The organism is Stenotrophomonas sp. YAU14A_MKIMI4_1, assembly GCF_003086855.1.
Classification (GTDB): Bacteria; Pseudomonadota; Gammaproteobacteria; order Xanthomonadales; family Xanthomonadaceae; genus Stenotrophomonas.
In genome coordinates this window covers 4,323,319-4,487,007 of sequence record NZ_CP025998.1, presented here as the reverse complement: position 1 = coordinate 4,487,007, position 163,689 = coordinate 4,323,319, and the positions used below count along the sequence as shown (strand labels likewise).

Sequence of the window (163,689 nt, the reverse complement as noted above, 5' to 3'; positions counted from 1 at the left end):
CGGCAATAATCGTCCGGTGGCCGGTGGATAGGCGCGACAACGCGCCCAGACACAGGCCGGAAAGGGGGAAATGGATGGCTCAGACTACCACCGCGCGCGCGCCTTCGGAATGGTTGTCCCCCACTTATTCACAAAAACATCCACAGCTATTGCACAGGCCGGTGAATTCGCGTAGTCAACAGGGGTTGACGGGAGGGGGGCGACCTCTCTAGAATTTCCGGTTCTTTCCCGTCCCATTCATACGAGAGGCCCACATGGCCACCAAGCGCACCTACCAGCCCAGCAACCTCAAGCGTAAGCGCGACCACGGCTTCCGTGCCCGTATGAAGACCGCTGACGGCCGCAAGATCCTGTCGCGTCGCCGCGCCAAGGGCCGCAAAGTCCTGAGCGCCTGATTGCCATGCCGCTCACCGCGGCAGACGCAATCCCTTCGACAGTGAATACTGCAGACCCGCGCAAGCGATTCCCTCGCTCTGCGCGGGTTCGCACGCGTGCCGAATATTCAACGGTCTTCAACGGCGCCCGCCGTGTGTCCGATCCGCTGATGACCCTGCACTGGCTGCCGGCTGACCGGCCGGCCAGGCTGGGTCTGGCGGTTTCCCGCAAGGTTGATCCGAACGCCGTGGGGCGTAACCGGATCAAGCGCGTCCTGCGCGACATCCTGCGTCAGACACGTACCGACATCCAGCCAGGCGACTTCGTCGTCGTGGCCCGTAGTGCTGCGCGTTCCGCCAGCAACGACGACATCCGCCAGGCCTTCCTGCGCCTGCTGCGGCGCCTGCGCGCATTGCCCGCGCCGGGCGTGGACGGCACAATGCCGCCGCCTGATGGCATCGCAACTCCCTCTTTGACCGAGCCGGCATCGCGTTCCGGCCCCGCTGAGCCTGCCCGCTGATGAACCAGACCCGCGTATTCCTCATTTTTGCCTGGCTGATGGTGGCCGTGCTGCTGTGGATGGAGTGGAGCCGTGAAACGGCCGCCCCGACCCCGGCCCCGACCAGCAGCTCGGCCCCGGCCGCTGCACAGAGCGTTCCGGGCGCGACCCCGGGCAGCATCCCCAGTGCACAGGTTCCCGGCGCGCCGGGTCAGGCCGCCGCGACCCAGGCCCAGGCCAGCGCGACCCCGGCTGCCCAGCGCGTGACCGTCACCACCGACGTGCTGCGCCTGGTGCTGGACGGCGGCCGCGTGCTGGACGCCGAGCTGCTGCAGTTCCCGCAGAGCAAGGATGAAGGCAGCCCGCCGGTTCGCCTGCTGACCGAAGACCCCGCGCACCCCTACAGCGCGATCAGCGGCTGGGCCAGCGAAGACAAGAGCGCCCCGGTGCCCGGCGCCGACGGCTTCAAGCTGGTCGGTGATACCCGCGACTTCGTGCTGGCCGACGGCCAGAACGAGCTGCAGATCCCGTTCGAATGGACCGCCAACGGCGTGACCATCAAGCGCACCCTGACCGTCTCGCGCAACGAGTACGCCGTGCGCTTCAAGGACGAAGTGATCAATGCCGGCGCCGCGCCGTGGAACGGCTACGTCTACCGCACCCTGGACCGCACCCCGACCATCCTGTCGCGGAGCATGACCAACCCGGATTCGTTCAGCTTCAATGGCGCGACCTGGTACGACAACGACAAGAAGTACCAGCGCCGTGCGTTCAAGGACTACCTGGAAGATGGCGCGCTGAACCAGAACATCACCGGCGGCTGGCTGGCGATGCTGCAGCACCACTTCTTCACCGCGTGGATTCCGCAGAAGGACCAGACCGCTCACTACGTGCTGTCGCAGGTAGCCGGTCGTGACCTTATCGAAGCGCGTGGCCCGGCCTTCACCGTGGCCCCGGGCCAGTCCACCAGCACCGAGGCACGCCTGTGGGTGGGCCCGAAGCTGGTGAACCAGATCGCCAAGGAAGACGTGCCGGGCCTGGACCGCGTGGTCGACTACAGCCGCTTCTCGATGATGGCGGTGATCGGCCAGGGCCTGTTCTGGGTGCTGAACCAGGTGCACAAGCTGGTTGGCAACTGGGGCTGGGCGATCGTCGGCCTGGTGGTGCTGCTGAAGCTGGTGCTGTACCCGCTGTCGGCCACCCAGTACAAGAGCGGTGCCAAGATGCGTCGCTTCCAGCCGCGCATCGCGCAGCTGAAGGAACGCTATGGCGATGACCGCCAGAAGTTCCAGACCGCGATGATGGAGCTGTACAAGAAGGAAAAGATCAATCCGATGGGCGGCTGCCTGCCGATCCTCATCCAGATGCCGATCTTCTTCGCCCTGTACTGGGTGCTGGTGGAATCGGTCGAACTGCGCCAGGCGCCCTGGTTCGGCTGGATCCAGGACCTGACCGCACGCGACCCGTACTTCATCCTGCCGGTCATCAACGTGGCGGTGATGTGGTTCACCCAGAAGCTGACCCCGGCACCGGGCATGGACCCGATGCAGCAGAAGATGATGCAGTTCATGCCGCTGGTGTTCGGCGTCATGATGGCCTTCATGCCGTCCGGCCTGGTGCTGTACTGGGTGGTGAACGGCGGCCTAGGCCTGCTGCAGCAGTGGTGGATGACCAAGCGCCACGGCAGCGAGCCGGTGGCAGCCAGCACCGCCCCGGCCCCGGTCAAGAAGAAGTAACCCGACCGGCGCAAACGACGCAAAAGCCCGCCGCAAGGCGGGCTTTTCGCATGCGGGGGTAGAATCGCCCGCACACCGCTTCTCCCACCTTCGAGTCCGCCATGCCGCGAGTGCCGTCGTTCCGCCTGTTCCTGCCCTCGCTGCTGTTGACCCTGGTCGTTGCCGGCTGTGGCGACAAGGACGCGAAGGCGCCGGCGAGCGCGGTGACCCAGCCCAGCGCGCAGGCCGCCGCCGCCGCCGATCCGGCCGCCGCGCCGCTGCTGGCCGCGCTGCAGAAGCAGCTCGATGGCTACCGCCGCATCGTGGTGCTGCTGGCCGACGAAGAGCAGCAGAGCGCCGCCGACCGTGGCACCTCCACGCGTATCGGCCAGCAGTTGTTCCACGATGGCCTGGAGCAGCGCACCGCCATCGCCGCGCAGTTCGACAGCCTGCTGCGCAGTGGCAGTCCGCAGCGCTTCGCCACCCTGGGCGCGGTGCTGGACTACATCGAATCGGCGCCGGAACTGTTCGACGCCGACCGCCTGGCGTTCCGCGAAGTGCTGCGTGACCTGCATGACCGTGTCGGTGCCGATTCCTCGCTGCCGGCGGTGAAGCTGCACCAGCGCATCGGCGAAGACCTGGACGCGCTGGACGAGATCGAGCGCAACTACAACCAGGAACTGACCCGCATCTTCAGCCGCTTCGAGCGCACCCGCGCCATCGACCTGAAGCGCGAGAAGTGGGACGACTACATCGCCCACCTGCACAAGGACTACAGCCGCGAGGCGATCCTGCGCGACTACGGGGTGATCGAGCCGTACCCGATGTCGATGAAGGACAGCGACCGCGAGATCTTCGGCCGCGACCTGCCGCCGAAGACCGTGGTGCTGACCTTCGACGATGGCCCGCACAAGGCCTACACCGATGAAGTGGTGGCCATCCTGAAGCGCTACGACGTGCCGGGTGTGTTCTTCGAAGTGGGCCGCAACCTGGGCAAGGTGGAAGCCGACGGCAAGGTCAGCCTGGGGCCCATGGCCAAGATCAGCCGCAGCCTGATGGAAGAAGGCTACGCCGTGGGCAACCACAGCCTGACCCACGCTCAGCTCTCGCGCACCACCGGCGATGCGCTGCGCCAGCAGGTGCTGGACACCGACACCCTGTTGAAAGACGTGGACAGCAAGCGCGCGCCGCTGTTCCGCTTCCCCTACGGTGCACGCAATGCCGAAGGCCTGCAGCTGCTGAACGAAGCAGGGCTGAAATCGATCATGTGGAACATCGACTCGATGGACTGGGCCGACCCGGTGCCGGAATCGATCGTGCAGCGCGTGCTGGGCCAGGTGAACAAGGAACAGCGCGGCATCATCCTGTTCCACGACATCCACGACCGCGCGGTGAAGGCGCTGCCGCAGATCCTCGATCGCCTGATTGCCGACGGCTACCAGTTCGCCGGCTGGAACGGCCGCGAATTCACCGTCGCACGCCCGCGCAAGGGCGCCAGCAACGATGCCACTGTCACTACCGGCTACGAGAAATCGTGGGCGATCGTGGTCGGCATCGACAACTACGCCAAATGGCCGAAGCTGGAATACGCCAGCCACGATGCGCAGGCGGTGGCCGATACGCTCACCGGGCAGTTCGGCTTCCCGTCTTCGCAGGTGATCGTGCTGAAGAACGAACAGGCCACCCGCAACAACATCCTGGCCGCCTTCCACGACCGCCTGGCCGACGACCGCACCGGGAAGAACGATCGCGTGTTCGTGTTCTTCGCCGGCCACGGCGCCACCCGCCAGCTCGCCTCGGGACGCGACCTCGGCTACATCATTCCGGTGGATTCGGACCCGAAGGAATTCGCCACCGACGCCATCGCGATGACCGACATCCAGAACATCGCCGAGAGCATGCAGGCCAAGCACGTGATGTTCGTGATGGATGCCTGCTACAGCGGCCTGGGCCTGACCCGCGGTGGTCCGTCGTCGTCGTCGTTCCTGCGCGAGAACGCGCGCCGCAGCGCGCGGCAGATGCTGACCGCCGGCGGCGCCGACCAGCAGGTGGCCGATGCAGGCCCGAATGGCCACTCGGTGTTCACCTGGGTGCTGCTGCAGGCGCTGGCCGGCAAGGGCGACCTCAATGGCGATGGCCTGATCACCGGTACCGAGCTGGCCGCCTACGTGGCGCCGGCGGTGTCGGCGGTTTCGCAGCAGACCCCGGCCTTCGGCAGCCTGCCCGGTTCGCAGGGCGGCGAGTTCGTGTTCCAGGTGCCGGACAGCCAGGAATACCTCAACGCCGATACCCGCCAGCTGACCGCCGATGCGATCGCGCTGAACAACAAGGTGGACGCCGCGCAGGACGCCAAGAATACCCAGGCGCCGGTGACCGTGGCCGACCTGCAGGGCGGCAAAGCCAAGCTGGTGGTGCCCACGGCAGGCCCGGCCTCGGACCGCCAGCGCGCGCAGCAGGCCAACGACCGCGGCCTGCAGTTGTATCGCGAGAAGCAGTACGACGAAGCCGCCGCACAGTTCGCCGAAGCACTGAAGCTGCGTCCGGACTTCGCCCAGGCCGCCAACAACCTCGGCTTCGTCTACTACCGCCAGCAGCGCTACGCCGAAGCGGCGCGCTGGCTGGAAAACACCTTGAAGATCGACCCGTCGCGCGCGGTCGCCCACCTCAACCTGGGCGATGCCTACTTCAATGCCGGCGACAAGGCCAAGGCAAAGCAGGCCTACACCACCTACCTGGCGCTGCAGCCGCAGGGCAGTGGCGCCGCGCAGGCGCGCGCACAGCTGGAGAAGCTCTGAGCCATGAACGATGTGACCCGCACCGACACCATCGTCGCCATCGCAAGCGCACCCGGCGCCGGCGGTGTCGGCCTGCTGCGCCTGTCCGGCCCGCGAGCCGCCGCGATTGCTACCGCGCTCGGCGCGCCCAGGCTGCGCCCGCGCCACGCGCACTATGCTCGCCTGCGTGATGCCGACGGTGAGGTGATCGACGATGGCATCGTGCTGTGGTTCCCGGCGCCGAACAGCTTCACCGGCGAAGAAGTGGTGGAACTGCAGGGCCACGGCAGCCCGGTGCTGCTGCAGCAACTGGTGGCGCGCTGCATCGCCCTGGGCGCGCGCCAGGCGCGGCCGGGTGAGTTCAGCGAACGCGCCTTCCTCAACGGCAAGCTGGATCTGGCCCAGGCCGAAGCCATCGCCGACCTGATCGCTGCCGGTGACAACCGTGCCGCGCGTGCTGCACGGCGTTCGCTGGATGGCGTGTTCTCGCGCCGCATCGACGCGGTGGTGGAACAACTGGTGCTGCTGCGCATCCACGTGGAAGCGGCCATCGACTTCGCCGACGAACCGCTCGATACGCTGGGTGGCGCGCAGGTGCGGCGTGGGCTGGAACAGGCGCGCGGCGACCTGGCCCTGCTGCGCCGCGATGCAGAGCGCGGCCGCCGCCTGCGCGATGGCCTGCATGCGGTACTGATCGGGCCGCCGAATGCCGGCAAGAGCTCGCTGCTGAACGCACTGGCCGGCAGCGAACGGGCGATCGTCACCGACATCGCCGGCACCACCCGCGACACATTGCGCGAGACCATCCGCCTGGACGGGCTGGAGTTGACCCTGGTCGACACCGCCGGCCTGCGCGACGGCGGCGATGCCATCGAACGCGAGGGCATGCGCCGCGCCCATGTGGAGATCGAGCGCACCGACCTGGCCCTGATCGTGCTGGACGCGCGCGACCCGGCCGCCGGTGAGGCCGCGCTGGGGCAGGCCGTGGCCGACGTGCCGCACAAGGTCTACATCCACAACAAGTCCGACCTGCTGGACGCGCTGCCGGCGCTGGATGACCCGGACCGGGTGTTCGTCTCGGCGGCAACGGGCGCAGGGTTGGACGACCTGCACGCGCGCCTGCGCAGCATCGCCTCGGCCGGGGCAGGCGAGCAGGTGGACGGTGAGTTCTCCGCGCGCACCCGCCACGTGGACGCGATCGAACGTGCGCAGGAACACGCGCAGCGCGCCGATGGCGAGCTGGCCCACGAACACCTGGAACTGGCCGCCGAAGAACTGCGGCTGGCGCACGACGCGCTGGGCGAGATCACCGGGCAGATGAGCGCCGATGATCTGCTGGGCCGGATCTTCTCCAGCTTCTGCATCGGCAAATAGGCTCTGCCTCTGGTAGATGCCAACCTTGGTTGGCATAAGGCCCAGGCCAGAAGCCAGGGTCGGAGCCCCTGCGGGGATCCGACCTCGTGCTTCCCCCACCTGTCACATTCCCGCCGCATACTGACGGCCATCACAGACCGTTTGGGGACGTCGCAGTGAAGTCGTGGGGTTGTGCGTTGCTGTTGTCGCTGGCCGTGGCACCATCGGTGGCCATGAGTGCTGAATCGTCCACCCCGGCCGCGCCCAAGGCGCTGGTCTACGGCCATCGCGGCGCCAGTGCGCTGCTGCCCGAACACACCCTGGCCGCGTATGCCCAGGCGATTGCCGATGGCGCCGATTACATCGAACCGGACCTGGTGATGACCAAGGACGGGGTGATGGTGGCCCGCCACGAGAACGAGATCGGCGGCACCACCGACGTGGCCGAGCACGAGGAATTCGCCAAGCGGAAGACCACCAAGGTGATCGACGGCCAGCGCGTGACCGGCTGGTTCACCGAAGACTTCACCCTGGCAGAGCTGAAGACCCTGTACACCCGCGAGCGCCTGCCGGAACTGCGCAGCACCGCCTTCGATGGCCAGTTCCGCATCGCCAGCCTGGACGAGATCCTGGCCTTCCTGGTGCAGCAGGCCGGGCGTGCCAACCGCGGCATCGGCCTGGTGCCGGAGATCAAGCACCCGACCTACTTCCAGTCCATCGGCCTGCCGATGGAAGACGCACTGCTGGCCGCGCTGCGTGGCAACGCCTATACCAACGTCGGCCCGGTCACCATCCAGTCGTTCGAGACCGCCAACCTGCGCTACCTGCGCGGCAAGCTGGGGCGGGGCAGCAACATCCGCCTGCTGCAGCTGCTGTGGAAGGGCGAAGTGAAGCCGGCGGACATCGCCAAGGCCGGTGGCAGCCTGACCTACGCACAGATGATGACCCCGGACGGTCTTGAGCAGATCGCCACCTATGCCGATGGCATCGGGCCGGAGCTGCGCTCGATCATTCCGCTGCAGGCCGATGGCGCGCTGGGCACGCCCACGCCCCTGGTACGCGATGCGCATGCGGCCGGGCTGCTGGTGATTCCCTACACCTTCCGCCCGGAAAACCACTTCCAGGCCAGCAACCTGCGCAAGGGCGCGGACAACGCGCGCAACCCGGAAGGTTCGATTGCGGAAATGCGCGCCTACCTGGCGACAGGCATCGATGCGTTCTTCACCGACGACCCGGCACTGGGCCGGCAGGCGGTGGATGGCACGGGCGCGGCGGGGAATGCGGCGGATTGATGCACCCGTGGTAGGTGCCAACCTTGGTTGGCACACAACAACCGCGCCGACCAAGGTCGGCCACTACCGGGCCGTGAAGACCCCGAATGGGGTCAGAGCCCCTTCGGGGATCTGACCCCGCCACCGGTCAACCGCGCGGGTCTTCCGGGCGGCGGAACGGAATCACCACGTAATCCTGCCCTTCGCGCGGCTGCCACAGCACCGGCACGCGCTGCGGTGAGGGCGGCTCCAGCTCGTCGTCGGCCAGCGGCTGCACCTCGTCTTCTTCGTCTTCCCAGCTGTAGTGTGGGCGCGGCGGCAGCGGGTCGGCGTTGCGGAACAGCAGGGCGGCGATGATGCCGGCAAAGGCACCGCCCATGTGCGACTGCCAGGACACGCCGTCAGCATGCGGCAGGATGGTCATCAGCATGCCGCCGTAGAACAGCATGCCGATCAGGCCGGTGGCGATGGCTGCGCGGTCGCGGCGCAGCAGGCCCAGGCTGGCCAGCAGGAACATCAGCCCGTGGGTAACGCCACTGGCGCCCAGGTGCACGCTGCCCGGGTTGCCCAGCATCCACGCGCCAACGCCCGAACCCAGCCACAGCAGGGGCAGGGCACGCAGGGTCGCCTTCGGATAGACACTGCCAGCCAGGGTGCCCAGGATCAGGATCGCGATGCTGTTGGCAGCGATGTGCTCCACCGAAGCATGCAGCATCGGTCCACCGATCAGGCCCAGCAGACCCTTGGCTTCCAGCGGGGCCACCGCCCACGGTCGCCAGTCGAAACTGCCCTGCAGGGCGAACACGACCACCAGCACCAGCACGGCGGCCAGGCTGGTGTTGAACGCCCGCACGATGCGTTGGCGGTCATTGCGGGGGGCCGGCACGTCGCCGGCGGGCAGGGGCGCGTTGTTGTCCATGCTTCAGCAATGGCGGTGGCTGGCGCGAAACCAAGGCCACCGCTGCGGGAGAGTGGGCGCGGCCGGCGGGACAATCCCGCCGGCCGTGTTGCAGGCCCGGCCAGGATCAGGCCGCGCCGGTGCCTTCCTTCGGCGGGTACTTCAGGCTGAGCACCACGGTCGCGGCGATGATCACCGCCACCACGCCCAGCGACACCGGGGTGGGGATCTTGAACAGGTCGATGATCATCATCTTGATGCCGATGAAGCCCAGCACCAGCGCCAGACCGTAGGGCAGCAGGTGGAAGCGGTCAGCCATGCCGGCCAGCAGGAAGAACATGGCGCGCAGGCCCAGCACCGCGAACACGTTGGAGGTGAGCACGATGAACGGGTCGGTGGTGATGGCGAAGATGGCCGGGATGCTGTCCACGGCGAAGATCACGTCGGTCACCGCGATCAGGATCAGCACCGCGAACAGCGGGGTGAACCAGCGCACGCCATCGCGCTTCACACTCAGCGCATTGCCTTCATAGCCCGGCAGCAGGCGCAGGTGCTTGCGCATCCAGCGCAGCGCCGGGTTGGTTTCCAGATCCGGTTCCTGGCCGGCGGCGAACCACATCTTCCAGCCGGTGAACAGCAGGAAGGCGCCGAACACGTAGAGCAGCCAATGGAACTGGCTGATCAGCACGCTGCCAGCGAAGATCATGATCGTACGCAGCACGATCGCACCCAGGATGCCGATGATCAGCACCTTCTGGCGCTGTTCCTCCGGCACCGCGAAGTAGCTCATGATCATCAGGAAGACAAAGATGTTGTCCACCGCCAGGGCTTTTTCGACCAGGTAGCCGGTCAGGAACTCCAGGCCCACCTTGTTGGCCACCACCTGGCCGGCGGTTTCACTGAGGTAGAACCACAGGCCCGCGTTGAACAGCAGGGCCAGGGCGACCCAGCCGATGGACCACCACAGGGCTTCCTTGAAGGTGACCTTGTGCGGGCCGCCGTGACGCATCAACACCAGGTCGACCAGCAGGGCGATGATCACCACCGCCACGAAGCCGCCCCACATCCACACATTACCGATCGTCTGCATTGGGAATATCCGTTGGAAAGATGAATGCCAGGCCGTACGGCGAGGATCTGCAACGGAGGATCGGGAGGGGGATCCAGGGACAGAGCTTCGCCAGTACGGCGAAGGTCTCGCTCGCAACCCCACGCGGGTGGGATTGCCGTTGCACCGGAGCCTGCGGGCTCGAATTGACGGCGACAACGTCTGGGAGCTACTCCCCTTCTGGCGCCGATTCTGCGGCCTGGCCGGCCCGCCGTCAAATGGCCGACCCGCCGGGGTCGGATCCCCGCAGGGGCTCTGACCCCGACCAGCGTGCCAACCAAGGTTGGCACCTACCAAGGCGGAATGGGGTCGGAGCCCCGTTGGGGATCCGACCCCCGGCTGCCGGTTTACAATAGGCGGATGAATACCCCCCTGCCCGTTGTCCGCCTGAAGAATGCGTGGCGTTCCAGCCACCCGTGGATCTTCCAGAAGCTGGTCGAAAAGCCGACCGTCCGCCCCAAGCCCGGTTCCATCGTCGACGTGGTCGGCATTGATGGCGAATTCATCGGCCGCGGGTTCTACAACGGGCACTCGCGCATTGCCGTGCGCATCCTCGAAATCGATCAGAACGTGCCGGTGGATGCCGGCTGGTTCTCGCGCAAGATCGCCCAAGCGGTGTCGCTGCGCCGTGAGGTGCTGAAGCTCGACACGGTGTCCGACGCCTGGCGCGTGGTGCACAGCGAAGGCGACGGCCTGTCCGGCCTGGTGGTCGACCGCTACGGCGACCTGGTGGTGGTCGAATTCTTCGCCGCCGGCATGTTCCGCCACCGCGAGTGGATCTACGACGCGCTGCGCGAGCAGTTCCCGGGCTGCCGTTTCCACAGCTTCGCCGACGAACACGTGCAGAAGCAGGAAAGCTTCGACTTCCACGGCAACACCACCACCGAAGCGTCGGTGATCACCGAGTACGGCATCAAGTTCCGTGCCGACCCGGCCGGTGCGCACAAGACCGGCTTCTTCGCCGACCAGCGCGAGAACCGCGAGTGGCTGAGCCAGCAGGTGGAAGGCAAGCGCGTGCTGGACCTGTGCTGCAACACCGGTGGCTTCGCCGTGTACGCGGCCGCGCGTGGTGCGTCGGAAGTGGTCGGCATCGATATCGATGAAGACGTGATCCAGATCGCCAAGGGCAATTCGCGCCTGAACAACGTGCGCCCGAAGTTCGTCCAGTCCGACATCTTCCCGTGGCTGCGCGATGCCGCCAACCGCGGCGAGCAGTACGACGTGGTGATCCTGGACCCGGCAAAGATGACCCGCGACCGCGACCAGGTGATCACTGCGCTGAAGAAGTACCTGGACATGAACAAGCTGGCGCTGGGCGTGGTGAAGCCGGGCGGCCTGTTCGCCACGTTCTCCTGCACCGGGCTGGTGGCCGAGGACCAGTTCCTGGACATGCTGCGCCGCGCGGCGTACTTCTCCGGCCGCACGATCCAGATCCTGAAGGTGGCCGGCGCCGGTCCGGACCATCCGTTCATGGCGCACGTGCAGGAATCGCGCTACCTGAAGGCCGTGTTCTGCCGCGTGGTCGACTGACTCCGACCTGTCGCGTCGAGCCGCGCTCGACGCGACAGGTGTTGATCAGTTCAGTCGAGCATGGCTCGACGCGACATGTGCCACACCCGCTGCCGACGGCCCCTGCAACTGCTGCAGCAGGCCATTGATCACCAGCGCCCGGCCGCGCACGTGGTACCCCAGCGTGGTCAGGCCGATGCCGGCGACGATCAGCAGCAGCAGTGACCAGGCGATCGCCAGGCCAACCACATGCTGCACACCGTTGCGCAGCCAGTGGTCGCGTTGCCACGCCTGGCTGCCTGCCGAATAGGGAAGCTTGGCCTTGGCTTCGAAGCGCGCACGGATCACCGCGGGCACGGCGATGCCGATATCCTCGCCGCGGGCGATGGCCAGGCCGGTGTCGTTCAGGGGCGCGGAGGCGCGTGCCAGCGAACGCTGCGCCTGCAGGTAGCCCTGCCATTGCGGGCTGAGCGCGGCGAATCCCGGGCTGTCGATGAGCGCGGGCAGCTGAGTGCTGTCGAGCTTGCTGCCATCGCCGGCCTCAGACCGGCTGAAGTCAGGGCTGACGAAGCCGTTGCCCACCAGCAGGGCCACCAGCACCGAGCCACCGATCACGAACGAGAAGGTGAAGTGGCGCACGCCGCGGTTGAGCAGCACCCTGCGCAGGCCGAACCCCATCCAGACCAGCAGGCCGCCCACGATGCTCAGGTTGGCCAATGCCAGCAGGGCGAGCGTGGAAGGCACATTGCCGTAGCCGGCGGGAACGTGCGCCGACGGCGGACTGCCGGTCAGGCCCTGCAGCAGCATGATGGACAGCAGCGCCGTGGCCGGCAGCACCGCGAAACACGCCAGACCCAGGGTGCGCGCGAACGAACCCCGGCGGTACAGCGCGCGCAGGCCGGGAATGGCTTCGACCCGCGGCTGCAACGCTGCTGGCACCTGCAGTGGATCGGTCCTGGAAGACGTCATGCCGGTGCTCCGGAGGTGCGCAGCAGCTGCTGCAAGGCCTGTTTCAGCTGGTCCTGTGCTTGTGCCGCACGCGCCACCATCTGCGGGCTGGCGTTGTCGCTGTTCTGCAGGGCCTGGATGGTCTGCCGCCAGATCGGCAGCAGGATCTGCACGGTTTCGCAGTAGCGGTCGAGCAGTTCAATGGCGTGGTTGCGCGCCAGCTGCACCTGGATGCGGCTCATCGAATGGCTGGCCAGCAGCGCGGTCAGGTTCGCCACCCGCCGCTGCAGGCGTTCCACGGGGCGGTCCAGCACCAGCGGATCGTCGCTGGTGCCGCTGTCGGCCGGCAGTTCCTGCAGGAACTGCACGCCTGCATCGATGTAGATCTGCAGGCGCGCCCCCTGTTCGTCGTGTGCATCCAACTGTGCATTCAAACGGTCCACGCTGCTGCGCACCGCAGCGGCCTGGTGCTCGACCTCGGACAGCACGTCACCGTTGCCGCCCATCGCGATGCGCCGGCGCAGCTGCCGTTCGATATCGGCACCGGTGAACCGGTCCCACCAGCTGGCGCGTTCCAACAGTGCATTGGGGTCGTGTTCGGAAAGGCGGCTGACCAGATCGGCCAGTGCCCTGGCCAGCGCATGCGCACTGCCTTCCTGCCACGCCGGCTCCGCACTGGCACTGGCCAGGTCGGCCGGCCCGTAGCGGCCGATGTCGATGCGCCCGAGGAACAAGGCCGGCAGCACATCGCGCTTGAGCTGCTCGACGCTGAGCGGCGCGCTGTCAGGCGCAGGCTGTACGGTGGGAAGCGGTGGCGGCACGGGATGGGACATCGGAATTCCGTTTCAGCGGTGGCGCAGCGTGGTGGGCTGCCGCTGTCGATAGCGGCTGCTGCCGAGTGTAATGGAGTGCGCGCGGTCGCTTGGCACTACCGGTGGTGGCCGCCGCGGCGCTATGGTCGTGCTCTTCCCATTGCCGGAGGATGCCCATGCCGTCGTTGCGTCGCCTGTCCCTGCTGCTTGCCCTGTCGCTGAGTGCGCCGCTGTCCGCCCACGCCATCGAATTCAGCGCGCAGGAGCTGGCCCGTGCCAAGGCCCTGCAGCAGCGTCTGCTGACCCTGGACAGCCACCTGGATACGCCGGCCAACTTCGGCCGCAGCGGCTTCGACATCGAGCAGCGCCACGACCACAACGCGCTCTCGCAGGTGGATTACCCACGCATGGTGGACGGCGCACTGGATGGCGGCTTCTGGGCCATCTACACCGACCAGGGCGACCGTAGCGCTGCCGCCCACCTGGCCGAGCGCGACCATGGCCTGCAGCGCCTGCTGGAGATCCGGCAGATGCTGGCCGCCAACCCCGAGCGCTTCGCGCTGGCGCTGAGGGCCGATGATGCCGCGCGGATCAAGGCCGAAGGCAAGCGCGTGGTCTACATCAGCATGGAAAACGCCAGCCCGCTGGTGGCCGACCCCACGCTGCTGAGCTTCTACCACCGCGCCGGCCTGCGCCTGCTCAGCACCGTGCATTTCGCCAACAATGAATTCGCCGACTCGGCCACCGATCCCAAGGGGCCGGAGTGGAAGGGCCTGAGCCCGGCCGGCAAGGATCTGGTGCGCGCGGCGGTGAAGCTGGGCATCGTCATCGACCAGTCGCACGCCTCAGATGCCGTGTTCGACGATCTGCTGGCAATGATGCCGGTGCCGTTCGTGCTGTCGCACAGTTCGGCCAAGGCGGTCTACAACCACCCGCGCAATCTCGACGACGCGCGCCTGCGCAAGCTGGCCAAGGCCGGCGGAGTAATCCAGGTGAACGCCTACGGCGGCTATCTGATCGATACCGGCAAGACGCCCGAACGCAAGCAGGCCGAGGAAGCGCTGAGCAGGCAGATGGGTGGCTGGGAAGGCATGACCATCGCCCAGGGCGTCGCCCTGCAGCAGGCCGAGCAGGCGCTGGACCACGAACATCCGGTACGCCACGCCAGCCTGGACGACTTTTTCGCCCACTTCGAGCACATCCTGAAGGTGGTCGGACCGGAGCACGTGGGCATCGGCCTGGACTGGGATGGCGGTGGCGGCCTGAGCGACCTGCCCGATGTCAGCCAGCTGCCGAAGATCACCGCCTGGCTGCTGCGCAAGGGCTACACCGAGCAGCAGATTGCCGACATCTGGGGCGGCAACCTGCTGCGGGTGATGCGCCAGGCGCAGGCCTACGCCGAGACCTGATCGGGACCGCGTGATCGCCGGGCATGGCCCGGCGCTACCTCATTGTTCCGGTAGCGCCGGGCCATGCCCGGCGACGCGGATCAGCGCGCGATCAGCGCATTGCGGCGGCTGTACACGAAGTACAGCACCAGGCCGACCACGTTCCACAGCAGGAAATACAGCTGGGTGGTGTGCGGCAGGCTGATGAACAGGTAGATGCAGCCCAGTGCGGCCAGCGGACCCACCACGAACGCCAGCGGCGTGCGGAAGCTGCGCTCGCGGTTGGGTTCGCGCACGCGCAGCACCACCAGGCAGATGCCCACGGCGGTGAACGCGGCCAGGGTGCCGGCGTTGGCCAGCGCCGCAATCTCGTCCAGGCGCGCCACACCGGCCAGCGCCGACACCACCACGGCGGTGAACAAGGTGGTCGCCACCGGCGTACCGGTGCGCGCGCTGACCTTGGACAGGCGGCGCGGCAGCAGGCCATCGCGGCTCATCACGAAGAAGATGCGGCTCTGGCCATACAGGAAGGCCAGCAGCACGGTGGGCAGGGCGATGATGGCGACCACGCCGATGAACATGGCGGCCTTGGGGCTGCCCAGTTCACGCATGATCAATGCCAGCGGCTCGGCACTCTGGCCGAACACCGCATAGCTCATCGCGCCCACGGCGGCCAGCGCCACCAGCACGTACACGATGGTGCAGCCGACCATCGAACCGATGATGCCGATCGACAGGTCGCGCGCTGGGTTCTTGGTTTCTTCGGCCGCGGTGGAAATGGCATCGAAGCCATAGAACGCGAAGAAGATGATGGCCGCTGCCGCCATCACGCCGCGCTCCACCCCGTCCGGGCCCATGGATTTGGCGAAGCCGTGCGGCATGAACGGCTGCAGGTTGCTGCTGTCGAAGGCGGGCAGGGCCACGGCCACGAACACCGCCAGCGCGATCAGCTTGAACACCACCAGGATCGCGTTGAGGGTGGCGCTTTCCTTGGTGCCGGCCATCAGCATCAGCGCCACCAGCCAGGTGATGACGATGGCCGGCAGGTTGATGACGCCGCCGGCGACATGCGGTCCGGCGGCCAGCGCCGCGGGCAGGGTGATGTCGATGCCGAACTGGGTGTGCACCCACTGCAGGAAGCCGACGAAATACCCCGACCAGCCCACCGCCACGGTACTCACCACCAGCGAGTACTCCAGGATCAGGCTCCAGCCCACCACCCAGGCGAACACTTCGCCCAGCGCGCTGTAGCTGTAGGTATAGGCGCTGCCGGCGGCCGGCATCATCGTGGACAGCTCGGCATAGGACAGCGCCGCACAAGCGCAGACCGCACCGGCGATGGCGAAGGAAATCAGCACCGCCGGACCTGCCAGGTTGGCGCCCACGCCGATGAGCGTGTAGATGCCGGTGCCGACAATGGCGCCGATGCCCAGGGCGATCAGGTGCGGCCAGCTGAGGGTCGGGACCAGCCGCCGGCCGGCTTCATGGTCGGTGACGGAATCTAGGGACTTGCGCCGGAGCAGGGACATGCAGGCCTCGGAAGGGGATGACTTGGAACGACAAGTTCCCGAGTGTGACCCAACGCAGCGCAGCATTACCACTGACGGGGGTCATACCCGCCATCTCGCCCGCTGTGGCCCGATCAGGGTGACGGAATCGGCATAAACGGTCACCCGGTCACGCCGGGCATGCCCGACGCTACCGGTCATCCATTCCCGCGCGCAGGTGGTCGATGAACACCCGCAGCTTCGGCGCCATCTGTTCGCGCGCCGGGTAGTACAGGTGGAAGCCGGGGAATGGCGGCTGCCAGTCCTGCAGCACGCTGCGCAGGCGGCCGGCGGCAATGTCGTCGGCCACCAGCGAGGCGAAGCCCTGGGCCATGCCCAGACCATCCAGCACGGCGCGATGGGCGACACCGGCATCGTTGAACACCAGCCTGCCGGCCACCTCCACCTCCAGGTCGTGGCCCTGGCGGCTGAATTCCCAGGGCATCAACCGGCCGTTGGCCAGCCGGTGCACGATGCAGGCATGATCCTGCAGGTCGTGCGGGGTCTGTGGCACGCCATGGCGTTCGAAGTAGGTCGGCGTGGCCACCACCACCTGTCGCTCGGGCGGTCCAACTGGCACGGCAATCATCCCCTGCGCCAGCGATTCGCCCAGGCGGATGCCGGCGTCGAAGCCCTCGGCCACCAGATCGGTCAGCGCCGGGTCCACGCACAGTTCCACCTGCACCTGCGGGTAGCGGGCGAGGAAATCGGGCAGCCGCGGCAGCACCATGCGATCGGCGACGATGCGCGGCAAGGTCACCCGCAGCCGCCCGGCCGGCACCGAGCGCGCGCTGTCCAGCTCGGCGAAGGCCTGGTCGATCTGCTCCAGGCCGCCGCGCACGCGCTGCAGGAAGCGTGCGCCGTGTTCGGTCAGGCCCACCCGCCGCGTGGTCCGCTGCAGCAGGCGCACGCCCATCCGTGCTTCCAGCGCGCGCACGCTCTGCGACAGTGCCGAGGTCGACACCCCCAGGGCGTCGGCAGCGCGGGTGAAACTGGCATGGTCGGCTACGTGGACGAAGGCGACCACGGCGGTAAGCGGCGCAGAGGCGTCCATTGTGAAGCCTTCCTTCAAGGTGAGTCCGGTTGTACGCAGTTTATCCACATGATCGACAGGAGGAAGCTGGCTTCCCCGGCGGATGTACCGCCTGCGTGATGGAGACCTGCAATGTCGCTCGACCACTACCGCCTGCTGGGCCGCTCCGGCCTGCGGGTCAGCCCGATGGCCCTGGGCACGATGACCTTCGGCGCCGACTGGGGCTGGGGCGCGGATGAAGCCGAGGCCCGTCGCATCTTCGACGCCTACGTCGAACGTGGCGGCAATTTCGTCGATACGGCGAACAACTACACCAATGGCAGCGCCGAAACCCTGCTCGGCCGTTTCGCCCAGGGCCGGCGTGACCGGCTGGTCATTGCCAGCAAGTACACCCTGGCCACCGTGCCGGGCGACCCCAACAACGCCGGCAACCACCGCAAGAGCATGCTGCGCTCGGTGGAGGACAGCCTGCGCCGGCTCGGTACCGACTATCTGGACGTGCTGTACCTGCACGCCTGGGACGACACCACTGGCGTGGACGAGGTGATGCGCGGCTTCGACGATCTGGTCCGCAGTGGCAAGGTGCTCTACGCCGGCATTTCCGATACCCCGGCCTGGCAGATCGCGCGCATGCAGACCCTGGCCGACCTGCGTGGTTGGGCCCCGTTGGTGGCGTTGCAGATCGAGTACAGCCTGATCCAGCGCAGCGTGGAACACGAACTGCTGCCGATGGCGCAGGCGCTGGGCCTGGGCGTGGTGGCCTGGTCGCCGCTGGGCAGCGGGGTGCTGACCGGCAAGTACAGCGCCGCCGATCTGGCCCCGCCCGAGGCGCTGGATGCCACGCCGGGGGGCTCACGCCGCAACGTCGCCCTGATCAACGGCGCGTTGACCCCACGTTCGCTGCAGATCGCCGATGAAGTGCGGCAGATCGCCCAGGACCTGTCGCACTCCCCGGCCCAGGTCGCGCTGGCCTGGCTGCTGCAGCGCCCCGCTGCCGGTGCCCTGCCCATCGTTGGCGCCCGTACCCTGGCCCAGCTCGAGCACAACCTGGACGCGCTGGACCTGCAGCTGCCTACCGACGTCATCGCCCGACTGGACGCGATCAGCGCCGTCGCCCCGTCCTTCCCGCACGACTTCCTGCAGATGCCGCTGCCACGCATGTTGATGAGCGGCGGCACCCGCCTGCAGCCGCGCGCCTGACCACTTCCACCCGGAGACTTCCCGATGAACCCCACACCGATGACCACGCGCACCCTCGGCCCCGCCGGCCCCGCCGGCCCCACCGTGTCTGCCTTGGGCCTGGGCTGCATGGGCATGAGCGCCTTCTACGGCGGCCGCAGCAGCGAAGACGAGGCCATCGCCCTGATCCAGCAGGCGCTGGACCGTGGCGTCACCCTGCTCGACACCGCCGATGTGTACGGCCCGCACAGCAATGAACGCCTGCTCGGCCGCGCCATCGCCGGGCGCCGCAACGAGGTGTTTCTGGCCAGCAAGTTCGGCCTGAAGCTGGACCCGGGCAACCCGCAGGCACGCGGCGTCGACGGCCGCCCGGAATACGTGCAGGCCGCCTGCGAGGACAGCCTGCGCCGGCTGGGCGTGGACCACATCGACCTGTACTACCAGCACCGCGTCGACCCGGCGGTGCCGATCGAAGACACCGTCGGCGCGATGGCGCGGCTGGTGGAACAGGGCAAGGTGCGCTGGCTGGGCCTGTCCGAGGCCTCGGCAGCCACGATCCGCCGCGCCCACGCGGTGCACCCGATCACCGCAGTGCAGAGCGAGTACTCGCTGTGGTCGCGCGAACCGGAACAGAACGGGGTGCTGGCCACCACCGCCGAACTGGGCATCGGCTTCGTGCCGTATTCGCCGCTGGGCCGGGGTTTCCTGACCGGTGCCATCCGCAGCGCGGATGATTTCGAGGCCGACGACTACCGCCGCAGTTCGCCGCGCTTCCAGGGCGACAACTTCGCCCGCAACTTGGCGCTGGTGTCGCAGGTGCAGGCGCTGGCCGCCGAGCTGGAGATCACTCCGGCACAGCTGGCCCTGGCCTGGGTACTGGCGCAAGGTCCGCACCTGGTGCCGATTCCGGGCACCACGCGCCTGCCACGGCTGCAGGAAAACCTGGGCGCGCTGCAGGTGCAGCTGGGCGCGGACGTGCTGGCACGACTGGATGCGGTGTTCCCGCTGCATGCGGCGGCCGGGGAACGCTACCCGCAGGCCGTGCTGGCCACGGTGGACCGCTGAAACGAAGGGCGGGGCCGCGCTATGCTGCCGCCCCGCCCGCAACCGCCAAGGACGCACGATGCCCCCCATGGACGACGACACCCTGCTCGAACGCAGCTGGGAAATCCGCGAAGAGACCCTGTACAAGCAGCACTTCGGCAACACCGGCCCGGGCATCTACCCGCTCGACATGGACCTGCTGCACGGGGTGTTCCAGCAGGAGGACATCGATCCGCGCTGGCTGCACGTGGGCGTATTCGCCTGCCCCCCACATCGCGAGCGCCGGCACTGGGTGTATGTCAGCTCGGGCCTGTCCAACGCCTGGGAAGGTGCGCACGAGGACGGCGATTCGGGCTTTGGTGTCGAACTGCTGCTGGAAACGCGCGACGAAGCGCCGTGGGCACTGACCACCCTGCGCTGGTTCACCGCCTACCAGCTGCTGCTGTGCCATTCGCGCATGCCGGGCGGGCCGCTGGCGCCGTGGCATCGGTTGAAGCTGGGCATGCCGGTGGATCGTGCCCAGAGCGAACTGCAGGCGATGGTGTTCATTCCCTCGCCGCATTTCCCCGGTCCACAGCAGCTGCCCTCTGGCCGTTTCGACTTCCTGCAGCTGCTGCCGCTGACCCTGGATGAACATGCCTTCGGTCGCGAACACGGCTTTGAAACGGTGCTGGCGCAGCTGACTGCGGCGGGCGCCGCGCCGGTGGTCGACCCGCAGCGCGGCGGCATCGACCTGGCACCGTAGCGTCGAGCTTGCTCGACTGAAGGAGTCGTAGAGTCGAGCTTGCTCGACTGGCACGGAAAATCAGTCGAGCAAGCTCGACTCTACGAAGAGCGCGAATCAGTCGAGCAAGCTCGACTCTACCGGGCTGTCTTACCCGTTCAACCCCAGGCGGATACCGAAGCCGACCAGGAACAGGCCGGCCACCCGGCGCAGCGCCGTACTCACCCGCGGGTGCTGGATCAACCGCCGCCGCGCCAGGTTGCCCGCACCGATCAGCAGCGAGCAGTAGGCCACGCTGACCACGAAGATGATGCCGGCCAGCGCCGCGAACGTGGCGATGCCGTGGTGCGCGGTGGGATCGATGAACAGCGGCAGGAACGCCATGTAGAACAGGATCGCCTTCGGGTTGAGCAGACTGACCAGAATCGCCTGCTGGAAGTAGCGACCGGGCTGCATGCGGATCGGGCCGCCATCGCTGCCGTCAGGCTTCGGCGTGCGCAGCAGGCTGATGCCCACCCACACCAGGTAGGCCGCGCCCAGGTACTGAACGGCGTGGAACACCAGCGGGTTGGCTTTCAGCAGCGCGGCCACACCGGCCAGGGCCAGCCACATCAGGATCTGGTCGCCCACCAGCAGGCCGGCCAGGGCGGTGTAGCCGCCGCGCACACCGCCACGGCCGGTGGCCGTGAGCAGGGTGAAGGTGCCGGGCCCGGGCAGGGCAAGGAACACCAGTACGGCGAGCAGGAACGTCCACAGGTCCTGGATGCCCATCCACGGCATGGCATGGCTCATTGTTGTTGCGGGGGGACGCCATTGTCGGCCACCACGGTGGTCGCGGACAGGGGCACGCCGTCGCCAGCGGGCAGGCCGGACAGCAGCGGTTGCAGGTGCTGGCGCAGTTGCGCGTGCAGTTGCCGCACCGCCGGCGAGAACTGCTTGCGGTGCGGGCAGACCAGCTGCAGCGGAATGTGGCTGCCCACGCCGCCCAGCAGCACCTGCAGACGGCCCTCCAGCACGTCCTGGCGCAGGTCCAGCCAGGATTTGTAGGTGATGCCTTCACCCGCCACCGCCCAGCGCCGCACCACGTCGGCGTCGTCACAGACCAGTGGACCGCGCACCGGCACCACCACCCGCCGCCCGTCCACCTCGAAGGCCCAGCGGTCGTAGGTGCGTCCGCCGAGCTGGTAGGCCAGGCAGTCGTGCTCGCGCAGATCCTCCAGCCGCGCCGGCACACCGCGCCGCTGCAGATAGGCCGGTGATGCGGCCAGCACGCGGCGGTTGTCCTCCAGCAGGGGCAGGGCCACGTAGTTGGCATCGTCGAACTGGCCCAGGCGTATCGCCACGTCCACTGGGTCGCGGAACACGTCGGCAACCTCGTCGGACAGTCGCAGGTGCAGGCGCAGCTTCGGATGTGCGGCGCGGAAGGTCGCCAGCCACGGCAGCAGCAGGTTGCGGCCGAAATCCGACGGCGCCGACAGCTGCAGGGTGCCGTGCAGTTCGGCCGCGTCGCCCTGCACCCGTGCCTGGCCCTCGCGCAGGGTGGCCAGCACCTCCTGCGCATAGGGCAGGTACAGCGCACCTTCGGCGGTCAGGCGCAGGCTGCGGGTGGTGCGCACGAACAGGCGCAGATCCAGCTCGCGTTCCAGCCGCGCCACCGCGGCGGCCACTTGGCCAGGCAGCAGATCGGCTTCGCGCGCGGCCTGCGAGAAGCTGCCCAGCGCGGCGGTGCGGACGAACAGCTGCAGGTCGTCGAAGCGGATCATTTTCATTACCAGAGTGAAAGTCCTGACTGATTCTGCGCCTTTCCCAGGGACTGTGCGCGGCGCACGCTGTGCCTTCCTTCCCCGTTGGACCGCCCCATGCGCGCCATTGCCTATACCCACGCCGGCCTGCCCATCGATGACCCCCAGGCCTTGGTCGATATCGACCTGGACCTGCCCCAGCCCGGCCCGCGCGATCTGCGCGTGGCCGTGCGCGCGGTGGCGGTGAACCCCGTCGACACCAAGGTTCGCCGCAGCGCCGCCACCGAAAGCCCGCGCGTGCTGGGTTGGGATGCGGTGGGCGTGGTCGACGCCGTGGGCAGCGAGGTGACCCTGTTCCAGCCGGGCGACGCGGTGTACTACGCCGGCGTGATCGACCGCCCCGGCAGCAATGCCGAATACCAGTTGGTGGACGAGCGCAGTGTTGGCCGCAAGCCCGCCACGCTGGACGATGCCGCGGCGGCAGCCCTGCCGCTGACCGCGATCACCGCCTGGGAGCTGCTGTTCGACCGCCTGCGCATTGCCGAAGGCGGTGGTGAAGGGCAGACCCTGCTGGTGATCGGCGCGGCCGGCGGCGTCGGCTCGATCCTGGTGCAGCTGGCGCGCCAGCTGACCCAGCTGACGGTGATCGGCACCGCCTCGCGCCCCGATACCCAGGACTGGGTGTACGCCATGGGCGCCCACCACGTGATCGACCACAGCCTGCCGCTGGCCGAAGGCCTGGCCCGGCTGGGCATCCCCCAGGTGGAACACGTGGCCAGCCTGACCCACACCGACCAGCACTACGCGCAGATCGTGGAGGTGCTGGCGCCGCAGGGCCAGCTGGGGCTGATTGATGACCCGGGCCAACTGGACGTGATGGCGCTCAAGCGCAAGGCGCTGTCGCTGCACTGGGAACTGATGTTCACCCGCCCGCTGTTCAAGACGGCGGACATGCAGAAGCAGCACGATCTGTTGAACCGGGTGGCCGAACTGATCGATGCCGGCGTGCTGCAGACCACGCTGGGCGAGCACTTCGGGCGCATCAACGCGGCCAACCTGCGCCGCGCGCACGCACTGCTGGAAAGCCACCGCGCCAAGGGCAAGATCGTGCTGGAAGGCTGGTGAGGGTTCCGGCCAACGGCTGAGCCCCTCGTGGCGGTGGGTTGGTCGCGGAAAGCCTGCGCTTGGTCGGGCGGGTTGGGTTCGCGGGACACGCCGCAAGTACGTCCTTGTAGGCTCGTAGGCGCCATCCATGGCGCCTGCGGTCCCGCGAACCCAACCCGCCCGACCTCTGACAGTTTCCGTGTGCGGTCAGCCACGGAGAAGAAAAAAGAAGATCAAGAGCAAGAGCAAGATCAAGAGCAGAACCGGGGTCAGAGCCCGTTGCGATGCAACGGGATCCGACCCCGTGCCGTTCCGACAGATCGCGGAAGTCTGTCGAAGGCGGGGTGGGTCCGGTTGCGGGGGTATCCGCGCCATGGATGGCGCGGCTAAGCCCCCAGGGATGGGTTTACGGCGTCCCCCGCAACCGGACCCACCCCGCCATCCCACGGAATGCCCGCTGTTGACCTTGCTTCAGTCGAGCATGGCTCGACTCTACGGCAGGTGCAGGGCTGCAAGCCCTGCAAAAACACCCACCCCTCAGGCCACGCCGTTGTCGACGTGCTGGGCAAACCCTGGCTTTTGCCGCAGGCGCTCGAACCAGGCGGCCACGTTGGCCAGCGCTGGCTTGTCGCCCGGCGTGCAACGCCAGCGCTGGGTCGACAACCCCAGCACGATGTCGGCCAGGGTGAAGGCATCTCCGGCCACGTGGGCATGCTGCGCCAGTTGCGCATCCAGCATCGCCATCAGCCCGTTCAACTGCACCAGGCTGGCCTCCGCCCGCGCATCGTCCGGGTAGTCGGCATGGCCACGCACGCGGGCCATGAACACCGCGCGCCACGCCGTGTTCAGATCGGTGGCCTGCCAATCCATCCACTGTTCCACCCGCGCCCGCGCCTGCGGTTGCATCGGCAGCAGATCATCGCGCCCGGCACGTACGGCCAGGTAGCGGCAGATGCTGTTGGATTCCCACAGCACGAAGTCACCCTCGCGCAGCACCGGCACCTGCACGTTGGGGTTCAGCCCGCGCAGCAGCTCGGCCGCCGGGGCCACGTGGTGCCGCAGCGGCTGGCCCAGCACGGCCGCCAGCCACAGCACCTTGCGCACGTTGATCGAGGTCGGCTTTCCGTACAGTTCCAGCATGGTCAGGCGCAGCGTTTGAGACGGGGCCAGCCTACACTGGTGGCATGCAAACTGAATTCCTCATCGTTGGCAGCCTCCTGCTGGCCATCCTTGTCCTGCAGCTGGTCGCCCTGCTGCGCCGGCCCCCCCATGACCGCCTGGAACAGGCCGTGCGCGAAGAGGCCCGCAGTGGCCGCAGCGAACTGCGTGAGCAGCTCGATGGCTTCGCCCGCGCGCTGACCGATCTCTCGACCCGCACCGACCAGCGCCTGGACCTGCTGCGCGAAGCGCTGGGCGAAGACGCCCGCAAGGCGCGCGCTGAGGCGGCCGACAGCCAGCAGCGCAGCGGCGCGCTGCTGGGCCAGCGCCTGCAGGAGCTGCGCGCGCAGCTGGAGGTGTTCGGCCAGCAACAGGAAGCGCGCATCCATGCCTTCGGCCAGCAGCTGCAGGAACTGACCACGCGCACCGATACCCAGTTGGGCGCGCTGCGCCAGACCCTGGTGGACGATGCGCGCAAGGGCCGCGAAGAAGGTGCGCAGTCGCAGCAGCGGCTGACCGAAAGCCTGGGCCTGCGCCTGCAGGAACTGACCCAGCGCAACGAGCAGCGCATTGCCGAAATGCGCGCCACTCTGGAAGAGCAGCTGCGCGCGCTGCAGACCGACAACGCGCAGAAGCTGGAACAGATGCGGGTAACGGTGGACGAGAAGCTGCAGTCCACCCTGGAAACCCGCCTGGGGCAGTCGTTCAAGCTGGTGTCCGAGCGCCTGGAACAGGTGCAGCGCGGCCTGGGCGAGATGCAGCAGCTGGCCACCGGCGTGGGCGATCTGAAGCGTGTGCTGACCAACGTGAAGACGCGCGGCAGCTGGGGCGAAGTGCAGCTGGAGAACATCCTGGAACAGACGCTGATCCAGGAGCAGTACGCACGCGCAGTGAAGGTGCGTCCGGACAGTGGCGAGATGGTCGATATCGCGGTGCGCCTGCCCGGCCGCGCCGCCGACGATGCACCCGTGTGGCTGCCGATCGATTCCAAGTTCCCGCGCGAGGATTACGAACGCCTGCTGGATGCACAGGAGCAGGGCGACGCCGAACTGGTGCGCGTGCAGGGCGCACAGTTGGAACGGGCGGTGAAGATCCAGGCCAAGTCCATCTGCGAGAAATACATCGTGCCGCCGCACACCACCGATTTCGCGGTGATGTTCCTGCCCACCGAAGGCCTGTACGCCGAAGTGATCCGCCGCCCCGGGCTGGTGGACCTGCTGCAGCGCGACCATCGCGTGGTGGTGGCGGGGCCGACCACGGTCACCGCGCTGCTCAACAGTCTGCAGATGGGCTTCCGCACCCTGGCCATCGAAAAGCGCTCCAGCGAGGTGTGGAGCCTGCTGGGCGCGGTGAAGACCGAGTTCGGCAAGTTCGGTGATGTGCTGGACAACGTGAAGGCCAAGCTGGACCAAGCCAGCAAGCAGATCGACCAGACCGGCGTGCGCACGCGGGCGATCGCGCGCAAGCTGCGCGAGGTGGAATCGCTGCCGGCCGAACAGAGCCGACAGCTGTTGCCCGATGGCCTGGCCGCAGACGAAGCACCCGAAGCCGACGACGCCGGGCAGGGCTGACACACCGTTTGCACCGCGTGGTGCGTATGCTGGCGGCCTCGATTACCGCCAGCAGGTCCGACCATGCGCCTTCGTTTCCTTGCCAGCCTTGTCCTGGGCGTGCTGCTGGCCGCCTGCAGCAGTACGCCGCCGGCGACCGATGCGGCGGCACAGCCGGCCGCGGCCGACACCGCTGAAGCCAGCCAGGCCTACCAGGAAGCGCGCGATGTTGACTGCCGCGCTGCCGGCGGCACCCTGCAGCCGCTGGGCCGCCTGCAGCGCGTGCAGTGCGTGATTCCCTATGCCGATGCGGGCAAGACCTGCAGCGGCAAGCAGGACTGCAGCGGCCAGTGCCTGGCCACCGGCGAAACCGAGGCAGGCGTGGTCGCCACCGGTACCTGCCAGCGCGATGTCAGCCAGAACTTCGGTTGCCGCCAGCGCATCGAAGCGGGCAAGGCACAGGGCACGATCTGCGTGGATTGAGCGCCCGCAGCACGCGCGCGGCGCTATGCTGGCACACCTTTCCCGCCATTGCCGGAGCACCCGCGTGAGCACCCCGATCCAGGACATTTCCCTCACCACCATCGACGGCCAGCCGTCCTCGCTGGCCGACTACAACGGCAAGGTACTGCTGCTGGTGAACGTGGCCTCCAAGTGCGGCCTGACCAAGCAGTACGAAGGCCTGCAGGCGCTGTACGCCGACAAGCAGGCGCAGGGACTGGAAGTGCTGGGCTTCCCGGCCAACAACTTCCTCGGCCAGGAGCCGGGCAGTGAAGCCGAGATCCAGCAGTTCTGCCAGCTGACCTACAACGTCAGCTTCCCGATGTTCGCCAAGATCAGCGTGGCCGGCGAGGACATCCACCCGCTGTACCAGCAGCTGACCGCCGCCCAGCCGCAGGCCATCGGCGAAGGTCCGCTGCGCGAGCTGCTGACCGGCAAGGACATTCCCACCCTGCCGGCGCCGGCGGTGCTGTGGAACTTCGAGAAGTTCCTGATCGGCCGCGACGGCAAGGTCATCGCCCGCTTCGCACCGGACGTGGCTGCCGATGATGCGCGCCTGCGCGAAGCGGTCGAGGCCGCCCTGGCCGCCTGACCCCGCCGGGGTCGGATCCCTTTCCACCGGAAAGGGCTCTGACCCCAGTGCAGCAGCCAGAAAAAAACCCCGCCAAGGCGGGGTTTTTTCATGCGCCGGTCGCAGCGATCAGTTGCTCCACTGCGGCATCGGCATGGCATCGACCGGAATGGGCGAATTGGCATCGTCGCTGCCACGCTCGCGCTTGCCACGCAGATCGTTCTCGATCTGGTAGTTGCGGCGCTGCAGCCAGGCATCGCGGGTCAGCGCGTACTCGTCCACCGCGCTGTCGCGGATATCGTCCAGCGCCATCAGCTGTGCGCGGGTGTCCACCAGCTGCAGGCCCTGCAGGCCGATACGCACCTTGTCTTCCTCGATGGTGCGGATGGGCGACAGCGGAATGTCACCGGCCAGGCCGAACACATCGCGCACGGTGCGCGGGCCGAAGAACGGCAGTTCCACGTAACGCGAACGGCGCCAGCCCCAGGCGCCCAGAGTCTGCCCGAAGTCTTCATTGCGACGCGGGACCATGGCCTTGCTGGCCGGATCGAACAGGCCACCGATACCCAGCGTGCTGTTCATCAGGAAGCGGCCCAGGGTGTCCCAGGCATCACCCGGTCGGCCCTGCAGCAGCTGGTTGGTGATGGTCAGCGGCGAACGCAGATTGCTGAAGAAGTTGCTGACGCCGGTACGGGCGAAGCGCGGCACCACGTGGGTGTAGGCGGTGGCCAGCGGGCGCGCGACGCCACGATCAACCGCATTGTTGAACGCGTGCACCTTGCGGTTCAGCGGCTCCCACGGGTCGTAGGCCGAGGCATCGGCGGTGGCGGCATTGCTGCCATACAGCGCATCGAAGTCGTCATCGTCGCCGGCCGCGGCGGTCGCGGGTGCGGCGGTCGTACCGTCAGTGGTCGGTGCCACGTCGGTCGCCGGCACGGCATCGCTGGCCACCGGTTCGCTGGCGGCGGCCGGCACCACGGTGTCGGCCACGGGCGCGTCGCTGCGCGCGGGCTTGCCGGCGCACGCGCTCAGCGCGGCGGCAACAAGAAGAAGGGAGATGGCGCGTACGACGTTCATGTCAGCTCGCAGCAGAAGGTGCGGTGAAATCCAGGGTGGGCGACAGCCGGTAGGCCGCGCTCAGTTCGTTGTAGCCGGCCGGGGCGCCGGCGATGGCCAGGGTATGGCCCTGTGCGCGTGCACGTGCGGCCAGTTCGGCCAGCAGCGCCAGACCGGCGCTGTCCACGCGTTCCACGTCGCCCAGTTCCAGCCGTGCCAGCTTGGCCGGCAGCGCCTGCAGCTGCGGCCAGAGGGCAATGACCGCGGCGCGGTCCAACACCCCGCGCAGGCGCAGGGTGTCGCCTTCCAGCAGCGCCAGCGGCTTACTTGCCATTGCCCGCCGGCCCGGCCTGCATGCTGCCGCTGCGCAGTTCGCTGGCCACCTGCTTGATGCCCTTCTGGCGCAGCGGCGCGTCGAACTGGTTACGGAAGGTCTGCACGTAGGAGATGCCTTCGATGTTCACGTCGAAGATCTTCCACTGGCCGCCCACATTGCGCATCCAGTACTCCACCGGGGTGCCCTCGGCACCGGCGCGCACCAGTTCGGTGGCCACGCGCACGCCGCGGTTGCCCGGCAGCGGGCTTTCGCCCTTCAGGCGGAAGCTGGGCTTGCCCTGGATGTTCAGCAGGGTCGAGCCGTAGCGCTGCATCAGGCTGTCGGCCATGGCATCGGCGAACAGCTTGATGTCGGCGTCCGAGGCGCCGCGGGCGTGCGTGCCCAGCACCAGGCGCGCGGCGTAGTCGCGGTCGAAGGTGCGGTTGAGCTCGCTGTCGATGTAGCTGCGCAGGCTGGCCGGGTTGCTGCTGAACTCGCTGCGGCGCTGCTGCAGGGTGTTCAGGATGCGGGTGCTGGCATCAATGACCACCTTGCCGGCCTGGCCCTGCGGCGCGGCCACGGCCGGTGCGGTGGACTGCTGTGCCTGGGCGAGCAGCGGGCTGGCCAGCAGCAGCGAGGAAGCGAGCAGGGCCGGGATCAGTTTCGTCTTCATGGTTGCGGTTCCGTTGCAGGCGCGGGGGCGCTCTCGTTGGATTTCGGGTCGGCGCCGCCACCGGCGCCGCCACTGAACATGTACTTGCCCACCAGCTGGATCAGATCGACCGCCGGCTGGGTGAAGACAATCTCGTCACCGGCCTTGAGCACGTCCGGATCGCCGCCCGGCTGCAGGCCGATGTAGCTTTCGCCCAGCAGGCCGCTGGTGAAGATGCCGGCCGAGGTGTCCGCCGGCAGGTCCTTGATCTTGCTGTCCATGCGCAGGGTCACGATCGACTCGAACTTCACCGGGTCTAGATCGATGGCGGCCACCTGGCCGACGGTTACGCCGCCGATCTTCACCGGTGCCTGCTTGCGCAGCTGGCCGACCTGCGAGAAGCGTGCCTTCAGCTCGTAGCCCTGGCTGCCCCAGCTCCAACGCTGGTTGGTGGAGGCAACGGCCAGCACCATGAGCGAAGCCAGGGCCAGCAGCAGGAATGCGCCGACGGAGAATTCAAGTCTGGGACCGCGGATGGCCATGTGGAATACCTGATCGTCTCTGGGTGGCAGCGCGCCCTGCGCACCGCCGGTGGAAAGGGTTACGTGAACAGCATTGCCGACAGCACGAAGTTGAACATCAGCACCAGCAGCGAGGCGTTCACCACCGCACGGGTGGTCGCCACCGAGGTGCCTTCGATGGTCGGTTCGGCGTGGAAGCCCACATACGAGGCCACCAGCGCGGCGGTACCACCGAAGATGGCCGACTTCAGCATTGCCACGCCGAAGTCGTCCCAGAAGTCCACGCTGTTGCGCAGCGCCGACCAGAACACGCCGTTGTCCAGGCCCAGCACATGCACGGCCTCGAAGTAGCTGGCGCTGATGGCCAGCGAACAGAACACGCCGGTCAGCAACGGCACGGTCAGCACCGCCGCCCAGAAGCGCGGGGCCACGGCCTTGGCCACCGGGTCGATGGCCATCAGTTCCAGCGCCTTGATCTGGTCGGTGGCGCGCATCAGGCCCAGCTCGGCGGCGATGGAACTGCCGGCGCGGCCGATGAACAGCAGCGCGGTCAGCACCGGCGCCAGCTCGCGGTACAGCGACAGGCCCAGCAGGGTGGACAGCGCGTCGGCTGCACCGAAGGTGGTCAGCGTGCGGTAGCCCTGCAGGGTCAGCACCAGGCCGACGAAGGCACCGCCGACGGCGATGATCGGCAGCGAGCGCGCGCCGATCTTGTAGATCTCGCGGGTCAGCTCGGCCAGGAAATCACGGGTGGGCAGCGAACCGCGCAGCACGGTAAGCGAGAACAGACCGGCGCGGCCCAGCGAACGGGTGGCTTGCACGAACGGCATCAGGCGACCCTCGCCCGCGGCGCAGCGTCAAAGGGAATGGGGCCGTCGGGCTGGCCGTGCAGGAACTGCCGCAGCAGCGGGTCCTGGCTGGTCTGCAGCGCTTCGGGGCTGCCCTGGAACACCACCCCGCCATTGGCGATGGCGATGACCTGGTCGCAGATCGGCAGGGTCTCGTGCACGTGGTGGCTGACGATGATGCTGGTCAGCCCCAGGCTATGGTTCAGGCGCTGGATCAGGCTCATGATCACCCCCGAGGCGATCGGGTCCAGCCCGGTCAGCGGCTCGTCGTAGATCATCAGCGGCGGGTCCAGAGCCAGTGCGCGGGCCAGCGCCACGCGCCGCGCCATGCCGCCGGACAGCTCGCGCGGCCAGGCATCGGCGGCGGCCAGCAGGCCCACCGCGTGCAGCTTCATCTGCACCAGCCGGCGCAGCACCGGCGCCGGCAGGCGGGTGTGGGCGCGCAGGGGCAGGGCGACGTTCTCGGCAACGGTCAGGTCGGTCAGCAGGCCATTGCCCTGCAGCAGCACGCCCACGCTGCGGCGCATCTCCAGCAGTTCGGCGCTGCCCTGCGGAATGGGCTTGCCGAACAAGGTGACCTGCCCGGACACCGGGCGCAGTTCACCGGTAAGCGCGGCCAGCAGGGTGGACTTGCCGCTGCCGGACGGGCCGAGCACGGCGGTGATGCTGCCCTGCGGAACCTGCAGCGATACATCGCGCAGGATCGTGCGCCCGCTCCGGTCGATGCGGACGTTGGACAACTGCACCAAGCTGGAGGCGGAAGCCGACATGGGCACCATTAACGTTTTTTCGACAGGGCAGAATCGGGCCAGCCGGCTGAACATAAGCGGACTGGACGGTGCAGTATTGTGGCACGCCATGCCGCCTGCGCGGCCGGGACAATGCCGCGGTACCCCGGAACAATCCGTGCCGGTCCTGCCGGTACACCATTGAATAGCGGCGGTCGTGCGGCACACTGTGCACGATGAGTGACCCCGGCAACGATTTCCGTCTCTACCATTCCAACTCCCTGGATGTGCTGGCCGCGCTGCTGGCGCGCAACGTCCGTGCGCCGGTTCCCGGCCAGCCGCTGCTGGCCCCGGAGGTGGTGCTGATTCCCCAGGTGGCCATGCGCCGCTGGCTGCAGGCCACTCTGGCGGCCGAGTATGGCGTAGCGGCGAACCTGGAGTTCCTCACCCCGGGCGAGTTCGTTGCCCGCGCCCTCAACGCGAACGTGCCCGGTGAAGCCGACGACCTGGACGCGGCCGGGCTGCACTGGAAACTGTACCGCGCCCTGCGCGATCCGTCGCTGTTGGCCCAGCCGGCGATGCGCGCGCTGCAGTCCTACCTGGCCGGTGGCGACACCCTGAAGCCCTGGGCGCTGGCCGGCGAACTGGCCGCGGTCTTCGAGAAGTACCAGGCCTGGCGCCGCGACTGGCTGCTGCGCTGGGATGCTGGCGCCGACCCGGACGATCCGCAGGCGATCCTGTGGCGGGCCATCGCCCATGGCCAGGGCTACCGCGCGCGGCGCATCCAGGACTACCTGGATCGCTACGAAGGCGCGGGCAAGCCGCTGCCGCAGGGCCTGCCGCCGCGCCTGTCGGCCTTCGCCACGTTGAACATCTCGCCAGATGTGCTGCGGGTCATGGCCACCCAGTCGCGCGTGGGCGAGATGCACTTCTATATGCCGACCCCGGTGCAGTCGTACTGGGGCGATCTGCAGACGCTGGCCGAGCGCCTGCGCAGCGGTGCACCGGACCCGTTCGGCGAAGCCGCCGGCGAAAACCGCCTGCTGGAAGCCTGGGGCGCCGCCGGCCGCGACTTCATGGCGGTGCTGGGCAGTTACGAAGTGGTGCACCCGGCCGGCGAGATCGCCGCCTATTCCGACCCGGAAGAAGACACCCGGCCCACGTTGGCCGACGGCGGCCTGGCCGACAGCCTGCTGCACCGCCTGCAGCGCGATCTGTTCCACCGCCGCGCGTTGCCGTCGGGGGAACTGCGCGACGGCCTGCACAGCGATGACCCGAGCCTGCAGGTGCACGCCTGCCACACCCGGCTGCGCGAACTGCAGGTGCTGCACGACCAGCTGCGCGCGCTGCTGCAGGACCCGCGCTTCGATCCCCCGCTGCAGCCGCGCGACATCGCGGTGCTGGCGCCGGACATCGACCCTTACGTGCCGTACCTGGAAGCGGTGTTCGGCGGCCGCAGCGGCGAAGAAGACCACATTCCCTATGCATTGGCCGACAGCAGCCCGCTGGCCGGTGAGCCGCTGGCCGATGTGTTCGTGCACCTGCTGGGCCTGCCGGTATCGCGTTTCGGCCTGAACGAGATCCTGGATCTGCTGGCCAGCGCGCCGTTGGCAGAGGCTGCGGGCCTGGAGGCGGTGGATTTCGACCGCCTGCACGGCTGGCTGCAGCAGGCCGGCGCGCGCTGGGGTATCGACGCCAACCACCGCGGGCAGATGCAGGCGCCGCGCGATGACGCCTATACCTGGCAGTTCGCGCTGGACCGGCTGCTGCTGGGCCACGCCACCGGCAGCGACGTCGATCTGGCCGGTGTGGCGCCCTGGACCGAACTGGAAGGCGGTGCGCTGGACGCGCTGGACCGGCTGCTGCGCCTGTTGCGTGTGCTGGCGGTGTACCAGCGCCGACTGGGTGACACGCTCACCCCGGCACAGTGGCGCCAGCGCCTGCTGGCCCTGCTCGATGCGCTGCTGCCCGAAGCGCCCACCTCACCCAACAGCCAGCGCGCACTGGAGCGACTGCGCAAGCTGCTGAACCAGTTTGCCGACGATGCCACCCGCGCTGGCTTCGAAGAGGGTGTGCCACCGGAGGTGGTGCGTGCGCACTTCGCCGGTGCGCTGTCCGAAGCCGATACCCGCGCGCCGCTGCTGACCGGTGGCATCAGCTTTGGCCGCATGGTGCCAATGCGCCTGCTGCCGTTCCGGGTGATCTGCGTGCTGGGCCTGAACGATGGCGACTTCCCGCGCCGCGACCCGGCTGCCGGCCTGAACCAGCTCACCGCCGAACTGGATACGCCGCGCCGTCGCCCGGGTGACCGTTCCACCCGCGAGGATGACCGCTTCCTGTTCCTGCAGTTGTTCGCCGCCGCCCAGGACGTGTTCTATCTGAGCTACCTGGGGGCGGACCCGCGCGATGGCAGCGTGCGTGAACCTTCGGTGCTGGTCAGTGAACTGATCGACGCCGCGGCCGCCTACCACCAGGACCCCGCCACGGCCACGCGTGACTTCACCGTGCGCCACGCGCTGCAGCCGTTCTCGCCGGCCGCGTTCGGCGAAGGCGATGGGCGCCGCTTCAGTTACCGCCGGCAGTGGTACCCGGCGGCCGGGCGCCTGTCCGGCCAGCGCAGTGGACTGCCCGCGTGGTTCGACGCGCCGCTGCCACCGCCGCTGGACGATGCGGTGGAAGCGGAGGTGGCACTGGATGCGCTGCGCCGCTTCCTGTGCGACCCGGCCGGACAGTTCCTGGCCCAGGCACTGGGCCTGCGCCTGGCCGACGAGGTCGAGGAGGTGGATGACCTGGAACCGCTGGTGCTGTCCTCGCGCGGGCCGGACAAGCGCAGCGTGCAGGCTGCCGTCGTGCGCGCCACCCTCAGCGGCGATGCCGAGCCGCTGTACCCGCGCCTGCGCGCGCGTGGCCTGCTGCCGTCCGGTGCGCTGGGTGAACGCCAGTTCGACGCCGAACAGCTCAAGACCCGCCCCTATGCCAGCGCGATGCTGGGCTGGATGCGTGGGCAGCCGCTGGAAAGCCGCCGCTACGACGTGGATATCGACGGCGTGCGCCTGCATGGCCGGGTGGCCGACCGCCATCCCGAGGGACTGGTGCGCCTGCGTGCCGGCACGCTCAACGGCAATGCGGTCATCCGCCAGGGGCTGGATTGGCTGCTGGCCAATGCCGCCGGCGATGCGCTGCCGCTGGTGCAGTTCCACGATGGCGGCGACGCCGGCCCCGGCCCGCACCTGCTGCCTGCGCTGAGCGTGTCCTCGGCGCGCGCCGCCCTGCGTGCGCTGCTGCAGCTGCGCCAGCGCGGCCTGCGCGAGCCGCTGCGCTTCGCCCCGTACACCGGCTGGGTGCTGTTCACCGCGCCCGTGGAAAAACAGCGCAGCGAAGGCTGGAAGCAATGGCACGGCAGCGACCGCAGTTGGGGCGAAGCGAACAGTGATGCCTGGCAACTGCTGTTGCGGGGTGCCGATCCCTTTGCCGATGACGACAGCTATGCCGATCTGCTGCGCAACAGCCAGATCGTGTTCGGTGCGGTACGTGACGGGCGCGGTCCCGCTGGCACCGGCAAGGAGGCCGACGCATGAATACACCCGTTGATCCCTACCTGCTGCTGCCGCTGCACGGTATCGGCCTGATCGAGGCCAGCGCCGGCACCGGCAAGACCTTCACCCTGGCCACCCTGTTCACCCGCCTGGTGGTGGAACAGCGCCTGCGCATCGGCCAGATCCTGGCGGTGACCTTCACCGATGCGGCCACCCAGGAACTGCGCAAGCGCATCCGCGAGCGCCTGGCGTTGGCCGCGCGGCTGGTGGACCTGCCGCCGGCCGCCGACGAGGCCCCCGACGCGCTGCTGACCCGGCAGGTGCTGCAGCGGCATCTTGATGGCGGCAGCGAAAGTGCGGCCGCCCTGCAACGCCGCCTGCAGGTCGCCGCCGACGAGATCGACCTGGCCTCGATCTTCACCATCCATGGCTTCTGCACGCGCGTACTGCGCGAATACGCACTGGAAAGCGGGCATACCTTCGATCCGCCGGAACTGCTGGCCAGCGACCGCGAACTGCTGGAGGAACTGGCCGCGGACCTGTGGCGCGTGCACGCCAACGACCCGGCCACGCTGGAACCGCTGACCTGGCTGTGGTCGCACCCCGATGCGCTGGCCTCGGACCTGCGTGCGCTGCTGGCCTCGCCACCGCTGTACCCGCGCCCGCAGGTGGTGGCGGTGGACGACCCGCGCCCGGCCCTGCAGAGCGCGGCGGCAGAACTGTCGCTTGCCGTGCGCGAGCATGGCGAACAGTTCTTCCTGGATCTGTGCGAAGCAGTCGACAACAAATGGATCAACGGCGTGTCCTACAAGCTGGGCTGGCTGCACCCGCTGGGCCGGCAGCTGCTGGCCTGGGGCGAGCGCGGCGATGCGACCGAACTGCTGTCCAGCGAGCGTCTGCCGGCCCTGCTGCCCGATGCGCTGGCGGCCAAGACCAACAAGAAGTTCGTCGATCGCACGCCGTCCTCGCCGCTGCAGGCACCGCTGCAGCGCTACGTGGCGCTGCTGGACCAGCGCGAGCAATGGCTGCGCGGCACCGCACTGAACTTCCTGCATGCCCTGCGCGAGGAGGCCGCCCAGCGCCTGGCCGCACTCAAGCGCACGCGCCGGGTACAGACCTATGACGACCTGATCGACGGCGTGGCCCAGGCGCTGGAGGGGCCGCAGCGGCTGGACCTGGTGCGCAAACTGCGCCAGCAGTACCGCATTGCCCTGGTCGATGAATTCCAGGACACCGACGATCGCCAGTGGGGCATCTTCCACACGGTGTTCGGTGATTCGGCCGAGGTGCACACCCTGGGCCTGGCACCGGCGCTGTTCCTGATCGGCGACCCGAAGCAGGCCATCTACGGTTTCCGCGGCGGTGACATCCACACCTACCTGAAGGCCAAGCAGGCCGCGCAGCCGGCGCCGCCGTTGGACCAGAACTTCCGTTCGCGGCCCTCGGTGCTGCGCGCGCTGCAGGCGCTGTATGACAACGGTGGCGACGAGGCCTTCCTGGAGGCGGGTATCGGCTTTGAGCCGGTGCGCCCCGGTGGCGTGCGCAGCGATGACGATTACCTGCGTGATGGTGCAGCGGCACCGGCACTGACCCTGCGCGTGCTGCGCAGTGACGGCGACAAGGCGCTGGGCGCCGACGCCTCGCGCGCGGCAGCGACCCAGGCCTGCGTGGCCGCCATCCACCAGACCCTGGTCGACGCCCGCGCCGGCGCGGCGGTGCTGCGTGGCCGGCCGGTGCAGCCCGGTGATATCGCCGTGCTGGTGCGTTCGCACCGCGAGGCAACGCTGGTGCAGCGCGCGCTGGCCGCGGTGGGCATTCCCGCCGTGGCCGCCGGCAAGCAGAGCCTGTTCGCCACCCGCGAGGCCCGCGATCTGCGCGCGTTGCTGCTGGCCTTGCTGCAGCCGGCCGACGAAGGGCGGCTGCGCGCCGCGCTGGCGACCGTGCTGCTGGGCCAGCCCGCCAGCGCGATCGCCAGCATGGAGCGCGAAGGGGACCTGCAGCGTGGCTTCCAGACCCAGCTGCTGCATTGGCGCGAGCGTTGGCAACGCGGCGGCCCCTTCGCCGTGGTGGCCGATGTCTGTGCCGCGCAGGGCGAACGCCTGCTGGCCCTGATCGATGGCGAGCGCCGGCTGACCAACTACCTGCAGCTGGGCGAACTGCTGCAGGAAGCCTCGGCGCAGGCACTGGGCATGCATGGCCTGCTGGACTGGCTGCAGGGGCAGATGGTCCATGCCGACCAGAACGACGAACAGCAGCTGCTGCGCCTGGAATCGGATGCGCGGCGGGTGCAGATCATCACCCTGCACAAGAGCAAGGGCCTGGAATACCCGCTGGTGTACCTGCCGTTCGTTGGCATCGACGGCGGCGCGTCCAACAACGCAGCGCACTGCACCGTGCACGTGGACGGCCAGCGCCAGCTGCACTGGAAGCTGGACAAGGACGAGGCCTGGGAGGCCGCCAGCGGCCAGCGCGAACGCGAACAGCGTGCCGAGGACGCCCGCCTGCTGTACGTGGGCCTGACCCGCGCCGAGCACGCGCTGTGGATCGCCATCGGCGACCTTGCCGGGTTGGGCAAGACCCGCCTGGCGCCGCTGCTGGGCGATCTGCAGACCCTGCGCACGCATGCCGACGTCTGCATCGACGACAGCGCGCCGGTGCTGCGCCTGCCGCAGTTGCCGACCGAACAGGAAGGCGACCTGCCGGCCGTGCGCAGCCTGACCCGGCGCGTACCGCACGACTGGTGGGTGTACAGCTTCACCCAGCTCGCGCACGCCGACGCCGGCAACGATGTCGAAGCGGCCGCCACCGAACTGCCGGCACCGGCCGCCGATGAACCCGCCGGCGCCGAGCTGCCACTGGAACCGGCCTTGCCCGAAGCGGCCGCCGCCGATGCAGAGCCGCCGGACCCGCGCTTCATGGGCAGTCGTTTCGGCAACGTGCTGCATGAGGCGCTGGAAAACGTCGACTTCGCTGCGTGGGGTAGCTGGACGCCCGAGCAGCCCGCGCCCGAAGGGCAGGCCGCGCTGCTGCGCAAGGCCCTGCACGATGAAGGCTATGCCGACCAGGATCTGGACGATGGCGTGGCCGTGCTGGTGCCGCTGGTGGGCCACACGCTCACCGTTGGCCTTCCCGAGGGCGGTGCCCTGCACAGCCTGGGCGAGGGCGAGCGCCGCGCAGAAATCGAGTTCCACTTCGCCATCGAACCGACCAGTGTGCCGGCGCTGCTGCAGCTGCTGCACGCCCATGGCATTGCCAGCGCCCGCCGTGGCTTCGGCCTGCGCCGCCGGCTGGAAGGGCTGATGACCGGCAAGATCGACCTGACCTATGTGCGCGATGGGCGCTGGTACGTGCTCGACTACAAATCCAACCGCTTGCCGGGCTACAGCCCGGACCTGCTGCAGATCGCCATGCGCCACAGCGAATATGACCTGCAGGCGCTGATCTACACCGTGGCCCTGCACCGCTGGCTGCGCTTCCGCCTGGGCCGCGCCTACGACTACGCGCGTGACATGGGCGGCATCCGCTATCTGTTCTGCCGCGGCCTGGACGGCAATGGCAACGGGGTCCATGTCGACCGCTTCGCACCCGAGCTGGTGGATGGGTTGGACGCGCTGTTTGCCGGTGGCGACGCTGCCCATGCCGCACTGGCCGCGCGTGCGATCGGAGCCAGCGCATGAGCACCAGCCTGCTGAAACAGCTGTACGTGGGCCGCCACCTGCGCACGCTCGACCATGCCCTGGCCACCAGCCTGCTGCGGTTGCGCGACGATACGCCCGATGCAGTGGCGGTGGCTGCCGCGCTGGCCTCGCTGGCGGTATCGCAGGGCCATGCCGGTTTCGATCCGGCGCAGCCCGGTCGCCTGATCGAGGGTGTGACCGCGTGGCCGCCGCCGCCGCAGTGGCTGGCCCAGCTGCGGGCCTCGCCCTGGGTGGCACAGCCCGATGACCCGGACGCCGCTGCCGATGAGGCACCGCTGGTGCTGGAAAACGGCCTGGTGTACCTGCGCCGCTACCGCGAATACGAGCGGCAGCTGGCCGCCGGGCTGCAGCGCATCGGCCGGCACCCGCTGCCGGCGCCGGACATGGCCGCGCTGGCGCCCTTGTTCGCGCGTCTGTTCCCCGCCGCCGCCACGCAGGAAGACCACCAGGCACGTGCGGCCGGGGTGACCCTGCGCCACCCGCTGGCGCTGGTCACCGGCGGCCCCGGTACCGGCAAGACCACCACCATCGCCCGCCTGTTGCTGCTGCTGGCCGCGCAGGCCCTGCAGGCGGGGCAACCGGCACCGCAGGTGGCCCTGGCCGCACCCACCGGGCGTGCCGCCGAGCGCATGGCCGAGAGCCTGCGTCTGGCCGTGCAGCGGCTGCAGGAAGCAGGGCTGGACCCGGCGCTGTGTGCGGCATTGCCGAGCACCGGCACGACCCTGCATCGCCTGCTCGGCGTCATTCCCGATTCGCCGCGCTTCCGCCACCACGCCGACAATCCACTGCCGGTGGATGTGGTGGTGGTGGACGAAGCATCGATGATCGATCTGCCACTGATGGCCAAGCTGGTCGATGCCATTGCCAGCGGTACGAGGTTGATCCTGCTGGGCGATCCGGACCAGTTGCCCTCGGTGGAAGCTGGCGATGTGCTCAGCGCGATCCTGCGCGCCAGTGGCGATGGCAGCGGCACTCGTGCCGACGACGCGCAGGCCCTGCACGGTTTGCTGGCCGCGCCCACCCTGCAGCCGCAGGCACCGCCACGCGCCTTCGCTGGCCGCCGCGTGCAGTTGCAGCGTGGCTATCGGCAGAGTGATGCGCTGCAGCTGGCACCGCTGGCCCAGGCCGTGCGCGAAGGTGACAGCGGCGCCGCCCTGGCCCTGCTGCGCGACGGCGGCCTGTCCGGGGTCAGCTTCCACGAACACGATGCCGATCCGCTGCGCGGCCAGCGCGACCACCTGCTCGCGCACTGGCGCGCGCTGGCCGAGGCCGACGACCCCGGCCGCGCGCTGCAGCAGGCCGGCCGCCTGCGCGTGCTCACCGCACTGCGCGAAGGCCCGCAGGGCGCGCGCGGTCTCAACAGCCGCATTGAGCAGCTGCTGGCCGGCAACACGCCCGGTTACTTCCAGGGCCGTCTGCTGCTGATCACCGAAAACAGCTATCGGCACCGGCTGTTCAACGGTGATATCGGCATCTGCCTGCGCGACCCGCAGGGTGCGATGGCCGCCTGGTTCCCCGGCGACACGCTCGACCAGCCCCGCGCCTTCCATCCGGCCGCACTGCCCGCGCACGAAAGCGCCTTCGCGATGACGGTGCACAAGGCACAGGGTTCGGAATTCGATGAGGTCTGGCTGCAGTTGCCGCGGCAGGACAGCCGCGTCCTGTCGCGCGAACTGGTCTACACCGGCCTGACCCGCGCCCGCCAGCGCCTGCACCTGGCCGGCAGCGAAGACGTGCTGGTGGCGGCGCTGAAGCGCCACGCCAGCCGCCTGGGCGGCCTGGCCTGGCGGCTGGGCGCAGAAGCGGGGTCGGATCCCGTTCCCGACGGGAACGGGCTCTGACCCCATCGCGCCGAAGACGTTGACGTTGCTGTTGATTTGGCAGGTGCAGGGCGCCGCCCTGCCGCCACGTTCATTCCGCGATCAGCACCAGGCCATCGGGGAAGACGATCGCAGCTTCATCGGCGCTGAGATCGAAGAAGCCCACGCCGTGCTGTTCGGCCAGGTCCTGCACGCGGCCATGCGCGCGCTCGGCCACCGAGTACGCAAAGGCGCCGTAAATCACCTGGCGGCCGATGCTGTAATCAGTCACTTCGGGGCGGTCGTCATCATCGTTGCTCAGCGGACCATTCATCGGCGGGAACTCCCGCGCCATGTCCGCAAACCAGGCCTGCAGCGCCGGGCTGCTGACCGCCGGGTCGTCGTACTCGTGGTTCTCGCCCCATTGCACCTGCTTTTCGAACCAGGCGATGAAGGCCGCCGCCTCGCGAGGGGCGGCGCTGGCCTCGAAGACCATCATGTCGTAACTCATTGAACCGTCCTGTTGTCGGGGCGAAAGGCCGCCGGGCATGGCCCGGCGCTACCGGGTAGCGATGGTAGCGCCGGGCCATGCCCGGCGGATCGCCTTACATGGACGGCGCGCCGGCGTCCGCCACGCCCGGTGCCAGCGCCTTGGCTTCGGGGAACAATGCGAAGCGCACCCCGACCAGGCCCATCAGCGCTTCATCGCGCGCCTTGCAGGCGGCCACGTTGCCCACGCGGCCCAGCGAGGCATCCAACCGTTCGCGCAGCGCTTCGCTGGCGGCGATCGGTCGACGTGCCGCCACCTGGCGCCGGTAGTGCGCGGCCAGTTCTTCCAGGATGTGTTCCACCGCTTCGCGGCTGCGTTCCGGCAGTTCCAGCCGGGCACGGCGCAGCTGCAGGATGTTCAGACCAATGCGCGCCTCGTTGAGCATGTCCACCGAGGCGATGTCGCTGCCTTCCGGCGTTGCCGCCAGGCGCGGCGCCAGCAGACCCAACAGATCCAGCATGCGCGCGGCGAAGCGCTGGCGATCCTGCTGGCCGCGCCCTTCGGCGGCCTCGGCCAGCGTGGTCCAGCCTTGCCGCACCAGCCGGCGCGCGGTCCATTCGGCACCCACCGAACGGAACAGGCGGGTCATCACCACGGCAAAGCCAATACCGATGAACATCGCGATGGACGAGTTGAGGAAGCTCTGGATGTTGGCGCTGTAGGTGTTCTGCAGGCTCAGCAGCGCGGCCAGGTTCACCGTCAGCGGCAGCGCGAACAGCGCGCTCTTGGGGTGGTGCAGCAGCAGGCCCAGCGGCAGGAACGCCACAGCCAGCACCAGCGCCAGCAGGCCGAAGTCATGCACGGCCGGGAATACGCCGAACAGATACACGCCGGCCACCAGCGATGCGACGATGGCCCAGACCAGGAACGAGACCATGCTCGGCGCCGGATCATCCTGTGCGGCGAAGAAGGCCGCCGTCACCGCCGCCATCATCGCGCCGTTGCCACCGCCCTCCCAGCCCAGGCCAATCCACAGCACGCAGTAGCTCATCAGGGCCACGCCGGCGCTGAGCGCGGAGAACAGCGCCATGCCGTAGTCCACGTGCTTGTCGGTGGCCACGCGCTCGGTGCGGATGCGGTAGTGCGCGCGGTCCAGCGGTGCGGTGCCGTGGTCGATGGCGTGCTGCAGGGTGCGGCAGTCCTGCCACAGGTCCACCAGCTCCTCCAGGCGCAGCAGCAGGCTGGCCAGCTGCAGGTGCTGCAGGTCGCGGTCCACCTGCGGCTTCAGGGCGCTGATGCGGGCGTGCAGGCGCGCGTAGTCGCTGGCGCTGGCAGGGGTGTCGATCCACGCGCGGATATCGTCCACCAGTTCCGGCAGGCCCTGCGGCAGTACCTGGCCGTGGCTGCGCAACGCGCTCAAGCGGTCGGCAATGGACGACAGCACCGGCAGCAACAGCAGCATGCGCTCACGCAGCCGTTCCATCGAAACGGCGGAGCCGGCATGGCGTGGATCGTCGCGGCGCAGGAACTCGATCAGGGCCTCGAACTGCACCAGATCGGCGGCCAGCCGGTTGCGCGGCGCATGCGCGCGGCCGCGCTCCAGGATCTGCCGGCACCACTGCGCGGCGTCCTCCATCCAGTTGTTGATGCGCCCGCGCAGCATCGGCCGCACCGAGGCGGGGAACAGCAGCGAAGCGAACAACACCGCCACCACCGTGCCGAGGATGATCTCCTCACTGCGCGCCACCACCGTGTCGAAGATCGTTTCCGGTGAGGTGACGGCCGGGAAGCCGATGAAGGCGGTGGTGTAGCCGGCCAGCAGGAACGCATAGCCGCGTGGGCCGCGGTTGAGCAGGGCCAGGAACAGGCAGGCGGCCAGCCAGATCGACATGGCCGCGCTCAGCACCATCGGCGTTTCCACCAGCGCCGGCAGTACCAGCAGGGTGGCCAGGCCGGCCACCAGGGTGCCAACAATGCGGTACACGCCCTTGGCCCGGGTCGGGCCCAGCAGCGGCTGGCTGACGATGTACACCGTGCCCATCGCCCAGTACGGGCGGGACAGGTTGCCGGCCATGGCGATGTACAGCGCCGCGATCGCGGCCAGGTAGGTCTTGATCGAAAACAGCCACGCCTGGCGGTCGGTCAGTCCGTCCATCGCTTACTTCGCCGGGGCCTGTGCGGTGGCGGGGGCAACCGTGGTCTGCCAGCCGCCGCCCAGCACCAGGAACAGATGGATCTGGTCGCGCGACACCTGCGCTTCGGCGGCGGCCAGGGTGGCATCGCTGGTGGCCAGGCTGCGGTCGGCATCCAGGCTGGACAGGTACGGCGTGCGCCCACCCTGGTACAGCCGGCGGTTCTGCTCGGCGGCCAGCGCGGCCTGCTGTTGCGCTTCGCGCAGTGACTGCAGGCGGCGCAGGTCCTGTGCATAGCGGTCCAGTGCGGTCTGGGTCTCGCGCAGGGCCTGCAGCACCGCATGGTCGAACTCGGCCAGGGCGGCATCGGCACCGGCTTCGGCGGCGTGGATGCGCGCATGCGTACCCGAAGACGGCAGCGTCCAGGAGATCAGCGGGCCGATCGACCACTGCTGGGTCATCGGCGTGCCGAAGTCCTCCAGCAGGCCGGCCGCGCCCAGCGAGGCGCCCAGGCGGATGTCCGGGTACAGCTCGGCCGTGGCCACGCCGATACGCGCGGTGGCCGAGGCCAGCTTGCGTTCGGCCTGGCGGATATCGGGGCGGCGCTGCAGCAGGGCGCGGCCATCACCCACCGGCAGCGGCTGCGCCAGGCGTGGCGCATCGGCGCAGTCGATCACCCCGGCAGGCAGCTGGCCAGGGGTCTGGCCCAGCAGGGCGGCCAGCGAATAGGCCGCGGCCGATCGCTGTGCGCGCAACGGCGGCAGCGCGGCCTCCAGCAGGGCGACCTGAGCATTGGCGCGGGCCAGCTCCGGCGGCGTGCCACGGCCGGCATTGATCAGCCGCTGGGTGACCGAACGGCTGCGCTGCTGCAGCTGCAGCGAATGCTCGGCCACGTGCAGTTCGTGGTTGGCGTGGCAGATTTCCAGGTAGCTGTCGGCCACTTCGGCGACCACGCTCACCTGGGCCAGGTCGCGCGCGGCGGCCACAGATTGCTCGTCGGCGTGTGCCGCCTCGGCACCGCGCTTGAGCTTGCCGAACAGATCGAACTGGTAGCTGACGGCGAACTTGCCGTCGGCCAGGTTGATCACCGGCAGTTCGTGTTCCTGCAGGAACGACTCGGCTGACAACTGTGCGCGGCTGATGCCGGCCTCGGCTTCGTACTCGAAGCCACCGGCATCCATCGCCTGCTCGTACACGGCGGCGGCACGGCGCAGGTGCGCATCGGCCGCCTTCAGCTCGACGTTGTCACGCAACGCCTGGGTGATCAGCCCGTCCAGCACCGGGTCGTTGTACAGCGACCACCAGCGGTCGGGCAGCGCCTGGTTGGCGGCCACGTCCGGGTTCTGGGTGTCGATGAAGGCTGCATTGGCCTGCGGGCGCTTGAACGCCGAGCCTTCCGGCAGGGCGTAATCCGGGCCCACGGTCTTGCAGGCCGCCAGGCTGGCCAGGGCGACGATCAGGCCGAGACGGGGCAGGGTGGTGTTCACAGGCCCGCCTGTGTCGGCGTGGCGCCGGCCTTGTCTGCGTGCTTGCTGTGGGTGTCGACGGTCACCGTTGCGGTACGGCCGGAGATCAGCTGCACGCCTTCGGGGACCTCGTCGATGGCGATGCGCACCGGGATGCGCTGCGCCAGCCGCACCCAGTCGAAGGCCGGGGTTACGTTCGGCAGCAGGCTGCTGCCGTTGCTGCGGTAGCGGTCTTCGATGCCGGCGGCGATGCTTTCCACGTGGCCGGTCAGCGCGATGTCCTCGCCCATCAGGCGGATGTCCACGCGCTGGCCCGGGGCCACGCCACGCAGGCGGGTTTCCTCGAAGTAGCCATCGATGCGGAACGAGCCGGTATCCAGCAGCGCCAGCACCGGCTTGCCGGCCACCACATAGTCGCCCACGCGCATGGTGCGGTCGTTCACCCGGCCATCGGCCGGGGCGCGCACTTCGGTGCGGGCCAGGTTCAACTCGGCCAGATCCACGGCGGCCTGTGCGGTGGCCAATGCGGCCTGCGCGGCCTGCAGCTTGGCCCGGCGCACTTCGGCGTCCTCGGCGGCCACCAGGTCCTGCAGGCTGCGGTCGCGGCCGATCTCGCGGCGCAGCTGGGCCACCGAGGCCTGGCGTTCGGCCAGGCTGGCGCGGGCCTGTTCCAGGGCGATGCGGTAGCGCGCGCGGTCGACCACGAACAGCAGATCGCCCTTCTTCACGGCTTGGTTGTCGGCCACGTCCACGGCCTCCACCAGCCCAGAGACATCCGGCGCCACCTGCACCACGTCGGCACCGACGTGGGCATCGCGGGTCCACGGCTCATCCATGTAATAGACCCAGAGCTGGCGCAGCACCAGCAGGGCAACGATCACGGCGGCACCGGTGAGCAGCACCGGCAGGGTCTTTTTCACGATCTTGTTCACGATTGCATCCAACGCAGAAGGTGGAACAGCGCACCCAGCACGATGCCGTACAGGGCCAGGTTGAACAGTGGCGGGTGCCAGACATGGCGATAGGCGCCGGCACGCTGCAGCAGCGCGTGCAGGCCGCTGTTGACCAGGTAGGCCAGCAGCATCAGCCCGAGCAGGGTCGGGACGAACACTCCGTGGAGACTGAATTCACCGGGCATCGGTAGGGGGGGCGGTAGTAGGGAAGGGGAAGGAGCAACAACAACAACGCGACAACGCCGCTGGCGCGTCCACGGCAGCGGCGCACGCAGGGGCAGTGCGGGCTTACGTGATGCGGTCGGCGGCCTCGCCCAGCAGGCGCCATGCCTTCAGCACGGCGTGCAGTTCATCCATGGTCAGTTCGCCGAACACGTCCTGGCGCAGGCCGATCAACTGTTCTTCCAGCTCGCGCACCAGGGTCTGGCCTTCATCGGTCAGCCACAGCAGGTTGGCGCGGCGGTCGCTGGCATCGCTTTCGCGGCGGACCAGATCGCTGGCGCACAGCTTGTCCAGCAGGCGCACCAGCGAGGGACCTTCCATGCCCAGTTGCTGGGCCAGCGCCACCTGGCGGATGCCACCGCCGGAGCGGCCGATCATCAGCAGGGGCATGGTGCAGGCGGTGGAGATGCCGTAGCTGCCCAACCGGCTGTCAGCCAGGCGCTGCCACTGCCGCCCTGCGTACAGCAGGCCGGAGCTGAGCTGCATCTGCAGCCGGGTGCGCTCGTCGAGGGGTCGGTCCATAAGAGATAGATAGGATACTACTAATTTCATTCCTATCAATAGGTTTTGCTGAATGGGTGGGTTGGGGGGGGTACTGAGGAAAGCGTTGCGCCTCGTGTGCTGTCGGTTGGGGTGGTGCAGGGCCGGATGGTCCAGGACACGCCGTAAACCCCCCTTCGGGGGCCGGCCCAGCCGCTGGCGGCTGGGCGTTCGGGCGCTTGCGAGGCATGCCTCGCAAGCAAAGCGCCCTCACCCATGGGGGCTCGTAGGCGCCTTGCTCGTGTGCGCAATCCTGCGCACACGGCAAGACCGGGGTTGGGCGTCCTGCCCAACCCGCCCGAGGCATGCCTCGGGCCCATGGCGCCTGCGGTCCTGGCCCATCCGGCCCTGCGCCACCCATCCATCACCCCGCGGGCGCGGTGGGTTGGCTCTTTAAAGGCAAAAGCAGAAGCAGTGCGGACCAACGGTCCGCACCCACCACAGCAGCGGCGCGAGGTGCTTCCGAAGCCATGAACCCCAGCTTTTGACCCCGCTTTCGGGCGGTCCAGCCGCGCCCGCAGGAAACCGTCAGGGAGTTGCGGGGGAGGGCCGGCAGGACCGCAGGCGCCATGGATGGCGCCTACGAGCCTACAGGGACGTACTTGCGGCGTGTCCTGCCTGCCCTCCCCCGCAACTCCAGACCGATAACAGGAAGGCGTCGCAAGAACACCCGATGAACCGTCCCCACAGGACGACCCACCCCCCGGTCGGGTACGATGCTCGCCCCCCGTTCGGGACGCTGTACGCAATGAGCAAGAACAACGAAAAGGCCGCCCCGCAGGGCGATGTGACCCAGGACCAGGCCGAGGATGCGGTGCGCACCCTGCTGCGCTGGGCCGGCGAGGACCCGTCCCGTGAAGGCCTGCTGGATACCCCGCGCCGCGTGGCCGAGGCCTATGGCGACTGGTTCAGCGGCTACCGCGACGACCCGCGTGCCTACATGGAACGCACCTTCGAGGAAGTGGCCGGCTACGACGAACTGATCGTGCTGCGCGACATCGAATACGAAAGCCACTGCGAACACCACATGGCGCCGATCATCGGCCGCGTGCACGTCGGCTACCTGCCGGCCGGCAAGGTGGTGGGCATCAGCAAGCTGGCCCGCGTGGTCGAAGCCTACGCCCGTCGCTTCCAGGTGCAGGAAAAGATGACCGCGCAGATCGCCCAGTGCATCCAGGACGTGCTGCAGCCGATCGGCGTGGGCGTGGTCGTCGAAGGCGCCCATGAATGCATGACCACCCGCGGCATCCACAAGCGTGGCGTCAGCATGGTCACCTCCAAGATGCTGGGCAGCTTCCGCGACGACGCGCGTACCCGCGCCGAGTTCCTGCGCTTCATCGAAGTGGGCACCAAGCGCTGAGCCGCTTGCCTGCGCCCCGCCGGCCCGCCGTGGCCGGCCGCGCCCGCGCGGCCGCATTGCATGCGGCCGCCTGCGGCTGCCTTCCGCACCCCGCCAACCTGATCACTGTCGCTGCATGAAGCACCGCGAACGCATCTCCCGTTACCGCACCCTGCGCGAACAGCCGCAGTGGAAGCTGCTGGCTGCCGACCATGCTCCGGAAATCATCGGCCTGTTGCAGGGCCTGCTGATGGACGGCGAGCGCACGCTGCCCTCGGCGGTGCTGCACGAACGCCTGCAGCGCGCCCTGGACCAGCTCAACAGCGATGAACTGTCGCGCGACCTGCCGCGTACCGCGCAGGCCTACATCGCGCACTGGCTCGCCCAGGGCTGGCTGGAGCGCCGCCTGCCCGACGGCGCCGACCAGGAACAGTACGAACTGTCCACCCCCGCGCTGCAGGCCATCCGTTTCGCCGACAGCCTGGAACAGGCCCGCGTGGCCGCCACCGAAAGCCGTCTGGCGCTGGTGATCGAACAGCTCTCGCAGCTGGCCGCACAGACCGAATCGGACCCGGACGCGCGCCTGTCCGCGCTGCGCGACGAGCGCGACCGCATCGATGCGGAGATCGCCCGCGTCAGCGCTGGCCGGGTGATTGCCCTGGACGGCAAGCGCGCGCTGGAACGCACCCGCCAGATCATCGGCCTGGCCGACGAACTGACCGAAGACTTCCGCCGCGTGCGTGATGACTTCGAGCAGCTCAACCGCGATTTCCGCGAGCGAATCATCGACGACGAAGGCGAGCGCGGCGACGTGCTGTCGCAGCTGTTTGAAGGCGTGGACGTGATCGGCGAGAGCGATGCCGGCCGCAGCTTCCAGGCGTTCTGGCGGCTGCTCAACGATGCCGAACAGAGCGCCCAGCTCGATGCCGCGCTGGAAGCGGTGCTGGCGCGTGGCTTTGCCCGCCGCCTGGACCGCAACGAACGCAACTTCCTGCGCAGCTTCACCAGCACCATGCTCGAGCGTGGCGGCCAGGTGCACGACGTACTGCAGAACTTCGCGCGCAGCCTGCGCGGTTTCGTGCAGAGCCGTGGCTACCTGGAACAGCGCCGCTTGAACCAGCTGCTGAAGCAGGCCCAGTCCGAAGCGCTGGCGCTGCGCGACGAATTCCCGGCCCAGCGCGGCATCGGTCGCGACCTGCAGCTGACCACCAGCCGCCTGCGTTCGTGGTCGCAGTGGAAGCTGCACGATCCGCGCAGCGCGCAGGTCGATGGCAACGTTGAATACAACGATGCGGCCAGCATCAGCCTGGAAAGCGTGGGCGACCTGGTGGCCTCGTCGGAAATCGACTTCCGCACCCTGCGCCGTGACCTGCACGATCTGCTGGACGCGCAGCCGCGCCTGAGCATTGCCCAGGCACTTTCGCAGCGCGAAGCCCCGCAGGGCCTGGGCAGTGTCATCGGCTACCTGTCGCTGGGCACGCGTTTTGGCAACGTGGTGGCTGGCGAGCAGGAGCTTGCGCAATGGCGCGGCGGCGACGGCCAGGTACGCCGCGCACGTATTCCGCTGGTTTGGTTCACCCAGGAGAGACGCCATGAGCTGGCATGAAGACCCCATCGAAGCAGCGGCGGACGACCTGGTCGAAGACGCCTACGAAGCCGAACCGGCACCGGCGGCCTCGCAGCCGCGCCGCGGCAACGATGTCTATTACATGGGCGACACCGGTCGCCTGCCGCTGGATGCGCGCCGCGCGCTGTGCCAGCTGCTGATCGGCCCCAGCATCGACCAGCTGCGCCACGCCAAGCTGTGGCCGGCGCTGATCCGCAGCGAAGCCGGCATCCGCTCGGCGCTGGCCGATCTGTTCCTGGAACTGGTGCTGGACCGCGACAGCGGCGTGGCGTTCACCCGCCAGGCCGACACCGAAGACGTGGATGCGCCGGTGCTGCTGCGTACCTCGCCGCTGACCTTCATCGACTCGGTGCTGCTGCTGTTCCTGCGCCAGCAGTTGGCCGAGGCAGACGCGCGTGGCAACCGTGCCGTGGTCGCCGATGCCGAGATGGCCGAAGCACTGGCCATCTATGAAAAGAACCTGTCCACCGACCGCGCCGGCTTCAACCGCCGCGTGGCGTCGGCCGTGCAGAAGATGAAGGACAACCACATCCTGACCCGCCTGAGCGGCCAGGAAGACCGCCACGAAGTCTCGCCGGCGCTGAAGCTGCTGTTCTCCGCCGAAGACGTGTCCCAGCTTTCGGCGGTCTACCGCCAGCTGCGCGAAACCCCGGCCGCCGAGGCCTGAGAGACCCGACCACCGCATGGCCATTTCCAAGCACACTCCCGCCCTGTTCAACGACGGCCTGCCCGACCCGCGCCTGCAGCAGTTCCGCATGCGCCGCCTGCAGGTGCACAACTGGGGCACCTTCAACGGCCTGACCGAAGTGCCGATCGCCGAGCGTGGCTTCCTGTTCGTCGGCCGCTCCGGCTCGGGCAAGTCCACCCTGCTCGATGCGATGTCTGCGCTGCTTACGCCGCCGGCCATCGTCGACTTCAACGCCGCCGCCCGCGAAGCCGAGCGCAGTGGCCGCGACCGCAACCTGGTGTCGTATGTGCGCGGCGCCTGGGCCGACCAGCAGGACAGTGGCACCGGCGAAATCGCCACCCAGTACCTGCGCAAGGGCGCCACCTGGACCGCCCTGGTGCTGGAGTACCGCGCCGGTGACGGCCGCGTGGTCAGCCTGGTGCGCCTGCTGTGGATCTCCGGCAACGGCACCTCGGCCGGCGATGTGCGCAAGCACTACATGATCGCCGAGCGTCCGTTCGACATCGCCAAGGACCTGGGCGGCTTCGACCTGGACCTGCGCAAGCTGAAGCAGAAGCTGGCCGACGTCCACCATTTCGACACGTTCTCTGGCTATGCAGAGCGCTTCCGCGACCTGCTGGGCATCGACAACGAGATGGCGCTGCGCCTGCTGCACAAGACCCAGTCTGCCAAGAACCTGGGCGACCTGAACGTCTTCCTGCGCGACTTCATGCTCGATACGCCGCGCACCTTCGATGCGGCCGAGCGCCTGGTCAGCGATTTCGCCGAACTGGATGGCGCGCACCAGGCCGTGGTGACCGCGCGTCGCCAGGTGGAAACTCTGCTGCCGGCGCGCGCCCACTACAACGACCTGAAGGAAATGTCGCGCCAGCGCGGCGACGACGAAGCCCTCAAGCTGGGCATCGACAGTTTCCGCGAAAGCCGCCGCCAGCTGCTGATCGAAGCGCGCCTGCGCGAGATGGACGTGCGCGACCGCGGCCTGCTGGGCGAGGAATCGCAGCGGCGTGCCGCGCTGGACAACCACACCGAGCGCCTGGCCGAACTGGAACTGCAGCGCCGCCAGCAGGGCGGCGAACGCATCGAGGAACTGGAACGCGAGCAGGGCCGCGCAGAAGCCGAGCGCGACCGTCGCCTGGCCAAGTACAACCAGGCCCGCGAGGCCGCGCAGAAGCTGCAGGCCGAACTGCCCGACGATGCACACGGCTTTGCCGAGCTGGTCGCGCAGGCGCAGACCGAACTGCAGGACCGCCAGCGTGCCTCCAGCGCCCTGGACGATGCGATCAGCGACCGCCTGGGCGGCAAGCGCGATGACGAACGCCGCTTCAGCGAAGTGCGTGGTGAACTGGAGGCGATGCAGCGCACGCCTTCGAACATTCCCGCGCCCATGCAGAAGCTGCGCGCGCGCCTGGCCGAAGAGACCGGCATTTCCGAAGCGGCACTGCCGTTCGTCGGCGAGCTGATCCAGGTACGTTCGGACGAACAGGCCTGGCAGGGTGCCATCGAGCGTGTGCTGGGCGGCTTCGCGCTGTCGCTGCTGGTCGATGACAAGCACTACAACGACGTGGCCGAGTGGGTGAACCGCACCCACCTGGGCATGCGTTTCACCTACTACCGCGTGCGCCGCAACGATGAGGCCTTTGCCCGTGAGCCGTCGGGCCGTTCGCTGCTGCACAAGCTGGAACTGCGCGACCACGTGTTCGAAAGCTGGCTGCGCCGCGAGCTGGGCAAGCGCTTCGACTACGAATGCGTGGATGCCAAGCAGCTGCGCAACGTCGATCGCGGCATCACCCGCGAAGGCCAGGTCAAGCACCCGGGCGACCGTTTCGAGAAGGATGACCGCAGCGCAGTCGGTGACCGCCGCCGCTGGATCCTGGGCTTCAACAACCACGACAAGGTCGGTGCGTTCGAGAAGGAAGCGCAGGAACTGGCCAAGCGCATCGCTGGCTGCGAGACCGACATCGCGCGCCTGCGTGGCCAGCGTGACCGTGACAACGAACGCCGCCTGGCCTGCCATGAACTGGTGGGCATCAGCTGGAACGAGATCGACATCGCCGCCCCGCAGCAGCGCGTGGCCGATATCGAAGCCAGCCTGCGCGACCTGCGCGAAGGCAATGCCGACTTGGCCCGCCTTGCGCAGCAGATCGATGCGGTACGCGCCGATATCGAACAGGCCCGCCGCACCTACGAAGACACCCGCGTGGAGCGTGGCCAGCTGGTGCGCGAACGCGACCGCCTGGACCGTGCACGGCAGCAGAGCCGTGCGCTGGTGCTGCCGGCGCTGGCCCAGGAGCAGGAAGCCGGGCTGGCCGAGCGCCTGCAGGAGCAGGGCCCGCTCAGCCTGGAAACTCTGGAAGCGCACATGCGCCAAGTCAGCAACGCGCTGAACGAGCAGTTGTCGTCCTCGCAACAGGACGTCAACCGCGTCGAAAACCTGCTGCTGGGCTGCTTCCGCCGCTTCATCCAACAGTGGCCGGAAGAATCGGGCGACTTCACCGTCTCGGTGGCGTCGGCCGATGATTTCCTGGCCCGTCTGGAACGCCTGGAGCGCGACGGCCTGCCGCAGCACGAAGAGCGCTTCTTCGACCTGCTGCAGAACCAGAGCAAGAACAACCTGCTGGCCCTGCAGCGCCACAGCGCCGAGGCCCGCAAGTCGATCGGCCAGCGCCTGGACGAAGTGAACGCCAGCCTGGAACAGGTGCCGTTCAACCGCGGCACCCTGTTGACCATCGAGCTGAGCGATCGCCGTCTGCCGGAAGTGGGCGAGTTCCACCAGCAGCTGCGTGAAGTCCTGTCGCAGCAGCAGACCGAACAGCGCGAAGTGGCCGAATCGCAGTTCACCGTGCTGCGCCAGCTGGTGAACCGGCTGGGTTCGCAGGAAGGCGAGGACAAGCGCTGGCGCGAACTGGTGCTGGACGTGCGCATGCACGTGGAGTTCATCGGCGTGGAACTGGATGCCGAAACGCGCCAGCAGGTGGAAATCTACCGCAGCGGCGCCGGCAAATCCGGCGGCCAGCGGCAGAAGCTGGCCACCACCTGCCTGGCCGCAGCGCTGCGCTACCAGTTGGGCGGCGCCGACAGCCAGCTGCCCAGCTATGCCGCCGTGGTGCTCGACGAAGCCTTCGACAAGGCCGACAACGAGTTCACCGCGTTGGCCATGAACATCTTCGACAACTTCGGTTTCCAGATGGTGGTGGCCACCCCGCTGAAATCGGTGATGACGCTGGAGCCGTTCATTGGCGGCGCCTGCTTCGTCGAAATCAGCGGCCGCCACGATTCAGGCGTGCTGCTGATCGAGTACGACGAAGAAGGCAAGCGCCTGAAGCTGCCCGAGCGCAGCCGCCAGCAGGCCAGCGAGCCGGAAGAAGCCGACGCCTGATGGGTACGCCGGGCCACGCCCGGCGGCTCTCTACCGCAGAAACAGCGTGCCAACCAAGGTTGGCACCTACCGGGTCATGGCGTCGCGCTCACGCGCCGCGGAACGTGTCCCACGCCATCCGCGCGATCAACACCACCACCAGGCCCACGAACAGCTTGCGGATGAAGGGCGTGCCGCCCTTCAATGCCAGCCGCGTGCCCACCACCGAACCGATGATGTTCGCCGCCGCCATCGGCAGCGCGAACAGCCACAGGATGTTGCCGGTGGGAATGAAGAACGAGATCGCGGCCACGTTGGTGGCCAGGTTCACCACCTTCGATGCGGCCGAGGCGCGCAGGAAGTCCAGGCCGAAGAAGCGAACGAACAGGAAGATCAGGAAGCTGCCCGTGCCCGGCCCGAAGAAGCCGTCGTAGAAGCCGATGGCCGCGCCGATCGCCAGCGCGATCGCCAGCTCGCGGCGGCCGATCTCCTGCGGCCGGTGCAGGGCGCCGAAGTCCTTCTTCCACAGCGTATAGCCCAGCATCGCCACCAGCAGCACCAGCACCAGCGGGCGCACCGCGTCCTTGGGCAACAGGCTGACCGCCGTGGCACCGGCAAAGGAAAACACGAAGGCCGTGGCGGCCGCGAACAGCACCGGCTTCCACGGGAAACGCACGTTGCGCGCATAGCGCCACGCGGCCGCACCGGTGCCGAACATCGAGCTGAACTTGTTGGTGCCAAACAGCATGGCCGGTGTCTGCTGCGGCAGCACCGTGAACAGGCCGGGCAGCTGCACCAGGCCGCCGCCGCCCACGGCCGCATCGACCAGGCCGGCAATGAAGGCGATCAGCACCAGCCACCACAGTTCGGGGGGAATCAGCTCCAGCACGGCCATCAACCACAGCAGCAGGGCGCGACAGCATACGCCCATTGCCGATGGAAGCCCGCGGCGGCCCGCGCGACAATACCGGCATGAAACCCAGCCCTGCCGAAACCTGCCCCTGCGGCCTGGCCGCGCCCTACGCCGCGTGCTGCGGCCGCTACCATGCCGGTGAAGCGGCGCCCGATGCCGAGCGCCTGATGCGGTCGCGCTACAGCGCCTACGTACGCCAGCAGGCCGAGTACCTGCGCCAGACCTGGCACCCCGATACCCGTCCGGCCGAACTGTCGCTGGACGATGCGCCCGGCCAGCGTACCCATTGGCTGGGCCTGACCGTGCACGAACACACCGTCACCGGCGCCGACACCGCCGAGGTCCGCTTCACCGCCCGCTACCGCATCGGCGGCGGCAGCGCGGTGAAAATGACCGAGCACAGCCGTTTCCAGCGCATCGACGGCCGCTGGTACTACCTCGACGCGGTCTGAGGCTCAGCCGGCGCGGACGGCCAGCACACGCTGGCCGCCATGCGCGCAGACCCGGTTGCGGCCTTCTTCCTTGGCGGCATACAGGGCCTGGTCGGCTGCCTTCACCACGCCGGCCGGGCGCGGGTCCACCCGGCTGTCGGCCAGGCCGATGCTCACCGTCACCTGCACCACGGCACCGGCGCCACCGCGCCCGCGCTGCTGCTGCCCGGCGGTGTCGTCACGGCTGCGGGTGCGGCGGTCGCGCAACTGCATGCGGCTGTCCTGGATGTTCTGTCGCAGTGCTTCCACCGCTTCGACACAGGCTTGGGCGGGCCGGTCCAGGAACACCACCGCGAATTCCTCGCCGCCGTAGCGGAAGGCCCGGCCGCCATCGCCCACCCGGGCCAGCCGCGAAGCCACCAGCTTCAGCACGTCATCGCCGGTGTCGTGGCCATGGGTGTCGTTGAACTTCTTGAAGTGGTCCACATCGACCATGGCGATGCTGTAGGTGCCGGCCGCGCGCCGCAGCGTTTCGTTGAAGGCACGGCGCCCGGGCAACCCGGTCAGCTCATCGCGGAACGCCATGTGGAAGGATTCCTGCAGCGTTGCGCCCAGCAACAGCAGCAATGCCGCCACGCTCAGCGCCGGCAGCAGTGCCGGTTGCAGGTAGATGCGCGGCAGCATCCACCACAGGCACAGCAGCGCCAGCAGCATGGCCGTGTGCAGTGGCCGCGGCCGCCGCCACGCCTGCCAGCCCAGCGCCAGCGTGGCCAGCAGGAACAGCAGCGCCGGCAGCTGCGCCAGCGCGTTCCAATCGCGCGGCACCCATTCGAAATGGCGGTTGGACAGCAGGTCGTGCATGCCCTGCGGCTGTTGCGCGGCCAGCAGGATGAAGATGGCCAGCACGGTGCCGCTGGCGATCGCGCGCAGCAGCAGGTCCTGGCGGCGTCGCCCGCGCTCGGGCCACAGCGCGTGGGTGGCGAACAGCAGCGGCAGCCAGGCAGAAATGGCGTGGAAGCGCAGCGGTGTCAGCGCACTCACACGACCCTGCCGCAGGTAGTGCGCCACATCGGGGTGCAGCACGCTGAATACCACCGCCGCCACCAGCAACAGGCACAGGGTGCGCACCTGGTTGTACATCAGCGCCAGTCCGGCGCCCAGGCAGGCCAGCAACCACGGCAGCACGCGCTGCCCGGCACGGGCCACGTCCTCGTTGCCCAAAGTGGCCCACAGCACCAGCGCAACCAGCAGGGCGGGCAGCACGAACAGGTAATGCGCAGGCTGGCGGAGCGGATGATCGGACAAGCGTGGTTCCCGCGCGGTCACGAAGCGGCCGCGGCAAAGCCGTTAGCGGCGTTGCCGCGCGCTTCTTGAATACGCAGCCTGTGAAAGCGGTGCTGGCACGCCATGACGTGGCGCTCACCCACGACGGTCGAAGCTGGCCCCATGCACAGCGCACCTGCCGCCGTCGCTGCCGCGCAGCGTGACCTTGCCCGCCAGTTCGCCCGTATCCGCGGGAGAAGCCTGCAGCTGGCCGCGCCGCTCAGCGCCGAAGACGCAATGCTGCAGAGCATGGACGATGCAAGCCCCAGCAAATGGCACCTGGCCCACACCACCTGGTTCTTCGAACGTTTCGTGCTGGCCAGCCTGCCGGGCCATGCGTGCTGGGATCCCGCCTGGGACTTCCTGTTCAACAGTTACTACAAGTCCCTGGGGCCGGCCCATGCGCGCCCCCGTCGCGGCCTGTTGTCACGGCCCTCGCTGCAGCAGGTCCGGGACTATCGCCAGCACGTGGACGAACAGGTGCTGGCACGCCTGCTCGATGGCGATCTCGGCGAGCACGCCCTGCAGCACCTGCAGCTGGGCCTGCAGCACGAACAGCAGCACCAGGAACTGCTGCTGACCGACATCAAGCACGCGTTCTGGTGCAATCCACTGCAGCCGCCCTACGATGCGTCGCTGGCGGCCGTGGCCAGCGTGCAGACGGCACAGGCCTGGATCGCACGCGAGGAAAGCATCGTGGGCATCGGCGCAGCGCCCTGGCCACGGCAGGCCGCGTTTGCCTACGACAACGAATCGCCGCCGCATCGGGTGCTGCTGCCCGCCCATGCGCTGGCCGACCGTCCCGTCAGCAACGCCGAATACCGCGCCTTCATCGAGGCCGGCGGCTATCGCGAGCCGCAGTTGTGGCTGAGCGAAGGCTGGGCGCTGTGCGAAAGCGAGGGCTGGCAGCACCCGCTGTACTGGCACGACGATCTGCAGCAGGAGTACACGCTTGGCGGCTGGCGCGCGCTCGACCCGCATGCACCGGTCTGCCATCTCAGCTATTACGAAGCCGATGCCTGTGCCCGCTGGCATGGCGCACGCCTGCCCACCGAATTCGAATGGGAAGCTGCGGCGGCGTCGCAGCCAGCGGTCGGTCACTTCGCCGACGATGACCGCCTGCATCCGTACGCGGGGCAGGGCAGCGGCCTGCGCCAGCTGTTCGGCGATGTGTGGGAATGGACCAGCAGCGCCTACGGCGCCTATCCCGGCTTCCGTCCCTTCGCCGGAAACCTGGGCGAATACAACGGCAAGTTCATGTGCGGGCAGTGGGTACTGCGCGGCGGCAGCTGCGCCACCCCGCGCGGCCATGTGCGTGCCAGCTACCGCAACTTCTTCATGCCACCGGCGCGTTGGCAGTTTTCCGGCCTGCGCCTGGCCAAGGATCTTCCATGAGTACCGTACAGGACGCGCTGCAGGCGCTGACCGATCTCACCCCCGGCCGCCAGCAGCTGCTTGCCGATGCCGTGGCCGGCCTCTCGCGGGCGCAGCGACAGCTGCCGTCCAAGTACTTCTACGATGCGCACGGCTCGCGTCTGTTCGAACGCATCACCCACACCCCCGAGTACTACCCCACGCGCACCGAACTGGCGCTGCTGGACCAGGTGCTGCCCGACATCGCGCGGCGGGTGGGCCCGCACGCGCACGTGGTCGAACTGGGCAGTGGCAGTGGCCGCAAGACCGCACGCCTGCTGGATGCACTGCACCAGCCGGTGGCCTATACCCCCATCGAGATCTCGCGCGCAGCCCTGCTGTCCAGCATCGAGCTGCTCGCCCCGGCATTGCCGCACGTGGAAATGTTGCCGGTCTGCGCCGATTTCACCCGCCCGGTGCAGGTGCCGCTGCCGACCTGCCCGGCGGCGCGGCGGCTGGTGTTCTTCCCCGGCTCGACCCTGGGCAACTTTGCCGGCGATGATGCGATCGCCCTGCTGCGTGCCATGCGCCAGACCATGGGCGCGGACGGCCTGGCACTGATCGGCATCGATCTGCACAAGGACCCGGCATTGATCGAAGCCGCCTACAACGACGCCGACGGCATCACCGCCGCCTTCACCCTGAACCTGCTGACCCGCCTGAACCGCGAAGTCGGCAGTGACTTCGATCTGCAGGGTTTCCGCCACCAGGCGCGCTACAGCACCGCCCGCCTGCGCATCGAGACAGATCTGGTCAGCCAGTGCGAGCAGGACGTGCATCTGGATGGCCGCACGTTCCACTTCCAGGCAGGTGAACCCATCCGGGTCGAGTACAGCCACAAGTACACCGATGCCAGTTTCGACCACCTGCTGCAGCAGGCCGGCCTGGAGGCCGTTGCCCACTGGAATGCATCCGACCCGGCGTACGGCCTGCGCCTGCTGCGCGCCAGCGCCCAGTGACGGCAGCGCCGGGCGCTGTCCGCCGGCGGCGCGTTACCATGGCCAAGTAACGGCAACACGGAGGACGCCATGCCCTTGATGACCACGCTCGGCCTGGCCGCCGCCCTGGCCACACCTGCGCCGCTGCCCGCTGCGCCCGCCACCGATCCGGCGTTTGCCGCCTGCATGCAGCAGCTGCAGGTCAGCGCGGGTCGCCAGGGTATCGCCGCCGATCGCTTCAGCGCGCTCACCGCTGGCCTGCAGCCAGACCCCAGCGTGCTGCCACTGCTGGACGCGCAACCGGAATTCACCACGCCCATCTGGGATTACCTGGCGGCCCTGGTCGATCGCCAGCGGGTGGACGACGGCCGCGCGCGCCTGCAGCAGCACCGTGACCTGCTGCAGAAGATTTCGGCGCAGTACGGCGTGGATGCCGCCACGATCGTCGCGGTGTGGGGCGTGGAAAGTGACTACGGCCGCGTGTTCGGCAAGCGGCCGCTGCTGCAGTCGCTGGCGACCTTGTCCTGCGCCGGCCGCCGCCAACCGTTCTTCCGTGGTGAACTGCTGGCGCTGCTCAAGCTGATCGACCAGGGCGATCTGCAGGCCCAGGGCCTGACCGGTTCATGGGCAGGCGCCTTCGGCCACACCCAGTTCATGCCCAGTACCTATGCGCGCATTGCCGTGGATGGCGATGGCGACGGTCGCCGCGATCTGGTCGGCAGCATTCCCGATGCGCTGGCGTCCACCGCAAACTATCTGCAGCGCGCCGGCTGGCGCACCGGCGAACCGTGGGGCATCGAGGTCCGCGTCCCCGAGGGCTTCAAGGCCACGCAGGCCGGTCGCACCCAGCGCCGGCCGCTGGCGGACTGGCGCGCGGCAGGCGTCACCGCACTGGATGGCAGCGCACTGGCCCCGGCAGGCCTGCCCGCCGATGCGCGTGCGGCCCTGCTGCTGCCAGCCGGGGTGAAAGGGCCGGCGCTGCTGGTGTTCCGCAACTACGATGCGATCTACAGCTACAACGCGGCCGAGAGCTACGCGCTGGCCATCGCCACCCTGGCCGATCGCCTGCGTGGCGGGGCCGGTCTGGTCACGGCTTGGCCCACCGATGATCCCGGCCTGGGCCGCGATGAACGTCGCCAGCTGCAGACCCTGTTGTTGGCACGCGGGCACGACATCGGCAGCGCCGATGGCATGATCGGTACCGCCAGCCGCCGCGCCATCCAGAGCGAACAGCGCCGGCTGGGCTGGGCCACCGCCGATGGCCGCGCCGGGCAACGTATCCTGCGTGCCCTGCAGGCCGAGCCGCGCACCCCCACGGTGCCCAGCCGCTTCAGTCTTCCCGCCAACTACAGCGCCGCGCAGTCGCCGGCCCTACGGAGTCGTTCCAGCGTGCAACAGATACAGGGTGTCAGCAGTGGCCAGTTCCAGGGACTCGATGCCTGGCTGGTGGAAACCCCCTTCGCGACGGCGGCCATCAGCGTGTTCGGTGGTCAGCTGCTGTCGTTCATCCCGAAGGGCCAGACCGACGTGATGTGGCTGTCGCCGCAGCGTGCGGCGCTGCCCACGCCCATCCGTGGCGGCAGCCCGGTCTGCTGGCCGTACTTCGGGCGGCAAGGGCAGGGCAACGACGTGCCCGCGCATGGTTTCGTGCGCACCCTGCCATGGGAACTGCAGCAGGCGCGGCGGCTGGACGATGGCAGCATCGAACTGACCCTGGTGCCGCCGGCGCTGCAGGACCTGGGCCTGCGGCTGTCCATGACCGTGCGCGTGGGGCGCGAGCTGCGCCAGCAACTGGTCACCGAAAATACCGGCAGCACGCCGGTCAGCTTTACCCAGGCACTGCACAACTACTTCCGCGTGGGCGATGCCACCCGCGTGGAGGTCGATGGCGTGGACGGCGCGGATTACCAGGACAAGTTCGAGAACTATGCCCAGACCCGCCGCCAGCAAGGGCCCTGGTCGCTGCGTGACCCGCGCGATCCCGGCCGTAGCGATCGCATCTACAGCCCGGCCGGCGGGCGTTACGTGCTGCGTGACCCGGTGCTGAAGCGCCGCATCCAGCTGCAGACCGAGGGCAGCCGCTCGCTGGTGGCGTGGAATCCCGGTGCCGAAGCGGCCGCGAAGATGGCCGACGTGGGAGAGGGCTGGCGCGAGTATGTGTGCCTGGAAGCGGCCAACGCCGGCCCCGACGTGGTGACCGTGGCGCCCAAGGGCCGCCACGTACTGGTGCAGACGGTGTCGGTGTCGCCGCTGTAAGCGCCGTCCCCGAGGTCCGTTGCCGGGCGGTCCGGCAACGGCCGATCCCGTTCAAGGGGTGCGGCGCGGCCGCAGCACCAGCAGACACAGCGCACCGGCCACCAGCCCCCAGAACGCCGAACCAATGCCGGCCAGGGTGACGCCCGAGGCGGTGACCAGGAAGGTGACCAGCGCGGCTTCGCGGTCGCGCTCCACCGCCAGCGCACTGGCCAGGCTGTTGCCGATGGTGCCGAACAGGGCGATGCCGGCCACGCAGGCCACCAGCTCGCGCGGGAAGGCGGCAAACAGGGCGGCCACCGTCGCGCCGAACAGCCCGATGACGATGTAGAACGCACCGGCGGCCATGGCCGCGGTATAGCGCCGGGCCGGGTTCTCGTGCGCATCGCGGCCCATGCAGATGGCCGCGGTGATGGCAGCCAGGTTCAGTGCATAGGCACCGAAGGGGGCCAGCAGCGTGTTGACCACCCCGATCCAGCCGATCAGCGGGGACACCGGTGCCTGGTAGCCCGAGGCGCGCATCACCGCCACCCCGGGAATGTTCTGCGATGCCATGGTGACCATGAACAGGGGCAGGGCGATGCCGGCCACCGCCGACCAGGACAGGGAAGGCGTGACCCACTGCGGGGTGGCCAACTGCAGGTGTACCGCCTGCGCATGCAGCAGGCCACGACTGGCAGCCAGCGCGATGCCCACCAGCAGCGTGGCGATCACTGCATAGCGCGGGAACAGCCGGCGCCCGGCCAGCCATGTGGCGAACATGGCCAGGGCCAGCACCACCTGGGTGTTCATCGCCACGAACACATCCAACCCGAAGCGCAGCAGCACGCCGGCCAGCATGCCGGCGGCCAGCGCCATCGGCACCCGCTGCATCAACCGGGCGAACACACCGGAGAAGCCCGCCACCATGCCCAGCACGGCGGCCAGCAGGAAGGCGCCGGTGGCTTCAGAGAGCGAAGCCCCACCTGCACCCACCACCAGCATCGCTGCACCGGGGGTCGACCATGCGGTCACCACGGGCACCCGGTAGCGCAGCGACAGGCCGATGCAGGTCACGCCCATGCCCAGACCCAGTGCCCACATCCACGAGGCGATCTGCGCCTGGTCGGCACCGACCGCCTGCGCGGCCTGGAACACGATCACCGCAGAGCTGGCAAATCCCACCAGCACCGTAATGAAGCCTGCCACCACGGCAGGGAAGGAGAGATCGCGCCACCAGGGCGAGTGCGGCGATGCAGCCGGTGCGGTGTGTTCGGTATCCATCCCTGCATACATAGCGCCAGTAGCGCGGTGTGCGCAACGCGAGCGCACGGCTGTCATCAGGATGAAAGAAAAGGGTTGACGAATCCTGCAGGATCTCTAGAATTCGCTCCCTTGCTGCAGCGCGCCACTTCTTCGGAAACGGCACGCGACCAGCAACGCCACCACCGCCGGACGAGATGATCGAACGAAGGTGTTGACGGACTGAAAAAGTCCGGCATAATAGGCGGCTCGCAACGACGAAAGGCCCTCGGGCCCAACGACGAAGCGGCATCGGCAACAACGTCCACTCCGGTGAGGCGGCCTTGAAAAAAGGTGTTGACGAAGCGGAAAAGCCGGCTATAATGGGCGGCTCGCTACGAAGGAAACTTCGCGGCACACGGGAATGGCGCTGAGGCCACTTCCCCTGATCTTTGAAAGTATGCGCAGGTATCTTGTGAAGGCGCCTGCAGGAAGGATGATTGTCCATCTTGCAGACGTTTGATCAAGCAACTATTAATTGTTTTAAAGCAAGAAAGCCTCCCTGGTGAAATTAGCGCTGTGGAACCACCCGATCCCATCCCGAACTCGGAAGTGAAACGCAGCTGCGCCGATGGTAGTGTGGCTCAAGCCATGCGAGAGTAGGTCATCGCCAGGGTTTACTCCCGAAAACCCCGCTGCTCACGCAGCGGGGTTTTTTCTTTGCGCGAAACCAAGCGCCCGGTAGATCCACGCCACGCGTGGATGGAAAGACCTGCCAACCAAGGTTGGCGCCTACCGTAGAGTCGAGCTTGCTCGACTGATCGTGGATGGGTAGCGCCGGGCCATGCCCGGCGGATAGACGTGCCAACCAAGGTTGGCACCCACCAGAGCTGACCCCGGTAGATCCACGCCATGCGTGGATGGAAAGCAGTGCCAACCAAGGTTGGCACCCACCAGAACAGAGCGAGTGCCAACCAAGGTTGGCACCTACCAGGGGCGCGCGGGGCGCGCCCCCGGCCTTGCCTCAGTCAATCAACGCCGGTTCGCGATCGCGGTGGAACACCGCCACGGCGGCGCTCAACGCGCCGGCCTGGGCCTGCAGTTCGCGGGCCGCCGCCGTGGCTTCTTCCACCAGCGCGGCGTTCTGCTGCGTGGCCTGGTCCATCTGCACCACCGTCTGGTTGATCTGCTCGATGCCGCTGGACTGCTCCTGCGATGCACCGGAGATCTCCTGCATCAACTGGCTGACATCCTGCACGCCACTGACAATGCCCTGCATGCGCCGCCCGGCGTCGGCAACCAGTTGCGCGCCTTCGCCCACCTCGCGGCCGGCTTCATCGATCAATGCCTTGATCTCGTGGGCGGCCGAGGCCGAGCGCTGGGCCAGCACGCGGACCTCGCTGGCGACAACGGCGAAGCCACGCCCCTGCTCGCCGGCGCGTGCGGCCTCCACGGCCGCGTTCAAGGCCAGGATGTTGGTCTGGAAGGCAATGCCGTCGATCACCCCGGTAATGTCGCCGATCCGCCGCGAAGCCGCTTCGATCGCCTGCATGGTGTCGACCACGCGTTGCATGGCGCGGTCCCCTTCGCTGGCAACGCCCTGGGTGGACGAGGCCAGTTCGCTGGCCTGCCGCGCGTGGCTCGCGTTCTGTCGCACCGTGGCGGTGAGTTCTTCCATGGACGCCGCCGTTTCCTGCAGATGCGCCGCCTGCCGCTCGCTGCGCTCGGACAGTGCGCCGTTGCCGGCGGCAATCTCGCTGGCCGCGGTGCTGATGGCCGCGGCGCACTGCTGGATGTGGCCGACCATGGAGGAAAGCTGCTGCGCGGTGGCGTTGGCGTCACGGGCGATGGCGGCAAACGCGCCCTGGTAGTCGCCGTGCATGCGCCGGTCCAGATCGCCCTGGGCCAGCGCCGCCAGCATCTGCCGCACCTCTTCCACCGTGCTGCCGACCGTTTCCAGCAACTGGTTGATGCCACCGGTCAGCCCGTCCAGGAAGCTGGCGCCTTCGGCAGGGCGCAGACGCTGGTCGAGATCGCCGGCGGCCGCGGCGCTGACGATGTCGGCCACCGCGTTCTCAAGCAGCAGCTCGTGGGTGCGGTCGTGCCATTCCACCGCGAAGCCCAGGCGCGTGCCCTGCGCATCGAAGACGGGGGTGACGACCTGGGCGAAGTGCACGGGTCCGATGCGGACCTTGCCGTTGTGCGCCACCTGCAGGCCATCGAGGATGGCGCGGATGCGATCGGGGTTGGCATGGAAGCGGTGGATGCTGGTGCCTACCAGTCGTTCGGCGTCGAAATCCGGGAAGGCTTCGCGCAGCGTGGCCTGCTGGTTGCGCAGCAGGGCCACCACCGAGCGGTTCACGTAGCGGATCACGTGATCGTTGTCGGCGATCATCATCGACGTGCGCGAGGCGTCCAGCGCCTGGCGGATCTGCGCGTTCTCGGCGTGCAGGGCCGTGTCGCGGCTGCGCTGCGCCTGCACGTGGCGCGCGGTATCGGCCAGCGCATGGGCCAGGGTGCCGGGCAGGTAGTCCTGCGTGTTGGCATGCGCGGCAAGGTCGGCGCCGGTGGCGATATCACGCGCCAGCGCGGCCAGGCGGCGTGGACCGTGCCCCAGTGCCTCGGTCTGCTGGCGCAGGCGCTGTGCGGCCTGGCCCATCATTACGGCCGCTGCGGCGACCAGCACGGCCTGCGGCAGTGCCGGCAACCATGCACCTGCCTGCAGGGCAGGCACCATCGCGCAAAGCGCGCCCGCCACGCCGGCCGACCACAGCGGGCCACGGTCGCGGTAGGCCAACAGGCACGCCAGCAGCACGCACTGCGGCAACGCCGGGGCCACACCGATGGACGCACATACGGCAGCGACCTGCAGCGACAACAGCACCGCCAGCCCGTTGCGCGCGACCGGTTGGCCCGCAAAGCGCGTGGCCAGCAGCAGCGACGGCAGCCACGCCGCCGCGATGATCGCCGCCAGCAGCGGTGAACCGCGCCACGCCAGGGCCACACCGGTCACCGCCAGGGCGGCACTGAGCAGCAGCAGGCGATGATCGGCGCGGCGCGCCAGCGCGTGCAGATACGGGGGGCGGGCAGGTTTCTGCGCGCGCGGGGGTGGGGGTACGGCAGACATCGGCAACTCCTGGTTCAACGAACAGCAACGGCCCGGCCGAGCGGCACGCGTACATGCGTGGTCACGGCAGGGCAGGAAAGGGGGAGGTGGCGCCTCGGATGGCGCGGAACAGGAACACCGTGGCCACATCCTGTGGATGACGGTGCAGCAGTGCAGACATGCGTGCTTCCTTGCAGAACCGGACAGGCCGCCGGCCCGGGTGGGCAGGCGGAGTGCGGGCGAGAAGGCCCGCAACTGTTCTATCGGCTGCCGCTACGCGCAGTGAAGCGCAACGGCATGCACCGGGTCAGCCGGCGTTGGGCTCGCCGAGGAAGGCGTTGATGACCGCGGCGATCTGCGCGGGGTGTTCCATGTGCAGGTGATGGTTGCCGGCGAACACGGCCAGGCGCCCGTCGCGCAGGTGCTGCAGGCGCTCGCTGCGCATCGGCTCGGGGTAGTACGACTGCGCCGGCGTGGCGTAGATCACCTGGGTGGGGCAGGCAATGGCCTGCAGCAGGTTGTCGATCTGCCCTTCGCTGAGACGGATGGCGGTGGGCAGCATCAGGCGCGGATCGCTGCACCAGCGATAACCGCCTTCCACGGCTTCCACGCCACGCTCCACCAGCAGGCGCGCGCAGCCCTCGCTGAGCTGGTTGGCCATCATGCGTGCGCGCACCGGTGCGGCCAGGTCGGCGAACACCCGCAACTGCTTGCGCGCCAGCGCACGGCTGGCCCGCACATGGTCGCGCAGGCGTTCGGCCGTTTCTTCTTCCGGTCCGCGCAGTCCGCCCAAGGCCTCGATGGCCACCAGGCGCTGCACGCGTTCGCTGACGGCTGCGGTCAGGCTGGCGATGCCGGCACCCATGGAGTGGCCGATCAGGGTGAAGTGATCCCAGCCCAGCGCATCGGCCACGTCCAGCACGTGGGTGATGGCGGCCGGGGTGGTATAGGGCGCGCCGGGCGGCAGGTGCGCACTGTGGCCGTGACCTGGCAGATCGATGGCCACCAGATCCAGCTGCGGCAGGTGTGCGGCCAGCGGGACGAAGCTGGCCGCATTGTCCAGCCAGCCATGCAGGGCCAGCACGCGGGGGCCGGGGCCTGCCTGGCGCAGGCCGGCCACGCGCGCGCCGGCCACGTGCAGTTCGAACGGTTGCAGGCTCATGCCAGCGCAGCCGTGGCCAGCCGGGCCAGGGCGCGGGCGTGGTCGACGCTGGCGTTCAGGCAGGGGATGTAGCGCATCTGCGCGCCACGCTCGGCCAGGGTTTCGGTAAAGCCCATGGCCACCTCTTCCAGGGTTTCCAGGCAATCGGTAGCGAAGCCCGGGCAGACCACATCGATCGTCTTCACCCCGGCCTCGGCCAGCTCCCATAGGCGCGGTTCGGCATAGGGCTGCAGCCAGCGTTCGCGACCGAAGCGCGACTGGTAGCCCAACTGCCAGTCGTCCGCGCCCAGCCCCAAGGCGGCGGCAATGGCGGCGGCGCTGGCTTCGCAGCGCTGCGGATACGGGTCGCCGGCGTCGGCCAGGCGCTGCGGAATGCCGTGGAAGGAAAACATCAGCGTCTGTCCGCGGCCATGCGTGTCCCAGTAGGCGCGGATGGACGCGGCGACCGCGGCCACCCACTGCGGGTCGATGGCGTAGTCCTGCACCAGGCTGATATGCACGCCGGGGTTGCGGCGCTGCCAGTCGGCCACCCGGTCTTCCACCGAGGCAGTGGTGGTGGTCGAGTACTGCGGGTACAGCGGCAGCACCGCGATGCGGCGCACACCCTCGCTGACCAAGCGGTCCAGTTCGCGGGCCAGCGCCGGCTCGCCGTAGCGCATGGCGTGGCGCACGCGCAGCTGCGGCAGCTCGGCCTGCATGGCCTGCGCCAGCTGGCGGGTGTAGACCATCAGCGGGGAGCCCTCGGGCAGCCACACCTGGGCGTACTTGGCGGCCGAGCGGCTGCTGCGCAGCGGCAGGATGAGCCCGCGCAGCAGCGGCTGCCACAGCAGCGCCGGAATCGAGACCACGCGGGGGTCGGACAGGAATTCAGCCAGGTAACGGCGTACGGCGGGAGCCGTCGGCGTCTCGGGCGTGCCTAGGTTGACCGCCAGCACGGCGGTATCGGGTGCGTCGAGCATGGGCACCATTGTCGCCGATCCGATGTGCTGCCGGCATTGCTTCTGCGCATCGTGCCGATCGCGACTGCCGATCACGGCGCGCGCTCATTGGCGATTCATCGCAACACTACTAATTTCAGTCACTTGCTATATCTTCCTATGGACTGACTTCTGGAGCCTGCCATGCGTCGCCCGATCCAAGCCCTGCTGATCGCCGCCAGCCTGCTTTCCAGCCAGGCCATGGCCGGACCGCAGGAAGACCAGCGCGCCCGCAATGCGGTGCGTGTGCTGGCTGAAATCCAGGAAATCCCCGAGCAGGGAATTCCGGACAAACTGCTGGACGAAGGCCGCGCGGTCATCGTCATTCCCGACACGATCAAGGCCGGTCTGGTCATCGGTGGCCGCCGCGGCCACGGCCTGATGTCGGTGCGCATGCCCAACGGCGCCTGGTCGAACCCGGTATTCATCAAGCTGACCGGCGGCAGCATCGGCTTCCAGGCCGGTGTGCAGTCGTCCGACGTGGTGCTGGTGTTCCGCAATGACCGCAGCCTGGACAATCTGGTCAACGGCAAGTTCACCCTGGGCGCCGACGCCGGCGTGGCTGCGGGTCCGGTGGGGCGCAACGCTGCCGCCGCCACCGACGGCCAGCTGAAGGCGGAAATCTGGTCGTGGTCGCGCGCGCGCGGCCTGTTCGCCGGCGTAGCCCTGGATGGTGCGGTGCTGCAGATCGACGATGCCGCCAACCTGGATGCCTACGGCAGCAACACCACCCCGCGCATGATCTTCGAAGGCCGTGCCGTGGGCGCGCCGTCGATGGACGTGGTGGCCTTCCGCGACCGTCTGGAAGAGGCGACCTACGCCGCGCGCAACAACCGCAACGGCAATGGCGCCACTGCCAGCGCACCGCCGCCGCCGCCGCAGGGCAGCCAGCCTGCGCCTGTTCAGGCGCCGCCGGCCGAGGCGACCACCGCGCCGCTGCAGAACGTGCCGCAGAACCCGCCGCCGCAGCAGCAGGGCTTCCAGCCGGTGGGCGACGGTGAAATCCGCACCGAGACGCTGGGCGGCAACTGACTTTCGTCACGCGCGCCGGCTTACGGCCGGTGCGCTATGCTCGACAGCCTGATCACTAACGTAACGAGCGACTTATGGGCAGTTTCAGCATCTGGCATTGGTTGGTCGTGCTGGCCATCGTACTGCTGGTGTTCGGCACCAAGCGCCTGACCAGCGGCGCCAAGGATCTCGGCTCGGCGGTGAAGGAATTCAAGAAGGGCATGCGTGACGAGGACAAGCCCGCCGCGCAGCTGGGCGACGAATCGCGCAGCCAGGACGCCTCGCGCACCGCGCAGGACGAGCACGACCGCACCCCGCGTTGATCCGGAGCGGTCACGGTGTTTGATATTGGCTTCAGCGAACTGCTGGTGATTGCCGTGGTCGCCCTGGTGGTGCTCGGTCCCGAGCGCCTGCCCAAGGCGGCCCGCTTCGCCGGCCTGTGGGTGCGCCGTGCGCGCAATCAGTGGGATTCGGTGAAGCAGGAGCTGGAACGCGAACTGCACGCCGAGGAGATCAAGCGGCAGATGCAGGACGTGCGGCAGAGCATGCAGGACACCGAAAGCCAGTTGCGCGCCAGTGGTGAAGCGGTGCGCCGCGAAGCCACGCAGGCGCAGCAGCACGGCGATGCGCTGGCCGACGAAGTGCGGGCGCCGACACCGGCCGCGGCGCAGACCCCGCCGCATCTGTTGGATACGCCGGCACCCCCGGCAACCCGGGCCGATGCCACGCCCGCGACAGATGCCGCCTCGACGCCGGCCACACCGCCGGAGCGCCAGCCATGAGCGACCAGGACTTCGGCGAAAGCTCGCTGGTCGAGCATCTGGTTGAACTGCGCGCGCGCCTGGTGCGTGCGCTGCTGGGCCTGGGCGTGGTGCTGCTGGGCTTGTTGCCGTTCACCCAGAAGCTGTACACCGCGCTGGCGCATCCGCTGGTATCGCAGCTGCCGAACGGGCAGACGATGATCGCCACCAATCCGGCCGGTGCGTTCTTCGCGCCGTTGAAGCTGACCTTCTTCGTGGCCCTGTTCGTGGCCGTGCCCTGGCTGCTGTACCAGCTGTGGGCGTTCGTGGCGCCGGGCCTGTATGCCCGCGAAAAGCGCCTGGCGGTGCCGCTGCTGGTGTCGTCGGTGCTGCTGTTCTATACCGGCTGCGCGTTCGCCTACTTCCTGGTGCTGCCGGCGGTGTTCCACTTCCTGACCACCTTCAGCCCGGAAGTGATCGCGCTCACCCCCGATGCGAATGCCTACCTGGATTTCGTGCTGGCGATCTTCTTCGCCTTCGGCGGCAGCTTCGAACTGCCGGTGGCGATGGTGATCCTGGTGCTGCTGGGCTGGGTAACGCCGCAGCAGTTCAAGGAAGGCCGCGGCTACGCGATCGTCGGCATCTTCGTGGTGGCCGCCGTGCTGACCCCGCCGGACGTGGTGTCACAGCTGATGCTGGCCATTCCCATGTGCCTGCTGTACGAGCTGGGCATCCACGCCGCACGCTGGCTGGTGCCGTCGTCGGTGGCGAAGAAACCGGCCGCCTGATTCCCGGTAGCGCCGGGCCAAGCCCGGCGTTCGCGTGTGTGTCGGCTCAGGCGTGGAAGACGTCGTTGGCCGGCGGCGTGGCCGGGATCGGCGGCACCGCGCGGCTGCCACGGTGCACGAACATCTGCTTCCAGGCCGCGTACACGGCGCCTACGTACAGCGGCATCAGCACGGTGGTCAGCACCAGCTGGGCGATGAACGCGGCAGCCAGCGGGCCGCCGATCAGCATGGCCAGCTGGATGACGATGACGAAGGCGATGTAGCCGCAGAACAGCGCGATCACGCCCAGCAGCGCGAACACCACCATCGCCCCCAGGTTCTCCACGCAGCCCTGCAGGCTCAGGCGCAGCGCGTGCATGCCGCTCTGCTTGTCGAACACCACCAGCGCCGGCTGGGTGAACATGGCCAGGGTCAGGCCGATGGCGGTGATGAACACCAGCAGCAGCCACAGCGCGATGCGTTTGGCCGGCAGGTTGGCCACCAGGGCGGCGGCATCATCGGGGCTGATCTGCTGCCCGCTCTGGCCGATCTCTTCCATCCGCTTCATGACCTCGCTGAAGGCGGCAAAGCCCTCGCGGCCGATCATCAGGTACAGCAGCACGCCCAGCAGCAGCACCGCCAGCACCTGGATCGCCAGCGGCACCAGCAGGTGGCTGACACGGTGGTCGCGGATCGGCTGCAGCAGGTGCGTGGCCAGGCCGGGGCGGCCTTCGTCGATCTCGCCCACGGCGTACAGCATGCCGCCGAACATGATGGGCGAGATGGCCAGGGTCATCAGCTGCACCGCCAGCCCCGCCGCGCCCGGAATGAGCGTGGACAGCAGGGTGACCACCCAGCTGACCAGCATCCAGGTCAGGCCGATCCGGGCCAGCTGCAGCGGCGCACGCCGGTACAGGGAGAACGTATCCAGCAACCACTGGGCGCCCGCCGAAGCCGGCAGCTTGCGAATCTCTTTCATGGACATCCGGGAAGGACAGTAAGGGGGCCGGGCCGGGGCCCGTGCCGCCGATTATCCCTGTTTTGCCACCGGCTGGGCTGAAGACAGCCGGGCCTGGCGCACGAAACGGCGCAGCAGCTGGCGCGCCAGCGGTGCCGCGCTGACCGCCCGTTCCACGCTGCGTGCGCAGCCGCCGTGGCGGCCGATGCAGTCGGCCCGGGCGCGCACGTAGCCGCGCATGTGGTGGGTGGCGAATTCGGGATGGAACTGCACGCCCCAGGCGTGGCGACCCCAGCGGAAGGCATGGCAGCCATCCAGCGGCGAGCGGGCCAGCACGGCGGCACCTTCCGGCGCACGCAGCACGGTCTGCAGGTGGGTGGCGTGGGCGGCGAAATGGCGCGGCAGCCCGCTGAACAACGGGTCCTCGGCGGCGGCCGGATCCAGCTCCAGTTCGATCGTGCCCGATTCGCGCCCGGCCGGGTTGTAGGCCACTTCCCCGCCCAGCGCATGGGCCAGCAGCTGGTGGCCGTAGCAGATGCCGAACACCGGCACGCCATCATGGGCGGCCGCACGCAGCCAGGCCGCGCTGCGCTCGCTCCATTCGGCACGGTCGGTCACGTAGGCGGCCGAACCGCTGACCAGCACGCCAGCGAACCTGCGCGCGTCGGGCAGGGCGGCACCGTGTTCGACATCGACCACCACGGTCTGCTGTTCTTCCAGACCGGCAGCCACGCGGATCCAGTGCGGAAAGCGCCCGTAACGGCGCAGGGTCGGCACCGGGCGGCCGGTTTCAAGGATCAGGAAGGGCGCTGGATTCATCCGGGGGCGGCAGGACTGACAGGACTTCCTCGATTGTAGTCAGCCCCTGCGCCACCTTTTCAAGCCCAGCCTGGCGCAGGGTTCGCAATCCTTCAGCACGCGCGGCCCGGCTGAAACCGGCCAGATCCATGTCCGCGCGGATCAGCCCACGCAGGCGCGAGCCCAATGGCAGCAACTCATACAGCCCGATGCGACCGAGGAAACCGGTGCGCCGGCACTCCAGGCAACCGACCGGCCGACAGGGCGTGGCGGCATCTGGATATGCTGCATGGCTATCAGCCAGCACCGCCCAATCGGCCGGTCCCAGCGTGTGCGGCTGCTTGCAGTGCGGGCACAGCGTGCGCACCAGGCGCTGGGCCAGGATGCCGTTCACGGTGGAGGCCAGCAGGTAGTGCGGCACGCCGATGTCGAGCAGCCGGGTGATGGCCGAGGGCGCATCGTTGGTGTGCAGGGTGGACAGCACCAGATGGCCGGTAAGCGAAGCCTGCACCGCCATCTGCGCGGTTTCCAGGTCGCGGATCTCGCCGATCATGATGATGTCCGGGTCCTGCCGCAGCAGGGTGCGCACGCCCGCGGCGAAATCCAGGTCGATGTTGGTCTGCACCTGCATCTGGTTGAACTCGGCGGCGATCATTTCGATCGGGTCTTCCACCGTGCACACGTTCACATCGGGCGTGGCGAGCCGCTTCAGGGTGGAATACAAGGTGGTGGTCTTGCCCGAACCGGTCGGCCCGGTGACCAGCACGATGCCGTGCGGGCGCTCCACCAGCGCGTTCCAGCCGGCCGCTTCCTGCGGGCTGAAGCCGAGCTGGTCGATGCTCTTGAAGGCCGCATCGGGGTCGAAGATGCGCATCACGCACTTCTCGCCGAAGGCGGTGGGCATGGTCGACAGGCGCATTTCGACTTCGCGCCCGCCCGGCGATCGGGTCTTGATGCGGCCATCCTGCGGGCGCCGGCGCTCGGCCAGGTCCATGCGCCCCAGCACCTTGATGCGGCTGACCACGGCGGTCATCACCGCCGGTGGCACCTCGAACACCTTGTGCAGCACGCCGTCGATGCGGAAGCGCATGCGCCCCATCTCGCGGCGCGGTTCCAGGTGGATGTCCGAGGCACGTTGTTCGTAGGCGTACTGCAGCAGCCAATCGACAATGTGCACGATGTGCTGGTCGTCGGCATTGACGTCGCCGGTGCGGCCCAGCTCCACCAGCTGTTCGAAGCTGGGCAGGGTGGCGTTGGCTTCACCGCGCACGTCGCCGCGGGCCCCGCGCACCGAGCGGGTCACGCCGAAGAACTCCATGGTGTAGCGGTGCAGGTCCAGCGGGTTGACCACCGCCAGTTCGATCTGGCGCCGGGTCAGGTGCTGCAGGTCGCGGCGCCATTCCTGCGCCAGCGGTTCGCTGGTGGCCACCAGCACCCGCTCGCTGTCCACCGCCAGTGGCAGGAAGCGATGGCGGCGCGCATAGGCGTGCGAGGCCACGGCGGTCACGCTGGCCACGTCCACCCGGGTCGGGTCGATGCGCAGGTAGCGGCAGCCGGTACGCTGGGCCAGCCATTCGGTCAGCCGTTCCAGGCTCAGTTCACCGCCGCTGCTGGCTGCCAGTTTCAGGTTCGACAGCAGCACCAGCGGATGCACTTCGCTGGCATTGCGCGCGCCCTGTGCGGAAAAGCGCACGCGCTCGCGGTCCTGTGGCGCGACCAGGCCATCGGCCAGCACGGCGGCGGCCACCTGCTCGAACTGCAGCCGCCCTGGCGGCAGCGGTACCGCGGCGGAATCACCCGAACTCCCCACCGGCAGCCGGTGATCCATCTGCCTGCTCCTCCCGGGTACGGAATGCCCCGCAGGTCGGCCGTTATACTAGCGCACCCCTCAGCCGGCCAAGAATCGTCCGCATGTCCGCGACCCCGACCGTACCGATCACCTTCCAGGGCCTGATCCAGACCCTGAACCAGTTCTGGGCCCAGCAGGGCTGCGTGCTCATCCAGCCGCTCGACCTGGAGGTGGGCGCCGGTACGTTCCACCCGGCCACCTTCCTGCGTGCGATCGGCCCGGAAGGCTGGAACGCGGCCTACGTGCAGCCCTCGCGCCGCCCCACCGACGGCCGCTACGGCGAGAACCCCAACCGCCTGCAGCGCTACTACCAGTACCAGGTGGCAATGAAGCCGGCACCGGACAACATCCAGCAGCTGTACCTGGATTCGCTGAAGGCGCTGGGCATCGACCCGCTGGTGCACGACCTGCGCTTCGTGGAAGACAACTGGGAATCGCCGACCCTGGGGGCCTGGGGCCTGGGCTGGGAAGTCTGGCTCAACGGCATGGAGGTGACCCAGTTCACTTACTTCCAGCAGGCCGGTGGCCTGGAATGCCGCCCGGTGCTGGGCGAGATCACCTACGGTCTCGAGCGCCTGTGCATGTACCTGCAGAACTGCGACAACGTCTACGACCTGGTCTGGACCTACGGCCCGGACGGCCAGCCGGTGACCTACGGCGACGTCTACCACCAGAACGAGGTGGAGCAGAGCACCTACAACTTCGAATACGCCGACGTGGAAGAACTGTTCCACCGCTTCGATGCGTGCGAGCGCGAGGCGCAGAAGCTGGTGGAAGTGAACCTGCCGCTGCCGGCCTACGAGCAGGTGATGAAGGCCAGCCACACCTTCAACCTGCTGGATGCGCGCCGCGCGATCAGCGTGACCGAACGCCAGCGCTACATCCTGCGCGTGCGCGCGCTGGCCCAGGCGGTGGCCAAGGCCTACTACGAGCAGCGCGAGAAGCTGGGCTTCCCGGGCGCGAAGAAGGCCTGAGGGCCGCGCTTTCCACTACTTCCGGGCGCCGGACGCGTTGCGCGCTGCGCCCCCACCACAGGATTGAAACGATGAGCCAACTGTCCCCCCTGCTGATCGAACTGGGCACCGAAGAGCTGCCCGTGAAGGCGCTGCCGGGCCTGGCCCAGGCCTTCTTCGATGGCGTTGTCGATGGCCTGCGCAAGCGCGGTGTCGAACTGGAGCTGGGCGATGCACGCCCGTTGTCCACCCCGCGCCGCCTGGCCGTGCTGCTGCCCGGCGTGGGCCTGGAACAGCCGGAACAGCGCAGTGAAGTGCTGGGCCCGTACCTGAACATCGCGCTGGATGCCGAAGGTCAGCCGACCAAGGCCCTGCAGGGCTTCGCGGCCAAGGCCGGTATCGACTGGACCGCGCTGGAAAAGACCACCGACAACAAGGGCGAACGCTTCGTGCACCGCGCCGTGAGCCCGGGCGCACGCACCGCCGCGCTGCTGCCGGAGGTGCTGCGCGAGGCGATTGCGGCCATGCCCATTCCCAAGCCGATGCGCTGGGGTGACCACGACTGGGGCTTCGCCCGCCCGGCACACTGGCTGGTGCTGCTGCACGGTACCGATGTGGTCGAGGCCGAACTGTTCGGCCTGAAGGCCGACCGCATGAGCCGCGGCCACCGCTTCCACCACGACAAGACCGTGTGGCTGAGCCAGCCGCAGGATTACGTGGAATCGCTGCGCGCGGCCAAGGTGCTGGTCGACCCGAGCGAGCGCCGCGAGCGCATCGTGGCCGAGGTCGAGACCGCTGCGGGTACTGCCGGCGGCAGTGCGCGCATCACCGAGGACAACCTGGAGCAGGTGGTGAACCTGGTCGAGTGGCCGTCGGCCGTGCTGTGCAGCTTCGAGCGCGCGTTCCTGGCGGTGCCGCAGGAAGCGCTGATCGAGACCATGGAGATCAACCAGAAGTTCTTCCCGGTGCTGGATGACAGCGGCAAGCTGACCGAGAAATTCATCGGCATCGCCAACATCGAATCGAAGGACGTGGCCGAAGTGGCCAAGGGCTACGAGCGCGTGATCCGCCCGCGTTTCGCCGATGCCAAGTTCTTCTTCGACGAAGACCTGAAGCAGGGCCTGGAAGCGATGGGAGAGGGCCTGAAGACGGTGACCTACCAGGCCAAGCTGGGCAGCGTGGCCGACAAGGTGGCACGCGTGGTGGCCCTGGCCGAGGTGATTGCGCCGCAGGTGGGCGCCGAGGCGCTGCTGGCCAAGCGCGCCGCGCAGCTGGCCAAGAACGATCTGCAGTCGCGCATGGTCAATGAATTCCCGGAACTGCAGGGCATCGCCGGCCGCCACTACGCCGTGGCCGGTGGCGAATCACCGGAGGTGGCGCTGGCCATCGACGAGGCCTACCAGCCGCGCTTCGGTGGCGATGACATCGCGCTGTCGCCGCTGGGCAAGGTGCTGGCCATTGCCGAGCGCGTGGATACCCTGGCCGGTGGTTTCGCCGCGGGCCTGAAGCCGACCGGCAACAAGGACCCGTTCGCCCTGCGCCGCAACGCGCTGGGCCTGGCCCGCACCATCATCGAAAGCGGTTTCGAGCTGGACCTGCGCGCGCTGCTGGCCAGCGCCAACGCAGGCCTGGCCGCGCGCAACGTGCAGGCCGACGTGGGTGAGCTGTACGACTTCATCCTGGACCGCCTGAAGGGCTATTACAGCGATAAGGGCGTGCCGGCCACCCACTTCAACGCCGTGGCCGAACTGAAGCCGGCCTCGCTGTATGACTTCGACCGTCGCCTTGACGCAATCGGCACGTTTGCCGCGCTGCCGGAAGCCGAGGCGCTGGCCGCAGCCAACAAGCGCATCCGCAACATCCTCCGCAAGGCCGAAGGCGACATCCCGGGCCAGATCGATGCCTCGCTGCTGCAGGAAGACGCCGAGCGCGCGTTGGCCGAGGCCGTGACCGCGGCCATCGACGACACCGGCGCCAGCCTGCACCACAAGGATTACGTGGCCGTGCTGGCGCGCCTGGCCCGCCTGCGCCCGCAGGTCGATGCCTTCTTCGATGGCGTGATGGTCAATGCCGAAGACCCGGCCCTGCGTGGCAACCGCCTGGCGCTGCTGACCCTGCTGGGCGAGCGCTTGGGCAAGGTGGCGGCGATCGAGCATCTGTCGAGCTGACGGGGGCCGCCCCCCCCATCCACGCATGGCGTGGATCTGCCGGGACCATCCACGCATGGCGTGGATCTACTGGAACAGGTAGCGCCGGGCCATGCCCGGCGTTGTCGTTTTCGTGCCGATGATGCGCACAAAGGCGCGCATTTTGACTGCCACTTAACAACCGATCCCGATTCGCGCGCTGCATTTCGCATCGTCACGCGCGGTCGGTATGCTGTGCCGCATGCAGCCAAAGAACTACGCCCTGCCCCTGGTGCTCCTGTCCTTCGCCGTGGCCTCGTCCGCCCACGCGCGCGGCACCATCGACAAGGTGGAAATCAAGGGATTGGACAAGGGCGACGACGCCGAGATGATCGAGAACATCGAGGTCTCGCTGTCGCTCTACGAAACCATCGGCAAGGAACAGGGCGAATCGCGCCTGGAATACCTGCTGTCGCAGGCCGAGCGGCAGACCCGCCAGGCACTGGAACCCTTTGGTTACTACAACCCGGTGATCACCGTGGAGGCGCCACGCCAGGACGAACACCTGCGGGTGGTGATCCACGTGGAAAAGGGCCCACCGGTGACCGTGCGCCGCGAGCACATCGACATCACCGGCCCGGCCACCTACGACCAGTACCTGCAGGATGACCTGGCCGCGTTCAAGCCGCGCAAGGGCCAGCGCTTCGAACATACCCAGTACGAAGCCAGCAAGATCACCGTGACCCGGCGCCTGGCCGAGCGCGGCTATTTCGATGCCGACTACACCCAGCGCCAGGTGCAGATCACCCGCGCCGAGAACGCCGCCGACATCGACCTGACCTGGGACAGCGGCCGCCGCTACAACATGGGCCCGGTGCGCTTCGAGCAGGATTACTTCGTCGACAAGCTGTTCGACCCGCTGGTGTACTGGGAACAGGGCAGCTACTTCCACGAAGGGAAGCTGGACCGCCTGCGCGAATCGCTGACCAAGCTGGACTACTTCAGCGTGATCGACATCCAGCCGCGGCCGGACCAGGCCGACGACAACGGCGAAGTGCCGATCGACGTGAAGCTGACCCGTGCCAAGCGCACCATCTACACCGCTGGTCTGAGCTACGGCAGTGAAAGTGGCGCCGGTGTGCGCGGCGGCGTGGAGCGGCGGTTCCTGAACAGCCGCGGCCACAAGATGAACACCCAGCTGGACTATGCGCAGAAGCGCAAGAGCCTGGTCAGCACCTACCGCGTACCGGCGTTCAAGTGGCTGGATGGCTGGTATGGGCTGACCGCCAGCGCGTATGACGAGCAGACCGACTACATTGATCTGCGCAACTTCAAGCTGATCGCCAGCCGCAGTGGTGAGATCAACGAACACTGGACGGCCATCGCCTCGATCAACGCGCTGCGCGAGCGCTGGCGCTACGCCTCGGGCACCGAGTTCACCGACGCGGTGTACAACACCTCCACGCTGGTCTATCCGCAGCTGGTGGCCGACTACGTGAACGTGGACGATGAACTGTTCCCGCGCAGCGGCGTGAGTGGCAGCGCCACCCTGCGCGGCGGCGTGGAGGGTGCGGGCTCGGACACCAGTTTCGTGCAGGCCAACCTGCTGCTGCGCTGGTACATCCCCATCGGTGAAAGCAACCGCCTGATCCTGCGTGGCGAAGGTGGCACCACTTGGACCAGCGACCTGGTGGCCATGCCGCCCAGCCTGCGCTTCTTCGCCGGTGGCGACCGCAGCATCCGTGGCTATGCGTTCCGCGAAGTCGGCCCCCGCACGCCGGCGCCGGACAAATACGCGCTGGGTGCGAAGAACCTGGTGATCGGCTCGGCCGAGTACGAGCACTATTTCAACGGCGGCCCGTGGGGTGCGGCGGTATTTGTCGACACCGGCAGTGCGTTCGACAACACCATTGACCTGCACACCGGCGTCGGCTTCGGCGTGCGCTGGAAATCGCCGGTGGGCCCGGTGCGCGTGGATATCGCGCACGGCCTGAACAATCCGGATTCGCAGTTCCAGCTGTACCTGAACATCGGAGCGGACCTGTGAGCGCGCCCACGCCGAATCCGCCTGCGGGCAGCCCGCCGCCGCGCGTGCGTTTCTACCGTCGCCGCCGTTTCTGGGCGTGGTCGGGGGTGGGCGTGCTGGGCCTGGTGCTGCTGGCCCTGCTGGCGGTCTACTGGCTGCTGCAGACCGTGGCCGGCCGCGACGTGCTGCTGGCACAGGTGGTGGCGCGGCTGCCGGTCGGCGCCAGCTTCACCTGGGACAAGGTGGAGGGCCCGGTCGCCGGCCCACTGACCCTGTACAACGTCGATTTCCGCTACGACGACATCCATTTCCACGCCGAGCGTGCGCACCTGGAACCGGACCTGCGCCCGCTGCTGGGCCGCAAGCTGCTGCTGGACCGGCTGGAGCTGACCAACGCGACCTTGAACCTGGCCAAGAGCGATGAGCCGTTCGAGATGCCGTCGTGGCCCGATTCGCTGCCGCAGATCGAGATGCCGCTGGCCATCCAGGCCGATGTGATCGCCATCGACGGCTTCCGCATCACCCAGGCCAACGAGCCGCTGATCGACATCGCCCGCGTGCGCGGCGGCATCGAGATCGCCAATGGCGAATTCCAGGCCCGGCAGCTGGTGGTGGACAGCGACATGGGCGATTTCACTGCCCAGGGGCGCTACATTCCGGCCAAGGATTACGACACCGACGTGACCGTGACCGCCGTGCTGCCGGCCCCGCGCGGTCGCACCGCCGCCACCCTGGGCCTGGTCGCGCGCGGCAACCTGGCGCACATGGAAGTGGGCGTGGCCGGCCGCGCGCCCAAGCCGTTGCGGGCCATGCTGGTGTTCGATGGCCGCACCGATCCGACCTGGAGCGCCAGCGTGCGCAGCGATGAGCTTGATCTGGCGCTGCTGTCGCCGGCGCTGGCCGCATCGGCCATCGCACCGCTGTCGCTGGATTTCACCGCCGCCGGCAAGGGCGGCCAGGCCAACCTGCACGGGAAACTAAAGCAGGGGGCGCAGGAAGTGGAGCTGGCGCCGTCGGTGGTGTCGCTGCAAAACCAGGTGCTGAAGGTGTCGCCGCTGGTGGTGAAGGGCCTGGGCGGTGAAGCCCGCCTGCAGGGCACCGCCGATTTCAGCAACCCGGATCAGCAGACCCTGAATTTCTCGGTGATCGCGCGGAACCTGACCTGGGTGCCCGAGCCCGACCCGAACACCGCCGGCAGTGCGCCGGTGCCGGTCACCCTGCAGGAAGCGCGCTTCGGCCTGGCCGGCACGCTGAAGGCATGGGCGGCCATTGGCCGTGCGCAGATCGAGCGCGAGCAGAAGCGTGCCGACCTGCGCTTCGATGTGCGCGGCAACGACCAGTCCGCTTCGATCCGCGAACTGGTGGCGCAGACCCCCGGTGGCCAGTTGCAGGTGGAAGGCCAGGTGGCCTGGGCACCGCAGTTGGACTGGGATGCCAAGGCCAGCCTGAAGGACTTCGATCCGGGCTACTTCCTGCCGGGCTGGGACGGTCGGCTGTCGGGCAACCTTGCCTCGAAGGGCCGCCAGGTGCCGCCGCCGGCCAGCGCTGCCGCGGGTACGGCGCCCACCCTGGAAGCCACCGTCGATCTGCCTGCACTGAAGGGCACCCTGCGCCAGCGCAATGTGGATGCCAAGGGCAAGTTCGCGCTGCAGGGCGCACAGGGCCAGGGCGAACTGGCCCTGGCGATCGGCAGCAGCCGGGTCACCGCCAAGGGCAAGGTGGGCGACCGCCTGGATATCGATGCGCGCTTCGAGCCGCTGCAGTTGAGCGATCTGCTGCCCGGCGCCGATGGCGGCCTGCGCGGCCAGGTGCAGGTGACCGGCCCGCGCGATGCGCCGGACATCCGTGCCGATCTGGTGGGCAACAACATCAACTGGGACGGCTACGGCGCGCAGAGCCTGAGCATCCAGGGCAACCTGCCGTGGCGCGGCGACGCCGGCCGCCTGTCGATCCAGGGCCAACAGGTCAACGCCGGCATGCTGCTGGAACGCCTGGCCGTCGACGCGCAGGGCAGCGTGTCCAACCTGCGCCTGAGCGCGCAGACCCACAACGAACTGGGCGCGATCGACCTGCAGGGCAGCGTGCGCCAGCAGGGCGAGCAATGGCGCGGTGAACTGTCCACCCTGCGCATCGCGCCGGTGAAGGGCGATGCCTGGACGTTGCGTGCACCGGCCGCCTTCGCGGTGAACGGCGGCACCTACACGCTGGCCGACACCTGCCTGGCCGCGGCCACCGGCGGCGCCCTGTGCGCGCAGGCCAACTGGCCGCGCGAAGGGCTGGTGGTGCGCGGTGATGCCTTGCCGCTGTCGCTGGTGCAGCCGTGGCTGCCGCCGCAGTCGGGGCGCCGCATCTACCTGCGTGGCGAACTGACCCTGGATGCGCAGATCCGCCCGCGCGGCAATGCCTGGGAGGGCCACGTGGAAGTGCGCTCGCCGGAAGGTGGCGTGCGCCTGGGCGAGAACCGCAACACCGGCACCGGCGCCAATGCCAACCGCGGTGAGCTGGCGCGCTACGACCAGTTCTCGGTGAAGCTGGACATGACCCCGGCCAGCATCAAGGGCTACCTGGGCCTGGGCTTCCAGGGCAACGGCTTCGTCGATGCGAAGTTCCAGACCGGCTGGGAGGCCAGCGCGCCGTTGAACGGCGAGCTGTACCTGAACATGTCGCGGCTGTACTGGCTGGAGCTGTTCTCGCCGGACATCGTGCGCCCCACCGGCCTGATCGAAGGCCACGTGAGCCTGCGCGGCACGCGTGGCCAGCCGTCGCTGGGCGGCGACGCGCAGCTGAGCAACTTCAAGGGTGAATTCCCGGCGCTGGGCCTGACCCTCGACCAGGGCAAGGGCAGCTTCATCGCCCAGCCCGATGGCTCGGCCAAGATCACCGCGCAGGCCAATTCGGGGCAGGGCACGCTGTACGTGGACGGCGGTCTGTCCTGGTTCGGCGATGCGCAGCCGCTGCAGCTGAAGATCCATGGCGAGAACGTGCTGGTGTCCAACACCAGCGAACTGCGCATCATTGCCAACCCGAACCTCGATTTCACCCTGGCCAAGGCCGCGATGGAACTGCGCGGTACGGTGCACGTGCCCGAGGCCGACATCGACCTGGAACGCCTGGACCGCGGCACGTCGGTGTCCGAAGACGTGGTGGTGCTGGACCCGGCCGATCCGGAGGAATCGCGCACCTCGCCGCTGGACATGGACCTGACGGTCAGCCTGGGCGACAAGGTGAAGATGACCGGGTTCGGCCTGAAGGGCGCGCTGACCGGCAAGATGCAGGTGTGGGCGCGGCCGGGCCGCGAGATGACCGCCAATGGCGGCCTGGAAGTCAGTGGCCGCTACAAGGCCTATGGCCAGGACCTGACCATCACCCGCGGCAACCTCAACTGGAACTACAACGCGGTGTCCGACCCGCGCATCAACATCCGCGCCGAGCGCCGCATTGGCGATGTCACCGCGGGCATCGATGTGACCGGGCGCGCCCAGCAACCCCGTGCCGATGTCTGGTCCGATCCGGCCATGTCGCAGTCCGAAGCCCTGGCCTACCTGGTGCTGGGCCGCAGCCTGACCAATGCCAGCAGCGACCAGACCCAGCAGGTCACCGCCGCCTCGGCCGCGCTGTCGGCCGGCAGCGGCCTGCTGGCCTCGCAGCTGGGCGCCAAGCTGGGCCTGGATGATGCCGGGGTCAGCCAGTCGCGCGCGCTGGGCGGTTCGGTGATTGGTTTTGGCAAGTACATTTCGCCCAAGCTGTACGTGGGCTACGGCGTATCGATGGTCGGCAGCGGTTCGGTGCTGACGCTGAAATACCTGCTCAGCCGCGGCTTCGACGTGGAAGTGGAATCGAGCACGGTGGAAAACCGCGGCTCGCTGAACTGGCGCCGGGAGAAGTAGAGCCACGCCATGCGTGGCTGCACCGGCGCCACGCCATGCCGGGGGGCAGATCCCTTTCAACGAAAGGGCTCTGACCCCAAGTGCAACGCCGCCACCCAACCATCGGCCGTTGCCCCGGCCTGCCCCAGCGGCTATGGTCCCCGGCTGTTCTGTATTGCCGGAGTGCCGATGTCTGCCCGCAAAACCCTTCCCGCTGCCCTGGCCCTGGGCCTGACCCTGGCCGCCGGTGCCCACGCCGACGAAGGCATGTGGATGCCGACCCAGCTGCCCGACCTGGCCAAGCCGTTGCAGGCGGCCGGTTTCAAGGGCGACCCGGCCGACCTGGCCAACGTGACCGCGCCGCCGCTGAGCGCCGTGGTGCGTGCCGGCGGTGGCACCGGTTCGTTCGTGTCGGCCGATGGCCTGCTGCTGACCAACCACCACGTGGCGATGGGCGTGATCCAGTACAACAGCTCGCCCGAGCACAACCTGATCGACAACGGCTTCATCGCCCAGGGCCGCGCCGATGAGCGCCCGGCCAACCCGGATTTCCGCGTGCTGGTGACCGTCGGCTTCGACAAGGTGACCGACCAGGTGCTGGCCCAGGCCCGTGGCAAGACCGGCCGCGCGTACTTCGACGCGGTGGACGCGGCCAGCAAGCAGATCGTGGCCGAGTGCGAGAAGACCGGCAACGTGCGCTGCTCGGTGGCCAACATGTACTACGGCACCGATTTCTACCGCATCGCGCAGCTGGAGCTGAGCGACGTGCGCCTGGTGTACGCACCGCCGCGCGCGATCGGCAACTACGGCGATGAGATCGACAACTTCATGTGGCCGCGCCACACCGGCGATTTCACCCTGCTGCGTGCCTACGTGGGCAAGGACGGCAAGCCGGCCCCGTACAGCAAGGACAACGTGCCCTACCAGGCGCCGGCACACCTGCAGATGTCGCTGGAAGGCCCGAAGGAAGGCGACTACGCGATGCTGGCCGGCTACCCGGGCATCACCTACCGCCACCGCACGGCTGCCGAATTCGCCGGCCAGATCGACACCGTGCTGCCGCGCCGGGTGTCGGTGTTCCAGCAGATGATCGACACGATCGAAGCGGCCACGGCCAAGGATGCGCAGGCGCGTACCCGCTACGCCTCGCAGCTGCAGTCGCTGAAGAACAACCGCAAGCGTGCCGCCGGCGAGCTGGAAGGCCTGCTGCGCAGCGATGCCAAGGCCCAGCGCGCCGCCGACGAGTCGGCCATGCTGACCGCCACCGACCGCCGCTACCAGGGCGATATCAAGGCCCTGCTGACCAACCTGTCGCAGGGTGCAGCGGTGGGCGAGCGTGACCTGCTGCTGGACCAGATGGCCCTGCAGACCCAGCTGCTGCGTTCGGCACTGCTGCTGGAACGCCTGCGCATCGAATCGGCCAAGCCCGACGCGCAGCGCGAGACCGGCTTCCAGCAGCGCGACCAGGCGATGATCGAAGGCGTGCTCAAGCAGGTGCAGCGCCGCTACGCACCGGAGGTGGAGAAGGCCCTGCTGGGCAGTCTGCTGACCCGCTACCAGCAGCTGCCGGACGCGCAGCGCGTGGCCGAGTTCGATGCCGCCTTCGGGCGCACCCCCGAACAGCTGGCCAAGGCCCTGGATACCCTGTACGCCAGCACCCAGCTGGGTGACGAGGCACAGCGCCTGAGCCGTTTCGCCGCCGCCCGCGAAGGCAAGGCCCTTGCCGCCGATCCGCTGATTGCCGTGGCCGGCCCGCTGGTGGCCGCGCAGCTGCGCATCGAGAACGAAAGCAAGACCCGCGAGGGCGAACAGCTGCGCCTGCGCCCGGCCTACATGCAGGCGCTGTTCGCCTGGCGGGCCAAGCAGGGCCGCGCCGTCTACCCCGACGCCAACCGCACCCTGCGCATCAGCTACGGCAAGGTCGAGGCGCTGCACCCGCGTGATGGCGTGACCTATTCGCCGGTGACCACCGTGGCCGGCATCGTCGAAAAGAACACCAACGCCTATCCGTTCGACGCGCCCAAGCCGCTGCTGGCGGCCATCGCCAAGGGCGATTTCGGCAGCACCGCCGACCCGGCGCTGAAGACCCAGACGGTCAACTTCCTGACCAACCTGGACACCACCGGCGGCAACTCCGGTTCGCCGGTGCTCAACGCCAAGGGCGAACTGATCGGCCTGAACTTCGACAGCAACTGGGAATCGGTCAGCGCCAGCTGGTGGTTCGACCCGCGCTACAAGCGTGCGGTGCACGTGGACATGCGCTACCTGCGCTGGCTGCTGGCCAAGGTCTACCCGGCACCGGCGCTGCTGAAGGAAATGGGTGTGCCGGCCCAGTAAGGAGCCGGCCACGACCAACGGTCGTGGCCCGCACCGCGTAGGCCCCCACCTTGGTGGGGGTGGCTGCCCCAACGAGCCCGTACACCTGGCCACGCCTGGCCTACACTGCGGGTTCCTCCGACGGAAACGCACGCGTGGTCTCCAGCTGGATCCTGCTGCTGGTCTCGGTTGCCTATGCCGCGCTGCTCTTCGGCGTGGCGTGGTGGGGTGACCGACGGCCCATGTACCCCGACCGCCCGTGGCTGCGGCCGGTGGTCTACAGCCTGGCGCTGGCCGTCTACTGTTCGTCATGGACTTTCTACGGTGCCGTGGGCACCGCCGTGCGCAACGGCGTGGGCTACCTGCCGATCTACATCGGCCCGTTGCTGCTGCTGCTGTTCGGCTGGCGCATCATCGAGCGGCTGGCGCTGATCGCACGCAGCCAGAACGTGGTGTCCATCGCCGATTTCATATCCTCGCGCTTCGGCCGCTCGCGGCGGCTGGCCGCGCTGGTGGCGATCATCGCCCTGATCGGCATCGTTCCGTACCTGGCCCTGCAGTACAAGGCCGTGGCCATGAGCCTGCAGGTGCTGACCGGCAACAGCGGCCCCACCGGCTTCTTCACCGATCCGGCGCTGTACGTGGCGCTGTTGATGGCCCTGTTCGCCACCCTGTTCGGCACCCGCCAGGTCGATGCCACCGAGCACCACCACGGCATGATGCTGGCCATTGCCTTCGAATCGGTCATCAAGCTGTGCGCGATGCTGGCGGTGGGCGTGTTCGCCTACCTGTGGCTGAGCGACCGCAGCGAAGCGGTGGTTGCCTCGGTGCATACATTGTTCACCGGCCTGCCGCCGGTGGGCTTCATTTCGCAGACCCTGCTCAGTTTCCTGGCCATCATCTGCCTGCCGCGCCAGTTCCATGTGGCGGTGGTGGAGTGCGGCGACGTGCGCGACGTGCGCCGCGCGCGCTGGATGTTCGGTGGCTACCTGGTGCTGATCTCGGCCATGGTGCTGCCGATCGCCACCGCCGGCGTCAGCCTGTTCGGCACCGGCGGCAGCGTGGCCGACGATGCCATGGTGCTGGCCCTGCCGCTGGCCGAGGGGCGCAACGCGCTGGCCCTGATCGCCTACGTCGGCGGTTTCTCGGCGGCCACCGGCATGGTCATCGTCTCGTCCATCGCCCTGGCCACCATGGTCAGCAACGACCTGGTGATGCCGGTGCTGCTGCGCCGCAGTGGCGACCACCAGGAAGCGGCCGACGTGGCCTCGCGCGTGCTGTGGATCCGCCGTTTGGCGATCCTGCTGCTGGCGTTGATGGCGTACAGCTACTACCGCAGCAGCAGCAACGACAGCACCCTCGCGTCCTACGGCCTGATGGCATTCGCGGCGGTGGCCCAGTTCGCGCCGGGCCTGATCGGCGGTCTGTACTGGCGTGGCGCCAGCCGCCGCGGCGTGGAAGCCGGCATGCTGCTGGGCTTTGCCACCTGGCTGTACACCCTGCTGCTGCCGGCGATGACCCTGGCCGGCTGGGTGGATGCGGCGTGGGTGCAGCACGGGCCGTTCGGCATCGACTGGCTGCGCCCGCAGCAGTTGTTCGGCATGACCGGCTGGGACCCGCTCACCCACGGCACGTTCTGGTCGCTGCTGGTGAACGCGGCGACGATGATGCTGGTGTCCGCGCGCTGGCGCCCCGGCGTGGACGAGCGCCTGCGTGCGGCCCCCTTCCTGGACCCCTACGCAGAACGGCCGTCGGTGGCCGGTGGCTGGCCCGGCCATGTGCACGTGGGCGACCTGCTGGCGCTGGCCTCGCGCGTGGTGGGCGAGCGCCATGCGCAGCGCTCGTTCTTCGAACAGGCGCAGTCGCTGGGTCGCGAACTGCAGTCCTCGGCACCGGCCGACCGGCCGTGGGTGCAGTTCACCGAGCGTCTGCTGGCCGCCTCCATCGGTGCGGCCTCCGCACGCCTGCTGCTGACCAGCCTGCTGCGCGGTTCGGGCATGGACCTGGGCGAAGTGGTGGCGGTGCTGGATGAAGCCGGGCAGGAGCTGCGCTTCAACCGCGAGATTCTTTCTACCACGCTGGAAAACATCAGCGCCGGCGTCAGCGTGGTCGACCCGGACATGCGCCTGACCGCCTGGAACCGCCGTTACCAGGACATGTTCGGCTATCCCGACGGCATGCTCTACGTCGGCCGCCCGGTGGCCGACCTGATCCGCTACAACGCCGAACGCGGCGAGCTGGGCGAAGGCGATATCGAAGTGCAGATCAACCGCCGCATCGGCTACATGCGCGCCGGTTCGCCGCACGTGTTCGAGCGCACCCGCAGCGATGGCAAGGTGATCGAGATGCGTGGCCAGGCGCTGCCCGGCGGCGGTTACGTGACCAGCTACAACGACATTACCGATTACAAGCACGCGGAAAAGGCGCTGCTGGAAGCCAACGAAACGCTGGAACAGCGCGTGGCCGAGCGCTCGCATGAAGCCGAGGTGGCGCAGCAGTCGAAGACGCGCTTCCTGGCGGCGATCAGCCATGACGTGCTGCAGCCGCTGAACGCGGCGCGCCTGTTCGCTTCGGCACTGCGTGACAGCGACCACGTGAGCGATGAGCAGAAGCACCTGGCCGAACGCGTGGATGCGTCGTTGCGCGCGGCCGAAGAACTGCTGGATGGCCTGCTGGACGTGTCGCGGCTGGATGCCGGTGGCCTGCACCCGGTCATCGGCGAGTTCGACGTGAGCGCGCTGATGCGCGAGCTGGCGGCGCAGTACACCCCGGTGGCTGCGGGCCGCGGCCTGCGCCTGGACCTGTTCGCGCGCACCACCTGGGTGCGCAGCGATCGTCGACTGCTGCGGCGCGTGCTGCAGAACTTCCTGGCCAATGCGCTGCGCTACACCCGCCAGGGCCGCATCGTGCTGGCCGTGCGCCAGCGCGGCGATGAAGTGGAACTGCAGGTGTGGGATACCGGGCCAGGCATTCCCGAACACCACATGCGGCAGATCTTCGACGAATTCCACCGTTACCAGCAGCCGTTCGACTGGGGTGAGCAGGGTCTGGGCCTGGGCCTGTCGATCTGCCAGCGCATCTCGCGTCTGCTCGACCATCGCTTGAATGCCCGCAGCCGGGTCGGCAGTGGCTCGATGTTCTCGATCATCCTGCCGCGGGTGGCACCGTTGCCGGGCTACACCGAGCCGGCGGCTGTGGTCACCGCAGCCGCACCGGCGGTGCGCAGCGATTCGCTGGCCGGCCTGCGCGTGCTGTGCGTGGACAACGACGAGGAGATCCTGGACGGCATGCGCGCGCTGCTGGGCCGTTGGCAGGTGCAGGTGATCACCGCCTCCACCGTGGACCAGGCACTGGAACGGATTGCCGAGCGACCGCAGGTGATGCTGGTGGATTACCACCTGCATGACCGCATGGATGGCCTGGACGCCCTGGTGGCGCTGCGCGAAGCGGCCGGCTATGCATTGCCGGGCGCGTTGCTGACCGCCGATGGTCGTGACGAGTTGAAGCGGATGGCCCGCGAACGCGGCTACCGCGTGCTGACCAAGCCGATCAAGCCTGCCTCGCTGCGCGCCTTCCTGGGCGCGCTGCGCGATGCAGGAACGTCACCGTAGATCCACGCCATGCGTGGATGCGCATCGATATCGCCGGGCCACGCCCGGCGGCAACGATAGCCAACGCGTTATGCCACGCCGTGCAGGTGCTCGTACAGGATCGTCGAACCGATGATGATCAGGATCACGCCGCCGATGATCTCGGCGCGCTTGCCGACCATGCTGCCCAGCGCACGGCCGAGCATGATGCCGGCGGTGACCATGGTCAGCGTGCACAGGCCGATCACGGCCGCCATCACGCCGATATGCACGTCCATGAAGGCCAGGCCGATGCCCACCGCCATGGCGTCGATGCTGGTGGCGAAACCGGTCAGCGCCAGCTTCCAGAAGCCGTGGTGCTGCGAGGAGTCTTCCTCCTCGTCATCGCCGTCCGGGCGCACACCGTTGATGATCATGTGCACGCCCAGTGCCAGCAGCAGGCCGAACGCGATCCAGTGGTCGAAGGCTTCCACGTACCGCAGGGCGGCGCGACCGAGCAGCCAGCCGATGATGGGCGTGATCGCCTCGATGACACCGAAGATGATGCCGGCGCGCAGTGCATCGCGGAACACCGGCCTGCGCATGGCCGCACCCTTGCCGATCGCCGCAGCGAAGGCATCGGTGGACATGGCAAAGCCGATCAGGAGGATCGAAACAGGAGACATGGGCGGCAACTGAAGGTCGGGCAAGGACGGACGCACGGCTCGCGTTCGCGCCCAACCTGAGATTGCGCACGCGGGCCGCTGGTCTCGCCAACCATCATGGTTGTCCACGCCACGGCGCACTGGCCGAGTATGTTGACGTGGACGATTCCTGCGAAGGAATCCGGCTACTCCCCAAGGGGACGCGAAGCTTAGCACCGCGATCCGCGCGTGGCGCATTTCCAGGCAAACGCGCAGGCAGGGCTGGTTTGTATAGCGCAGGCTATATCGAGGCGAAGCAGAAGCGTGCCAAGCAAGCTTGGCACCCACCAGGGTGGTCAAGGTAGCGCCGGGCCATGCCCGGCGAGGGTCAGTCTTCTTCCGGCGGCAGCACGATGGCGTCGTCGTCGATGGCCAGCTTGCCGGCCATCAGCACGGCCTGGGTGCGGTTGGTCACGCCCAGCTTGCGCAGGATCGCGGTCACGTGCGCCTTGATGGTCGCTTCAGAGACATTGAGGTCGTAGGCGATCTGCTTGTTCAAGCGACCGGCACCCAGCATCTGCAGTACGCGGAACTGCTGCGGTGTCAGTTCGCGCAGGCGCTGGCCGACTTCGCGTTCCTCGCTGCCGGTGGGCGGCACGTTGTGCGCTTCCGGCGGCGCCCAGGTTTCGCCATCCAGGATGGTGCCCAGCGCATGGCCGATGGTGTCCGAGTCGGCCGACTTGGGAATGAAGCCCAGCGCGCCGTGGTCCAGCGCTCGGCGCATTACCGTGGCTTCTTCGCGCGCAGAGACCACCACCACTGGCAGGTGCGGGTGCAGCGACCGCATGTGTACGAGCGCATTGAAGCCCTGCGCACCGGGCATGTTCAGGTCCATCAGGACCAGGTCGGCATCGTTGTGCTGGTCGGCCAGTGCGTACAGCGCTTCCACGCTGTCGGCCTCGAACAACTGCACGCCGGGGATGACCCGCTGCACCGCCCCACGCAGGGCTTCGCGGAACAGGGGATGGTCATCGGCAATCAGAAGGGTGGTCATGGTCGGGGGGAACCGTGGGGGAAACTGTTCGGGGTCAGATCCCGTTCCGTCAGGGACGGGCTCTGACCCCGTGGAGGTCGGAATCTGCTGGGGTCAGAGCCCTTTCCTTGCGGAAAGGGATCCGACCCCGGGATCTGACCCCGGGTGATGCATCAGCGCACCTTGCGCTCGTCCACCAGCGAGGCCACGACCGAGGGATCGGCCAGGGTCGAGGTGTCGCCAAGCTGGTCAGGTGCATTCTCGGCGATCTTGCGCAGGATGCGGCGCATGATCTTGCCCGAGCGCGTCTTCGGCAGGCCCGGCGCCCACTGCAGGTGGTCCGGCGTGGCGATGGGGCCGATTTCCTTGCGCACCCAGGCGACCAGCTCTTTCTGCAGCTCGTCGCTGGGGGCCTCTTCGGCCACCAGGGTCACATAGGCATAGATGCCCTGGCCCTTCACGTCGTGCGGGAAGCCGACCACGGCAGCCTCGGCCACCTTCGGGTGCGAGACCAGCGCGCTTTCCACTTCGGCGGTGCCGATGCGATGGCCGGACACGTTGATCACATCGTCCACGCGGCCGGTGATCCAGTAGTAGCCATCCTCGTCGCGGCGGCAGCCGTCACCGGTGAAATAGCTGCCCGGATAGGTGCGGAAATACGTGTCGATGAAGCGCTGGTGGTCGCCATACACCGTGCGCATCTGGCCCGGCCAGGAATCACGGATGATCAGGTTGCCCTCGGTCGGGCCGTCCTGGATCTCGCCATCGGCATTGACCAGCGCCGGCTGTACGCCGAAGAAGGGCAGGGTGGCCGAACCCGGCTTCAGATCCATCGCGCCGGCCAGCGGCGAAATCAGGATGCCGCCGGTTTCGGTCTGCCACCAGGTATCGACGATCGGGCAACGGCTGTCACCCACCACTTCGTAGTACCAGCGCCAGGCCTCCGGATTGATAGGTTCGCCAACACTGCCAAGCAGGCGCAGCGAGGCACGCGAGGTCTTCTTCACCGGCTCCTCGCCCTCGCGCATCAGCGCACGGATGGCGGTGGGGGCGGTGTAGAAGATCGACACCTTGTGCTTGTCGATCACGTTCCAGAAGCGCGAGGTGTCCGGGTAGTTCGGCACGCCTTCGAACATCAGCGAAGTTGCGCCGTTGGCCAGCGGGCCGTACACGATGTAGCTGTGGCCGGTGACCCAGCCGACGTCGGCGGTGCACCAGTAGATGTCGTCCTCGCGCAGGTCGAACACCGCTTCGTGGGTGTAGGCCGCGTACAGCAGGTAGCCGCCGGTGGTGTGCAGCACACCCTTGGGCTTGCCGGTGGAGCCGGAGGTGTAGAGGATGAACAGCGGATCTTCCGCGTTCATGCGCTCCGGTTCGCAGGTGGACGGCTGGCTGTCCACCACGTCATGGAACCAGCGGTCGCGCGGGGCCTGCATGTCCACCGCACCGCCGGTGTGGCGCACCACCAGCACGGTTTCCACCGTGTTGGTGCCCGGCAGTTTCAGCGCGGCATCCACGTTGGCCTTCAGCGGCACCTTGCGGCCGCCGCGCAGGCCTTCGTCGGCGGTGATGATCAGCTTGCTCTGGCAATCGCTCACCCGGTCGGCAATCGAGTTCGGAGCGAAGCCACCGAACACCACCGAGTGGATCGCACCGATACGTGCGCAGGCCAGCATGGCCACCGCGGCATCGACGATCATCGGCAGGTAGATGGTGACCCGGTCGCCCTTCTTGACGCCCAGGTTGCGCAGCGCGTTGCCCAGGCGACAGGTGCGCTCGTACAGCTCGCGATAGGTCACGTGCTGGGCCGGTGCATCCGGGCTGTCCGGTTCGAACAGCAACGCGGTCTTGTCGCCGCGCTTCTCGAGCTGGCGATCCAGGCAGTTCACGCTGGCGTTGAGCTCGCCATCTTCGAACCACTTGATGTGGAAATCGGCCAGGTCGTAGCTGACGTTGCGGATCTTCGTCGGCGCACGCATCCAGTCCAGCCGCTGCGCGGCCTTGCCCCAGAAGGCATCCGGATCGGACACCGACGCCTGGTACTGCTGTTCGTAGGACTTCTTGTCGATGCGTGCCTTGGCGGCGAACTGCGGATCGACGGGGTAGATATCAGCCATGGCACCCTCACTTGCACGTTGACTTTTCATGTGCGTCCGCAGCATCGCAGCGGCCGTTCCCCCTCAGTTTGCCCCATCCACCCCCGCCCGCGTTATCGCCGCGCTTAGACCTTGGTCGAAAGACCGGCCCGTAGCAGCCCGGCTTCGACCAATGGCGAATACCGCTATACATAAACCCCCCGCAGTCTCGGCTCGACCGTGCCCCACGCGCGGCATCACCTTGCCACTTGGGAGAGAGGGCAACATGAGCCACCGTACGTTGAAAGCCGTGCGCAAACCTTTGGCGGCCTGCTTGCTGGTCGCCCTGGTCGCACCGGGCATGGCGTTTGCAGAAACCGCCAAAGAGAAAGCACTGGAAGCGCGCGTTGCCGAGCTGGAACGCCAGGTCCAGGCGCTGCTGTCATCGCAGCAGCAGCAACAGACCCAGATCGTGCAGACCCAGCAGGCGGTCACCGAAGTCCGCACCGTGCAGGCCGAGCAGAAGCCGGCCGTGCCCGCGGGCAAGCAGCCGATCCAGGTCACCACCATCACCCCCGGGGCGGCGCCGGGCACCACGGTCAAGATCGGCGGCTTCATCAAGGCCGACTTCCTGGCCACCCAGACCGGCGATGGCCAGTTGGCCGACGATGCCACCGGCCGCGCGCTGTACCTGCCGGGCCAGACCCCGGTGGCCGGCGCCGGCGGCAGCGGCAAGCGCTCGGACGTGGACTACAACGCCCACGCCAAGTTCTCGCGCTTCAACATCGGCATCGACAACGTCAGCGAATCGGGCAACAAGTCCGGCGCGCTGTTCGAGATGGATTTCTTCGGCAACTCGCTGGGCAACCAGACCGCCACCAACACCTACGGCGTGACCCTGCGCCATGCCTACATGTACTGGAACAACTGGTTGGCCGGCCAGACCTGGTCCAACTTCATGGACGCCGCAGCGCTGCCTGAAGCGGTCGATTTCGTCGGTCCCACCGACGGTGTGATCTTCGTGCGCCAGGCGCAGGTGCGTTACACCAACGGCGGCTTCAGCGTGGCGCTGGAAAACCCAGAAACCACCACCTTGACCGGCACCCGCAATCCGGTGACCGGGGCCTGGACCAACGCCAGCGCCAACTCCGACCGCGGCAGCCTGCCCGATCTGACCCTGCGCTATGGCTGGAAGGGCGACTGGGGCACCTTCGGCGTGGGTGGCATCGTGCGCCAGCTGAAGGTCGACAACCAGGCCACCGGGGCCAAGGCGGACAAGGTGGGCGGCGGCCTGACCGTGGGCGGCAAGTGGGTGATGGGCGGCAACGATTCGCTGCACTACCAGCTGACCGGTGGTGAAGGCATTGCCCGTTACATCGGTCTGGGTGTGACCGCCGATACCGCTTACGACGTGGCACGTGACGAACTGAACCCGACTGGCGTGCTTGCCGGCTACGTGGGCTGGCGGCATGCGTTCACCCCGAAGCTGCGCACCAACCTGATCTACGCGCGCAGTGACTACGACAACGATGGCAGCCTGGGCCCGCTGGTGACCAAGAGCGTACAGAGCATCCGCGGCAACATCTTCTACACGCCGATGCCCAAGGTCGATATCGGTGCCGAGTACATGTACGGCGTGCGTGAGATCGAAGACGGGCGCAAGGGCGATATCAACCGCGTGCAGTTCACCACCAAATATAGTTTTTGAATGAGTGCCGACCCTCGGTCGGCACCTACAAAGGGGAAAACGTCTCATGTCCAGTACACCCAGCACCGCGCATAACGCCGCGGGCAGCCTGACCAAAGGCCACAAGAAGGTCATCTTCGCATCGAGCCTCGGCACGGTCTTCGAGTGGTATGACTTCTTCCTGTACGGCTCACTGGCCGCGATCATCGCCAAGCAGTTCTTCAGTGGCGTGAATGAAACCACCGGCATGATCTTCGCTCTGTTGGCCTTTGCCGCCGGCTTCTTCGTGCGACCGTTCGGCGCGGCCTTCTTCGGCAGCCTCGGCGACCGCATCGGCCGCAAGTACACCTTCCTGGTCACCATCCTGATCATGGGCATCTCGACCTTCCTGGTCGGCGTGCTGCCCAACTACGCCTCGATCGGCTTCGCCGCACCGGTGATCCTGATCATCCTGCGCCTGGCCCAGGGCCTGGCCATGGGCGGTGAATACGGCGGTGCCGCCACCTACGTGGCCGAGCACGCGCCGGACGACAAGCGCGGCCTGTACACCAGCTTCATCCAGTGCACCGCCACGCTGGGCCTGTTCATGTCGCTGCTGATCATCCTGGCCTGCCGCTACTTCCTGGGCAACGAAGCCTTCGAAGCCTGGGGCTGGCGCATTCCGTTCCTGGTGTCGATCCTGCTGCTGGGCGTTTCGGTGTGGATCCGCCTGCAGCTGAGCGAATCGCCGCTGTTCCAGCAGATGAAGTCCGAAGGCAAGGGTTCCAAGACCCCGTTCCGTGACAGCCTGAAGGGCGGCAACCTGAAGCTGATGCTGCTGGTGCTGCTGGGTGCGGCGGCCGGCCAGGCCGTGGTCTGGTACGGCGGCCAGTTCTACGCGCTGTTCTTCCTGAGCAGCATGCTGAAGGTCGATGCCACCACCTCTTACCTGCTGATTGCCGCCGCGCTGGCGCTGGGCGTGCCGTTCTTCATCTTCTTCGGCTGGCTGTCCGACCGTATCGGCCGCAAGAAGATCATCCTGGCCGGCTGCCTGCTGGCCGCCGTCACCTACATCCCGATCTTCAAGGGCCTGACCCACTTCGCCAACCCGGCCATCGAAGAAGCCCGCAGCAGCTCGCCGGCACTCGTGGTTGCCGATCCGAACACCTGCTCGTTCCAGTTCGATCCGGTGGGCCTGCGCAAGTTCACCAGCTCCTGCGACGTGGCGACCGCCGCGCTGACCAAGGCCGGTGTGCCGTACGACGTGCAGCCCGCCGCTGCCGGTTCGCTGGCGATGGTGAACGTGGGTAGTGCCAGCGTCACCTCGTATGAGGCGGCCGGCCTGACCAAGGAAGAAGGCAAGGCCAAGGCCGATGCGTTCGGTGCCGAACTGAAGGGCGCGCTGACCACCGCCGGCTACCCGGCCAAGGCCGATGGCTCGCGCATCAACTACGCCGGCACGATCTTCATGCTGTGGCTGCTGGTGCTGTACGTGACCATGGTCTACGGCCCGATCGCCGCCTACCTGGTGGAACTGTTCCCGACCCGCATCCGCTACACCTCGATGTCGCTGCCGTACCACATCGGCAACGGCTGGTTCGGTGGCTTCCTGCCGGCCATTTCGTTCGCACTGGTGGCTGGTACGGGCAACCTGTACTACGGCCTGTGGTACCCCATCATCATCGCGCTGATGTCGGTGGTGATCGGCGGCTTGTTCCTGCGTGAGACCAAGGACGTGGACATCACCAAGTAAGCGGTGGGTCCAAGGCAATGAAGGAAAGGCCGCGGTGCAGACCGCGGCCTTTCCATTTGTGGGAATGCGTCGGGGTAGAGTCGACCGTTGGTCGACTGCTCTTGGCGGTACCTCTGAAAACCCCGCGCTGCGCGCGACAGTCGACCAACGGTCGACTCTACCGTCGCGCGGACCCGTACGTCCGGGGTCATCGAGACGACCGTTGCGCGGTCCGGCACCCCGTATAGTCGGCCCATGACCACCACCGCCCCGGCCGACCTTCCCGCTCTCCTGCACACCCTGCGCAGCGCCTGGCAGGTGCGGCGCCCTTCGCTGGACCAGCGTGAGGCCGATCTACGCCGCCTGCGCGAAGCACTGAAGGCGCGCCTGGATGAAATGGCTGCGGCCATCGCCGAAGACTTCGGCCACCGCGCCCACACCGAATCGAAGCTGGCCGATGGCATGAGCGTGCTGTCGGCCATCGACCACCTGCGCCGCCACCTGCTGCGTTGGGCGAAGCCGCAGCGGGTGGGCGCCGGCTGGCGGCTGTGGCCGGCGCGCGCGCAGCTGCGGCCGACGCCGCTGGGCGTGGTCGGGGTGATTTCACCCTGGAACTACCCGGTCACCCTGGCCTTGGTGCCGCTGGCCACGGCCATCGCGGCGGGCAACCACGTGCTGCTCAAACCCTCCGAACACACGCCGCGCACCAGCGCGTTCCTGGCCGATCTGCTGGCCAGCGTGTTTCCGCCCGATCGCGTGGCGGTGGCGCAGGGTGGTGCGGATGTGGCTGCAGCCGTGTCCTCGCTGCCGCTGGACCATCTGGTGTTCACCGGCTCAACCGCCGTCGGCCGCAAGGTAATGGCGGCCGCAGCCGAGCACCTGGTGCCGCTCACGCTGGAATTGGGTGGCAAATCACCGGCCATTGTCTGCCGCGATTTCCCGCTGGACAAAGCCGCCGCGCGGCTGGCCACCGGCAAGTGGTTCAACGCCGGCCAGACCTGCATCGCGCCCGATTACGTGCTGATCGATACCGTGCGCCAGCGCGAGTTCGTGCAGGCGCTGCAGCAACAGGTGCGCGCGCGCTACGGGGATTTCGCCGATGCCGATGACTACACGCGCATCATCAACGAGGGCCAGTACCAGCGCCTGCAGGGCTATCTGGCGCAGGCCCGCGAGCGCGGCGTGCCGGTCATTCCGTTGGCCCAGGTGGATGCCACGCGCGCCGACCGCGAGCGCCTGCTGGTGCCCACGGTGGTGCTGGACCCGCCGGATGACCTGGACCTGATGCGCGAGGAGATCTTCGGCCCGATCCTGCCAGTGCGGGCCTACCCGGACCTGGACGCCGCGCTGGCCGACGTGCTGTCGCGTGACCGCCCGCTGGCGCTGTACCCCTTCAGCCAGGACCGTGCGACGGTGGAGCGCATCCTCGACCAGGTGGTGGCTGGCGGGGTGACGGTGAATGACACGCTGCTGCATTTCGCCGCCGACGGCCTGCCGTTTGGCGGGGTGGGGGCCAGTGGCATGGGCGCGTACCACGGGCGGGCTGGGTTCGACGCCATGAGCAAGCGGCTGCCGGTGCTGTGGCAGTCACGCTGGGCGGCCAGCGACCGGCTGCGGCCGCCGTATTCGAAGATTGCGGGGTTGTTGAGGTTCCTGTTGCGGTGAAGCCACGCATGGCGTGGCTCTACCGACGGGGCCGCGTTCCGGTAGGTGCCAACCTTGGTTGGCACGCGGGTTTGGCGCCTACCAAAGCAGGGCCGGGTAGAATGCCCCCATGAAAATCGCCTCGTGGAACGTCAATTCGCTCAATGTCCGCCTGCCGCACCTGGAGCAGTGGCTCAAGGACTTCGGCCCGGACATCGTCGGTATCCAGGAAACCAAGCTGGAGGACCACAAGTTCCCCGATGCGGCGCTGATCGCCGCGGGCTACCGCAGCGTGTTTGCTGGCCAGAAGACCTACAACGGCGTGGCCCTGCTGTCGCGTGAGCCGGCGCAGGACGTGCAGATCGGCATTCCCGGTTTCGAGGACGAGCAGAAGCGCGTCATCGCCGGCACCTTCGGTGATCTGCGGGTGATCAACCTGTACGTGGTCAACGGCCAGGACATCGGCACCGACAAGTACGACTACAAGCTGCGCTGGCTGGAAGCCGTGCATGCCTGGATCGCGCAGGAGCTGCAGCGCCAGCCGAAGCTGATCGTGATGGGCGACTTCAACATCGCCCCGGACGCGCGCGACGTGCACGACCCGGAGGTGTGGAACGAAAACCACATCCTCACCTCCACCGCCGAGCGCGGCGCGCTGAACAAGCTGCTGCAGCTGGGCCTGCACGATGGCTTCCGCCTGCACAACGACGAGGCCGGTGTGTTCAGCTGGTGGGATTACCGTGCGGCTGGCTTCCGCCGCAACCTGGGCCTGCGCATCGATCTGACCCTGGTGTCCGATGCGCTGAAGGGCAGTGCGGTGGCCGCGGGCATCGACCGCGAGCCGCGTACCTGGGAACGCCCCAGCGACCACGCCCCGGCGTGGGTGGAATTGGGTTGAAACGGTAGCGCCGGGCCATGCCCGGCGAGCGCAGCGGCGGCAGGGAGGCGCCGGGCATGGCCCGGCGCTACCCCTCGGATCACCGTATGCTCTTGCGGGTGAACAGGTTGACGATGGCCAGCAGGATCACCGCGCCGATCAGCGAGAACAGGAACGTGCGGATCGTAATCGCTTCGTTGATGCCGCCGCCGAACAACCAGCCGGCAATCAACGCGCCGACGATGCCGACCACGATGTTGAGGATGATGCCCTGCTGGGCGTCGCGTCGCATGATGAGGCTGGCCAGCCAGCCCACCACGCCGCCCACGATCAGCCAGATGATGATGCCCATGTACGTGACCTCCGGAAGGGAACGCGCCCAGTTGACGCGCAGCGCCGTGAACCCGTCGTGCAATCCCGTGACGGGGGCGTGCGGATGAGCCTGCCGGCCACCCTGGACGGCCCCTGGCGGTTCGGCCCGGTGACCGTCTGGCGGCGCCCACATGTGCCCGGCCAGCGGGGTGAACCGCAGGCGCGGCAGGTGCTGGCGCAGGCGCTGGGGGTCGAACCGGAGGCGTTGCCGCTGGTGCGTGATGACAAGGGCCGGCCCGAGCTGGCCGGTGCGCTGGCCCACTACGGCACCGGCTGGAGCCACAGCGGCGAGGTGCTGCTGGTGGCGCTGGGCGAGGGCGTGCGCCTGGGGGTGGACCTGGAACTGCTGCGCCCACGCCCGCGGCTGCTGGAAATCGCGCAGCGCTTTTTCCACCCGGACGAGGTGGCCTGGCTGGAGGGGTTGTCCGTGGCCGAGCGCGAACACTGGTTCTTCCGCGTCTGGTGCGCCAAGGAGGCGATCCTGAAGGCGCACGGGCAGGGCATTTCCTTCGGCCTGCACCGCCTGCGCCTGGCCCCCGGCCGCGATGGCGCCCTGCACCTGCTGGCCTGCGATGCCGAGCTGGGCCAGGCCGAGCGCTGGCACCTGCACGAATGGCAGGCCAGCGGCCAGTTCCGCGCCGCATTGGCCTGGCATGCCGATTGATGCCGCACAGTGAAGCGGCGAACCGGCGGGCAAAACCGGCGATAATGTGCGCATGAGCGAACATGATCTTCCCGCCGGCGTGGTTGCCACGCTGGAACAGGGCCTGGCCAGCATGGGCCTGGCGGCCGACCTGGCGCCGCCGCTGCTGCGCTACCTGGCCCTGCTGCACCGCTGGAACGGCACCTACAACCTGACCGCCATCCGCGACCCGCAGGAGATGGTCACCCGCCACCTGCTCGATTCGCTGGCCATGCAGCCGTTCGTGGCCGATGGCAGCCTGGCCGACCTGGGTACCGGCCCCGGCCTGCCCGGCATCCCGCTGGCCATCGCCTGCCCGGGCCTGCAGGTCACCCTGGTGGAAAGCAACGGCAAGAAGGCGCGCTTCATGCGCGAAGCCGTGCGCCAGCTGGGCCTGGGCAATGCCCGCGTGGCCGAGTCGCGCGCCGAGGCGCTGGACGAGGCCGGCGCCTACGACCAGCTGACCGCGCGCGCCATGGACACCCTGGCCGGCATCGTCCGCGTGGGCGGCCACCTGCTGCGCCCCGGCGGCGTGCTGCTGGCCATGAAGGGGGTCTACCCGCATGACGAGATCGCCGCACTGCCGGCCGGCTGGCAGGTGCGCGAGGTGACCCCGCTGAGCGTGCCCGGCCTGGCCGGCGAACGCCATCTGGTCACCGTTACCGGCCCTTGAACCCGCTCGTCGACCCCTTGTGCAACAACGGGTTGGCGATCCACGATTTCCGCCCGGGGCCGGTTGTACGCATAATGACCGGTCCCAACCATCCGTCGACGAGGCACACCTGCATGGCCCGCATCATCGCCATCGCCAACCAGAAGGGTGGCGTCGGCAAGACCACGACCGCCGTCAACCTGGCCGCTTCCCTGGCCAACGCACCCAAGCGGGTGCTGCTGGTCGATCTCGATTCGCAGGGCAATGCGACCATGGGCAGCGGCGTGGACAAGCGCGAACTGGTCGCCTCCACCTACGATCTGCTGCTGGGTGAAGCCAACGCCGCCGATGTGCGCGTGGCCACCGCCGAAGGCTACGACCTGCTGCCGGGCAACATCGACCTGACCGCAGCCGAGATCCAGCTGATGGCACAGGAAGCGCGCGAGCAGCGCCTGAAGCGCGCGCTGGCGCCGATCCGCGATGAGTACGACTACATCCTGATCGACTGCCCGCCGGCGCTGTCGCTGCTCACGCTGAACGCACTGGCCGCCGCCGATTCGGTGATCGTGCCGATGCAGTGCGAGTACTACGCACTGGAAGGCCTGAGCGCGCTGGTGGAAACCATCGAAGCGCTGCGTGCCAACCTGAACCCTGCGCTGGAGATCGAAGGCGTGCTGCGCACCATGTTCGACGTGCGCAACAACCTGGCCAACGCGGTGTCGGCCGAACTGACCGAACACTTCGGTGATCGCGTGTTCCGCACCATCGTGCCGCGCAACGTGCGCCTGGCCGAAGCCCCCAGCCATGGCCAGAGCATCGTCGGCTACGACCGTGCCTCGCGCGGTGGGGTGGCCTACCTGGGCCTGGCCGGCGAGATCATCCGCCGCAACAACGAACGCAACAAGGCCGCCAAGGCCGTGGAGACCGCCTGATGACCAGCAAGCCTGCAGCCAAGAAGCGAGGCCTCGGCCGCGGCCTGGACGCCCTGCTGGGTCCGAAGGGCGCGGTCAGCCAGGTGCAGGCCACCACTGCTGTCATCGAGCCGCTGCCGGGTGAAGTGCTGCGCAAGCTGGCTGTCGGCCAGCTGCAGCCGGGCAAGTACCAGCCGCGCCGCGAGATGGACGAAGGCAAGCTCTCCGAGCTGGCCGATTCGATCAAGTCGCAGGGCGTGATCCAGCCGATCCTGGTGCGCCAGCTGCCGGCCGGCAACTACGAAATCGTGGCCGGCGAACGCCGCTGGCGCGCTTCGCAGCTGGCCGGGCTGGACGAAGTGCCGGTGGTGGTGCGCGAGCTGGAAGACCGCACCGTCATCGCGATGGCGCTGATCGAGAACATCCAGCGCGAAGACCTGAACCCGCTGGAAGAAGCCGAAGCGCTGCAGCGGCTGATCAGCGAATTCACCCTGACCCACGCCGAGGCCGCCGAAGCGGTGGGCCGCTCGCGCGCGGCGGTGTCCAACCTGCTGCGCCTGCTGGAACTGCCGGTGGCGATCCGCCTGCTGCTGGAAACCCGCCGCCTGGAAATGGGCCACGCCCGCGCACTGCTGACCCTGGCCCCGGAACTGGCCGGCAAGCTGGCCCAGGAAGCGGCCGACGAAGGCTGGTCGGTGCGCGAGGTCGAGCGCCGTGCGCAGGCCTTCGCCGCCGGCAAGGTGCCCAGCAACCGCCCGGTGGCCACGCCGAAGGTGCAGCAGGCCGACATCGCGTCGCTGGAAACCGAACTGTCCGAATCGCTGGGCACCAAGGTGGCCATCAACCATGGCCGCGGCGGCAAGGGCAAGCTGATCATCCACTACACCGACCTGGATACGCTGGACGGCGTGCTGGAAAAGCTGCGTACGCGCCAGGGCTGAGCCCGGCCGGGTTTCTGCCCCGCGCACGGCGCGCCTGCGTCGTGCCCCGGGGCCTGACAGGGAACCGTGCATGAGCAACGACTTCGACGATGTCAGCCCCGGTGGCAGCCGCATGCACCTGCACCGCCGCGACACCGTGCATTCGCCTGCACAGGGCCAACCGCACACGGCGCAGATCCGTGCCTATATCGAGCGCCACCTGGGGCCGGTAGCGGGCGCGTTCGACGATGCGCTGCCCGATACGGTGCGCGTGCTGGTGCACGTGGTACCGCCCACCGCCGACCGTCCCTGGCTGCAGCTGGTCACCTCGGGCATGAGCGATCTGCCGATGAACCTGCCGCCGGGCGTGGATGTTCCGCATTTCGCCGAACTGATGCTGACCCTGCCGGCCCACTGGCCGCTGGATGCGCAATCGCTGCAGGACGAGCGCTTCTACTGGCCGGTGCGATTGCTGCAGACGCTGGCACGCCTGCCGCATCTGTATGACACCTGGCTGGCACCCGGGCACACCGTGCCGCATGGCAATCCGGCCGAATCCTACGCGGCTGACGTGCGGTTCGACGGGGCCATGGTGGTGTATCCGGCTTCGGTGCCGCCGGCCTTTGGCGAACTGCTGGACGATGATGGCCGCACGATCGCCTTCCGCGCGGTGCTGCCGCTGTACCCCGAAGAGATGGCGTTGAAGCTGCAGGAAGGGGCCGATGAACTGCTCGAACGCCTGCAGGCCAAGGGCATCGACGACCGCATCGACACCGGCCGCTTCAACGTGGCGCGGCCACGGCTGGGCCTGTCCTGAGCCAGGCGGGTAACATCTGTGCTGCATTCCTGCGCGTAGAGCCCCCGCCATGACCCTCCTGCTCACCGGCGCTGCCGGCTTCATCGGTGCCTACACCGCCCGCGCCCTGCTGGAGCAGGGCCAGGCCGTGGTTGGCCTGGACAACTTCAACGATTACTACGACCCGCAGATCAAGCGCGACCGCGTGGCCGCGCTGTGCCCCACGCTGGACCTGCGCACGCTGGACCTGACCGACCGCGAAGGCCTGGCCGCCCTGTTCGACGAAGTGCAGCCCAGTGCGGTGATCCACCTGGCCGCGCAGGCCGGCGTGCGCTACTCGCTGGAAAACCCGCACGCCTACGTCGACAGCAACCTGACCGGCTTCGTCAACATGCTGGAATTGTGCCGCCACCGGGGTGTGCAGCACCTGGTGTATGCCTCCAGCAGCTCGGTGTATGGCGATTCGGCCACGCCGCCGTTCTCCGAGGACCAGCGCGTGGACCAGCCGCGCTCGCTGTATGCGGCCACCAAGGCCGCCAACGAGCTGATGGCCTACACCTATGCCCAGCTGTATGGCCTGCATGCCACCGGCCTGCGCTTCTTCACCGTGTATGGCCCGTGGGGCCGCCCGGACATGGCGCCGCTGCTGTTCTCCCGCGCAGTGCTGGCCGGCCGCCCCATCGATGTGTTCAACGAAGGGCGCATGCAGCGCGACTTCACACATGTTTCCGACATCGTGGCCGGTATCCTCGGCGCCCTCGCGCACCCGTCCACCGAACCGGTGCCGCACCGCGTGTTCAACCTGGGCAACCACACCCCGGTCGAGCTGGAACGCTTCATCGGTGTGATCGAACAGGCGGCCGGGCGCCCGGCGCACAAGGTCTACAAGCCCATGCAGCCCGGCGACATGGTGCGCACCATGGCCGACACCCGGCGCGCCCATGACGCATTCGGCTTCGACGCGGTCACCCCGATCGAACAGGGGCTGCCGCCGGTGGTGCAGTGGTGCCGCGAGTACTTTGGCGATCGCGCCTGAGGAAGGCTCCTCACGCAGCCGGGTTCATCTTCGGATAACCTCGGCTGCGGACAATGCGCGGTCTTTGTTTCCCTCTTGGCCGAGTGCCCCATGAGCCAACCTGAGCTTTCCGTTGTCGTTCCGGTGTTCAACGAGCGCGACAATGTCGCCCCGCTGGTGGCCGAGATCACCGCCGCCCTGCGCGGCCATCTGCCGTTCGAGATCGTCTACATCGACGACCATTCGCGCGACGACACCTTGGCCGTGCTGCAGGGTCTGAAGGCCACCACCCCGGAACTGCGGGTGCTGCACCATGTCAGCCAGAGCGGGCAGAGCACCGCCGTGCGCACCGGGGTGAAGCATGCGCGCGCGCCGTGGATCGCCACCCTGGATGGTGATGGCCAGAACGATCCGGCCGATATTCCCAAGCTGCTGGCCGCCCGCGCCGCCGCCGATGCGCAGGTGAAACTGTTCGCCGGCTGGCGGGTGAACCGCCAGGACAGCGGCAGCAAGCGCTGGGCCAGCCGCTGGGCCAACGCCATCCGCGCGCGCATGCTGCGCGACGACACCCCCGATACCGGCTGCGGCATCAAGCTGTTCGAACGCGCCGCCTTCCTCGACCTGCCGTACTTCGACCACATGCACCGCTACCTGCCGGCGCTGATGCAGCGGGCAGGCTGGAAGACCACCAGCGTGCCGGTGAACCATCGCCACCGCACCGCTGGGGTTTCCAAGTACAACAACCTGGGCCGCGCGCTGGTCGGCATCCGCGACCTGCGCGGCGTGGCGTGGCTGATCACCCGCAGCAAGCGCACTGCGGTGGAGGAGCGTTGATGGAGCTGCACTGGCTGGACCAACCGCTGACCTGGCTGTACTGGACCGGCCTGCACGTGACCGGCTGGAAGCTGATCGGCTATACCGGCGCGCTGATGTTCGGTGGCCGCTGGCTGGTGCAGTTCGTGGCTTCCAAGCGGGCGGGCAAGCCGGTCATCCCGCGCCTGTTCTGGTACATGAGCGTGGTCGGCAGCCTGATGACGCTCAGCTACTTCCTGTTTTCGGCCAAGCAGGATTCGGTGGGTGTGCTGCAGAACCTGTTCCCGGCGTTCACCGCGCTGTACAGCCTGCACCTGGACATCAAGCACCGCGGCTGGAAGCGCGACAAAGCCAGCCATTGAGGGCCGGGGTCGGATCCCTTTCCGCAGGAAAGGGCTCTGACCCCCGTCAGGATCCCCGGCGCATCCACGCATGGCGTGGATCTACTCATCAGGCAGGACCTTCGTCCCATGCCTGCACGGGGCTGGCGGTGCGATCATCGGGGTCTGCCTTCCCGGGAACCTGCGCTTGTGAAAACCCGTCTTGCCGTTGCCCTGCTGATCGCCCTGGCCGCGCCGGCCGTTGCCCTGGCCGCGCCGCCCGCTGCCGCCGCACCGGCCAGCATGGCCGCCGAATCGCCCGCCGACGCGGCGTTCCGCGCGATCTACGAGAAAGAATGGAAGTGGCGCCAGGACGGCGGTGGTGAAGCCAGCGAAGACGGCGATGCACCGGCCAATGCCACCCGCCTGCCCGATGTCGGCGCCGCCGCCCAGCAGGGCCGGCTGAAGGTCTGGGACCAGACCCTGGCCGACCTGAAGAAGATCGACCCGGCCACGCTCAGCGCGGCCAACCAGGTGAACTACGCGATCTATCGCGACCAGGTGTTCAACCTGGCCGAGGAAACCCGCCTGCGCGGCTACGAAATGCCGTTCAATTCCGATTCCTCGTTCTGGTCCAACCTGTCCTTCATGGCCCGGCGCGAGATGAAGACCGCGCAGGACTACCGCAACTACATCGCCCGCCTGAACGATGTGCCGCGCTACTTCGGCCAGCAGACCGACAACATGCGCGCCGGCCTGAAGCGCGGCTTCAGCGTGCCGCGCGCGGTGCTCGATGGCCGCGAAGTGTCCATCGCCACCGTGGCCGAACTGAAGGACCCGACCCAGTCGCCGCTGTACGCGCCGTTCAAGAAGCTGCCCAACAGCATTCCGGCCGCCGAACAGGCCGCGCTGCGCGAGCAGGCGGTGGCGGCGATCGGCGGCAAGGTCGTGCCGGCCTTCCAGCAGCTGCGCACCTTCTTCGTGAACGAATACGTGCCGCAGGCCCGCACCACCCTGGCCGCCGAAGCGATGCCGGGCGGCAAGGCGTACTACAAGCAGCAGATCCACGAGTACACCACGCTGGATCTGACGCCCGACCAGATCCACCGGATCGGCCTGGAAGAAGTGGCCCGCATCCAGCAGGAAATGAACGCCATCATCAAGCAGGTGCAGTTCAAGGGCAGCTTCGCCGATTTCCTCACCTTCCTGCGCACCGACCCGCAGTTCTACGCCAAGACCCCGGAAGAGCTGCTGTCGCGCGCCGCGTGGATCTCCAAGCGTGCCGACGGCCAGATCGGCAAGTTCATGACCCTGCCGCGCGCCCGCTTCACCATCGTGCCGGTGCCGCCGGATATCGCTCCGTTCTGGACCGCGGGTCGCGGTGGCATGGGCACCTACTGGGTGAACACCTACGATCTGCCGTCGCGCCCGCTGTACAACCTGCCCGCGCTCACCCTGCACGAATCCGACCCGGGCCACGCCCTGCAGGGCGCGCTGGCGGCCGAGCAGGGCGAACAGCCCGAGTTCCGCCGCAATGCCTACATCTCGGCCTACGGCGAAGGCTGGGCGCTGTACTGCGAAAAGCTGGGCGTGGAAATGGGCATCTACGAGACCCCGTACGAGGACTTCGGGCGCCTGACCTACGAAATGTGGCGCGCCGCGCGCCTGGTCATCGACACCGGCGTACACAGCAAGGGCTGGACGCGCGACCAGGCGCTGGCCTACCTGCGCGACCACACCGCGCTGAGCGAGCACGAAGTGACCACCGAAGTGGATCGCTACATTTCCTGGCCCGGCCAGGCGCTGAGCTACAAGCTGGGTGAGATCGCCATCGTGCGCCTGCGTGCCCAGGCCGAAAAGGAGCTGGGCGACAAGTTCGACATCAAGGGCTTCCACGATGCCGTGCTGAAGCAGGGTTCGGTGCCGCTGCCGGTGCTGGAACAGCAGATCCAGGCGTATATCGCCGAACGCCGGAAGGCCTGACCGGTCACGCCGCCGGGCATGGCCTGGCGCTACCGGAAGGTACGCAGGGGTAGCGCCGGGCCATGCCCGGCGAGCGGCGGCTGCGATTGTGTAACGGCTGCAACGCCCGCTACCCTCCCGGCATGATCCGCTTCGTGCGCCGCCGCCCGTCGTTCCTGCTCCGCCTGCTGATGCTGGTGGTGGTGGCGATCGGCAGCGTGGGCGGCGCCACGGCGTCGGCACTGGGCGAGCTGCACGAGATGTCGCATCTGGACCATCCGGCGGCGCCGCACGACGCCGCCGGGCTCGATGCCGGGCACGATCCGGACGACACCAGCGCACGCCTGCTGCACGCGCTGGTGCATTGCGGGCACTGCCACGGCCAGGGCGGCGTCCTGCCGTTCGCATTGGCCAGCTGGGAACTGCCGCTGCCGCCGTCGGCCGCCGCGCCGACCACCATCGACACCGACGGCCGCCCGGCGCCGCTGGAATCGCTGCTGCGTCCTCCGATCCAGGCCTGATCCATCGCCCGCCGTGCGCGGGCTTCCGATCCTGTCCTGAGATTTCCGGAGTATTCCCATGTGGATCCGCCTGGCCGCTGTCGCGGCCCTGGCGATCGCGCCGTGCGTGCATGCGCAGGCGCCGTCGTCGCTTGACCCCCTGACCCTGGACGCGGCCGTCGACCGTGTCGCCCGTACCCATCCCGACCTGCGCCTGCCCACCCTGCAGCGCCAGGCCGCCGAAGCCCGCCTGGACGGCGCCGCCCTCACTCCGGCGCTGGTGCTCGGCGTGGAGCTGGAGAACGTGCTGGGCACCGGCAGCACCCGCGGCTTCGATGCCGCCGAAGCCACCGTCACCCTGGCCGGCGTGCTGGAACGCGGCGGCAAGCTGGACGCGCGTCGTGCCGTGGCCCAGGCCAACCTGGACGCGCTGGCCCCGCAGCGCGAGATCACCCGCCTGGATCTGCTGGCCGAAACCGCGCGCCGCTACCTGGCCATCAGCGCGGCCGAACAGCAGCGCCGCATCGCCGTGGACGATATCGAGCAGCGCCGCCGCGCGGTGGCCGCCGCACGTTTGCGCCTGCAGGCCGGTGCCTCGCCGGCGTCCACGCTGCTGACCGCGCAGGCGGCACTGGCCCAGGCCGAACTGGACCGCGACCGCAGCGTGCAGGCGGCACGCGCTGCGCGCATGGCGCTGGCGGCGCTGTGGAACGCGCGCGAAGTGGATTTCGACGCCATCACCGGCGACCCCTTGCAGCTGCCCGCCCTGCAGGACTTCCAGCAACTGGCGCAGCTGCTGCAGCGCACGCCGGAACTGGCGGTGATCGCCACCGAAGCACGCGTGCGCGAGGCGCAGCTGCAGTTGGCGCGCAGCCAGCAGCGCAGTGACCTGTCCTGGCAGCTGGGCGTGCGCCACATGCGTGACAGCGGCGACAGCGCCCTGCTGGCCGGCTTCAGCATGGCGCTGGGCAGTGCGCGCCGTGCGGTCCCGGAGATCCGCGCCGCAGAAGCCGAACTGGCCCTGAGCGCGGTCGAACGCGAGGCCCGCGCGCTGCAGCTGTACGCCACCCTGGCCGAGGCGCACGGCCGCTACGAAACCGCCCGGCTGGAAGTGCAGCGCATGCAGCGCGACGTGCTGCCGCAACTGCAGAAAGCCGAAACGGCCGCCGAAACCGCCTGGCGCGCCGGTGCCATCAGCTACCTGGAATGGGCCCAGCTGCAGGCCATGCGCATCGAAGCGCGGCAGCGGCAGTTGGATGCCGCGCTGTCGGCACAGTCCGCCCTGATCGAAATCCAGCGCCTGAGCGGACAACCGCTGCTGGCCGCCTCTGCTGAAGGAACCCTGCCATGAAGGCTGTCACCTCGCTGATCCGTCTGGCCACCGTGGCCGCGCTGCTGGCCGCGCTGAGCGCCTGTGGCAACGGCGGCCCGCAGGCCGCGTCGCCTGCGGACGATGACCACGACCACGCCGAAGGCGAAGCCGCGCATGCCGACGATGCGCCCGAGCGCACTACCATCACCGCCGCGCAGGCGGCCGAGGCGGGCATCGTCAGTGCCGCAGTGGGCGCCGGCACCATCGCCGACGAACACGACGTGCAGGGCCTGCTGGCCCCGGTCGATGGGCGCAGCGCACAGGTCACCGCACGCTTCCCCGGCCCGGTGCGCGCGCTGCGTGCGAACGTGGGCGACCGCGTGCGCGCCGGCCAGCCGTTGGCCAGCATCGACAGCAACCTCAGCCTGACCACCTACAGCGTGGCCGCGCCGATCAGCGGCGTGGTGCTGTCGCGGCAGGTGCAGGTGGGCGCCATGGCGGGCGAGGGCCAGGTGCTGTTCGAGATCGGCGATCTGTCGCAGCTGTGGGTGGACCTGCATATCTTCGGTGCCGATACCCAGCACATCACCGCCGGCGTGCCGGTTACCGTCACCCGCATGACCGATGGCGTCAGCCAGGTCACCACGCTGGAACGCGTGCTGCCCGGCACCGCCACCGCCAGCCAGAGCACCGTGGCGCGCGCCAGCGTGGACAATGCCGATGGCCTGTGGCGGCCAGGTGCGGCGGTGCGCGCGCGCATCGTAGTGGCCAGCACGCCGGCCGATATCGTGGTGCCGCTCAGCGCGTTGCAGACCCTGGACGGCAAGGACGTGGTGTTCGTGCGCGAGGGCGACACCTATACCGCGCGACCGGTCACCCTGGGCGCACGCGATGCGCAGCAGGTGGCGGTCAGCGCCGGGCTGCGTGCCGGCGAGCAGGTGGTGGTGCAGCAGAGCTACACGGTGAAGGCCGACATCGGCAAGGCGGGTGCCAGCCATGAGCACTGACCCCAACGCCCGCCACGGGCTGCTGGAACGCATCATCGCCGCAGCCATCCAGCGCCGCTGGCTGATGCTGGGCCTGACCCTGGTGCTGGTGGCGGTCGGTATCTGGAGTTTCACCCGGCTGCCGATCGACGCCACCCCGGACATCACCAACGTGCAGGTGCAGGTGAACACCGCCGCGCCCGGCTATTCGCCACTGGAAAGCGAACAGCGCATCACCTACGCGGTGGAAACGGCGATGGCCGGCCTGCCGAAGCTGGACCACGTGCGTTCGCTGTCGCGCTACGGCCTTTCGCAGGTCACCGTGGTGTTCAAGGACGGCACCGACCTTTATTTCGCCCGCCAGCAGGTGGCCGAACGCCTGCAGCAGGTGCGCTCGCAGATTCCGGCCGGGCTGGACCCGCAGCTGGGGCCGATTGCCACCGGCCTGGGCGAGATCTTCATGTACACCATCGACGCCGATCCCAAGGCGCGCAAGCCCGACGGCACGGCCTACACCGCCACCGATCTGCGCACCCTGCAGGACTGGGTGATCCGGCCACAGCTGCGCAACGTGCCGGGCGTGACCGAGGTCAACACCATCGGTGGTTTCCAGCGCCAGGTGCACATCACCCCGGATCCGGCGCGACTGCGCGCGCTGGGCTTCAGCCTGGACGACGTGGCCGAAGCCGTGCAGGCCAACAACCAGAACGTCGGTGCCGGCTACATCGAACGCAATGGCCAGCAGTTCCTGGTGCGCATTCCCGGCCAGGTGGCCGATCTGCAGGAGATCGGCAACATCGTGCTGGACCGCCGCGAAGGCGTGCCGATCCACGTGCACGACGTGGCCAGCGTGGCCGACGGCCCGGAACTGCGCAGCGGCGCGGCCACCCAGAATGGCCATGAAGTGGTGATGGGCACCGTGGTGATGCTGGTCGGTGCCAACAGTCGCGAGGTCGCGCAGGCCGCGGCCGCTCGCCTGCAGCAGGCGCAGGCCAGCCTGCCTGCGGGAGTTACCGTTACCGCCAGCTACGACCGCACCGCGCTGGTCGACCGCACCATCCAGACCGTGGCGCGCAATCTGCTGGAAGGTGCGCTGCTGGTGATCGTGGTGCTGTTCCTGCTGCTGGGCAACGTGCGTGCCGCGTTGATCACCGCGGCGGTCATTCCGCTGGCCATGCTGTTCACCCTCACCGGCATGGCCCGTGGCGGCGTGTCGGCCAACCTGATGAGCCTGGGCGCACTCGACTTCGGCCTGATCGTCGATGGCGCGGTCATCATCATCGAGAACTGCCTGCGCCGCTTCGGCGAACGCCAGCATGCGCTGGGCCGCGACATGACCGTGGCCGAACGCTTTGCCGAAACCGCCAGCGCCACCGCCGAAGTGATCCGCCCCAGCCTGTTCGGCCTGGGCATCATCACCGCGGTGTACCTGCCGATCTTCGCGCTTACCGGCGTGGAAGGGAAAATGTTCCACCCGATGGCGATCACGGTGGTGCTGGCACTGACCGGCGCCATGCTGTTGTGCCTGACCTTCGTGCCGGCTGCCATCGCGCTGTTCCTCGGCGGCCGCGTGCAGGAAAAGGAGAACCGGCTGATGGCCTGGCTGCGGCGGCGCTACCAGCCGCTGTTGGCGTTCACCCTGCGCCGCGGCCGCTGGGTCGCCGTGGGCGCCCTGGTGCTGGTGCTGGGCTGCGGCGCCCTGGCCACGCGGCTGGGCAGCGAATTCGTGCCCAGCCTGGACGAAGGCGATGTGGCCATGCATGCCATGCGCATTCCCGGCACCAGCCTGGCGCAGTCAGTGCAGATGCAGGTGCAGATTGAACGCCGCCTGCTGCAGGTGCCGGAAGTGGCCAAGGTGTTTTCCAAGATCGGCACGCCGGAAGTGGCGTCCGACCCGATGCCGCCCTCGGTGGCCGACACCTTCATCATGATGAAGCCCCGCAGCCAATGGCCCGACCCGCGCAAGCCGCGCGCAACGCTGCTGGCCGAGCTGGAGCGCACGGTGGAATCGCTGCCCGGCAACAACTACGAGTTCACCCAGCCGATCCAGATGCGCATGAACGAGCTGATTTCCGGCGTGCGTGCCGATGTGGCGGTGATGCTGTACGGCGATGACCTGGACACCCTGCGCAACGTCGGCCAGCGCCTGCAGCGCGTGGTCGCAGCGGTACCGGGTGCGGCCGATGTGCGGCTGGAAGAGACCACCGGCCTGCCGCTGCTGACCGTGCTGCCGGATCGGCAGCGGCTGGCCGGCTATGGCTTGAACCCGGGCCAGGTGCAGTCCACCGTGGCCACCGCCGTGGGTGGGCAGGTGGCCGGGCAGCTGTTCGAAGGTGACCGCCGCTTCGACATCGTGGTGCGCCTGCCCGAAGCCCTGCGCCAGGACCCGGCGGCCTTGGCCGATCTGCCCATTTCGCTGGAGCCGGCGCTGGCCAGCGACAACGGCGACGAACTGAGCCGAGGCGTGGCCGCGGGCAGCGGTGCACCGCGCACCGTGCCGCTGCGCGAACTGGCCCGCATCGAAACCAGCGAAGGCCCGAACCAGATCAACCGCGACAACGGCAAGCGCCGCATCGTGGTCACCGCCAACGTGCGCGATCGTGACCTGGGCAGTTTCGTGGCGGACCTGCAGCAGGCGGTGCAGGGCAGGGTGGAACTGCCGGCCGGCTACTGGATCGACTACGGCGGCAGCTTCCAGCAGCTGATCTCGGCCAGCCAGCGCCTGGCGGTGGTGGTGCCGGTCACGCTGCTGCTGATCTTCGTGCTGCTGTTCTGGGCGTTCGGATCGGTGCGTGATGCGGCCATCGTGTTCAGCGGCGTGCCGCTGGCGCTGACCGGCGGCGTCCTGGCGCTGGCGTTGCGTGGCCTGCCGCTGTCGATCTCGGCCGGCGTCGGCTTCATCGCCCTGTCGGGCGTGGCGGTGCTCAACGGGCTGGTGATGATCAGCTTCGTGCGCCACCTGCGCGAACAGGGCCTGCCCCTGCTGGATGCGGTGCGCGAAGGCGCGCTGGGGCGCCTGCGCCCGGTGCTGATGACCGCCCTCGTCGCTTCGCTGGGCTTCGTGCCGATGGCCTTCAATGTCGGTGCGGGATCGGAAGTGCAACGGCCCCTGGCCACCGTGGTGATCGGTGGCATCGTCTCGTCCACGCTGCTGACCCTGCTGGTGCTGCCCGTGCTGTACCGCTGGCTGCACCGCCGCGAGCCCTGACCGGAGGGGTCAGATCCCTTCCGCAGGAAGGGCTCTGACCCCATCCACTTACGGCAGCTTCGCAATCACCTTGATCTCGAACTGGAACCCATACAGCCAGGTCACGCCGATGCCGGTCAGCGTCGGGTGCGGCGCCTGGCCCCAGTACTCGGGCACGATCGCCCAGGCCTTCTCGAAATTCTTTTCCGGATCGACCAGGAACACCGTCACGTCGATCACATCGTCGAACGTGCAGCCGGCCGCTGCCAGCACCGCGTTGAGGTTGTCGAAGGCGAGGCGCATCTGGATTTCGAAGTCCGGCTCGGGCGAGCCGTCTTCGCGGCTGCCGACCTGGCCGGAGACGAACAGGAAGCCGTTGGATCGGATGGCCGGCGAGTAGCGGTTGCGCTCGTAGAGGGCCTGGCGACCGGCGGGGAACACGACATCACGCTGTGACATGGGGACTATCCCGTGGAAGAGAGGGCCATCCTCCTCGCCAAGGCTGTCTGGATAAACCGCGATAATCGGCCTAGATTGATTGTCGATCCCAAACAATTGCGGGCCGCCCATGGACCGATTCGAGGCAATGCGGGCCTTCGCCCGGGTGGTGGAAACCGGCAGCTTCACCCGCGCCGCGCACACCCTGCAGGTCAGCCGCACCACGGTCACCCAGCTGGTGCAGCAGCTGGAAGCGCACCTGCGCCTGCGCCTGCTCAACCGCACCACCCGGCGTGTCAGCACCACCGCCGATGGCGCGGCGTACTACCCGCGCATCGCCCGTCTGCTGGCCGAACTGGAGGCGGTGGAGGGCGGCCTGGGAGAAGCCGCCAGCCAGCCGCGCGGGCGCCTGCGCATTGATGTGCCCGGCCCCTATGCACGGCTGAGGCTGGTGCCGGCGCTGGCGGAGTTCCATGCACGCTACCCGGAGATCCAGCTGGACATCGGCGTCAGCGATCGCGAAGTGGATGTCATCACCGACAACGTGGACTGCGTGATACGCGGCGGCACGCCGGCCGACCCGGCGCTGGTGGCCCGGCCACTGGCCAGCCTGACGATCGGCTTTTACGCCAGCGCTGCCTACCTGCAGCGCTTCGGCGCGCCCGACCACCCGCGCGCGCTGGAAGGACCGGACCATCACGTGGTCGGCTTCCTCAGCCCGCGCAGCGGTCGCGCGCGGGTGTTCAGCGCCCGCCGTGGTGATGAGCGCATCGAGGTGCAGGGCCGTTACACAGTGGGCTTCGATGATGGCAACGCCTATCTGGCGGCCGCTGTGGCCGGACTGGGCGTGGTCGCCCTGCCCAGCTACATGGCGCAGCCGTACGTGGCCCGCGGCGAACTGCAGCCGGTGCTGCAGGACTGGCAACTGCCCGCCATGCCGATGCACGTGATGTTCCCGCCGAACCGGCACATGAGCCAGCGCCTTCGGGTGTTCATCGATTGGGTGGTGGAGGTGCTGGGGTAATGCCTTTGCAGCGTCGAGCGTTGCTCGACTGCTTCTGCTCGGCGCTACAGCCTCCCGACCGCAAAGGTTTGCAACTGTTCCTAGGTCGATGGCGTCAACGTTCGTGCGACCATTCCTGGCACGCCACAAAGGAAACGGATTGCCACATGAGTCGTATCGTTGCACTGGACACCGAAACCACCGGCCTGTCGCACAAGCAGGGCCATCGCATCATCGAAATCGGTGCGGTGGAAATGATCGACGGACGAATCACGGGTCGCCAGTTCCACACGTTCCTGCAGCCACAACGTCGCGTGGACCCTTTCGCACAACGTGTGCACGGCATCAGCGACGCCATGCTGGTCGGCAAGCCGTTGTTCTCCAACAAGGCGGTCGAACTGCTTGAATTCCTGCGTGGCAGTGAACTGGTGGCCCACAACGCCACGTTCGACGTCGGCTTTCTGGACCATGAACTTCGCCTGGCCGGCCACACGGTGGCCCTGGCCCACCATTGCCGCGTGACCTGCAGCCTGAAGATCGCCCAGCAGCGCTGGCCGGGGCAGCCCAACAAGCTGGATGACCTGCTGCAACGCCTGGGCATTCCCGGCGAGCGCGGCCTGCACGGCGCGCTGAAGGATGCACATCTGCTGGCGCAGGTGATTCCACACCTGCGTTGAGTTGACCTGCAGCAAGGGTCAGAGCCCGCGTCTGTCGACGCGGGATCCGACCCCATCGGGAAGCCGTGCCAACCGTTCGATCATCGCCACACCGGTGGCCACGCCATCTTCGCTGGCCATCGCTGCACCCAGTGCAACCGCACGTGCGCGCGTTTCCGGGTCTTCGGCGAACGCGATGGCCGTCGCCAGCGTGGCCGCATGCAAGCGCTTCGGCGACAGTGGTGCTGGCGCAACACCGAGCGCCTGCAGGCGCCGCGCCCAGAAGAACTGATCGGCGGCGAAAGGCATCACCAATGAAGGAATACCTGCGCGGCAGGCCGAATGCGTGGTGCCGCTGCCACCGTGATGGATGGCCAGCGCGCAGCGCGGGAACAACGCTTCATGCGGTGTCGGGCCAACGACGAACACGTTCGCCGGCAGGTCGCCTGCAGGCAGGCCCGCCCAGCCGGGAAACAGCAGCACGCGTCGCGGTGCCAACGCGTGCAGCAGCGCCGGCAACACACGCTCGCGGTCGAAGCCGGTCATGCTGCCGAAGCCCAGGTACACCGGTGGCGGACCGGCATCGAGGAAGGCCTGCAGGTCTGGCGGCGGCAACCACGGTTGCTCCGGCATCCGCCATTGCCCGCACACCACGTGGTCGGCCGGCCAGTCCGGCGGCGGCGGCAGCAGTTGCGGGGAAATGCCGTACAGCATTGGCAGGCCGGTCCACAGCGTGCGGCGCGGGGCTTGCCCCAGTGCGGCGCGCGCCACGTTGATCGGCTTGCGGAACGTGCGCCACACCGCCTGGTTGACCAGCCCGTAGCTGGCCCGGCGCAGGAACCCGGGCAGCGGCAGCGGCGGCAGGAAGGGGGATGCAAAGGCCCGCGTCGGGGTGAGCGGAATCATGCCGGTGCCGATCGCTGGCAGGTCCTGCCGTTCGGCCACGCTCAAGCCCACCAGGGCGGCCAGACCCCCCGTCAGTATGGCGTCGCAGCCTGCGGCGGCCGCATCGGCCTGCGCCATCCAGGCCGGCACGTGGCGGCCGGCCATCCGCGCCAGACCGCGCGAGGCGGCAGCCAGGTTGTTGCCGCGTGCCACCAGGGCCACCACCTCATCGTGGATGTCGCCCTGCAGCGCCGCGTGCGGCACGCCGAGGTCGCGCGCAGTGGCCAGCGTGCCCTGTTCGGCCAGCAGCATCACCTCATGGCCCGCCTGGCGCAGCCCGTGGCACAGCATCACCAGCGGCCGGGTGTCGCCTTCGGTGCCATAGGTCAGGGCCAGCAGTCGCATGGAAGGGCTCGCGGGAGGGGCCGCCAGTATGGTCAGACCCGGCATGAACAGGGCGTGCCACGTTCAGCCTTCGCCCTGTGGACAACTTGCGCAAGTGATTGAAAGCCTGCATAATGCGCGGCTCGCTGTGTCCGGTTTCGTACCGGGCGGCACCCCCGGGAGCACGTCCCCGGCCGCCCAACGCCAGCGTAACCCTTTGATTCTCTTGATGTGTGGTGGGTAACCACCGAGGCCGCCGTCTCCCGGGCTACGGGCTGACAAAATTAACTATCGAGGTGCGCAATGTCCCGCGTATGCCAGGTTTCCGGCAAGCGAGTGCAGACGGGTAACAACGTCTCGCACGCCAACAACAAGACCCGTCGTCGTTTCCTGCCCAACCTGCACGAGCGCCGCTTCTGGGTTGCCAGCGAAAACCGCTGGGTGAAGCTTCGTGTTTCCGCGCATGCACTGCGCACCATCGACAAGAACGGCATCGATTCCGTTCTGGCTGAGCTGCGTGCGCGCGGCGAAAAGGTCTGAGGAGTAGACGATCATGGCAGGCAAGCGCGATAAGGTCCGTATGATTTCGACCGCCGGTACCGGTCACTTCTACACGACCGACAAGAACAAGAAGAACACCCCGGGGAAGATGGAATTCTCCAAGTACGATCCGGTCGTGCGCAAGCACGTCCCGTACAAGGAAGGCAAGATCAAGTAATCCGCAAGGGTTGCTGATCGCCTCCGGAAAAACCCGCCCTTGTGGCGGGTTTTTTCATGCCCGGCGCCCGGCAGGTGCGTACCCCGCCCGGTAGGTGCCAACCTTGGTTGGCACACTCACCCCCCCGGTAGGTGCCAACCTTGGTTGGCACGCTCACCCCGCACTGGTAGGTGCCAACCTTGGTTGGCACATGGCTTCCAAGCCGTCGAGCAAGCTCGACTCTACACACCCTGCTGGGCAGAATGGCTGCACACCTCCCGACGGGCGACGCGATGCTGTTCGAGTGGCTGCTGGGCTCCTACCTGCTGTTGATCGACTGGCTCATCCGCCTGGTCGCGCTGTGCTGGATTCCCACCCGCACCACGCCGGGGGCCGCACGCAGCTGGCTGTTGCTGGTCGGCTTCGTGCCGCTGCTGGGCCTGCCGTTGTACCTGCTGTTCGGACACCCCTGGTTGTCGCGCGAACGCATCCGCCGCCAGGCCGAGGCATCGCTGGTCATCCGCGAAGAGCAGGCGCTGCAGCGGCGTCTGCGCTGGGTGCCGCAGCCCGACACCGCCACTGCCGAGATCGTGCCGCTGGTGCAGCGCCAGGGCGACTTCATGCCGGTGCATGGCAACGCCGTCGATCTGCTGACCGACTACGACGAATCGCTGCACAGCCTGATTGCCGATATCGACCAGGCCGAAGACCGCGTGCACCTGCTCTACTACCTGATGTTCGATGACGCCGTGGGCGAGGCCATCGTCGAAGCCCTGCAGCGAGCCGCCGCGCGTGGCGTGCAGTGCCGCGTGCTGCTTGATGCCGTCGGCGCCAAGCGCGGCCTGCGCGCCTACCGCAAACGGCTGCAGGCACGCGATGTGGAAGTGCGCGCGATGCTGCCGGGCGGCCTGCGCTGGCGCCGCAGCGGCCGCATGGACCTGCGCAACCACCGCAAGATCGCAGTGATCGACAACGAAGTGGCCTACGTGGGCTCGCAGAACCTGGCCGGCCCGCAGTTCGTGCCCGGCCATCCCAACCGTGAACTGGTGGCGCGCGTGCGCGGCCCGGCGGTGGCGCATCTGGAAGCGGTGTTCGCCAGCGACTGGTACATGGAAACCGGGCAGCGCCTGGAGGTGATCGCCAACGTGCCGGTGTGCAGTGACGACATCGCCACCCAGCTGCTGCCCAGCGGCCCGGCCTACCCGTACAGCAATGCGCGCGATGCCGTGGCCGCGCTCATCCACCTGGCGCGGCGGCGCCTGGTGATGGTGACCCCGTACTTCGTGCCCGACGAGGCCACCCTGAGCGCGCTGCGCATCGCCGCGCTGTCGGGCGTGCAGGTGCAGTTGATCCTGTCGGCCAGCAACAACCAGCGGCTGACGTCCTGGGCGCAGGAGGCGTACTACGACGAACTGCTGCGCTGTGGCGTGCAGATCGCGCTGTACGAGCCACAATTCCTGCACGCCAAGCACATGAGCGTGGACGAAGACATCGCGGTGCTGGGTTCGATCAACATGGATATCCGTTCGTTCGCGCTGAATGCCGAGATCGGCCTGATCTGCTACGACCGCCCGCTGGTGAAGCAGCTGTGCGCGATCGAAGACGACTACCTGCGGCAGTCGACGCTGCTCGATCTGGAGCAGTGGCGGCAGCGACCGGCGTGGCGGCGCAGCCGCGAAGGCATCGCACGGCTGGCCGATGCGCTGATGTAAACGGGCGTGTTGGCGCGGGTCACGCCGGCCATGGCCTACAATCCATGCATGACTGATTCCGCGCGAACCGCTGAAGCGGACCTGGCGATCATCGGTGGCGGCGCTGCCGGCGTACTGGTGGCCCTCCACGTGCTGCGCCTTGCCCGGCAGCCGCTGCGTATCGCTTTGTTCGAGCCGGCCTCGCAGCCGGCGCAGGGCATTGCCTATTCCACACCGTGGCCCGAGCACCTGCTGAACGTGCCGGCGGCAAAGATGAGCGCATTCCCGGAACAGCCCGGCGATTTCCTCGATTACCTGGAAGCGGCCAACGCCTACCCGGGTGAAGCACGCGATGTGCTGGGCGATCGCTATGTCTGCCGCCATTACTTCGCCAGCTACCTGCAGCAGCGCCTGCAGCAGGCCGCTGCGGCCAGCCCAGCGCAGGTGCAGGTCATCGCCCAGCCGGTGCTGGCCCTGCAGGTGGACGCGCACGGCTGCCAGTTGCAGCTGGGCGATGGACAGGTGCTGCGCGCCGCGCAGGCGGTGCTGGCCACCGGCAACAGCATGCGCCCGCTGCCGGTGCCCGGCGCCGACGCATTGCCGGCCGACGCCGTGGTCGAAGCCTGGGATTACGATGGCGTGCGCACCCTGGCCGGTGCACAGGCGCTGGCCATCGTCGGCTCGGGCCTGAGCATGGCCGATACCGTGCTGGCCCTGGTGGCGGCCGGCCATAGCGGCCCGCTGCACGTCATCTCGCGGCACGGCCTGCTGCCGCTGGCGCACGACCATGGCGCGCTGCCGAGCTTCGATCCCGCCAGCCTGCTGCCGCTTACCCTGCGCCAGCGACTGCGCGCACTGCGCCAGCACGCCCGTGAACTGCAGGCCGCCGGGCAGCCGTGGCAGGGCGTGATGGACCGTATCCGCGCGCATGGGCAGGCCCTGTGGTGCAGCCTGGATGCAGCCGACCAGCGTCGCTTCCTGCGCCATGTGGTGCGCTACTGGGACGTGCATCGTCATCGCATTGCCGAAGGCATCGATGCGCAGCTGCAGGCGCTGCAGGCCAGTGGCCAGCTGCAGATCCACCGCGCACGGTTGCAGCAGGTGCGCCAGCAGGACGACGCCCTGTTGCTGAGCGGGCGCAGCGCTGACGGTGCTGACCAGGCCTGGGCGGTGGCCGGCATCATCAATGCCACCGGCGTGGAAACCCGTGCCACCGCCCTGCGCAACCCGTTGCTGCAGCAGCTGCTGGCCGATGGCGTGGCACGGCCGGGACCGCATGGGCTGGGCCTGGACAGCAGCGTGCCCGGCGATCGCCTGCACGACGCGCAGGGCCGGCCGCAACCGCGGCTGGGCGTGCTCGGCAGCCTGCGCATCGGCAGCCTGTGGGAAAGCCTGGCCGTGCCTGAACTGCGTCAGCAGGCACAGGCATTGGCCACGCAGGTGGTCGCAGGGCACGCGACCGCGATGCCGTAAAATGGGGGCATGGATGTCTCCCACCTGCTTGATGGCCTGAACCCGGCCCAGCGCGACGCCGTCTCTGCTCCCCCTGGCCACCACCTGGTGCTGGCCGGCGCCGGCTCGGGCAAGACCCGCGTGCTTACCCACCGCATCGCCTGGCTGCATGAAGTCTTCGGCGTGCCCACCCACGGCATTTTCGCGGTCACCTTCACCAACAAGGCGGCCGGTGAAATGCGCCACCGCATCGACGCGCAGCTGCCCAACGGCAGCCGCGGCATGTGGATCGGCACCTTCCACGGCCTGGCCAACCGCCTGCTGCGCCTGCACTGGCAGGACGCCAAGCTGCCCGAAGGCTTCCAGGTGATGGATTCGGACGACCAGCTGCGGCTGGTCAAGCGCGTGGTGCAGGCGCTGGAAATCGACGACAGCAAGCACCCGCCCAAGCAGATTGCGTGGTGGATCAACGAGCAGAAGGACGAGGGGCGCCGCCCGCAGCACATCCAGCCCGAGCCGCACGATGCGTGGCTGGAAACCATGCGCCAGGCCTACATCGAATACCAGGCGCGCTGCGACCGCGCCGGCCTGGTCGACTTCGCCGAACTGCTGCTGCGCGCTCACGAACTGCTGCGCGACAACCCGGCCCTGCTGGCGCACTACCGCGCCCGCTTCCGCGAAATCCTGGTGGACGAATTCCAGGATACCAATGCCATCCAGTACGCCTTCGTGCGCGTGCTGGCCGGCCATGAAGGCCACGTGTTCGTGGTCGGTGACGATGACCAGGCCATCTACGGCTGGCGTGGCGCCAAGGTCGAGAACGTGCAGGGCTTCCTGCGCGATTTCCCCGGCGCGCAGACCATCCGCCTGGAACAGAACTACCGTTCCACCGCCAACATCCTGGGCGCCGCCAACGCGGTGATCGCGCACAACCCGGACCGCATCGGCAAGGAACTGTGGACCGACAGTGGCGATGGCGAGCCGATCGATCTGTACGCGGCGTACAACGAAATGGACGAGGCGCGTTACATCGTCGAACGTGCCCGCCAGTGGGTGCGCGACGGCGGCAGCTACACCGAAGTGGCCGTGCTCTACCGCAGCAACGCGCAGTCGCGCGCGCTGGAAGAAGCGCTGCTGAGCGAACAGGTGCCGTACCGCGTGTACGGCGGCATGCGCTTCTTCGAGCGTGCCGAAATCAAGGACGCGTTGGCCTACCTGCGCCTGCTGTCCAACCGCAATGACGATGCCGCCTTCGAGCGCGCGGTGAACACGCCCACCCGTGGCATCGGCGAGCGCACGCTGGACGAAGTGCGCCGCGAAGCACGTGCGCAGGGCCTGTCGCTGTGGGAAGCCACCATGCTGGTGACCCAGGGCAGTGCGCTGGCCGCACGCGCACGCAACGCGCTGGCCGGCTTCCTGGTGCTGGTGAACGAGCTGCAGGCACAGACCCTGCACATGACCCTGGCCGAGCGCGTGGACCACATCCTGTCGCGCTCGCAGCTGCGCGAACACTGGAGCAAGGAAAGCCGCAACTCGCTGGATTCCGAATCGCGCACCGACAACCTGGACGAACTGGTGTCGGTGGCCTCGCGCTTCGTGCGCCGTGCCGATGACATCGAGGAAGTGGGCGAGGAGATGGACGAGCTGGTCGCCTTCCTGGCCTACGCCGCGCTGGAGGCCGGTGAAGGCCAGGCGCAGGCGGGCGAGGAGGGTGTGCAGCTGATGACCCTGCACTCGGCCAAGGGCCTGGAATTCCCGCTGGTGTTCCTGGCCGGCATGGAAGACGGCCTGTTCCCGAGTGCGCGCTCGCTGGAAGAAAGCGGGCGGCTGGAAGAAGAGCGCCGCCTGGCTTACGTGGGCATTACCCGTGCACGGCAGAAGCTGGTGCTGTGCTACGCCGAATCGCGGCGCATCCACGGCCAGGACAACTACAGCCTGCCCTCGCGCTTCCTGCGCGAGATTCCGCGCGAACTGCTGCACGAGGTGCGCCCGAAGGTGCAGGTCTCACGCCCGGCCTCGCTGGGCAGCAGCCGGGTGATGGGCCACGCATCGATCGAGGCCCCGCCGCTGAAGCTGGGGGCCCTGGTCACCCATCCCAAGTTCGGCGAAGGCATGGTGACCGACTACGAAGGCAGCGGCGCGCACGCCCGCGTGCAGGTCGAATTCGCCGATGCCGGCAGCAAGTGGCTGGTGATGGCCTACGCCAACCTGACGGTGATCTGATCACCGTCGGGGTCAGAGCCCTGCCGCGGGAGGGCTCTGACCCCCTCTGCGAACTCCTGTAGAGTCGAGCTTGCTCGACTGCTCTGCGCGTTCAGTCGAGCAAGCTCGACGCTACAACGGCAGAATCCCATGACCCGCAACGTGCTCTTCCTCTGCAGCCAGAACCGCCTGCGCAGCCCCACGGCCGAGCAGGTGTTCGCCGATTGGCCCGGCATCGAAACCGCCTCGGCGGGCTTGCTGGCCGACGCCGAGGAAGTGCTCAGCCCCGAGCTGCTGCAGTGGGCCGACCTGGTGTTCGTGATGGAAAAGGCGCACCGCAACCGCCTGTCCAGCCGCTACAAGGCATGGCTGAACGGCAAGCGGGTGATCTGCCTGGATATTCCCGACGACTACGACTACATGGACCCGGTGCTGGTGGAACTGCTGAAGCGCAAGGTGCCACCGTTCCTGCGCTGACAGGTCGCCACGGCACCCTGTCGCGCGCGGTAACCGCCCGTAGAGTCGAGCTTGCTCGACTGGCCCTTCCCGGAAGCAGCCGTCCAGCCCGCCCGGCGCTACGGATGGGCTACTCCTGCGCCGCCATCTTCTGCTTGAAGTCCGCGGTGAAATCAGTGACTGCACGCTCCAGCGCTTTCTCCCAGTTTTCCGGCGAAACCACTTGGAACACATTCGTGCCATGGCCCTTGGCAACGAACGATCGGCTCTGCTCAGCCTCGCCCGTTGTCACTTCCACCGATATATCCGCCACCATCTGTTGCGCCCAGCCTGCGGCGCGCCAGAAATTGAAAGGCGCTCTGACCGCGAACTGATTCATTGACGCCTGCAGGTGCAGGCAGCGTGCGTCGCAGCTCTCGACCGTGCGATAGCCCATGTTCCGCAGTGCCTGAGTGATGATCTCGCGGGTCTTCTCGGCCGTGGTGGTCGACTCCAGAACCAGGTTGAAGCCATTGCCTTGGCGGACTTCTCCGCCCACGTTCCGGGCCCGGTCCGCTGCGGGCACCAGCGCCAGGAAGTCGGTGGGGCGATGGTCGGTGACCGGTGCCACGACCACCGACGTGCCCTGTTCCGGATTGACCCGGATGTCAGGCACGTTCACCCGCACGACTTCGGTGCGGATGCCGCAGCCAGTGAGCAACAGCAGCAGTGTGGCTGCAATGATCGACTTCATGTATTCCCCCTGTTGGAATGATGTTTCTGTACCGCGCATTATCGCGTGACCGACGGGTCCGGGGGGCTGAAGAAGCAGTCGAGCAAGCTCGACTCTACAATAGGCGGCGACATCTTCCAGGAACGCCGCCATGACCGAACCCACGCTGCACGTTACCGTGACCTTGAACGCCAAGTTGCAGCCCGAGCACCGCCACGAGCTGTTCGAGGACCCGCTGGATGCGCTGCTGCAGGCGGCCGGCATCGGTGAGATCACCGGCGGCGGCACCGCGATCTCCGACGAGGGGGAAGTGGAGTACGGCGATATCGAAATCGCGCTGAACGACGCAGCCGGCGTGCCCAAACTGGTTGATCTGCTGGAACAGCTGGGTGCACCGAAGGGTTCCAAGGTGCAGGGCGCGGGCGAGGCCGATCGCAGTTTCGGCGTCACCGAAGGGCTGGGCATCTACCTGGACGGTCTGAACCTGCCGGACGAGGTGTACGAGCAGTGCGATTCGAACCATGTGTTCGAGCAGCTGTCCGAGCGCATCGATGGCCTGGGCGAAATCTGCAGTTGGTGGCAGGGCCCGACCGAAACCGCGCTGTACATGTACGGCCAGTCGTTTACCGCGATGCAGGCAGCCATTGCCGAGTTCGTTGCCAGCTACCCGCTGTGCCAGAACGCGCGCATCGTGCAGATTGCCTGAGCGTAGACGTTCACCGGTAGGTGCCAACCTTGGTTGGCACGATGCTTCCGATCACAGAAAACAGTCGAGCAAGCTCGACGCTACTGGCCCGCCGCCTGCTTTGCATTGTCGCGCAGGGCCAGTTCCTTGCCGACCTGATAGCCGCCGTAAAGCACCGCGAAAACGCCGATGACAACCCATACAAGTGTGCGCGGGACGGCGGCGGGTGTTGGTTTGCGTTCGTGCATGGCGATCTCCTTGAAAGCGATGGATGCTGCGCGGCCAGCATGTACCGGGGCCCTTTGTCGAGCAAGCTCGACGCTACGCAGAACCGGGGCTGCGCACCTGTTCCCAGTCCAGGCCGAACTTCGCCAGGTACTTGCGCAGGCGGTCGGCGTCATTGGTACTGGCGCGCTGGGTGCGCGACACCGCGAACAGCTCGCGTCCAGCGGCAGAAAGCGACTTTGAGCGCGCGCAGACCCGCACCACTTCTTCCAGCTGCACGCGGTCGAAGCGGTCCAGCTGGTCGGCGGCGTCGCCCAGCAGGGCCTGCAGCGGTGAGGGCGCTTCGCCGCCGCGCCACTGCCGGCGCAGGCGGGCAATCTCCTCGTCCACGCCCTCGGTCTGGATACGCCCGCCCGTGGCCAGCGTGGCCAGGCGCATGATCGATGCGCCCAGGTCGCGGAAGTTGCCGCGCCAGGCGGCCTCGGCGCTGGTGGCGAAGGCCAGGTAGCGCGCGCGTGCTTCCGCGTTGAAGCGCACCCGCGCGTGCTGCTGCTGTGACCAGCGCTCCAGCTCGAACTCGATGTTCGGCTCGATGTCCTCGCTGCGCTGGGCCAGGCCCGGCAGGTGGTAGGTCCACAGGTTCAGGCGTGCCAGCAGGTCTTCGCGGAAGCGGCCTTCCAGCACCGATTGCTGCAGGTCGCGGTTGGTGCCGGCAATCAGCTGGAACTCGCTTTCCACTTCGCGATCGCTGCCCACCGGCAGGAAGCGTTTCTCCTCCAGCGCACGCAGCAGCATGGCCTGTTCGTCCAGGCCCAGTTCGCCGATTTCATCCAGGAACAGCAGCCCTTGGTGCGCCGAACGCAGCAGGCCGGCGCGGTCCGACGATGCACCGGTGTAGGCGCCCTTGGTATGGCCGAACAGCGTGCTCATCGCACCATCCCCGCGCAGCGTGGCGCAGTTCACTTCAACGAAGCGGCCGGGCAACTGGTGCTTGAGCTTCTTCAGTTCGAACACGCGCTTGGCCAGCTGGCTCTTGCCGGCACCGGTGGGGCCCATCAGCAGCATAGGTGCGCGTGAACGCGTGGCCACCGTTTCAATCTGCTCGATCATCGCGTTGAAGGCGGCGTTGCGGGTGGCGATGCCGCTCTTCAGCAGGTCGCGGTCCTGCAGTTGCTGCTGGGCGAAGCGCTGGGCAATGTGGTCGTAGCGTGACAGGTCCAGATCGATGACGGCGTAGCTGCCGGCCGCGCCATCCTGCTTGCGCGGCGGCGAGGTCTGCAGCAGGCGGCCGGGAAAATGGCGGCTCTCGGTGAGCAGGAACCAGCAGATCTGCGCCACGTGCGTGCCGGTGGTGATGTGGACGTAGTAGTCCTCCTCCTCCGGCTGGAACGGGTAGCCGGCCAGGAAATCGTGCAGGGTGGCGTAGACCCCTTCGAATTCCCACGGATCGGCCAGGTAGGTGTCGTGCCGACGCACCTCCAGGCCCGGCGCGGCCTGCTGCAGGTCCTCGCACACCACGCGCGCCAGCTTGGCGTAGCGGCGCTCGTCCAGCAGCAGCTCGACGCGGTCGGGCAGGAAATCCTCATGCATGCCCAGCGACACCGTCGGCCGCCATTTCTGCCAGCGGCCGGGGCCTTCGCCCGTGTCGAGCTGGGTGCCGAGCATGCCGAAGACGACCTGTCGCCGAGACATATCCATTCCTATAAAAGACGCGCTGAAACTATATACATTCTTCGAGCGCTACGCCGGCGATTCTTGCCTGAAGCGAATAAAAAATCAGTAAAAACAACAATTTGATCAATTAGATCAAGAGTTGGCACGGCCGTTGCTCTATTCCAGGCAAGACACGACGCGGGCAGTTCCCGCCGAGGACACCACGATGGCCAACCTGACGCTCTTCTCCAACCCGCGTGCCGCATCGCTGCCGCCGGCCACCACCGTCAATGAGGCCGGTGGCCTGGCCTACCGCCGCGACCCGCGTGCTGCGCTGGCCCTGTATGCGGCCACCGGCTGCCTCAACAACACCTTCTACAGCAACGCCGACGCGCAGCTGCAGCAGGTGCTGGCGCTGACCGCGCAGGTCGAGCCGGCCTTCGTGGCGCGCACCGCGGTGTACGCACGCCAGGTGGCGCACATGAAGGACATGCCGGCGCTGCTGCTGGCGGTGCTCAGCCTGCGCGACGCCGCGGTGTTCGCCCAGGTGTTCTCGCGGGTGATCGACAACGGTCGCCAGCTGCGCACCTTCGTGCAGATCATGCGCAGCGGCCAGGTCGGGCGCCGTTCGCTGGGCTCGCTGCCCAAGCGTCTGGTGCGTGAGTGGATCCAGCAGGCCCCGGTGGAAACGCTGGTGCGTGCAGCCATCGGCCAGCAGCCGTCGCTGGCGGATCTGATCCGCATGGTCCACCCGAAGCCGGCCGATGCCGAGCGCAAGGCGCTGTATGCGTGGGTTGTCGGTCGTCCGTATGACGCGGCGCAGCTGCCGGCGCTGGTGCAGGCCTACGAAGCGTTCAAGCGTGACCCGCAGGGACTGCCGCCGGCGCTGCCGTTCCAGTACTTCAGCACGCTGCCGCTGGATGCGGCGCAATGGTCGGCGCTTGCGCGCAGCGCGTCGTGGCAGTCGATGCGGATGAACCTCAACACGTTCGCCCGCAACGGCGTGTTCGACGATGCGGCGATGGTGGACCTGATTGCCGCGCGGCTGCGTGACCCGCAGCAGGTACGTCGTTCACGGGTGCTGCCGTACCAGTTGCTGATGGCGTTCCACGCCGGCAAGGGCCTGCCGTTGCCGATCCTGGATGCACTGCAGGATGCGATGGAGATCGCCACGGCAACGGTACCGGTGCTGCCGGGGCGGGTAGTGGTTGCGGTGGACGTGTCCGGGTCCATGCAGTGGCCGCTGACCGGCTACCGCAAGGGCGCCAGTACGTCGGTGCGCTGTGTGGACGTGGCGGCCTTGATCGCGGCTTGTGTGCTGCGCGGTCAGCCGCAGGCCACGGTGCTGCCGTTCGACACCCAGGTGCGGCCGGTGCAGTTGAACCCGCGCGACAGCGTGATGACCCTGGCCGCGCAGTTGGCGATCAACGGCGGCGGCACCTCGGTCAGCGCACCGCTGGAAGACCTCAACCGTCGCCGCGCGCAGGTCGACCTGGTGGTGCTGGTGTCGGACAACGAGAGCTGGCGCGATACCCGCCAGGGCGGTGCGACGGCCACGATGCGGGCGTGGGAGGTGCTGAAGCAGCGTTGCCCGCAGGCGCGCCTGGTCTGCATCGACCTGCAGCCGGTGGCCAGCAGCCAGACGGCGCAGCGCGAGGACGTGCTGCACATCGGCGGCTTCAGCGATGCCGTGTTCGATCTGCTGGGCCAGTACGCGCAGGCACCGGCCGATGGCAGTGGCTGGGTGCAGCGCATCCAGGACATGACGTTGTAAGGCGGCAAGGATGTCGCCAGGAACCGCCCGGCGGGCAATGGGGCCCGCCGGGCAGGGACCCGGAATTCGAGTTTTCGCGGTGAATGCTGGTGGAACTACATTGGTTGTCCCTTCGGGGTCGGGTTCAAATCCCGCCTTTCCTGCCGGGTGTGGGGAAAGAGATGTTCCACTCCTTTTGTCACCGCACCTGCTTCAACGCCGGCACTGCGAATGCCGGAGGAACTACAGCCTTCCAAGCTCCGGGTCGCGGGTTCGAGCCCCGCCCGCTGTGGCAACGCAGCGGTAGCTCAGTGGTAGAGCAGGATGTTCCTCCACCCCTCGTCGTGCTGCCGGCACCTTTGCTTTCGTTGCGCGGGGAATGCCGGCCGAACTACATCGGAAAACCTTCGGGGTCGGGTTCAAGTCCCGGCCACCTGCCACGGCAACGCGGCAGGTGGTGCGTTCGGCCACCTTTGTCACCGCACCTTCTTTGCTTTTTGTATTGGATGAAAGGAAACATCACCATGACCACCTTGAACCATGACGTGATCCAGCAGCCCGGCGCTGCACCCATCAAGCTGTGGACGCGCGGCGTGCCGCTGGAAGACCAGGCACGCGAACAGCTGCAGAACATCGCGCGCCTGCCGTTCATCCACAAGTGGATTGCGGTGATGCCCGACGTGCACCTGGGCAAGGGGGCAACCGTGGGTTCGGTGGTGCCGACCGTGGGGGCCATCATTCCCGCCGCGGTGGGCGTGGATATCGGCTGCGGCATGATGGCCGTGCGCACCACGCTCGACGCCAGCGACCTGCCGGACAACCTGTCGGCCGTGCGCAGCGCGATCGAACGGGCGGTGCCGCACGGCCGCAGCGTGACCCGCGGTGGCCGTGACAAGGGCAGCTGGGATACGCCGCCGGAGCTGGCCATCGAAGGCTGGAAGCAGCTGGTGGACGACTTCGCGCTGATCTGCGAGCGCCACCCGCGCCTGAAGAACACCAACAACCTCAAGCACCTGGGCACCCTGGGTACCGGCAACCACTTCGTGGAAGTGTGCCTGGACCAGGACCAGCGCGTGTGGTTCATGCTGCACTCCGGCTCGCGTGGCGTGGGCAATGCCATCGGCACCTACTTCATCGAACTGGCCAAGCAGGAAATGCGCCGCTGGATGATCAACCTGCCCGACCAGGACCTGGCGTACCTGCCCGAGGGCAGCCAGCACTACGGCGACTACGTGTTCGCCGTGGAGTGGGCGCAGCGTTTCGCACGCATGAACCGCGAGGTGATGATGCGCAACGTGGTGGCCGCCGTGCGCACGGTCATCAGCAAGCCGTTCGAGGCCCAGGCCGAGGCGGTGAACTGCCACCACAACTACGTGAACCGCGAGACCCACTTCGGCAAGGACGTGATGCTGACCCGCAAGGGTGCGGTCAGTGCGCGCAAGGGCGAGCTGGGCATCATTCCCGGCAGCATGGGTGCCAAGAGCTTCATCGTGCGCGGGCTGGGCAACGAGGACAGCTTCCACAGCTGCAGCCACGGCGCCGGCCGCGTGATGAGCCGCACCCAGGCGCGCAAGCTGATTACCGTGGACGAGCACGCCAAGGCGACCGCGCACGTGGAATGCCGCAAGGATGCGGAGGTGGTGGATGAATCGCCGGCGGCCTACAAGCCGATCGAGGCGGTGATGGAGGCCCAGCGCGATCTGGTCGAGATCGTGCACACGCTGCGCCAGGTGGTGTGCGTGAAGGGATGAAGCGGGCCGCGCGCGGCGTACACTGCGCCGCGCGCGGCAGGATGGAGGAACCTACACATGGATATGATTGAACTTGATGGCGGGCAGGGCGGCGGGCAGCTGCTGCGCTCGGCCCTGACCCTGAGCCTGTGCACCGGCATTGGCTTCACCCTGCAGAACATCCGCGCGATCCGGCGCAAGCCGGGGCTGATGCGCCAGCACCTGACTGCCGTAAATGCGGCCGCGCGGGTCGGAAACGCCTGCACGCATGGCGCTGCGCTGGGTGCCACCTCGCTGCGCTTCGAGCCCGGCGTGGTGAGCGCTGGCGACTACCACTTCGCCACCGGCAGTGCCGGTTCGGCCACGCTGGTGCTGCAGACCGTGCTGCCGGCGTTGTGGCGCGCGCAGCAGCCCTCGCGCCTGCGGCTGGAAGGTGGCACCCACAACCCGCTGGCGCCCAGCGCCGATTTCATCGCCGACAGCTACCTGCCGTCACTGGCGCGCATGGGCGTGCAGGCCTCGATGCAGCTGCTGCAGCATGGCTTCCACCCGGCCGGCGGCGGCGTGATTGAAGTGCAGGTGCAGCCGTGCGCCGCGTTGCAGGCACCGCTGCTGGAGCAGCGGCCGGTCCTGGAGTCGATGCAGGCGCAGGTGCTGATGTCCGGCCTGTCCAGCAGCATCGGCCTGCGCGAGCTGCAGGTGCTGGCCGACACCCTGGGCGTCGACCCGCACCCGCGTCACGTGCAGTCGATCCGCCCGGCCTTGGGCCCGGGCAATGTCGCCCTGGTGCGCGTGCAGCATGGCAGCCACGTGGAAGTGTTCGATGGCCACGGCGAGCGCGGGGTGAGTGCCGAACAGGTGGGCGCACGCCTGTCGGCGCGCGTACAGCAGTACCTGCAGGGCAATGCCTACGTGGGTGAATACCTGTCCGACCAGCTGCTGCTGCCGATGGCCCTGGCCGGCGGCGGCGCCTTCACCACCCACGTCATCAGCGATCACCTGGCCAGCAACGCCCGGCTGATCGAGAAGTTCCTGCCGGTGGAATTCGACTGGCAGCCGCACGAGGGGGGCTGGCGGGTGACCGTCGAGGCGTAGGCATCCTGGGGCTCGCCGGGCCATGCCCGGCGGGCGTCAACCCCGCGCATTGATCCTGCTCAAGGCACGGCGTGCACATCGGCTGTGTAATGGTGGTGTTCCCATTCGGCAGATCGCCACGGAGCCCCACCATGTACACGCGCATCCTCATCGCCACCGACGGTTCCGAGCTGGCCGACAAGGGCCTGGCCAAGGGCCTGGAGCTGGCCAAGGACCTCAACGCCGAGGTCGATATCGTGACGGTGTCCGAGCCGTGGGCCGTCGGCATGTACGACGCCATGGGCTGGAGCGTGGGCTACATGAACAGCCCCGAGTACAAGGCCGACCGCGAGGAAGGGGCCCAGAAGGTGCTGCAGCCGGCGCTGGCCAAGGCCGCCGAACAGGGCATCAAGGCCAACCCGGTGCATGTGCTGGACCGCTACGCGGCCGACGGCATCATCGAAACCGCCGCTGATCGCAACAGCGATCTGATCGTGATGACCTCGCACGGCCGCCGCGGGGTGACCCGCGTGCTGCTGGGCAGCCAGACCGCCGAAGTGCTGGCGCGCAGCTCGCTGCCGGTGCTGGTCATCCGCTGAATTCACGCGTTCCCGGGGAGGGGACCGACGCCGGTGCGCAGGATGCGTACCGGCGTCATCTTTTGTGGGGTTCGGGATGGCCGCATCCACGCATGGCGTGGATCTACTGCGGGGTTCGGGCGGGCCGCATCCACGCATGGCGTGGATCTACCGGGGTTCGGGATGGCCGTATCCACGCATGGCGTGGATCTACCGGGGCGGGATGCGCGTGTACGTGCCGGGCGGCAGGTAGTAGATCCACGCCATGCGTGGATGGGCATTGCCGCTGGCCCTGATGGGGTCAGAGCCCTTTCCTGCGGAAAGGGATCCGACCCCTCGCCACATCACCAGCTGTAGAGCTTCCAATACACCGGCGACACGCCATCCTTGTCGTTGTCCATGCGGCCATCGCCGTTCTGGTCATACATGTAGAACGGTGCGCCCCGCGACGGGGTGACCTTGACCATGCGCAGCTGGCCGGACACGCGGTACTCCTCGATGGTGTCGCCGTTGTCCATGGTGCGGCTGGACACTTCGGCACCCTTCACGTCCACCGGGGGAGCGCCGGCACCGCCCATGCTGGCGCAGCCAGCAAGCAGGAGCACGGACGCCAGCATCAGGGTCTTCATCGACAGGGCCTTTGCCTGGAACGGGTCTTGATTATGCCCCATCACCGTGTCGCCGCCGTGCAGGCGTGGGCGCGTAGAATCGCCGCATGAGCAGATTAGTCCTGATCGACGGGTCCAGTTACCTGTACCGCGCGTTCCACGCGCTGCCGCCCCTGTCCAATGCACAGGGTGAACCCACCGGCGCGCTGTTCGGCGTGGTCAACATGCTGCGGTCCACACTGAAGGAGCGCCCGGCCTACGTCGCCTTCGTGGTGGATGCGCCGGGCAAGACCTTCCGCGATGACCTGTACGACCAGTACAAGGCCAACCGCCCGCCCATGCCCGACGACCTGCGCAGCCAGGTGGAACCGATGTGCCGCATCGTCGAAGCGCTGGGCATCAGCATCTTGCGCATTCCCGGCGTGGAGGCCGACGATGTGATCGGCACGCTGGCCCTGCAGGGCGTGGCGCAGGACCTGAAGGTGACCATTTCCACCGGTGACAAGGATTTCGCCCAGCTGGTGCGCCCGGGCATCGAACTGGTGAACACCATGACCGGCAGCCGCATGGATTCCGATGCGGCCGTCATGGACAAGTTCGGCGTGCGTGCCGACCAGATCATCGACCTGCTGGCACTGATGGGCGACACCGTGGACAACGTGCCCGGTGTGGAGAAGTGCGGGCCGAAGACCGCGGCCAAGTGGCTGGCCGAATATCAGACGCTGGACGGGGTGATGGCCGCTGCCCCGACCATGAAGGGCAAGATCGGTGAAAACCTGCGCGCGGCGCTGGATCGCCTGCCGCTGAACCGCGATCTGGTGACCATCCGTACCGACGTGGAACTGGACGCCAGCCCGACCACCCTGGCGCTGCGTGACCAGGACGTGCCGGTGCTGACCGAGCTCTACGCGCGCTACGGCTTCACCCAGGCGCTGAAGGAGCTGGGTGCGCCGCTGCCGGCCCCGGCCGCCGCCAGCGAAGCCACCCCCAGCCTGCGCGGCACCGCCGCCGGTTTCGCCCGCGGCAGCGCCGAAGCGCCGGCTGTGGGTGAACTGGACCCGGCCCTGGCCGCACCGGGCGAGTACGAAACCGTGGTGACCGACGAGCAGTTGCAGGCCTGGGTGCAGCGCCTGCAGCAGGCAGAGCTGATCAGCTTCGATACCGAAACCGATGCGCTGGACGCAATGCGTGCGCGCCTGGTCGGCATCAGTCTGGCGGTGGAGCCGGGCAAGGCCGCCTACATTCCGGTCGGCCACGATTATCCCGGCGCGCCGGCACAGCTGCCGCTGCAGCACGTGCTGGACGCGCTGCGCCCGCTGCTGCAGGACCCGGCGAAGAAGAAGCTGGGCCAGCATGGCAAGTACGACCTGCACGTGCTGCGCCGCCATGGCGTGGAGGTGCAGGGCTACCACGACGACACCATGCTTGAGAGCTTCGTGCTCAATTCCACGGCCACCCGCCACGACATGGATTCGCTGGCCCTGCGCTACCTGGGCTACAACACCATCAAGTTCGAGGACGTGGCCGGCAAGGGCGCCAAGCAGATTCCGTTCTCGCAGGTGGGTATCGACGAAGCCAGCCGCTACGCGGCCGAGGACGCCGACATCACCCTGCGCCTGCACCACGCGCTGCGCCCGCAGCTGCTGGCCGAACCGAGCCTGGACAGCGTGTACCGCAGCATCGAGATGCCGCTGGTGCCGGTGCTGACCACCATCGAAGCCAACGGCGTGCACATCGACACCGCCGAACTGCGCCGGCAGAGCCAGGACCTGTCCTCGCGCATGCTGGCCGCGCAGCAGAAGGCCACCGAACTGGCCGGCCGCAGCTTCAACCTGGATTCGCCCAAGCAGCTGCAGACCGTGCTGTTCGACGAGCTGAAGCTGCCGGCGGTGGTGAAGACCCCCAAGGGCCAGCCCAGCACGAACGAGGAAGCACTGGAGGCCATTGCCGACCAGCACGAGCTGCCGCGTGTGATCCTGGAATACCGTGGCCTGGCCAAGCTGCGCAGCACCTACACCGACAAGCTGCCGGAGATGGTGAACCCGGACACCGGCCGCGTGCACACCAGCTACCACCAGTCCGGCGCCGCCACCGGCCGCCTGTCCTCGTCGGACCCGAACCTGCAGAACATTCCGATCCGCACCGACGATGGCCGCCGCATCCGCCGCGCCTTCGTCGCCCCGGAAGGCTGCCAGCTGCTGGCGGCCGACTATTCGCAGATCGAGCTGCGCATCATGGCCCACCTGTCCGAAGACCCGGGCCTGGTGCGCGCCTTCGAGCAGGGCGCCGACGTGCACCGTGCCACCGCCGCCGAAGTGTTCGGCCGCACCCTGGACGAGGTGACGCCCAACGAGCGCCGCGCCGCCAAGGCCATCAACTTCGGCCTGATGTACGGCATGAGCGCCTTCGGCCTGGCCCGCAACCTGGGCATCGACCGCGGCCAGGCGCAGGACTACGTGGCGCTGTACTTCAGCCGCTACCCGGGCGTGCGCGACTTCATGGAGCGCATGCGCCAGCAGGCGCGCGAGCAGGGCTATGTGGAAACCCTATTCGGCCGCCGCCTGTACCTGAACGACATCAACGCCCGCAACCAGGGCCTGCGCGCCGGCGCCGAACGGGCGGCCATCAACGCCCCCATGCAGGGCACGGCGGCGGACATCATCAAGCGGGCGATGGTGTCCGTGGACCAGTGGCTGCGCGACAGCGGGGCACCGGCGCGGATGATCCTGCAGGTGCACGATGAACTGGTCTTCGAAAGCGCGGCCGGTTTCACAGAGGAATTGCGTAAGCACGTGGTCGAACACATGTCGCAAGCGGCACAGTTGCGGGTGCCACTGGTGGTCGATACCGGCATTGGCAGCAACTGGGACGAAGCGCACTGAGTCGCATTTCGGGCCATTAACGACGTGAATTCATTCATTTCAGGGGATTTTCTGACTCGAAGATGAATGTTTCCGGAGGGGCGCACGATTAAATGGGCGCCCTTCACGAACCGTTAGTGTTCGGAGTGCTTCTATAACTCTCGACAGGCGCAACGCCTGTTGTGGATCTCTCCCATCCCCTGGAGCAGATCTCGGAACGGGGGCTCCTCCCCAAGCGCCCGTTCCCCGGCCCCGTTGACCTCCCCCTGGTCAGCGGGGCTTTTTATTTGTGCCGCCGGAAAGCTGCGGATCTGACCCCAGGTGCTAGGCTGGGCCATCGCTCCGCTGGGGAACCGGCAATGCACGACCTGTTCGCACTGGCCATGCCGTGGTGGGAATTCATCCTGCGCGCGGTGGTGGTCTACACCGTGGTGCTGGGCATGGTGCGGCTGGGCGGCAAGCGCGCGCTGGGGCAGATCACCCCGTTCGACGTGCTGCTGATCGTGCTGCTGGGCAACGCTGTACAGAACGCCTTGCTGGGCAGTGATACGTCACTGGGCGGTGGCCTGCTGCTGGCGGCCACGCTGATCCTGCTGAACTACGCCGTGGGCTGGCTGACCACGCGCAGCCGGCGCATGGAGCGGATCATCGAAGGCGAGCCGGTGGTGATCGGGCGCGATGGGCGCTGGTTCGACAGCGTGCTGCGTCGTGAACAGGTGACCCGCGCCGACGTAGAAGCCGCGCTGCGCCAGCAGGGCTGCCTGGGCGTGGAAGAAGTAGCCCTGGCGCTGCTGGAGAACAACGGCCATATCACCATCATTCCACGGCAGAAGACGGCCGCGTGATAGCCGCGCGATGTTGAACGCATTCGACGTGCGCCCCGCGCTCGCAATATCGAACGCACTCGGCCGTGCGTCCCGCTTCGGTAGAGTCGAGCTTGCTCGACTGCCGTTGGCGCCATGCGAAAGGCAGTCGAGCAAGCTCGACTCTACGGGCATTGCGCCACACGCATTGATGGCGTCGAACGCGTCCGCCCCGCTCCGGTAGAGTCGAGCTTGCTCGACTGCGGTTGGCGCAATGCGAAGAGCAGTCGAGCAAGCTCGACTCTACGGGCATTGCGCCACACGCATTGATGGCGTCGAACGCGTCCGCCCCGCTCCGGTAGAGTCGAGCTTGCTCGACTGCGGTTGGCGCCATGCGAAAGGCAGTCGAGCAAGCTCGACTCTACGGGCATTGCGCCACACGCATTGATGGCGTCGAACGCGTCCGCCCCGCTCCGGTAGAGTCGAGCTTGCTCGACTGCGGTTGGCGCCATGCGAAAGGCAGTCGAGCAAGCTCGACGCTACGGGCATTGCGGCGTTGCGCTACACCCAGTCGCGCGGCACCAGGTAATCGGCCAGGCGCGCCTCGGCGCTGCCGGCTTCGGGGCTGAACCCGTATTCCCAGCGCACGCGCGGCGGCAGGCTCATCAGGATGCTTTCGCTGCGGCCGCCGCTCTGCAACCCGAACAGGGTGCCGCGGTCATAGACCAGGTTGAACTCCACATAGCGGCCGCGACGGTACAGCTGGAACTCGCGCTCGCGTTCGCCGTAGGCGGCATCCTTGCGCCGCTGCACGATCGGCAGGTAGGCCTGCAGGAAGCCATCGCCCACCGCGCGCAGGTAGTCGAAATCGCGTTCGAAATCGCCGTGCAGGTCGTCGAAGAACAGCCCGCCCACGCCGCGCGTTTCGTTGCGGTGGCGCAGGAAGAAATACTCGTCGCACCAGCGCTTGTGGGCGGCGTAGCGTTCTTCGCCGAACGGCGCGCACAGGTCGCGGGCCACCCGATGCCAGTGCTGCACGTCCTCGTCCTGCGGATAGAACGGGGTCAGGTCGAAGCCGCCGCCGAACCAGCTGGCCACCACTTCACCGTCGCGCTGTGCCTGGAAGAAGCGCACGTTGGCGTGGGTGGTGGGCACGTGCGGGTTCAGCGGATGGAACACCAGCGAGACGCCTGTGGCGCGCCATGATGCGCCCGCCAGCTCCGGGCGGTTGGCCGACGCAGACGGCGGCAGGCGGCTGCCGCAGACATCGGAAAAGCCGATGCCGGCCTGCTCGAACACGGCACCGTCGCGCAGCACGCGGGTACGCCCGCCACCGCCCTCGGCGCGCTGCCACAGGTCTTCCTGGAAGCGCGCGCTGCCATCGGCGGCTTCAATGGCCGCACAGATGCGGTCCTGCAGGTCGGTCAGGTAGGCGCGCACGCGCTCGAATTCGTTCATGCCGCGTACTTTACCGCAGCGACCGCTCCGTTCAGCGGAAGCGCGCGCGGATGTCCGGCCGCAGCAGGCGCCAGCCCAGCCAGCCCTGCAGGCCGGCGAACAGCACCGAGGTGCCCAGCAGCGTGAGCGTCATCAGCAGGCGCTGCACCTGCAGCTGCTGCTGCAGCTCGGCATCGTTGGCGGCCAGCCCGATGAACTGCAGCATCACCACATCCAGCCACCAGGTGATGACGAAGTTGGCCAGTGCGCTCAGGGCCAGCGCCCATACGAAGGCCCACAGGCCCCAGCGGCGCTCGCGCCACAGGCCCCAGCTGGCCAGGGTGGAGCCCAGGCAAAGCAGCGCAGCGATCAGGGACGTCGCCACCGGGTGCGCGAGCATCCACAGCAGGCTGCCATCCAGCTGGTTTTCCCAGGCCAGCTTCACCAGCGCCTGCCACAGCGCGGTGGGCGCCAGCACGGCCGCCACCACGGCCTGGCCCAGGAAGTAGACCACCATCAGCACGCACAGCCAGAACGAGCCCTGTGCCAGCGGTTTCACCCACGTGTTGAGGGGGGCCGCGGCCGGCGAGGGAAGATCGGGAATGGAGGGAGACATCCGGTGTCCTTGCACTGCGATGGCGCCCGCCAGGTCAGCGGGCCGTCGCCAGGGCGGCGACCGCCGGCAGGATATGGTGTTCACTCAAGGGTGCCAAGGGCAGGCCGTGCGGCGGCTGCAGCGGCACCCAGGCCAGTTCGGCAATCTCCGCCTGCGCGCGGGGCGTGCCCGCCACCTTTACCCACCAGGCATCGGCCTGCACCCGGTGGCCGGGTTCGTTCACCGCCCAGTCCTGGAAGCGGCCCAGGGCGATGGCCGAATCACGCTGCAGCTGCACGCCCAGTTCCTCGTGCAGCTCGCGCGCCAGCGCGGTCAGCGCCGCTTCGCCGGGCTCGGGCTTGCCACCGGGCTGGATGAAGCGCTGGGCGCCGTGCTTGCGCACCACCAGCGCCCGGCCGCGGTCATCCAGGATGACCGCGGCCACGATCTGGATCGTGGCCGCGGCGTTGCTCACTTCAGGTTCTGCTCGAACAGCTTGAGGATGCGCTTGTACTGGTCCAGCCAGGAATCGGCACGGGTGTAGCCGTGGCGCTCCAGCGGGTACGGCGCGATGGACCAGTTGTCCTTGTGCAGCTCGATCAGGCGCTGGGTCAGGTGCACCGAATCCTGGAAGAACACGTTGTCATCCATCATGCCGTGGGCGATCAGCAGGTTGTCCTGCAGGTTCTGCGCGTACTCGATGGGCGAGGACGTGCGGTACGCCTCCGGGTCGATGTCCGGGGTGTTCAGGATGTTGCTGGTGTAGGCGTGGTTGTAGTTGTTCCAGTCCACCACCGGGCGCAGTGCGGCGCCGGCCTTGAACGTGCCCGGCGAACGGAACAGCGCCATGAAGGTCATGAAGCCGCCGTAGGAACCGCCGTAGATGCCGGCGTGGTCGCGGTCGCCCTGCTGGGTGTCCACCAGCCAGTCCAGGCCGTCCTTGTAGTCTTCCAGTTCCGGGTGGCCCATGTTGCGGTAGATGGCCGTGCGCCAGTCGCGGCCGTAGCCCTCGCTGCCGCGGTAGTCCATGTCCAGCACGATGTAGCCCTTTTCCACCAGCAGGTTGTGGAACATCTGCTCGCGGAAATAGGCCGGGTAGCGCTGGTGCACGTTCTGCAGGTAGCCGGCGCCGTGCACGAACATCACGATCGGGTACTTCTTGCCCGGTTCCTTGTGCTCGGGTTCGTAGTACTTGGCCCAGACCACGCCGGCGCCGTGCTTGGACGGCACCGCCACCAGCTTCGGCTGCACCCACTCACGCGCCTTGTATTCGGCGGTGCGGGTGTCGGTCAGCACGCGGGCCTGGCCACCCGAGGACGGCAGCACCGCCAGCTGCGGCGGCAGGTAGGCGCCGGAATAGCGCACCAGCAGCTGCTGGCCGTCCGGCGACAGCGAGAAGTCTTCCACGCCGTTCAGGCTGGTCAGTTCGCGCACCTGGCGGCTGCCGGTGTCGACCGCGCAGACTTCGTAGTCGTGCGGGGCCTGCTGGTTGCACAGGAAGTAGAAGCCCTTGCCGTCGGCCGACAGCACCGGCGCGGAGGTTTCCCACTTGCCGCCGGTCAGCGCCTGCGGCTTGGCCGTGCCGGCCTGGGTATACAGGTGCGAGTAGCCCGATTCTTCCGAAAGCAGCCACAGCGTGCGGCCGTCGGCCATCCAGCCGAAATCGTTGAAGCCCCAGTTGATCCAGGCGTTGTCGGTCAGCCGGTGGCGGTTCTGCACGCGGCCATCGTTGCCCACGCTGACGATCCAGCGGTCCTTGTTGTCGTTGGCGCGCAGCATCACCGCCGCCTGCTGGCCGTCGGCGCTCCAGCGCATGCCGCCGCCCATGAAGTCGCTCATCACCTGCACGCTGCGGTCGCCCTTCAGCGCGTCCTTGCCGGCCTTGCGGCGAAGCTCGGCCAGCGGGTCGGTGCCGATGCCCGGCAGGCCCGACAGCGACAGCTTCTGCGCCTTGCCGGTACGCACGTCCACGAACCACAGGGTGTGCGGTTCAAAGCCGTTGCGGCCGACGCGGGTACGGGTGTCTTCGGTTTCCTCGTAGCCCGATTCGGTCACGTACAGCGGCATCTTGCTGGTGCGGCCGTCATCGAAATCCTTGGCTTTGGTGGCCACGATCAGGTGGCCCAGGTCCGGCGACAGCAGGCTGTCGACGATCTCCACGTCGGCGCCCAGGTAGATCGGTGCGGCCGCGCGGGTCGGGTCGGCCTGGCGCCAGCGCTGGTCCTGGTCCTTCAGCGCTTCGCGCTGGTCACGGTCGCGGCGCAGGGTTTCCAGGGTGCGCAGCTGCTGGTCGCGCAGCAGGTCATCCTTGGGCTTGCTGGCCGGGTCCTTGTCGGCCTTCAGGCTGGCCACCTGCTGCACGCCGCTGGCGGCGGTCCAGTGGAACCAGTTCTGGCCCACGCGCCAGATCACGCCGTTGTCGGCGGCGAAGTTCACCCCGGTCGCACGCTCGTTGCTGCGGGTCAGCTGGGTCAGCGCGCCACTGCGCAGGTCGCGCACGAACACATCGCCATTGCGCACGAAGGCGCTGCGGCTGCGGGTGCGGTCGTAGACCGGATCGGCCACGTCCAGGCTGCCGCGCTGGTCATCGGCCACCTGCGCGGCGGCGCCACCGGCCAGCGGCTGGCGGAAGGTGTCGCGCACCGGGCTGCCATTGCGCTTGAGCTGGTATTCCACCTGCTGGCTGTTCCACGACCACCAGGCCTTTTCCACCGGCGGACCGATCCAGTCCGGGTCGGCCATGGCCTGTTCGATGGTGATCGGCGTGGGCGCGGCATGCGCGGCCGGTGCGGCCAGGATGGCCGACAGCAGAAGGGACAGGGGCAGCACTCGGGACATGGGCGGACGGCACCAGAAGAGGAAACCGGGCAAGGGTAGCAGTCGCCCGCGCCGGGGGAGGGGGCCACAGGTCATGCAACCCGCTTGGGCAAAGGCCCGGCAGGGCATCGCGTGGCGCATGATGGGCGCCTGATCCGGACGGAACCGACCATGTACTCCTACGACTACCGCATTTCCCTGGGGGTGCAGCACCCCGTGCGCTCCAGCGCCGACATCTCCGCCCGGCTGGGGTTGGAACGGAGCTTCTTCCGCGATGTGGGCACAGACCTGCGTGGCGCCGATGGCAGGCTGATCCGCGTGCATGCACACACCTGGGTGCTGTTCGAGCTGGCCGAGGGCAAGGATGGCTGGCTGATGGACGCCTGGCCGCAGATGGTCGGGATCCTGCAGGCACGGGTGGAGGTGATCCAGGCATTGAACCAGGAAGGCGCCGAGGTTGGTCTGCGTATCGGCGTTTTTGGCAAGCGCGCCTGGGCCGGGTTTGAACTGGACGACGCGCTGGTGCGACTGATGGCTGATCTTCGACTGGGCTTCCATCTGGAAACCTATTTTCCCGATTCGCCGGTCGACCCCGGGACCGACGACGAGGCCTGAAACATCCGCTGCAACCGGTCGCCGGTCCTGCGCATCCAATCTCCTGAACCCGCATCATCCACCGAACAGGAGCCCGACCATGCAGGAACTCATTCCGATCACCCTCTTCATCTGCATCGCCTATGCGATCCATGCCCTGGCCGATGCCCGCGCCCGCAGCAAGCTGGTCGCCCCGCACGTGCCGGAGGAGGTGATCCGTTCGCTGGCGGTGCTGGAAGAAGAGCGCCGCCGCCAGGGCGCGCTGCGCTGGGGCATCAGCCTGGTCAGCCTGGCCGTGGCCATGGGCCTGCTGGAGGCGATGGGCGCGCGCGAGCTGACCTTTGGCGCGGCCGCCGCGCTGGCCGGCAGTGCCGGGCTGGGCCAGCTGCTGGCCTGGCATTTCACCCGTCCTGCCCTGCGCAAGGGCTGAGGGCGGCATGCCACGGGCACAGGGGGCGCCCCCGCATGAGCCTGCTGGGCGGAGCACTGGCCGCATTGCGGGGGCGTCGCCGCGACGTTCCCGCAGCGCCTCTGCCGGACGCTGACGACGACCGTGCGCTGGTGCGGGCGATCATCGATGGCTCGCAGCCGGCATTCGCTCAGCTGGTGCAGGCCCATCAGCGCACCTGCGCGCACGTGATCGGGCGCATGGTCGGCGACCGTGACCAGGTGGCCGACCTGCTGCAGGAGGCCTTCCTGGCCGTGTTCCGCCAGCTGCACCGGTTCCGCTTTGAATCTTCGCTGCGCACCTGGGTTTCGCGGGTGGCCTACACCACGGCGCTGCAGTACCTGCGCCGGCGGCGGCTGGAGGCGCAGTGGATGGTGGCGGTGGACGTGCCGGAGGAGCTGGGCGTGGGTGATGAAGGCCCCGGCCCGGCGGAACTGAGCGAGGCGCTGCAGGCCGGGCGCCAGTTGGGCGCGGCACTTGAGCGGCTGAGTGCACCGCAGACGCTGATCGTGGGCCTGCATTACCTGGAGGATTTCGACCTGGCCGAGATCGAGCAGGTGACCGGGTTGCCACGCGGTACCATCAAGAGCCACCTGTACCGCGCGCGGCAGACCCTGAAGCAGGAGCTGACCCGACGCGCCACCGCCGGAGAGCTGCTGTGAGCGAAGCCAACGACCCCCGCGATGCCGATGCGCGCGCGCTGTCGTGGGCGCTGCGCGAGCAGGAGGACTCCGTGCCCGATGTGAGCGAGGCGCTGCAGCAGCGATTGCAGGCGGAAACCCGCGACAGCGGCGTGGGCTACGTGGTGGTGCAGGTGCTGCTGGTGTGTGCCTTGTTGGCCGCCGGCGCCTGGTATTTCTGGCGGTGAAGCCCCCGCCGGGCATGGCCCGGCGCTACCCGCACTGGTAGCGGCCGACCTTGGTCGGCGATTTGGGGTGTGCCAACCAAGGTTGGCACCTACCAGAGCAGGGCGCCGGCGGCGTCTGCCCCCTGCGACACAGTGAAGCAGCGCGACACCGCGTCGCATCCCAGTGCGGCGATATCTTCCTAAAGTGGTCCGGTATCCCACCCGTACCCGGCAGGAGGCGTCCCTTGGACGCGTTGTTGTTGTCGCGGATCCAGTTCGGATTCGTCATCAGTTTCCATGTGCTGTTCCCCGCCTTCACCATCGGTACCGCCAGTTGGCTGGCCTTCGTTGAATGGCGCTGGCTGCACACGAGGTTGCCCGTCTGGCGCGATCTCTACTTCTTCTGGCAGAAGATCTTCGCCGTGTCCTTCGGCATGGGCGTGGTCAGCGGCATCGTCATGGCCTTCCAGTTCGGCACCAACTGGCCGCGATTGAGCGAAGTGGCCGGCACCGTGATCGGCCCGCTGCTGACCTATGAAGTGCTGACCGCGTTCTTCCTGGAAGCCAGCTTCCTGGGCGTGATGATGTTCGGCTGGGGCCGGGTATCGCCGCGCCTGCACTTCCTGTCCACGTGCATGGTGGCGCTGGGCACGCTGTTCTCCACGTTCTGGATCCTGTCGTCCAACAGCTGGCTGCATACGCCGGCCGGCTACGAACTGATCAACGGCATCGTGCACCCGGTGGACTGGTGGCAGGTGGTGTTCAACCCGTCCTTCCCGTACCGCTTGGCGCACATGGCGCTGGGCTCGTTCATCACCACCTGTTTCGTGATCGGTGGCGTGGGCGCGTGGTACCTGCGCAAGGGCACGCACGTCGAAGCTGGGCGACGCATGCTGATCGCCGCCGTGGCCTTCGCCGCGCTGACTGTGCCGGTGCAGATCTTCGTCGGCGACATGCATGGCCTGAACACGCTGAAGCACCAGCCGATGAAGATCGCGGCGGTGGAAGCGCACTGGCACGAAAGCAAGGAAGGCGAGGGCGTGCCGCTGGTGGTGTTCGCCCTGCCCAACGAGAAGGAACAGCGCAACGATTTCGAAGTGGCCATCCCCAAGCTGGGCAGCGTGATCCTGACCCATTCGCTGGACGGCACCTTCGATCCGCTGACTTCCGTGCCGGCCAGCGAGCGGCCGCCGGTGACGCCGGTGTTCTTTGCCTTCCGCATCATGGTCGGTCTGGGCACGCTGATGCTGCTGCTGGCCTGGGTGTCGGCCGTGCAGCTGTGGCGGAAGAAGCTGCTGGATTCGCCGTGGCTGCTGCGCGGCTGGAACTGGATGCTGCCCAGCGGCTTCATCGCCCTGGTGTCCGGTTGGTTCGTGACCGAGATGGGCCGCCAGCCCTGGGTGGTGTACGGCGTGCTGCGCACCGCCGATGCCGTGGGACCGCAGAGCGCGTGGATGACCGCGTTGTCGCTGGCGGTCTACGTGGTCGGCTATGCCTTCGTGTTCGGCTGGGGCATCTGGTACCTGGTGAAGATCCTGCGCCATGGCCCACAGCCCCATGACCACGGGCCGTCGCTGGACCATGGCAGCCACACCCCGGCGCGCCCGCTGTCGGCGGCCGATGAACCGCTGGAGGAGCGCTGAGATGGACCTGATGACCTGGCTGCCGGTGGCATGGTTCGCGGTGATCGGCTTCGGCGTGTTGATGTATGTGGTGCTGGATGGCTTCGTGCTGGGCATCGGCATCCTGGCCCCGTTCGCCGAAGACGAGGAGCAACTGGACCTGATGATGAACACTGCCGCGCCCATCTGGGACGGCAACGAGACCTGGCTGGTGCTGGGCGGTGCCGGCCTGCTGGCCGCGTTCCCCAAGGCCTATGCGGTGCTGCTGTCGGCGCTGTACCTGCCGGTGCTGCTGCTGGTGGTGGCGCTGGTGTTCCGTGGCGTGGCCTTCGAATTCCGCTTCAAGGCGCACCGTTCGCGGCGGCTGTGGAGCGTGGCCTTCGGCCTGGGCTCGCTGCTGGCGACCTTCGCCCAGGGCGTGATCCTGGGCACCCTGGTGCAGGGCATTCCGCTGCTGGAGGGTCGCTTCAGCGGTGGGGCGTTCGTGTGGTTCAGCCCGTTCGCGATGCTGACCGGTGCCGCGCTGGTGGCCGGTTACGCGCTGCTGGGCAGCACCTGGCTGATCCTGAAGACCGAAGGGCGCGTGCAGGCACTGGCGCGGCAGCTGACCCGGCCGCTGGTGGCCGCGGTGATCGTGGCGATGGGCCTGGTCAGCAGCTGGCTGCCGTTCCTGCACTCGCGGCTGATGGACCGCTGGTTCAGCGATGGCAATTTCTGGTGGCTGTCGCCGGTACCGCTGCTGACCCTGGCGGTGGCGGCCGCACTGTGGCGCAGCGCCACCCACCCGCGCCGCGACCTGCCGCCGTTCCTGCTCAGCCTGGGCCTGTTCGTGCTCGGCTTCGCCGGTCTGGTGCTGGGCATGTGGCCCTACCTGCTGCCGCCGTCGATGACCCTGTGGCAGGCCGCGGCCCCGGCCTCGTCGCTGGGCTTCAGCCTGGTCGGGCTGGTGATGCTGCTGCCGGTCATCCTGGGCTATACCGCATGGTCGTACCGGGTGTTCCGCGGCAAGGTGCACGCCGGCGCCGGTTACCACTGAGGCGTGACCCACGGCAGCGGACGGTGACCGCTGCCCGTTGGGGTTTGTGAAACATGTATTCCCTGCGCCGGACGTGCTAGCGTGCGCTCCTTTCCGGCCGCCAGGGGGGCTGCCGGCGACGTCCTGGACGGACGCACGGCTGCAGGAATGGGGGGCCGCCGCGCGTCGCCGTAACTGGCTCGTGCCTATTGTTTGCCCATCCAAACATCACCGGTAATGATTGAATTTTCCGTAGTCGACTGGGCTGCCTGGGCACCCGGGCTGACCGAACGCAGCCAATGGATGGACTGGGCCCGCACGCCGTTCCTGCCGCAGGGCGAGGGCACGCCTGCGCTGGCCGAAATTCCCGCCATGCAGCGGCGCCGCATCGAGCGCCTGGGCCGCATGGCCATCCAGACCGCCTGCTGGTGCGAAGACGGGCAGGGCGCCGACAGCCAGGTGCCGCTGGTGTTCGCCAGCCGCCATGGCGACGTGGCCCGTTCAATGGAACTGCTGGGCTCGCTGGCGGCCAACGAGCCGCTGTCGCCCACCGGCTTCGGGCTGTCGGTGCACAACGCCATCGCCGCGCTGTATTCCATCGCCCGCGGCCACCGCGGCAACTACCTGGCGCTGGCCGCCGGCCAGGCCACCGTGGAAGCGGCCTGCCTGGAAGCGGTGGGGCTGCTGGCCGATGGTGCGCCGGAAGTGCGCATCGTGGTCTATGAATCGCCGTTGCCCGATGTTTACGCGGAATTCGCCGACGAACCCGACCCGTTCTTCGCCTGGTGCTGGCGTCTGGCACCGGCCGACGCGGCCCGTACCGGCCTGCGCCTGGCCTGGCAGGCGGCCGAGGGCGCGCCGCAGACCGCCCCGGGCCTGCTGCCGCACGCGCTGGACCTGCACCGCTTCCTGCTTGGCCAGGACGCCAGCCTGGAGCACGTCAGCCAGGGCCAGCGCTGGTGCTGGAGCCGCCGTGTCTGAGGCGCTGCGCCGCCTCGATCACGCCTGGCGGGTGTTCGGCACCGGCCTGAGCTTTGCTGCCTTCGGTGTGGGCGGGCTGCTGCTGGGCGTGTTCGTGATGCCCCTGCTGCTGCTGATGCGCGACCCGGTGGCGCGGCGACGGCGTGCGCGACGGGTGGTGCAGGGCGCGTTTGCCAGCCACGTCTGGCTGATGTGCCGGCTGGGGGTGATGACCCTGCAGGTGGAAGGGCGCGAGCGCCTGCAGCGCGACGGCCTGCTGGTGCTGGCCAACCACCCCACACTGATCGACGTGGTCTGCCTGATCGCCCTGTTGCCCAACGCCGACTGCGTGGTGAAGCGGGCCGTAGCCTGCAACCCGTTCATGCGCGGTCCGGTACGCGCCGCCGGCTACATCGCCAACGACGATGGCGCCGGCCTGGTCGATGACTGCGTGGCGGCCGTGCATGCCGGCGGCACCCTGGTCATCTTCCCCGAAGGCACCCGCACCGTGCCCGGCCAGCCGCTGCGCCTGCAGCGCGGCGCGGCCAACATTGCCGTACGCGGCCGGCTGGACATCACCCCGGTGCGCATTACCTGCACCCCGCCCACGCTGACCAAGGGCCAGAAGTGGTATCGTGTGCCCTCACGTCGTTTTCACGTTCAGCTGCAGATCGGCGAAGATATCGCGATCGCGCCGTTCCTGGCCGAAGATGACTCGCCGAGGGGGGATGCCTTGGCGGCCCGTCGCGTCACCGACCACCTCACTCGTTATTTCGACCTGTCTGGAGATCCGACCCGTGCAAGCACTTGAGCACGAGATCAAGGAATTGATCATTTCCTCGCTGTCACTGGAGGACATCACGCCGGAGGACATCGATCCGACCGCGCCGCTGTTCGTTGAAGGCCTGGGCCTCGATTCGATCGATGCGCTGGAACTGGGCCTGGCGCTGCAGAAGAAGTACGGTGTCAGCCTCTCGGCCGACTCTGAAGAAACCCGTCGCCATTTCTCCAGCGTGCGCGCGCTCGGCGAGTTCGTCGCCGCCCGCCAGTCGTAAGGCGCAGGAACAGCCATGACCAAGAATGAACTTTTCGAGCGCATCGTCCGCATCCTGACCGACAGCTTCGAGATCGAGCCGGCCCGGATCACCCCGGAGGCGCGCCTGTATGACGACCTGGACATCGACAGCATCGATGCGGTCGACCTGATCGTGCAGCTGAAGCCGCTGCTGGGTCGCAACCTGCAGCCGGAAGCCTTCAAGGCCGTGCGCACCGTGCAGGACATCGTTGATGTCGTGCATGGCCTGCTGCCTGGTCAGGCTGCCGCCTGACCGCAGCGCAGACGGCACGGCCATGGCTCGGGCACGCGTGGTCGTGGTGGCAGCGCTTTCGCTGGCCTACCCCGTGCTGGTGTACGCCGCGATGGGCCGCTTCGAGCCACGCTGGCTGTCGCTGCTGCTGTTCGGCCTGGCCCTGCTGCGCGCGCTGACCACCCGGCAACCGCTGTGGTGGGCCGCCGCCGCCGGTGCCGGCCTGCTGGCCGCGCTGGCCACCCTCCTCAACCAGGCGCTGCCGCTGAAGCTGTACCCGGCGCTGGTGAACGTGGTGATGCTGTGCGTGTTCGCCACCAGCCTGCGCTTCGGCCCGCCGCTGGTGGAACGCCTGGCGCGCCTGCAGGAACCGGACCTGCCACCGTTCGCGGTGGTCTATACCCGTCGCGTCACCCAGGTGTGGTGCGGCTTTTTCGTTTTCAACGGAGGCCTGGCCCTGCTCACCGCGCTGTACGCGTCGGATCGGGTCTGGATGCTCTACAACGGACTGTTGGCGTACGTGATGATGGGCGTGTTGTTTGCAGGTGAATGGCTGGTGCGGCGGCGGGTGAAGGCGGCACATGCGCATGGCTGACTGGATCGCCCTGGACCGCCTGATGGTCACCGCGCAGCCGGGTCGCCCGGTCGGTCTGTGTGGCGAGGTGGCGCTGGACCACAGCGCGCTGCGCCAGCGTGTGGTGGCCTGGCGTGATGCCTTCGCCGCAGCCGATGGCCGCGACTGGGCGCTGTATTTCGACGATGCCATCGCCTTCGCCGCGGCCCTGTTCGGCGCGTGGCATGCCGGCAAGCGCGTGTTCCTGGCCGCCGACAACCTGCCGGCCACCCTGCAGGCGCTGCAGCCGCAGGTCGCAGGCTTTGCCGGCGATGTGTCGGCCGATTACCGGCCGCTGGTTCCCGCTGCTCCGACCGATGGCGCGCTGCACGCGCTGGATGAGCGCGCCTGCGAACTGTGCGTGTTCACCTCCGGCAGCACCGGCCAGCCCAGCGCGATCAGCAAGCGCATGGACCAGTTGGCGCGCGAGGTCGATGCGCTGCAGGCGGCCTTCGGTGCGCAGGTGGAGGGCGCGCAGGTGCACGGCACCGTGTCCCACCAGCACATCTACGGCCTGCTGTTCCGCGTGCTGTGGCCGCTGGCGGCGGGGCGGCCGGTGCAGCCGCGGCGGTTCTTCCATGAAGATCTTGTGGCGACCCTGGCCGCCGCCGACAGCGTGCTGGTGGCGACCCCGGCACACCTGAAGCGCCTGCCCGAACAACTTGACTGGGCCAGCCTGCACGGGCGCCTGCGTGCAGTGTTTTCCTCCGGCGGCCCGCTGCCCGAAGACGCCGCACGACAGGTGCGCGGCTGGCTGGGCGTGGCACCCACCGAGGTGTATGGCAGCAGCGAGACCGGCGGCATCGCCTGGCGCCGCTGGGATACCGACATGCCGCCGTGGCAGCCGCTGCCGGGCGTGCAGTGGCGCATTGAAGAGGGCTGCCTGGCCGTGGCCTCGGCGCACCTGGAGAGCGCCGACTGGTGGCGGACCCAGGATCGGGTGGAGGCACTGGCCGATGGCCGCTTCCGCCTGCTGGGGCGCGCCGACCGCATCGTCAAGATCGAAGAGCGCCGGGTTTCGCTGGACGCGCTGGAACGCGCCCTGCGCGAAGACCCCGAAGTGGAGGACGCGCGCGTGCTGGTGCTGCAGGGGCACCGTGAACAACTGGCCGCCGTGGTGGTGCCCGCCGTTCCGGCGCTGGCCGAGGCCGGTGATGCTGCACGTCGCGCACTCGGCCAGCGGCTGGGCGCCCGCCTGGCGCAGGGCCATGATGCGGTGACCCGCCCGCGCCGTTGGCGGCTGGTGCAGGCACTGCCGATCAATGCCCAGGGCAAGGTGACCCAGGCGGCGCTGGCGGCATTGTTCCAGCCGTTGCTGCCGGTGCCGCAGTGGGACCAGCGCGGCGACGCCAGCGCGACCCTGCGCATGACCCTGGACCCGGCGCTGCGTGCGTTCCAGGGCCACTTCCCGCAGGCCGCGATCCTGCCCGGCGTGGCCCAGCTGGATTGGGCGGTGCGCTTCGGCCGTCAGGCCTTCAACCTGCCAAGCGGCTTCGTGCGCATGGACGTGGTGAAGTTCCAGAAGGTGGCGCGGCCCGGCGATGAGCTGACCCTGCAGCTGGACTGGGATGCGCCGCGCGGCGTGCTGACCTTCCGCTACACCTCCCTGCACGGCGTGCATGCCAGCGGCAAGGTGATCCTGACCGATGCGCACTGAGCCGGCGCCGACCGGGGGCGCCTTCGCGCCGCTGGTGGTCATTCCCGTGTACGACCACGAACACGCCATCGGCGCCGTGGTGCAGGGCGTGCAGGCCGCGGGCCTGCCGTGCCTGCTGGTGGACGATGGATCATCGCCTGCGTGCGCGGCCGTGCTGCGCGCGTTGTCCACGCAGCCCGGCGTCGATCTGCTGCGGCTGGACCAGAACCAGGGCAAGGGCGGCGCCATGCTGGCCGGTTTTGCCGAAGCGGCGCGGCGCGGCTACAGCCATGTGCTGCAGATCGATGCCGACGGCCAGCATGACACCGGCGATCTGCCGCGCTTCATCGCCGCTGCCCGGGCCCGCCCGCAGGCAGTGATCTGCGGCATTCCGGCCTACGATGCCAGCGTGCCCAAGGCGCGCCTGTACGGTCGCTACGCCACCCATATCTGGGTCTGGATCAACACGCTGTCGCTGCACCTGCGCGACACCATGTGTGGCTTCCGGGTGTATCCGCTGCCGCCGGTGCTGGCGCTGGTCGGCCAGGAAACCATCGGCCGGCGCATGGATTTCGATACCGAAATCATGGTCCGCCTGTACTGGCGGCAGGTGCCGGTGGAGCACCTGGCCACGCGCGTGACCTACCCGGCCGATGGCGTGTCGCACTTCGATGTGTGGCGCGACAACGTGCGCATCAGCCGCATGCACACCCGCCTGTTCTTCGGCATGCTGCCGCGCGCGCCGCGCCTGCTGTGGCGCCGCCTGCGGGGCCAGGGCTGACATGGCGCGCACGCAGGACGCACCGCATTGGGCCGACATCGGCGAATCCACCTCGGTGGCCGGTGTGCTGTTCCTCTGCTGGGTGCACCGCTGGTTCGGGCGCTGGCCGTTCCACCTGTGCGTGTGGCCGGTGGTGGCCTGCCACTGGCTGGGCAACCGGGTCGGCCGCCAGGCGTCGATGCAGTACCTGCAGCGGCTGCAGGCGCACAGCGGTGCGCTGGGCCATGCGCCCACCTGGCGCGACAGCCTGCGCCACTTCTTCAGCTTCGCCGATACGCTGCTGGACAAGCTGCTGGGCCTGGGCGGGCGCTACCCGCCCGAACGCATCCACCTGCAGCGCGACCTGGTGCTGGGCAAGATCGCGCGCCGCGAAGGCGGCCTGATCCTGACCGCGCATATCGGCTGCCTGGAACTGTGCCAGGTGCTGGCCGAACAGGTGCCCGGCTTCCGCATTACCGTGCTGGTGCACACCGCCCATGCGCAGCGCTTCAACCGCCTGCTGCAGCGGCTGGACCCGCTGGCCGCGGTGGAGCTGGTGCAAGTGACCGAAATGGGCCCGGCCACAGCGATGATGCTGGCCGACAAGGTTGCTTCCGGTGGCTTCGTGGCCATCGTCGGCGACCGCGTGCCGGTGCAGGGCGGGCGCAGCGTGATGGCCGATTTCCTGGGCCACCGCGCGCCGTTCCCGATCGGTGCCTACGTGCTGGCCTCTGCGCTGGCCTGCCCGGTGTACACCATGTCCTGCCTGCACGATGGCGATGGCTATCGCGTGGCGTTTGAACAGTTCGCCGAACGCGTGGTGCTGCCGCGCGGCTCGCGTGATGCCGCCCTGGCCGAACAGGCGCAGCGCTTCGCGCGCTGGCTGGAACTCCAGGTCATCCAGTCCCCGTTGGACTGGTTCAATTTCTTCCCCTTCTGGGATCAGGCCCCCCATGACGACTGACGCCGTACCCGTATGCCGTTTCGGTGATGCACCGCTGACCATTGAAGACGTGGTGGCGCTGGCCCAGCGCCAGTGCGAGGCCGCCCTGAGTGAGGCGCCCGCGTTCCGCGCGCATATCCAGCGCGGCGCCGATTTCCTCGACCGCCTGCTGCGCGAGGATGGGGTGATCTATGGCGTGACCACCGGCTACGGTGATTCGTGCACGGTGAACATTCCGCCGGCGCTGGTGGCCGAGCTGCCGCACCACCTGTACACCTACCACGGCTGCGGCCTGGGCCGTTACCTGGACCCGGCGGAAACGCGTGCCGTGCTGGCCGCGCGCCTGGCCTCGCTGGTGCGTGGCATGTCCGGCGTCAGCGTGCCGCTGCTGGAAGGCCTGGCCACCCTGCTGCAGCACGACGTGCTGCCGCTGATCCCGGCCGAAGGCTCGGTCGGCGCCAGTGGTGACCTGACCCCGCTTTCGTACGTGGCCGCCGTGCTGTGTGGCGAGCGCGAGGTGCTGTTCGAAGGCCAGGTACAGGCGGCCGGTCCGGTGCTGGCGAAGATCGGCATGACCCCGCTGAAGCTGCGCCCGAAGGAAGGCCTGGCGATCATGAACGGCACCGCGGTGATGACCGGCCTGGCCTGCCTGGCCTGGCAGCGCGCCGACTACCTGGCCCGCATGGCCACGCGCCTGACCGCCTTCAACGTGTTGTCCAGCGACGGCAACGCGCACCACTTCGATGAAACCCTGTTCGCCGCCAAGCCGCACCCCGGCCAGAGTCGCATTGCCGCGCGCCTGCGCAGCGACCTGCACAGCGAGCGCCCGCCGCGCAACGAACAGCGCCTGCAGGACCGCTATTCGCTGCGCTGTGCGCCGCACGTGATCGGTGTGCTGGAAGACAGCCTGCCGTTCCTGCGCCAGCTGATCGAAACCGAACTGAACAGCGCCAACGACAACCCGCTGATCGATGCCGACGGCGAGCGCATCCTGCATGGCGGTCACTTCTATGGTGGCCACATCGCGCTGGCGATGGATACGCTGAAGAACACCGTGGCCAACGTCGCCGACCTGCTGGACCGGCAGCTGGCGCTGGTGGTCGACGCCCGCTACAACCACGGCCTGCCGGCCAACCTGTCGGCAGCCACCGGCCCGCGTGCGGCCATCAACCATGGCCTGAAGGCGCTGCAGATCAGCGTGTCGGCGTGGACCGCCGAAGCCCTGAAGCAGACCATGCCGGCCAGCGTGTTCTCGCGTTCCACCGAATGCCACAACCAGGACAAGGTCAGCATGGGCACCATCGCCGCGCGCGACTGCCTGCGCGTGATCGAACTGACCGAGCAGGTGGTGGCGGCCATGCTGATCGCCGCCCGCCAGGGCCTGGCCCTGCGCGAACGGGTTGGCCTGAACGCGCAGCTGCATGGCAGTCTGGCCGACATGTACGCCGACCTGGGGCAGCGCATCGCCCTGGTTGAAGAAGACCGCGCGCTGGATCGCGAACTGCGGGAACTGCTGGTGGAGATCCGCGCGCAACGCTGGGAACTGTATGCCGGTGAATGAACACACGGAACTGGTCGGGGAAATCACCCTGACCCCTGCCTTCCATGACTGCGATCCGATGAACGTGGTCTGGCACGGCAACTACTTCAAGTACTTCGAGATCGCGCGCTGCGCGCTGCTCGGCCGCTACGACTACGACTACCCGCAGATGCTCGAATCGGGCTACCTGTGGCCGGTGGTCGATGCGCGGGTGAAGTACGTGCGCCCGCTGCTGTTCAACCAGCCGCTGCGCATCGTGGCGCGCATCGTGGAATGGGAGAACCGGCTGAAGATCGAGTACGAAATCTTCGATGCGGGCAGCGGCCAGCGCTTGACCCGTGCAATGACCATCCAGGTCGCGGTGGACGCGACCAGCAAGGAAATGCTGTACCAGTGCCCGCCGGTGCTGTGGCAGCGCCTGGGAGTGCCTGCACCATGAAGACCCTGTTCACCGTTCCGCGCGCGCTGCTGTGCGCGCTGCTGCTGGCCGCTGCGCCGCTGGCCCAGGCCGCCGACCCGGCGGTGGATGCGATCACCCAGGCGGTGGCGCGGCCGGACGTACTGCGTGGCCAGTTCACCCAGGAAAAGCAGGTCAGCGGCTTCAAGAACCCGCTGCGTTCGCAGGGCCAGTTCGTGGTCGCGCGCCAGCACGGCGTCATCTGGACCACGCTCAAGCCGTTCCCCTCGGAAGTGGTGGTCACCGCCGACCGCATCCTCAGCCGCCAGCGCGACGGCAGCACCCGGGTCGAACTGGATGCGCGGCAGCAGCCGGCCATGCGCTCGGTGAACGCGATCATGTTCGCGCTGATGAGCGGTGACGTGCAGGCGCTGTCCAGCCAGTTCAACGTGCAGGCCAGCCGCGAAGGGCAGGGCTGGACGCTGAAGCTGACCCCGAAGTCGGCGATGCTGGCCAAGGCTTTCGAATCGCTGACCCTGCAGGGCGACCGCTACGTGCGCCAGGTGCAGATCGTGGAGGCCAACAAGGACCGCACGCAGATCCAGTTCAACGCGTTGAGCGAAGCACCGGCCACGCTGAATGCCGACGAGGCGCGCCGCTTTGACTGATCTGGGTAGCGCGAACGGAGCGGACCGCCTGCGCCGCTGGTGGCACTGGCTGGGCATTGCCTGGCTGCTGGTGCTGCTGGTGCTGGGCGTGCAGCAGTGGCGGCTGTGGAGCGAACAGTCGCGGATCGACACCGACATCCTGGCGCTGTTGCCGCAGGATGCACACGATCGCCTGTTGAGCGATGTCACCCGGCGCATTGCCGACGGCAGCTCGCGCCAGGTGGTGGTGCTGCTGGGCAGTACCGATGGCGGCGCCGCCAAGCGCGCGCAGGCCGCCTTCGCCAAGGCGATGGCCGGCGATGCCGACAACGGGCTGCTGGTCCCCAGTGGTTCGATCGAAGGCTGGTTCGATGAAGCGCGCGCGTTCTACGCGCCGTACCGCGACCGCCTGCTGACCCCAGGCCAGCGCGAACAGTTGCAGCAGGCCGAACCGGGCGCGCTGGCCGAACAGGCCTTGGGCGCGTTGTATGGCCCGATGGGCGCACCGCGGTTGACCGATTGGCGGCAGGACCCGCTGTCGCTGTGGCCGCAGTGGTGGCAGCAGCAGGCACAGGGCTCGGGCCTGCGCCTGGGCGATGATGGCCTGCTGGAAGCCGAAGGCAAGCATTGGGCCGCGCTGCAGTTCGATACGCCGGGTTCGGCATTCCAGCTCGATGGCGAACGTCATATCGATGGCCTGCTGGAACGTGCCGGCCAGGCCGCCAAGGCCGCGGCGCCGGATCTGGAGATCCTGCACGCCGGCGTGCCGCTGCATGCCGAAGCGGCGGCCGTACAGGCCAACCAGGAAATCAACACCATCGGCTGGGGCTCGCTGGCCGCCGTGCTGCTGCTGGTCTGGCTGGCGTTCCGTTCGCTGCGCCCGATCCTGCTGGTGGCCGCCTCGCTGCTGATCGGCTGTGGCGTGGCGCTGGCGGTCACCGTGCTGGTGTTCGGCAAGGTACACGTGCTGACCCTGGTGTTCGGTGCATCGCTGGTGGGCGTGGCCGAGGACTACGGCATCCACTGGTTTGCCTCGCGCCAGGCCGAACCGGCGGACCGCCGCTGGAAGCTGCTGCGGCACCTGCTGCCCGGCCTGTGGCTGGCCCTGCTGACCAGCGCGCTGGCCTACCTGGCACTGGGCCTGGCCCCGTTCCCCGGCCTGCGGCAGATGGCGCTGTTCTCGGTGGTGGGCCTGGCGGCCGCGTTCCTGACGGTGATCTTCTGGTTCCCGTGGCTGGACGGCGGTGACATCCGCCAGACCCGTTTCTCGCAGTGGCTGGGCAGCACCCTGGAGCGCTTCCCGCGCCTGCATGGCACGCGCCCGGTCACAGTGTTCATCGTGGCCGCACTGGCGCTGTCGGCCATCGGCATCGCGCGCCTGCAGAGCAACGACGATCTGCGCAGCCTGCAGTCATCGCCGCCGGCGCTGATGGCCGAACAGATCCGCCTGAGCCAGTTGCTGGGCATGCCCAGCCCGGCGCAGTTCTACCTGGTGCAGGGCGAAGATGACGCACAGCTGCTGCAGCGCGAAGAAGCGCTGACCGAGCGCCTGCGTGTGCTGGCCCATGACAAGCGCATTGGTGGCTACCGTGCGATCAGCGATTGGCTGCCGTCGCCGGCGCGCCAGCAGGCCGATGCCGCACTGACCGCGAAGGTCGAACCGGGCGTGTTGTCGGCGGTGGGCGAAGCGGTGGGCGAACCGCTGCCGCGCCCGGATTTCGCTGCTGGCCCGCTGACCGCGCAGGCATTCCTGGCCTCGCCAGCGTCCAAGCCGTTCCGCCACCTGTGGGTGGGCAGCGTGGACGGGCAGAAGGTCAGCGTGGTGATGGTCGACGACCTGTCGCGTGCCGATGCGCTGGCCACCCTGCAGGGCGCGGCCGACGGTCTGCCCGGCGTGCGCTGGGTCGATCGCACCGCCGATTTCTCCAAGCTGCTGGGCCACTACCGCAAGCTGATGGGCGGCCTGCTGCTGGTCGGCATCGCGCTGGTGTTCGGCGCGCTGTGGCTGCGCTACCGCCGCCAGGCGTGGCGGGTGTTCGCACCCACGCTGATAGCCGGTGCGCTCACCCTGGGCCTGCTGGGCCTGTTCGGGCAGCCGCTGCAGCTGTTCAACGTGCTGGCGCTGATGCTGTTGCTGGGCATGGGCATCGACTACGGCATCTTCCTGATCGAGCACCGCGGCGATGCCAGTGCCTGGCTGGCGGTGTGCGTGGGCGCGGCCAGCACCTGGCTGTCGTTCGGCCTGCTCGGCTTGTCGCAGACCCCGGCGCTGCGCGCGTTCGGGCTCACCCTGCTGTTCGGCATCGGCCTGGTCTGGCTGATTTCGCCGCTGTTCCGGCCACCGCCGCACGACCTGCCGCCGGCATGACGCCGGCACCGCCGTATTCCCTTCTTTCCACCTGATCGAGCAACAAGGACGCCCCGATGAACACTGCTGTGGATGCTGTCGAACGTACTGAAATCCTGATCATCGGTGCCGGTCCCGCCGGTTCGGTGGCCGCCGCGATGCTGCGGCAGCAGGGGCGCCAGGTGCTGATGCTGGAGCGCCAGCAGTTCCCGCGCTTCTCGATCGGTGAAAGCCTGCTGCCGCAGAGCATGGAATACATCGAAGCGGCCGGCCTGCTGCAGGACGTGGTGGAAGCGGGCTTCCAGTACAAGAACGGCGCGGCCTTCGTGCACGGCGAAGCGCGCACCGCCTTCGATTTCCGCCAGAAGTTCTCGCCGGGCTGGGGCACCACCTACCAGGTGCAGCGCGCCGACTTCGACAACGTGCTGGCGCGTGGCGCCGAGCGCATGGGCACCACGCTGCGCTTCGGCGATGAAGTGCTGGCGGTCGAGCCGGGCGAGCAGCCGGTGGTGAGCGTGCGCCGTCCCGACGGCAGCGAATACCGCATCCAGGCCGACTTCATCCTCGATGCCTCCGGCTTCGCACGCCTGCTGCCGCGCCTGCTGGATCTGGAATCGCCGTCGAACTTCCCGGTGCGCGGGGCGATCTTCTGCCACGTGCGCGACAACATTCCGGCCGAGGCCGATTTCGACCGCAACAAGATCCTGATCACCACCCACCCCGAGCACATCGACGTCTGGTACTGGACCATTCCGTTCTCCAACGGCTGCTGCTCGTTGGGCGTGGTGGCCGAACCGTCGTTCTTCGAACGCTACGAGGGCGACGATCTGCAGAAGCTGCAGGCCATCGTGGGCGAAGACCCGAACCTGACCCGGCTGCTGGCCAACGCCGAATGGGCGGTGCTGCCGGTACGCCGCATCACCGGCTATTCGGCCAATGTCAGCTCGCTGTGGGGCCCGGGTTACGCGCTGCTGGGCAATGCCGGCGAGTTCCTCGATCCGGTGTTCTCCTCTGGCGTCACCATCGCCTTCAAGTCGGCGCAGCTGGCCAGCGAATGCCTGAAGCGCCGCTACGCCGGTGAAACCGTCGATTGGGAAGCGGAGTTCTCCATTCCGCTGCGCGCCGGCGTGAAGACCTTCCGCCGCTTCGTCGAAGCCTGGTACCAGGGCGGTTTCCAGAAGATCATCTACCACCCCGACCAGCAGCCTGCCGTGCGCGACATGATCAGTTCCATCCTGGCCGGCTATGCGTGGGATACCAAGAACCCGTACGTGGCCGATGACAGCGGCCGCCGTATGCGTGTGCTGGAGGAATTGTGCAGCGCCTGATCGTCCGTTTCACCGCCGTGCTGCTGTGCGTGCTGCTGGCCGCCTGTGCCAGCCGCATGCCGCGGCCCCTGGTCGAACTGCCGCCGCTGCGCCTGCCGCCGGCCAGTCTGCCGGCGCCGCTGGCGCTGCAGCAGCAGTTGCATTTCCGTTTCGGCAGCCACGAGCGCGACCTGGACGCGCTGCTGGAAGCCGATGCCCAGCAGGTGCAGTTGGCGGTGCAGGCCATGGGCCAGACCGGCGTGCGCCTGCAATGGGATGGCCAGCAGCTGACCCAGCAGCGCGCGCCGTGGCTGCCGCCGCAGGTGCGTGCCGAACGCGTGCTGGACGACCTGCAGTTCGCGCTGTGGCCGACCGCCGCGATTGCCGCGGCATTGCCGCCGGGCTGGCAGGTGGCCGACGACGGCCAGCAGCGCACGCTCTCACGCGACGGCACGGTGTGGCTGCTGCTGCAGCGCCGCGCCGATGGCAGCGTGGAACTGGACAACCGCGCCGAGGGCTACGCCCTGCGCATTGAATCGATCGACATGGCCGGGCAGCACGAATGACCGCACCGATTTTCCTGAACGACCTGGGCGTGGTCTGCGCGCTGGGCGCGGGCCGCGCCGAGGTGGCCGCCGCGCTGTTCGCCGACGCCCCCGGTGGGCTCAGCGACAACCACACCCTGCTGCCGGGGCAGACCCTGGCGCTGGGTGAAGTGCGCACGCCGCTGCCGGCGCTGGACGATCTGCCGGTCGCCCTGCGCGGCCGCAACAATGCGCTGCTGGACGTGGCGCTGGCACAGATCGCGCCGTCGGTTGCCGCGGCCATTGCCCGCTATGGCGCATCGCGCGTGGCGGTGGTGCTGGGCACCAGCACCTCCGGCATCGGTGAATCCGAACAGGCGCTGCGCACCCGCGCCGAGCAGGGCCACTGGCCCGAAGGTTTCGATTACGCACAGCAGGAAATGGGCACCGCCGCCCAGTTCGTGCGCCAGCGCAGTGGCGCGCAGGGCCCGGCATGGACGCTGTCCACGGCCTGTTCGTCCAGCGCCAAGGCGCTGATGTCGGCCGCGCGCATGCTGCGCACCGGCGTAGTCGACGCCGTCATCGCCGGCGGCGCCGATTCGCTGTGCCGCTTCACCGTCGCCGGCTTCAGCGCACTGGAATCGGTATCGCCGCAGCGCTGCAATCCGTTCTCGCAGCACCGCAATGGCATCAACATCGGCGAAGGCGCCGCACTGTTCCTGCTGACCCGCGAGCCGGGCGGCGTGCGGTTGGCCGGCTGGGGTGAATCGGCCGATGCGCACCACATGTCCGCACCCGATCCGCAGGGCCTGGGTGCCATCGACGCGCTGCAGCAGGCCTTGCAGCGTGCCGGCTGGGCCGCGCAGGAGGTGGACTACGTGAACCTGCACGGCACCGCCACCGGCCACAACGACGCCATGGAAAGCCAGGCGGTTGCGCAGGTGCTGGGCACCACCGTGCCGGCCAGTTCCACCAAGCCGCTGACCGGGCACACGCTGGGCGCGTCCGGCGCGATCGAAGCCGCGCTGTGCTGGATCGTGCTGGCCGACAACCCGCAGCAGCTGCTGCCGCCGCACTGGTGGGACGGCGTGGCCGACCCGGCGCTGCCGGTGCTGCCGCTGGTGGCACCCGGTACGCGCACGGCGCAGGCACCGCGGCGCGCCCTCAGCAATTCTTTCGCCTTCGGTGGCAGCAACGCCGTGCTGGCGCTGGAGCGCCTGTGAGCCGGCCGCTGTACGCCATTGAAGAGGTGGTGCCGCACCGCCAGGACATGTGCCTGCTCGAGCGCATCGTGCACTGGGACGATGAAGGCATCGAGGCCGAGCTGGTCGTGCCCGAGGCGGGATTGTTCGTCGAAGACGGCGGCATTCCGGCCTGGGTGGGCATCGAATACATGGCCCAGGCCATTGCCGCATGGGCGGGGTGCCGCGCACGCACTGCCGGGCGCCCGCCGCAGCTGGGCTTCCTGCTCGGCAGCCGCCGCTACAGCAGCCAACGCAGCAGTTTCCCCAGCGGCACCTGCCTGCGCGTACAGGCGCGCTGCGAGTTGTTGGGCGACAATGGGCTGGGAATGTTCGCCTGCCGCATCCTGGCAGGCGACGAAGAATGGGCGGTTGCCAACGTGTCGGTGTTCGAACCGGCCGACTCGATGGCCTATCTGGAGAGTGGACAGGCATGACAGGGAATCGGAGTGTGCTGGTGACCGGCGCCAGCCGGGGTATCGGCCGGGCCATCGCGCTGCGTATCGCGCGCGATGGCTTCGACGTGGTGGTGCATTGCCGCAGCCGCGTGGAGGAAGCGCAGGCCGTGGCCGCGGAAATCCAGGCGCTTGGCCAACAGGCCCGCGTGCTGGCATTCGACGTGGCCGACCGCGCCGCCGCGCGTGCGGCGCTGGAAGCCGACGTGGATGCGCACGGCGCCTACTACGGGGTGGTCTGCAATGCCGGCATCGCCCGTGACGGCGCCTTCCCGGCGCTGTCCGAAGACGATTGGGACCAGGTCATCCACACCAACCTGGACGGCTTCTACAACGTGCTGCACCCGCTGATCATGCCGATGGTGCGCCGGCGCAAGCCGGGCCGCATCGTCACCCTGTCGTCGGTGTCCGGCGTGGCCGGCAACCGCGGCCAGGTCAACTACAGTGCGGCCAAGGCCGGCATCATCGGTGCCACCAAGGCGCTGGCGCTGGAACTGGCCAGCCGCCAGATCACCGTGAACTGCGTGGCCCCGGGCCTGATCGAGACCGACATGCTGAATGAAGAAGTGGTCGAACACGCATTGAAGCTGATTCCCGCCGGCCGCGTCGGCCGCTCGGACGAAGTGGCCGCCACCGTGGCCTTCCTGCTGTCCGAGCCGGCCGGGTACATCACCCGCCAGGTCATTTCGGTGAACGGGGGCATGATCTGATGGCCGCCGATCGTCGCGTCGTGGTGACCGGTGCCGCCGCCATCAGCCCGCTTGGCCACGACTGGCCGACCATCCAGGCGCATCTGCGCAGCTGCCGCAATGCAGTGCGCAGCATGCCCGAATGGGATGTCTATGCCGGCCTGAACACCAAGCTGGCCGCGCCCGCGCAGGATTACGAACTGCCGCCGAACTACAACCGCAAGACCACCCGTTCGATGGGCAAGGTCGCCATCATGTCGGTGCGCGCCACCGAAGTGGCGCTGCGCGAAGCCGGCCTGTACGAGCACCCGGTGCTGCGCAGCGGCCGTGCCGGCGTGGCCTACGGGTCCTCGTCGGGCAGCCATGAAGCCACCGGTGAATTCGGCCGCATGCTGCATGAATTCACCACCGATGGCATCAGTGCCACCACCTACCTGAAGATGATGAGCCACACCGCGCCGGTGAACATCGGCGTGTTCTTCGGCCTGTCCGGCCGCGTCTACACCACCTCCAGCGCCTGCACGTCGGGCAGCCAGGGCGTGGGCGCCGGCTACGAGGCGATCCGCAGCGGCAAGCAGACGGTGATGGTGGCCGGCGGTGCCGAACAGCTCGACGCTACCGCGGCGGCGGTGTTCGACACTCTGTTCGCCACCAGCACCCGCAACGACGCCCCGCAGACCACCCCGCGCCCGTTCGATGCCGGCCGCGATGGCCTGGTGCTGGGCGAGGGCGCCTGCACGCTCATCCTGGAAGACCTGGAGCACGCGCAGGCGCGCGGTGCCACCATCCTGGCCGAGATCGTGGGTTACGGCACCAACAGCGATGGCCAGCACGTCACCCAGCCCAGCGCCGACACCATGGCCCAGGCCATGCGCCTGGCCTTGGAGGACGCCGGCCTGGAGCCGTCGCAGATCGATTACGTGAACGCCCACGGCACCGCCACCGACCACGGTGACATCGCCGAAACCCAGGCCACCGCCCAGGTGTTCGGAAACGCCGTGCCGATCAGCTCGCTGAAGAGCTACGTCGGCCACATGCTGGGCGCCTGCGGCGCGTTCGAGGCCTGGATGAGCATCGAGATGATGCGCGCCGGCTGGTTCGCGCCCACCCTGAACCTGGGCGAGGTCGATCCGCGCTGTGGCCAGCTCGATTTCATCACCGGCCAGGGCCGTGAACTGCAGGCCGAGTACGTAATGAGCAACAATTTCGCCTTCGGCGGCATCAACACCTCGCTGGTGTTCCGCCGCTGGAGCGAGTGACCCGCTGTACCCGCACCCCAACAAGGAGATGTTCCGATGCGCCGCACCCTGCTGATCGCCGCCGCCACCGCGCTGCTGGCCCTGTCCTCCACCGCCTCGGCCCGCGACACCCGCGTCGAGCAGTCCCTGCGTGACCTGGTCAATTCGCAGGCCGCCAAAGATGCCGGCATTGATGGCAGCGTCCGCTTCTACCTGGCCGGCCAGCCGGTCAGCGTGCAGCAGCGCCTGGGCGAGGACGTGACCAACAAGAAGACCAACGCCGCCAACAAGAGCGACGAAGAAGCCTGCCGCTGGGTGGCCCTGTCGGCGCTGCGCGCGCTGCAGGATGGCGCCAAGTCGCGCGGCGCCAACGCCGTGGTCGACATCGTCAGCTACTACAAGAAGAACGAGTTCAAGAGCGCCACCAACTACGAATGCTATGCCGGCGCGATCCTGGCAGGCGTGGCGCTGAAGGGCACCTACGCGAAGGTCAAGTAAGGCCCGCGCAGCGCCCGGTGCTGGCTGAACGCCGCCGCCACATTGCTGAACCCCGGTGGGGAAACGCCGTCGATCGCGCCGCCATCGTCGCGTGACGGCTTTCCCCGCCCCCGGCTTTCCGACACAATCATGGCTCTTCCCGGGTTATCGTCCCGCGGACATGCACGCCTACGTCTATAAAAGCCAAAAAAAGCCGGACACCTACGTCTATCTCGCCCGTCGTGATGACTTCAGTGCGCTGCCTGCGCCGCTGGCAGCGTCGCTGGGCGCGCTCACCTTCGTGCTGGATGTCGCGCTGGATGCCTCGCGCCGCCTGGCCCAGGCCGACCCGGCCAAGGTCCGCAGCGAACTGACCGAACGTGGTTTCTACCTGCAGGTGCCGCCGTCGGTGGCCAGCCTGATGCCGCGCCACTATGACTGAGCTGTCCCGTTCGCGCGCCCTGACGGCGGCCTTCGGGCTGGGCGCCGTGCTGGCGCTGGGTTCGGCCCTGGGTGGCCTGCCGGGTGCGCTGCTGGCCGCCTTGGCGCAGCCGGCGTTCGCGCTGGGCGTGTCGTGGTGGCGGCGCAGCCGTGCGCTGCTGCCGCTGCAGCAGACCCTGCGCCAGGACGTGCCGGCGCTGCTGGCGCTGTGGTTCGCTGCGCCGCTGCTGCTGGCCCTGCTGTTGGCCTGGCCGTTGGCGGCGCTGCGCGACAGCGGCAGCCTGGCCGCCGTGCTCGGCCTGAGCGTGCTGGTCAGCGCCGCGTTGCTGGCGGCCTGGCGTACCTGGCCGCTGTGGAACGATGTCGAACGACTGGATGGTGGCCTGGGCCCGCACTGGCAGGCACTGGCCGGGCGCGATCTGAGCGCCTGGCGTGGCTTGGGCGTGGCCGTGATCGTGGTGGCGCTGGCCGCGCTGGTGGTGTTGCCGGCCTGGCCCGAGCTACTGCCCGAAGGCGCACGCTGGCCGGCCGCGCTGGCCGTGCTGCTGCTGTCGCCGCCGCTGCACCTGCTGCTGCAGAAGGTGCAGCCGGCACCGCTGGTGGCACTGCGCAGCCGTGTGCTGGACACCGCCGGCGACGATGCGGCACCGCTGTTCACTGCCGTAGCCGACAGCACCCCGCTGGAAGCCATGGCGCCGCAGGAACTCACCCCGTCGCTGTTCGAAGCGGCCCGCCACGGCCGTGTCGACCGCGCGCTGCAGTTGCTGCAGGCCGGTGCCGACGCGCACGCGCTGCCCGATTCGAGCTGGCGCGACCAGCGCAGCCTGGCCGTGCTGGCGGCGGTGCTGCCGGACCTGCGCCTGCTGCGTGAACTGATCGGCCGCGGGGTGGATGTGAACGCCCCGCACCGCGGCATGACCCCGTTGCTGGCCGCCACCCGTGACAGTTGGCATGGCCGCCCCGAAGCGGTGATGACCCTGCTTGCCAACGGTGCCGATTCGCGCGCCACCGACAGCGACGGCAACACCCCGCTGCACCATGCCGCACGCAGTTCCGACCCCGGCGTGGCCGCGCTGCTGCGCGACGCCGCCGCCGAAGTGGACGCGCTGAACCATGAAGGCTGGTCGCCGCTGGCGGTGGCCTGCCAGGTCGGCAACTGGCGCCTTGCACGCTTCCTGCTGGAGCGCGGCGCGCGTACCGAACCGGCCGAGGGCACCCCGGTGCTGCTGGCCGCGGCGGCCACCGAAGACGATGACCCGGCCGGCGTGCAGCTGCTGCTGAAGCACAAGGCCCGTGCCGATGCGCGTGATCGCCAGCGCCGCAGTGCGCTGCACGACGCCGCGCTGGCCGGCCACGTGGACATCATCGGCGTGCTGCTGGGCGCCGGTGCCAACCTGGAAGCCCGCGACGCGCTGGGCCGCACCCCGTGGCTGGAAGCAGCCCGTGCCGGTCGCGCAGCGGTGATCGAACACCTGCTGCCGCACAAGCCCGACCTGACCGCCGTCGATGGCGAAGGCCGCAACGCCGTGCTGCTGGCCGCCATGGCCGACGATGTGTCGCCGCTGCTGGTCAAGCGCCTGGTGGACCTGGGCATCGCCGCCGATGCCAGCGATCCCTTGGGCCGCCGCGCCGTCGATTACGCTGCCGAAGCCGGGCGCTGGGCGATCGTGGCCCTGCTTGATCCCAGCTATCCGCTGCCAGCGGCCGTCAGCGATGGCCTGGCCGAACGCGGTGATGCTGCCACCGCCAGCGGCCTGCTGCCGGACCGCCCGCCGCTGACCCTGCTGCGCGAAGCGCTGGGCTTCGGCAATACCGACGGCATGGCCGCCCTGGCCAAGCTGTGCCAGCCCGAAGAACTGGGCAGCCTGCTGCTGGACCCGGAACTGGCCCTGGAACCGCGCGCGGTGGACTGGCTGCTGGGCCATGGCGCCGACCCGTACGTGCGCGATGCCTGCGCCGACACCCCCATGTTCGCCCTGCTGGCCCGTGGCATCGATGCCGTGCCGGCGCTGCAGGTGATGCTGCAGCGTGGCCTGTCACCGGCCGGCCGGGGTGGCCTGGCGCGCTTCCTGGCCGCCTGCGCACAGCACGACCAGGCCGCCCGTGGCCTGGAACAACTGTCGCTGGAACTGCTGGAACGCGGCGCCGATCCGTTCGCGCCTTCGCCGGCCGGTGATCCGCCGTTGTCGTTGGCCGTGCGCCTGGGTTGGCTGCGCCTGCAGCAGGCCTTGCTGAACACTGGCGTGGACCGCGAAGCGCGCGACAGCCATGGCATGACCGCCCTGCACCTGGCCACCGCCCTGGCCCGGGAAGGCGCGTTGAAGCTGCTGGTGCAGCACGGTGCATCGCCCGAAGCGCGCGCCGCCGACGGCCAGACTCCGTTGGGCGTGGCGCTGTCGATCGGCCGTCGCGACCTGGCCGACTGGCTGGACTGGCGCGTGTGGCCGCTGCCGCGCCGCACGCTGCGTGAAAGCGATCTGCCGGCCGCCGCCATGGCCGGCGACGTCGATGCCGTGCGTCGCCTGAACGATCTGGGTTTTGCCATCGATGCGGTGGATGCGCAGGGCTGCACGGCCCTGCTGCGCGCGGCCGGTGGCGGCCACCTGGCGGTGGTCGATCTGCTGCTGGCCCGTGGCGCCGATCCGCAGCATGGCGCGGCCAG

General features: G+C 68.3%; 138 protein-coding genes, 1 rRNA gene, 1 pseudogene and 1 riboswitch (1 of these 141 only partly in view). Of the genes and pseudogenes, 96 read left to right on the top strand and 44 right to left on the bottom strand.

Translation table 11 applies throughout. The features are described 5' to 3' along the window. Positions 1-254 precede the first annotated feature (254 nt). The 6 genes from rpmH to C1931_RS20165 all read left to right on the top strand — a co-directional run bounded on the left by rpmH (position 255) and on the right by C1931_RS20165 (position 8,008). Positions 255-395, top strand: coding sequence for a 50S ribosomal protein L34 (gene rpmH, locus C1931_RS20190; protein ID WP_005411729.1), 141 nt, complete (start codon positions 255-257; stop codon positions 393-395). Positions 396-400: 5 nt separating this feature from the next. Then, a complete protein-coding gene (gene rnpA, locus C1931_RS20185; protein WP_108751428.1) occupies positions 401-895 on the top strand; it encodes a ribonuclease P protein component in 495 nt (164 codons plus the stop codon). Then, positions 895-2,610, top strand: coding sequence for a membrane protein insertase YidC (yidC, locus tag C1931_RS20180; RefSeq protein WP_108751427.1), 1,716 nt, complete (start codon positions 895-897; stop codon positions 2,608-2,610). Before rnpA ends, yidC begins: the two co-directional genes overlap by 1 nt. A gap of 101 nt (positions 2,611-2,711) precedes the next feature. Next, the gene (locus C1931_RS20175) at positions 2,712-5,384 is read left to right on the top strand and encodes a polysaccharide deacetylase family protein (protein WP_108757595.1); all 2,673 of its coding nucleotides are present in this window, start codon (positions 2,712-2,714) and stop codon (positions 5,382-5,384) included. Between the two features lie 3 nt (positions 5,385-5,387). After that, positions 5,388-6,737 carry a tRNA uridine-5-carboxymethylaminomethyl(34) synthesis GTPase MnmE gene (gene mnmE / locus C1931_RS20170; RefSeq protein WP_108757594.1) on the top strand — a complete coding sequence of 450 codons (1,350 nt, stop codon included), beginning with the start codon at positions 5,388-5,390 and terminating at the stop codon, positions 6,735-6,737. 155 nt (positions 6,738-6,892) lie between these two features. Then, on the top strand, positions 6,893-8,008 hold the full coding sequence (locus C1931_RS20165; RefSeq protein ID WP_108757593.1) for a glycerophosphodiester phosphodiesterase: 1,116 nt from the start codon (positions 6,893-6,895) through the stop codon (positions 8,006-8,008). A gap of 127 nt (positions 8,009-8,135) precedes the next feature. Here C1931_RS20165 and C1931_RS20160 read toward each other — a convergent pair whose 3' ends face one another. Both C1931_RS20160 and C1931_RS20155 read right to left on the bottom strand, forming a co-directional pair. After that, positions 8,136-8,906 (bottom strand): rhomboid family intramembrane serine protease, encoded by a 771-nt coding sequence (locus tag C1931_RS20160; RefSeq protein ID WP_108757592.1) that lies wholly within the window; start codon positions 8,904-8,906, stop codon positions 8,136-8,138. 106 nt (positions 8,907-9,012) lie between these two features. Further along, positions 9,013-9,975: a TerC family protein gene (locus C1931_RS20155; RefSeq protein WP_108751422.1), complete on the bottom strand. Its 963-nt coding sequence runs from the start codon at positions 9,973-9,975 to the stop codon at positions 9,013-9,015. Positions 9,976-10,353: 378 nt separating this feature from the next. Between C1931_RS20155 and C1931_RS20150 the strand changes: the two genes are divergently transcribed. Next, positions 10,354-11,523, top strand: coding sequence for a class I SAM-dependent rRNA methyltransferase (locus C1931_RS20150; protein WP_108754671.1), 1,170 nt, complete (start codon positions 10,354-10,356; stop codon positions 11,521-11,523). 45 nt (positions 11,524-11,568) lie between these two features. Here the strand turns inward: C1931_RS20150 and C1931_RS20145 are convergent, their stop codons facing one another. Next, positions 11,569-12,471 (bottom strand): hypothetical protein, encoded by a 903-nt coding sequence (locus C1931_RS20145; protein ID WP_159095527.1) that lies wholly within the window; start codon positions 12,469-12,471, stop codon positions 11,569-11,571. Further along, positions 12,468-13,283, bottom strand: coding sequence for a protein klaA (locus tag C1931_RS20140; protein ID WP_108757590.1), 816 nt, complete (start codon positions 13,281-13,283; stop codon positions 12,468-12,470). The genes C1931_RS20145 and C1931_RS20140 overlap by 4 nt, the downstream gene beginning before the upstream one ends. 155 nt (positions 13,284-13,438) lie before the next feature. Here C1931_RS20140 and C1931_RS20135 point away from each other — a divergent pair, with 155 nt between their 5' ends. Then, the gene (locus C1931_RS20135) at positions 13,439-14,671 is read left to right on the top strand and encodes a dipeptidase (protein ID WP_108757589.1); all 1,233 of its coding nucleotides are present in this window, start codon (positions 13,439-13,441) and stop codon (positions 14,669-14,671) included. Between the two features lie 80 nt (positions 14,672-14,751). Here the strand turns inward: C1931_RS20135 and C1931_RS20130 are convergent, their stop codons facing one another. Continuing rightward, positions 14,752-16,179, bottom strand: a complete 1,428-nt coding sequence (locus tag C1931_RS20130) for an amino acid permease (protein WP_108757588.1) — start codon at positions 16,177-16,179, stop codon at positions 14,752-14,754. Between the two features lie 169 nt (positions 16,180-16,348). Then, positions 16,349-17,251 carry a LysR family transcriptional regulator gene (locus tag C1931_RS20125; RefSeq protein ID WP_108757587.1) on the bottom strand — a complete coding sequence of 301 codons (903 nt, stop codon included), beginning with the start codon at positions 17,249-17,251 and terminating at the stop codon, positions 16,349-16,351. 111 nt (positions 17,252-17,362) lie between these two features. Here C1931_RS20125 and C1931_RS20120 point away from each other — a divergent pair, with 111 nt between their 5' ends. From C1931_RS20120 to C1931_RS20110, 3 genes are all read left to right on the top strand, one after another. Next, positions 17,363-18,430, top strand: coding sequence for an aldo/keto reductase (locus C1931_RS20120; RefSeq protein WP_108757586.1), 1,068 nt, complete (start codon positions 17,363-17,365; stop codon positions 18,428-18,430). Positions 18,431-18,469: 39 nt separating this feature from the next. Next, positions 18,470-19,474: an aldo/keto reductase gene (locus tag C1931_RS20115; RefSeq protein ID WP_108757585.1), complete on the top strand. Its 1,005-nt coding sequence runs from the start codon at positions 18,470-18,472 to the stop codon at positions 19,472-19,474. Between the two features lie 67 nt (positions 19,475-19,541). After that, positions 19,542-20,198 carry a suppressor of fused domain protein gene (locus C1931_RS20110; protein WP_234412851.1) on the top strand — a complete coding sequence of 219 codons (657 nt, stop codon included), beginning with the start codon at positions 19,542-19,544 and terminating at the stop codon, positions 20,196-20,198. A 129-nt stretch (positions 20,199-20,327) separates the two neighbouring features. Here the strand turns inward: C1931_RS20110 and leuE are convergent, their stop codons facing one another. Both leuE and C1931_RS20100 read right to left on the bottom strand, forming a co-directional pair. Further along, the gene (gene leuE, locus C1931_RS20105) at positions 20,328-20,957 is read right to left on the bottom strand and encodes a leucine efflux protein LeuE (RefSeq protein ID WP_108757827.1); all 630 of its coding nucleotides are present in this window, start codon (positions 20,955-20,957) and stop codon (positions 20,328-20,330) included. 8 nt (positions 20,958-20,965) lie between these two features. Beyond that, on the bottom strand, positions 20,966-21,946 hold the full coding sequence (locus C1931_RS20100) for a LysR family transcriptional regulator (RefSeq protein WP_108757583.1): 981 nt from the start codon (positions 21,944-21,946) through the stop codon (positions 20,966-20,968). 90 nt (positions 21,947-22,036) lie between these two features. Between C1931_RS20100 and C1931_RS20095 the strand changes: the two genes are divergently transcribed. Continuing rightward, positions 22,037-23,044, top strand: a complete 1,008-nt coding sequence (locus C1931_RS20095; RefSeq protein ID WP_108757582.1) for a zinc-binding alcohol dehydrogenase family protein — start codon at positions 22,037-22,039, stop codon at positions 23,042-23,044. A gap of 516 nt (positions 23,045-23,560) precedes the next feature. Here the strand turns inward: C1931_RS20095 and C1931_RS20090 are convergent. Then, on the bottom strand, positions 23,561-24,163 hold the full coding sequence (locus C1931_RS20090) for a glutathione S-transferase N-terminal domain-containing protein (protein ID WP_108757581.1): 603 nt from the start codon (positions 24,161-24,163) through the stop codon (positions 23,561-23,563). A gap of 44 nt (positions 24,164-24,207) precedes the next feature. Here C1931_RS20090 and rmuC point away from each other — a divergent pair, with 44 nt between their 5' ends. The 3 genes from rmuC (at position 24,208) to C1931_RS20075 (ending at position 26,824) form a co-directional block, all read left to right on the top strand. Further along, entirely contained in the window at positions 24,208-25,752 is a 1,545-nt protein-coding gene (rmuC, locus tag C1931_RS20085) for a DNA recombination protein RmuC (RefSeq protein ID WP_108754660.1), read from the top strand. A gap of 63 nt (positions 25,753-25,815) precedes the next feature. Beyond that, positions 25,816-26,214: a hypothetical protein gene (locus C1931_RS20080; RefSeq protein ID WP_108754659.1), complete on the top strand. Its 399-nt coding sequence runs from the start codon at positions 25,816-25,818 to the stop codon at positions 26,212-26,214. 64 nt (positions 26,215-26,278) lie between these two features. After that, on the top strand, positions 26,279-26,824 hold the full coding sequence (locus C1931_RS20075; protein WP_108751411.1) for a glutathione peroxidase: 546 nt from the start codon (positions 26,279-26,281) through the stop codon (positions 26,822-26,824). A 108-nt stretch (positions 26,825-26,932) separates the two neighbouring features. Here C1931_RS20075 and C1931_RS20070 read toward each other — a convergent pair whose 3' ends face one another. Genes C1931_RS20070 through C1931_RS20045 form a run of 6 tightly spaced genes read right to left on the bottom strand, consistent with a single transcriptional unit; the run spans position 26,933 to position 30,966 of the window. After that, complete coding sequence (locus tag C1931_RS20070) at positions 26,933-27,880, bottom strand: VacJ family lipoprotein (RefSeq protein WP_108757580.1); 948 nt, start codon at positions 27,878-27,880, stop codon at positions 26,933-26,935. A 1-nt stretch (position 27,881) separates the two neighbouring features. Beyond that, the gene (locus C1931_RS20065) at positions 27,882-28,193 is read right to left on the bottom strand and encodes an STAS domain-containing protein (protein ID WP_108751409.1); all 312 of its coding nucleotides are present in this window, start codon (positions 28,191-28,193) and stop codon (positions 27,882-27,884) included. Beyond that, a complete protein-coding gene (locus C1931_RS20060; protein ID WP_108754656.1) occupies positions 28,183-28,848 on the bottom strand; it encodes an ABC transporter substrate-binding protein in 666 nt (221 codons plus the stop codon). Before C1931_RS20060 ends, C1931_RS20065 begins: the two co-directional genes overlap by 11 nt. Continuing rightward, positions 28,845-29,369 (bottom strand): outer membrane lipid asymmetry maintenance protein MlaD, encoded by a 525-nt coding sequence (mlaD, locus tag C1931_RS20055; protein WP_108757579.1) that lies wholly within the window; start codon positions 29,367-29,369, stop codon positions 28,845-28,847. The genes C1931_RS20060 and mlaD overlap by 4 nt, the downstream gene beginning before the upstream one ends. 59 nt (positions 29,370-29,428) lie before the next feature. Beyond that, a complete protein-coding gene (locus C1931_RS20050; RefSeq protein WP_108751406.1) occupies positions 29,429-30,178 on the bottom strand; it encodes an MlaE family lipid ABC transporter permease subunit in 750 nt (249 codons plus the stop codon). Then, the gene (locus C1931_RS20045; RefSeq protein ID WP_108757826.1) at positions 30,178-30,966 is read right to left on the bottom strand and encodes an ABC transporter ATP-binding protein; all 789 of its coding nucleotides are present in this window, start codon (positions 30,964-30,966) and stop codon (positions 30,178-30,180) included. The genes C1931_RS20050 and C1931_RS20045 overlap by 1 nt, the downstream gene beginning before the upstream one ends. A 194-nt stretch (positions 30,967-31,160) precedes the next feature. On the opposite strand from C1931_RS20045, the gene recC reads away from it, so the two are divergent. From recC to recD, 3 genes are read left to right on the top strand one after another with little or no spacing between them, the layout of a single operon-like run. Then, positions 31,161-34,502 (top strand): exodeoxyribonuclease V subunit gamma, encoded by a 3,342-nt coding sequence (gene recC / locus C1931_RS20040; protein ID WP_108757578.1) that lies wholly within the window; start codon positions 31,161-31,163, stop codon positions 34,500-34,502. Next, positions 34,499-38,137: an exodeoxyribonuclease V subunit beta gene (gene recB, locus C1931_RS20035; RefSeq protein ID WP_108757577.1), complete on the top strand. Its 3,639-nt coding sequence runs from the start codon at positions 34,499-34,501 to the stop codon at positions 38,135-38,137. The genes recC and recB overlap by 4 nt, the downstream gene beginning before the upstream one ends. Next, positions 38,134-39,999 carry an exodeoxyribonuclease V subunit alpha gene (gene recD, locus C1931_RS20030; protein ID WP_108757576.1) on the top strand — a complete coding sequence of 622 codons (1,866 nt, stop codon included), beginning with the start codon at positions 38,134-38,136 and terminating at the stop codon, positions 39,997-39,999. The genes recB and recD overlap by 4 nt, the downstream gene beginning before the upstream one ends. Before the next feature lie 70 nt (positions 40,000-40,069). On the opposite strand, the gene C1931_RS20025 is transcribed toward recD, so the two are convergent. From C1931_RS20025 to C1931_RS20000, 6 genes are all read right to left on the bottom strand, one after another. Further along, on the bottom strand, positions 40,070-40,468 hold the full coding sequence (locus tag C1931_RS20025) for a hypothetical protein (RefSeq protein WP_108757575.1): 399 nt from the start codon (positions 40,466-40,468) through the stop codon (positions 40,070-40,072). A 94-nt stretch (positions 40,469-40,562) separates the two neighbouring features. Next, entirely contained in the window at positions 40,563-42,602 is a 2,040-nt protein-coding gene (locus tag C1931_RS20020; protein WP_108757574.1) for an FUSC family protein, read from the bottom strand. A gap of 3 nt (positions 42,603-42,605) precedes the next feature. Then, positions 42,606-44,066 (bottom strand): efflux transporter outer membrane subunit, encoded by a 1,461-nt coding sequence (locus C1931_RS20015; protein WP_108754650.1) that lies wholly within the window; start codon positions 44,064-44,066, stop codon positions 42,606-42,608. Further along, positions 44,063-44,977, bottom strand: coding sequence for an HlyD family secretion protein (locus tag C1931_RS20010; RefSeq protein WP_199912388.1), 915 nt, complete (start codon positions 44,975-44,977; stop codon positions 44,063-44,065). Before C1931_RS20010 ends, C1931_RS20015 begins: the two co-directional genes overlap by 4 nt. After that, positions 44,974-45,183: a DUF1656 domain-containing protein gene (locus C1931_RS20005; protein WP_108754648.1), complete on the bottom strand. Its 210-nt coding sequence runs from the start codon at positions 45,181-45,183 to the stop codon at positions 44,974-44,976. The genes C1931_RS20010 and C1931_RS20005 overlap by 4 nt, the downstream gene beginning before the upstream one ends. A gap of 103 nt (positions 45,184-45,286) precedes the next feature. Beyond that, positions 45,287-45,742: a MarR family transcriptional regulator gene (locus tag C1931_RS20000; protein ID WP_108751397.1), complete on the bottom strand. Its 456-nt coding sequence runs from the start codon at positions 45,740-45,742 to the stop codon at positions 45,287-45,289. 766 nt (positions 45,743-46,508) lie between these two features. Between C1931_RS20000 and folE the strand changes: the two genes are divergently transcribed. The 4 genes from folE to C1931_RS19980 all read left to right on the top strand — a co-directional run bounded on the left by folE (position 46,509) and on the right by C1931_RS19980 (position 52,790). After that, the gene (gene folE, locus C1931_RS19995) at positions 46,509-47,120 is read left to right on the top strand and encodes a GTP cyclohydrolase I FolE (RefSeq protein WP_108751396.1); all 612 of its coding nucleotides are present in this window, start codon (positions 46,509-46,511) and stop codon (positions 47,118-47,120) included. A 115-nt stretch (positions 47,121-47,235) separates the two neighbouring features. Beyond that, positions 47,236-48,705 (top strand): DUF3375 domain-containing protein, encoded by a 1,470-nt coding sequence (locus C1931_RS19990; protein WP_108757572.1) that lies wholly within the window; start codon positions 47,236-47,238, stop codon positions 48,703-48,705. Then, a complete protein-coding gene (locus C1931_RS19985; protein WP_108757571.1) occupies positions 48,692-49,393 on the top strand; it encodes a DUF4194 domain-containing protein in 702 nt (233 codons plus the stop codon). The genes C1931_RS19990 and C1931_RS19985 overlap by 14 nt, the downstream gene beginning before the upstream one ends. A gap of 16 nt (positions 49,394-49,409) precedes the next feature. Next, complete coding sequence (locus C1931_RS19980) at positions 49,410-52,790, top strand: SbcC/MukB-like Walker B domain-containing protein (protein ID WP_108754644.1); 3,381 nt, start codon at positions 49,410-49,412, stop codon at positions 52,788-52,790. Positions 52,791-52,878: 88 nt separating this feature from the next. Here the strand turns inward: C1931_RS19980 and C1931_RS19975 are convergent, their stop codons facing one another. After that, positions 52,879-53,658 (bottom strand): sulfite exporter TauE/SafE family protein, encoded by a 780-nt coding sequence (locus C1931_RS19975; protein WP_108751672.1) that lies wholly within the window; start codon positions 53,656-53,658, stop codon positions 52,879-52,881. A gap of 83 nt (positions 53,659-53,741) precedes the next feature. Here C1931_RS19975 and C1931_RS19970 point away from each other — a divergent pair, with 83 nt between their 5' ends. Beyond that, positions 53,742-54,134 (top strand): YchJ family metal-binding protein, encoded by a 393-nt coding sequence (locus tag C1931_RS19970; protein ID WP_108757825.1) that lies wholly within the window; start codon positions 53,742-53,744, stop codon positions 54,132-54,134. A gap of 3 nt (positions 54,135-54,137) precedes the next feature. Here the strand turns inward: C1931_RS19970 and C1931_RS19965 are convergent, their stop codons facing one another. Further along, the gene (locus C1931_RS19965) at positions 54,138-55,418 is read right to left on the bottom strand and encodes a GGDEF domain-containing protein (protein ID WP_108757570.1); all 1,281 of its coding nucleotides are present in this window, start codon (positions 55,416-55,418) and stop codon (positions 54,138-54,140) included. A 141-nt stretch (positions 55,419-55,559) separates the two neighbouring features. Here C1931_RS19965 and egtB point away from each other — a divergent pair, with 141 nt between their 5' ends. The 3 genes from egtB (at position 55,560) to C1931_RS19950 (ending at position 60,043) form a co-directional block, all read left to right on the top strand. Further along, the gene (egtB, locus tag C1931_RS19960; RefSeq protein ID WP_108757569.1) at positions 55,560-56,831 is read left to right on the top strand and encodes an ergothioneine biosynthesis protein EgtB; all 1,272 of its coding nucleotides are present in this window, start codon (positions 55,560-55,562) and stop codon (positions 56,829-56,831) included. Next, positions 56,828-57,808: an L-histidine N(alpha)-methyltransferase gene (gene egtD / locus C1931_RS19955; protein WP_108757568.1), complete on the top strand. Its 981-nt coding sequence runs from the start codon at positions 56,828-56,830 to the stop codon at positions 57,806-57,808. The genes egtB and egtD overlap by 4 nt, the downstream gene beginning before the upstream one ends. Before the next feature lie 78 nt (positions 57,809-57,886). After that, positions 57,887-60,043, top strand: a complete 2,157-nt coding sequence (locus tag C1931_RS19950) for a lytic murein transglycosylase (RefSeq protein ID WP_108757567.1) — start codon at positions 57,887-57,889, stop codon at positions 60,041-60,043. 51 nt (positions 60,044-60,094) lie between these two features. Here C1931_RS19950 and C1931_RS19945 read toward each other — a convergent pair whose 3' ends face one another. Next, positions 60,095-61,303, bottom strand: a complete 1,209-nt coding sequence (locus C1931_RS19945) for a benzoate/H(+) symporter BenE family transporter (RefSeq protein WP_108757566.1) — start codon at positions 61,301-61,303, stop codon at positions 60,095-60,097. A gap of 519 nt (positions 61,304-61,822) precedes the next feature. Here C1931_RS19945 and rrf point away from each other — a divergent pair. Beyond that, positions 61,823-61,937 (top strand): 5S ribosomal RNA (gene rrf, locus C1931_RS19940). 348 nt (positions 61,938-62,285) lie between these two features. Here the strand turns inward: rrf and C1931_RS19935 are convergent. From C1931_RS19935 to hemH, 3 genes are all read right to left on the bottom strand, one after another. Further along, positions 62,286-64,388, bottom strand: coding sequence for a methyl-accepting chemotaxis protein (locus C1931_RS19935; protein ID WP_108757565.1), 2,103 nt, complete (start codon positions 64,386-64,388; stop codon positions 62,286-62,288). Positions 64,389-64,674: 286 nt separating this feature from the next. After that, positions 64,675-65,529, bottom strand: coding sequence for an alpha/beta hydrolase (locus tag C1931_RS19930; RefSeq protein WP_108757564.1), 855 nt, complete (start codon positions 65,527-65,529; stop codon positions 64,675-64,677). Further along, positions 65,526-66,488 carry a ferrochelatase gene (gene hemH, locus C1931_RS19925; protein WP_108757824.1) on the bottom strand — a complete coding sequence of 321 codons (963 nt, stop codon included), beginning with the start codon at positions 66,486-66,488 and terminating at the stop codon, positions 65,526-65,528. Before hemH ends, C1931_RS19930 begins: the two co-directional genes overlap by 4 nt. Before the next feature lie 162 nt (positions 66,489-66,650). On the opposite strand from hemH, the gene C1931_RS19920 reads away from it, so the two are divergent. The 4 genes from C1931_RS19920 (at position 66,651) to tatC (ending at position 69,045) form a co-directional block, all read left to right on the top strand. Continuing rightward, a complete protein-coding gene (locus C1931_RS19920; protein WP_108757563.1) occupies positions 66,651-67,538 on the top strand; it encodes a YSC84-related protein in 888 nt (295 codons plus the stop codon). Positions 67,539-67,612: 74 nt separating this feature from the next. After that, entirely contained in the window at positions 67,613-67,840 is a 228-nt protein-coding gene (gene tatA, locus C1931_RS19915; RefSeq protein ID WP_108751385.1) for a Sec-independent protein translocase subunit TatA, read from the top strand. 15 nt (positions 67,841-67,855) lie between these two features. After that, positions 67,856-68,299, top strand: coding sequence for a Sec-independent protein translocase protein TatB (gene tatB / locus C1931_RS19910; protein WP_108757562.1), 444 nt, complete (start codon positions 67,856-67,858; stop codon positions 68,297-68,299). After that, on the top strand, positions 68,296-69,045 hold the full coding sequence (gene tatC / locus C1931_RS19905) for a twin-arginine translocase subunit TatC (RefSeq protein WP_108751383.1): 750 nt from the start codon (positions 68,296-68,298) through the stop codon (positions 69,043-69,045). The genes tatB and tatC overlap by 4 nt, the downstream gene beginning before the upstream one ends. 46 nt (positions 69,046-69,091) lie before the next feature. On the opposite strand, the gene C1931_RS19900 is transcribed toward tatC, so the two are convergent. From C1931_RS19900 to C1931_RS19890, 3 genes are read right to left on the bottom strand one after another with little or no spacing between them, the layout of a single operon-like run. Then, positions 69,092-70,003: a BPSS1780 family membrane protein gene (locus C1931_RS19900; protein ID WP_108754902.1), complete on the bottom strand. Its 912-nt coding sequence runs from the start codon at positions 70,001-70,003 to the stop codon at positions 69,092-69,094. A gap of 51 nt (positions 70,004-70,054) precedes the next feature. Next, complete coding sequence (locus C1931_RS19895) at positions 70,055-70,801, bottom strand: glutamine amidotransferase (protein ID WP_108757561.1); 747 nt, start codon at positions 70,799-70,801, stop codon at positions 70,055-70,057. Further along, positions 70,773-72,608, bottom strand: a complete 1,836-nt coding sequence (locus tag C1931_RS19890) for a GspE/PulE family protein (protein WP_108754632.1) — start codon at positions 72,606-72,608, stop codon at positions 70,773-70,775. The genes C1931_RS19895 and C1931_RS19890 overlap by 29 nt, the downstream gene beginning before the upstream one ends. Positions 72,609-72,691: 83 nt before the next feature. Here C1931_RS19890 and glyQ point away from each other — a divergent pair, with 83 nt between their 5' ends. The 6 genes from glyQ to C1931_RS19860 all read left to right on the top strand — a co-directional run bounded on the left by glyQ (position 72,692) and on the right by C1931_RS19860 (position 87,527). Then, the gene (gene glyQ, locus C1931_RS19885; RefSeq protein ID WP_049430272.1) at positions 72,692-73,603 is read left to right on the top strand and encodes a glycine--tRNA ligase subunit alpha; all 912 of its coding nucleotides are present in this window, start codon (positions 72,692-72,694) and stop codon (positions 73,601-73,603) included. Positions 73,604-73,674: 71 nt separating this feature from the next. Beyond that, the gene (gene glyS, locus C1931_RS19880; RefSeq protein ID WP_108757560.1) at positions 73,675-75,750 is read left to right on the top strand and encodes a glycine--tRNA ligase subunit beta; all 2,076 of its coding nucleotides are present in this window, start codon (positions 73,675-73,677) and stop codon (positions 75,748-75,750) included. A gap of 208 nt (positions 75,751-75,958) precedes the next feature. Further along, positions 75,959-77,755, top strand: a complete 1,797-nt coding sequence (locus C1931_RS19875) for an autotransporter assembly complex family protein (protein ID WP_108754629.1) — start codon at positions 75,959-75,961, stop codon at positions 77,753-77,755. Next, positions 77,752-81,621, top strand: a complete 3,870-nt coding sequence (locus tag C1931_RS19870; protein WP_108757559.1) for a translocation/assembly module TamB domain-containing protein — start codon at positions 77,752-77,754, stop codon at positions 81,619-81,621. The genes C1931_RS19875 and C1931_RS19870 overlap by 4 nt, the downstream gene beginning before the upstream one ends. Positions 81,622-81,789: 168 nt before the next feature. Continuing rightward, positions 81,790-83,937: a S46 family peptidase gene (locus C1931_RS19865; RefSeq protein ID WP_108757558.1), complete on the top strand. Its 2,148-nt coding sequence runs from the start codon at positions 81,790-81,792 to the stop codon at positions 83,935-83,937. A 134-nt stretch (positions 83,938-84,071) separates the two neighbouring features. Beyond that, positions 84,072-87,527: a PAS domain-containing hybrid sensor histidine kinase/response regulator gene (locus C1931_RS19860; RefSeq protein WP_108757557.1), complete on the top strand. Its 3,456-nt coding sequence runs from the start codon at positions 84,072-84,074 to the stop codon at positions 87,525-87,527. Positions 87,528-87,595: 68 nt separating this feature from the next. On the opposite strand, the gene C1931_RS19855 is transcribed toward C1931_RS19860, so the two are convergent. From C1931_RS19855 to acs, 3 genes are all read right to left on the bottom strand, one after another. Further along, positions 87,596-88,171, bottom strand: coding sequence for a manganese efflux pump MntP family protein (locus C1931_RS19855; protein ID WP_108757556.1), 576 nt, complete (start codon positions 88,169-88,171; stop codon positions 87,596-87,598). Positions 88,172-88,260: 89 nt separating this feature from the next. Further along, a riboswitch (yybP-ykoY riboswitch) is annotated at positions 88,261-88,350 on the bottom strand. Between the two features lie 167 nt (positions 88,351-88,517). Further along, positions 88,518-89,183 (bottom strand): response regulator transcription factor, encoded by a 666-nt coding sequence (locus tag C1931_RS19850; protein WP_006477308.1) that lies wholly within the window; start codon positions 89,181-89,183, stop codon positions 88,518-88,520. A gap of 152 nt (positions 89,184-89,335) precedes the next feature. Beyond that, positions 89,336-91,279, bottom strand: a complete 1,944-nt coding sequence (acs, locus tag C1931_RS19845; RefSeq protein WP_108757555.1) for an acetate--CoA ligase — start codon at positions 91,277-91,279, stop codon at positions 89,336-89,338. A gap of 244 nt (positions 91,280-91,523) precedes the next feature. Here acs and C1931_RS19840 point away from each other — a divergent pair, with 244 nt between their 5' ends. The 4 genes from C1931_RS19840 to xth all read left to right on the top strand — a co-directional run bounded on the left by C1931_RS19840 (position 91,524) and on the right by xth (position 97,177). Further along, complete coding sequence (locus tag C1931_RS19840) at positions 91,524-92,945, top strand: DcaP family trimeric outer membrane transporter (protein ID WP_108754623.1); 1,422 nt, start codon at positions 91,524-91,526, stop codon at positions 92,943-92,945. A 46-nt stretch (positions 92,946-92,991) separates the two neighbouring features. Beyond that, positions 92,992-94,656 (top strand): MFS transporter, encoded by a 1,665-nt coding sequence (locus C1931_RS19835; RefSeq protein WP_108757554.1) that lies wholly within the window; start codon positions 92,992-92,994, stop codon positions 94,654-94,656. A 234-nt stretch (positions 94,657-94,890) separates the two neighbouring features. Then, positions 94,891-96,300, top strand: a complete 1,410-nt coding sequence (locus C1931_RS19830; protein ID WP_108757553.1) for a coniferyl aldehyde dehydrogenase — start codon at positions 94,891-94,893, stop codon at positions 96,298-96,300. Positions 96,301-96,409: 109 nt separating this feature from the next. Continuing rightward, positions 96,410-97,177 (top strand): exodeoxyribonuclease III, encoded by a 768-nt coding sequence (gene xth / locus C1931_RS19825; RefSeq protein ID WP_108757552.1) that lies wholly within the window; start codon positions 96,410-96,412, stop codon positions 97,175-97,177. A 79-nt stretch (positions 97,178-97,256) separates the two neighbouring features. Here the strand turns inward: xth and C1931_RS19820 are convergent, their stop codons facing one another. Next, positions 97,257-97,508 (bottom strand): GlsB/YeaQ/YmgE family stress response membrane protein, encoded by a 252-nt coding sequence (locus C1931_RS19820; RefSeq protein WP_108751668.1) that lies wholly within the window; start codon positions 97,506-97,508, stop codon positions 97,257-97,259. Positions 97,509-97,592: 84 nt separating this feature from the next. Between C1931_RS19820 and C1931_RS19815 the strand changes: the two genes are divergently transcribed. The 13 genes and pseudogenes from C1931_RS19815 (at position 97,593) to C1931_RS19755 (ending at position 111,605) form a co-directional block, all read left to right on the top strand. Further along, positions 97,593-98,192 carry a 4'-phosphopantetheinyl transferase superfamily protein gene (locus tag C1931_RS19815; RefSeq protein WP_108757551.1) on the top strand — a complete coding sequence of 200 codons (600 nt, stop codon included), beginning with the start codon at positions 97,593-97,595 and terminating at the stop codon, positions 98,190-98,192. A 52-nt stretch (positions 98,193-98,244) separates the two neighbouring features. Further along, positions 98,245-98,883 (top strand): 16S rRNA (guanine(527)-N(7))-methyltransferase RsmG, encoded by a 639-nt coding sequence (gene rsmG / locus C1931_RS19810; protein WP_108757550.1) that lies wholly within the window; start codon positions 98,245-98,247, stop codon positions 98,881-98,883. A 113-nt stretch (positions 98,884-98,996) separates the two neighbouring features. Further along, a complete protein-coding gene (locus tag C1931_RS19805) occupies positions 98,997-99,794 on the top strand; it encodes a ParA family protein (RefSeq protein ID WP_108754616.1) in 798 nt (265 codons plus the stop codon). Beyond that, positions 99,794-100,714 (top strand): ParB/RepB/Spo0J family partition protein, encoded by a 921-nt coding sequence (locus C1931_RS19800; protein ID WP_108751359.1) that lies wholly within the window; start codon positions 99,794-99,796, stop codon positions 100,712-100,714. Before C1931_RS19805 ends, C1931_RS19800 begins: the two co-directional genes overlap by 1 nt. A gap of 70 nt (positions 100,715-100,784) precedes the next feature. Further along, on the top strand, positions 100,785-101,510 hold the full coding sequence (locus C1931_RS19795) for a suppressor of fused domain protein (RefSeq protein WP_108757549.1): 726 nt from the start codon (positions 100,785-100,787) through the stop codon (positions 101,508-101,510). A 49-nt stretch (positions 101,511-101,559) separates the two neighbouring features. After that, positions 101,560-102,525: an NAD-dependent epimerase/dehydratase family protein gene (locus C1931_RS19790; protein WP_108757548.1), complete on the top strand. Its 966-nt coding sequence runs from the start codon at positions 101,560-101,562 to the stop codon at positions 102,523-102,525. A 90-nt stretch (positions 102,526-102,615) separates the two neighbouring features. Then, on the top strand, positions 102,616-103,338 hold the full coding sequence (locus C1931_RS19785; RefSeq protein WP_108754613.1) for a glycosyltransferase family 2 protein: 723 nt from the start codon (positions 102,616-102,618) through the stop codon (positions 103,336-103,338). Beyond that, a complete protein-coding gene (locus C1931_RS19780) occupies positions 103,338-103,679 on the top strand; it encodes a lipid-A-disaccharide synthase N-terminal domain-containing protein (RefSeq protein WP_108757547.1) in 342 nt (113 codons plus the stop codon). The genes C1931_RS19785 and C1931_RS19780 overlap by 1 nt, the downstream gene beginning before the upstream one ends. Before the next feature lie 168 nt (positions 103,680-103,847). Then, positions 103,848-105,620, top strand: coding sequence for a DUF885 family protein (locus C1931_RS19775; protein WP_108757546.1), 1,773 nt, complete (start codon positions 103,848-103,850; stop codon positions 105,618-105,620). A 122-nt stretch (positions 105,621-105,742) separates the two neighbouring features. Beyond that, the gene (locus C1931_RS19770) at positions 105,743-106,120 is read left to right on the top strand and encodes a hypothetical protein (protein ID WP_234412705.1); all 378 of its coding nucleotides are present in this window, start codon (positions 105,743-105,745) and stop codon (positions 106,118-106,120) included. A 58-nt stretch (positions 106,121-106,178) separates the two neighbouring features. After that, positions 106,179-107,450, top strand: a complete 1,272-nt coding sequence (locus C1931_RS19765) for a TolC family protein (RefSeq protein WP_108757545.1) — start codon at positions 106,179-106,181, stop codon at positions 107,448-107,450. Positions 107,451-107,605: 155 nt separating this feature from the next. Further along, positions 107,606-108,418: pseudogene (locus C1931_RS19760) on the top strand (efflux RND transporter periplasmic adaptor subunit); the annotation flags it as partial. A 19-nt stretch (positions 108,419-108,437) separates the two neighbouring features. Beyond that, positions 108,438-111,605 (top strand): CusA/CzcA family heavy metal efflux RND transporter, encoded by a 3,168-nt coding sequence (locus C1931_RS19755; protein WP_199912441.1) that lies wholly within the window; start codon positions 108,438-108,440, stop codon positions 111,603-111,605. A gap of 48 nt (positions 111,606-111,653) precedes the next feature. Here the strand turns inward: C1931_RS19755 and C1931_RS19750 are convergent, their stop codons facing one another. Continuing rightward, positions 111,654-112,043 (bottom strand): RidA family protein, encoded by a 390-nt coding sequence (locus C1931_RS19750; protein WP_108757542.1) that lies wholly within the window; start codon positions 112,041-112,043, stop codon positions 111,654-111,656. Positions 112,044-112,152: 109 nt separating this feature from the next. On the opposite strand from C1931_RS19750, the gene C1931_RS19745 reads away from it, so the two are divergent. Beyond that, on the top strand, positions 112,153-113,046 hold the full coding sequence (locus C1931_RS19745) for a LysR family transcriptional regulator (protein ID WP_108757541.1): 894 nt from the start codon (positions 112,153-112,155) through the stop codon (positions 113,044-113,046). A gap of 146 nt (positions 113,047-113,192) precedes the next feature. Next, a complete protein-coding gene (gene dnaQ, locus C1931_RS19740) occupies positions 113,193-113,702 on the top strand; it encodes a DNA polymerase III subunit epsilon (RefSeq protein WP_108754603.1) in 510 nt (169 codons plus the stop codon). A gap of 18 nt (positions 113,703-113,720) precedes the next feature. Here the strand turns inward: dnaQ and C1931_RS19735 are convergent, their stop codons facing one another. Next, complete coding sequence (locus C1931_RS19735; RefSeq protein ID WP_108757540.1) at positions 113,721-114,971, bottom strand: glycosyltransferase; 1,251 nt, start codon at positions 114,969-114,971, stop codon at positions 113,721-113,723. 282 nt (positions 114,972-115,253) lie between these two features. Between C1931_RS19735 and rpmB the strand changes: the two genes are divergently transcribed. From rpmB to C1931_RS19705, 6 genes are all read left to right on the top strand, one after another. After that, positions 115,254-115,490 carry a 50S ribosomal protein L28 gene (rpmB, locus tag C1931_RS19730; protein ID WP_005411638.1) on the top strand — a complete coding sequence of 79 codons (237 nt, stop codon included), beginning with the start codon at positions 115,254-115,256 and terminating at the stop codon, positions 115,488-115,490. Positions 115,491-115,500: 10 nt separating this feature from the next. Then, entirely contained in the window at positions 115,501-115,668 is a 168-nt protein-coding gene (gene rpmG / locus C1931_RS19725) for a 50S ribosomal protein L33 (RefSeq protein WP_170272460.1), read from the top strand. Between the two features lie 272 nt (positions 115,669-115,940). Next, entirely contained in the window at positions 115,941-117,359 is a 1,419-nt protein-coding gene (gene cls / locus C1931_RS19720; RefSeq protein WP_108757539.1) for a cardiolipin synthase, read from the top strand. A gap of 30 nt (positions 117,360-117,389) precedes the next feature. Beyond that, on the top strand, positions 117,390-118,811 hold the full coding sequence (locus C1931_RS19715; RefSeq protein ID WP_108757538.1) for an FAD/NAD(P)-binding protein: 1,422 nt from the start codon (positions 117,390-117,392) through the stop codon (positions 118,809-118,811). A 9-nt stretch (positions 118,812-118,820) separates the two neighbouring features. Then, positions 118,821-121,013: a DNA helicase II gene (gene uvrD, locus C1931_RS19710; protein WP_108754599.1), complete on the top strand. Its 2,193-nt coding sequence runs from the start codon at positions 118,821-118,823 to the stop codon at positions 121,011-121,013. Between the two features lie 129 nt (positions 121,014-121,142). Next, a complete protein-coding gene (locus C1931_RS19705) occupies positions 121,143-121,469 on the top strand; it encodes a low molecular weight protein tyrosine phosphatase family protein (protein WP_108757537.1) in 327 nt (108 codons plus the stop codon). Positions 121,470-121,578: 109 nt separating this feature from the next. Here the strand turns inward: C1931_RS19705 and C1931_RS19700 are convergent, their stop codons facing one another. Next, entirely contained in the window at positions 121,579-122,181 is a 603-nt protein-coding gene (locus C1931_RS19700) for a hypothetical protein (protein ID WP_108757536.1), read from the bottom strand. A gap of 130 nt (positions 122,182-122,311) precedes the next feature. Here C1931_RS19700 and C1931_RS19695 point away from each other — a divergent pair, with 130 nt between their 5' ends. After that, positions 122,312-122,866, top strand: coding sequence for a hypothetical protein (locus tag C1931_RS19695; protein WP_108757535.1), 555 nt, complete (start codon positions 122,312-122,314; stop codon positions 122,864-122,866). Positions 122,867-122,946: 80 nt separating this feature from the next. Here C1931_RS19695 and C1931_RS20465 read toward each other — a convergent pair whose 3' ends face one another. Continuing rightward, a complete protein-coding gene (locus C1931_RS20465; RefSeq protein WP_199912386.1) occupies positions 122,947-123,093 on the bottom strand; it encodes a hypothetical protein in 147 nt (48 codons plus the stop codon). Between the two features lie 73 nt (positions 123,094-123,166). Further along, positions 123,167-124,762 (bottom strand): RNA repair transcriptional activator RtcR, encoded by a 1,596-nt coding sequence (gene rtcR / locus C1931_RS19690; RefSeq protein WP_108757822.1) that lies wholly within the window; start codon positions 124,760-124,762, stop codon positions 123,167-123,169. 187 nt (positions 124,763-124,949) lie between these two features. Between rtcR and C1931_RS19685 the strand changes: the two genes are divergently transcribed. From C1931_RS19685 to C1931_RS19670, 4 genes are all read left to right on the top strand, one after another. After that, on the top strand, positions 124,950-126,497 hold the full coding sequence (locus tag C1931_RS19685; RefSeq protein WP_108757534.1) for a VWA domain-containing protein: 1,548 nt from the start codon (positions 124,950-124,952) through the stop codon (positions 126,495-126,497). Positions 126,498-127,000: 503 nt separating this feature from the next. Then, a complete protein-coding gene (locus C1931_RS19680; protein ID WP_108757821.1) occupies positions 127,001-128,227 on the top strand; it encodes an RtcB family protein in 1,227 nt (408 codons plus the stop codon). A gap of 57 nt (positions 128,228-128,284) precedes the next feature. Then, positions 128,285-129,301, top strand: a complete 1,017-nt coding sequence (gene rtcA, locus C1931_RS19675; RefSeq protein ID WP_108757533.1) for an RNA 3'-terminal phosphate cyclase — start codon at positions 128,285-128,287, stop codon at positions 129,299-129,301. 131 nt (positions 129,302-129,432) lie between these two features. Then, positions 129,433-129,879, top strand: a complete 447-nt coding sequence (locus C1931_RS19670) for a universal stress protein (RefSeq protein ID WP_108754591.1) — start codon at positions 129,433-129,435, stop codon at positions 129,877-129,879. Positions 129,880-130,202: 323 nt separating this feature from the next. Here C1931_RS19670 and C1931_RS19665 read toward each other — a convergent pair whose 3' ends face one another. Then, positions 130,203-130,487, bottom strand: coding sequence for a DUF2782 domain-containing protein (locus tag C1931_RS19665; RefSeq protein WP_108757532.1), 285 nt, complete (start codon positions 130,485-130,487; stop codon positions 130,203-130,205). A gap of 86 nt (positions 130,488-130,573) precedes the next feature. Between C1931_RS19665 and polA the strand changes: the two genes are divergently transcribed. Together polA and C1931_RS19655 are read left to right on the top strand one after the other, a co-directional pair. Beyond that, a complete protein-coding gene (gene polA / locus C1931_RS19660; protein ID WP_108757531.1) occupies positions 130,574-133,348 on the top strand; it encodes a DNA polymerase I in 2,775 nt (924 codons plus the stop codon). 338 nt (positions 133,349-133,686) lie between these two features. After that, positions 133,687-134,172, top strand: coding sequence for a YetF domain-containing protein (locus C1931_RS19655; RefSeq protein ID WP_108757530.1), 486 nt, complete (start codon positions 133,687-133,689; stop codon positions 134,170-134,172). Positions 134,173-134,691: 519 nt separating this feature from the next. On the opposite strand, the gene hemF is transcribed toward C1931_RS19655, so the two are convergent. From hemF to C1931_RS19635, 4 genes are read right to left on the bottom strand one after another with little or no spacing between them, the layout of a single operon-like run. Next, positions 134,692-135,588: an oxygen-dependent coproporphyrinogen oxidase gene (gene hemF, locus C1931_RS19650; protein WP_108757529.1), complete on the bottom strand. Its 897-nt coding sequence runs from the start codon at positions 135,586-135,588 to the stop codon at positions 134,692-134,694. Between the two features lie 31 nt (positions 135,589-135,619). Next, on the bottom strand, positions 135,620-136,183 hold the full coding sequence (locus C1931_RS19645) for a hypothetical protein (protein WP_108757528.1): 564 nt from the start codon (positions 136,181-136,183) through the stop codon (positions 135,620-135,622). 34 nt (positions 136,184-136,217) lie between these two features. After that, positions 136,218-136,637, bottom strand: a complete 420-nt coding sequence (locus C1931_RS19640) for an NUDIX domain-containing protein (protein WP_108757527.1) — start codon at positions 136,635-136,637, stop codon at positions 136,218-136,220. After that, positions 136,634-139,000, bottom strand: a complete 2,367-nt coding sequence (locus tag C1931_RS19635; protein ID WP_108754585.1) for a S9 family peptidase — start codon at positions 138,998-139,000, stop codon at positions 136,634-136,636. The genes C1931_RS19640 and C1931_RS19635 overlap by 4 nt, the downstream gene beginning before the upstream one ends. Before the next feature lie 84 nt (positions 139,001-139,084). Here C1931_RS19635 and C1931_RS19630 point away from each other — a divergent pair, with 84 nt between their 5' ends. The 27 genes from C1931_RS19630 to C1931_RS19500 all read left to right on the top strand — a co-directional run. Further along, the gene (locus tag C1931_RS19630) at positions 139,085-139,594 is read left to right on the top strand and encodes a hypothetical protein (protein WP_234412850.1); all 510 of its coding nucleotides are present in this window, start codon (positions 139,085-139,087) and stop codon (positions 139,592-139,594) included. Positions 139,595-139,673: 79 nt separating this feature from the next. After that, positions 139,674-140,003, top strand: a complete 330-nt coding sequence (locus C1931_RS19625) for a hypothetical protein (protein ID WP_108754583.1) — start codon at positions 139,674-139,676, stop codon at positions 140,001-140,003. A gap of 35 nt (positions 140,004-140,038) precedes the next feature. Further along, on the top strand, positions 140,039-140,683 hold the full coding sequence (locus tag C1931_RS19620; protein ID WP_108757525.1) for a sigma-70 family RNA polymerase sigma factor: 645 nt from the start codon (positions 140,039-140,041) through the stop codon (positions 140,681-140,683). After that, positions 140,680-140,889 carry a hypothetical protein gene (locus C1931_RS19615; RefSeq protein ID WP_108757524.1) on the top strand — a complete coding sequence of 70 codons (210 nt, stop codon included), beginning with the start codon at positions 140,680-140,682 and terminating at the stop codon, positions 140,887-140,889. The genes C1931_RS19620 and C1931_RS19615 overlap by 4 nt, the downstream gene beginning before the upstream one ends. A 224-nt stretch (positions 140,890-141,113) precedes the next feature. After that, positions 141,114-142,511 (top strand): cytochrome ubiquinol oxidase subunit I, encoded by a 1,398-nt coding sequence (locus C1931_RS19610; protein WP_108757523.1) that lies wholly within the window; start codon positions 141,114-141,116, stop codon positions 142,509-142,511. A 1-nt stretch (position 142,512) separates the two neighbouring features. Then, complete coding sequence (gene cydB, locus C1931_RS19605; protein WP_108757522.1) at positions 142,513-143,526, top strand: cytochrome d ubiquinol oxidase subunit II; 1,014 nt, start codon at positions 142,513-142,515, stop codon at positions 143,524-143,526. A gap of 216 nt (positions 143,527-143,742) precedes the next feature. Then, positions 143,743-144,486, top strand: a complete 744-nt coding sequence (locus tag C1931_RS19600; RefSeq protein ID WP_108757521.1) for a beta-ketoacyl synthase chain length factor — start codon at positions 143,743-143,745, stop codon at positions 144,484-144,486. After that, positions 144,479-145,276 carry a lysophospholipid acyltransferase family protein gene (locus C1931_RS19595; RefSeq protein ID WP_108757520.1) on the top strand — a complete coding sequence of 266 codons (798 nt, stop codon included), beginning with the start codon at positions 144,479-144,481 and terminating at the stop codon, positions 145,274-145,276. The genes C1931_RS19600 and C1931_RS19595 overlap by 8 nt, the downstream gene beginning before the upstream one ends. Continuing rightward, positions 145,263-145,520: a phosphopantetheine-binding protein gene (locus C1931_RS19590; protein ID WP_005411610.1), complete on the top strand. Its 258-nt coding sequence runs from the start codon at positions 145,263-145,265 to the stop codon at positions 145,518-145,520. Before C1931_RS19595 ends, C1931_RS19590 begins: the two co-directional genes overlap by 14 nt. A 15-nt stretch (positions 145,521-145,535) precedes the next feature. After that, positions 145,536-145,793, top strand: a complete 258-nt coding sequence (locus tag C1931_RS19585; RefSeq protein ID WP_108751324.1) for an acyl carrier protein — start codon at positions 145,536-145,538, stop codon at positions 145,791-145,793. A gap of 22 nt (positions 145,794-145,815) precedes the next feature. Further along, positions 145,816-146,367 (top strand): hypothetical protein, encoded by a 552-nt coding sequence (locus tag C1931_RS19580; RefSeq protein WP_108754899.1) that lies wholly within the window; start codon positions 145,816-145,818, stop codon positions 146,365-146,367. Further along, positions 146,360-148,042 carry an AMP-binding protein gene (locus tag C1931_RS19575; protein ID WP_108757820.1) on the top strand — a complete coding sequence of 561 codons (1,683 nt, stop codon included), beginning with the start codon at positions 146,360-146,362 and terminating at the stop codon, positions 148,040-148,042. Before C1931_RS19580 ends, C1931_RS19575 begins: the two co-directional genes overlap by 8 nt. After that, the gene (locus tag C1931_RS19570; RefSeq protein WP_108754576.1) at positions 148,032-148,802 is read left to right on the top strand and encodes a glycosyltransferase family 2 protein; all 771 of its coding nucleotides are present in this window, start codon (positions 148,032-148,034) and stop codon (positions 148,800-148,802) included. The genes C1931_RS19575 and C1931_RS19570 overlap by 11 nt, the downstream gene beginning before the upstream one ends. A gap of 1 nt (position 148,803) precedes the next feature. Continuing rightward, positions 148,804-149,745 carry an acyltransferase gene (locus C1931_RS19565; protein ID WP_108751322.1) on the top strand — a complete coding sequence of 314 codons (942 nt, stop codon included), beginning with the start codon at positions 148,804-148,806 and terminating at the stop codon, positions 149,743-149,745. Further along, positions 149,735-151,285: an aromatic amino acid ammonia-lyase gene (locus C1931_RS19560; RefSeq protein WP_108757519.1), complete on the top strand. Its 1,551-nt coding sequence runs from the start codon at positions 149,735-149,737 to the stop codon at positions 151,283-151,285. Before C1931_RS19565 ends, C1931_RS19560 begins: the two co-directional genes overlap by 11 nt. Then, a complete protein-coding gene (locus tag C1931_RS19555) occupies positions 151,272-151,703 on the top strand; it encodes an acyl-CoA thioesterase (RefSeq protein ID WP_108757518.1) in 432 nt (143 codons plus the stop codon). Before C1931_RS19560 ends, C1931_RS19555 begins: the two co-directional genes overlap by 14 nt. Then, positions 151,700-152,329, top strand: coding sequence for an outer membrane lipoprotein carrier protein LolA (locus C1931_RS19550; protein WP_108754573.1), 630 nt, complete (start codon positions 151,700-151,702; stop codon positions 152,327-152,329). The genes C1931_RS19555 and C1931_RS19550 overlap by 4 nt, the downstream gene beginning before the upstream one ends. Beyond that, a complete protein-coding gene (locus tag C1931_RS19545; protein ID WP_199913897.1) occupies positions 152,322-154,676 on the top strand; it encodes an MMPL family transporter in 2,355 nt (784 codons plus the stop codon). The genes C1931_RS19550 and C1931_RS19545 overlap by 8 nt, the downstream gene beginning before the upstream one ends. A gap of 56 nt (positions 154,677-154,732) precedes the next feature. Then, positions 154,733-155,983, top strand: coding sequence for an NAD(P)/FAD-dependent oxidoreductase (locus tag C1931_RS19540; RefSeq protein ID WP_108751317.1), 1,251 nt, complete (start codon positions 154,733-154,735; stop codon positions 155,981-155,983). Beyond that, entirely contained in the window at positions 155,971-156,528 is a 558-nt protein-coding gene (locus tag C1931_RS19535; RefSeq protein ID WP_108751316.1) for a DUF3261 domain-containing protein, read from the top strand. Before C1931_RS19540 ends, C1931_RS19535 begins: the two co-directional genes overlap by 13 nt. Next, on the top strand, positions 156,525-157,709 hold the full coding sequence (locus tag C1931_RS19530; RefSeq protein ID WP_108757516.1) for a beta-ketoacyl-[acyl-carrier-protein] synthase family protein: 1,185 nt from the start codon (positions 156,525-156,527) through the stop codon (positions 157,707-157,709). The genes C1931_RS19535 and C1931_RS19530 overlap by 4 nt, the downstream gene beginning before the upstream one ends. 47 nt (positions 157,710-157,756) lie before the next feature. Beyond that, on the top strand, positions 157,757-158,164 hold the full coding sequence (locus tag C1931_RS19525) for a hypothetical protein (RefSeq protein WP_108757819.1): 408 nt from the start codon (positions 157,757-157,759) through the stop codon (positions 158,162-158,164). After that, positions 158,161-158,892 (top strand): 3-ketoacyl-ACP reductase FabG2, encoded by a 732-nt coding sequence (locus C1931_RS19520; protein ID WP_108757515.1) that lies wholly within the window; start codon positions 158,161-158,163, stop codon positions 158,890-158,892. Before C1931_RS19525 ends, C1931_RS19520 begins: the two co-directional genes overlap by 4 nt. Beyond that, complete coding sequence (locus C1931_RS19515; protein WP_108751313.1) at positions 158,892-160,130, top strand: beta-ketoacyl-ACP synthase; 1,239 nt, start codon at positions 158,892-158,894, stop codon at positions 160,128-160,130. The genes C1931_RS19520 and C1931_RS19515 overlap by 1 nt, the downstream gene beginning before the upstream one ends. A gap of 36 nt (positions 160,131-160,166) precedes the next feature. Further along, on the top strand, positions 160,167-160,607 hold the full coding sequence (locus tag C1931_RS19510; protein ID WP_108751312.1) for an excinuclease ATPase subunit: 441 nt from the start codon (positions 160,167-160,169) through the stop codon (positions 160,605-160,607). Between the two features lie 160 nt (positions 160,608-160,767). Next, positions 160,768-161,028: a YcgL domain-containing protein gene (locus C1931_RS19505; protein WP_108757514.1), complete on the top strand. Its 261-nt coding sequence runs from the start codon at positions 160,768-160,770 to the stop codon at positions 161,026-161,028. Then, on the top strand, positions 161,021-163,689 hold the 5' portion of the coding sequence (locus C1931_RS19500; RefSeq protein WP_108757513.1) for an ankyrin repeat domain-containing protein. The gene runs 670 nt beyond the window's last position; the window shows 2,669 of its 3,339 coding nt (coding positions 1-2,669); it begins with the start codon at positions 161,021-161,023; the stop codon falls past the right edge of the window. The genes C1931_RS19505 and C1931_RS19500 overlap by 8 nt, the downstream gene beginning before the upstream one ends.

What these genes read in the sequence shown, in the direction of transcription:
- C1931_RS19800 (WP_108751359.1), top strand. Translation starts at nt 99,794, where the DNA reads ATGACCAGCAAGCCTGCAGCCAAGAAGCGAGGCCTCGGCCGCGGCCTG.
- C1931_RS19550 (WP_108754573.1), top strand. Translation starts at nt 151,700, where the DNA reads ATGAAGACCCTGTTCACCGTTCCGCGCGCGCTGCTGTGCGCGCTGCTG.
- rtcR (WP_108757822.1), bottom strand. Translation starts at nt 124,762, where the DNA reads ATGTCTCGGCGACAGGTCGTCTTCGGCATGCTCGGCACCCAGCTCGAC.
- C1931_RS19505 (WP_108757514.1), top strand. Translation starts at nt 160,768, where the DNA reads ATGCACGCCTACGTCTATAAAAGCCAAAAAAAGCCGGACACCTACGTC.
- C1931_RS19970 (WP_108757825.1), top strand. Translation starts at nt 53,742, where the DNA reads ATGAAACCCAGCCCTGCCGAAACCTGCCCCTGCGGCCTGGCCGCGCCC.
- C1931_RS20095 (WP_108757582.1), top strand. Translation starts at nt 22,037, where the DNA reads ATGCGCGCCATTGCCTATACCCACGCCGGCCTGCCCATCGATGACCCC.
- C1931_RS19635 (WP_108754585.1), bottom strand. Translation starts at nt 139,000, where the DNA reads ATGTCCCGAGTGCTGCCCCTGTCCCTTCTGCTGTCGGCCATCCTGGCC.
- egtB (WP_108757569.1), top strand. Translation starts at nt 55,560, where the DNA reads ATGCACAGCGCACCTGCCGCCGTCGCTGCCGCGCAGCGTGACCTTGCC.
- C1931_RS19625 (WP_108754583.1), top strand. Translation starts at nt 139,674, where the DNA reads ATGCAGGAACTCATTCCGATCACCCTCTTCATCTGCATCGCCTATGCG.
- glyS (WP_108757560.1), top strand. Translation starts at nt 73,675, where the DNA reads ATGAGCCAACTGTCCCCCCTGCTGATCGAACTGGGCACCGAAGAGCTG.
- mnmE (WP_108757594.1), top strand. Translation starts at nt 5,388, where the DNA reads ATGAACGATGTGACCCGCACCGACACCATCGTCGCCATCGCAAGCGCA.
- C1931_RS20020 (WP_108757574.1), bottom strand. Translation starts at nt 42,602, where the DNA reads ATGGACGGACTGACCGACCGCCAGGCGTGGCTGTTTTCGATCAAGACC.
- hemH (WP_108757824.1), bottom strand. Translation starts at nt 66,488, where the DNA reads ATGCTCGACGCACCCGATACCGCCGTGCTGGCGGTCAACCTAGGCACG.
- C1931_RS19530 (WP_108757516.1), top strand. Translation starts at nt 156,525, where the DNA reads ATGACCGCACCGATTTTCCTGAACGACCTGGGCGTGGTCTGCGCGCTG.
- C1931_RS19680 (WP_108757821.1), top strand. Translation starts at nt 127,001, where the DNA reads ATGACCACCTTGAACCATGACGTGATCCAGCAGCCCGGCGCTGCACCC.
- uvrD (WP_108754599.1), top strand. Translation starts at nt 118,821, where the DNA reads ATGGATGTCTCCCACCTGCTTGATGGCCTGAACCCGGCCCAGCGCGAC.
- polA (WP_108757531.1), top strand. Translation starts at nt 130,574, where the DNA reads ATGAGCAGATTAGTCCTGATCGACGGGTCCAGTTACCTGTACCGCGCG.
- C1931_RS19715 (WP_108757538.1), top strand. Translation starts at nt 117,390, where the DNA reads ATGGCCTACAATCCATGCATGACTGATTCCGCGCGAACCGCTGAAGCG.
- C1931_RS19765 (WP_108757545.1), top strand. Translation starts at nt 106,179, where the DNA reads ATGTGGATCCGCCTGGCCGCTGTCGCGGCCCTGGCGATCGCGCCGTGC.
- xth (WP_108757552.1), top strand. Translation starts at nt 96,410, where the DNA reads ATGAAAATCGCCTCGTGGAACGTCAATTCGCTCAATGTCCGCCTGCCG.
- C1931_RS20065 (WP_108751409.1), bottom strand. Translation starts at nt 28,193, where the DNA reads ATGGCAAGTAAGCCGCTGGCGCTGCTGGAAGGCGACACCCTGCGCCTG.
- egtD (WP_108757568.1), top strand. Translation starts at nt 56,828, where the DNA reads ATGAGTACCGTACAGGACGCGCTGCAGGCGCTGACCGATCTCACCCCC.
- C1931_RS20025 (WP_108757575.1), bottom strand. Translation starts at nt 40,468, where the DNA reads ATGAGTTACGACATGATGGTCTTCGAGGCCAGCGCCGCCCCTCGCGAG.
- C1931_RS19665 (WP_108757532.1), bottom strand. Translation starts at nt 130,487, where the DNA reads ATGAAGACCCTGATGCTGGCGTCCGTGCTCCTGCTTGCTGGCTGCGCC.
- C1931_RS20110 (WP_234412851.1), top strand. Translation starts at nt 19,542, where the DNA reads ATGGACGACGACACCCTGCTCGAACGCAGCTGGGAAATCCGCGAAGAG.
- hemF (WP_108757529.1), bottom strand. Translation starts at nt 135,588, where the DNA reads ATGAACGAATTCGAGCGCGTGCGCGCCTACCTGACCGACCTGCAGGAC.
- C1931_RS20145 (WP_159095527.1), bottom strand. Translation starts at nt 12,471, where the DNA reads ATGACGTCTTCCAGGACCGATCCACTGCAGGTGCCAGCAGCGTTGCAG.
- mlaD (WP_108757579.1), bottom strand. Translation starts at nt 29,369, where the DNA reads ATGGCCATCCGCGGTCCCAGACTTGAATTCTCCGTCGGCGCATTCCTG.
- dnaQ (WP_108754603.1), top strand. Translation starts at nt 113,193, where the DNA reads ATGAGTCGTATCGTTGCACTGGACACCGAAACCACCGGCCTGTCGCAC.
- C1931_RS19735 (WP_108757540.1), bottom strand. Translation starts at nt 114,971, where the DNA reads ATGCGACTGCTGGCCCTGACCTATGGCACCGAAGGCGACACCCGGCCG.
- rmuC (WP_108754660.1), top strand. Translation starts at nt 24,208, where the DNA reads ATGCAAACTGAATTCCTCATCGTTGGCAGCCTCCTGCTGGCCATCCTT.
- rpmH (WP_005411729.1), top strand. Translation starts at nt 255, where the DNA reads ATGGCCACCAAGCGCACCTACCAGCCCAGCAACCTCAAGCGTAAGCGC.
- folE (WP_108751396.1), top strand. Translation starts at nt 46,509, where the DNA reads ATGAGCAAGAACAACGAAAAGGCCGCCCCGCAGGGCGATGTGACCCAG.
- C1931_RS19830 (WP_108757553.1), top strand. Translation starts at nt 94,891, where the DNA reads ATGACCACCACCGCCCCGGCCGACCTTCCCGCTCTCCTGCACACCCTG.
- C1931_RS19705 (WP_108757537.1), top strand. Translation starts at nt 121,143, where the DNA reads ATGACCCGCAACGTGCTCTTCCTCTGCAGCCAGAACCGCCTGCGCAGC.
- C1931_RS19700 (WP_108757536.1), bottom strand. Translation starts at nt 122,181, where the DNA reads ATGAAGTCGATCATTGCAGCCACACTGCTGCTGTTGCTCACTGGCTGC.
- C1931_RS19540 (WP_108751317.1), top strand. Translation starts at nt 154,733, where the DNA reads ATGAACACTGCTGTGGATGCTGTCGAACGTACTGAAATCCTGATCATC.
- C1931_RS19815 (WP_108757551.1), top strand. Translation starts at nt 97,593, where the DNA reads ATGAGCCTGCCGGCCACCCTGGACGGCCCCTGGCGGTTCGGCCCGGTG.
- C1931_RS20060 (WP_108754656.1), bottom strand. Translation starts at nt 28,848, where the DNA reads ATGAAGACGAAACTGATCCCGGCCCTGCTCGCTTCCTCGCTGCTGCTG.
- C1931_RS19695 (WP_108757535.1), top strand. Translation starts at nt 122,312, where the DNA reads ATGACCGAACCCACGCTGCACGTTACCGTGACCTTGAACGCCAAGTTG.
- C1931_RS20175 (WP_108757595.1), top strand. Translation starts at nt 2,712, where the DNA reads ATGCCGCGAGTGCCGTCGTTCCGCCTGTTCCTGCCCTCGCTGCTGTTG.
- C1931_RS19835 (WP_108757554.1), top strand. Translation starts at nt 92,992, where the DNA reads ATGTCCAGTACACCCAGCACCGCGCATAACGCCGCGGGCAGCCTGACC.
- C1931_RS19770 (WP_234412705.1), top strand. Translation starts at nt 105,743, where the DNA reads ATGATCCGCTTCGTGCGCCGCCGCCCGTCGTTCCTGCTCCGCCTGCTG.
- C1931_RS19795 (WP_108757549.1), top strand. Translation starts at nt 100,785, where the DNA reads ATGAGCAACGACTTCGACGATGTCAGCCCCGGTGGCAGCCGCATGCAC.
- C1931_RS19890 (WP_108754632.1), bottom strand. Translation starts at nt 72,608, where the DNA reads ATGGATCACCGGCTGCCGGTGGGGAGTTCGGGTGATTCCGCCGCGGTA.
- C1931_RS20000 (WP_108751397.1), bottom strand. Translation starts at nt 45,742, where the DNA reads ATGGACCGACCCCTCGACGAGCGCACCCGGCTGCAGATGCAGCTCAGC.
- C1931_RS20125 (WP_108757587.1), bottom strand. Translation starts at nt 17,251, where the DNA reads ATGGACGCCTCTGCGCCGCTTACCGCCGTGGTCGCCTTCGTCCACGTA.
- acs (WP_108757555.1), bottom strand. Translation starts at nt 91,279, where the DNA reads ATGGCTGATATCTACCCCGTCGATCCGCAGTTCGCCGCCAAGGCACGC.
- C1931_RS19990 (WP_108757572.1), top strand. Translation starts at nt 47,236, where the DNA reads ATGAAGCACCGCGAACGCATCTCCCGTTACCGCACCCTGCGCGAACAG.
- C1931_RS20140 (WP_108757590.1), bottom strand. Translation starts at nt 13,283, where the DNA reads ATGTCCCATCCCGTGCCGCCACCGCTTCCCACCGTACAGCCTGCGCCT.
- C1931_RS19895 (WP_108757561.1), bottom strand. Translation starts at nt 70,801, where the DNA reads ATGAATCCAGCGCCCTTCCTGATCCTTGAAACCGGCCGCCCGGTGCCG.
- C1931_RS19560 (WP_108757519.1), top strand. Translation starts at nt 149,735, where the DNA reads ATGACGACTGACGCCGTACCCGTATGCCGTTTCGGTGATGCACCGCTG.
- C1931_RS19575 (WP_108757820.1), top strand. Translation starts at nt 146,360, where the DNA reads ATGGCTGACTGGATCGCCCTGGACCGCCTGATGGTCACCGCGCAGCCG.
- C1931_RS20155 (WP_108751422.1), bottom strand. Translation starts at nt 9,975, where the DNA reads ATGCAGACGATCGGTAATGTGTGGATGTGGGGCGGCTTCGTGGCGGTG.
- rsmG (WP_108757550.1), top strand. Translation starts at nt 98,245, where the DNA reads ATGAGCGAACATGATCTTCCCGCCGGCGTGGTTGCCACGCTGGAACAG.
- C1931_RS20070 (WP_108757580.1), bottom strand. Translation starts at nt 27,880, where the DNA reads ATGAACGTCGTACGCGCCATCTCCCTTCTTCTTGTTGCCGCCGCGCTG.
- C1931_RS20120 (WP_108757586.1), top strand. Translation starts at nt 17,363, where the DNA reads ATGTCGCTCGACCACTACCGCCTGCTGGGCCGCTCCGGCCTGCGGGTC.
- C1931_RS20050 (WP_108751406.1), bottom strand. Translation starts at nt 30,178, where the DNA reads ATGCCGTTCGTGCAAGCCACCCGTTCGCTGGGCCGCGCCGGTCTGTTC.
- C1931_RS19865 (WP_108757558.1), top strand. Translation starts at nt 81,790, where the DNA reads ATGTCTGCCCGCAAAACCCTTCCCGCTGCCCTGGCCCTGGGCCTGACC.
- rpmB (WP_005411638.1), top strand. Translation starts at nt 115,254, where the DNA reads ATGTCCCGCGTATGCCAGGTTTCCGGCAAGCGAGTGCAGACGGGTAAC.
- C1931_RS20080 (WP_108754659.1), top strand. Translation starts at nt 25,816, where the DNA reads ATGCGCCTTCGTTTCCTTGCCAGCCTTGTCCTGGGCGTGCTGCTGGCC.
- C1931_RS19945 (WP_108757566.1), bottom strand. Translation starts at nt 61,303, where the DNA reads ATGGATACCGAACACACCGCACCGGCTGCATCGCCGCACTCGCCCTGG.
- C1931_RS19525 (WP_108757819.1), top strand. Translation starts at nt 157,757, where the DNA reads ATGTGCCTGCTCGAGCGCATCGTGCACTGGGACGATGAAGGCATCGAG.
- recD (WP_108757576.1), top strand. Translation starts at nt 38,134, where the DNA reads ATGAGCACCAGCCTGCTGAAACAGCTGTACGTGGGCCGCCACCTGCGC.
- C1931_RS19935 (WP_108757565.1), bottom strand. Translation starts at nt 64,388, where the DNA reads ATGTCTGCCGTACCCCCACCCCCGCGCGCGCAGAAACCTGCCCGCCCC.
- leuE (WP_108757827.1), bottom strand. Translation starts at nt 20,957, where the DNA reads ATGCCGTGGATGGGCATCCAGGACCTGTGGACGTTCCTGCTCGCCGTA.
- C1931_RS19930 (WP_108757564.1), bottom strand. Translation starts at nt 65,529, where the DNA reads ATGAGCCTGCAACCGTTCGAACTGCACGTGGCCGGCGCGCGCGTGGCC.
- C1931_RS19950 (WP_108757567.1), top strand. Translation starts at nt 57,887, where the DNA reads ATGACCACGCTCGGCCTGGCCGCCGCCCTGGCCACACCTGCGCCGCTG.
- C1931_RS19510 (WP_108751312.1), top strand. Translation starts at nt 160,167, where the DNA reads ATGCGCCGCACCCTGCTGATCGCCGCCGCCACCGCGCTGCTGGCCCTG.
- C1931_RS20115 (WP_108757585.1), top strand. Translation starts at nt 18,470, where the DNA reads ATGACCACGCGCACCCTCGGCCCCGCCGGCCCCGCCGGCCCCACCGTG.
- C1931_RS19515 (WP_108751313.1), top strand. Translation starts at nt 158,892, where the DNA reads ATGGCCGCCGATCGTCGCGTCGTGGTGACCGGTGCCGCCGCCATCAGC.
- C1931_RS19645 (WP_108757528.1), bottom strand. Translation starts at nt 136,183, where the DNA reads ATGTCTCCCTCCATTCCCGATCTTCCCTCGCCGGCCGCGGCCCCCCTC.
- C1931_RS19875 (WP_108754629.1), top strand. Translation starts at nt 75,959, where the DNA reads ATGCTGTGCCGCATGCAGCCAAAGAACTACGCCCTGCCCCTGGTGCTC.
- C1931_RS19855 (WP_108757556.1), bottom strand. Translation starts at nt 88,171, where the DNA reads ATGTCTCCTGTTTCGATCCTCCTGATCGGCTTTGCCATGTCCACCGAT.
- cydB (WP_108757522.1), top strand. Translation starts at nt 142,513, where the DNA reads ATGGACCTGATGACCTGGCTGCCGGTGGCATGGTTCGCGGTGATCGGC.
- C1931_RS20005 (WP_108754648.1), bottom strand. Translation starts at nt 45,183, where the DNA reads ATGCCCGGTGAATTCAGTCTCCACGGAGTGTTCGTCCCGACCCTGCTC.
- C1931_RS19745 (WP_108757541.1), top strand. Translation starts at nt 112,153, where the DNA reads ATGGACCGATTCGAGGCAATGCGGGCCTTCGCCCGGGTGGTGGAAACC.
- C1931_RS19920 (WP_108757563.1), top strand. Translation starts at nt 66,651, where the DNA reads ATGCGTCGCCCGATCCAAGCCCTGCTGATCGCCGCCAGCCTGCTTTCC.
- C1931_RS19565 (WP_108751322.1), top strand. Translation starts at nt 148,804, where the DNA reads ATGGCGCGCACGCAGGACGCACCGCATTGGGCCGACATCGGCGAATCC.
- rtcA (WP_108757533.1), top strand. Translation starts at nt 128,285, where the DNA reads ATGGATATGATTGAACTTGATGGCGGGCAGGGCGGCGGGCAGCTGCTG.
- recC (WP_108757578.1), top strand. Translation starts at nt 31,161, where the DNA reads ATGAGTGACCCCGGCAACGATTTCCGTCTCTACCATTCCAACTCCCTG.
- cls (WP_108757539.1), top strand. Translation starts at nt 115,941, where the DNA reads ATGCTGTTCGAGTGGCTGCTGGGCTCCTACCTGCTGTTGATCGACTGG.
- C1931_RS19580 (WP_108754899.1), top strand. Translation starts at nt 145,816, where the DNA reads ATGGCTCGGGCACGCGTGGTCGTGGTGGCAGCGCTTTCGCTGGCCTAC.
- C1931_RS20045 (WP_108757826.1), bottom strand. Translation starts at nt 30,966, where the DNA reads ATGTCGGCTTCCGCCTCCAGCTTGGTGCAGTTGTCCAACGTCCGCATC.
- C1931_RS19570 (WP_108754576.1), top strand. Translation starts at nt 148,032, where the DNA reads ATGCGCACTGAGCCGGCGCCGACCGGGGGCGCCTTCGCGCCGCTGGTG.
- recB (WP_108757577.1), top strand. Translation starts at nt 34,499, where the DNA reads ATGAATACACCCGTTGATCCCTACCTGCTGCTGCCGCTGCACGGTATC.
- C1931_RS19670 (WP_108754591.1), top strand. Translation starts at nt 129,433, where the DNA reads ATGTACACGCGCATCCTCATCGCCACCGACGGTTCCGAGCTGGCCGAC.
- C1931_RS19820 (WP_108751668.1), bottom strand. Translation starts at nt 97,508, where the DNA reads ATGGGCATCATCATCTGGCTGATCGTGGGCGGCGTGGTGGGCTGGCTG.
- C1931_RS19600 (WP_108757521.1), top strand. Translation starts at nt 143,743, where the DNA reads ATGATTGAATTTTCCGTAGTCGACTGGGCTGCCTGGGCACCCGGGCTG.
- C1931_RS19750 (WP_108757542.1), bottom strand. Translation starts at nt 112,043, where the DNA reads ATGTCACAGCGTGATGTCGTGTTCCCCGCCGGTCGCCAGGCCCTCTAC.
- C1931_RS19685 (WP_108757534.1), top strand. Translation starts at nt 124,950, where the DNA reads ATGGCCAACCTGACGCTCTTCTCCAACCCGCGTGCCGCATCGCTGCCG.
- C1931_RS19655 (WP_108757530.1), top strand. Translation starts at nt 133,687, where the DNA reads ATGCACGACCTGTTCGCACTGGCCATGCCGTGGTGGGAATTCATCCTG.
- C1931_RS19780 (WP_108757547.1), top strand. Translation starts at nt 103,338, where the DNA reads ATGGAGCTGCACTGGCTGGACCAACCGCTGACCTGGCTGTACTGGACC.
- glyQ (WP_049430272.1), top strand. Translation starts at nt 72,692, where the DNA reads ATGTCCGCGACCCCGACCGTACCGATCACCTTCCAGGGCCTGATCCAG.
- C1931_RS19520 (WP_108757515.1), top strand. Translation starts at nt 158,161, where the DNA reads ATGACAGGGAATCGGAGTGTGCTGGTGACCGGCGCCAGCCGGGGTATC.
- C1931_RS20100 (WP_108757583.1), bottom strand. Translation starts at nt 21,946, where the DNA reads ATGAAAATGATCCGCTTCGACGACCTGCAGCTGTTCGTCCGCACCGCC.
- C1931_RS19840 (WP_108754623.1), top strand. Translation starts at nt 91,524, where the DNA reads ATGAGCCACCGTACGTTGAAAGCCGTGCGCAAACCTTTGGCGGCCTGC.
- C1931_RS20160 (WP_108757592.1), bottom strand. Translation starts at nt 8,906, where the DNA reads ATGGACAACAACGCGCCCCTGCCCGCCGGCGACGTGCCGGCCCCCCGC.
- C1931_RS19980 (WP_108754644.1), top strand. Translation starts at nt 49,410, where the DNA reads ATGGCCATTTCCAAGCACACTCCCGCCCTGTTCAACGACGGCCTGCCC.
- rnpA (WP_108751428.1), top strand. Translation starts at nt 401, where the DNA reads ATGCCGCTCACCGCGGCAGACGCAATCCCTTCGACAGTGAATACTGCA.
- tatC (WP_108751383.1), top strand. Translation starts at nt 68,296, where the DNA reads ATGAGCGACCAGGACTTCGGCGAAAGCTCGCTGGTCGAGCATCTGGTT.
- C1931_RS19585 (WP_108751324.1), top strand. Translation starts at nt 145,536, where the DNA reads ATGACCAAGAATGAACTTTTCGAGCGCATCGTCCGCATCCTGACCGAC.
- C1931_RS19620 (WP_108757525.1), top strand. Translation starts at nt 140,039, where the DNA reads ATGAGCCTGCTGGGCGGAGCACTGGCCGCATTGCGGGGGCGTCGCCGC.
- tatA (WP_108751385.1), top strand. Translation starts at nt 67,613, where the DNA reads ATGGGCAGTTTCAGCATCTGGCATTGGTTGGTCGTGCTGGCCATCGTA.
- C1931_RS19985 (WP_108757571.1), top strand. Translation starts at nt 48,692, where the DNA reads ATGAGCTGGCATGAAGACCCCATCGAAGCAGCGGCGGACGACCTGGTC.
- C1931_RS20130 (WP_108757588.1), bottom strand. Translation starts at nt 16,179, where the DNA reads ATGTCCCTGCTCCGGCGCAAGTCCCTAGATTCCGTCACCGACCATGAA.
- yidC (WP_108751427.1), top strand. Translation starts at nt 895, where the DNA reads ATGAACCAGACCCGCGTATTCCTCATTTTTGCCTGGCTGATGGTGGCC.
- C1931_RS20465 (WP_199912386.1), bottom strand. Translation starts at nt 123,093, where the DNA reads ATGCACGAACGCAAACCAACACCCGCCGCCGTCCCGCGCACACTTGTA.
- C1931_RS19805 (WP_108754616.1), top strand. Translation starts at nt 98,997, where the DNA reads ATGGCCCGCATCATCGCCATCGCCAACCAGAAGGGTGGCGTCGGCAAG.
- C1931_RS19900 (WP_108754902.1), bottom strand. Translation starts at nt 70,003, where the DNA reads ATGAAAGAGATTCGCAAGCTGCCGGCTTCGGCGGGCGCCCAGTGGTTG.
- C1931_RS20135 (WP_108757589.1), top strand. Translation starts at nt 13,439, where the DNA reads ATGCCGTCGTTGCGTCGCCTGTCCCTGCTGCTTGCCCTGTCGCTGAGT.
- C1931_RS20150 (WP_108754671.1), top strand. Translation starts at nt 10,354, where the DNA reads ATGAATACCCCCCTGCCCGTTGTCCGCCTGAAGAATGCGTGGCGTTCC.
- C1931_RS19785 (WP_108754613.1), top strand. Translation starts at nt 102,616, where the DNA reads ATGAGCCAACCTGAGCTTTCCGTTGTCGTTCCGGTGTTCAACGAGCGC.
- C1931_RS20090 (WP_108757581.1), bottom strand. Translation starts at nt 24,163, where the DNA reads ATGCTGGAACTGTACGGAAAGCCGACCTCGATCAACGTGCGCAAGGTG.
- C1931_RS19850 (WP_006477308.1), bottom strand. Translation starts at nt 89,183, where the DNA reads ATGACCACCCTTCTGATTGCCGATGACCATCCCCTGTTCCGCGAAGCC.
- C1931_RS19790 (WP_108757548.1), top strand. Translation starts at nt 101,560, where the DNA reads ATGACCCTCCTGCTCACCGGCGCTGCCGGCTTCATCGGTGCCTACACC.
- C1931_RS19555 (WP_108757518.1), top strand. Translation starts at nt 151,272, where the DNA reads ATGCCGGTGAATGAACACACGGAACTGGTCGGGGAAATCACCCTGACC.